Annotated in this window: 208 protein-coding genes and 3 tRNA genes (1 of these 211 cut by a window edge); 98 read left to right on the top strand and 113 right to left on the bottom strand. The window is 70.2% G+C overall.

Going from position 1 to position 230686, the window contains the following annotated elements; genetic code table 11:
• The 14 genes from DO944_RS06995 to tilS form a co-directional block, all read right to left on the bottom strand.
• Nucleotides 1–118, bottom strand: partial view of a DUF4192 family protein gene (locus DO944_RS06995; protein ID WP_112615985.1) — the beginning only. The gene continues 1049 nt to the left of window position 1, outside the view; only the first 118 of its 1167 coding nucleotides appear in the window; the start codon lies at nucleotides 116–118; the stop codon falls past the left edge of the window.
• A gap of 96 nt (nucleotides 119–214) precedes the next feature.
• The gene (lysS, locus tag DO944_RS06990) at nucleotides 215–1732 is read right to left on the bottom strand and encodes a lysine--tRNA ligase (RefSeq protein WP_112615983.1); all 1518 of its coding nucleotides are present in this window, start codon (nucleotides 1730–1732) and stop codon (nucleotides 215–217) included.
• A gap of 180 nt (nucleotides 1733–1912) precedes the next feature.
• On the bottom strand, nucleotides 1913–2551 hold the full coding sequence (locus DO944_RS06985; protein WP_112615981.1) for an SUMF1/EgtB/PvdO family nonheme iron enzyme: 639 nt from the start codon (nucleotides 2549–2551) through the stop codon (nucleotides 1913–1915).
• The gene (locus DO944_RS06980; protein ID WP_112615979.1) at nucleotides 2548–3252 is read right to left on the bottom strand and encodes a DUF2520 domain-containing protein; all 705 of its coding nucleotides are present in this window, start codon (nucleotides 3250–3252) and stop codon (nucleotides 2548–2550) included. The genes DO944_RS06985 and DO944_RS06980 overlap by 4 nt, the downstream gene beginning before the upstream one ends.
• The gene (locus DO944_RS06975; protein WP_258524601.1) at nucleotides 3249–5036 is read right to left on the bottom strand and encodes a PH domain-containing protein; all 1788 of its coding nucleotides are present in this window, start codon (nucleotides 5034–5036) and stop codon (nucleotides 3249–3251) included. The genes DO944_RS06980 and DO944_RS06975 overlap by 4 nt, the downstream gene beginning before the upstream one ends.
• Nucleotides 5033–5641: a PH domain-containing protein gene (locus DO944_RS06970; protein WP_112615977.1), complete on the bottom strand. Its 609-nt coding sequence runs from the start codon at nucleotides 5639–5641 to the stop codon at nucleotides 5033–5035. Before DO944_RS06970 ends, DO944_RS06975 begins: the two co-directional genes overlap by 4 nt.
• Nucleotides 5589–6077, bottom strand: coding sequence for a DUF3180 domain-containing protein (locus DO944_RS06965; RefSeq protein ID WP_112615975.1), 489 nt, complete (start codon nucleotides 6075–6077; stop codon nucleotides 5589–5591). The genes DO944_RS06970 and DO944_RS06965 overlap by 53 nt, the downstream gene beginning before the upstream one ends.
• Nucleotides 6074–6622 (bottom strand): 2-amino-4-hydroxy-6-hydroxymethyldihydropteridine diphosphokinase, encoded by a 549-nt coding sequence (gene folK, locus DO944_RS06960; protein WP_112615973.1) that lies wholly within the window; start codon nucleotides 6620–6622, stop codon nucleotides 6074–6076. Before folK ends, DO944_RS06965 begins: the two co-directional genes overlap by 4 nt.
• On the bottom strand, nucleotides 6619–6987 hold the full coding sequence (gene folB, locus DO944_RS06955) for a dihydroneopterin aldolase (RefSeq protein ID WP_112616942.1): 369 nt from the start codon (nucleotides 6985–6987) through the stop codon (nucleotides 6619–6621). Before folB ends, folK begins: the two co-directional genes overlap by 4 nt.
• Nucleotides 6984–7811, bottom strand: a complete 828-nt coding sequence (gene folP / locus DO944_RS06950) for a dihydropteroate synthase (RefSeq protein WP_112615971.1) — start codon at nucleotides 7809–7811, stop codon at nucleotides 6984–6986. The genes folB and folP overlap by 4 nt, the downstream gene beginning before the upstream one ends.
• Complete coding sequence (gene folE, locus DO944_RS06945) at nucleotides 7808–8398, bottom strand: GTP cyclohydrolase I (protein ID WP_112615969.1); 591 nt, start codon at nucleotides 8396–8398, stop codon at nucleotides 7808–7810. Before folE ends, folP begins: the two co-directional genes overlap by 4 nt.
• Nucleotides 8399–8407: 9 nt before the next feature.
• Entirely contained in the window at nucleotides 8408–10423 is a 2016-nt protein-coding gene (gene ftsH / locus DO944_RS06940; RefSeq protein ID WP_112615967.1) for an ATP-dependent zinc metalloprotease FtsH, read from the bottom strand.
• 84 nt (nucleotides 10424–10507) lie between these two features.
• Entirely contained in the window at nucleotides 10508–11059 is a 552-nt protein-coding gene (gene hpt / locus DO944_RS06935; RefSeq protein ID WP_023952935.1) for a hypoxanthine phosphoribosyltransferase, read from the bottom strand.
• Between the two features lie 9 nt (nucleotides 11060–11068).
• Nucleotides 11069–12070 (bottom strand): tRNA lysidine(34) synthetase TilS, encoded by a 1002-nt coding sequence (gene tilS / locus DO944_RS06930; protein ID WP_112615965.1) that lies wholly within the window; start codon nucleotides 12068–12070, stop codon nucleotides 11069–11071.
• 160 nt (nucleotides 12071–12230) lie between these two features.
• On the opposite strand from tilS, the gene DO944_RS06925 reads away from it, so the two are divergent.
• Entirely contained in the window at nucleotides 12231–12764 is a 534-nt protein-coding gene (locus tag DO944_RS06925; RefSeq protein WP_064956402.1) for an inorganic diphosphatase, read from the top strand.
• 80 nt (nucleotides 12765–12844) lie between these two features.
• On the opposite strand, the gene DO944_RS06920 is transcribed toward DO944_RS06925, so the two are convergent.
• Entirely contained in the window at nucleotides 12845–14296 is a 1452-nt protein-coding gene (locus tag DO944_RS06920; protein WP_258524600.1) for a M23 family metallopeptidase, read from the bottom strand.
• A 228-nt stretch (nucleotides 14297–14524) separates the two neighbouring features.
• Here DO944_RS06920 and DO944_RS06915 point away from each other — a divergent pair.
• The 6 genes from DO944_RS06915 (at nucleotide 14525) to DO944_RS06890 (ending at nucleotide 17123) form a co-directional block, all read left to right on the top strand.
• Nucleotides 14525–14597 (top strand) — tRNA-Glu (locus tag DO944_RS06915).
• Nucleotides 14598–14618: 21 nt separating this feature from the next.
• Nucleotides 14619–14692, top strand: a tRNA-Asp gene (locus DO944_RS06910).
• A gap of 70 nt (nucleotides 14693–14762) precedes the next feature.
• A tRNA-Phe gene (locus tag DO944_RS06905) sits at nucleotides 14763–14835 on the top strand.
• Between the two features lie 154 nt (nucleotides 14836–14989).
• Complete coding sequence (locus DO944_RS06900) at nucleotides 14990–15706, top strand: DUF6998 domain-containing protein (protein ID WP_181574175.1); 717 nt, start codon at nucleotides 14990–14992, stop codon at nucleotides 15704–15706.
• Between the two features lie 135 nt (nucleotides 15707–15841).
• The gene (locus tag DO944_RS15545; RefSeq protein WP_146752017.1) at nucleotides 15842–16552 is read left to right on the top strand and encodes a hypothetical protein; all 711 of its coding nucleotides are present in this window, start codon (nucleotides 15842–15844) and stop codon (nucleotides 16550–16552) included.
• 319 nt (nucleotides 16553–16871) lie between these two features.
• Nucleotides 16872–17123: a hypothetical protein gene (locus tag DO944_RS06890; RefSeq protein WP_146752016.1), complete on the top strand. Its 252-nt coding sequence runs from the start codon at nucleotides 16872–16874 to the stop codon at nucleotides 17121–17123.
• A gap of 73 nt (nucleotides 17124–17196) precedes the next feature.
• Here the strand turns inward: DO944_RS06890 and DO944_RS06885 are convergent, their stop codons facing one another.
• The 4 genes from DO944_RS06885 to DO944_RS06870 are packed head-to-tail and all read right to left on the bottom strand — an operon-like array spanning nucleotide 17197 to nucleotide 19234.
• Entirely contained in the window at nucleotides 17197–17892 is a 696-nt protein-coding gene (locus DO944_RS06885) for an SOS response-associated peptidase (RefSeq protein WP_112615957.1), read from the bottom strand.
• Nucleotides 17893–17948: 56 nt separating this feature from the next.
• On the bottom strand, nucleotides 17949–18152 hold the full coding sequence (locus DO944_RS06880) for a hypothetical protein (RefSeq protein WP_112615955.1): 204 nt from the start codon (nucleotides 18150–18152) through the stop codon (nucleotides 17949–17951).
• Between the two features lie 43 nt (nucleotides 18153–18195).
• Nucleotides 18196–18333 (bottom strand): hypothetical protein, encoded by a 138-nt coding sequence (locus DO944_RS06875; RefSeq protein WP_199484999.1) that lies wholly within the window; start codon nucleotides 18331–18333, stop codon nucleotides 18196–18198.
• Between the two features lie 16 nt (nucleotides 18334–18349).
• Nucleotides 18350–19234, bottom strand: coding sequence for a DUF72 domain-containing protein (locus DO944_RS06870; RefSeq protein ID WP_112616941.1), 885 nt, complete (start codon nucleotides 19232–19234; stop codon nucleotides 18350–18352).
• 141 nt (nucleotides 19235–19375) lie between these two features.
• On the opposite strand from DO944_RS06870, the gene DO944_RS06865 reads away from it, so the two are divergent.
• From DO944_RS06865 to DO944_RS06850, 4 genes are all read left to right on the top strand, one after another.
• Nucleotides 19376–20539 carry a polysaccharide deacetylase family protein gene (locus DO944_RS06865; protein ID WP_112615953.1) on the top strand — a complete coding sequence of 388 codons (1164 nt, stop codon included), beginning with the start codon at nucleotides 19376–19378 and terminating at the stop codon, nucleotides 20537–20539.
• Between the two features lie 95 nt (nucleotides 20540–20634).
• The gene (locus tag DO944_RS06860; RefSeq protein ID WP_112615951.1) at nucleotides 20635–21762 is read left to right on the top strand and encodes a glycosyltransferase family 2 protein; all 1128 of its coding nucleotides are present in this window, start codon (nucleotides 20635–20637) and stop codon (nucleotides 21760–21762) included.
• A 19-nt stretch (nucleotides 21763–21781) separates the two neighbouring features.
• Entirely contained in the window at nucleotides 21782–22042 is a 261-nt protein-coding gene (locus DO944_RS06855; RefSeq protein ID WP_023952954.1) for a glutaredoxin domain-containing protein, read from the top strand.
• A 331-nt stretch (nucleotides 22043–22373) separates the two neighbouring features.
• Nucleotides 22374–23978, top strand: a complete 1605-nt coding sequence (locus DO944_RS06850; RefSeq protein WP_112616940.1) for a DEAD/DEAH box helicase — start codon at nucleotides 22374–22376, stop codon at nucleotides 23976–23978.
• A 149-nt stretch (nucleotides 23979–24127) separates the two neighbouring features.
• Here DO944_RS06850 and DO944_RS06845 read toward each other — a convergent pair whose 3' ends face one another.
• From DO944_RS06845 to DO944_RS06825, 5 genes are all read right to left on the bottom strand, one after another.
• Nucleotides 24128–25249, bottom strand: a complete 1122-nt coding sequence (locus tag DO944_RS06845) for a hypothetical protein (RefSeq protein WP_258524599.1) — start codon at nucleotides 25247–25249, stop codon at nucleotides 24128–24130.
• Nucleotides 25250–25346: 97 nt separating this feature from the next.
• Complete coding sequence (locus tag DO944_RS06840) at nucleotides 25347–26429, bottom strand: extracellular solute-binding protein (protein ID WP_112615949.1); 1083 nt, start codon at nucleotides 26427–26429, stop codon at nucleotides 25347–25349.
• 91 nt (nucleotides 26430–26520) lie between these two features.
• Nucleotides 26521–27513 carry an ABC transporter ATP-binding protein gene (locus DO944_RS06835; RefSeq protein WP_112615947.1) on the bottom strand — a complete coding sequence of 331 codons (993 nt, stop codon included), beginning with the start codon at nucleotides 27511–27513 and terminating at the stop codon, nucleotides 26521–26523.
• On the bottom strand, nucleotides 27510–28307 hold the full coding sequence (locus DO944_RS06830) for an ABC transporter permease (protein ID WP_023952964.1): 798 nt from the start codon (nucleotides 28305–28307) through the stop codon (nucleotides 27510–27512). Before DO944_RS06830 ends, DO944_RS06835 begins: the two co-directional genes overlap by 4 nt.
• The gene (locus DO944_RS06825; protein ID WP_112615945.1) at nucleotides 28304–29125 is read right to left on the bottom strand and encodes an ABC transporter permease; all 822 of its coding nucleotides are present in this window, start codon (nucleotides 29123–29125) and stop codon (nucleotides 28304–28306) included. Before DO944_RS06825 ends, DO944_RS06830 begins: the two co-directional genes overlap by 4 nt.
• Before the next feature lie 205 nt (nucleotides 29126–29330).
• Here DO944_RS06825 and DO944_RS06820 point away from each other — a divergent pair, with 205 nt between their 5' ends.
• Nucleotides 29331–30317: a LacI family DNA-binding transcriptional regulator gene (locus DO944_RS06820; RefSeq protein ID WP_112615943.1), complete on the top strand. Its 987-nt coding sequence runs from the start codon at nucleotides 29331–29333 to the stop codon at nucleotides 30315–30317.
• 70 nt (nucleotides 30318–30387) lie between these two features.
• Here DO944_RS06820 and pip read toward each other — a convergent pair whose 3' ends face one another.
• Nucleotides 30388–31365: a prolyl aminopeptidase gene (pip, locus tag DO944_RS06815; RefSeq protein WP_181574197.1), complete on the bottom strand. Its 978-nt coding sequence runs from the start codon at nucleotides 31363–31365 to the stop codon at nucleotides 30388–30390.
• 40 nt (nucleotides 31366–31405) lie between these two features.
• A complete protein-coding gene (locus DO944_RS06810; protein WP_112615941.1) occupies nucleotides 31406–32758 on the bottom strand; it encodes an MFS transporter in 1353 nt (450 codons plus the stop codon).
• A gap of 63 nt (nucleotides 32759–32821) precedes the next feature.
• On the opposite strand from DO944_RS06810, the gene DO944_RS06805 reads away from it, so the two are divergent.
• From DO944_RS06805 to DO944_RS06790, 4 genes are all read left to right on the top strand, one after another.
• The gene (locus DO944_RS06805) at nucleotides 32822–33412 is read left to right on the top strand and encodes a CGNR zinc finger domain-containing protein (RefSeq protein ID WP_112615939.1); all 591 of its coding nucleotides are present in this window, start codon (nucleotides 32822–32824) and stop codon (nucleotides 33410–33412) included.
• Nucleotides 33413–33476: 64 nt separating this feature from the next.
• Nucleotides 33477–34481: a malate dehydrogenase gene (locus DO944_RS06800; protein WP_112615937.1), complete on the top strand. Its 1005-nt coding sequence runs from the start codon at nucleotides 33477–33479 to the stop codon at nucleotides 34479–34481.
• Between the two features lie 15 nt (nucleotides 34482–34496).
• Nucleotides 34497–36197: a sodium:proton antiporter gene (locus DO944_RS06795; RefSeq protein ID WP_112615935.1), complete on the top strand. Its 1701-nt coding sequence runs from the start codon at nucleotides 34497–34499 to the stop codon at nucleotides 36195–36197.
• Nucleotides 36198–36244: 47 nt separating this feature from the next.
• Nucleotides 36245–36700, top strand: coding sequence for a recombinase family protein (locus DO944_RS06790; RefSeq protein ID WP_023952973.1), 456 nt, complete (start codon nucleotides 36245–36247; stop codon nucleotides 36698–36700).
• Between the two features lie 6 nt (nucleotides 36701–36706).
• Here the strand turns inward: DO944_RS06790 and DO944_RS06785 are convergent, their stop codons facing one another.
• On the bottom strand, nucleotides 36707–37726 hold the full coding sequence (locus DO944_RS06785; protein WP_112615933.1) for a LacI family DNA-binding transcriptional regulator: 1020 nt from the start codon (nucleotides 37724–37726) through the stop codon (nucleotides 36707–36709).
• Nucleotides 37727–37805: 79 nt separating this feature from the next.
• Between DO944_RS06785 and DO944_RS06780 the strand changes: the two genes are divergently transcribed.
• Together DO944_RS06780 and DO944_RS06775 are read left to right on the top strand one after the other, a co-directional pair.
• Nucleotides 37806–38267: a type II toxin-antitoxin system Phd/YefM family antitoxin gene (locus DO944_RS06780; protein ID WP_112615931.1), complete on the top strand. Its 462-nt coding sequence runs from the start codon at nucleotides 37806–37808 to the stop codon at nucleotides 38265–38267.
• A 2-nt stretch (nucleotides 38268–38269) separates the two neighbouring features.
• Nucleotides 38270–38620 (top strand): hypothetical protein, encoded by a 351-nt coding sequence (locus DO944_RS06775; RefSeq protein ID WP_112615929.1) that lies wholly within the window; start codon nucleotides 38270–38272, stop codon nucleotides 38618–38620.
• 17 nt (nucleotides 38621–38637) lie between these two features.
• Here DO944_RS06775 and DO944_RS06770 read toward each other — a convergent pair whose 3' ends face one another.
• The 9 genes from DO944_RS06770 to DO944_RS06730 are packed head-to-tail and all read right to left on the bottom strand — an operon-like array spanning nucleotide 38638 to nucleotide 47791.
• Entirely contained in the window at nucleotides 38638–39477 is an 840-nt protein-coding gene (locus DO944_RS06770) for a hypothetical protein (protein WP_112615927.1), read from the bottom strand.
• Nucleotides 39474–40079 carry a bifunctional 4-hydroxy-2-oxoglutarate aldolase/2-dehydro-3-deoxy-phosphogluconate aldolase gene (locus tag DO944_RS06765; protein WP_112615925.1) on the bottom strand — a complete coding sequence of 202 codons (606 nt, stop codon included), beginning with the start codon at nucleotides 40077–40079 and terminating at the stop codon, nucleotides 39474–39476. Before DO944_RS06765 ends, DO944_RS06770 begins: the two co-directional genes overlap by 4 nt.
• A complete protein-coding gene (locus DO944_RS06760; RefSeq protein WP_112615923.1) occupies nucleotides 40076–41023 on the bottom strand; it encodes a sugar kinase in 948 nt (315 codons plus the stop codon). The genes DO944_RS06765 and DO944_RS06760 overlap by 4 nt, the downstream gene beginning before the upstream one ends.
• On the bottom strand, nucleotides 41020–42312 hold the full coding sequence (locus DO944_RS06755) for a DUF4038 domain-containing protein (RefSeq protein WP_112615921.1): 1293 nt from the start codon (nucleotides 42310–42312) through the stop codon (nucleotides 41020–41022). Before DO944_RS06755 ends, DO944_RS06760 begins: the two co-directional genes overlap by 4 nt.
• A 50-nt stretch (nucleotides 42313–42362) precedes the next feature.
• Entirely contained in the window at nucleotides 42363–43622 is a 1260-nt protein-coding gene (locus DO944_RS06750) for an enolase C-terminal domain-like protein (RefSeq protein WP_181574174.1), read from the bottom strand.
• Nucleotides 43619–44500, bottom strand: coding sequence for an NAD(P)-dependent oxidoreductase (locus tag DO944_RS06745; RefSeq protein ID WP_112615919.1), 882 nt, complete (start codon nucleotides 44498–44500; stop codon nucleotides 43619–43621). Before DO944_RS06745 ends, DO944_RS06750 begins: the two co-directional genes overlap by 4 nt.
• Nucleotides 44497–45435, bottom strand: a complete 939-nt coding sequence (locus DO944_RS06740; protein WP_112615917.1) for a carbohydrate ABC transporter permease — start codon at nucleotides 45433–45435, stop codon at nucleotides 44497–44499. The genes DO944_RS06745 and DO944_RS06740 overlap by 4 nt, the downstream gene beginning before the upstream one ends.
• Nucleotides 45432–46379, bottom strand: a complete 948-nt coding sequence (locus DO944_RS06735) for a carbohydrate ABC transporter permease (RefSeq protein WP_112615915.1) — start codon at nucleotides 46377–46379, stop codon at nucleotides 45432–45434. The genes DO944_RS06740 and DO944_RS06735 overlap by 4 nt, the downstream gene beginning before the upstream one ends.
• A gap of 50 nt (nucleotides 46380–46429) precedes the next feature.
• Nucleotides 46430–47791, bottom strand: a complete 1362-nt coding sequence (locus tag DO944_RS06730; RefSeq protein ID WP_112616936.1) for an extracellular solute-binding protein — start codon at nucleotides 47789–47791, stop codon at nucleotides 46430–46432.
• A 232-nt stretch (nucleotides 47792–48023) separates the two neighbouring features.
• On the opposite strand from DO944_RS06730, the gene DO944_RS06725 reads away from it, so the two are divergent.
• The 3 genes from DO944_RS06725 (at nucleotide 48024) to DO944_RS06715 (ending at nucleotide 55262) form a co-directional block, all read left to right on the top strand.
• The gene (locus DO944_RS06725) at nucleotides 48024–50978 is read left to right on the top strand and encodes a sugar-binding protein (RefSeq protein WP_181574173.1); all 2955 of its coding nucleotides are present in this window, start codon (nucleotides 48024–48026) and stop codon (nucleotides 50976–50978) included.
• Nucleotides 50975–53773, top strand: a complete 2799-nt coding sequence (locus tag DO944_RS06720) for an alpha-L-rhamnosidase (protein ID WP_181574172.1) — start codon at nucleotides 50975–50977, stop codon at nucleotides 53771–53773. Before DO944_RS06725 ends, DO944_RS06720 begins: the two co-directional genes overlap by 4 nt.
• 115 nt (nucleotides 53774–53888) lie before the next feature.
• Nucleotides 53889–55262 carry a serine/threonine-protein kinase gene (locus DO944_RS06715; protein WP_112615909.1) on the top strand — a complete coding sequence of 458 codons (1374 nt, stop codon included), beginning with the start codon at nucleotides 53889–53891 and terminating at the stop codon, nucleotides 55260–55262.
• Between the two features lie 9 nt (nucleotides 55263–55271).
• Here the strand turns inward: DO944_RS06715 and DO944_RS06710 are convergent, their stop codons facing one another.
• The 15 genes from DO944_RS06710 to DO944_RS06640 all read right to left on the bottom strand — a co-directional run bounded on the left by DO944_RS06710 (nucleotide 55272) and on the right by DO944_RS06640 (nucleotide 82045).
• Nucleotides 55272–56942 (bottom strand): serine/threonine-protein kinase, encoded by a 1671-nt coding sequence (locus DO944_RS06710; protein ID WP_112615907.1) that lies wholly within the window; start codon nucleotides 56940–56942, stop codon nucleotides 55272–55274.
• Nucleotides 56939–58168, bottom strand: coding sequence for an FHA domain-containing protein (locus DO944_RS06705; protein WP_112615905.1), 1230 nt, complete (start codon nucleotides 58166–58168; stop codon nucleotides 56939–56941). Before DO944_RS06705 ends, DO944_RS06710 begins: the two co-directional genes overlap by 4 nt.
• On the bottom strand, nucleotides 58168–58983 hold the full coding sequence (locus DO944_RS06700; RefSeq protein ID WP_112615903.1) for a PP2C family serine/threonine-protein phosphatase: 816 nt from the start codon (nucleotides 58981–58983) through the stop codon (nucleotides 58168–58170). The genes DO944_RS06705 and DO944_RS06700 overlap by 1 nt, the downstream gene beginning before the upstream one ends.
• Before the next feature lie 5 nt (nucleotides 58984–58988).
• On the bottom strand, nucleotides 58989–59372 hold the full coding sequence (locus DO944_RS06695) for an FHA domain-containing protein (protein WP_112615901.1): 384 nt from the start codon (nucleotides 59370–59372) through the stop codon (nucleotides 58989–58991).
• Nucleotides 59369–61660, bottom strand: a complete 2292-nt coding sequence (locus DO944_RS06690) for a transglutaminase-like domain-containing protein (RefSeq protein WP_112615899.1) — start codon at nucleotides 61658–61660, stop codon at nucleotides 59369–59371. Before DO944_RS06690 ends, DO944_RS06695 begins: the two co-directional genes overlap by 4 nt.
• Nucleotides 61660–63093 (bottom strand): DUF58 domain-containing protein, encoded by a 1434-nt coding sequence (locus DO944_RS06685; protein ID WP_112615897.1) that lies wholly within the window; start codon nucleotides 63091–63093, stop codon nucleotides 61660–61662. The genes DO944_RS06690 and DO944_RS06685 overlap by 1 nt, the downstream gene beginning before the upstream one ends.
• Nucleotides 63093–64064, bottom strand: coding sequence for a MoxR family ATPase (locus DO944_RS06680; RefSeq protein WP_112615895.1), 972 nt, complete (start codon nucleotides 64062–64064; stop codon nucleotides 63093–63095). Before DO944_RS06680 ends, DO944_RS06685 begins: the two co-directional genes overlap by 1 nt.
• A gap of 51 nt (nucleotides 64065–64115) precedes the next feature.
• Nucleotides 64116–70187, bottom strand: a complete 6072-nt coding sequence (locus DO944_RS06675; protein WP_112615893.1) for an Ig-like domain-containing protein — start codon at nucleotides 70185–70187, stop codon at nucleotides 64116–64118.
• A gap of 151 nt (nucleotides 70188–70338) precedes the next feature.
• On the bottom strand, nucleotides 70339–72714 hold the full coding sequence (locus DO944_RS06670) for an excinuclease ABC subunit UvrA (RefSeq protein ID WP_112615891.1): 2376 nt from the start codon (nucleotides 72712–72714) through the stop codon (nucleotides 70339–70341).
• A complete protein-coding gene (locus tag DO944_RS06665) occupies nucleotides 72695–73342 on the bottom strand; it encodes a DNA-3-methyladenine glycosylase I (RefSeq protein ID WP_112615889.1) in 648 nt (215 codons plus the stop codon). Before DO944_RS06665 ends, DO944_RS06670 begins: the two co-directional genes overlap by 20 nt.
• A 58-nt stretch (nucleotides 73343–73400) precedes the next feature.
• Nucleotides 73401–75521, bottom strand: coding sequence for an acyl-CoA dehydrogenase (locus DO944_RS06660; protein WP_112615887.1), 2121 nt, complete (start codon nucleotides 75519–75521; stop codon nucleotides 73401–73403).
• 157 nt (nucleotides 75522–75678) lie between these two features.
• The gene (gene recQ / locus DO944_RS06655; RefSeq protein ID WP_112616935.1) at nucleotides 75679–77745 is read right to left on the bottom strand and encodes a DNA helicase RecQ; all 2067 of its coding nucleotides are present in this window, start codon (nucleotides 77743–77745) and stop codon (nucleotides 75679–75681) included.
• Between the two features lie 71 nt (nucleotides 77746–77816).
• Nucleotides 77817–78353 carry a DUF1697 domain-containing protein gene (locus tag DO944_RS06650; protein ID WP_112615885.1) on the bottom strand — a complete coding sequence of 179 codons (537 nt, stop codon included), beginning with the start codon at nucleotides 78351–78353 and terminating at the stop codon, nucleotides 77817–77819.
• A 60-nt stretch (nucleotides 78354–78413) separates the two neighbouring features.
• Nucleotides 78414–80942: an RNA helicase gene (locus tag DO944_RS06645; RefSeq protein WP_112615883.1), complete on the bottom strand. Its 2529-nt coding sequence runs from the start codon at nucleotides 80940–80942 to the stop codon at nucleotides 78414–78416.
• A 14-nt stretch (nucleotides 80943–80956) separates the two neighbouring features.
• Entirely contained in the window at nucleotides 80957–82045 is a 1089-nt protein-coding gene (locus tag DO944_RS06640; RefSeq protein WP_181574171.1) for a LacI family DNA-binding transcriptional regulator, read from the bottom strand.
• 134 nt (nucleotides 82046–82179) lie between these two features.
• On the opposite strand from DO944_RS06640, the gene DO944_RS06635 reads away from it, so the two are divergent.
• The 5 genes from DO944_RS06635 to gtfA are packed head-to-tail and all read left to right on the top strand — an operon-like array spanning nucleotide 82180 to nucleotide 87795.
• The gene (locus DO944_RS06635; protein WP_112615881.1) at nucleotides 82180–83535 is read left to right on the top strand and encodes an ABC transporter substrate-binding protein; all 1356 of its coding nucleotides are present in this window, start codon (nucleotides 82180–82182) and stop codon (nucleotides 83533–83535) included.
• A gap of 9 nt (nucleotides 83536–83544) precedes the next feature.
• The gene (locus DO944_RS06630; protein WP_112615879.1) at nucleotides 83545–84507 is read left to right on the top strand and encodes a carbohydrate ABC transporter permease; all 963 of its coding nucleotides are present in this window, start codon (nucleotides 83545–83547) and stop codon (nucleotides 84505–84507) included.
• The gene (locus DO944_RS06625; RefSeq protein WP_112615877.1) at nucleotides 84504–85328 is read left to right on the top strand and encodes a carbohydrate ABC transporter permease; all 825 of its coding nucleotides are present in this window, start codon (nucleotides 84504–84506) and stop codon (nucleotides 85326–85328) included. The genes DO944_RS06630 and DO944_RS06625 overlap by 4 nt, the downstream gene beginning before the upstream one ends.
• Complete coding sequence (locus tag DO944_RS06620) at nucleotides 85325–86290, top strand: alpha/beta hydrolase fold domain-containing protein (protein ID WP_112615875.1); 966 nt, start codon at nucleotides 85325–85327, stop codon at nucleotides 86288–86290. The genes DO944_RS06625 and DO944_RS06620 overlap by 4 nt, the downstream gene beginning before the upstream one ends.
• A gap of 26 nt (nucleotides 86291–86316) precedes the next feature.
• Nucleotides 86317–87795 carry a sucrose phosphorylase gene (gtfA, locus tag DO944_RS06615; protein WP_112615873.1) on the top strand — a complete coding sequence of 493 codons (1479 nt, stop codon included), beginning with the start codon at nucleotides 86317–86319 and terminating at the stop codon, nucleotides 87793–87795.
• 40 nt (nucleotides 87796–87835) lie between these two features.
• Here gtfA and DO944_RS06610 read toward each other — a convergent pair whose 3' ends face one another.
• The 3 genes from DO944_RS06610 to DO944_RS06600 all read right to left on the bottom strand — a co-directional run bounded on the left by DO944_RS06610 (nucleotide 87836) and on the right by DO944_RS06600 (nucleotide 91600).
• Complete coding sequence (locus tag DO944_RS06610) at nucleotides 87836–89029, bottom strand: glycoside hydrolase family 3 protein (RefSeq protein ID WP_181574170.1); 1194 nt, start codon at nucleotides 89027–89029, stop codon at nucleotides 87836–87838.
• 18 nt (nucleotides 89030–89047) lie between these two features.
• Complete coding sequence (locus DO944_RS06605; protein WP_258524598.1) at nucleotides 89048–89254, bottom strand: YbdD/YjiX family protein; 207 nt, start codon at nucleotides 89252–89254, stop codon at nucleotides 89048–89050.
• 90 nt (nucleotides 89255–89344) lie between these two features.
• Complete coding sequence (locus tag DO944_RS06600; RefSeq protein WP_112615869.1) at nucleotides 89345–91600, bottom strand: carbon starvation CstA family protein; 2256 nt, start codon at nucleotides 91598–91600, stop codon at nucleotides 89345–89347.
• A 128-nt stretch (nucleotides 91601–91728) separates the two neighbouring features.
• Here DO944_RS06600 and DO944_RS06595 point away from each other — a divergent pair, with 128 nt between their 5' ends.
• The 3 genes from DO944_RS06595 to DO944_RS06585 all read left to right on the top strand — a co-directional run bounded on the left by DO944_RS06595 (nucleotide 91729) and on the right by DO944_RS06585 (nucleotide 93863).
• A complete protein-coding gene (locus DO944_RS06595) occupies nucleotides 91729–92070 on the top strand; it encodes a GNAT family N-acetyltransferase (protein ID WP_112615867.1) in 342 nt (113 codons plus the stop codon).
• Complete coding sequence (locus DO944_RS06590; protein ID WP_258524597.1) at nucleotides 92067–93038, top strand: pirin family protein; 972 nt, start codon at nucleotides 92067–92069, stop codon at nucleotides 93036–93038. The genes DO944_RS06595 and DO944_RS06590 overlap by 4 nt, the downstream gene beginning before the upstream one ends.
• Before the next feature lie 105 nt (nucleotides 93039–93143).
• The gene (locus tag DO944_RS06585) at nucleotides 93144–93863 is read left to right on the top strand and encodes an O-methyltransferase (RefSeq protein ID WP_112615865.1); all 720 of its coding nucleotides are present in this window, start codon (nucleotides 93144–93146) and stop codon (nucleotides 93861–93863) included.
• A 30-nt stretch (nucleotides 93864–93893) separates the two neighbouring features.
• On the opposite strand, the gene DO944_RS06580 is transcribed toward DO944_RS06585, so the two are convergent.
• The gene (locus DO944_RS06580) at nucleotides 93894–94895 is read right to left on the bottom strand and encodes an NAD-dependent epimerase/dehydratase family protein (RefSeq protein ID WP_112615863.1); all 1002 of its coding nucleotides are present in this window, start codon (nucleotides 94893–94895) and stop codon (nucleotides 93894–93896) included.
• A 105-nt stretch (nucleotides 94896–95000) separates the two neighbouring features.
• On the opposite strand from DO944_RS06580, the gene DO944_RS06575 reads away from it, so the two are divergent.
• Nucleotides 95001–95369 carry a nuclear transport factor 2 family protein gene (locus DO944_RS06575; protein WP_112615861.1) on the top strand — a complete coding sequence of 123 codons (369 nt, stop codon included), beginning with the start codon at nucleotides 95001–95003 and terminating at the stop codon, nucleotides 95367–95369.
• 108 nt (nucleotides 95370–95477) lie between these two features.
• Nucleotides 95478–95909, top strand: a complete 432-nt coding sequence (locus DO944_RS15540; protein WP_146752014.1) for a hypothetical protein — start codon at nucleotides 95478–95480, stop codon at nucleotides 95907–95909.
• 144 nt (nucleotides 95910–96053) lie between these two features.
• Here DO944_RS15540 and DO944_RS06565 read toward each other — a convergent pair whose 3' ends face one another.
• Nucleotides 96054–96581 carry a GNAT family N-acetyltransferase gene (locus DO944_RS06565; RefSeq protein WP_112615857.1) on the bottom strand — a complete coding sequence of 176 codons (528 nt, stop codon included), beginning with the start codon at nucleotides 96579–96581 and terminating at the stop codon, nucleotides 96054–96056.
• A gap of 32 nt (nucleotides 96582–96613) precedes the next feature.
• Nucleotides 96614–96943 carry a helix-turn-helix domain-containing protein gene (locus tag DO944_RS06560; protein WP_112615855.1) on the bottom strand — a complete coding sequence of 110 codons (330 nt, stop codon included), beginning with the start codon at nucleotides 96941–96943 and terminating at the stop codon, nucleotides 96614–96616.
• A gap of 72 nt (nucleotides 96944–97015) precedes the next feature.
• On the opposite strand from DO944_RS06560, the gene DO944_RS06555 reads away from it, so the two are divergent.
• The gene (locus tag DO944_RS06555; RefSeq protein ID WP_112615853.1) at nucleotides 97016–97663 is read left to right on the top strand and encodes an FMN-dependent NADH-azoreductase; all 648 of its coding nucleotides are present in this window, start codon (nucleotides 97016–97018) and stop codon (nucleotides 97661–97663) included.
• Between the two features lie 73 nt (nucleotides 97664–97736).
• Here DO944_RS06555 and DO944_RS06550 read toward each other — a convergent pair whose 3' ends face one another.
• Nucleotides 97737–101348, bottom strand: coding sequence for a S8 family serine peptidase (locus tag DO944_RS06550; protein WP_112615851.1), 3612 nt, complete (start codon nucleotides 101346–101348; stop codon nucleotides 97737–97739).
• Nucleotides 101349–101539: 191 nt separating this feature from the next.
• Here DO944_RS06550 and DO944_RS06545 point away from each other — a divergent pair, with 191 nt between their 5' ends.
• The 5 genes from DO944_RS06545 (at nucleotide 101540) to DO944_RS06525 (ending at nucleotide 106296) form a co-directional block, all read left to right on the top strand.
• Nucleotides 101540–102082, top strand: coding sequence for an ECF transporter S component (locus DO944_RS06545; RefSeq protein ID WP_112615849.1), 543 nt, complete (start codon nucleotides 101540–101542; stop codon nucleotides 102080–102082).
• Nucleotides 102083–102157: 75 nt separating this feature from the next.
• Complete coding sequence (locus tag DO944_RS06540) at nucleotides 102158–103963, top strand: ABC transporter ATP-binding protein (RefSeq protein ID WP_112615847.1); 1806 nt, start codon at nucleotides 102158–102160, stop codon at nucleotides 103961–103963.
• Nucleotides 103960–104778 carry an energy-coupling factor transporter transmembrane component T gene (locus DO944_RS06535; RefSeq protein WP_112615845.1) on the top strand — a complete coding sequence of 273 codons (819 nt, stop codon included), beginning with the start codon at nucleotides 103960–103962 and terminating at the stop codon, nucleotides 104776–104778. Before DO944_RS06540 ends, DO944_RS06535 begins: the two co-directional genes overlap by 4 nt.
• Before the next feature lie 40 nt (nucleotides 104779–104818).
• Nucleotides 104819–105730 carry a siderophore-interacting protein gene (locus DO944_RS06530; RefSeq protein ID WP_258524596.1) on the top strand — a complete coding sequence of 304 codons (912 nt, stop codon included), beginning with the start codon at nucleotides 104819–104821 and terminating at the stop codon, nucleotides 105728–105730.
• A complete protein-coding gene (locus DO944_RS06525; protein WP_112615841.1) occupies nucleotides 105727–106296 on the top strand; it encodes an ECF transporter S component in 570 nt (189 codons plus the stop codon). Before DO944_RS06530 ends, DO944_RS06525 begins: the two co-directional genes overlap by 4 nt.
• A gap of 119 nt (nucleotides 106297–106415) precedes the next feature.
• Here DO944_RS06525 and DO944_RS06520 read toward each other — a convergent pair whose 3' ends face one another.
• Both DO944_RS06520 and DO944_RS06515 read right to left on the bottom strand, forming a co-directional pair.
• Nucleotides 106416–107609: a M15 family metallopeptidase gene (locus tag DO944_RS06520; protein WP_258524595.1), complete on the bottom strand. Its 1194-nt coding sequence runs from the start codon at nucleotides 107607–107609 to the stop codon at nucleotides 106416–106418.
• 50 nt (nucleotides 107610–107659) lie between these two features.
• Nucleotides 107660–108244: an NUDIX hydrolase gene (locus tag DO944_RS06515; protein ID WP_112615839.1), complete on the bottom strand. Its 585-nt coding sequence runs from the start codon at nucleotides 108242–108244 to the stop codon at nucleotides 107660–107662.
• Between the two features lie 256 nt (nucleotides 108245–108500).
• On the opposite strand from DO944_RS06515, the gene DO944_RS06510 reads away from it, so the two are divergent.
• Nucleotides 108501–109565, top strand: coding sequence for an Rv2578c family radical SAM protein (locus tag DO944_RS06510; RefSeq protein ID WP_112615837.1), 1065 nt, complete (start codon nucleotides 108501–108503; stop codon nucleotides 109563–109565).
• A 267-nt stretch (nucleotides 109566–109832) separates the two neighbouring features.
• On the opposite strand, the gene DO944_RS06505 is transcribed toward DO944_RS06510, so the two are convergent.
• From DO944_RS06505 to DO944_RS06480, 6 genes are all read right to left on the bottom strand, one after another.
• A complete protein-coding gene (locus DO944_RS06505; RefSeq protein WP_112615835.1) occupies nucleotides 109833–111983 on the bottom strand; it encodes a DEAD/DEAH box helicase in 2151 nt (716 codons plus the stop codon).
• A gap of 405 nt (nucleotides 111984–112388) precedes the next feature.
• Entirely contained in the window at nucleotides 112389–115799 is a 3411-nt protein-coding gene (locus tag DO944_RS06500) for an efflux RND transporter permease subunit (RefSeq protein WP_112615833.1), read from the bottom strand.
• 121 nt (nucleotides 115800–115920) lie between these two features.
• Nucleotides 115921–116307: a CrcB family protein gene (locus tag DO944_RS06495; protein ID WP_309300100.1), complete on the bottom strand. Its 387-nt coding sequence runs from the start codon at nucleotides 116305–116307 to the stop codon at nucleotides 115921–115923.
• Nucleotides 116304–116708 (bottom strand): CrcB family protein, encoded by a 405-nt coding sequence (locus DO944_RS06490; RefSeq protein WP_240309785.1) that lies wholly within the window; start codon nucleotides 116706–116708, stop codon nucleotides 116304–116306. The genes DO944_RS06495 and DO944_RS06490 overlap by 4 nt, the downstream gene beginning before the upstream one ends.
• A 78-nt stretch (nucleotides 116709–116786) precedes the next feature.
• The gene (locus tag DO944_RS06485; protein WP_112615829.1) at nucleotides 116787–117713 is read right to left on the bottom strand and encodes a SpaA isopeptide-forming pilin-related protein; all 927 of its coding nucleotides are present in this window, start codon (nucleotides 117711–117713) and stop codon (nucleotides 116787–116789) included.
• Nucleotides 117710–120283, bottom strand: coding sequence for an isopeptide-forming domain-containing fimbrial protein (locus DO944_RS06480; RefSeq protein ID WP_112615827.1), 2574 nt, complete (start codon nucleotides 120281–120283; stop codon nucleotides 117710–117712). Before DO944_RS06480 ends, DO944_RS06485 begins: the two co-directional genes overlap by 4 nt.
• Nucleotides 120284–120779: 496 nt before the next feature.
• Here DO944_RS06480 and DO944_RS06475 point away from each other — a divergent pair, with 496 nt between their 5' ends.
• From DO944_RS06475 to DO944_RS06440, 8 genes are all read left to right on the top strand, one after another.
• On the top strand, nucleotides 120780–122501 hold the full coding sequence (locus DO944_RS06475) for a dihydroxyacetone kinase family protein (protein ID WP_112615825.1): 1722 nt from the start codon (nucleotides 120780–120782) through the stop codon (nucleotides 122499–122501).
• A gap of 1 nt (nucleotide 122502) precedes the next feature.
• Nucleotides 122503–122958: a ribose-5-phosphate isomerase gene (locus DO944_RS06470; RefSeq protein WP_023953069.1), complete on the top strand. Its 456-nt coding sequence runs from the start codon at nucleotides 122503–122505 to the stop codon at nucleotides 122956–122958.
• Entirely contained in the window at nucleotides 122930–123709 is a 780-nt protein-coding gene (locus DO944_RS06465; RefSeq protein ID WP_258524594.1) for a triose-phosphate isomerase family protein, read from the top strand. Before DO944_RS06470 ends, DO944_RS06465 begins: the two co-directional genes overlap by 29 nt.
• Nucleotides 123710–123740: 31 nt before the next feature.
• Nucleotides 123741–124463 (top strand): GntR family transcriptional regulator, encoded by a 723-nt coding sequence (locus DO944_RS06460; protein ID WP_112615821.1) that lies wholly within the window; start codon nucleotides 123741–123743, stop codon nucleotides 124461–124463.
• A gap of 92 nt (nucleotides 124464–124555) precedes the next feature.
• The gene (locus DO944_RS06455; RefSeq protein ID WP_112615819.1) at nucleotides 124556–125503 is read left to right on the top strand and encodes a sugar phosphate isomerase/epimerase; all 948 of its coding nucleotides are present in this window, start codon (nucleotides 124556–124558) and stop codon (nucleotides 125501–125503) included.
• Between the two features lie 23 nt (nucleotides 125504–125526).
• Nucleotides 125527–126498, top strand: coding sequence for a 3-hydroxyacyl-CoA dehydrogenase family protein (locus DO944_RS06450; protein ID WP_112615817.1), 972 nt, complete (start codon nucleotides 125527–125529; stop codon nucleotides 126496–126498).
• A gap of 11 nt (nucleotides 126499–126509) precedes the next feature.
• Nucleotides 126510–127280 (top strand): SDR family NAD(P)-dependent oxidoreductase, encoded by a 771-nt coding sequence (locus DO944_RS06445; RefSeq protein WP_112615815.1) that lies wholly within the window; start codon nucleotides 126510–126512, stop codon nucleotides 127278–127280.
• Between the two features lie 161 nt (nucleotides 127281–127441).
• The gene (locus tag DO944_RS06440; protein WP_258524593.1) at nucleotides 127442–128836 is read left to right on the top strand and encodes an MFS transporter; all 1395 of its coding nucleotides are present in this window, start codon (nucleotides 127442–127444) and stop codon (nucleotides 128834–128836) included.
• Between the two features lie 104 nt (nucleotides 128837–128940).
• On the opposite strand, the gene DO944_RS06435 is transcribed toward DO944_RS06440, so the two are convergent.
• Both DO944_RS06435 and DO944_RS06430 read right to left on the bottom strand, forming a co-directional pair.
• Nucleotides 128941–129903: a DNA topoisomerase IB gene (locus DO944_RS06435; RefSeq protein WP_112615813.1), complete on the bottom strand. Its 963-nt coding sequence runs from the start codon at nucleotides 129901–129903 to the stop codon at nucleotides 128941–128943.
• 1 nt (nucleotide 129904) lies between these two features.
• Entirely contained in the window at nucleotides 129905–130174 is a 270-nt protein-coding gene (locus DO944_RS06430; protein WP_023953083.1) for a Rho termination factor N-terminal domain-containing protein, read from the bottom strand.
• 319 nt (nucleotides 130175–130493) lie between these two features.
• Between DO944_RS06430 and DO944_RS15655 the strand changes: the two genes are divergently transcribed.
• The 3 genes from DO944_RS15655 (at nucleotide 130494) to DO944_RS06420 (ending at nucleotide 132396) form a co-directional block, all read left to right on the top strand.
• The gene (locus DO944_RS15655) at nucleotides 130494–130658 is read left to right on the top strand and encodes a hypothetical protein (protein ID WP_023953086.1); all 165 of its coding nucleotides are present in this window, start codon (nucleotides 130494–130496) and stop codon (nucleotides 130656–130658) included.
• Between the two features lie 173 nt (nucleotides 130659–130831).
• The gene (locus DO944_RS06425) at nucleotides 130832–131785 is read left to right on the top strand and encodes a DUF4097 family beta strand repeat-containing protein (protein ID WP_112615811.1); all 954 of its coding nucleotides are present in this window, start codon (nucleotides 130832–130834) and stop codon (nucleotides 131783–131785) included.
• A 2-nt stretch (nucleotides 131786–131787) separates the two neighbouring features.
• On the top strand, nucleotides 131788–132396 hold the full coding sequence (locus DO944_RS06420; RefSeq protein WP_112615809.1) for a PadR family transcriptional regulator: 609 nt from the start codon (nucleotides 131788–131790) through the stop codon (nucleotides 132394–132396).
• A gap of 51 nt (nucleotides 132397–132447) precedes the next feature.
• Here the strand turns inward: DO944_RS06420 and DO944_RS06415 are convergent, their stop codons facing one another.
• Nucleotides 132448–132978, bottom strand: coding sequence for a universal stress protein (locus DO944_RS06415; protein WP_112615807.1), 531 nt, complete (start codon nucleotides 132976–132978; stop codon nucleotides 132448–132450).
• Between the two features lie 148 nt (nucleotides 132979–133126).
• Here DO944_RS06415 and DO944_RS06410 point away from each other — a divergent pair, with 148 nt between their 5' ends.
• Nucleotides 133127–133303: a DUF3073 family protein gene (locus DO944_RS06410; RefSeq protein ID WP_023953093.1), complete on the top strand. Its 177-nt coding sequence runs from the start codon at nucleotides 133127–133129 to the stop codon at nucleotides 133301–133303.
• A 9-nt stretch (nucleotides 133304–133312) separates the two neighbouring features.
• On the opposite strand, the gene DO944_RS06405 is transcribed toward DO944_RS06410, so the two are convergent.
• The 5 genes from DO944_RS06405 to DO944_RS06385 all read right to left on the bottom strand — a co-directional run bounded on the left by DO944_RS06405 (nucleotide 133313) and on the right by DO944_RS06385 (nucleotide 139194).
• Entirely contained in the window at nucleotides 133313–134536 is a 1224-nt protein-coding gene (locus DO944_RS06405) for a CynX/NimT family MFS transporter (protein ID WP_112615805.1), read from the bottom strand.
• Nucleotides 134533–135993, bottom strand: a complete 1461-nt coding sequence (gene purF / locus DO944_RS06400) for an amidophosphoribosyltransferase (protein WP_112615803.1) — start codon at nucleotides 135991–135993, stop codon at nucleotides 134533–134535. The genes DO944_RS06405 and purF overlap by 4 nt, the downstream gene beginning before the upstream one ends.
• A 6-nt stretch (nucleotides 135994–135999) precedes the next feature.
• Nucleotides 136000–137118, bottom strand: a complete 1119-nt coding sequence (purM, locus tag DO944_RS06395; RefSeq protein ID WP_114588936.1) for a phosphoribosylformylglycinamidine cyclo-ligase — start codon at nucleotides 137116–137118, stop codon at nucleotides 136000–136002.
• Nucleotides 137119–137212: 94 nt separating this feature from the next.
• Nucleotides 137213–137998: a glucosamine-6-phosphate deaminase gene (gene nagB, locus DO944_RS06390; protein WP_112615799.1), complete on the bottom strand. Its 786-nt coding sequence runs from the start codon at nucleotides 137996–137998 to the stop codon at nucleotides 137213–137215.
• A 50-nt stretch (nucleotides 137999–138048) separates the two neighbouring features.
• Entirely contained in the window at nucleotides 138049–139194 is a 1146-nt protein-coding gene (locus tag DO944_RS06385) for an ROK family transcriptional regulator (RefSeq protein ID WP_112615797.1), read from the bottom strand.
• A 98-nt stretch (nucleotides 139195–139292) separates the two neighbouring features.
• Between DO944_RS06385 and nagE the strand changes: the two genes are divergently transcribed.
• Nucleotides 139293–141212, top strand: a complete 1920-nt coding sequence (gene nagE / locus DO944_RS06380) for an N-acetylglucosamine-specific PTS transporter subunit IIBC (RefSeq protein WP_112615795.1) — start codon at nucleotides 139293–139295, stop codon at nucleotides 141210–141212.
• A gap of 73 nt (nucleotides 141213–141285) precedes the next feature.
• Nucleotides 141286–141897, top strand: a complete 612-nt coding sequence (locus tag DO944_RS06375; RefSeq protein WP_112615793.1) for a zinc-binding alcohol dehydrogenase — start codon at nucleotides 141286–141288, stop codon at nucleotides 141895–141897.
• A 21-nt stretch (nucleotides 141898–141918) separates the two neighbouring features.
• On the opposite strand, the gene DO944_RS06370 is transcribed toward DO944_RS06375, so the two are convergent.
• The 7 genes from DO944_RS06370 to DO944_RS06345 all read right to left on the bottom strand — a co-directional run bounded on the left by DO944_RS06370 (nucleotide 141919) and on the right by DO944_RS06345 (nucleotide 149570).
• Nucleotides 141919–142242: a potassium transporter Trk gene (locus DO944_RS06370; protein ID WP_112615791.1), complete on the bottom strand. Its 324-nt coding sequence runs from the start codon at nucleotides 142240–142242 to the stop codon at nucleotides 141919–141921.
• A 63-nt stretch (nucleotides 142243–142305) separates the two neighbouring features.
• Nucleotides 142306–145191 carry an HtaA domain-containing protein gene (locus DO944_RS06365; RefSeq protein ID WP_112615789.1) on the bottom strand — a complete coding sequence of 962 codons (2886 nt, stop codon included), beginning with the start codon at nucleotides 145189–145191 and terminating at the stop codon, nucleotides 142306–142308.
• Nucleotides 145192–145292: 101 nt separating this feature from the next.
• Complete coding sequence (locus tag DO944_RS06360) at nucleotides 145293–146084, bottom strand: heme ABC transporter ATP-binding protein (RefSeq protein ID WP_396652020.1); 792 nt, start codon at nucleotides 146082–146084, stop codon at nucleotides 145293–145295.
• Nucleotides 146075–147079, bottom strand: coding sequence for an iron ABC transporter permease (locus DO944_RS15890; RefSeq protein ID WP_309300099.1), 1005 nt, complete (start codon nucleotides 147077–147079; stop codon nucleotides 146075–146077). The genes DO944_RS06360 and DO944_RS15890 overlap by 10 nt, the downstream gene beginning before the upstream one ends.
• Before the next feature lie 41 nt (nucleotides 147080–147120).
• The gene (locus DO944_RS15885; protein ID WP_258524645.1) at nucleotides 147121–148224 is read right to left on the bottom strand and encodes a hemin ABC transporter substrate-binding protein; all 1104 of its coding nucleotides are present in this window, start codon (nucleotides 148222–148224) and stop codon (nucleotides 147121–147123) included.
• Between the two features lie 2 nt (nucleotides 148225–148226).
• A complete protein-coding gene (locus tag DO944_RS15880; RefSeq protein WP_023953113.1) occupies nucleotides 148227–149150 on the bottom strand; it encodes an HtaA domain-containing protein in 924 nt (307 codons plus the stop codon).
• A 51-nt stretch (nucleotides 149151–149201) separates the two neighbouring features.
• Nucleotides 149202–149570 carry a sterol carrier family protein gene (locus tag DO944_RS06345; RefSeq protein ID WP_023953115.1) on the bottom strand — a complete coding sequence of 123 codons (369 nt, stop codon included), beginning with the start codon at nucleotides 149568–149570 and terminating at the stop codon, nucleotides 149202–149204.
• A 35-nt stretch (nucleotides 149571–149605) separates the two neighbouring features.
• Between DO944_RS06345 and purD the strand changes: the two genes are divergently transcribed.
• Nucleotides 149606–150877 carry a phosphoribosylamine--glycine ligase gene (gene purD, locus DO944_RS06340; RefSeq protein ID WP_112615787.1) on the top strand — a complete coding sequence of 424 codons (1272 nt, stop codon included), beginning with the start codon at nucleotides 149606–149608 and terminating at the stop codon, nucleotides 150875–150877.
• A gap of 37 nt (nucleotides 150878–150914) precedes the next feature.
• On the opposite strand, the gene DO944_RS06335 is transcribed toward purD, so the two are convergent.
• Nucleotides 150915–152408 (bottom strand): DHA2 family efflux MFS transporter permease subunit, encoded by a 1494-nt coding sequence (locus DO944_RS06335; RefSeq protein ID WP_112615785.1) that lies wholly within the window; start codon nucleotides 152406–152408, stop codon nucleotides 150915–150917.
• On the bottom strand, nucleotides 152405–153028 hold the full coding sequence (locus DO944_RS06330) for a PadR family transcriptional regulator (RefSeq protein ID WP_064955179.1): 624 nt from the start codon (nucleotides 153026–153028) through the stop codon (nucleotides 152405–152407). The genes DO944_RS06335 and DO944_RS06330 overlap by 4 nt, the downstream gene beginning before the upstream one ends.
• A gap of 87 nt (nucleotides 153029–153115) precedes the next feature.
• Here DO944_RS06330 and DO944_RS06325 point away from each other — a divergent pair, with 87 nt between their 5' ends.
• Both DO944_RS06325 and DO944_RS06320 read left to right on the top strand, forming a co-directional pair.
• Nucleotides 153116–153994: a phosphoribosylaminoimidazolesuccinocarboxamide synthase gene (locus DO944_RS06325; RefSeq protein WP_023953123.1), complete on the top strand. Its 879-nt coding sequence runs from the start codon at nucleotides 153116–153118 to the stop codon at nucleotides 153992–153994.
• A 133-nt stretch (nucleotides 153995–154127) separates the two neighbouring features.
• A complete protein-coding gene (locus DO944_RS06320) occupies nucleotides 154128–155468 on the top strand; it encodes a uracil-xanthine permease family protein (protein ID WP_112615783.1) in 1341 nt (446 codons plus the stop codon).
• A gap of 104 nt (nucleotides 155469–155572) precedes the next feature.
• On the opposite strand, the gene DO944_RS06315 is transcribed toward DO944_RS06320, so the two are convergent.
• The 5 genes from DO944_RS06315 to DO944_RS06295 all read right to left on the bottom strand — a co-directional run bounded on the left by DO944_RS06315 (nucleotide 155573) and on the right by DO944_RS06295 (nucleotide 161410).
• The gene (locus DO944_RS06315; protein WP_112615781.1) at nucleotides 155573–156586 is read right to left on the bottom strand and encodes a LacI family DNA-binding transcriptional regulator; all 1014 of its coding nucleotides are present in this window, start codon (nucleotides 156584–156586) and stop codon (nucleotides 155573–155575) included.
• 7 nt (nucleotides 156587–156593) lie between these two features.
• On the bottom strand, nucleotides 156594–158111 hold the full coding sequence (locus tag DO944_RS06310; protein WP_258524591.1) for a GH1 family beta-glucosidase: 1518 nt from the start codon (nucleotides 158109–158111) through the stop codon (nucleotides 156594–156596).
• The gene (locus tag DO944_RS06305) at nucleotides 158108–159025 is read right to left on the bottom strand and encodes a carbohydrate ABC transporter permease (RefSeq protein ID WP_112615779.1); all 918 of its coding nucleotides are present in this window, start codon (nucleotides 159023–159025) and stop codon (nucleotides 158108–158110) included. The genes DO944_RS06310 and DO944_RS06305 overlap by 4 nt, the downstream gene beginning before the upstream one ends.
• On the bottom strand, nucleotides 159022–160077 hold the full coding sequence (locus DO944_RS06300; protein ID WP_378716623.1) for a carbohydrate ABC transporter permease: 1056 nt from the start codon (nucleotides 160075–160077) through the stop codon (nucleotides 159022–159024). Before DO944_RS06300 ends, DO944_RS06305 begins: the two co-directional genes overlap by 4 nt.
• A 70-nt stretch (nucleotides 160078–160147) precedes the next feature.
• Nucleotides 160148–161410: an ABC transporter substrate-binding protein gene (locus tag DO944_RS06295; RefSeq protein ID WP_112615775.1), complete on the bottom strand. Its 1263-nt coding sequence runs from the start codon at nucleotides 161408–161410 to the stop codon at nucleotides 160148–160150.
• A gap of 233 nt (nucleotides 161411–161643) precedes the next feature.
• Here DO944_RS06295 and purS point away from each other — a divergent pair, with 233 nt between their 5' ends.
• From purS to DO944_RS06280, 3 genes are read left to right on the top strand one after another with little or no spacing between them, the layout of a single operon-like run.
• Nucleotides 161644–161889 carry a phosphoribosylformylglycinamidine synthase subunit PurS gene (gene purS / locus DO944_RS06290; RefSeq protein WP_023953132.1) on the top strand — a complete coding sequence of 82 codons (246 nt, stop codon included), beginning with the start codon at nucleotides 161644–161646 and terminating at the stop codon, nucleotides 161887–161889.
• Nucleotides 161886–162590 carry a phosphoribosylformylglycinamidine synthase subunit PurQ gene (gene purQ / locus DO944_RS06285; protein ID WP_112615773.1) on the top strand — a complete coding sequence of 235 codons (705 nt, stop codon included), beginning with the start codon at nucleotides 161886–161888 and terminating at the stop codon, nucleotides 162588–162590. Before purS ends, purQ begins: the two co-directional genes overlap by 4 nt.
• A gap of 24 nt (nucleotides 162591–162614) precedes the next feature.
• Nucleotides 162615–163544, top strand: a complete 930-nt coding sequence (locus tag DO944_RS06280) for a 2-hydroxyacid dehydrogenase (RefSeq protein ID WP_112615771.1) — start codon at nucleotides 162615–162617, stop codon at nucleotides 163542–163544.
• Nucleotides 163545–163574: 30 nt separating this feature from the next.
• On the opposite strand, the gene DO944_RS06275 is transcribed toward DO944_RS06280, so the two are convergent.
• Nucleotides 163575–164093 (bottom strand): adenine phosphoribosyltransferase, encoded by a 519-nt coding sequence (locus DO944_RS06275; RefSeq protein WP_112615769.1) that lies wholly within the window; start codon nucleotides 164091–164093, stop codon nucleotides 163575–163577.
• Nucleotides 164094–164171: 78 nt separating this feature from the next.
• Here DO944_RS06275 and DO944_RS06270 point away from each other — a divergent pair, with 78 nt between their 5' ends.
• The 8 genes from DO944_RS06270 (at nucleotide 164172) to sufU (ending at nucleotide 173942) form a co-directional block, all read left to right on the top strand.
• Nucleotides 164172–165887: a glycoside hydrolase family 13 protein gene (locus tag DO944_RS06270; RefSeq protein WP_112615767.1), complete on the top strand. Its 1716-nt coding sequence runs from the start codon at nucleotides 164172–164174 to the stop codon at nucleotides 165885–165887.
• 15 nt (nucleotides 165888–165902) lie between these two features.
• Nucleotides 165903–166907 carry a LacI family DNA-binding transcriptional regulator gene (locus tag DO944_RS06265; RefSeq protein ID WP_112615765.1) on the top strand — a complete coding sequence of 335 codons (1005 nt, stop codon included), beginning with the start codon at nucleotides 165903–165905 and terminating at the stop codon, nucleotides 166905–166907.
• A 55-nt stretch (nucleotides 166908–166962) separates the two neighbouring features.
• A complete protein-coding gene (locus DO944_RS06260; RefSeq protein ID WP_112615763.1) occupies nucleotides 166963–168177 on the top strand; it encodes an amidohydrolase in 1215 nt (404 codons plus the stop codon).
• Nucleotides 168174–169142 carry a hypothetical protein gene (locus DO944_RS06255; protein WP_112615761.1) on the top strand — a complete coding sequence of 323 codons (969 nt, stop codon included), beginning with the start codon at nucleotides 168174–168176 and terminating at the stop codon, nucleotides 169140–169142. Before DO944_RS06260 ends, DO944_RS06255 begins: the two co-directional genes overlap by 4 nt.
• A gap of 61 nt (nucleotides 169143–169203) precedes the next feature.
• Nucleotides 169204–169965 (top strand): hypothetical protein, encoded by a 762-nt coding sequence (locus DO944_RS06250; protein ID WP_112615759.1) that lies wholly within the window; start codon nucleotides 169204–169206, stop codon nucleotides 169963–169965.
• Between the two features lie 81 nt (nucleotides 169966–170046).
• Nucleotides 170047–172110, top strand: coding sequence for an APC family permease (locus DO944_RS06245; RefSeq protein ID WP_112615757.1), 2064 nt, complete (start codon nucleotides 170047–170049; stop codon nucleotides 172108–172110).
• A 48-nt stretch (nucleotides 172111–172158) separates the two neighbouring features.
• Nucleotides 172159–173487 carry an aminotransferase class V-fold PLP-dependent enzyme gene (locus DO944_RS06240; protein ID WP_112615755.1) on the top strand — a complete coding sequence of 443 codons (1329 nt, stop codon included), beginning with the start codon at nucleotides 172159–172161 and terminating at the stop codon, nucleotides 173485–173487.
• Nucleotides 173484–173942: a Fe-S cluster assembly sulfur transfer protein SufU gene (sufU, locus tag DO944_RS06235; protein ID WP_023953189.1), complete on the top strand. Its 459-nt coding sequence runs from the start codon at nucleotides 173484–173486 to the stop codon at nucleotides 173940–173942. The genes DO944_RS06240 and sufU overlap by 4 nt, the downstream gene beginning before the upstream one ends.
• 59 nt (nucleotides 173943–174001) lie before the next feature.
• Here sufU and DO944_RS06230 read toward each other — a convergent pair whose 3' ends face one another.
• From DO944_RS06230 to DO944_RS06210, 5 genes are all read right to left on the bottom strand, one after another.
• Nucleotides 174002–175036 carry a DUF1266 domain-containing protein gene (locus tag DO944_RS06230; protein ID WP_258524590.1) on the bottom strand — a complete coding sequence of 345 codons (1035 nt, stop codon included), beginning with the start codon at nucleotides 175034–175036 and terminating at the stop codon, nucleotides 174002–174004.
• A 4-nt stretch (nucleotides 175037–175040) separates the two neighbouring features.
• Nucleotides 175041–176018 (bottom strand): SRPBCC family protein, encoded by a 978-nt coding sequence (locus DO944_RS06225; RefSeq protein ID WP_112615753.1) that lies wholly within the window; start codon nucleotides 176016–176018, stop codon nucleotides 175041–175043.
• Nucleotides 176019–176098: 80 nt separating this feature from the next.
• Complete coding sequence (locus tag DO944_RS06220) at nucleotides 176099–176464, bottom strand: helix-turn-helix transcriptional regulator (protein ID WP_112615751.1); 366 nt, start codon at nucleotides 176462–176464, stop codon at nucleotides 176099–176101.
• A 164-nt stretch (nucleotides 176465–176628) separates the two neighbouring features.
• Entirely contained in the window at nucleotides 176629–176964 is a 336-nt protein-coding gene (locus tag DO944_RS06215) for a TraR/DksA C4-type zinc finger protein (RefSeq protein WP_103841693.1), read from the bottom strand.
• A 9-nt stretch (nucleotides 176965–176973) separates the two neighbouring features.
• Entirely contained in the window at nucleotides 176974–177315 is a 342-nt protein-coding gene (locus DO944_RS06210; protein WP_146752013.1) for a hypothetical protein, read from the bottom strand.
• A gap of 171 nt (nucleotides 177316–177486) precedes the next feature.
• On the opposite strand from DO944_RS06210, the gene DO944_RS06205 reads away from it, so the two are divergent.
• The 9 genes from DO944_RS06205 (at nucleotide 177487) to DO944_RS06165 (ending at nucleotide 187550) form a co-directional block, all read left to right on the top strand.
• The gene (locus DO944_RS06205; protein WP_023953215.1) at nucleotides 177487–177702 is read left to right on the top strand and encodes a hypothetical protein; all 216 of its coding nucleotides are present in this window, start codon (nucleotides 177487–177489) and stop codon (nucleotides 177700–177702) included.
• A gap of 334 nt (nucleotides 177703–178036) precedes the next feature.
• Entirely contained in the window at nucleotides 178037–178123 is an 87-nt protein-coding gene (gene kdpF, locus DO944_RS06200; RefSeq protein ID WP_064955215.1) for a K(+)-transporting ATPase subunit F, read from the top strand.
• A gap of 1 nt (nucleotide 178124) precedes the next feature.
• Complete coding sequence (gene kdpA / locus DO944_RS06195) at nucleotides 178125–179807, top strand: potassium-transporting ATPase subunit KdpA (protein WP_112615747.1); 1683 nt, start codon at nucleotides 178125–178127, stop codon at nucleotides 179805–179807.
• A complete protein-coding gene (gene kdpB / locus DO944_RS06190) occupies nucleotides 179807–181984 on the top strand; it encodes a potassium-transporting ATPase subunit KdpB (protein WP_112615745.1) in 2178 nt (725 codons plus the stop codon). The genes kdpA and kdpB overlap by 1 nt, the downstream gene beginning before the upstream one ends.
• A 20-nt stretch (nucleotides 181985–182004) precedes the next feature.
• A complete protein-coding gene (gene kdpC / locus DO944_RS06185; RefSeq protein ID WP_112615743.1) occupies nucleotides 182005–182613 on the top strand; it encodes a potassium-transporting ATPase subunit KdpC in 609 nt (202 codons plus the stop codon).
• Between the two features lie 35 nt (nucleotides 182614–182648).
• Nucleotides 182649–185168 (top strand): ATP-binding protein, encoded by a 2520-nt coding sequence (locus DO944_RS06180; RefSeq protein WP_112615741.1) that lies wholly within the window; start codon nucleotides 182649–182651, stop codon nucleotides 185166–185168.
• On the top strand, nucleotides 185165–185839 hold the full coding sequence (locus tag DO944_RS06175) for a response regulator (protein WP_112615739.1): 675 nt from the start codon (nucleotides 185165–185167) through the stop codon (nucleotides 185837–185839). Before DO944_RS06180 ends, DO944_RS06175 begins: the two co-directional genes overlap by 4 nt.
• A gap of 23 nt (nucleotides 185840–185862) precedes the next feature.
• On the top strand, nucleotides 185863–186369 hold the full coding sequence (locus DO944_RS06170) for a GNAT family N-acetyltransferase (RefSeq protein WP_112615737.1): 507 nt from the start codon (nucleotides 185863–185865) through the stop codon (nucleotides 186367–186369).
• Nucleotides 186370–186449: 80 nt separating this feature from the next.
• Entirely contained in the window at nucleotides 186450–187550 is a 1101-nt protein-coding gene (locus tag DO944_RS06165) for a GntR family transcriptional regulator (RefSeq protein ID WP_112615735.1), read from the top strand.
• A gap of 41 nt (nucleotides 187551–187591) precedes the next feature.
• Here DO944_RS06165 and DO944_RS06160 read toward each other — a convergent pair whose 3' ends face one another.
• From DO944_RS06160 to DO944_RS06140, 5 genes are all read right to left on the bottom strand, one after another.
• Nucleotides 187592–188719 (bottom strand): glycoside hydrolase family 76 protein, encoded by a 1128-nt coding sequence (locus DO944_RS06160; protein WP_112615733.1) that lies wholly within the window; start codon nucleotides 188717–188719, stop codon nucleotides 187592–187594.
• A gap of 64 nt (nucleotides 188720–188783) precedes the next feature.
• Nucleotides 188784–190034 carry an ABC transporter substrate-binding protein gene (locus DO944_RS06155; RefSeq protein WP_112615731.1) on the bottom strand — a complete coding sequence of 417 codons (1251 nt, stop codon included), beginning with the start codon at nucleotides 190032–190034 and terminating at the stop codon, nucleotides 188784–188786.
• Between the two features lie 49 nt (nucleotides 190035–190083).
• Entirely contained in the window at nucleotides 190084–191049 is a 966-nt protein-coding gene (locus tag DO944_RS06150; RefSeq protein WP_112615729.1) for a carbohydrate ABC transporter permease, read from the bottom strand.
• A complete protein-coding gene (locus DO944_RS06145) occupies nucleotides 191046–191993 on the bottom strand; it encodes a carbohydrate ABC transporter permease (protein WP_112615727.1) in 948 nt (315 codons plus the stop codon). Before DO944_RS06145 ends, DO944_RS06150 begins: the two co-directional genes overlap by 4 nt.
• Entirely contained in the window at nucleotides 191990–193315 is a 1326-nt protein-coding gene (locus DO944_RS06140; protein WP_112615725.1) for a glycoside hydrolase family 125 protein, read from the bottom strand. Before DO944_RS06140 ends, DO944_RS06145 begins: the two co-directional genes overlap by 4 nt.
• A 195-nt stretch (nucleotides 193316–193510) precedes the next feature.
• Between DO944_RS06140 and DO944_RS06135 the strand changes: the two genes are divergently transcribed.
• The 7 genes from DO944_RS06135 to DO944_RS06100 all read left to right on the top strand — a co-directional run bounded on the left by DO944_RS06135 (nucleotide 193511) and on the right by DO944_RS06100 (nucleotide 200564).
• Entirely contained in the window at nucleotides 193511–195028 is a 1518-nt protein-coding gene (locus DO944_RS06135; protein WP_112615723.1) for a glycoside hydrolase family 76 protein, read from the top strand.
• Between the two features lie 107 nt (nucleotides 195029–195135).
• Complete coding sequence (locus DO944_RS06130) at nucleotides 195136–195576, top strand: VOC family protein (protein ID WP_112615721.1); 441 nt, start codon at nucleotides 195136–195138, stop codon at nucleotides 195574–195576.
• Between the two features lie 207 nt (nucleotides 195577–195783).
• Nucleotides 195784–196686 carry a carbohydrate ABC transporter permease gene (locus DO944_RS06125; RefSeq protein WP_396652019.1) on the top strand — a complete coding sequence of 301 codons (903 nt, stop codon included), beginning with the start codon at nucleotides 195784–195786 and terminating at the stop codon, nucleotides 196684–196686.
• Nucleotides 196686–197549, top strand: coding sequence for a carbohydrate ABC transporter permease (locus tag DO944_RS06120; protein WP_112615717.1), 864 nt, complete (start codon nucleotides 196686–196688; stop codon nucleotides 197547–197549). The genes DO944_RS06125 and DO944_RS06120 overlap by 1 nt, the downstream gene beginning before the upstream one ends.
• 38 nt (nucleotides 197550–197587) lie before the next feature.
• Complete coding sequence (locus DO944_RS06115) at nucleotides 197588–198949, top strand: ABC transporter substrate-binding protein (RefSeq protein ID WP_112615715.1); 1362 nt, start codon at nucleotides 197588–197590, stop codon at nucleotides 198947–198949.
• Between the two features lie 619 nt (nucleotides 198950–199568).
• The gene (locus DO944_RS06105) at nucleotides 199569–199961 is read left to right on the top strand and encodes an ester cyclase (protein WP_112615711.1); all 393 of its coding nucleotides are present in this window, start codon (nucleotides 199569–199571) and stop codon (nucleotides 199959–199961) included.
• A gap of 15 nt (nucleotides 199962–199976) precedes the next feature.
• On the top strand, nucleotides 199977–200564 hold the full coding sequence (locus DO944_RS06100) for a DUF1349 domain-containing protein (protein ID WP_112615709.1): 588 nt from the start codon (nucleotides 199977–199979) through the stop codon (nucleotides 200562–200564).
• Here DO944_RS06100 and DO944_RS06095 read toward each other — a convergent pair.
• The gene (locus tag DO944_RS06095) at nucleotides 200500–201150 is read right to left on the bottom strand and encodes a hypothetical protein (protein ID WP_112615707.1); all 651 of its coding nucleotides are present in this window, start codon (nucleotides 201148–201150) and stop codon (nucleotides 200500–200502) included. The genes DO944_RS06100 and DO944_RS06095 overlap by 65 nt on opposite strands.
• 48 nt (nucleotides 201151–201198) lie before the next feature.
• Here DO944_RS06095 and DO944_RS06090 point away from each other — a divergent pair, with 48 nt between their 5' ends.
• The 4 genes from DO944_RS06090 (at nucleotide 201199) to DO944_RS06080 (ending at nucleotide 206533) form a co-directional block, all read left to right on the top strand.
• Nucleotides 201199–202956 (top strand): alkaline phosphatase family protein, encoded by a 1758-nt coding sequence (locus tag DO944_RS06090; protein WP_112615705.1) that lies wholly within the window; start codon nucleotides 201199–201201, stop codon nucleotides 202954–202956.
• A 124-nt stretch (nucleotides 202957–203080) separates the two neighbouring features.
• Nucleotides 203081–205402, top strand: a complete 2322-nt coding sequence (gene purL, locus DO944_RS06085) for a phosphoribosylformylglycinamidine synthase subunit PurL (protein ID WP_258524588.1) — start codon at nucleotides 203081–203083, stop codon at nucleotides 205400–205402.
• A gap of 7 nt (nucleotides 205403–205409) precedes the next feature.
• Complete coding sequence (locus DO944_RS15645; protein WP_181574204.1) at nucleotides 205410–205568, top strand: hypothetical protein; 159 nt, start codon at nucleotides 205410–205412, stop codon at nucleotides 205566–205568.
• Between the two features lie 131 nt (nucleotides 205569–205699).
• Nucleotides 205700–206533 (top strand): hypothetical protein, encoded by an 834-nt coding sequence (locus DO944_RS06080; protein WP_112615701.1) that lies wholly within the window; start codon nucleotides 205700–205702, stop codon nucleotides 206531–206533.
• 50 nt (nucleotides 206534–206583) lie between these two features.
• Here the strand turns inward: DO944_RS06080 and DO944_RS06075 are convergent, their stop codons facing one another.
• The 3 genes from DO944_RS06075 to DO944_RS06065 form a co-directional block, all read right to left on the bottom strand.
• Nucleotides 206584–207495 carry a glycine betaine ABC transporter substrate-binding protein gene (locus DO944_RS06075; RefSeq protein ID WP_112615699.1) on the bottom strand — a complete coding sequence of 304 codons (912 nt, stop codon included), beginning with the start codon at nucleotides 207493–207495 and terminating at the stop codon, nucleotides 206584–206586.
• 73 nt (nucleotides 207496–207568) lie between these two features.
• Nucleotides 207569–208492: a proline/glycine betaine ABC transporter permease gene (locus DO944_RS06070; RefSeq protein ID WP_112615697.1), complete on the bottom strand. Its 924-nt coding sequence runs from the start codon at nucleotides 208490–208492 to the stop codon at nucleotides 207569–207571.
• The gene (locus DO944_RS06065) at nucleotides 208492–209817 is read right to left on the bottom strand and encodes a glycine betaine/L-proline ABC transporter ATP-binding protein (protein WP_112615695.1); all 1326 of its coding nucleotides are present in this window, start codon (nucleotides 209815–209817) and stop codon (nucleotides 208492–208494) included. Before DO944_RS06065 ends, DO944_RS06070 begins: the two co-directional genes overlap by 1 nt.
• A 347-nt stretch (nucleotides 209818–210164) precedes the next feature.
• Here DO944_RS06065 and DO944_RS06060 point away from each other — a divergent pair, with 347 nt between their 5' ends.
• Complete coding sequence (locus DO944_RS06060; RefSeq protein WP_112615693.1) at nucleotides 210165–210809, top strand: GNAT family N-acetyltransferase; 645 nt, start codon at nucleotides 210165–210167, stop codon at nucleotides 210807–210809.
• Nucleotides 210796–211317, top strand: a complete 522-nt coding sequence (locus DO944_RS06055) for a TetR/AcrR family transcriptional regulator (RefSeq protein ID WP_181574167.1) — start codon at nucleotides 210796–210798, stop codon at nucleotides 211315–211317. Before DO944_RS06060 ends, DO944_RS06055 begins: the two co-directional genes overlap by 14 nt.
• Before the next feature lie 3 nt (nucleotides 211318–211320).
• Here the strand turns inward: DO944_RS06055 and DO944_RS06050 are convergent, their stop codons facing one another.
• A complete protein-coding gene (locus DO944_RS06050) occupies nucleotides 211321–211617 on the bottom strand; it encodes a chorismate mutase (protein ID WP_112615689.1) in 297 nt (98 codons plus the stop codon).
• Nucleotides 211618–211705: 88 nt separating this feature from the next.
• On the opposite strand from DO944_RS06050, the gene DO944_RS06045 reads away from it, so the two are divergent.
• On the top strand, nucleotides 211706–212854 hold the full coding sequence (locus DO944_RS06045; RefSeq protein ID WP_112615687.1) for an AI-2E family transporter: 1149 nt from the start codon (nucleotides 211706–211708) through the stop codon (nucleotides 212852–212854).
• 22 nt (nucleotides 212855–212876) lie between these two features.
• On the opposite strand, the gene DO944_RS06040 is transcribed toward DO944_RS06045, so the two are convergent.
• Nucleotides 212877–214052, bottom strand: a complete 1176-nt coding sequence (locus tag DO944_RS06040; protein ID WP_112615685.1) for a beta-propeller fold lactonase family protein — start codon at nucleotides 214050–214052, stop codon at nucleotides 212877–212879.
• A gap of 1 nt (nucleotide 214053) precedes the next feature.
• The gene (locus DO944_RS06035; protein ID WP_112615683.1) at nucleotides 214054–215340 is read right to left on the bottom strand and encodes an adenylosuccinate synthase; all 1287 of its coding nucleotides are present in this window, start codon (nucleotides 215338–215340) and stop codon (nucleotides 214054–214056) included.
• A gap of 142 nt (nucleotides 215341–215482) precedes the next feature.
• Between DO944_RS06035 and DO944_RS15875 the strand changes: the two genes are divergently transcribed.
• The 8 genes from DO944_RS15875 to DO944_RS05995 all read left to right on the top strand — a co-directional run bounded on the left by DO944_RS15875 (nucleotide 215483) and on the right by DO944_RS05995 (nucleotide 223255).
• Nucleotides 215483–215983: a transporter substrate-binding domain-containing protein gene (locus DO944_RS15875; RefSeq protein WP_258524587.1), complete on the top strand. Its 501-nt coding sequence runs from the start codon at nucleotides 215483–215485 to the stop codon at nucleotides 215981–215983.
• A complete protein-coding gene (locus DO944_RS06025; protein WP_258524586.1) occupies nucleotides 215980–216960 on the top strand; it encodes a cation transporter in 981 nt (326 codons plus the stop codon). Before DO944_RS15875 ends, DO944_RS06025 begins: the two co-directional genes overlap by 4 nt.
• 178 nt (nucleotides 216961–217138) lie before the next feature.
• Nucleotides 217139–217333, top strand: coding sequence for a hypothetical protein (locus tag DO944_RS06020; RefSeq protein ID WP_112615677.1), 195 nt, complete (start codon nucleotides 217139–217141; stop codon nucleotides 217331–217333).
• On the top strand, nucleotides 217330–218190 hold the full coding sequence (locus tag DO944_RS06015) for a hypothetical protein (RefSeq protein WP_112615675.1): 861 nt from the start codon (nucleotides 217330–217332) through the stop codon (nucleotides 218188–218190). Before DO944_RS06020 ends, DO944_RS06015 begins: the two co-directional genes overlap by 4 nt.
• Nucleotides 218187–218750 carry a dihydrofolate reductase family protein gene (locus tag DO944_RS06010; RefSeq protein ID WP_112615673.1) on the top strand — a complete coding sequence of 188 codons (564 nt, stop codon included), beginning with the start codon at nucleotides 218187–218189 and terminating at the stop codon, nucleotides 218748–218750. The genes DO944_RS06015 and DO944_RS06010 overlap by 4 nt, the downstream gene beginning before the upstream one ends.
• A gap of 92 nt (nucleotides 218751–218842) precedes the next feature.
• Complete coding sequence (locus DO944_RS06005) at nucleotides 218843–220033, top strand: LLM class flavin-dependent oxidoreductase (protein WP_112616924.1); 1191 nt, start codon at nucleotides 218843–218845, stop codon at nucleotides 220031–220033.
• Nucleotides 220030–221352 carry an NtaA/DmoA family FMN-dependent monooxygenase gene (locus DO944_RS06000; protein ID WP_112615671.1) on the top strand — a complete coding sequence of 441 codons (1323 nt, stop codon included), beginning with the start codon at nucleotides 220030–220032 and terminating at the stop codon, nucleotides 221350–221352. The genes DO944_RS06005 and DO944_RS06000 overlap by 4 nt, the downstream gene beginning before the upstream one ends.
• A 13-nt stretch (nucleotides 221353–221365) precedes the next feature.
• Nucleotides 221366–223255: an FAD/NAD(P)-binding domain-containing protein gene (locus DO944_RS05995; protein ID WP_220118283.1), complete on the top strand. Its 1890-nt coding sequence runs from the start codon at nucleotides 221366–221368 to the stop codon at nucleotides 223253–223255.
• A 9-nt stretch (nucleotides 223256–223264) separates the two neighbouring features.
• Here the strand turns inward: DO944_RS05995 and DO944_RS05990 are convergent, their stop codons facing one another.
• From DO944_RS05990 to DO944_RS05965, 5 genes are all read right to left on the bottom strand, one after another.
• Nucleotides 223265–224872: a molybdopterin-dependent oxidoreductase gene (locus DO944_RS05990; RefSeq protein WP_112615669.1), complete on the bottom strand. Its 1608-nt coding sequence runs from the start codon at nucleotides 224870–224872 to the stop codon at nucleotides 223265–223267.
• 125 nt (nucleotides 224873–224997) lie between these two features.
• Nucleotides 224998–226050, bottom strand: coding sequence for a GNAT family N-acetyltransferase (locus DO944_RS15750; RefSeq protein ID WP_220118280.1), 1053 nt, complete (start codon nucleotides 226048–226050; stop codon nucleotides 224998–225000).
• 47 nt (nucleotides 226051–226097) lie between these two features.
• Nucleotides 226098–227090, bottom strand: coding sequence for an ABC transporter substrate-binding protein (locus tag DO944_RS05975; RefSeq protein WP_112615667.1), 993 nt, complete (start codon nucleotides 227088–227090; stop codon nucleotides 226098–226100).
• Between the two features lie 53 nt (nucleotides 227091–227143).
• Nucleotides 227144–227911, bottom strand: coding sequence for an amino acid ABC transporter ATP-binding protein (locus tag DO944_RS05970; protein WP_112615665.1), 768 nt, complete (start codon nucleotides 227909–227911; stop codon nucleotides 227144–227146).
• Nucleotides 227908–228921: an amino acid ABC transporter permease gene (locus DO944_RS05965; protein ID WP_112615663.1), complete on the bottom strand. Its 1014-nt coding sequence runs from the start codon at nucleotides 228919–228921 to the stop codon at nucleotides 227908–227910. The genes DO944_RS05970 and DO944_RS05965 overlap by 4 nt, the downstream gene beginning before the upstream one ends.
• A gap of 156 nt (nucleotides 228922–229077) precedes the next feature.
• Between DO944_RS05965 and DO944_RS05960 the strand changes: the two genes are divergently transcribed.
• Entirely contained in the window at nucleotides 229078–229710 is a 633-nt protein-coding gene (locus DO944_RS05960; protein ID WP_112615661.1) for a LysE family translocator, read from the top strand.
• Nucleotides 229711–229727: 17 nt separating this feature from the next.
• Here the strand turns inward: DO944_RS05960 and DO944_RS05955 are convergent, their stop codons facing one another.
• Together DO944_RS05955 and DO944_RS15870 are read right to left on the bottom strand one after the other, a co-directional pair.
• Nucleotides 229728–229964 carry a hypothetical protein gene (locus DO944_RS05955; protein WP_146752012.1) on the bottom strand — a complete coding sequence of 79 codons (237 nt, stop codon included), beginning with the start codon at nucleotides 229962–229964 and terminating at the stop codon, nucleotides 229728–229730.
• A gap of 373 nt (nucleotides 229965–230337) precedes the next feature.
• Nucleotides 230338–230686, bottom strand: a 349-nt coding sequence (locus tag DO944_RS15870) for an HNH endonuclease signature motif containing protein (RefSeq protein ID WP_258524585.1), incomplete at its 5' end; no start/stop codon positions are given.

Genomic DNA, 230686 nt, shown 5'->3' with positions numbered 1-230686 from the left:
GGCTCCGTGACCCCGCGAAGGGCACCACGACGAGGCTGCGGCTCGGAGCGAATCCGAGCAGACGAGGAACGAGAGAGAGGAAGTGCGCGGCATCCGCGGCGCGAACAGTCGTGGTCATGCAGACCAGGCTGGCGCCGGACGAACCCGTGCGAACCGCGCGCGGGACGGGATGTGGAAACCCGGACGGCCCCCTGGCCCTCGCAGGAACCGCCGGTTACTTGACGAGCGGGAAGAGGATCGTCTCGCGGATGCCGAGGCCCGTGATCGCCATCAGCAGGCGGTCGATGCCCATGCCCATGCCACCGGTGGGCGGCATGCCGTGCTCGAGGGCGCGCAGGAACTCCTCGTCGACGCGCATCGCCTCGTCGTCGCCGCGCGCGCCGAGCTTGGCCTGCTCGACGAAACGCTCGCGCTGGATGACGGGGTCGACGAGCTCGGAGTAGCCGGTCGCCAGCTCGAAGCCGCGGACGTAGAGGTCCCACTTCTCCACGACGCCCGCGATCGTGCGGTGCTCGCGGACGAGCGGCGACGTGTCGACCGGGAAGTCCATGACGAAGGTGGGGCGCTCGAGCCCGCCCTTGACGAAGTGCTCCCAGAGCTCTTCGACGAGCTTGCCGTGCGTCGCGACCTTCTCGGGTACGACGACGCCCACCTCCGCGGCGAGGGCCTGGAGCTCCTCGAGCGAGGTGGCGGGCGTGATGTCGCGTCCCGCGGCGGCCGAGAGCGAGTCGTACATCGAGATGCGGTCCCAGTCGCCGCCGAGATCGAACTCGGTGCCGTCGGCCCACGTAACGGTCGTCGATCCCGCGACGGCGATCGCCGCGTTCTGGATGAGCTCCTGCGTCAGATCGGCGATGCCGTTGTAGTCGCTGTACGCCTGGTAGGCCTCGAGCATCGCGAACTCGGGGCTGTGGGTCGAGTCGGCACCCTCGTTGCGGAAGTTCCGGTTGATCTCGAACACGCGGTCGATCCCGCCCACGACGGCGCGCTTGAGGAACAGCTCGGGCGCGATGCGCAGGAACAGCTCGGTGTCGAAGGCGTTCGAGTGCGTGATGAACGGGCGCGCGGCGGCACCACCGTGCTGCACCTGCAGCATCGGGGTCTCGACCTCGAGGAAGCCGTGCTCGTCGAACGTGCGACGGAGCGAAGCGTTGACCTTCGCTCGGGCCACGACCGTCTCGCGCGCGGTGTCACGCACGATGAGGTCGAGGAAGCGCGAGCGCACGCGACTCTCCTCGCTCAGCTCGGAATGCAGGTTCGGCAGCGGCAGCAGCGCCTTCGACGCGATCTGCCAGGCGGACACCATGATCGACAGCTCGCCGCGGCGGCTGGAGATGACCTGGCCCGTGACCGAGACGTGGTCGCCCAGGTCGACGAGCTCCTTCCACGCCTGCAGCGACTCCTCGCCCACCTCGGCGAGCGAGACCATGGCCTGGATGCGGCTGCCGTCGCCCGACTGCAGCGACGCGAAGCAGAGCTTGCCGGTGTTGCGGCTGAACACGACGCGCCCCGCGACCGAGGCGGTCACGCCGGTCTCGGCACCGGCCTCGAGGTCGGGGTAGCGCTCGCGCAGCGCCGGGATGGTGTCGGAGACGGCCACGGCGACGGGATAGGCGCCGCCCGCGGCATCCTCTCGCTCGCTCAGCAGCCGCTCGCGCTTGGCGAGGCGCACGGCCTTCTGTTCGATGACGTCGTCGGCGTCGTCGACGGGGGGCACGGGCGCGTCGCTCATGGCAGAAGAACTCCTCGGGATTCGACGTGCCAGTCTACCGAGCGTGCCGCGGGCGCTTGACGATACAGCCGTCGGACCGCTGGTGCTGGTGTCGCCTCGGCGGCGTCGCGGCACTACTCCAGCACCGGCGTTCCGACGAGTGTGCACCCACCGGCCACCCGACGACCCCGAGCCGGGCCGCTAAGCGACGGCGCCGCGGGCGACGCGCAGGCCGATGTCGTCGTGAGCGCTGTCGGGGCGCGCCCCGCGGCGCGTTCCCGCCCGCACGGACGTCGCGGCATCGGCGAACCCGCCGCCCCGGAACACCCGGTCGCGCGACCCGGCGTCGGGGGCGAAGAGGTCCCAGCACCACTCCGAGACGTTGCCGAGCATGTCGAAGAGGCCGAAGAGGTTCGGATGCCGCCCGCCCACGTTCTGCGGCGACGAGAGGTTGTCGGCCGCGGTCCAGGCGATCTCGGCGAGCGGGCCGTAGTGCGCGGCACGCGAGCCCGCACGGCAGGCGTACTCCCACTCGCGCTCGGTCGGCAGCCGATACCCGTCGGAGTCGTCGTACCAACGCACCTCGTCGCCGTCGACCGCGTAGGCGGGGTCGAGCCCCTCCCATTCCGACAGTGCGTTGCAGAACCGCACGGCTCTCAGCCACGACAGCTGCACCGCCGGACGCCGCGGGTGCGCGGCGGTCACCCCGAGCACCTCGCCGAGCTGCTCCTCGGTGACGGGATACACGCCGATCTCGAAGGACTCGACCCGCGGGCCCCGGCCCGCGCCCGCGACGGGCAGCTCTCCGGCCGGGATGCGGGCCAGCTCGACGTCGCTCACAGCAGTTCGTCGTCGGGGGTCGCGCCGCGGCCCGCTTCGGTCAGCGCCCGCTCGACGGTCGAGTGCACGAGGGTCGAGAGGAAGCGACCCGGGGCCGGCACTCCGGCGTCCTCGAGCAACGCGGCCGACTGCTGCACGATCGAGGCGGCGAACTGCGTCGCGGTCGCGATCGCCTCGCCGTAGGCCGGCCGGTCGGCGTCGGCGACGACGACCGGCTCGCAGCCCAGCTCGACGGCGAGCGCCTGCCCGATCGGCAGGACGGCGGCCGGCGCGGTCACCGCGGCGTAGGCGCCCGCGAGCTGGCGGAGGTCGAGGGTCGACCCGGTGAACGCGATCGCCGGGTGCACGGCGAGCGGGATGGCTCCTCGCGCGGCGGCCGGCGCCAGCACATCGAGCCCGTGCCCGGGGTCGGTGTGCAGCACGAGCTGCCCGACCTGCCAGGCGCCGAGCTCGGCGAGACCGCTGACCAGCGGGCCGAGCTCGTCGTGCGGCACCGCGATCACGACCAGTTCGCTGCGACGCACGACCTCGTCGGCGTCGAGCACCGGCACCCCCGGGATGACCGCGTCGACCCGTTCCCGATCGGATCCCGCGGTGACGCCGGTCAGCGCGTGGCCGGCGCCCGCGAGCGCCGCGCCGATGACGGGTCCGACCCGGCCGGCGCCGATGATGCCGACGCCCAGGCGTGAGCTCGCGGTCACCGTTCGCTCTCCGGCGAGGTCTCCCCCGCGGGAGGCACATACGGCGGGGGCGGCACGGCGCCCCGCGGGAGCTCGGTCGCGCTCGGCGGGGGCGGCACCGGGCTCGGGCCCGCGTTCGGGCTCGGCACGGGAACGGGCGCCGCCGGCACGGGAGGCACCGGCTCAGCGGCATCCGCCACCTCGGCCCAGCGGTGCGAGCGGTCGGATGCCGCGGCCGAGACGGCTACGTGGGCCACCCGCTCGAACGCTGCGATCACGTCGTCGCGGTCGATGCCCGCGACCGCGGTGAGCACCGGGCCCGACACGGTATGAGCGCGCAGCGTCGCGACGCGCAGCGCGCGCGACACCGGCCCCTGGTGCAGCGCGACGGACTGCAGCCGGGCGAGCGGCAGCACCGCGAGCATGCGCCAGATCAGCCCGCGCCGCAGCATCAGCAGATCGCCCTCGATCGCGAGGCCGTTCCGCCGCCACGACAGCGGGCGCACGATGCGTGCCCGCCGCGGTGTCGTGACGTATCCCCCGGCGGACGAGCCGCCGAGCACACCGTTCCGGACGATCGCCGCGCGCTCCTCCTCGCTGACCGACGGCAGGATGAGGCCGAGCACCCGCTCGACGTCGGCGAGCGTGCCGACGGGAAGGACCGTGGTGAACTGATCGGTCGTCGTGTCCGAAGCGCTCCGGCCGGTCATGCGGTTGATCCGAACCGTCCACCACCCGAATCCGCGCCAGAGGATGGACTGCGTGATCTCCACGGCATGGATGCGTCCGGGAGGCAGGATCTCCGACACGGTCGTGAGCAGGCCGAACGTCACGCGCACGCCGTCGCGCGTCGGCGCGATCGAGTAGCGCAACGACTTCACGATCGTGCGCACCCAGTACGCGCCGAAACCGAGCAGCGCGGGGAAATAGGCGAAAAGCACCCAGAAAACGCCCTGCGACAGGGCGATCGCGAGCGCGGTAGCGCCCGCCAAAATCACGACGGTGCCCCAGCTGGCGAGCTGCGACCCGATGAGTCGCCCGGGCGGGATGCGCACGACGGACTCGGGCTCGGCAGCATCCGCGTCGTCGCCTTCGATGAGACCGGTGATGCCGCGGGCGACGGTGTCAGCCACCGCGATGCGCGCGCCGCCGGCCGCTGCCGCGGCAGCCCGCTGCTCGGCGAGCCGCTGCCCGGAGGCCAGCCGCAGGATGTCGGCGCGAATCGTCTCGGCGTTGCCGGTGGAGAGGTACTCGAGCTTGACGTTCGCGTCGGTGCCCGCGCCGACGATCTCGAGCTTCGCCGCGCCCAGAAGCCGCGCGACCGCGGGTCGGGTGAGGTTGACGCCCTGCACGCGGTCGAGCGGCGCGCGGCGCTGCGTGCGCGAGAGGATCCCGCTGCGCACCTCGACATCGTCGTCGGTGATGCGGAAGGTGTGGAAGCGCCACGACAGGTAGAACGCCCCGATGATGAGCGCGAGCACGCCGACGGTGACGAGCAGGGCGATCAGGAGGAGGTTGTTCGCCAGCACCCACCCGATCGGGTCGCCGGCGGCCTCGTACTCCTCCCACTCGTCGATGGGGGCGTCGGGAGCGAACGCCGGCACGAAGATGCTGATGAGCCGGTCGCGCATGTTCGCGACCACGATGCCGAGCACCACGAGCAGCGCCAGACCGCCGCGCAGCAGCGGTGTCAGCGGATGCAGCCGGTGCCACTCACCGTCGCTCAGGGGTGAGCGGACGAGCTCGGCCGGCGGAGCGGAGACGGTCGCGTCGGCCGGGGGCGGGGTCGGTACGGGGTCGGTCACAGCCCGGTCCGCCGCGATTCAGCCACCGACATCAGGTGGTCGCGCAGCGCCTCGGCAGCCTGCTGCGTGAGGCCCGGGATCACGACGCCCGTCGCTGCCGCGGCCGTGACGAACTTCAACTGCGCGATGCCGAACCCGCGGTCCATCGGCCCGTGCGTGATGTCGACGAGCTGCATGCGGCCGTACGGCACGGCGACCATGCGCTGCCACAGGATGCCGCGGCGGAAGACCAGGTCGTCCTCACGGAGCTGGTAGCCGATCGAACGCACCTGGCGGGGCAGGATGGCCATGCCCGCAAGGGTGAGCACGATCAGGATGATGCCGGGGATCAGCGCCCACGGCTGATCGAACACCAAGAGCAGCACGAGCATCGCGACGACCGCGGCGGCCAGCCAGAAAGCGTTGCTGATCAGCTGCACGATGAGGTATTTACGCGAGATCTGGTGCCATACGCCCTGCTCGAGGGCGAGACGGCCGGCTCCGCGGGGCTCGCGGATGCGGTCGTAGGTGCCGGCGTCGAGGGTGGCGTCGATCGCGCCGGACTCCGCAGCGTCAGTGGTGGGAGGGAGTGGCGTCGGGCTCGGGTGGTCCGGGCTGGTCGTCATCGTCGTCCTTCCGAATGGTGCAGAGCTGTTCTGCGATCACACCGGCCGCCACGAGCACGACGGCTCCGACGATCGCGGCGACGACCGCTCCCGTCGAGCCTACTGACGGCGGGACCGGCCGTGTGAGAAGGAAGAGCAGGAGGCCGACGCCGATACCGCCCACGAGCGCTCCGACGATGCTCGACGCCTTCGCGAGCATCGCGACGCGCACCGCCCGGAACGGGTCGACCCGCGGAGCCTGGCCGCGTGTCGCCCGGCGGATCGGCAGGGCGAGAGCGATGACCGAGACCGCCAGCAGCACGAACAGCACGGGGAGCATGACCGACGGGGTGAAGGTCGCGCGTCCCGCACCCGTGAGCACCTGATCGATGACGAACCCCGCGGCGATGCCGAGCACCGCCGACACGATGAGGGTCGCGGGAGACGTGCGTCTCACGGCGTGCTCCCGGGCAGGGCGGCCAGCAGCGCGTCGACGCGCCCGTGGCCGGGGAGCACGGCGTCGGGGTCGACCGCGAGCCACGGCCGGAGCACGAAGTCGCGCTCGTGCGCACGCGGATGCGGCAGGACGAGCGTCGGGGTCTCGCACACGACGTCGCCGTGCGCGACGAGGTCGAGATCGAGCGTGCGATCCTGCCACCGGGCCTGGTCGGCCGAGCGCGGGGCGCGGCCGTGACGCTCCTCGATCGCATGCAGGTAGCCGAGCAGCACGCTGGGCGCCAGCCGCGTGTCGACGAGGGCGACCGTGTTGAGGTAGGCCGGGGCCGCGGCATCCGGTCCGTCGAGGGTCAGCGCGACCGTCTCGATCGGGTCGGCCGACCGCGCGACCCGGGTGAGCGGCAGCCGATCGAGCTCGGCGATCGCTCGCGCGACCGTGTCGGCCCGGTCGCCGAGGTTCGCGCCGATCGCGACGACGGCTCGACGCGCGGGCGCACTGTCGGCCGGGCGGGGCTCGGGCGATTCTTGGGCGAGGCGGCGGCTCATCGGTTCTCCCGTCGTCGGGTGAGGGTCACGCTGACATCGCCGAAGGGCACCACGATGGGCGCCTGCGGCTTGTGCACGGTCACGGCGACGGCATCCACGCGATCAAATGCGAGGGCCGCGCGGGCGATACGGTCGGCGACGGTCTCGATGAGGTCCGCGGGCTCGCCCGCCAGGATCGCGGCGACCTGCTCGGCCAGCTCTCCGTAGTGGACGGTGTCGGCGACGTCGTCGCTCGCGGCGGCGTCGGCCAGCGACAGGTCGAGCTCGATGTCGGCGACGAACTCCTGGCCCTCGCGTCGTTCGTGCTCGTAGACGCCGTGATACCCGACGGCCCGGATGCCGCGCACCGTGATCCGATCGCTCATGAGGCCTCCCGCCATCGCGCACGCACGGCCAGCGCGTCGCGGGTCGTCGCGACATCGTGCACGCGCACTCCCCACGCTCCCGCGTCTGCCGCCAGCACGCTCGTGACGGCGGTCGCGAGATCGCGCCGGGCGAGGTCGAGCCGGCCGGCGTCGGCGATGTCTGTGTCGCGGGCGTCTCCGATGGCCTCGCGCAGGAAGCCCTTGCGGCTCGTGCCGACGAGCACGCGCTTGCCGAGCCCGACGATGCGTTCGAGGTGGTGCAGCACGGTCCAATTCTGGTCGCCGCGCTTGCCGAAGCCGATGCCCGGGTCGAGGACGATACGCGAAGGAGCGATGCCGGACGCCGTCGCCGCGCTCACGCGATCCTGGAGTTCGGCGACCACTTCTGCGACGACGTCCTCGTAGCGGGCGGTGGCGTACATGTCCGTCGAGTGCCCGCGCCAGTGCCCGATGACGACCTCCGCGTCGGATGCCGCGACCGCCGCGAACATGTCGGGATCGGCCAGGCCGCCGGAGACATCGTTGACGATGCGGGCTCCCGCGGCGACGGCGGCCGCGGCGGTGCCTGCGTTCATGGTGTCGACGCTCACGACGATGCCGCGCGCCGCGAGCGCCTCGACCACGGGGACGACCCGCTCGCGCTCGACGTCGGGGGCGACGCGCTCGGCGCCCGGACGGGTCGACTCGCCGCCGACATCGACGATGTGCGCACCGGCGCGACGCAGGGCCTCGGCGTGACCGACGGCGGCGCCGAGGTCGAGGTACCGCCCACCGTCGCTGAAGGAGTCGGGCGTGACGTTGAGGATGCCCATGATGGCCGTCATGCCGCACCGCCCGAGATCAGGGCGATGAGCTCGGCCCGCTCGGCCGGCCCGGTGTAGACGCCGCGGGCAGCGACCGTCACGGTCGAGGCATCCGTCTGCCGTCCGCCGCGCATCGTGACGCACTCGTGGGCGGCATCCAGCACGACCAGCACGCCGCGCGCGTCGAGCGCACCGGCGATCGTGTCGGCGATCTGCTCACCGAGGCGCTCCTGCACCTGCGGTCGGGCCGCCAGCGTGTCGACCACGCGCGGCAGCGCGCCGAGCCCGACGACCTGCTCGCCCGGCAGGTAGGCGATGTGAGCGTGGCCCGCGAAGGGCAGCAGGTGGTGCTCGCAGAACGAGCGGAACCGGATGCCGCGCACCATGACAGCGCCCGACGGCAGCGTGTCGGGCGCCGGGCCCCGCGCGACCGAGATCGTGTGCGCGAGGGGTTCGGCGGCGTCGGCGCCGACTCCCGAGAAGAACTCCGCGTACGCGTCGGCGACCCGCTGCGGGGTCTGCTTCAGCCCGGGACGGTCGGGGTCCTCCCCGATCGCCTCGAGCAGGTCGCGCACGAGGGCGGCGACGCGTTCGCGATCGACGGCCACGCCCCGAGCCTACGCGGTCGCGGGTCGCGCCTGCCCCGAGGGGCGACGGTGCGGAGCACGCTCGGCGGCTGTCTCGGCCCCCGCATCGGCGACGGTGGATGCCGCCAGGCCGGCCTCTTCGCGACGCTTGGGGACGTCGATCGGGGGCAGGCTCGACACCGGGCGGTCCTGGCTCGAGAGCCACTGCGGGCGCGGCGGCAGCTTCTTGATGTCCTTGAAGATCTCGGCGAGCTGCAGGTGGTCGAGGGTCTCCTCCTCGAGCAACGCGAGCGCCAGCTTGTCGAGGATGTCGCGGTTGGCGTTGATGACCTCGTACGCCTCGTTGTGCGCCTGCTCGATCAGCAGTCGCACCTCGGCGTCGACGCGCTCGGCGATGCGCTCGGAGAAGTCACGGCCGTGACCCATGTCGCGACCCATGAACACCTCTCCCGACGACGACCCGAGCTTCACGGGGCCGACCTCGGTCGTCATCCCGTACTCGGTGACCATCTTGCGGGCGATACCGGTGGCCTTCTCGATGTCGTTGGAGGCACCGGTCGTCGGGTCGTGGAACACGACCTCTTCGGCGACGCGTCCGCCCATCGCGTAGGTGAGCTGGTCCTGGAGCTCGTTGCGGGTGACGGAGTACTTGTCCTCGAGCGGCAGCACCATCGTGTAGCCGAGCGCCTTGCCGCGCGGGAGGATCGTGACCTTCGTGACCGGGTCGGAGTGGTTCATCGCCGCGGCGGCGAGGGCGTGGCCGCCCTCGTGGTACGCCGTGATGAGCTTCTCCTTGTCCTTCATGACGCGCGTGCGGCGCTGGGGGCCGGCGATGACGCGGTCGATCGCCTCGTCGAGTGCGCGCATGTCGATCAGCTGCGCGTTCGAGCGCGCGGTCAGCAGCGCGGCCTCGTTCAGCACGTTCGCGAGGTCGGCGCCGGTGAAGCCCGGGGTCTTGCGAGCGATGACGGCCAGGTCGACCGAGGGCGAGAGCGGCTTGCCGCGTCCGTGCACCTCGAGGATCTTCTGGCGGCCCTTGAGGTCGGGCGCGTCGACACCGATCTGGCGGTCGAAGCGGCCCGGACGCAGCAGCGCCGGGTCGAGGATGTCGGGCCGGTTGGTCGCGGCGATGACGAGCACCGAGACCTTCGGGTCGAAACCGTCCATCTCGACGAGCATCTGGTTCAGCGTCTGCTCGCGCTCGTCGTGACCGCCGCCCATGCCAGCGCCGCGGTGGCGGCCGACGGCGTCGATCTCGTCGATGAAGATGATGGCGGGCGAGTTTTCCTTCGCCTCCTTGAAGAGGTCGCGCACACGGCTCGCGCCGACACCGACGAACATCTCGACGAAGTCCGAGCCCGAGATCGAGTAGAACGGCACACCGGCCTCGCCCGCGACGGCGCGCGCAAGGAGCGTCTTACCGGTGCCGGGAGGGCCGTACAGCAGCACGCCCTTCGGGATGCGGGCGCCGACGGCCTGGAACTTCGTCGGATCCTTCAGGAAGTCCTTGATCTCCTGCATCTCCTCGATGGCCTCGTCGGAGCCGGCCACGTCGCCGAAGGTGACCGTCGGGGTCTCCTTCGTGACGAGCTTGGCCTTCGACTTGCCGAACTGCATGACGCGGCTGCCGCCGCCCTGCGCGCTCGACATGAGGAACCAGAAGAGGAGGCCCAGCAGCACCAGCGGCAGCATGAGCGAGAGGAAGCCGTCGAACCACGTGGCCCGCGGCACGACGTCGTTGTACCCGTCGGCGGGGTTCGCCGCATCGACGGCCGACACGACCTCGTCGGCACGCGCGGAGGTGTAGTAGAACTGCACCTGCTTCGAGCCCTCGAAGTCGTCGGAGAGCGTCAGATCGACGCGCTGATCGCCGTCCGTGGTCTGCACCTTCGTGACGGTGTCGCCCTTGAGCAGCTCGAATCCCTGCTGGGTCGTGATCTGCTTCGCGCCGGTGAGGCTGGAGATCAGCATGAAGCCGATCAGCAGCAGCGCGCCGATGAGCAACACGTACATCAGCGGGTTGCGCGTGACTTTCTTGACGTCCATGGTGCGATCAGGCTACCCCGCGCCGACTATGCGGGCTCTGTGCGTTCGTTTTGGGCGTACCGGGAGCCGCCACGCGAAGCCTCTTCAGCTGTAGACGTGGGGCGCGAGGATCGCGACATCCCGCAGGTTGCGGTACTTCTCCGCATAGTCGAGGCCGTAGCCCACGACGAAGTCGTTCGGGATGTCGAAGCCGACGTACCGGCAGTCGATCTCGACCTTCGCGGCCTCGGGCTTGCGCAGCAGCGCGAGCACTTCGAGCGACTCGGCACCGCGCGACTGGAAGTTCTCGAGCAGCCAGCTGAGGGTCAGGCCCGAGTCGATGATGTCCTCGACGATGAGGACGTGCTTGCCGTGCAGATCGGCGTCGAGGTCCTTCCGGATCTGGACGACACCGCTCGACTTCGTGCTCGCGCCGTAGGACGACACCGCCATCCAGTCCATCGTGATGTCGCGCTTGAGCGCGCGGGCGAAGTCGGCCATGACCATCACGGCACCCTTGAGCACGCCGACGAGGATGAGCTCCTTGCCCTCGTAGTCGGCTTCGACCCGGGCGGCGAGCTCGGCGAGCTTGGCCTGGATCTCCTCCTCCGTGACGAGGACGTCGGTGAGCTGGTCGGCGATCTCGGCAGCACGCATGCGACGAGTTTAGGCGCCGCTCCCGCCCGCCGAGAACTCGACGAGTCGGCCGACGCGGCGGGCGCGGCATCCGGGAAGGTCGATCGGCCCCTGGCCGGAGTAATCGGTGACGAGCCGGGCGACCTCGAGGGTCTGGCTGCGCGTGAGGCTCTCGTGGAACTCGCTCTGCACGACGTGGCGGATGATGCGGTGGCGCAGCGCCGGCGGGTTGGCGGCGAGCGCGGCGACCGAGATCGCGATGCCCGCCTCGGCCGGCTCGACGATGTCTTCGATCGTCTCGGCGATCATGTCGTCGAAGGCCTGCGCGTCCTCGCGCAGCTGCTCGGCGGTGCGCGCGAGCGCCTCGGCCACGCCGGGGCCGAGCTCGGCCTCGAGAAGCGGAAGGACGCGGTCGCGGACCCTCACCCGGCTGAAGCGATCGTCACGGTTGTGCGGGTCGAGCCAGGGCTCGAGCCCAGCCGCCACGCAGGCCGCGACGGTGGTCTCGCGCCGCACCGCCAGCAGTGGACGGAGCCAGCGCACCCCGGAATCGTCGTCGGTGCGGTCAGGCGCCATGCCCGCGAGGCTCGTGGCGCCGGAACCTCGAGCGAGCCCGAGCAGGACCGTCTCGGCCTGGTCGTCGAGAGTGTGGCCCAGCAGGACCGCGGCGGCGTTCGCGTCGCGCGCGGCATCCCGCAGCACCCCGTAGCGCGCCTCGCGGGCCGCAGCCTCGGGGCCGCCCGCGGTGCCGACCTCGACGCGCACCACCAGCGGGTCGAGGCCGAGGCCTGCCGCGGCCCGCGCGGCAGTGAGCGCGACCTCGTCGGAACCGGGCTGCAGCCCGTGGTCGACCGTCACCGAAGCCGCGCGCAGGCCGAGCTTCGGAGCCTCGAAGGCCGTCGCGGCGGCGAGGGCCAGCGAGTCGGGCCCGCCCGAGAGCGCGACGATCACGGTGCTGCCGGCAGGCAGCGCCGACAGCGATGCGCGCACGGCGCGACGGACCTCGGCGATGGCGGGGCTGAGCGACGGCACGCCCCTACGGTAGCCGTGCTCGTGCCGTCGCCAGGCTGGAGCGGCGCAGCGCGGCCCCGTCGCGGGCGCGAAACCCGGGCTGAGCCTTGTATAGGGCGCGGCGGGCGGCGCAAGTAGGCTGGACGGCGGCATCCCACCGTCTTATCGAAGGAGCACACGTATGGGCGCGTACGACGCCGTCATCGAAATCCCCCGCGGCAGCCGCGTGAAGTACGAGGTCGACCACGGCACCGGCCGGGTCTTCCTCGACCGCGTGCTGTTCACGCCGATGGGATACCCCAGCAACTACGGCTTCTTCGAGAACACTCTCGGCGAGGACGGCGACCCGCTCGACGTGCTGGTGCTGCTCGACCGCGACATCTACCCCGGCGTGCTGGCGAAGGTCCGCCCCGTCGCTGTGCTGAAGATGAGCGACGAGGCCGGCGGCGACGACAAGGTCGTGGCCGTGCTCGCGAAGGACCCGCGTTGGGCCCACATCCAGGATGTCGACGACATCGACGACTGGACCAAGAACGAGATCGGCCACTTCTTCGAGCACTACAAGGACCTCGAGCCCAACAAGTGGGTCAAGGTCGACGAGTGGGCGAACGCCGCCGAGGCCGAGCGTCTCGTCGCAGAGGCGTTCGAGCGCTTCGAGGAGCACGAGGGCCAGACGAAGACGCAGGGTGAGGGCGAAGCGCCCAATTCGCTCTGACGCTCAGACGAACGCGAGGAGGGGCGGATGCTGCAGCATCCGCCCCTCCTTCGTTGTTCCGGGCTCGCGAGCGCTGAGGCTCAGACCGAGATGCCCCGATCGCGCAGGAACGGCGCGGGGTCGATGCGCTCGCCGTTGCGGTAGATCTCGAAGTGCAGGTGGCAGCCCTGCGAGATGCCGGTGTTGCCGGCATAGGCGATGACCTGTCCGGCCGAGACGCGCTGTCCATAGCCGACGTTGAAGCCGCCGTTCTGGATGTGCGCGTAGCCCGAGATGATGCCGCCGCCGTGGTCGACCTTGATGTAGTTGCCCCAGCTGTTCGTGTACGCCGCGAAGACGACGGTGCCGGATGCCGCGGCATAGATCGGGGCGCTGCATCCGCCGGCGAAGTCGATGCCGCGGTGCCCGCTGGTGCACACACCGCCAGAGCAGATGGTGCCGCGATTGCCATACCAGGAGCTGATGTAGCCGGGACCGGGGCGTACCCAGCCGGAGGGCTGGACCTGTCCGGCGCCGCCACCGCCGCCGCCACCGCCACTGTTGCCGCCGCCGCCACCGCCACCACCGCCACCACCGCCGCCGCCGCTGTTGCCTGCGGCGGCTGCCGCTGCTGCGGCAGCCTGACGGCGGCGCTCTTCTTCTGCGGCGCGACGGGCGGCCTCTTCTCGCTCGCGGCGGCGACGCTCCTCGTCGCGACGGCGCTGCTCTTCGACTCCGGCCTGGTAACCGGCGACCGTCGTCGCCGTCTCGTCCTTGAGCGCAGCGAGCTGCGCCTGCAGGGTCGCCATGTTCGCGGTCTGCTCTTCGAGGGCCGCCTGAGCCGCCGTCGCAGCTTCCTGCGCGGCGATCATCTTCTGCTCGGCTTCGACCTTGAGGCGGTCGCGCTCGTCGCGCGCGACGCCGGCCTGGTCGCTGAGGCTCTGTGCGGTCTCGCGGGCGGCCACGGCATCCGTGTACACGCCGCGGTTCGCCTGCAGCAGCTTGTCCATCGTGCCGAGACGGGCGAGGAGATCGTCGGCGCTGGCCGCGGAGTCGGAGAAGAAGAGCTTCAAGCTCGTGTCGTCGCCACCGTTGCGGTAGAGCTGGGCGGCCAGCTTGCCGGCGCGGCGCGCGGCCTCGAGGGCGGCGGCAGACTGCGCGTCCGCCTGCTCCTGCAGCGAGGTGGCACGGGCGCTGGCGTCTTCGAATGCAGCCTGGGCCTGCGCGTACTCCTCGCCCAGGCGCGCGGCCTCGGCCTGCTTGTACGCGACATCCGCGGCCAGATCGGAGATCAGCTTCTCGATGCGCGAGATCTCGGCGGCCTTCGCCGCCTCGTTGCCCTTGGCGCGCTGCACGTCATCCCACGACGGGTATCCCTCGATACCGAAGGCCGACGGGATGCCGGGGGCGAGGAACGCCGTCGCCGCGACGAAGCCGACGGCACCGAGGCCGAGGGCGCCGCGGCGCGAGATCAGCTGGGAGAGCTTCTTGCTCTCTGCGGGCGTCGGGGCGCAGCCGCAGTCTTCCGGGGAGTCGAGGCTCTCGTATCGCACGCGGGTGATCCTCCATATCGCGTGAGCAACTTCGTTCACAGTAGCAACACACGTCACAACACCGGAAGCGTCGTCGACGACGTCCGGAGCGTGCGAACCCGGCCATTGTGACCCGGAGACACGCCCGGGCGGCGGACGCCACGCCCCCGATTCGCACATCCGCGTCGGATCGCATATGCTTGTCCCTCGGTAAGCGTGAACGTTTGACTCCCGGGTCTGGGTTCGCTCGGCCCCATCGTTTAGCGGCCTAGGACGCCGCCCTTTCACGGCGGTAGCACGGGTTCGAATCCCGTTGGGGTCACTCCCACAACTTAATAAGCATGGCCCTGTAGCGCAGTTGGTTAGCGTGCCGCCCTGTCACGGCGGAGGTCGCGGGTTCAAGTCCCGTCAGGGTCGCTCTAAAGCGACGGGCCCTTTGGTTTCCAGAGGGCCTTTCGTCTAGGACATGGCATCTCTGACGCCATGCGGCTCTGTAGCTCAGTTGGTAGAGCGCACGACTGAAAATCGTGAGGTCACGGGATCGACGCCCGTCGGAGCCACACGGACCGTCATTACAACGGCCCCAGAAACCCTCGCGTAGCTTCTACATCGCGGGGGTTTTGCTTTGGGCTGAGGCGCGAGGTGATCTTCCGCTCGCACACGACGGCGGCTGGGCCAGTCTCGGACCGGCGACGGCTCCGATACGGTTCGAATGTGCCCGCGCAGACTCTCTCCGTCCGACAGCTCGCTGAGGAGCTGAAGGTCAACCCGAAGACCATCCGCGCATGGATGCGACGCCAGAACTGGCGGCATCCGGTCGAAGTCGGGAGCGCCTGGGTTCTCACCGCTGAGCAGGTTGAACTCGTGCGCCAGCACTTCAGCGGCGGCTACCAGATGTCTTCCATCCGCCCGTCTGCGTCAGCCGGTAGCGACGATCTCGCTGCCGTATCGGTCGGTCAGTTACTCGAGCGCTACGCCGGCATCCTGGCCGAGCTGCGGCTACGTGGACTCGTGCGCACCAACAACGCTCCCATCGGAGACCTCGCGGAGCACTGTGCCGCCATCGTTTACGACGGCCTGCTCGCCCCGAACTCCGAGAAGTCGTACGACCTCGTCGCTGGTGATGGTCGCAAGGTGCAAGTCAAAGTGCGCGTGATCAGATCCGAAACGAGCCCATCGGCGGTCTTCTCGCCAATCAGGTCCTTCGGTTTCGACGTCGGACTCTTCCTCCTGATCGATGGTGATCGAGGTGGCGTGCTGTCAGCACGCGAGCTGACCGCGAACGAGGTCCGGATTGTCGGGAGGCATCGCGCACACTCGAATGGTGTCGTCGTGCGAGTCGGTCAGGTACGGTCAGCCGCCACTCCTGGGATCGAGCTCACCGATGCGTTCCGCGGCGCGTGGGAAGAACTGATCCAGCAAGTCCGATGATCCTCACCCTGAATCCGCATTTTCTTCGACGCGAAGGCTGGGGAGCCCCTGTTGGCCGGCTCCCCGACAACTCGTAGGTAGGCTCCCGAGGATGAGCACTGAGCTAGGCCGGTGCCGGAACCAGGGGCAGGCGACGTGACCACCGAGGACGATGGCCTCAAGTACGAGACCCACACAGTGAAAGCTGTGCGAGGTATGGAGAGCCGCACAGCGGCGAAGTGGGAGAGTCAAGGTTGGGAGGTCGTAGATCAGAGGATCGGCCGGATCAGTTCGGAGTTGACGATCCGACGGCCGAAGCCCAAGACGCCCTGGAAGCTTCTGGCCGGGTTAGGCGGATTTATCGTCGTGCTCTTCGGCATCATCATCGTGATGAATCTCGTTACCGGTGGGGAAAACGCGGATGCCGAACCTTCCAGCACGCCGACGCGGAGCGCGCCCGCCGAGACAAGAGCAGAACCCAGCGAGACTAGCCCTACTGCTCCATCACCGTCGGAAACGGCCCCCGCGGCGAGCGTGAACGTCGTCGACACGACACCCGAAGAGCTGCTTGACCGGCTCAACTCCGTGGCGATGGGAGGAATTCAGATCGGCGACGAGTTCCGATTCACTGGCGAGCTATCCGGAAGTGAGTACTGGTTCGTAGGCGCCACCGGCGACTTCGTGGTCCATGTTGGCGTCCGCGACGGCGCTGATGACCTTCAGGTTCTTCTCGCCAACGAGTCCGCCGCCGCCGGTTGGACTGACGGCACCCACGTCGAGATGGTCGTGGAGAACGTCGAGAAGACGCTCAACGGCGAGACGACGGACGGCTGGCTCCAGCTCGTTTCTGCGACGGTCCTCCCCTGAGGCGGAGCCAGCAAGAGGGCAGGATTCACTTCGACGAGGCCGCGATGAATTGGCACGACGAGCCCCAGGAGCAGACCCCAAGACGAGTGACGCTTTGCCGCTTCCGGATGAGCCGGCGAGGCGCGTGCGCGGTCCGAGACACAGCGAGACGAAAGGGCATCCCTGGGTAAGGATGCGACCGGCTCCCTTTGGTCACACGGGCCGTCTTTACAACGGTCCCGGAAAATCCTCGCCTAGCTTCTTGCATGGCGGGGATTTCACTTTGCCACAGCACCGACGGTCTCCGATGATCGACCGGGCGAGGCCCTATGGTCGAGGCATGATGGCGTCGCTCCAGCCGCAGAGCCCCCGCACGAAGCGCCTTCGCCAGTGGGCGGTGGTGTTGGCCGCATTCAGCGCCGCCGCGTTCATCGCATCGATCATCTTCGCGGGTGTGCTTCCGGATGCTCCGGCACTCGTCTACCCGGCACTGCACTTCGTAGGGCTCGCGACCGCACTCGCCGGATACATCCTGTGGCAGCGGTCGGACCCCGCGTACGACTACCGGCAGGAGCCGACAGCCGACGAGTGACGTCGCCGGACGGCGCGCCAGCGCCCGCGTCACGACGCCCCCGCACGCCACACGGCACGACAACCGCCACCACCTAGGCCACCGGATCGAGCAGCGTCGGGTCGGCGGGATCCACCGTGCGAGAGTTGCTGACCTTCCGGTCGACGACGTGCTCGCGGATCGTCGAGGCGACGTGACCGGACGTGTGCTCGAGCATCGCCAGCGTCTCCGCCTTGCGGTCACCGGTGAGCTTCTCTGGGCTCAGCCAGGCATCCCAGGTATCCGGTGTCAGAAAGGCCGGCATCCGGTCGTGCACCTGTCCGCTCGCATCCCGCGCCTCGCGGGTGATGACGACGAAGCAACGCGTCTTCTCGCCGGTCGGCAGTTCCATCGACCAGGTGAGCCCGGCAGCCGAGAGCAAGCCGTCGCCGTGCAGGAAGTGCGGCGTCTTCGGGGTCTTGTCGCCGGTCCATTCGAAGTAGCCCCGCATCGGAACGATGCACCGAGCCGCGCTGAACGCCGGCGCCCAGAATCCCTGGCCGAGCTTCTCCATCCGCGCGTTGATGATCGGACCGCCCCGCGGGCGATTCGCCGGCTTCTGCCAGTCCCAGCGGACGACCTCCAGCACCCGTCCCGCGCCCCGGTCGCGGACGATTGGAGCATCCTCGGTCGGCGCGATCGAGTACGCACCGGCCCACGACTTCACCCAGTCCTCGGGGTCGCCGCCCTCGGCGACGTACTCCCGGATCAGCTCGTCCGTCTTGGCGTCGTTCGCGAATCGACCGCACATGTCAGCGACCCTACGGCGCTCCGCGGCTGTTGTCTTCTCTCAGCCCAGCGACATGCCTACCTTGTCCGGGCCGTCGCGGCGTCGCGATCGGCTCGCTCGTTCCGGCGTTTGAGCAATGTCACCGCGAGCCCGGCGACCGCGATGGGGGCCGTCATGACGACGACGCGCAGCCACTCGAGTTCCCACGTGTACGCGAGCCCGAGCCCGGCCGCCATAGCGACGAGGCTGCCCACGACGACAGCGAGGTACTTCCAGAACATCGGCCACCCTCTCCGATCACGAACTCGAACTCGAACTCAGCCGTCAGGCCGGCTCGGTGACGCGGACGAGTCCGCAGTTCAGACACGACCACGCCACGAGGAACGCCTCGTCGTCGAGGATCTCGAAGCGCAGCGGATCGCCGCAGGTCGGGCAGACCCACGGTGCCGGCTGCGCGCTCACGCGCCATCCCGATCGGTCACCCGCCGAGCCTAAACGCCGCATCGCACCGTCGGGCGAGAGCGACGGCATCGTGCGGCGCCCTCCCCCGGGCGTCGTTGTCGAAGTACACCCACACGTCACGCGGACGGCCATCGGATGCCGCCGAGCCGTCGGCCCATCCGCGGATGCGGTCCGCCCACTCGTCGAGCTCGGCGTCGGTGTACCCGCTGGCGTATAGGTCGGTCGCACCGTGCAGCCGGACGTACACGTGCCCCGCGGTCGTGACCTCTTCGAACCGGGGAAAGCGCCCGGCGGTGTCGGCGACCACGAGAGCGATGTCGTGCGCACGCAGCAGCGCGAGCGCGGCATCCGAACCGAACCCGGCCGACCGGGGCTCGAGGGCGTTACGGATCGGACGGTCCGCCTCGATCTCGAGCCACGCCCGCCCGTCGAGGCGTTCGTCGTGCCGCTCGGCGAGCGCGAGGGCCTCGCCCGTCGTCCGCGGCAAGAGGGCGAGGAACTCCTCGAGCACATCGGCGTCGAACTCCTCGCGTTCGGGGAGCTGCCAGAGCACAGGTCCGAGCTGCCGTCCGAGCGCGAGCACTCCTGAGGCGAAGAAGTTCGCCAGCGCCGTCTCGACTCCGCGCAGGCGCAGCATGTGCGTGACGTAGCGCGAGCCTTTGACGGCGAAGACGAACGACTCAGGCACCTCGCTCCGCCACCGTTGATAGCTCGACGGGCGCTGCAGCGAATAGAACGACCCGTTCAGCTCGGCCGTCGACATCCGCTCCCCGACGTATTCGAGCTCGCGTCGCTGCGCGAGTCCCGTCGGGTAGAAGTCGCCGCGCCACCCGGCGTACCGCCAACCCGAGATGCCGACGCGCACCCGGCCGGCGTCGGCTCCTGCAGGTGGCGCGTTCATGATGCCGCAGTCTCCGCCCGCGAGCCGAAGCATGAAAAGGGGGTTGCCCTCGCCCGAGCATCCCAGAACACCGGCGCGTACCCGCATAGCCGAGCGCCCTAGGATTCGACGGACGCACCGGGCACCACAGGGGGAGTAACGATGGGCGCAACGCGACGTTCGAACGCGGGACGACGGCGCAAGCGCCGGGCAATCGGCATCGGGGCAGCCCTCACCGGAGTTCTGCTCGTCGCAGCGGTCGGCGGCTGGTTCGCCGTCGATGCGATGCAGCGCGCGAGCACGACGCCCGACCCGGCGGCATCCGAGCCCACCCCCGCCCCCACGACCGACGCCGCGACTCCGACGCCCGAACCGCTGTCGCCGGCGGAGCAGCTCATCGCCGATGCGGACGATCCGAACGCGTGCGCCGTGTCGTTCACGGGCGACGCGATCGACATCGCCCCGGTCCTTGAGACGCAGGGGAAGCCCTACGCCTCCCTGCCGCTCCCCTCGCGGGAGGGCATGGTGTTCGCCGGCTGGTACGACACCGCCGAGGATGCCGCGGCTCTATCGATTCCCGGCCGCCTGAACGGCGCGGATGCCGTCGCCTGCGACGCCCAGCAGCGCACCGTGCACGCCGCATGGATGAGCACCGCCGACAACGACGCCGCGAAGACGCGCGTCCCGATCCTGATGTACCACCAGTTCACGACGAAGCCGGAAGGCGAATCGGGCTGGCTCCGCGGCAACTACGCCTACATCGGCGACTGGGAAGCTCACCTGAAGTACATCTCCGAGCAGCAGTTCTACCTGCCGACGTGGCCGGAGCTGAGCGCCTTCATCGACGGCCGGCTCTTCCTGCCCGACCACTCGGTCATCATCACCGACGACGACGCCGACCCGACGTGGCTCGAGCTCGCCGTGCCGCTCGTCGAGAGATACCGCGTGATGACGACATCCTTCGTGATCACGTCCAACGGCGCCGGGCCCGCACTCACCCCCTACGTGCTCAAGCGCTCGCACACCCACGACATGCACTCCGCGGGAGCCGACGGGAAGGGCCGCATCGTCAACTGGACGCATGACGAGATCGTCGCCGACCTCGAGACCTCGGCGAGCGTGCTCGGCGGCGCGAAAGAAGTGATCGCGTACCCGTTCGGCCACTACAACGACGCGGCCAAGCAGGCGGTCGCCGACGCGGGCTTCGAGATGGCGCGCACCATCGAGCCCGGCTACGTGTCGATCGGAACCGACAAGCTGGCGCTGCCGGTGGTCCGCGTCGACTACGGGATGACCGTGGATGACATCAAGAAGGCCATCGGGTGAATCTCAGGCGATATCCAAAGAGTCAACGGGTTGTACGCATATGAATCCTCAGTACTGTGTGAACTCCCCCGTCCGTTTCCACTTGCGAGCGATTCATGGATCTGACGATCGTCGTCCCGACCTTCAACGAAGGCCCGAACGTCGTGGAGCTGCTGCGACGGATCGGTGACGCGGTCGACGACCGGATGATCGAGGTCGTCTTCGTCGACGACTCCACCGACGACACCCCCGCCATCATCGAGCGGGCGGCGAAGACGGCCGACTTCCCGGTGCGACTGATCCACCGCGACGAGCCGGTGGCGGGACTCGGCGGGGCCGTGGTCGACGGCATCCGGGCCGCGAACTCGTCGTGGTGTCTCGTGATGGACGGCGACCTGCAGCATCCTCCTGAGGACATCCCGCGGCTGCTGGCGCGAGCCGACCGCGGCGACGTGGATGTCGTCGTCGCCTCGCGCTACATCGCCGGCGGCGACTCGAAGGGCCTCGCCGACGCCACGCGAACGACCGTCTCGCGCGCGTCGACACTGCTGACCAAGGCGATGTTCCCCCGCAAGCTCGGTGAGTGCAGCGACCCGATGACCGGGTTCTTCCTGGTCGACCGCGACACGATCGACATCGACGCTCTGCGTCCGCGCGGCTTCAAGATCCTGCTCGAGATCCTCGCTCGCCGGCACATGCGCGTCGCCGAGGTGCCGTTCGCCTTCGCGCCCCGCTACGCCGGCTCGTCGAAGGCGACCTTCACGCAGGGCATCCGGTTCCTGACCCAGCTGCTCATGCTCCGCTTCGGGCGGATGTCGGCGTTCGCGCTCGTCGGCGGCGTCGGCGCCATCGCGAACCTGGTGATCATGTGGGGCCTCATCCGGCTCGGCATGGACTATCTGCCGGCATCCATCATCGCGAGCGAGATCACGATCATCGGCAACTTCCTGTTGCTGGAATACCTCGTCTTCAGCGATATGCGCTCGGAATCGGGCAGCATGACGCAGCGGTTCGTGAAATCGTTCACCTTCAACAACGCCGAGGCGATCATCCGGATCCCGGTGCTGTGGGTGCTCGTCGAGAACGCACACATCCCGAGCGTCATCGCCGCGGGACTGACCCTCATCGCCGCGTTCGTCGTGCGCTTCGTGTTCCACGCGCTCGTCGTCTACGCACCCAAGAAGCAGCGCGTCGCCCCGGTGCTCGAGGCCGCCCCCGAGCGCGCCCGGGCCGCCGAGTACTGAGCAGACGTACCCTGGAAGCATGACCGCTTCCACCGACACGATCACGATGTTCGGCGCCGACTGGTGCCGCGACTGCCGCCGCACGAAGGCTCAGCTCGACGAGCTCGGCGTCGACTACACCTACATCGACCTCGAGGCGGAGCCCGCCGCGGCCGACGTCGCGCGCGAGATCTCGGGCCGCACCCAGATCCCCGTGGTGGTCTACCCCGACGCGACCCACCACGTCGAGCCGAGCAACGACGACGTGGCAGCCAAGCTGCGCGAGCTCTCGCTCATCTGACCTGCGCGCGTTCCGCTCGCTGTGCGCGTGCGCGGATGCAAGACATCCGGTCCGATACCCCGTGACGGATGCCGTCCGGCCGGGGTGTCGGGCCGAATCCCTTGCATCGCGACGCGCGGGCCCCGGCCAGGGACCAGACCGTCATACAGGCGGGCACTGGTAGGCTGGGGGTTCTTGTGGCGCGCTCGCGCCGCACGCGTCGTAGAACGCCTTCCGCCCACCGGGTCACGACCGGCATCCCGCGGACTCTTTCGTACGGCGACCCCGCATGCGCACCCGCATCCGGGCCACCGATCAGGGCGCCGACGTGCGCCCGGAGACACACTCCCTCATGACTGACACCACTTTCCGCACGCTCGGCGTGCCCGCTCCCCTCGTCGAAGCGCTCGCGAAGGACGGCAAGACCACCGCCTTCCCGATCCAGGTCGACACCCTGCCCGACACGCTCGCCGGACGCGACGTGCTCGGCCGCGGCAAGACCGGCTCGGGCAAGACTCTGGCCTTCTCGATCCCGATGGCCGCGCGCCTCGGCGGCGAACTCGCCGGCGGCAGCCGCCGCGCTGCCCGCATCCTGGGCCTCGTCCTCGCGCCGACCCGCGAGCTCGCGACGCAGATCAACGCGACCCTCGAGCCGCTCGCGGCGGCCTACGGCATGAAGACGACCACCATCTTCGGCGGCGTCAACCAGAACCGTCAGGTGCAGGCGCTCAACGCCGGCGTCGACATCGTCGTCGCCTGCCCGGGCCGCCTCGAAGACCTGCTGCAGCAGCGCCACCTGACGCTCGACTCGGTCGAGATCACGGTCATCGACGAGGCCGACCACATGGCCGACCTCGGCTTCCTCCCCGCCGTCACGCGCATCCTCGACAAGACGCCGCGCGACGGGCAGCGGATGCTGTTCAGCGCGACCCTCGACAACGGTGTGGACAAGCTCGTCAAGCGCTTCCTGCAGAACGAGGTCCTCCACTCGGTCGACGAGGCCCACTCCCCCGTCGCGGCGATGACGCACCACGTGTTCCACCTCGCCGGCGCGGAGGAGAAGAAGGATGTCGTCAAGGCACTCGCCTCGGGCATGGGCCGCCGCATCCTGTTCACCCGCACCAAGCACGCCGCGAAGAAGCTCGCCAAGCAGCTGACCTCGCAGGGCATCCCCTCGGTCGACCTGCACGGCAACCTCTCCCAGCCGCAGCGCGACCGCAACCTCGCCGCGTTCTCGTCGGGCGCCGCGAAGGTGCTCGTCGCGACGGATGTCGCCGCGCGCGGTGTCCACGTCGACGACGTCGAGCTGGTCGTGCACGTCGACCCGCCCATGGAGCACAAGGCGTACCTGCACCGTTCGGGTCGCACCGCCCGCGCGGGCGCCGAGGGCGCCGTCGTCACCCTCGTGATGCCGGGCCAGGAGCGCGACGTCAAGGACCTGCTCCGCAAGGCCGCCATCGCGGTCACCCCGATCACGGTCACGGCCGAGTCGCCCGAGGTCGTCGCCCTCGTCGGAAAGGTCGCGCCCTACGTGACTCCGGCGCCGGTCGAGGTCGCGCCCCGCGGCACGAGCCAGGGCGCCAACGCGCAGCGCAAGCGCGCCGCACGCGACGCTCGCGAGGGCGGTTCGTCGAACGGCGGCGGTCGCTCCGGCGGTGGCCGCGGTCGCGGCGGACGCGGCCAGGGTCAGGGCCAGGGCGCTGCCGGTGGTCGCGACGGCCAGGGCGCACGCTCGGGCGGTCAGCGCGACCAGCAGCAGAGCCGCGGCGGGCAGCAGTCCTCGCGCGGCGGTAAGACCAGCGACCGCGCGCCCCGCGAGACGCGCGACGCCGCTCCCGCGGGCAACCCGCGCCGCACCGGCCGTCGCGCCTCGTCGAACGGCGGTGCCGCCGGCGGCAAGCTCATGGTCGGTTCGGTCGTGCGCCAGAACAGCGCCGGCCGCCGCGGCGGTCGCTGACCCGCAGCATCCGGCTCACCCCGGCATCCGGCGCTGCCCCGCCCGCCGAGGACGCACGCTCGCCGCGAGAACGCACCCTCAACCGTGCGTTCTCGCGGCGACGGTGCGTTCTCGGCGCAACCCGGCGCCCGGCCGGGGGGGGCCGGGGCTCAGACGGAGAGCGCGAACTCGGCGTCGAGCGCGTCGATCTCGGCGGTGACCTCGGCGACGCGACGCGCGCGCTGCTCGGCGGGCAGCCAGGATGCCTCGAACGACGAGATCGCCATGCGGCGGACCTGCTCGTGCGTGGCGCCGATCTGGTCCGCGACGATGCCGTACTCGGCGGCGAGCGTCGTGGGGAACATGCCCGGGTCGTCCGAGCACGGGATGACGTTGAGCCCGGCCTCGAGCATCGCGGCGATCGACGCGCGACGCCAGGGCCGCCACGAGCGGCGTGACGTGGTCGAGGCGACGGTGAACGCGACCTGGTCCTCGCGCATCCGCTCGACGACGGCGTCGTCCTCGAGCACGTAGTAGCCGTGGTCGATGCGGTCGCAGCCGAGCAGGTCGAGGCAGGTGATGGTGTTGACCGCAGTCGGCGCGTGCTCGGACGAGTGCGCGGTGCGGCCGAGCCCGGCCTCGCCGGCGAGGCGATAGGCGTCGACGAAACGCTCGGGCGGACCGGCGGTCTCGAGGTTGTCGAGACCGATGCCCGCGACGTACGGATGCGGGTTGTCGACGACGCGGCGGACGACCGCGAGGGCCTCCTCGCCGCTGCGGCTGCGGTCGATGCCCTGGATCATGAGACCCGTCATCCCGAAGTCGCGCTCCGCCAGGCGGATGCCCTCGGCGTACGCCTCGACCGCGCCGAGATAGCCGAGCGACTCGAGGTGCGGCGGCAGCGCGTCGAAGAACAGCTCGAGGTGGCGGGTGCCGCTGCGGCGGTGGGCGTCCTCGAACGCCTCGTAGACGATGCGGGTCAGGTCGTCGGCATCCCGGAGCACCTCGACCACCCAGTTCGACACCTGGAAGAGCGAGTACGACACCTCGGGCTCGTCGGCGCCGCGCTGCTGCGGGACCGGGATGCGCGTGTTGCGGTACAGCGCGGGGTCGGGCGGCAGCGAGTTGATGTCGGCGAAGATGCGCTCGGGGTCGGCGGGCAGCTCGAGCGACTCCCGGCGGGCCAGCTCGGCGAACGTCGACGCGCGCACGGTGCCGATGAGGTGGCAGTGCAGGTCGGCCTTCGGCAGGCGCTGGAGGTAATCGACGGGGAGGGATGCTGCGGAAGTCATGGTGCCGTTCGTACTCGTGGAGCGATGCGGTCGGGAAACCGCGAGAAGAGGCCCGGCCGCCGAGGATGGGGGGTGCTCGGCAGCCGGGCGGTCTGGGTCAGCGCGAGGCGACCTCGCGCGCGAACCGCTCGACCCACTGCGCGCGGTTCGGGACGACCTCGGCCGGGTCGAGCGTGGCGTAGCCCGCCGCGATCGGGTCGGCCGCGATGTCGCCGACGACGGCGGTGATCTCGGCGGGGATCGTCGCGTCGAGGGCGACGGGGAGGTCGCCGACGATCTCGGCCGACGCCGTCTGGGCCTCGACCGAGAGCAGGTAGTCGATGAAGGCGTACGCACCCTCGAGGTTCTTCGCGCCGCTGGGGATCATGGCCCGGTTGGTGGCCATGTAGCGGCCCTCGGCCGGAGCGGTCCAGGCGACGGGCTCACCCGACGCGACGAGCGTCGTGGCGAAGCCGCTGAGGGCGTCGGCCGCAACGATCTCGCCCTGGGTGAGGAGGTTGGTGACCTCGGTCGACGACGAGTAGAACTGCAGGATGTTCGGCGCCCATCCGCCGATCGTCGTGTAGGCCGTGTCGATGTCGTACGGGCCGTCGCCGAAGGTCGAGGCGACGCCCGAGACGGCGAGCTGCCCGGCCGTCACGGCGATGTCGGGGAAGGCGAGACGGCCGCTGTAGGCGGAGTCGGCGTAGAGCGACCAGTCGGCGGCCTGCGCGGCATCCAGCTCGTCGGTGTTGTAGAGCGTGCCGTTGAGCTGGTAGCTGTAGGCCGGCCCGTCGTAGCCCTCCTCGACGGCGAAGTCGGCGATCTTCGCGAGGTTGGGGACGTCGGACTCGTCGAAGTCCTGGAACAGGTCCTGCTCCTGACCGGATGCCGCGAAGGTGTCGGAGATCAGCATGACGTCGATCCCGGCGTCGCCACCCGCGAGCTGCAGCTGCGACAGACGATCGGCGTTCGAGCCGGTCTCGATCTCGACCGTGATGCCCGTCTTCTCGGTGAAGGGGTCGACGATCGCCTCCTGGAACTGCTCGACCCCGAACGGGAACGCGCTGACGACGATGGAGTCGCTCGAGCCACCGTCGCCGGAGTCACCCGAGCCGCCGGAGCAGCCGGTGACGACGAGGGCCGTGGCGGCGACGGCGGCGGATGCCGCGAAGACGCGGCTGGTGCGGGTGCGGATCATGCGGGTTCCTCTCGGGGCTCTGCGGGCGGGCCGCAGGGGCGCGGGTGCTGGTGCTGGTGCTGGTGCGGACGGGGCGGGACGACGGGTGGATTCAGGCGGCGAGGCGGATGAGCCGGGCCGTGGGGGCGGTGACGGTGACCCGGTCGCCCGGGCGCGCGGCGACGGCCTCGTCGCGGACGTCGGCGACGAGACGAACGACCGCGCCGGTGGCGTCGGCGGTCTCGACCGTCACGAGACGGTCGACGCCGCGGTAGGCGACGTCGAGCACGACTCCGTCGAGCGCGAGCCCGGTGCCGTCGGCGGGGAGTCCGACAGCGAGATGCTCGGGGCGCACGGTCGTGAACGAACCGTCAGCGGCGGCGAGGAAGTTCTCGTAGCCGAGGAACTCCGCGACGAAACGGTTGGCCGGAGCGGTGAACACCTCAGACGGAGCGCCCTCCTGCATGATGCGGCCGTCGCGCATGAGGACCATGCGGTCCGACATCTCCAGCGCCTCGTCCTGGTCGTGGGTGACGAGCACGACGGTCAGGCCGGTCTCGGACTGGATGCGGCGGATCTCGGCGCGCATCTGGACGCGCAGGCGCGCGTCGAGGTTCGACAGCGGCTCGTCGAGCAGCAGCAGGGTCGGGCGGATGGCGATGGCACGCGCGAGAGCCACGCGCTGCTGCTGCCCGCCCGAGAGCTTCTTCGGCCGGCTCGCCGCGAGGTGTCCGAGGCCGACGAGATCGAGCGATTCCTCGACGCGGCGGCGGCGCTCAGCTGCCGGGACCTTGCGCAGCTTCAGGCCGTATCCGACGTTCTCGGCCACGCTCATGTGCGGGAACAGGGCGTACGACTGGAACACCATGCCGAGCCCGCGCCGCTCGGGCGGGGTGCGGGTGGCGTCCTCGCCCGCGATCATGATGCGGCCGGAGGTGGGCTGCGTGTAGCCCGCGAGCATCCGCAGCGAGGTGGTCTTGCCGCATCCGCTCGGCCCGAGCAGCGTGGTGAGCTGCCCCGACGGGATGGCGAGGTCGATGTCGTCGACGGCGGTGAAGTCGCCGAAGCGCTGGGTCACCCCGACGAACTCTGCTGCGGTGGTCATCGGTTGATCCCTCCGAAGATGCGGGCGAAGCCGACCGTGCGCTCGGCGATGACGGCGATGACGACGGTGCCCGCGAGGATGATGGTGCTCGTGGCGGCGACCATCGGGTCGTAGCTCTGTTGGACGTAGTCGAGCATGGTGACGGGGAGCGTGCGGAAGTCACGGCTCTGCAGGAGCAGCGACAGCGGCACGTTGTTGAACGAGGTGACGAAGCTCAGCAGCCCGGCGGAGAAGATGCCGGGGCGCAGCAGGGGCAGCGTGACCGAGAAGAAGGCGCGCAGCGGAGAGGCGCCGAGGCCGCGGGCGGCCTCCTCGATGCCGGGATCGGCGAGTGCGAGCGATGCTCCGGTGACCCGCACCGCGTAGGGCAGCATCAGCACGGTGTGACCGATGAGCAGCACCGGGAAGTTGTCGAGGCGCAGGCCGATCATCAGCTGCTGGTAGAGCGCGAGACCGACGACGAGCTCGGGGACGATGAGCGGCGAGAGGAACAGCCCCTCGACGAGCCCCTTGCCGGGGAGCCGGCCGCGGTGGATCGCCAGCGTCACCGGAACCCCGATGAGCAGCGCGAGCACCGTCGCGATGAGGGCGAGCTGAAGGCTCGACAGCAGCGCGCTGATGAACGGGTCGTAGTTCAGCGCTGCCTCGAACCACTGCAGCGAGAAGCCCTCGGGCGGGAAGCGCAGGGTGCGTCCGCCCGTGAACGCCGTGGCGACCACGAAAAGGATCGGCACGATCATGATGATGTAGCCGGCGACGGCGAGGGATGCCGCGACGGGACGACTCGTCTTCACGCGGTGGCCCCCCGTCGTCCGACGACGGCGGACAGGCCCGACACGGCGAACACGAGGACCGTCATGATGATGGCCGTCGCACTGGCCGCCGCCCAGTCGATCGTCACGCTCGAGTACGAGTAGAGCTGCGTCGACAGCATCCGCTGGCTCGATCCGCCGAGCAGGTAGGGGGTCGTGTACGCGGTGACGCTCCCCGCGAAGACGAGGGTCGACGCGACGACCATGCCCGGCGCCGAGAGCGGCACGACGATGCCCCAGAAGGTGCGGGTGCGGCTCGCGCCGAGACCGCGCGCGGCGTCATCCAGTCCGGGGTCGACCTGAGCGACGGCGGAGTAGCAGGAGATGATTGCCAGCGGCAGGAAGAGCTGCGTCAGACCCAGCACGATCGCGAGCTCGGTGTAGAGCAGCTGCGGCGCGCGGTCGACGAGTCCCAGCCCTGTGAGCAGCTGACCGATCGCGCCGTTCGACCCCAGCAGCACGAGCCAGCCGAAGGTGCGCACGACATTGCTCAGCAGCAGCGGGAAGATCGCGAGGGCGAGCAGCACACCCGACCAGCGCGAGGTCGAGCGGGCGAGCAGGTAGGCGATCGGGAACCCCAGCACGATGCAGATCACGGTGACGATGAGGCCCAGCCCGACCGTGCGCCCGATGATCGCGAGATCGAACGGGTCGGTCAGCATCCGGCCGAGGCGTTCGAGGATGTCGACCAGGCTGACACCGGGAGGGGCGAACAGCATCGCGATCGACGGGATGAGGAACCCCGCCAGCAGGAGCGCGAGCCCGGGGAGGGCCAGCAGTCCGGTGCGGCGTGAAACCACGAGCGAACTCCGTTCGTGCGAGGGGTGCGGGTGCAACCGGTTGCGCAACCGGTTGCTCCTACCGTAGAGCCCACGCGGGGAAGCGCGCGACCATTCGTGTTAACACCGTGTAAAACCGGCGTTCATCGGCGGCGCAACCGGTTGCTCCCGCTCAGTAGGATGAGCGGACCGTCGCGCCATGCGGCGGCGGGACGAAGGGGGCGCGGTGACGACACTCGCCGATGTCGCCGCGCATGCGGGTGTGTCGAAGTCGACGGCATCCCGGGCGCTCAGCCGCCCCGACCTCGTCGCCCCCGAGACGGTCGCGCGCGTGCGCGCCGCGGCCGAGACGCTCGGCTTCATCCCGAACCGCGCCGCGAGCCACCTCGCTCGCGGGCGCAGCGGCATCGTCGCCCTCGTCGTGCCGACGCTCGACAACGCCTTCTTCACGCCGATCATCGCGGGGGCTCAGGAGCGCGCCCGCGAGTCCGACCTGCAGCTCACGGTCGCGGTGCACCGGCTCGACGACGTCGACGGGCTCGACGAGCTCGAGCGCCTCGCCCGGCAGGTCGACGGCTGCATCCTCGTTGCACCGCGCGGCCCCGACGACATCGTCCGTGCAGCCGGCGCCTTCGGGCCGACGGTCCTCGTCGACCGTGAGATCGACGGCATGACCTCGATCGTGGCCGACACCGCGAGCGCGTTCGCCGAGCTCGCGACGCGCCTGGCCGACGCGGGGCACCGCGGAATCGTCTACCTCGGAGGTCCGGAGGGATCATGGCAGGACCGGCAGCGCTCGGCCGCGATCGAGGCCGCCGTCGGCGAGCGCGTCGAGCTGACCGCGCTCGGTCCTTTTCCGGCGACGTTCGCGGCGGGTGTCGCGACCGCCGACGCGGTCATCGACTCGGGCGCGACGGCGGCTGTGCCTTACGCGACATCCATCGGGCTCGGTCTCGTCTTCGCCCTCCGCGCTCGCGGCGTCGCCTCGCCCGGCGAGATCGTCGTCAGCGCGGAACGCCTGGTGGCCGAGGCGATCGGAGCCGACGACGTGCCCGCGATCGACGTCGACGGTGACGAGCTGGGCCGCGAAGCGATGGCCGCGCTCCTCCCGATGCTCGTCGCCCCCGGGTCCGGCCCGACCCGCCGTCGCCTCGATGTGTCGGTGCACTGGCCCGCGGCTCGACCCGCCGAGAACGCACTCACCCCGCGATAACGCACCATTCGCGGTGCGTTCTCGCGGCGACGGTGCGTTCTCGGCGCCGGCGCGCGCGGCGCGACGCGCGTCAGCGGGCGAAGCGGTCGGTCGCGGCGACGAGGGCGGCGGCGATGCCGGGCTCACCGGCCGAGTGGCCGGCGTCGTCGACCATGACGAACTCGGCCTCGGGCCAGGCCCGGTGCAGGTCCCATGCGGTCATCGGGGGCGTGCACGCGTCGTAGCGGCCCTGAACGATGACACCCGGGATGCCGCGGAGGCGGCCCGACGCGGCATCCTCGATCAGCTGCCCTTCACGCAGCCATCCGCCGTTGAGGAAGTAGTGGTTCTCGATCCGCGCGAACGCGGTCGCCGACTCCGCCTTCGTCATCCCGGCCACCAGCTCCGGGTCGGGACGGAGGGTCACGGTCGAGGCCTCCCAGCGCGTCCAGGCCTGGGCGGCGGGAACGTGCACCGCCGGATCGGGGTCGGTCAGCAGCCGGTGGTACGCCTCGATCAGTCGGCTCCGCTCGATGACCGGAACCGGGGCGAGGTAGTCCTCCCACAGGTCGGGGAACAGCGCTGCCGCCCCGCCCTCGTAGAACCACTCGAGCTCGTGGCGCCGCAGCGTGAAGATCCCGCGCAGCACCAGCTCCGAGACGACATCCGGGTGCGACTGCGCGTAGGCGAGGGCGAGTGTCGAGCCCCACGAGCCCCCGAAGACCTGCCACCGGTCGATGCCGAGGTTGCGCCGCAGCAGCTCGATGTCGGCGACGAGGTGCCACGTGGTGTTGTAGCGCAGGTCGGCGGCCGGATCACTCGCGTGCGGCGTCGACTTCCCGCAGCCTCGCTGGTCGAACAGGATGATGCGGTAGGCCTCGGGGTCGAAGAAGCGGCGGTGCCAGGGCGAGGTTCCGCCGCCGGGGCCGCCGTGCAGGAACACGACCGGCTTGCCCTCGGGATTGCCCGACTGCTCCCAATAGACGCGCTGACCGTCGCCGGCGAGCAGGAAGCCCGTCTCGTAGGGTTCGATCTCGGGATACAGGATGCCGGCCAGGGCGGCCGACACGCTCACCGTGCGGCTCCGCGGTCGCGTTCGTTCATGCGCTTTACCGTACCTGCGGCGCGTCGCCCACCGCGTCGCCCCACGGAGACGAGCCGGGATGCGCCGCCTCGGGCCCTCCGTCCGAAACGCCGCTCGCGTCGACCAGCTCGCGGGGATCGCGGATCGAGCGCAGCGGCGACAGCACGACCCAGACGACCGTCAGCATGACGCCCGCACCCGCGATGGCCATCCCGGCCCGGGTGCCCACCAGCTCACCGAGCCCGCCGCCGATCGCCGCGCCGATCGCGACCACCCCGTACGAGACCCAGCGCATCGTCGCGTTCACGCGCCCGAGGACCTCGTCCGGCGTCCGCAGCTGACGCAACGTCACGGCGACGACACTCGATAGCGACGTGCCGGCTCCGTTCAGCGCGAAGGCCGCGGCCAGCACCGCCACCAGCACCGTGGCCGACCAGGATGCGGGCACGAGCGGCAGCATCGACAGGGCGATGCTCTCCGCGACTGCGCATGCGATCAAGGCCGGCCCCGCCCCGAAGCGGCGCACCGCTGCCGGGGCACTCGCCGCGGCCGCCACGGCACCGACGGCACCGAGCCCGAAGATCAGCCCGAGCTGCCCCGCATCCAGCCCGAGCTCGCGGACGGCGTGCACCGTGAACAGCACCGTGATCGCCTGGGCGAACAGGTTGTAGATGGCGGCGAATCCGACGAGGGCGATCAGGAAGCGATCTCGCCGCACGAAACGCAAGCCCTCGCGCAACTCCGGCAGCGCACCGCGGCCGCTGGGGACGGGGCGGTGTTCCCGGGTGGAGATGCTCGTCAGGGCGAGTGCCGAGACGAGGTACGTGGCCGCGGGAGCGATGAGGGCCCAGGCGGCGGTCAGCGTCTGGACGAGCAGCCCCGCCATCCCGGGGCCGCCGATCTGAGCTACGGCGGCCGTCGCCTGCAGGCGACCGTTCGCGCGCTCGAGATGAGACCGGCCCGCGACGGTGGGCAGATAGGACTGGTAGCTCACGTCGAACGCCACGGTGAAGGCGCCCAAGAGCAGGACAAGCCCGACGAGAGCGGGCAACGTCAGCACCCCGGCGACGGCGAGGCCGACGATCACGACCGTCAGGAAAGCTCGGGCGAGGTCCGCGACGATCAGGATGCGGCGGCGACGGGACCGATCGACGAGCACGCCGAGCGGCAGCGCGAGGAGCAGGAACGGCATCCATTTCGCCGCGCCGAGCAGCCCCACCTCGCCGGCGCTCGCCCCGAGCACCACGACGGCGAGCAGCGGAAGAGCGAGGTCGCCGACCTGCGCTCCGACAGAGGAGGCCCCCTGCGCGACCCAGAGACGGCGGAAGTCCGCGCCGAGACCGTCCGCGGAGTGCCTAATGGGTGCTCTGGCTTTCATGCGTTACACACTGTCAGCCCTGAACTAATGGCACAAGCGGACGACGAGCGTTAGCATTCATTCGTGGCGCAGTCCGACGCAGCGGCGTTCCCCCGGGTCGCGGGGCACCCCGCTCTCGATCTGGTCGACACGGTGCACTGGCGGCTCGACCCGCAACGCGCGATTGACACCCTCCGCGACTTCGACGACGTCGTGTCGTGGTGCCACCAGATGGATGTCGGCGCCGCGACGGGCGCCGGGAGAAGCGCACTGTCCCGGGCCGAATCGGACGTGGCGGCCCGGGAGCACCGCGCGGTCGTCGCGCTTCGCGAGGCGGTCTACGAAGCGGTGTTCCAGCATTCCTCGGCGGCAGCCGATCTCATCGCCCGCGAGCACGTCGACGCCCTCGCCCGCTCGTCGCTGAGCTTCGACGAGCCCGCCTCAGCGTGGGTGTGGGTGCCGCCCGCTGATCTCTCCGGACCGCGCGCGGCGGTGGCCATGAGCGCCCACGACCTGCTGACATCCGATCTCACCACCGCACGGCAGTGCGCCGACGACGCCTGCGGGTGGGTCTACCTCGACCGCTCACCTCGACGCAATCGGATCTGGTGCACCGCCGCCGGGTGCGGCAACCGCAACCGTGTGGCCCGGCACCAGGCGAAGCAGAAGGCCTGACCGCGAGGTCGATTCTCCGGTCCGGCACCCCGTGCGGCCGCGACGGCAGGAATAGGCTCGGCACATGGACGCCACCACCGTCACCGTCACCGGCGCGGCCGGCCAGATCGGCTACGCCCTGCTGTTCCGCATCGCCTCCGGCGAGATGCTCGGCCCCGACCGGCCCGTGAGTCTCCGCCTCCTCGAGATCCCCGACGGCGTCCGCGCCGCGGAGGGAACGGCGCTCGAGCTGCAGGACTGCGCGTTCCCGCTGCTGCGCTCGGTCGAGGTCACGGATGACGCGCGCACGGGGTTCGCGGGTGCCAACATCGCGATGCTCGTGGGTGCCCGGCCCCGATCGGCCGGCATGGAGCGCGGCGACCTGCTCGCCGCCAACGCGGGCATCTTCGGCCCGCAGGGCGCGGCCATCGCGGCATCCGCGGCATCCGACGTCCGCGTGCTGGTCGTGGGCAATCCCGCCAACACGAACGCGCTGATCGCGGCGTCGGCGGCCGAAGGCGTACCCGCCGAGCGCTTCAGCGCCATGACCCGCCTCGATCACGAGCGCGCCGTCGCTCAGCTCGCCGCGCGGCTCGAGGTGCCCGTGAACGACATCGAGGGCGTGGTCATCTGGGGCAACCACTCCGCGACGCAGTTCCCCGACATCGCCTCCGCGACCGTCGCCGGGCGCCTAGCGATCGACGCGCTCGCCGAACGGCTGGGCGGAACGGATGCCGCACGGGCCTGGCTCGACGACCAGTTCGTGCCTCGCGTCGCGAAGCGCGGCGCCGAGATCATCGCGGTGCGCGGGGCGTCATCTGCCGCATCGGCCGCCAACGCGGCACTGCGGCACGTGCGAGACGACGTGCTCGGCACTGACGGCCGGCGCACCTCGGCCGCCGTCGTCTCGCGCGGCGAGTACGGCGTGCCCGAGGGCCTGGTGTGCTCCTTCCCCGTCACGAGCGACGGCTCGGGTTATCGCGTCGTAACGGGGCTCGAGCTCGACGAACGCGGCCGAACCCGGCTCGACGCATCGGTCGCCGAGCTCATCGACGAGCGCGACGCCGTCCGAGCCCTCGGCATCCTCTGACAGGCACCCGGACGCGTGGAACTGCTGCCCGGACTCATCCTCGGTGTCGTCGCGATCGCCGTCTCGACCTCGCTGTCGAAACGTCTCGGTGTCGCGGGGCCGCTGATCCTCGTCGCGGTCGGACTGGCCGCGTCGTGGCTGCCGATCCTCGACGACTTCGAGGTCGACCCCGAGCTGATCCTCGTCGGCGTGCTGCCTCCCCTGCTCTATGCGGCGGCGGTGCGTCTGCCCGCGGTCGAGTTCCGGCGCGATCTGCCGTCGATCTCGGGGCTCGCCGTCGCGCTCGTCGTCATCAGCGCGCTCGCGATCGGCGGCTTCCTCACCCTTGTTCTGCCCCAGCTCGGGTTTCCGCTGGCGGTGGCGCTCGGGGCGGTGCTGAGCCCGAGCGACGCCGTCGCGACCTCGATCGTCAAGCGGCTCGGCATATCCCCGCGGGTCGTGACGATCCTCGAGGGTGAGAGCCTCATCAACGACGCCACCGCCCTCGTTCTGCTGCGCAGCGCGATCGCGGCGGTCGCCGGCGGGTTCGCATTCGCCGACACGGTCGGAACCTTCGTCTGGGGAATCGTCGCCGCCGTGATCGTGGGGGTCGTCGTCGGCGGACTGAACCTGCGCGTCCGGGCGCGCATGAGCACGGTCGCCGCCACCGCCCTCGGATTCATCGTCCCGTTCGTGGCGTACCTGCCGACCGAGCACCTCGGCGGCTCTGGGCTCGTCGCCGCCGTCGCGGCGGGCATCACCACGGGTCAAGGTGCCGCACGACGCTTCACCGCCGAGCAGCGAGTCTCCGACGAGATCAACTGGCGCACGGTCGAGCTCGTGCTCGAGGGCGGGGTTTTCCTCGTGATGGGGCTGGAGCTGCGCGGCATCCTCGACGACAACTTCCGGCAGCAGAGCGGTCCCGGAAAGGCGATCCTGCTCGCCCTCGGCTCGCTCGCGATCCTGCTCGCCATCCGCGCCGTCTACGTCGCGGGGCTCATCTTCTTCCAGGGGCGTCGTGCACGCCTGCGCCAGCGCGACCGCCTCGAGCAGATCTCGGAGCGCCTCGACAGCCTGCCGCCTGATTTCGCCGGGCGCGGCCGCAATCCCGGGGCCACGCGCCGGCGTCTGGAGAGCATGCGCACCCGGGTGACCCGGGCGTTCCACGACCTCGACTACTACGAGGCGTCGCCGCTGGGCTGGAAGCACGGCACGATCATCGTGTGGGCCGGGATGCGAGGGGTCGTCACCCTCGCCGCGGCGCAGACCCTTCCCCGTGAGACCCCGGAGCGCGAGCTCCTCATCCTCACCGCGTTCCTGGTCGCCGTCGTCAGCTTGCTCCTTCAGGGCCTCACGCTGCCGGCTCTGGTGCGGGCGCTTCGTATCCCGAGCAGCACCGCCGACAGCTCGCTGCTGCGCGAGGAGGAGGAAGCGCTCGACGCCGAGCTGCGCACCGCGGCGATCGACCGGCTGGCCGACCCGACACTCGCCGTCGAAGAAGGCGGCAAGTGGGACGCCCGGACGCTGACGATCGCGCGCCGCCGGCTGGAGCACGCCGCCGACGAGGACGCCGGCGCCCTCGCCCGCGAGCTGCAGCTGCTGCTCATCGGTGCGATGCGCACGCGACTGCTCGAGCTGTCGAGCGAGGGCGCGTTCTCGTCCGAGGTGCTGCGCGAGTCGCAACGTCGGCTCGACTCGCAGCAGGTGAGCCTCGAGATGCGCCAGAACGACCTCTGACGCGAACTCGTGGTGAAAACCGTTCTCGCGTCGGCGACAATGAGAGGGTGAGCACCCCGACCGACGACGACCGGACCACGCGCCCGGCGGCGGACTACGCCGAGACGCGTACGATCGCGCTGCCCGACTCCCCCGTCGACGAGCTGCCCGACAGCTTCGCGGCCCTGCAGCCGAGCCCGGAGTGGTGGGCTGCCCGCCCTGCCGGCGCTCGCCTCGTCGGTCTGGTCGTCTCGCGCGACGACATGCCGAGCATCGTGGCGCAGCGCGACGCCCTGGCCCAGTTCGGCGTTCCGATCGAGGGCTTCCGGCATCCCGCCCCCGAGACCGGAGAAAGCTGGCAGGAGCGCCTGTCGCGACTGTTCGGCCATCTGACGGCGGGCGATGTCGTCGTGGTCTCGGACGTGCACGCGCTCGGCCGCGACGCCGACGAGGAGACCCGGACGATCGCCGAGCTGCGCCGGCGTTCCGTGATCGTGAAGGTGCTCGGCTCGCGCCAGGCCTGAGGCCGGTCAGGCAGTCAGCGACGCCGTCGACTCGCCCGCCACGAGGTCGCCGGCGATCCGGTGCAAGCCCGGCTCGTACGGCTGTCCGTCGATGACGTCGGCCAGGTGAGCGGCCGCCCGGGCGCCCAGGTCGGCGAGGCGGAAGTCGATCGTGGTCAGGCTCTCATCGTCCTGGCCTGTGAGGCCCGAGATGTTGTCCATCCCGGTGATGGCGACATCCTCCGGCACGCGGACACCGGCCTCGGCGAGCGCAGCGATCACCGCGCGGGCGATCGTGTCGTTGCCGCAGCAGACGGCGTCGAACCTCTCGCCCGACGCGATCAGCCGCTCGGCGGCCTCGCGACCCCAGCCCCGTGACCAATCGCCGCGCAGCACGAGCTCGGGCGCGAGGTCGGCGCCGGCGGCCGCGAGGGCCGCGGCGAGGCCGTCCGCGCGCTCGCGCGCCGAGTGGTCGTCGGCAGAGGCCGTGATGTGCGCTATGCGCCGACGACCGGAGGCGATGAGATGCTCGCCGGCGCGCTTCCCGGCGGCGTAGCCGTCGTGGACGAACGATGCGTCGGCGGCGTCGTCGGAGATGCCGTAGACGTAGACCACCGGCGCGGGGAACCCCGCGGTGACGGAGCGGATCTCCGACCCGGAGCCGTCGCCGACGACGAGCAGCCCGTCGATGCTGCGGGCGCGGAGCTTGCGGACCGTGGCCGCCAGCACCGTGCGGTCGAGGTGCGAGTCGGTCACGAGAACCGAGAGGTCACGCGTGCCGAGGGTCGTCGTGGCACCGGTGAGAACGGGCATCGTGAAGGCGCCCGGGGCGTTCATGGTGAGCACGCCCACGGTGGCGCTGCGCCCCTGGACGAGGAACTGGCCCAGCGCGTTGGGCTGGAAGTCGAGCCGCTCGGCGGCCTCGAAGATGCGCTCGCGCGTGGCATCCGACGCCTTGCCCTGTCCGCGCAGCACCTTCGACACGGTCGACACCGAGACGCCGGCCACAGCCGCAACGTCACGGAGGGAAATCGCTTTTCTCGCCATCTCGCTTCGAGTCTATGACGTCGCCCCCGCGCGACGACGGAGACTCGACTTCCGAACACGTTCGGAATAGAATGAGGACATGAGCACAGCAGACCTCCGGTACCGCACTCGAAGGTCGTCGGATCTCAGCAAGCACCCCGCCGAGGTGTTCGCCGAGGCTGAAGACCACCCGGTCACGGTGACACGCCGCGACGGGGAGGACCTCGTACTGATGTCGCAACGGGAGGCCGACGGCCGGGCCCGCCTGCTGAACTTCGCTGCCCAGCTCATCACCGTGACCCTCGATGACGAGGGCTCACTCGGTGAACGCATGACAAAGGCCTTTCCGTGGATGCTCGCGCTATCGCTCTCGGACCGAGAGACCTGCGCTCAGGAACTGGTGGACGCCGCACGCGCTTCTTTCGCCACGAATCAGCCGCACCTCGCTGTGGCTGAACTGACGTCATGGCGCGAGACGGCCGCCGCTATCGCTGCGGGACTGGGCCACGACGATTTGGAGTGGCTCGACCTCGACGACGTTCAGACCGTGGAACGCCCCTGATCATGGCGGCAGGCAAAAGGGGAGAGCTGGTTCCGCGTCCCGCGAAGAAGGTCGAGTACGAGATCCGCTTCGCTACGGTCAATGCGCGCAAGGGATGGCTTGATCTGGTCGCGACGATCCGCAATTCGATGACGGAGACGTGGGACTTCCTCACTCGAACTCCTCTCTCACTCACCCCGACCAACTACCCGCTCAAAGGAGACCTCGCCCAGCTGGAGCGCGGAGGAAAGGTCTTCGACCGCTGGCAGCACAAGCCGACGATCAAAGGCACGGCGCGCGTCTGGTTCTTCGTCGATGACCGCACTGTGTGGCTGGAGCAGGTGCACACCAGCCATCCCAACGAGACCAAGTAGCCGCCCCGATTCTCCCGTCACGTGGCCCCCGGCGCCACATCGCCCGATCGGTCGACACGTAGCGAGACGACGGACTCCCGGCTCTCCCCGGGCTCGAGCTTCAGCGAGCCGAGCGCGTCGAGAGGTGTGCCGTACGGGTCGGCGGCCGGCTCGAGCCCGACGGCATCCATCGCACCCCACCACGGGAAGCCGGTGCTCCCCCGCTGTTCCTGCCACACGTAGAGTCGCGGCATCAGGCCCGCGTCCCAGGTCAGCGCGACCTCGACCCCGGCCTCGGGCGCGGTGATCGTCACGTCGCCCGCGGGCGCGGCGAGGTCGGTGAAGGATGCCGCGGGTGCCGGGTCGAGCGGCACGACGCGGTCGCCCGTGCGCACGGTAGAGGCCGGACCGAACAATTCGCCGGCGAACGCCGGGTGCTCGGCCCATCCATAGCTCACCGGCTCACTGCCCACGTTCCGTACCGCGGTCTCGATCACGAGCATGTTCGCGCGCACCGACATCCACCGGTCGATCGCGAGCGGGACGGTGCGAAGGACGACCGACGCGCGGCAGGCGTTGCGGCTGCCGGTCAGGCGCCACGTGCGCCAGGCCGCTTCGCCGTGAAACGGCTGGGGCGGAGACGCCGTTGCCGGGCTGTCGCCCGCCCGCGGCAGCAGCAGATGCCACCCGCCGCTGTAGGCGCGATGCCACTGCGCGCTCGAGTCGGCCACGACGAAGGCGTCGACGGGGTCGTCGGCCCACGGCGTCGACGCGAGCAGCTCACGCTCGGTGGGCAGGTGGCGCAGCGACGAGATGCGAGCCCCGTCTGCCTCGACGACCGCGACGAGGTCGTCCGACCCGATCCGGAACCGGGTCACGACGTCCGCCGGAGCGACCCGACGAGCCTGCGCACGCGGTCGACGGGCTCGCGGAAGAGCCCGCCGCCGATCCCGACGGCGATCGCGCCCGCGGCGATCCAGTCGGCGGCGTCGTCGACGCCGATGCCGCCGGTCGGCATGATCGCGACGTCGGGCAGCACGTCTCGAACCGCGCGCAGGTGCCCGAGACCGCCGCTCGCGGCGGGGAAGAGCTTCGCCATGCCGCTCGTTCCGGCAGCGGCGCGGAGCTCCGTCGGGGTGAATCCGCCCGCGATGAAGGCCGCTTCCCCGGCCGCCGCGCGCACGGCATCACCGATGATCGTCGGCGACACGAGGAAGCGTGCCGCGGCATCCCGCGCCGCCTCAGCCTGGGCCACCGTCGTGACGGTTCCCGCACCCAGCAGGATGCGATCGAACGCGGTGTCACCGGCGATCTCCGCCAGCACGCGGTCCCACCCCGGGGTGGTCGTCGTGATCTCGAGCACCGGCAGGTCGGCGTCGACGGCGAAGTCGATCTGCCGACGCAGTTCCGCCTCCGACGGCGCCCGCAGCACGGCGACGACGGCGGCGGCGCGGAGCGCGGCGCGCACGTCCGCGGTCATCGCCCCGCCTCCGCGAGCTCGCGCCGGGCCGCTTCGAAGGCGTCGAGCTCGGCACGCCGCGGAAAGCCGTCGTGATCGCCGGGATCGGCCACGACCCGGGCCGCGCACCACGCGGCGATGGGCAACGCGACATCGACGGTGTCGCCGCGCAGCGTGCACGAGATCCACGCGGCGGCGAACGCGTCGCCTGCGCCGACGGGGTGCGTCGGCTCGGCGACGACGGAGGCCGGGGTGAAACGCCGACCGTCGGCGTCTCCGGCCAGCGCGCCGCGACCGCCGAGCTTGACCACGACGACGCGGGGGCCCCGGCGGGCGAGATCGTCGACGGCGGCTTCCGTCGAGGTGGTGCCGGTGAGAATGCGTGCCTCGTCCTCGTTGCAGAAGAACGTGTCGACGACGTCGAGCCAGTCGTCGACGACCGCTCGAAGCGCGTCCTCCGACATCAGCTGGGGCCGGTGGTTGGCATCGAGCGAGATGGGGATGCCGCGCATCGACGCCTCGTGCAGGACGTTCTCGAACAGCCCCTTCGGGCCCGCGCCGAGGGCCGGCGTGATGCACGTCGCGTGCAGCCAGTCGGCTCCGTCGAGCGCAGCCGCCGGAAGATCATCCGAGCGCAGCCGGCTCGCGGCACTCGTGGCGCGATAGTGCTCGGAGCGGATGTCGCCGTCGTCGAGGCGCTGCTTGACGATCAGCCCCGTCTGCTCCCCCGGCGCCGCGACGACGAGACGATCGTCGATGCGCTCGGCCCGCAGTGTCTCGCGCACGAGCCCGGCGAAAGCGTCGTCACCGAGACGCGAGGCCCACGCGACATCGTGCCCGAGCCGCGCGAGCCCGACCGCCGTGTTGAGTTCGGCACCCGCGACGGTCGCGCGGGTCAGGGTTCCCGCCTCGTCGACGGTCGCGGTGGCGAGCGCCTCGCCGAAGGTCACGATCCGGGCGCTCATCGTTCGCCGCCGCTGTGAGCGGGGCGCAGCACGAACAGTGCGTCGCCGGTGAACTCGGGCTGCTCGAGCCGGATGCCGCCGTCCACCGCGGTCCACCGCGCGGCATCGGGTCGCCGCGCCGCCAGGTCGTGGACGGTGACCTCCATGCCGGCAGCCTCGACGTCGCCGAGAACGAGGGTGAGCGCGAAGGGGGTGGGCGCGTAAACGGCGATCGTGCCGTCGGGAGCGCGCCCGGTGACGACCCCGGAGGGCTCCGCGACGAGCAGATCGGGAGCCGCGTCGAGTCCCCACAGCCGTTCCGCGTCGACGACCCGGCGGAGGTAGGCGACATCGTCGGCGCCGGGGAACGCGGCGGCGACGGAGAACGGGAAGGGCGCCCCGTGCACGTCTTCGGCTGAGAATCCCTCGCCGCGACGATGCCACGACCAGACGCCGTGCGCGCCGTACCCCAGGCCTGCGGCAGCACCCGAGACGACGCCGGTCCAGCTGGCGCGACGGACGTCGGCGGCCGAGTGCCGCGCGGCGCCGCGGAAACGCCCGAGTCCCTCGTAGCAGGGCTCGAGGTTGATGATCGGTCGAGCGACATCGAGCGCGCGGTAGTAGTGGGTGAGGTCGGCGGGCAGGGTCTCCCACGCCTCGTTGTGCCCCGACTGCAGCGAATGGAAGTCGACGAGCTCGCTGTCGGCCAGCGGCTGCGGCATCCTCGCGGTCGGAGTGTCGTGCCACGTGACCAGCTGGCCGGGTGCCACCTCGCGCAGCAGCGCCGCCACCGAGCTGTACCGCTCGAGCGCGACGTCGTCGTCGAGGTCGTCGTCGCCCGACACGATCCAGATCGGGTCGAAGCGGCGGAACCTCGCGACCGTTTCGCGCACGTAGGTCTCGGTCTGGTCCGCGCTGAGCACGTGCTCGGGCGTGAGTCGGGAGCCCCACGTACCCGGGACGAAGTTGTTCCACAGGAGCACGAGCATCGGCGTGAAGCCGCGCTCACGAGCCTGCTCGAGGAGCCGCTCCGCCTCGGTCCAGTAATCCGGATCGCCGGCGCCGAAATCGACGGCGCCCTCGCGCAGGGCGTACGGCGAGCGGGTGCCCGTCGATCGGTCGTGCTCGATGGGCAGGACGCTGATCAGCAGGGCGTTGAAGCCCTGACGCCGACGGAGCTCGAGATGGTCGAGCCATTCGTTCTCGGTGGGCCCGCCGAAGGCCGCCCAGACGGTGTCGGCCAGGAGGAACGTCGGTTCGCCGCCGTGCAGCAGCCAGCGCCCCGAGGGCGCGATCGACCAGGTGGTCATGGATCTCTTTCGGGTTCGGGTTCGGGTTCGGAGGTTCGAGAAGCCGACGCTCAGGGCGCGATGAGGGCGCCGTCGGGCGCACGGACCCCCGCAGCCCAGGCGTCGTGCCCGGAGAGACCGGCGGGGAAGCGGGCGGCGGCGGCCTCGTCCATCTCGATCCCCCAGCCGGGGGCGTCGTTGGGCGTCAGCCAGCCGTCGACGATGTCGATCATGCCCGGGAAGACCTCATGGGTCTCGTCGTTGTAGACGTGGCCCTCCTGGATGCCGAAAGCCGGCGAGGTCACATCGAGCGCGACCGCCGCGGCCACGGCGAACGGCGAGGCGTCTCCGGGCGAATGCCAGGCCGTGCGCACACCCTCGATGTCGGCGAGGACCGCGAGCCGGCGCGCGGCGCTGACGCCCCCGACATCCGAGAGGTGGCTGCGGATGTAGTCGACGTGATGCTCGCGGATGAGGCGGGCGGCGTCGGTGAAGGATGTCGCGAGCTCGCCGACCGCGATCGGCACCGGTGACGCGGCCCGCACCTCGGCGAGGCGGTGCCAGTGCTCGGGTGCGAGCACGTCCTCGAGGAAGAAGGGCCGGTACGGCTCGAGCGAACGGGCGAGGGCGATCGCGGTCGCGGGGGTCAGTCGCGAGTGGGCGTCGTGCAGCAGCTCTACGCCGTCGCCGAGCGCCTCGCGCACGTGGGCGAACAGCTCCGGCGTGCGGACGAGATAGTCCTCGACCCGCCAGCCCGCGGGGTTCTTCGCCCACGCGAAGGAGCCCTCGACGGGCGGCGCGCCGTAATGTCCGACGCCCTGCTGGCCGGTCTGGATGCGCACGTGACGCTGGCCGGCGGAGATGAGCTCGCGCGCGTGAGCCGTGGTCTCATCGAGATCGGCGCCCTCGGCGTGCAGATAGGTGTCGGCCGCGGCACGCACCCGCCCGCCGAACAGCTCGTACACCGGCATCCCGGCGCGCTTGCCCGCGATGTCCCACAGCGCCATGTCGATGCCCGAGAGCGCGTTGTTTCCGACCGGGCCCTCGCGCCAGTAGCCGGTGAACCGCACCAGGCGCAGCAGGTCTTCGATGTCGCCGGGGTATCGACCGACGAGCAGCGGGCGCAGGTGATCGAGGAAGGCGACGACGGCCTGCCAGCGCTGCGTGAAGGTCGCGCAGCCGTATCCCCACAGCCCGTCCTGGTCGGTGTCGATGCGCACGACGACCAGCGGGATGCCCTCGGGCGCCGTCACGATCGCCCGCACGTCCGTGATGCGGACGTTCTCGCGCGGCATCCAGGGCTGATCGAAGGTCGTGGGCTCTGTCGTCATCGGTCGCTCCTCACGAGTGCCGGGTAGGGGGTGGCGGTGCCATCGTGGATCGACTCTCGGGGCTCGAAGCCGAGCACCGTCCGCGCCGTCGTCAGGTCGACGAGCGCGTCGTGCCCGGCGAGGTGCGCCGGCGGCTCGACCGCAGGCGCGTAGCGGCGCAGGAGCTCGGCCGTCGGCACGTCGAGGAGGGTGTCGCGGGCACTGAGCGGCACCACTTCGGCGCCGGCGACATCCGCCCAGAGCGCCCGCTCCACCGCGCGCACGGCGTCGGTCATGGTCAGGTACGCCCAGCCCTCGCGGGCCATCCGCACGGGATCCGCGCGGACCTCGTCGGCGACGTCGCGCAGGACGTGCGGCCATTTCACCAACGGGAACCGCAGCGCGACGACGTCCATGCCGTACCGCCGGTGGGCGTACCGGGCCGTCGCCTCGTCGGCGAGCTTCGACAGCGAGTAGGCGTCGGCGATGTCGGGCGGCGTCCCGGCGTCGAGCGGGAACGCCGGCGGGAACGTGTCGTGCGGGTTGTTCGGGTAGCCGATGGCGTTGATGCTGCTGGCGATGACCGCCCGGTGCACACCCGCCTCGGCGGCGCGCGTGAGCACGTTGAACGTCGCCGAGGTGTTGACGCGGAAGATGTCGTACGGGGTGCCGAGGCTCGGATGCGGGATGGCGGCGAAGTGCGCGACCGCGTCGGCGTCGCGCATCGCTTCCTCGACGTCGGCCCGCGAGGTCGCGTCGCCCGTGATCTGCCGGTCCGCGGGGTGTTCTCCGCCGAATGCGAGGGACAGCGCAGTGACCTGGTGGCCGCTCGCGACGAGATGGTCGCTGACCGCACGACCGATCTCGCCGTCGGCGCCGGTGACGAGGATGCGGCTCATCCCTTCACCCCGCCCGCCATGCTCGCGCCGCGCAGGAACTGGCGCTGGAAGATGAGGAACAGCGCCACGGGGATGATCAGCGAGAGGAACAGGGCCGCCATCTGCACGCTGAGCTCGGTCTGGTCGGCAAGGCGAGGCAGCGCCACCGACACCGGCTGCTTGTCGGGGTCGGGCAGCACGAGGAGGGGCCACAGGTAGTCCTTCCACGACGCCACGACCGTCAGCAGGCCGACGACTCCCAGAATGGGTCGCGACAGCGGCAGGACGATGCTCCACAGGATGCGCAGCGGGCCGGCGCCGTCGATGCGGGCCGCCTCGTAGAGGTCGGCGGGGATCGCCTCGAGAAACCGGGCGATGATGAGCACGTTGAACGCCGCTGCGCCCGCGGGCAGCCACACGGCCCACCAGGTGTTGATCAGCGAGACGCCCAGCACCGGCAGCTCGCGCACCGTCAGGTACAGCGGCACGAGCGAGACGATCGACGGGATGAACAGGGTGGCGAGGATGGCTCCGGAGAGCAGCTTGCCCCACCGCGGCCGGAGCACCGTGATGACGAAGGCCGCCGTCGTCGAGACGACGAGGGTCACGACGACCGATCCCGCCGCGAGGATCGCGGTGTTGGTGAGGTAGTGGCCGATGCGGCCCCGCTCCCACGCGATCGCGAGGTTCTCCCACTGCACGGTCCCGCTGGCGAAGAACGAGAACGGGCCGCGGATGAGGTCCTGCGTCGGCGAGACCGCGGCCAGCGCGAGCCAGATGAGCGGGCCGAGTCCGGCGATCAGCAGACCAGCCAGCACCACGACCTGTCCGATGCCGAGCCACACGCGCACCGAGGGACGCTGGCGGTCGCTGTCGGAGATGTTGGTGCGCGTGAGCGGATCGGGTGCGACGTCGCGACGCCGGGCGAGCCGCCGGGTGGGAAGTAGGGCGCTCATGCTCGGCTCCAGCGTCGGGTCAGTCGGAAGTAGAGGAGCGACAGCAGGCCGAGCGATGCGGCGAGCAGCACGCTCAGCGCGGTCGCGGCGCCGTAGTCGACGCGCACGAAGGCGTAGTCGTAGATCGTCATGAGCAGCGTCTTGGTGGCTCCCTGCGGACCACCGCCGGTGAAGAGGAACGGCTCGGTGAAGATCTGCATCGTGCCGATGATCTGCAGCAGCAGCATCGTCGCGATGATGCCGCGCATCTGCGGCAGGGTCACGTGCCAGACGCGACGCCAGATGCCGGCGCCGTCGAGCTCGGCGGCCTCGTAGAGCTCGGAGGGGATGCTCGTGAGTGCCGCGATGTAGATGATGATCGCCGTGCCCGCGCCGGCCCACGTCGTCTCGAGGACGATCGAGGGCATCGCGGTCGCCGTCGAGTTGAGCCAGGGCAGCGGTCCGATGCCGACCCAGCCGAGCACGGTGTTGAAGAGGCCGTCGGCGTCGGGGGCGTAGAAGAACTTCCACAGCAGGATCGCGACGACCGGCGGCACCATGACCGGCAAGTAGGCGAGCGCGCTGAAGTACCAGCTGCGCGAACGCATCTCGGAGATGAAGACGGCGAGGGCCAGCGGCACCGGGAATCCGAACAGCACGGCGAGGACCGTGTAGTAGATCGTGTTCAGGGTCGCCTGCGGCAGCCCGGGGTCGGAGAGGACGTACGCGAAGTTCTCCCACCCGACGAAGCTGCTCTCGCCGCCGATGACGACGCGCTGCACGCTCATGGCGAGCGAGCTGACGATCGGTCCCCACGAGAAGTACAGGAAGACGAGGATCGCGGGCGCCGCGATGGCGAGCGCCGTCAGGCTGGGACGCCAACGGCGGCGCCGCCGCGGCGGGGCGGTCTCGGGGGATGCGGACGCGGATGTCGTCGTCCGGGTCCGCGGTCTCACGTCGGTCATGGGGTCCTCCGGTCGGGGGCGGGCCGAGGTCGTCGGCCCGCCCCGTCGGGTCAGCGGCTCAGGCGGGACTGGACGTCGCTCTGAGCGGTGGAGAGAAGAGCGGGGATGTCGGCGCCCTTGTCGGTGAGCACCGTCTGGACGACGGTGTCGAGCGCGCCGTAGACCTCCTGCGCGTTGTTCACGGGCTCGGGCACGATCGGGATGTCGGCCGAGGCCTCGAGGTAGGGCGTGAAGTTCTCACTCGGAACGTTGATGTAGTCGGCGATCCAGGTGAAGTACTCGGAGTACTGATCGGCGTTGACGACCGGCAGTCCGGGCAGGCCTGTGACCGAGCCGGCCTCGTTCGAGGCGCGCGCGTCATCGACGGCGGTGTCCTCGTCGAGGAAGCGCTGGAGGTAGAAGAACTCCACCCACTTCACGGCGGCGGCCTTCTCGGCGTCGCTCGCGTTCGGGTTGACGATCTGCACCGTGCCACCGCTCAGCGTGCCCTGCGTACCGCTGGACTGCGGCATCCCGCCGATGCCGAACTGTTCGGCGGGCAGCTTCAGGTTCTGGACGACGTTGTAGTACGAGTCGCTCGCACCGAGGATCATGCCGATCTTGCCGGCGGCGAAGTCCTGCCCCTGTGACTGGACGTCGTAGAGGGTGTTCTCCGGGAGCGTGCCGTCATCCCAGCGCATCGTCTGCAGCAGTTCGAGCGCGTCGGTCGACGGGGTGTCGTCGAAGGTCGCCTTCGATCCGTCCTCGTTCTCGACTGTCCCGCCGAACGAGTAGGTCATACCGGTGAACTGCCACCCGCCGGTGTTCGCGGTCGTCAGCACGGAGAAGCCGGCGGCGTCGGTCGCGTCGGTGATCTTCTTCGCCGCCTCGCGGACCTCGTCCCAGGTCTTCGGCGGGTTCTCGGGGTCGAGACCCGCCTGGGCGAAGAGATCGCGGTTGTAGACGAGTCCGAACGAGTACGCGTTCGTCGGGATCGCGAAGACACGGTCTTCGCTGTTCTTCGTGAGGGCGAGGATGGTCGGGTTCAGCGCGTCGAGCAGCCCCTCGCTCTCGAGCGCGTCGGTGATGTCGGCTGCCTGGTTGCGCTTGATGAGCCCTTGCGGCTCGGTGAGCGGGACGCTCATGACATCGGGCAGGCTGCCGCCGGCGGCGAGCGCCTGGAACGTCGAGGCGTCGTAGCCCGTCTCGACGGGCTGCAGGTCGATGTCGGGGTTCGCCTTCTCGAACGCGGCGACGCGCTCGTCGAAGTAGGCGCGGTCCTCCGGCCGGTCGGCGGTCGGGCGATCGCCGATCTCGATCGTGACGGTACCGTCGGCGGGGGCCGATGCGTCGCTGCTGCAGCCCGCGAGGGCGGCGATGGACAGGCCTCCGACCGCGATTGCGGCCGCGACGGAACGGAAACGTTTCGTCATTGAAACTCCTAGGTGTGAGTGGCAAGCAGGAAAAACGATTGCTCTCCGATGTCTAGCACTTCTCGACCCGACACGTCAAAACAAAAGTGTTCGAGCGTGTCGAGGCGCCGGAGATCCGGGATTCGTCTCGGCGCACATGTTGACAGACGACTCGCCTGGCGGCCAGACTGCCCCCTGGACAAACGATTTTCCTTCCGTCCACCATCCGCGAACACTCGATGAGGAGCACCGCGTGCCGAAGCATCCGTCCCCCCGTCCCGTCCCGCGGCTCGTCGCCGCCTCCGCCGCGCTTGCACTCGCTGCCACAGCCAGCGTCGCGCTCGCCGCACCGGCATCCGCAGACGCACCCGCGCTCTCGATCGAACCCGACGCGTGGGGCAACCTGTTCCACGCCGGCGACACGGTGTCGTTCCGGTACGACACGACGGCCCCGACGGTCGCGTGGCGCGTGGTCGACGGCTGGGGCGAGGTCGTCGACGACGGTACGGAACCGGCCGATGGCGCGCTGACGCCCGACGTCACCGAACGCGGCTGGTACCGCCTCGAGGTGACCGCGACCGGTGACGAAGTGGCAGACGCCGCGACGACGTTCGCGATCCTCCCCGACGTGGATGCCGCCGCTTCGGCGACCGGCCGGTTCGGTGCCGCCACGCACTACGGGCAGTCCTGGGATCCGGCGTCGATGCAGGCGCTGACCACGGGCGGCTTCGCCCAGCTGCGCGACGAGGTCTATTGGAGCGAGGTCGAGACGCAGCCGGGCGTCTACGACTGGTCGCGGGCCCGGGCGGAGTTCCTCGACCCCGCCCGCGAACAGGGGATCCGGCCGCTGCTGCTGGCCGGCTACGGAAACCCCCTGTACGACGCGGGCAACGGCCCCGTCAGCCCCGACGCGGTGGCCGCGTACGCCGACTATGCCGCGGCGATGGCCGCGGAGTTCGGCGACATGTCCACCGGCATCGAGGTGTGGAACGAGTGGGATCTCGGGCTCGGTGGCAACACCAACGTCTCGCCCGAGAACTATGTCGCCCTGCTCTCCGCCGCGGCGCCCGCGGTCAAGACGGCCAGTCCCGATCTGCCGGTCATCGGCCCCGCGGTGGCCAACCTCAACACCGACTGGCTCGAGCGGACGTTCCAGCTCGGCGCGCTCGATCACCTCGACGGCATCGTCCTGCACCCCTACAGCTACCCCGTCGGAGCCGACGCGCTCGACGACACGCTGACGCGCATCGACGCCCTGGTGCGGCGCTACAACGGCGGCGAGTCGAAGCCGCTGTGGATCACCGAGCACGGCTGGCCCACCGGCACCAACGCGCGGGCGGTGCCCGAGCGCCAGCAAGCGGCCGACATCGCGAAGTCGGCCGTGATCGCGGCAGCCCATGACGCCGCCCGGTACTACGTGTACGACCTCGTCAACGATGGCGTCGACGACGCCGAGACGGAGGAGAACTTCGGCCTGCTGCACCACCCCGACGACGAGCTGGGGGCCTTCACCCCCAAGCCCTCGTTCGCCGCCTACTCCGTGGCGGCCGATGCCCTGGCGACGGCGACGTTCGCCGAGCGCGACGAACCGCTGCCGGGACTACGCCGGGTGCTATTCGACACCGCCGACGGACCGCTCCACGTCCTGTGGTCGGATGCCCCGCAGACGGTGGCACTCGAGGTAGCCGGGTCCGCCGAGCTGACGACGATGTACGGTGCCGCTGAAACCGTCACCGGCGGTGCCGGCGCCCCGGTGCTGGCGTCGACGGGCACGGAACCGCTGTACGTCCGCGGTGAGGTCACGTCCATCGCGCAGACCGATGCCGGGCTGACGCTCGACCCGGGTGTCGTCGGAGCCCCGGTCACGGGCTCGTGGACCGTGCAGGGCCGGGCGGATGCCGCGTCGTCGTGGCGGCTCGTCCTGCCGGACGGGTCCGAGGCGGTCCAGACGACCGCTCCCGGCGCTGTCGCGACCACGGCGGTCTCGTTCCCGGCTCCCGCGACCGCGGGGACGTACGAGACGAGCGCACGCGTCTACGAGGGCGACCGCTACGTCGGCACGCTGCGCGCCGCCACGTCGGCGAGCGAACCCGTGACGCTCCAGGCGGCGCAGGCTTTCACCGAAGAGGGGGCCTCGGTGCTCCGCATCCGTGTCGCGAACGCTTCGGCCGCACCCCGCGCGCTCGACTCGCTGTCGTACACGCTGGGCGACGACGGCGGAGAGCCGGAAGCGCCGGCGACGATCGAGCCGGAGGCGGATGTCGTCATCGACGTCCCGCTCGATGCGCTCCCGGGGCCCGCGCCCTTCACCGCGACGGCGGTCGTCGACGGGGCGACGCTGACCGCTTCGGGGCGCGTCGCGCCCGTCGAGCAGGCGTCCGTCCTGCCGGCCGCTCATCGCACGATCACCGTCGACGGCACGCTCGACGACCTCGACGGCGTCACGCCGATCGCCTTCTCCGCCAACCCGGAAGCCGACGACGAGGCCGACCAGTCCGCTGTCGCCTGGCTCACGTGGGACGAGGAGTACCTGTACTTCTCGGCCGATGTCACGGACGACGTGCACGACCAGCCCGCGCAGGGCGCGAACATCTGGCAGGGCGATTCCATCCAGTTCACCGTCGCAGGCGGCGCCCCCGGCGCCGCGACCACCTGGCACGAGTTCGGCATGGCGCTCACGAGCGCCGGTCCCCAGCTGTACCGCTGGCTCTCCGTCGACGCGGGGGCGGGGCCGGTGCCGGGCGCTCCGGTGGCCATCTCGCGCGACGACGCCGCCGGGCGGACGGTGTACGAGACGGCGATCCCCTGGACCCTGCTGCGCGGCGTCGACAGGGCGACATCCCTCCTCAGCAGCGCCGCGATCGTCAACGAGGCAGACGGCACCGGGCGCGCCGGCTTCCTCTCCTGGGGCGGCGGCATCGCGGGCGAGAAGGACTCGGGCGAGTTCACCGCCGTGCGGCTGCTCGCGCCGGCGCCCGTCGTCGAACCACCTGTCGAACCGACGCAGCCCGTGACGCCGGGCGACGGGGGTTCGGCGGCACCCGGCACCCCCGCCGGCGGCAACGGCACCGCGGCCGGAGCCACCCACGCCCGCGCGTTGGCGAGTACGGGCGGCTCATCCCCGCTCGCGTGGCTCGCCGCCGCGTCCGCGACCGGAGCCGCCGGCATCGCACTGCTCGTCACGCGCCGCCTGACCCGCCGATCGTGACCGTCGCCAACGAGCCACGCATCGTCGGCCTGCGCGTGGGGCGGCGGCGCGATCTGTCCGTCGCCGCCTCACCGCGGCCGCCCGTGTCGTGGCTCGTCGAGGCGCCTGCCGCGTGGGAGGCGACCCGAGCCGAGCTGCGGCTCGACGGTGGGACGACCGTGGCCACGCGCCCCAACGGCATCCTCGAGGACTGGCCGTTCGCACCGCTGCGAGCAGGCGCCGCGCACCGACTCGAGGCCCGCGTCATCGGCGCCGACGGCACGGCGAGCGCCTGGTCGGAGCCCTGCGAGATCCGCGCGGGGTTCCCCGCCGAGGCGTGGAACGCTCCGTTCCTGCGCCTCGCCAGCCCCCGCCGTACCGCCCAGCCTTTCCTCGCCCGGCGCGACTTCGAGGTCGCCGAGACGGTCGTCGCCGCGGAGCTCCAGGTGACGGCGCACGGCGTCTACCGCGCGCGCCTCAACGGTGTCGAGGTCGACGACGCCGTGCTGAGTCCCGGCTGGACGGCATACCAGCACCGACTCCCCCTGCATCTGACCGATGTCACGGCCCTCGTCCGCGTCGGCGCCACGAACACCCTCGCGGTCGAGGTCGCCGGCGGCTGGTACACCGAGGCGTACGGGTTCGGCGAGACGGCGGAACGCTTCTACGGCGACCAGCCCGCTGCCTCACCCCTTCTCCGCCTGCGGCACCGCGACGGTCACGTCCAGGAGATCCGCCCCGATGACCGATGGCGACTCTCCGGTGATGGCGAACTTGTCTCGAGTGGGCTTTACGCAGGGGACGAGATCGACCTCCGCCGGCGGCCGCACGGGTGGGAAGCCGCCGGCTTCGACGATGCGGCGTGGGAGACGCCGGCTCTGTCCGAACCCGGTCGGCAGCCCGAGGTCATCGACGTCGAGCCGGTGCGGCGCATCCGCCCCCTGCCCGTCGCCGCCACGCCCGAGAGCGATGATCCCGAGTGCGTCCTGCTGGACTTCGGCCAGAACCTCGTCGGGCGCGTGCGGTTCCGCGTCTCGGGCGCGGCCGGTACCCGCATCGTTCTGCGCCATGCGGAGGCGCTCGAGGGCGGACGGCTGAGCACCCGGCCGCTGCGGGCTGCCGCCGCCACCGACACGTTCATCCTCGACGGCGCCGCCGACACCGTCTGCGAGCCGCGCTTCACCTTCCACGGGTTCCGCTACGTCGAGGTCACCGGCTACCCGGGTGAGCTCGACCCGGCGGATTTCACCGCCGTCGTGCTGCACACCGACCTGAGGCGAACAGGCTGGTTCTCGTGCTCCGATGAGCGCCTCACGCGCCTGCACGAGAACATCGTGTGGAGCTTCGCCGGCAACGCCCTCGCACTGCCCACCGACTGCCCGCAGCGCGACGAGCGGCTCGGCTGGACGGGCGATGCCCAGGTGTTCGCCCCGACGGCGGCATCCCTCTTCGACGCGGACGCGTTCTTCGCGTCCTGGCTGGAAGACGTCGCGGCCGAGCAGCGCGCGCGGGGCGGCCGCGTGCCGACGGTGGTGCCGCAGACGCTCGGGCGTCTCGGCGAGACGATGGCCGCCGGCTGGGGCGACGCCGTCACCGTCATCCCCACCGTTCTGCACGAGCGGTTCGGCGATCAGCGGGTGCTCGAGCGGATGACGGACGCGATGCGGGCGTGGGTCGATGCCGTGGCGGATGCGGCAGGACCCGAACGACTGTGGGAGCGCGGGTTCCAGTACGGCGACTGGCTCGACCCGACCTCGGCCCGGCCCGATAAGGCCAAGACCGACCCGGGGCTCATTGCCACGGCGTATTTCGCCCGCTCGACTCGGCTGACCGCAGACGCGCTCGCCCGCTCCGACGACGCATCGGCGGCCGGCCGCTACGCCGCGCTCGCCGCCGAAGTGCGCGATGCGTTCGTCGCGTCGTACGTCACCCCGCGGGGCCGCCTCGCCTCCGATGCCCCGACCGCCTACGCCCTCGCCCTCGAGTTCGACCTGCTCCCGGTGTCGTTGCGTTCCGCCGCGGCCGAGCGGCTCGCCTTCCTCCTCCGCGCCGGCGGCTACCGGATGGCGACGGGGTTCCTCGGGACCCCGCTCGTCCTCGACGCACTGCTGTCGAACGGACAGGATTGGGCGGCCGAACGATTGCTGCTGCAGACCATGTGCCCGTCCTGGCTCTATCCCCTGTCGCAGGGAGCGACGACGATGTGGGAACGCTGGGATGCCGTCCGCCCCGACGGCTCGCTGCATCCCTCCGGCATGACATCCCTCAACCACTATGCTCTCGGGTCCGTCGGCGATGTGCTGCACCGACGCGTCGGCGGGCTGGCGTGCGCGGAACCCGGTTGGGCGCAGGTACGGATCCAGCCGTGGTTCGTCTCTGGTCTCGAGCACGCCGACGTCACGCACGACACCCCCCGGGGACGCGCCTCGGTGTCGTGGGAGCGGGATGCCGACATCCGAGGGCAGATCCGCGTCCGGGCGCAGGTTCCGCACGGGGTGACGGCGATCGTCGACCTCGGCGATCGCGCGCCGTTCCCAGTGGGCGCCGGAACCCATACGTGGGACGCGACCACGCCGGTCCGCACCCTCGCCCCGATCGGTGTCGACTCCGACCTCGCCCTGATCGCCGACACCCCGGACGCCTGCGCCGTCGTATCCCGATCGATCGCTGGACACTCCCCCGAAATGGCAGCGGAGTTCGACGCCTACATCCGGTGGGTCCCGGGCAGCGGTCTGCGCGACGAGCTCGCCGCCGTCTCGGCGCCCGACGCGCTCGTCACCCGCATCGATGGGGCGCTCGCAGCGCTCACGCATTGAGCTGCAGCATCCGCCCCACCCCGCCGCCCGGTGTCAAGACCCTGGCACCCGGCCGGACGATCTCTACCGTGGAGCCTGGCCGAGCCGTCCCGGGGCACGGTCGCCGGAGGACGCCATGGCCACGAACGAACCGCCGCCCACAGAGGCGATGCTCGACGGTCGCTACCTGCTGGGCGAATGCGTCGGCCAGGGCGGCATGGCTCGCGTCCACCGAGCCGAGGATGTGCTGCTCGGTCGCACCGTCGCCATCAAGCTGCTGCGGCCCGAGCTGGAAGGGGCGACGACATCCTCCCGCGCCCGAAGCGAGATGACCGTGCTCGCCTCGCTCAACCACCCCGCACTGGTGACCCTCTACGACGCCCAACTCGCACCGGGTCGCGCCGAGTACCTGGTCATGGAGTTCGTGGACGGCCCGACGCTCGCCGCCCGTATCGCCGGCGGCCCCCTCCCCGCGGGTGACGTCGCTGCTCTGACCGCCGACCTCGCCGAGGCGCTGCACGTCGTCCACGACGCCGGGATCGTGCACCGCGACATCAAGCCCTCGAACGTCCTTCTGTCGCAGTCGCCGATGCTCGGCAGCCGGTCGGGTGCGAAGCTGGCCGACTTCGGGATCTCCGTCCTCGTGGATGCCGCTCGGCTCACTCAGCCCGGAACCGTCATCGGAACGGCTGCCTACCTCTCCCCGGAGCAGCTCACCGGCGCGCCGCCTGCTCCGCCCGCCGACATCTACGCGCTCGGCCTGGTCGTGCTCGAGGCTCTCACCGGGCAGCGGGGCTTCCCCCGCGCGGAAGGATTCGGCGAGGCGCTTGCACGACTCACCATCGCGCCCGAGATCCCCGACACGCTCGACCCCGCCTGGGCCGCGCTGCTCCGGGGTATGACCGCGATGCGTCCGGAAGACCGGCCGAGCGCGGCCGAAGTGTTCTCGGCGGCGAACGACCTTGCGGAACGCCCCGCAGCGCCGGCCCCGCCTTCCGTTCCCGCATCGGTCGCGGCGGCGACGCCCGTTGCCGCCGCGACCGGTACCACGACGCGCATCCTCCCCGCGGCTGCCGCAGGAGCCGCGCGAGCGCCGGTGCGCGAGCGCCGGCGGCCCTCGCGGGCGCGGATAGGACTCATCGGGGGCGTGGCCGCCGCGACTCTCGCGGCCACCGCGCTCGGCGGCATGTGGCTTGCCGGTTCCACCGGCGAGACCGCTCCGAGCACGCCCGCCGACACCGAGCAGTCCGCCGTTCCCGAGCCGACGAACACCGACACGACCGAGCCGGTCACCGTCGTGGACGAGCCGACCGACGAGTCGGAACAACAGCCGGCCGCGCCCGTCGAGAACACGACGGAGCAGGACGGACCGGCCTCCGAGGCCGACCGGAAGGCCGCCGAAGAGGCGGCGAAGAAGGCAGAGCGAGAAGCTGAGAAGGCCGCCGACGAGCAGAAGAAGGCCGAAGAGCGCGAGAACAAGCGCGATCAGGACAAGCCCGGGCGCGGCTGACGACCGACGTCAGGGCGTGCAGCCCCGCACGGCATCCCCCGCCCCGCCGTTCGCGCGCACGAGCTGGACTTCGATGCAGGTCCGGCCCGACGGGTCGGCGGGAACGGTGACGGTCTCGTCCTCCACACGCTGAGGCGCGGCGGCGCCGTCGAGCGTGACGGGGTACCAGAGATACGAATCGCCCTCGGCCGGATTCGGATTCGTCCAGGTGAACGTCACGTCGGCACCGGCCGCCGTGCCCGCGAGGTCGCCGACGCGCGGCACGAAGCCGGCGAGCGGATCCTGAGGGGCGCTGGAGGGAGACTCGCTCGCTTGAGGTTCCGCGGGCGCGGTCGGCTGAAGCATGCTCGCCACCACGACGACGGCGACCACCAGCGCTGCAGCGACGCCGCCGAGGGCGATCCACAGCCAGGAACGCGAACGTCCGGACGAGGTGCTCTCGGCCGGACCCGCGGCCGAATGCCCATCGGGCTCGGCGTGTGCGGCATCCGGGTTCGACGAGCTCGCGGCGGTGCCGTGCGCCGCGGCTGCGCGCTGCACTGTCTGGTCGGCGACCGGCTCGACCGTGCGCGGTCGGCGGACCGTCGAGTCCTGCCCGGCACGCGCCGACGGTCGGAGCATCGTCTCGTCGGGCGCCGACGGCGCGAACGGCGAGCCCGATGCGGACGGCGCGAACGGCGACGACGCCTCCGCGCCGCTCTTGCGACGGGTCGACCCCGCGGGAGGCGCGGTGGTCGGCTCGATGCTCACGATCCCGCGAACGCGAGTCAGCTCGCCGTCGGCATCCTCTTCCTCCTCCGCGTCGGGCGAATCATCGAGGATGTCGATCGGCGTGACCGAATGGGCCAGCTCGATCTGAACGCGCTGCAACGCGCGGGCGAACGACACGGCGCTGTCGAAGCGAGCTGCCGGGCTCTTCGCCATCGCGCGTGCCAGTGCCTGCTGCAGCGACGGCGGAACGTCGGCACGGTCGAGTGGCGCGAGCGGCGCGGTCTCGATGCGCTGGATCAGGTCTGCGGCGCCGTTGCGGCCGCCGGGCTGCTCGAACGGCGAACGACCGGCCAGAAGCGTATAGATGGTGGCGCCGAGCGCATAGACGTCCGACCGCACGCCCGAATCGGGACCGTCGCCGAACGCCTCGGGCGGCGACCACGGAATGGACATCCCGGCGGTCTCGTCGGCCCCCTCCGTCGTCGTCGCGATGCCGAAGTCGGTCAGCGCCGGGCGGTTGTACTCCGTCACCAGGATGTTGGCGGGCTTGATGTCGCGGTGCAGGATGCCGGCGCGATGCGCGGTCTCGACGGCGGCGGCGACTTGAATGCCGACGCGGAGGGCCTCGGCGACCGAGAACGCAGCGGCGCGATACCGCACCTGCAGGTTCGGCCGCGGACAGTTCTCCATGACCAGGTACGGACGCTGGTCATCCGACAGGCCGGCCTGATAGATCGTGACGATCGCCGGATGGGTCGACAGCATCGCCATGACGTTCGCCTCGGCGGTGAACTGCTCGACCGAGCCACCGGCCATCCGCTCGGGAAGCAGCACCTTGACCGCGACCTTGCGCCGGGGCAGGTGCTGCTCGTAGAGGTAGACGTCGGCGAAGCCGCCCGAGCCCAGAAGCTCGAGGTAGGTGAAGCCCGGCAGCTGGGGCGGCGGCGCCGGGGGTCGCTTCGCGCTCACGGGAGATCCTCGAAGGCGATCGTCACACCGTCGCCGATGTCGAGCACGTCGCCCGAGACGACCATCGTCGGCTCGCTCGGATGCAGCCGCACCGGGTCGTTGCCGCCGCGAAGCAGCACCGATCCGTTCGTCGTGTCGAGGTCGACGACGAGGACGTGCTCGCCCTCCGCGCGGATCTCGACATGGTTGCGCGAGATGTCCTGCTCAGGACTCTCGACGGCGACGAGCGTGGGCAGCATGTCGCCCGTCGAGCGCGAAGAGCGCGGACGCCGACCGATGATCACCGTGTTGTCGAGCTCGACGACCTGCCCGTCCGACACGCGGATGCGTCCCCGCGCGAGACGGCGTGCGGGGACGATCTCCGTCGACTCGTAGACCGCGGGCTCGGTCCGCCGCGCACTGCGGATGTCGGCGACCGCGATGGTCTCGCCGTCATGATCACCAGCGGGGGCGAGCGGCGACGACACGACGGTGGCATCGTCGGCGGGGGTGGCTGATTCGGCTGCTTCCGGCTGCTCGACGGAAAGCGTCGGACGCACGACCGTCTCACCCCAGATCATCGCGTGCTCGTCGGCGGCTGCCGTGTCGCTGAGCGGGACGAAGGTCTGCGCCCCAGGCGACTCGTCGAACGGGAGTTCGCTCTCGTCCTCCACCGGGGCGGCCGGGGGCGCCGGCGACGCGGGAGCAGCAGCCGCGGGCGGCTCCGGTGCGGGCACGGCCGGTGTGGTCGGTGCCGCGACGAACGGACTCGCGGGGCGAACGCCCGGTCGCGCGCCCGTCAGATCCACCGTGACCGAATCGGCCGCGACGACACCTTCGACGAACGGAAGCGATGCGGCCTCGTCCGCCGCGTCGGCGAAGAGCGCCGACGCGCGCTGCACGCCGGGGATGTGGCGCTCGACCCACGTCGAGACCCCCTGGCCCGAGACCGACAGCGGGCCCGACTCCGTTTCGACGACAAGCTCGACCGGGCCGCGCACGGCGACGCGGAGCCCGTCGCCCTCGACGATCGCCAGGATGAAGTCGGGAATGGCGGCCAGCGACGTGCCGAACGCGCCCGTCAGGGCCTCGATCACCGCCCCGATGCCGCGCTCCTCCAACCGGCGCCACACGGCCTCGACCGTCGGGATCGAGACGTTCGCGGGCAGGGCGACGGCCGCGGCGGGCGCGAGTGCGACGCGCCACTGCTCCGCGCCCGTTGCCGGAACGTAGCGGACCTCGACCATCAGGCTCTCCCCCCTGCGGCCGCTGCGCGCGGCCGGGTGTCTATGTCCGCGTCATCCGGCTGGGCGGACGGCACGGTGTCGTACGCGTCGTCACCGCCGTCTCCCAGCGCATCGACGACGATGACCGTGACGTTGTCGCGACCTCCGTGCAGCAACGCCTCGTGGACGAGCCGCTGCGCGGCTTCCTGCGGCTCGGTCTCCTCGTCGAGGATACGGGCGATCCGCTCGTCGTCGAGCTCGGTCGACAGGCCATCGGAGCAGACGAGGATGCGGTCGCCGCTCTCCGCCGGCAGCATCCAGAAATCGGCCTGGCCGACGCTGCCGGCGCCGAGCGCCCGCGTGATCTCATTGCGCCGAGCGTGGCGCGCGGCGGTCTCGGCGTCCATCTGGCCCGAGTCGACGAGCTCCTGCACGACGGAGTGGTCGACGCTGATCTGCTCGAGGCGTCCGCGTGCCCACCGGTATGTGCGCGAGTCGCCGATGTTCAATGCCAGCCAGTAACCGGCGTCTCCGACGCGCGTGAGCACGACACCGGTGAGGGTGGTGCCCGCCGCACGCTGGCCGGTGGCGAGCGCGTCGATGTTCACGCGGGCTCGCTCGATGGCGGCGCGGACCTCGCCGTTCGACACCACGGCGGCCCCCACCAGGGACTGGAACTCTGCGACGGCCGCCGCACTCGCACGGGCCCCGGCCTCGTGGCCGCCCATGCCGTCGGCGACGACGAAGACGGGCGCTGCGGCGAGATACGAGTCCTCGTTCGCGCGACCGCGCAGGCCGGCGTGAGTCGCCGCCCCGTGCCCCACCCGTACCGACATGGGGCTCACCGCATGACCTCGACGACGAGCCAGCGGTCACCGAGATCGAGCCGGTCACCGCTGCGGAGCACGGTCTGCGCTCCGGGCACGACCGGAACGCCGTCTCGCCCGCGCGTGACGACGACTCCGTTGGTCGAGGCCCGATCGATGACCGCGAGGCCCCCGGCGTCGAGGGGCACGAGTTCGAAATGCGTCCGAGAGAGGGTCAGCGTCTCGTCGCGGAGCACGATCGCATCAGCGCCGGCGGCACGCGACGGATCGCGGCCGAAGACCGTCCGCCCGTAGACGGCCGTGCGGGTGCCGTCATCCCACAGGAGCAGCGCCCGGGTGCCGGTGCGAATGTCGGGGACGCCCGCGAGCGGTTCCGTGTCGAAGATCATCGCGCTCATGCGTTCCCTCCCCGGGCGCGCCGGGCACGGCCGCGCAGCAAGGAGCGCAGGCTGAGCCGGGCTCGCAGGCGGCGCCACACCGACACCCGGCCGCTCATGCCGACGACGATCGCGTCGACCTCGCGCCAGAAGGCGTCGACATCCTCGGCCGTCGGCTCACCCGGGCCGAAGACGCGGGCATCCGCCGACGTCGCGAGGGCGGTCACGTCGGGCTGCTCCATCGTCGCGGCGACCACCTGTGCGCTCTCGGTTCGCGTCGCACCCGAGGCGACGGGCGCGTTGAGGTCGACAGCGCGGTCGATCAGTTCGTCCCAGCCGCCCGAGATGCGGTCGGCGGGCTTGTCGGCGTTGCGCCGCTTCGTGCGTCGAGCGGTCTTGACCGCCCCCATGATGACGAAGGGAGCGAAGATGATCGCGAGGACGCCGATGCCGATGCCGACGGGCGCGAGGATGGCGCCGATCCAGTCGAAACCGGGATCCTCCTCGTCTTCCTGATCGCGGTCGTTGGCGATCGCGGGCGGCAGCTCGGCCGGCTCCTGAGCCGGCGGCGGCGGCTGCAGCACCTGCGGCTTCGGGTTGGCCCGCGGCGTCGTGGTCTGCTCGTTCGGCTCGTTGTCCTCGTCGGGCGTCGGGTCGAACGGGATCCACCCGTACCCCTCGAACGCGACCTCCACCCACGCGTGAACGTTGTCGCCGGTCGCGGTGAACTCGCCGGCGGTGTCGCCCTCTTCCGGGTGCCACCCCATGACGACTCGCGCCGGGATGCCGAGCTGCGCCGACAGCAGTGCCATCGCGACGGCGTACTGCTCGTCGTCACCGATGATCTCGTCGCCGCCGAAGAAGCTCGTGATGCGGGCCGCGCCGTGACCGGACGGCGAATACGGGTCGTCCTCGAGACCGTGGCTGAAGTATCCGTCGGTCGAGAGCCAGTCCACCAGCGCCTGCACCTGCTTGATGGGAGTCTCCGCGTCGCCGACGGCATCCGTCGCGATCTGCGACAGCCCGTCGGGGATGCCCTCCTGCTTCGGCATCTTCACCGGCGCGAAGGCGACATCGGCGAGCGCTTCGTTCGTGGGCCGGACGGGGAACACCGTGTCGACGGTGTAGGTCGTTCCCGGCGCGAGACCCGCGGTGACCGCAGCCGTCCCGGTGGCGTCGTTGTAGTGGGCGGTGCGACGCAGCTCGTCGGCGCGTTCGCCCTCGAACGCGATCGACCGCACGGCACCGGCGTCGGGCAGCCACACGCCGCGCAGCTCGTCGATCTCGAACTGCAACCGACCGGGCACACCTTCGGCATCCGGTGACATGTTCGAGCGGAGGGGCGTGAACGAGCTCGACGAGCCGGCTCCCTCGTCCGAGACGTTGAACACGATGCCGTTGTAGGCGTCCATCGTCGCCAGCCGGATGCGGCCGTCCTCCGGCAGGCCCTGCACCGTGAAGAGGGGCGTCTCCGCGTCATCCCGGACGAGTCCGCGGAAGCCCTGCAGCGGGCTCGGGTACTGCTTGACGTCGAAAGGCGGGATGACGATGTCGCGCAGCACGTAACGCGTCGACGGCGGGCTCGCCACAGCGGCCGTCGCGACGCCGGCGCCCACAGCCACCGCGACGACGGCGGTTCCCGAGATCAGGCGGCGCAGCCGCGTGTGCCGGAGGGTCGCGGCATCCGAGGTCGCGGCCGGCTCGATGCGTACGGCGGCGTTGTCGGGATCCCATGCCTGTCGCAGCGCGAGCCACACCGATGCCACGACGGCGAAGACGACGCCCTGCAGCACGGGCACGGCGGGCTCGGTCATCCCGAGCAGGATCTGCGTGACGAGGAAGGCGGTCACCGGGATCAGGGCCCACGCCGCCTGGCGCAGACGAAGGGCGAGCGAGGCGGTGAGCACCGCCGCGACGAGCGTCAGCAGGAACGGAACGATCAGGTGTCCGTCGTACGGCGCCACCGGAGCCACCGTGGTGAGCAGGCGCTTCCACGACTGCACGGAGCCGAGGGCGAGCTGCGTCCAGGTGTCGAGCGTCGGGATGACGCCGAACAGCGCCGTCTGCGGCAGCGCGAGGGCACCGCCGAAGATGAAGTAGGCGGCGACGGTCAGGCCCGCGGTGGGCAGCACGCCCCAGCGACGGTGAGCGCACAGCCAGGCGATGCCGACGCCGATGACCAGTGCGCCGAATCCCGCGAGGAGGTAGGCCGGGCCGTCGAACGTCGGCCCGAAGCCGACGATCGCCACGGCGAGGAGCAGCACGACGGCGATGAGGTCGAGCACGAGCCGGCGGCGCGCGGGCGACATCACGACAGCACCTTCCGCATCGCGGGGGCGAGCTGATCGAGCGCGCTGATCGAGATGACGTCGGCATCACCGACGCGGCGCAGCACCGGGACCTCGGCCGATCGATCGGCGACGACGGCGAGCACCCGGACGCCCTGAGGCAGTCGCGAGCACGCGAGCTTGAGCTCGGCCGGGTCGGCGCCCGAGCCGCAGAACAGCACCACGATGGCGATGCCGTGGGAGTTCATCGCGATCGTTCCGGCCAGGGCCACGACGCCGCCGTCACGCTGACGCGAGTGCTCGAGAGCCGACAGGTTGTCCAACAGCCGACGCGGCCCCTGCGTGCGGAGCGGGCCGCGCTGCGTGCGCGCCTCGAGCATGCGGGAGTCGCGCAGCGCGCGCAGGCCGATCGAGCCGGCTGCGGAGATCGCGAGCTCGAACTCGTCGGAGTCGGCGTAGTCGCCGGCGTACGTGGAGAGCCCGAGCACGAAGTGCGACCGACGGGTCTCCTCGTACTGGCGCATCATGAGGTTGCCGACGCGCGCGGTGGACTTCCAGTGCACGTGACGAAGGTCGTCGCCGGGCTGATACTCGCGCAGGGCGTGGAACGACACGTCGTCGGGGGCCAGCTGCGTCGAGGGGAGCCCTTCGAGGTCGCGCAGGCGCCCGAGCGAGAGCCCCTCCAGGGGAACGGTGCGCGGGTGCACGTAGAGGTCGACGGCTTGGCGGCGGTCGCTGCTGCGCTCGAAGAGTCCGAGCGGGTCGCCGCGGAGCACGCTGACCGGTCCGACCGCCAGCACTCCGCGGGCGGTCGTGGGGATCGCGAACAGCTCTTCGTGGGCGGCCCCGGGTGCGAGCCGGGGCACGTCGAACTCGCCGCGCCCCGAGCCGACCGGCAGGACGACCCGCGAGGGCAGGATCGGCCGCGAAGTGCCGTTGACGAGGGTGAGCCCGCCGATCGCGCGCTCCCCCACGACGACGTGGGTTCGTGTCAGGTCGAGGTCGACGTCGTAGGCGGTGCCGCCGAAGAGGAACGGCACGCTGATGACGACGATGGCGGTGAGGATGACGGCTGCGATGACCATCTCCTGCCACCCGAAGCTGAGCGCGACAAACCACAGCAGCACGGTCGCGAACAGCAGCACCCACCCGAGCGGGCGGATGGTGCGGGTGACGAGGCGGATGCCACGGCGCGCGACCGCCCACCACGACTCGAGCCGCTCGCGCCAGACGACCAGCCGCGACGGCGCCTCCGCGTTGACGGGAGCGGCGTCGGCCGACAGCGTCGTCGTCCCCACCCGGAGGGTCGCGTCCGCGTCTCGCGTGGTGTCGCCGACGGTCCGGGTGTCGGCCGTGGTTCCGGCCGCGCGCTCGGCAGCCGCCTCACCGCCGGCAGCACCGCGGCCCCGGCGCGTGCGACGCGTCGGGGTCGGGGCGGCAGGGGGTGTGGCCATCAAGCGTCCGCCCGCGCGAGCGGCGCCTCGACGTCGGCGAGGGCGTTGTTCATGACCGTCTCGGCGGTCGTGCCGGTGAACTCGGCTTCGGGATCGAGCACGAGGCGGTGGGCCCACACCGGCAGCGCGAGCAGCTTGATGTCGTCGGGCACGACGTAGTGTCGACCCTGCGCGGCGGCGTAGACCTTGGCGATGCGGATCATCGCGATGGCGCCGCGCACCGAGACGCCGAGGCGCGTCGCCGACGCTTCACGCGTGGCCTCGACGATCTGCGCGGCGTAGCGTGCGACCACCGGATCGATGTGGACGGTCGCGGCCAGGTCGGCCATCTCGCCGACGGCGCGTGTCGTGATAACGGGCTTGAGGCTCGCCGACGGGTTGCGGTCGACGGCGCCGACGAGGATGCGCTCCGAGACCGCGAGAGTCGGGTAGCCGATCGACGTCTTGATCATGAAGCGGTCGAGCTGAGCCTCGGGCAGCTTGTAGGTACCGGCCTGCTCGATCGGGTTCTGGGTCGCGATGACGAGGAACGGACGACCCACCTCGTGAGCGACGCCGTCGACGGTGACCCGCGACTCCTCCATCACCTCGAGCAGGGCCGACTGCGTCTTCGGCGAGGCGCGGTTGATCTCGTCGGCGAGCACGATCGAGGCGAAGACCGGACCGCGGTGGAACTCGAAGCGCTTGTTCGCCTGGTCGTAGATCGTCACACCGGTCACGTCGGAGGGCAGCAGGTCGGGCGTGAACTGGACGCGCGTCGAGGTGCCCTGCACGCTCGCCGCGATCGCCTTCGCGAGGCTCGTCTTGCCTGTGCCCGGCGCATCCTCCAGCAGCACGTGCCCCTCGGCGATCATCGCCGACAGCACGAGCGCCACGACCTCGCGCTTGCCGAGGAGAGCGGCGTCGACGTTGTCGACCAGGCGCGCGAAGGTGTCGCGGAACCACGCTGCCTGCTCGGGTGTCATGCTCATTCGTTCGTTCTCGTTCCTCGTGATGAGTGGCTGCCAGGGCGTATGCGGGGACTACCAGCGCGTCGTGCCGGTTCGTCCCCAGCCGATGATCTCGGCGGAGATGTCGCGTCCGTCGGCCCCGATCCAGCAGTCCAGCTGGATCGAGCCGTTGGCCGGGACGTTGTAGGACGACGGGTAGGTGTTGAACTTCCGGTTGCCGTCGTAGCAGTCGATGCGGTAGTTGCCCGCGGGGAAGTCCTGCGTGTTCACCTTCAGGTGGAAACAGCCGTTGACGCAGCCGCCGACCGGGGACCCCTTCTCGACCGTGGCGCGAGGCTGCGGCGGCGGGGGCGGGTTCGGCGTCGTCACGCTCGCGGATGCCTCGCGTGCCTCGCTGCCGGCGGCGCTCACGCGCACCCGGATGGACTGCGTGCTGCTGTAGCCGACGTCGCCGCGCTGGCTCGATCCGCTCGCGTCGACGCGCTGCCAGCCGCCGCCGTTGATGCTGATCTCCGTGGTGATGTCGCGCCCGTTGCGTGCCGGCGACGACCACGACAGCGTGACCCGGTTGCCGTCGCGGGTGGCGTTCGCCGACGGGTTGCCGATCTGGCCGTAGGGTGCGACCTGGTTGGATGCGGCCGAGGGCTCACCCTCGTACCGCGATCCGTCGGCCGCGGCCACGGCACGAACGCGCACGGTGTAGGTGCCGTTGTTGTTGACCTGACCGTTGCCGATGGTGCCCGATCCGCCGTTGCCGCCGCCGATCCAGTCGTTGCGCCAGCCGCCGTTGTTGACGGAGTACTGGTAGCTGACCTCACCCGGGTTCGCGCCGTTGAGCGGCCCGGCCGTCCACGAGACGGTGACGCGGTTGTCGCCTTCGCTCGCGCTGATTCCGGTCGGGGCGCCGGGAGGCGTGAAGGCGCGTCGCGGTGCGGATGCCGCGCTCCATTCGCCCCAGCCCGCCTTGTTCTGGGCGCGGACGACGAACGTGTAGTCGGTCGTCGAGGTGTCGACGGTGACGGCCTGGCTCGTCTGGCCGGCGGGCACGCTGATGGTGTCGACGGTCGCGCCGCCGCGGCGGACTTGCAGCTGGTACCCCGCGATCGCGTCGCCGTTGTTCGCCGGCTGGTTCCAGCTCACCTGCATCTGCGAGCGGTTGCCCACCGGGTTCAGGCGCTGGGTCGACGGCGCTCCGGGGGCGTCCGGCTTGCCGGCGGGCACCATCGCCTGCGACCAGACGCTCCAGCTCGACGGCTCGGGCGCGCGGTTGTGGGCACGGACCCGCACCTGGTACTGCACGCCGTTCTGCAGGCCGTCCCAGGTGATGCGGGTACCGGTCACGCCGGTCTTCTCGGCGACACCCGACGGCGGCGCGGGCGAGATCTGCAGGCTGTAGCTCTCGACGGGCGAGCCCTCCGTGCGAGGGACCGTCCACGACACGTCCAGACTGCGATCGCCGAAGGCGAGGCTCGGCGGGTTCGGGGTGTCGGGCCGCTGGTCGGGACGCGCGGTCTCGGACGGCAGCGACGGGTCGGACTCGCCGACGCGGTTGGTCGCGGTGACGACGAAGTTGTACTCGACGTTGTTCGTCAGTCCGTCGAGCGTGCACGTCGTCGAACGGCATTCGCGGGTGTACGAGCCGGCGGTCGAGCGGACGGTGTAGCCCGTGATCGAGGCGCCGTTGTCGACGGGCGGCGACCACGACATCACGACCGTGCGGCTCTCGACGCTCGTCACTGTCGGCTTGCCGGGGGCATCCGGACGACCCTGCACCGTGATGCGGATCTGGCCCTCGACCTCGCGGTCGGGGTCGCCGGTCGCATCCTGGATCCGGTAGCGCACGACGAGGGTTCCCACGAAGTCGGCGCGGCTGGTGACCTCGACGCGGTCGCCGGCGACGGTCGCCGAGGCTCCCGAGGTCTCGGTGAACGCTCCGACGACCTTCAGCGGCGTCTCGGGGAACGGGTTCACGTCGTTGTCGAGCACGGCGACCGAGATGGTCTCACCCTGGTCGGCCTGCTCGATGACGTCGGCGTTCGCGGTGGCGAGGGGTCGCGTCGAGGCGGTCACGGTGACCGTGATCGTCGCCGTGACCGGGTCGGATTCGCCGTCGGTGACGCTCACCTGCACGGGCAGCGACGTCCCCTTGGCGACGTCCGTGCTCGCCTCGACCGACAGCACCGAGCCGTCGACGCGCGCCGTCAGCCCGTCGGGCGCACCGTCGACGATCGCGAATCGCAGCTTCTCGGCGTCGCCGGGATCGGGGTCGGTCGCCAGCGCGGCGAGATCGAGGGTCCGCGCATCCTCGCCCTGCGCGACCTCCATCTGCGCGCCGATCATGCTCGGCGGCCGGTTGTCGGGCGGGGTGACGGTGATGGGGATCATCAGGGTCGCCTTGCGGCCCTCGGGATCGTCGGGCCCCGAGCCGTCGGTGACCTCGAACGTCAGAGCGTCCTGACCGAAGTAGTCGGCGGCGGAGGTGTACTGGAGAGTCCGCTCGTCCTTGACGAGGGATGCACCGTTGGAGTGGGCCGCCGTGACCTTCTCGGCCTCGGTGATGACGACGTCGCGCCCGCCCGAGGCGCGCACGTACTCCGACAGCGGCAGGTCGACGGTCTCGCCGCTCTGGACGACGAGCGCCTCGGTCGAGATGAGGCTCGGCGGCAGCTCGGCGAGCGAGGGCACGTGGATGAACGCGGCTGCGGTGAGCTCGTCCTCGTCGGTGATGAAGTAGGTGATGAGCTGGCGCTCGTCGGTCAGCGGCACCGACACCGTGCCGTTGGGGCGCACGGTGGCGTTCTCGCCGCCGGCGCCGAGCGTCACGCGCAACGCGCTGCGCGTGCCGTCGGGGTCGTCGTCGTTGTCGAGCACCGCGACCTCGGCCACGCCGTTCTCGTCGACGTCCTCGGCGCGCACCCGATCGTCGCGGGCGATGGGACGCTGCAGCGGCACGTCGGGGTCGACGGTGATCTGCACGGGCGCCGTCGCCGTGAGGCCGCGGGCGTCCTCGATCGTGTACTGGATGCTCGTGTTCATCGGCACATCGGGCGCGGTGATCACGATCTGCTCGCCCGACACCTCGGCGGCGAGTCCCTCGACGTCCGGCACCTCGAGGGCGGCGGCGGCGAATCCGAACTGGTCGCCGTCGGGGTCGGAGTCGTTCTCGAGGACCGAGACCGCCACCTGGCGTCCGGGCCGCATGATGACGGCATCCTTCACGGCGTACGGCGCCTGGTTGGTCGTCTCGGGCGGAGCGACGCCGACCTGGATGCGGGCTGTCCCCTCCTTGCCGAGGCGGTCGCGCACGCGGTAGGTGAACGAGTCCGAGCCGACGCTCGTGTCGAAGGCCTCGTAGACGAAGGTGTTGGAGCCCGTCTCGACGATGCGCCCCTTGCTCGGCGAACTCGCGATGCCGATCAACTCGACCGAGTCGCCGTCCTCATCGATGCCGTCGAGGGGCACCGGGATCGTGACCTTCGAGCCGCTGAGGGTTCGCGCGGTGAGGTCGCGCGGACGGGGCGCGGCGTTCGCGTCATCCTGACGCGGCAGGATCTGGATCGTCACATAGGCGCCGGCGCGCTGACCCGAGCTGTCGACCGCCTCATACGTGGCGTTGACGGTCTTGGGCTCGTCGCCGGCGCGGAACCGGAGCTTGTCCTCCGAGACGAACACCTGGCCATCGGCCTCGTCGACGAGCGGCGGCACGAGCTCGGGAGACACGTGCAGGGTGTCGCCGTTGGGGTGGGTGTCGTTCGCGAGCACGTCGATCGTGACGACGTCGCCGACGCGAACGACCGCCGTGTCGTTGTTCGCGACCGGTGGCCGCAGCCGGTCGGGTGCGGGAATCGGGATGACGACGATCTCACCCGTGGCGGACTGATCGCCGTTGGAGATCGTGTACGACACCCGGGTCTGCTCGCTGAGCGAGCCCTGATCGGTGATGCGGACGGTCTCGTGGCCGAGCACGGCTGCCGTGACGCCGCCCTCGGGGTCGGCCGTCACCGACTGGACGACGAGGATGCCGCCGGCCGGGTCGGTGTCGTTCCCGAGGACGTTGACCAGCACGTCGCCGCCGGTCGGCAGCAGCGCGACGTCTCGCACGGCGACGGGCGGGAGGTTGGTGTCCGCCGCCGGCAGCACGTCGACGCGCACGAGTCCAGGGACGCTGTTGGGGCCCGCCGAGACGAGGTAGTCGACGTAGTAGGTGTTGACGACGTCGGAGGTGAAGGTGAAGGTCTGCTCGGCGAAGTCGGGCTGGATCGTCGCGCCTTCGACCTCGTCGACGCGCGTCAGGCGCAGCGGCTCGCGCCCCGCGCTCGTGTCGTTGGTGAGCGGCGACACCGTGACCGACTGGCCGACCCGGGTCACGACGTGGTCGGCGTTGGTGACGGGGACCGTCGTCCCGGGAGGACGGACGTCGATTCGAAGCACGCCGGCGCCGTCATCCGTGCCGTCCGAGACGATGATCGGCACGTCCTTGCGGCCCTGCACCGCGCCGATCGCACGATAGGTGATCTGTCCGTCGGACGTGAAGTCGGCCTCGTCGCCGCCGTCGGGCTGGACCGACTTCAGGAAGATGTCGTCGCCGTCCGGGTCGATCCATTCGCTCAGGACGTTGTACGACGTGGTGCCGCCGGCTTCGACGGTCACCGGCGTGACGCGCTGCTGGACGGGCGGGGAGTTCTCGTTGTCGCCGCGCACCGAGAGCCGCACCGTCGCGGATGCCTCGCCGCCGCGGCCGTCGTCGGCGGTGTAGGTGAACGACGTCGAGCCTGACGCATCCTCGGGCACGGCGATCTGAAGGGCGCCACCGTTCTGGATCTGCGAGATCTCACCGAACGCGGGATCGCTCGTGGCCTCGGCGACGAGCACGTCGCCGTCGGCATCGGTGTCGTTGAAGAGGACGGGCAGCACGGTCGTGCGACCGGGGCGCACACCGAACGAGTCGTCGACGGCGATCGGCGGCGTGTTCTCCTCGGTCCGCTCGGGCAGGGCGGTCTCGACCGTCTCCTCGGTCGTCTCCTGCTCCTCGTCGCCGGTACCTTCCGGCGGGGTGATGTCGGTCCAGTTGTCGACGCGCTGCATGTTCTCGCTCGCGAGCCAGGCCGCACCGCCGAACACGTCGTTGAGCACGACGACATCCCGATTCACGCGGAACTCCAGTTTCGCGGCGGGATCGATGCCCTCGATCTCCTGCACCAGATCGTCGGCGTCGTTCGCACAGTCGCGGACGAAGACTCCCGATCCCGACCACGCGCCGTAGGCACAGCCGCCGACGTAGACGGGGTCGGCGGGGGTGCCCTCGGCACCGGCCTCGATCGTCGTCGTCTGTCCCCCGGGCTGCACGCGCAACAGGGCGCTGCGCGTGCTCACGGTGAGGGTCTCGGCGGAGTTGGACGGACGCTGCAGCAGCGCATCGGCGGGAAGATCGGTCTGCGAGCCGTCGCCGCCATAGAGCACATTGGTCTCGCGGTCGAGCACGAACGGCGTCTGCCCGAGTGAGGTGATGGCCAGCTCGTGATCCTCGGCGATGCCCTCGAGGCTCCGCTCGGCGGTCTGCGCGACGGTGCCGTCGCCGATCGGCGCGTAGGCGTACAGCGACGCGCCGGCCGCGGACGCGGCATAGATCGTGCCGTCTGTGCCGACCGTCGCCGTCGCGTTCTCCCCGAGCTCGGCGATCGGCTCGTTGCCTTCGAAGCTGAAGCCGTTCACACCGGCGAACTGGACGGTGCGCAGGTCTCCCGCGGCGTCGAGCACCGAGACGGTGTCGGATCCGAGGGCGATCTGCGCGCCCGGCTGCACCTCAGCGGTTCCCGACAGCACGACCTTCGCGGGATCGACGGCCGACATCGCCGATCCGTCCGCGTCGACCACGACGACGCGGGGACCGGATTGGAGCACGTCGTACTCGGCGGACGTCGTGCGGAGACTGCCGTCGAGCACGCGGGACTCGTTGTTGTAGTGCCCCACGAGCAGGCTGGACTGCTTCGTCACCCAAACGCCGCCGTCGTGGAGATCGACCTCGGTCGTGGGCTCACCCTCGTAGGCGACCGCAAGGGTTCCGATGGTGAGTGCCGCGACGGTGACGATACCGGCGGAGATGAACGTTCGCGGGCGTGCCCGCAGCCACGAGGTCGACGTCATTGGGCTCGGCTCCCCCCGGGGCGACGGTGATCGGCCCGGCTTCCGGGCTCGCACTGGTTGAACTGCGGAACCACCCTATGTCAGGAGAAGTGCCGGATTTGTCGGTTGACATGGGGAGTTCTCCCCATGTCGACCATCGCGATGGTGTGCATCATCTCTCCGATCCGGCGCGGGTGCCGACGTAGCGGCCGAGATGCTCCGCTGTGAGGGTGCCGCCAGCCGCGACGAGGTCGGCCGGTGTCCCCTCGAACACGACCCGCCCGCCGTCGCGCCCGGCACCCGGTCCGATGTCGATGATGTGATCGGCGTGCGCCATGACGGCCTGATGATGCTCGATGACGATGACCGAGTTGCCGGCGTCGACGAGCCGGTCGAGCAGCGCGAGCAGATTGTCGACATCCGCGAGATGCAGACCCGTCGTCGGCTCGTCGAGGATGTACACCGAGCCGGACGTGGCCATCGAGATCGCGAGCTTCAACCGCTGCCGTTCTCCGCCCGAGAGGGTGCTCAGCGCCTGCCCCAACGTGATATACCCGAGGCCGACGTCGATCAGGCGCGAGAGGATCCCGCCCGCCACCCGCGGCGGAAGCGCCTCGGCGGCCTCTGCCGCGCTCAGGGCGAGCACCTCGGCGATGGTGCGACCGTCGAGGGTGTACCGGAGCACCTCGGGGCTGAATCCCGACCCCTCGCATACGTCGCACTCCGTCTCGACGGATGCGGTGATGCCGAGCTTCGTGACGATGACGCCCAGCCCCTTGCAGGCCGGGCACGCGCCCTGCGAGTTGGCGCTGAAGAGAGCGGGCTTGACCCCGTTCGCCTTGGCGAACGCCGCGCGGATCGGATCGAGCAGGCCCGTGTACGTCGCGGGACTGCTGCGCCGGTTGCCCCGGATCGGCGACTGATCGACGACGACCACCCCGTCCCGCCCCGCGAGGCTGCCGTGGATGAGCGACGATTTGCCCGAGCCGGCCACACCGGTGACGACGGTGAGAGTCCCGAGCGGGATGTCGACGTCCACCGACTTGAGATTGTTGGCGGTCGCACCCCGGATCTCGAGGATGCCGGACGCCGTGCGCACCGCCGGTTTCAGCTGTGCCCGGTGGTCGAGGTGCCGACCGGTCAGCGTGCCGGATACCCGCAGCTCGGCGACCGATCCCGTGAACTGGATCCTCCCGCCGTTCCGTCCTGCGCCGGGCCCGAGATCGATGACGTGATCGGCGACCTCGATGACCTCGGGTTTGTGCTCGACCACGAGCACCGTATTGCCCTTGTCGCGGAGCCCGCGGAGCAGATCGTTCATCCGCTGGATGTCGTGCGGGTGAAGACCGGCTGTCGGCTCGTCGAAGACGTACGTGACGTCGGTCAGGCTCGACCCGAGATGCCGGATCATCTTCGTTCGCTGGGCCTCGCCGCCCGAGAGTGTTCCCGAGGAGCGGTCGAGCGAGAGATAGCCGAGGCCGATGTCGATGAACGACTGAACGGTGGCACGCAGTCCCGCGAGCAACGGCTCGACGGAGGGGTCGTCGATCGAGCGGAGCCAATCGGCGAGGTCGGTGATCTGCATCGACGCGGCATCGGCGATGTTCACTCCGGCGATTCTCGCCGAACGCGCCCCGTCGTTGAGCCTCGTCCCACCACATGCCGGGCAGGGCATGAACTTCACCGCCCGCTCGACGAACGCCCGGACGTGAGGCTGCAGCGACTCGCGGTCCTTCTGCAGCATCGACTTCGTGACACGCGGGACGAGTCCCTCATAGGTCATGTTGATGCTCTGGATCTTGACCTTGGTGGGCTCTTTGTAGAGGAAGTCATCGAGCTCGGCATCCGAGTAGTCGGCGATCGGCTTGTCGGGATCGAGCAGTCCCGACTCGCTGTACCCGCGCACCATCCAGCCGTCGGCGCTGTAGCCCGGCACCCGGATGGCGCCCTCATTGAGAGACTTCGACCGGTCGACCAGCTCATCGATGTCGATGTCGCTGACCTCGCCGAGCCCTTCGCAGTCGGGGCACATGCCGCCCGTCACCTGGAACGACCGGCGTTCCGCACGGCCTTCCTCACCTCCGACGGCGATCATGATCTCGCCGGCACCCGACACCGACGGCACGTTGAACGAGAACGCCTGCGGCGACCCGACGAACGGCTCGCCGATGCGACTGAACAGTACGCGCAGCATGGCATGCACATCGGTCGCCGTGCCGACCGTCGAGCGGGCGTTCGCGCCCATCCGCTCCTGGTCGACGATGATCGCCGGACTGATGTTCTCGAGCGCGTCGACATCGGGGCGCCCGATCTGCGCCATGAACTGCTGGACGAAGGTCGGATAGGTCTCGTTGATGAGACGCCGGGACTCGGCGGCGATCGTGCCGAAGACGAGCGAGGATTTGCCGGAACCGCTCACGCCCGTGAAGACGGTCAGCCGTCGTTTCGGGATGTCGACGTCGACACCGTTCAGATTGTTCTCACGCGCACCGCGGACGCGGATGACCTCGTGCGAATCGGCGGCGTTCTCAGCGGATGCGGCGGCCATCGGACATCCTCTCGGTACGAACCTCCCCATTGTGGGGCTTCGTGTCGTCGAGGGCGAGAGCTCGGTGGCATCCGACGACGTGGTCGTCGACCATGCCGGACGACTGCATGAGCGCGTACATCGTCGTCGGCCCGACGAACCGGAACCCGCGGCGCCGCAGGGCCTTGCTCATCGCCTCGGATTCCGCCGTCACCGGGGGCACGTCGGCGAGCGTTGCGGGGCGTGGCCGGTCAGCCTCGGGCGCGAACGACCACATGAGCTCGTCGAACTCGCCGTCGGAGAAGCCGAGCAGCAGCCTCGCGTTCGAGATGGTGGCCTCGATCTTCGCCCGATTGCGGATGATGCCGGCATCCGCCATGAGGGCCGCGATCTCGTCGGCGCCGAATGCGGCCACGCGCACCGGCTCGAACCCCGCGAAGACCTCGCGGAAGCGCGGGCGTTTGCGCAGGATCGTGATCCAGCTGAGCCCCGCCTGGAACCCCTCGAGGCTCAGCTTCTCGAACAGCGCGCGGTCGCCGTGGAGCGGGCGCCCCCATTCTTCGTCGTGGTAGCGCCGGTACTCGACGTCATCGCCCACCCAGCCGCATCGATCCAGGCCGTCGGGTCCGGTGATGAGGTCGAGCGCCATTCCGCCAGGCTAGCGAGCGCCGCCGACATGCCGCGGTTCGCCACCGCCGCAGCCGGTCTCAGGAGCCACGCTTGCCCGACTTCGCGAGCGTCTTCTCCGAGACGGGCGCGGTACCCGACGCGGCGAGGTCGGCGAAGTACTCGCGTGCCTCGCGCTGCCGCTCCGCCTCCGCGCCCGACGCGATGGGCGCGCGGACGTGCTCGGGCGCGAAGCCGAAGGCGTCGACGAGGTCCTGGGCATGCGGGCGCAGACGCGCGCACAGCCGGTCGATGTAGCTCGTGACGGCCGCCGCGCGCTGGGTCGAGAGGCGACCGTTGATGAGGTACCACGCGAGGTGCCGCTCGATGAGGGTCAGACCGAACAGGTCGCGCAGCCACACGAGCACCTGGCGGGTGCCCTCGTCTTCGATGCGCTCGACACCCTGTGCGAACGCTTCCCACTGGAGGAGCTCACCGTGAGCGCGGGCGGCCTCGATCAGCTCCGACTGGTGCTGGTTGAAGACGGCAGCGGCATCCTGCTGCGACATCTTCGATGCGGGCCGCAGCGCGGCGGCGATGTCGGCGATCATCTGCTCGACCCGGCCCGTCAGCAGCTCGTGCTGCTGCTCTGCCCGCAGCCCGAGCTGCACCGATCGTGCCGTCTGCCCGAAGTCGGCGACCGACTGACCGAGCCGACGCAGCCCGGCACCGTGGAACACGCGCTCGGCGGTGGAGACGGCGGCGAACTTCGCGAGGGCCTTCGCGTCGGCTCCCTTGAACTGCTTCGCATAGTCGCTGAGCAGACGCTTGCCCACCAGCTGCAGGAGCACGTTGTTGTCGCCCTCGAAGGTGGCGAAGACATCGAGGTCGTGGTGCAGGTCGACCATGCGGTTCTCGGCGAGGAAGCCCTGGCCTCCGCACGCCTCACGGCACTCCTGGATCGTGTCGAGCGCATGCCACGTCGACAGCGGCTTGAGGGCGGCGGCGAGCGTCTCGAGGTTCTCGCGCCCCTCCGGGGTGTCGGTGCGCCCCGAGAACACGCCGTCGAAGGACTGCAGCAGCTCGTCGTGCGAGAAGAACTGCGCGTAGGTCTGCGCGATGCGCGGCAGCAGGCGGCGCTGATGCCGGCCGTAGTCGAGCAGGGTGACCTCGTCGGTGCCGGCACCGGAGTCGAACTGACGACGCTGGTTGGCGTACGTCACGGCGATGTACTCCGCGAGCGCCGAGGCGGTCGTGGCGGAGCCGTCAAGCGATACACGCCCCTGCACGAGAGCGCCGAGCATCGTGAAGAACCGGCGGCCGGGGCTCGCGATGTCGGAGCTGTAGGTGCCGTCCGCAGCGACGTCGCCGTACCGGTTGAGCAGGTTCGTGCGCGGGATGCGGACGTGATCGAAGTGGAGACGGCCGTTGTCGATGCCGTTGAGCCCGCCCTTGACGCCGTCGTCCTCGCCGCCGACACCGGGCAGGAAGTTGCCCTCGTCGTCGCGGAGCGGCACGAAGAAGCAGTGGACGCCGTAGTTCACGCCGCCCGTGATCAGCTGAGCGAAGAGGGTGGCAGCCTTGCCGTGCACCGCCGCGTTGCCCAGGTAGTCCTTCCACGCGCCGCGGAACGGCGTGTGGATGACGAACTCCTCGGTCTCGGGGTCGTACGTGGCGGTCGTGCCGATGGCCGCGACATCCGATCCGTGCCCGGTCTCGGTCATCGCGAACGCGCCCGGCAGGCGCATCTCCATCGCGTCGCGCAGCCAGGCGTCGTGGTGGGGCTTCGTGCCGAGCTGGTGGATGGCCGAGCCGAAGAGGCCCCACTGCACGCCGGATTTGATCTGCAGGCTGGGGTCGGCCAGCACGAGCTCCTGGAAGCCGGCGAGGTTCGCGCCGTTGTCGCCGTCGCCGCCGTACTCCTTGGGGTAGCCGCGTCCGGAGGCGCCGCGTTCGACGAGCAGGTGGAGCTGCTTGAGCACGCGTTCGCGGTGCTCAGCCATCGGCTCGCCCGGGATCTGCCAGAACACGGGATCTTTGATCATCTCGCGTGCCTCGCGCCGCGTCGCCGCCCAGGTTCCGAGCAGCATGTCGGTGACCGCGTCGATGTCGATGCGCGCCTCGTGCGCCTCCTCCGCGGTATGGGGCGCGGTCGGGGCGCCCCCGGCGGGGGTGCGGTCTGCGGTTGCGGGCTTGTGGGGACGAACAGCGGCGTCGGTCATCGCGTGCCTTTCGACGTCGGAAGGATCGGAGTCAGTATTCACGGTAGGACTTCCACAACGGGTCGCCAAGCGAGTTGGTCGGTCAACACAACCGGATGCCGGTACGTCGGCGACCCGCATTGTGCGACGGCGACATCCGGTGCGGACATCCGGTGCGTCAGTGGGATGCCACGACGGCGAGCACCGCGTCGCCGTAGGCCTCGCGCTTCTTGGCCCCGATGCCGGTGATGCCCTCGAGGTCGGCGGCGCTCCGCGGACGACGATCGGCCAGCGCTCGCAGCGTCGCGTCGCCGAAGACGATGTACGCCGGAACGCCCTGCTCGCGCGCCTGCTCGGCACGCCACGCCCGCAGCGCCTCGAAGAGGTCGCGGTCGCCCTCCGCCACCTGCTCGGCGGCTGCCGCCTTGCGCACGCGAGAGCCGCCGCTGTTCTGTCCCCGTCCGAGCACGTCGCGTCGCAGCGGAACGCCGGCTTCGCCCTTGAGCACCGGCGCGCCGGCGTCGCCGACCGCGAGCACGCCGTACTCGCCGCGGGCGACGAGGATGCCGCGGGCGAGCAGCTGGCGGATGACACTGCGCCAGTCCTGGTCTGACAGATCGGAGCCGAGCCCGTACGTCGCGAGTTCGTCATGACGCTGCTGCCGGATGCGCTCGGTCGATGCACCGCGCAGGATGTCGACGAGGTGGCCGGCGCCGAACGACTGGTTGCGCTCACGCTGCAGCCGCACGATCGTCGAGAGCAGCTTCTGGGCGGGGATCAGGCCGTCCCACGTGTCGGGCGGCGTGAGGCAGGTGTCGCAGTTGCCGCAGGGCTCGGAGTCCTGGCCGAAGTAGCCGAGCAGGTTCTGCCGACGACACGCGACCGTCTCGCAGAGGGCGAGCATCGCGTCGAGGTGCTGGCCCATGCGCATCTTGAACGTGCGATCGCCGGGGCTCTGGTCGATGAGGCGTCGCTGCTGCACCACGTCGCCGAGCCCGTACGCCATCCAAGCGATCGACGCCTCGCCGTCGCGTCCGGCGCGTCCGGTCTCCTGGTAGTACCCCTCGACGGACTTCGGCAGGTCGATGTGGGCCACGAACCGGACGTCGGGCTTGTCGATGCCCATGCCGAACGCGATCGTGGCGACCATGACGACACCGTCTTCGCGGAGGAACCGCGACTGATGCTTGGCGCGCATCTCGGCGGGAAGACCCGCGTGGTATGGCAGGGCGTCGAGACCCTGCGCGGCGAGGTAGTCGGCGGTCTGCTCGACCGACTTGCGGCTGAGCGCGTAGACGATGCCGGCCGAGCCCTCGGGCATCGACCGGATGAAAGTGACGAGCTGTCGCCGCGGATCGACCTTCGGCTCGATGCGGTACTGGATGTTGGGCCGGTCAAAGCTCGCCACGAAGTGGCGCGCCTGCGGCAGCCGAAGCCGCTCGGTGAGCTCCTGGTGCGTCGCGCGGGTCGCAGTGGCGGTGAGCGCCATCCGCGGCACCCCGGGGAATCGCTCGTCGAGGTCGCCGAGGGCGAGGTAATCGGGACGGAAATCGTGGCCCCACTGCGAGACGCAGTGCGCCTCGTCGATCGCGATGACGCTCAGGGCGCCCCGCTGGAGCAGCTGCGTCGTCTGCGGCACGCTCAGACGCTCGGGGGCGACGTAGAGCAGGTCGAGCTGACCCGCGAGGTACGCCTGCTCGACACCGGCGCGCTCACCCGGAGACTGTGTTGAGTTGAGGTAGGCCGCCCGCACGCCGTTGGCGATCAGCGCATCGACCTGGTCGTGCATGAGCGCGATGAGCGGGCTGACGACGAGTCCCGTTCCCGGGCGCACGAGCGCGGGCACCTGGTAGGTGATCGACTTGCCGCCGCCGGTGGGCATGAGCACGACGGCATCCCCGCCGCCGATGACGTGCGAGACGATGTCGCCCTGGTCGCCGCGGAAGTCGTCGTAGCCGAAGACCTCCTTGAGCACGGCGCGCGGGTCGGCGCCGGTGAAATCGCGACGCTCGAGCGAGAGGACGGCGGCGGGGGCCGCGTTCGGCACGGCACGCGGCGGCGCGGCACGCGGAGGCGCGGCGCCGGCGGATGCGCGGTCGCGGGTGGCGCGAGCCACGGCAGCGCCGTATCCGTCGAACTCGGGCGGCGGCGGCGCGTCGAAATCCTCGGGCGGTGCGAACTCGTCGGGGTTCCAGTCGAGGTCGGCGTAGGGATCGGCATCCCAGGACTGCTGCTCTCGACTCACTCGATTCACGATAGCCGCGGCATCCGACAGCCCGCTCCGTGCGTTCACAGGCGGGGTCGCCTCCCGCCTCGTCAACACCACCGTTCGGCGAGCGTCATGACGACGTTGAGGTTGCGGTTGGTCGCGATGCCGAGGAGCTTCGCCGCGCCTAGGGGATCGACCGTCCCGTCCTGATACCCGGGTTGCAGGAGCGCGTGGACCGCGCGGCCGCGGACCAGCATGCGGCCCGCGGCGGTCGCGAGCGCTTCGACCCGGGCGGCCGTGTCGGCGTCGAGCTCGTCCTTGAGCAGGTAGACGTAATGGCGGGCCAGGCCGGGGTTCGCCTCGCTCAGGGCGAGTGCCTCGGCGGCGAGCGCGGCGAACTCGTCGGCGCGGAACGTGATCGCCGGAACCTCGAACCCTCGATCGGCCGCGTACGCCCGCTCAAGGGGCAGCTCGAGCTTCGCGCGGGAGCGCATGCGGGTGTCGAAGCGGATGTTGCCGGAGTTGATGTGCGTCGCGACGTTCTCGAAGCCGGCGGCCTCGGTGACCCGGCGGATGTCGTCCTTCGGGAAGACGCGCGTCGCGCCGAGGTTGATCGCCCGCAGGAACCCGAGATGTGTGGCCACCGGCTCATCATGCCGCAGGCCCGCGACATCCGGCATGGCCCGGCCATTCACGTCCCGGAGTCAGAGGCGGACGACCTCGGTCACGCGCACAACCGCCGTGCCTGCCTCGACAGACTGCTCCAGGTCGACCTCGGCCCGGATGCGCCAGTCGTGGTCTCCGGCGGGGTCGTCGATGACCTGCTCGACGCGCCAGAGTCCGTCGCGGGCCGCGGACTCGTCGATCACGCAGAGCGACGGCGAGCGCGCGGCACCCCCGGTGAGGACCTCGTCGTGGTCGTCGTAGTAGCGGTCGAGGACCTCCGGCCAGTGGACCTCGGGGTCGAGGGCTTCGAGCGCTTCGTCGTCCTGCAGCGCGGCGAGCTGTACGCGGCGGAACATCTCGTTGCGCACCAGCACCGTGAATGCGCGCCGGTTCGCCAGCACCGACGGCGGCGCGGGCGGAACGACGGGAGCGTCGGGGTCGTCGGTGGGGTGCGCGAGCGACTCCCATTCGTCGACGAGGCTCGAGTCGACCTGGCGCACGAGCTCGCCGAGCCACTCGATGAGGTCCATGAGGTCGTCGGTGCGGGCCTCGGCGGGCACGGTCTGGCGGATCGCCCGGTACGCGTCGCTGAGGTAGCGCAGCACGAGGCCCTCGCTGCGACCCAGTTGGTAGAACGACACGAACTCGCCGAACGACATCGCCCGCTCGAACATGTCGCGCACGACCGACTTCGGCGACAGCTCGAAGTCGCGCACCCACGGCTGGCTCGACGCGAAGGTCTCGAACGCCTGGGCGAGCAGTTCGGCGAGGGGCTTGGGCCAGGTGATCTCCTCGAGCAGCGCCATCCGCTCGTCGTACTCGATGCCGTCGCGCTTCATCGCGCCGACGGCCTCGCCGCGCGCCTTGTACTCCTGCTGCGACAGGATCGCGCGCGGGTCGTCGAGCGTCGCCTCGATCACGCTCACGACGTCGAGCGCATAGTGCCCGGTGCCGGTCTCGGCATCATCGGGCGACAGCAGCTCGATCGCTGCGAGCGCGAACGGCGACAGCGGCTGGTTGAGCGCGAAGTTCGGCTGCAGATCGACGGTGAGCCTGATCGTCGACTCGGCCGGAGAAGCAGAAGACGCGGGGCGCACGACCTCGACGATGCCGGCGGCGACCAGGGTGCGGAAGATCGCGAGGGCCCGGCGGGCGAGGGCATACTGACGGGCGCGAGGCTCGTGGTTGTCGAAGACGAGCGAGCGGACGTTGCCGAACACGTCACCTCCGCGGCCGATGACGTTGAGCAGCATCGCGGCCGACAGCTGCAGCTGCGGTGTGAGGGGCTCGGGCTGCGCCTCGACGAGCCGCTCGAACGACCCCTCGCCCCAGTTGACGACGCCGGTCGGCGCTTTCTTGCGCACGATCTTCTTGCGCTTGGCGGGGTCGTCTCCGGCCTTCGCGAGCGCGACGGCGTTCTCGATCTCCCACTCCGGCGCCATGACCACGACGTTGCCGTGCGGGTCGAACCCCGCTCGGCCCGCACGACCCGCGACCTGGTGGAACTCGCGGGCGGTGAGCTGCCGCATCCGGGTCCCGTCGTACTTCGACAGCGCGGTGATGACGACCGTGCGGATCGGGACGTTGATGCCCACCCCGAGCGTGTCGGTGCCGCAGATGACCTTGAGCAGCCCGCGCTGTGCGAGCGTCTCGACGAGGCGCCGGTAGCGCGGCAGCATTCCGGCGTGGTGCACGCCGATGCCCGCCCGCACGAGGCGCGAGAGGGTCTTGCCGAAGCCGGTCGTGAAGCGGAATCCGCCGATCGCCTGGGCGATGGCATCCCGCTGCTCGCGCGTCGTGATTTTCACGCTCGACAGCGCCTGCGCACGCTCGAGCGCGGCGGCCTGCGAGAAATGCACGATGTACACCGGGGTCTCGCGCTCCTCGAGCAGCCGCTCGAGCACGTCGTGCACGGGGCGCCGCTCGTACGAGAAGTGCAGCGGCACCGGCCGCTCGACGCCGGTGACCAGAGCGGTCCGCCGGCCCGTACGACGTGAGAGGTCGTCGGCGAGGTCGGTCACGTCGCCGAGCGTGGCCGACATCAGCAGGAACTGCGCGCGCGGCAGCGTGAGCAGCGGCACCTGCCACGCCCAGCCGCGATCGGGGTCGCCGTAGAAGTGGAACTCGTCCATGACGACCTGGTCGACGTCGGCGTCGGCTCCCTCGCGCAGCGCGAGGTTGGCGAGGATCTCGGCCGTGCAGCAGATGATCGGCGCCTCGGGGTTGACCGACGAGTCGCCCGTCACCATGCCGACTCGCTCGGCCCCGAAGATCTCGACGAGCGCGAAGAACTTCTCGCTCACGAGCGCCTTGATCGGAGCCGTGTAGTACGTGCGCCCGCCGCGGGAGACGGATGCCGCGTGCGCGGCGACCGCGACGAGCGACTTGCCCGTGCCGGTGGGGGTGGCCAGCACCACGTTCGCCCCCGACACGAGCTCCATGACCGCCTCGTCCTGCGCCGGGTAGAGCGTGAGCCCGCGCCCCTCCGCCCAGGTGGTGAAGGCGTCGTAGATCGCGTCGTCGGAGGGTTCCGGGCCGATGAGGTCGAGCAGCGGCGCGGAGGTCATCCCTCGAGTCTGCCCTACGCCCGTGGAACGGCGGCCGCCGCGTCGACCTCTCGCACGGATGCCCGGACACGCAGCGGCATGGGCAGCAGCGACGGTGCGACGGCCCCGTCGCCCGCACCGGTGCCGTCCTTCGACGCCTCGACGCGGTCGATGAGCAGCTCGACGGCCCTCTTGCCCATCGCCCGGTGGGGCAGCGCGAAGGTGGTGAGCCCCGGCCGCAGCCATTGCGCGAACGAGACGTCGTCGAACGAGACGACCGACACATCGTCCGGCACCGCGAGACCCCGCTCGCCGAGCGCCTGGTAGGCGCCCATCGCCAGGCGGTCGTTGAAACAGATGAGGGCCTGCGGCACGACTCCTCCGTCGAGCAGCTGGGAGGTCAGCCGGAAGCCCTCGGGCGGCAGCCACTGGATGACCGGGCTCCCGGATGCCGGCTCGACCCCGGCATCCGTCAGCGCGTCGAGGATGCCGTGCAGTCGCTGCTGCGCACCGAGCGAGAACGGCGGCACGTCGTCCTCGGTGGGGCCGGCGCCGATGAGGTGGATGTCGCGGTGCCCGCGCTCGAGCAGGTGCCCGACCGCCTCGCGACCGGCCGCGTACTCGTCGGGAAGCACCCGCGGAACCTCCGTCGCGCCGTCGACCTCGAGGTTGAGCAGGACGGCCGGGCTGCGCGTCGCCTCCGGCGGCAGCGCCCGGCGGTGCGTGATCATCGACGCCAGGACGAGGCCGTCGACCTGCCGATCGAACATGGCGTTGAGCAGCTGCCGTTCGAGCTGGACGTCGCCACCGGTCTCGCCGACGAAGACGAGGAAACCGCGGGCACGGGCCGCGTCGATGGCGCCCTTGATCATCTCGCCGGCCAGTCGCGACGAGGCGACGGAGTCGGAGATGAAGGCGAGCGTGCGGGTGCTGCCCGTGCGGAGCCCGACCGAGACGGCGTTGGGTCGGTAGCCGAGCCGCTCGGCTGCTGCGCGCACCCGCTCCTGCAGGGCCTGCGACAGACGCAGCTCACTGCCGCGCCCGGCGAGGACGAGGGATGCCGTCGATGCCGCTACCCCTGCCTCCGCGGCGACCTGCGCCAGCGTCACGCGCTTGCGGTTCATCTCTCCCCCTCTCGCTCCGGTGCAGCTTCAGTATGCCGCGATTGCGAAGAACCGCCACTGGCTAGTACGTTTTAGCCCAGGTGCTATTTCGTGTTAGCAGCACCTGCCCCTCCACCACCCACAGAAGGTAGACGATGATGTCGACACGAATGCGACGACGTGTTCTCACCACCGCGGCGACCGGCTTCGCCGTCGCGGTCACCCTTTCGGCCTGCGCTCCGCCGAGCGCCGCACCCGCCGGCGAAGGCGCGGCATCCGGCGGTCCGATCCAGACGACCTGCGGAACGGATGACGTCACCCTCGACGCCTACGTCGAGACGGGCTTCCCGGTCTTCAGCGACCTCGCCACCGAGTTCGAGAAGCAGTTCCCGAACGTCACCGTCAACCTGCGCGAAGACCAGTTCGCCGTCATCACCCAGAACGCTCCCCGCGTGCTGGTCGACTCGCCGCCGGACATCATGCGCCTCCCCACGATCGTCGACCTGGTCGACAGCGACCTGCTCTACGACCTCGATCCCTACGCCGAGGCCTACGGCTGGGACCAGTGGCCCTCGTCGCAGCTCGAACAGCTGCGCGTCGACGAGAACGGACAGCGCGGCGACGGCCCGCTGTACGGCATGGGCATCAACTACTCGGTGACAGGTGTCTTCTACAACAAGACCCTCGCTGCGCAGGCCGGCATGACCGAGCCGCCCGCGACGCTCGCCGAGCTCGACGGTTACCTGCAGGCGGCGAAGGATGCCGGGCTCACGCCCGTCGCGCAGTTCAACGGCGGCGCGACCGGAGGCCTCGCCTTCCCGCTGCAGGCGCTCATGGCCTCGTACGGTGAGCCCAGCAAGATCAACGACTGGATCTTCCTCAAGGACGACGCCACGATCGACACCCCCGAGAACCTCGAGGCGGCCGAACACCTGAAGGGCTGGATCGATGCCGGCTACTTCGCTCCCGACATCAACTCGATGGACTACTCGCAGATGATGAGCCGCTTCATCGGCGGCGAGAGCGTCTTCATCTTCAACGGCGACTGGGAGTCGGGCAACCTCGACGCGCAGATGCCCGACAACGTCGGCTTCTTCCTGATGCCCCCGGTCGAGGCCGGCGGTCAGGTCGGCGCGATGTCGGCGCCGACGACGTACGGTGTCTCGGCCTACGCCGACGAGCCCGACTGCGCGGCGTTCTTCTTCGACTGGGTCGCGACCAACGAGACGGCACGCACCATCGCCGTCGAGTCCGGCGGTTCGCACCCCATGGGCCCGGCCGACGCCTTCATGCCCGAGATCGCCGAGGGCAGCGTCACCGCCGAGACCCTCGCCGCCGGCGCCGACCTCTCGGCGAACAACGGCTCGATGGACTTCATCGCCAACGCGACCGGGTCGATCTACGCCAAGACGCTGACGCCGAACCTCCAGGAGCTGTTCGCCGGAAAGCAGACCGCCGACGGCCTGCTGACCAAGGTGCAGTCCGACTACCTCAGCCAGAAGAAGGAGTAGGCCGTCCCGATGACCGTCACCGGACAGCTCGGCGATCGCCGGGCAAACCGGGACTCGTCGGCCTCTCGGCCGCGCAGACGCCGCGTCACCACGCGGCGTCTGCGCGAGAGGTCGATCGGTCTCGCCCTGATCGCCCCCGCGCTCATCGCCTACGCGATGTTCGTGCTCATCCCGCTCAGCTCGACCGTCCAGTACTCGTTCTACGACTGGGACGGCATCACCACCGCGACGTGGGCGGGCTTCGACAACTACATCCGGATCTTCACCGACTCGGCGCTGCTCGTCCCGATCCTCAATGCGCTGAAGCTCATCCTGTACTTCTCGATCGTGCCGGTGATCCTCGGTCTGGTCTCGGCCGCCCTCATCCGCAAGCTCGGCGGCAGCCGTCTCGCCGGCGTCTCCCGCACCGTGCTGTTCCTACCGCAGGTGATCCCCCTCGTCGCCGCCGGCATCATGTGGACGTGGCTGCTCGCCGCCGACGGCCTGGTGAACCAGGCCCTGCGCCTGGTGGGACTCGGTGGCGTCACGCGCGCGTGGCTCGGCGACTTCGACACCGCCCTCCCCGCCGTGGGCGTCATCGGGGCGTGGGTCTCGCTCGGCCTCTGCATGCTGCTCATGCTCTCGGGCATGACCAAGATCGACCCGGCGCTCTACGAGGCCGTCCGCATCGACGGCGCGGGTCCGATCCGCGAGTTCTTCACCGTCACGCTGCCGGCGGTGCGTCAGGAGCTCGGCGTCGCGATCCTCATCACGGTGATCAACGCCCTCCGCAGCTTCGACATCATCTACATCTCCACGCAGGGCGGTCCCGGCGGCTCGACCACGGTGCCCGGTCTCGAGATCTACTACCTCGCGTTCTTCCAGCGCGAGGTCGGGCAGGCGTCGGCCCTCGCCGTCGTGCTGACGGTGCTCGTGCTGGTGATCGTCCTGCCCCTGAACCGCATCACGCGCGGAAGCGAGAAAGACGCATGAGAACCTCCGCCGTCGAGGCCTGGACGGGCCGCATCGTCCTGATCGTGGTGATGGCGTTCACGATCATCCCGTTCATCACGCTCTTCGTCACCGCGCTCCACGAGCCCGGCACGTATCCGAAGGGCCTGTCGTGGCCGGAGACCCCGCACTGGGAAAACTTCGCCCTCGCCTTCCAGTCGGCCGACATGCTCAAGATGCTCGGATCGAGCGCCCTCATCGAGCTGGGCGTCGTGCCGATCTCGCTCGTCATCGCGACGCTGGCGGGCTTCGCGCTGGGCCACCTGCGCGTGCCCTTCGCCCGTGCGATCTTCGTGCTGTTCGTGCTCGGCCTGACGCTGCCCTTCGAGGGCATCATCGTGCCGATCTACTACCAGATGAAGGGCTACGGCCTCCTCAACACCCAGCTGGCGATCGTGCTGCCGCTGATCGGCCTGTTCATGCCGTTCGCCGTGATGTGGATGCGGGCGCACTTCGTGAACATGCCTCACGAGCTGACCGAGGCGGCACGCATCGACGGTGCGACGACATGGCAGCTGTTCTGGCGCATCCACGTGCCGCTGTCGGGCCCGGCGATCTCGTCGCTCGCGATCCTGCTGTTCCTGTGGACCTGGAACCAGTTCCTGCTCGCGATCGTCCTCGTCGACGACCCGACCAAGCGGACCATGGCCGGAGCGCTCGGCGCGTTTCAGGGCCAGTGGGGCACCGACATCCCGCTGCTGTGCGCCGGGTCGATCCTGATCCTGCTGCCGACGCTCCTGGTGTTCCTGATCTTCCAGCGTCAGTTCGTGGCGGCTCTGCTGCAGGGGGCGGTGAAGGGATGACGGATGTCGCCCGGCCTCCCTTCGACGACGCCGTCGCCCGTGCTCTCGCCGAGTTCGACGACCTCGTGGTCGTGTCGATGAGCAGCGACGAGATCCCGCGCGTGCGCGCGTCCGGGGTCGCGGCTCCGCTCGCCGAGCTCACCGCGCACGGCGCCTTCGAGCGCGACGAGCTGCTCGTCCCCGGATGGCGCGAGGACGACCCGCCGGTCGGCGTCGTCGTCTACACGCCCGCCGTCGTGCACCGGCCCGTCCCCGTCATCCTGCACCTGCACGGAGGCGGGCTGATCGCCGGCACCGCCGACTCGGACATGCCCGCTACGGCCGAGCTGGCTGAGCGCACCGGGTGCGCGGTCGTCTCGGTGGAGTACCGGCTCGCCCCCGAGCACCCGTACCCTGCAGCCCTCGAGGATGCCGCTGCCGCTCTCCGCTGGCTGGCCGGGCCCGACGCCCCCGCCGCCCTGGACGGCGACCGCATCATCGTCGCGGGAGTCAGCGCCGGGGGCGGCCTCGCCGCGGCCACGGCCCTGTTCGCGCGCGACCAGGGCGGTCCGCGCATCGCGGGGCTCGTGCTGCTGTGCCCCATGCTCGACCATCGCTCCGACTCGGAGTCGGCGCTGCAGATGGCGGGTCACGGCTCGTGGGACCGCGACGCGAACGCGACCGCCTGGGCCGCCTACCTCGCCGATGTCGAGGGCGACGTCCCGCCGTACGCGTCACCCGCCGTGGCCGACACGCTCGCGGGGCTGCCGCCGACCTTCATCGACGTGGGCTCGGCGGAGACGTTCCGCGACGAGTGCGTCGCCTTCGCCCGCCGGATGTGGACCGATGGCGGCGACGCCGAGCTGCACGTCTGGCCCGGCGGAGCGCACGCCTTCGACTTCCTCGCGCCGTGGACCGTCCTCGCGCGCGACGCGCGACGCGCCCGTGAAGAGTGGCTGCGCCGCCTGCTCCACCGCATCTGACCCCCTCGGAAGAACTCTCAGGACCCATGAACCCCGATTCCCCCCAGCTCATCACCTACGTCGACCGCCTCGGCGGCACCGTCACCGGCATCCGCGATCTGCTCGCCACCCGGCTCTCCGGCGCCTTCGGCGGCGTGCACCTGCTGCCCTACTTCACCCCGTTCGACGGCGCGGACGCCGGCTTCGACCCGGTCGACCACGCCTCGATCGATCCGCGACTGGGCACGTGGGACGACGTCCGCGCGCTGAGCGAGACCCACACGGTCATGAGCGACCTCATCGTCAACCACGTCTCCGCCGACTCGGCGGCCTTCGCCGACGTCCGCCGACGCGGCGACGCCTCGCCGTTCGCGCCGATGTTCCTCACGCTGGGCTCCGTCTTCCCGGGCGGCGTCACCGAGGCCGACCTCACCCGCATCTACCGGCCGCGCCCGGGCCTCCCGTTCACCGCCATGGTGCTCGGCGACCGGCTGCGGCTGGTGTGGACCACGTTCACCTCCGAGCAGATCGACATCGACCTCCGCACCGACGCGGCCTGGGAGTACCTGACCGAGGTCATCGACGCGCTCGTCGCGGGCGGCACCTCGATGCTCCGGCTCGACGCCGTCGGCTACACGGGCAAGGAGGCCGGCACCAGCTGCTTCATGACGGCCGCGACCGAGCGCTATACGCAGCGCATCCTCCAGCTCGCCCACGACCGGGGCGCCCAGGTGCTGCTCGAGATCCACGGGCACCACACGCAGCAGATCGCGATCGCGCAGACGGTCGACTACGTCTACGACTTCGCACTGCCGCCCCTCGTGCTGCACGCGCTCCACGCGCGCGACGCGCGCCCGCTCGAGCGCTGGCTCGAGATCCGCCCCGCGAACTCCATCACGGTCCTCGACACCCACGACGGCATCGGCATCATCGACGTCGGCGTGAGCGACCTCGCCCCCGGCGAACCGGGCCTGCTCGAGCCCGAGCAGATCGACGCACTCGTCGAGGCGATCCACGACGCCAGCGGCGGCACGAGCCGGCAGGCCACCGGGGCCGCGGCATCCAACCTCGACCTCTACCAGGTCAACTGCACCTTCTACGACGCTCTCGGCCGCGACGACCGGCGCTACGCGCTCGCGCGGCTGCTGCAGATCATGACCCCGGGCATCCCGCAGGTGTACTACGTCGGGCTGCTCGCCGGCGAGAACGACATGGAGCTGCTGAAGGCCACCGGCGTCGGTCGGGACGTGAACCGGCACCACTACACACCCGACGAGATCGACGCCGCACTGGCGCGACCGGTCGTCGGGCTTCAGCTCGACGCGCTCCGCCTGCGCGCCACCCACCCGGCTTTCACCGGAGCGTTCTCGCACGACCTGCGGGGCACTCACGGTGAGCTGCGGTGGGATGCCGCCGACGCGTCGGTCACGCTCGGCTTCGACCTCGGCGACGCATCGTTCCAGCTGACGGCGACCGACGGCTCGGCGACGAGCACCTGGTCGCACGCGCGTCTCGTCGAAGAGTGAGCCGAGGCGGGTGGGGCGGGCGACCGCCTCACCCGCAGCATCAGTCGGCCGTGCCGGCATCCTTCGCCTCGAGCACCCGGCCGCACGACTCGTCGACTCGCGCGGCGAACGCCGGATCGGACTGCGCCCGGGCGAGCACCGCGTCGTACATCGCGGGGAGCACCGTCGGATCGGCCGACGCCAGCACGATGTCGACCCCGGCCGACAGCGCCTCGACGGCCCGATCGCCGGGGGCGACGATCTCCGCTGCCGCCGCGGCCGAGAGGTCATCGGTGATCACGACGCCGTCGAAACCGACGCGATCGCGCAGCAGGTCGAGCACCGCCGCAGAGAACGCGGCCGGGTGATCCGGATCGATGTGCTGATACCGCGCCGTGCCGACCATGACGAGCGACGGACCGGATGCCGTGAGCTCGCGGTACACGTCGACATCCGGCGAGTCCGCCGAGACCACGCTGTCGAGCACTTCGGCGGTGTAGTCGGTGTTGGCATCCACCCGGCCGAGCCCGGGGAAGTGCTTGAACGTCGGCAGCACGCCCGATGCGCGCATTCCGTCTGCGAATGCGCCGGCGCCCGCGGCGACGACCTGTTCGTCGTAGCCGTACTGCCGCCCGAGCGCGCCGATCGGCGGGTTGTTCAAGCGCGTCTCGGCGCTCGTGACGATGTCGGCCACGGGGGCGAGATTGACGTCGATGCCCGCGGCGGCCAGCTGCCCGCCCCAGGCGGTGGCGGCCGTGCGGAGCGCGTCGGGGCCGAGGTCGGCCTGCCGGATGGCGTAGGGGATCTCGTCGAACCCGGGTCCGCTCAGCACCTGCACCTCGCCGCCCTCCTGGTCGGTCGCGACCCAGAGCTTCGGTGATCCGTCGATGGCGAGGTCGCGGAACTGCGCGACGAGAGCCGCCGTGGCCTCGACGCCCGAGCTCGAGCGGCCGTGGAGGAAGAGGCCGCCCACGCCGCGGTCGCGGATCGCGGCTGCGGCATCCGGCGAGACCGTGTCGACCGGCGTGCCCACCATGAGCACCTGACCGACGCACCCTTCGAGCCCGAGGGCCGCGGCGGGGTCGGGTGAGGCTGTGGGAGTCGGGGGAGCCGTCGCGGTCGGGCTCGGGGCGGACGTCGTCGGGTCGGCCGGTGCGGGCTCGGGGGCGCAGCCGACGGCGAGCGCCAGCACCCCGACCAGGGCGGCGGCGAACGCGGAACGGGCGGCGCGCGAGGAGGAGGGAGTGCGGGTCACCCCTCCATGGTCACCCGGTCAGCAGCAGCGCGCACCCGGGTTGCGGTCCTGGTCGTCCATGCGCTGGCGCCAGAACTGCCGCTCGGTGAGGGGCGGGGTGTCCGGGTGCGTCCGGCGCTGGTGGGCGAGGTACGTCGCGTACGCGTTGTCGCCCATGAGCGAGGTGACGTACCAGTGCACCGCACGCGCGGCGCGGAGGACGGCCCGACCGGCGCGCGCGCACAACTCCTTCGATCCGGGGCGCGGCGGCGCGGAAACAGCGGTTCGCGGCCCGCGAGGCCCCGATTCTGAGGAGTTGTGCGCGAGCGCCATCGGTCAGTGCCCCCGGCGGGCGGTCTCAGCCCGCTCCTCGGCGAGGAGCGGCTCCCACTCCTTCTCGAGCTCGCGCTCGGGGGCGGTGGGGATGAATCCGGCGGGCGCGAAGCGGCGAGACGGGACGGCGGGGTCTTCGGTGTCATCTCCCCCGCCGCGCACGATGGCTCGCACCGCGACGATCACGGCCGAGACGATCACGATGATCGCGAGGACCACGAACACGATCGACAGGGTGCCCTGCACCCCTGTGTTGCGGATGACCGCTTCGACGGTGGCGACCGGGCCGAGGCTTTCGTCTCCCGAGGCGAGGGCGTCGCGGTAGCGGAAGTGATTCGCCCAATAGCCGATCGCCGGCACCGGCGAGAAGATCTTGTACGCCGAGGCCGTGATCGTCACGACCGCGGTGAAGGCCAGCGGCACGGCGATGATCCAGATCCACTTCACGTACGAGCGCCCGCGCTTCGCGACGATCGCGAGCACGACGGCGAGCGCGATCGCCGCGAGCAGCTGGTTGGCGATGCCGAACAGCGGGAAGAAGGTGTTGATGCCGCCGAGCGGGTCGGTGACGCCAAGGATCAGGATGGCGCCCCAGCCGGCGACCATGATGGCCGTGGTGATCCAGACACCCGGACGCCACGAGACGTCGCGGAACTTCGGGATCCAGGCGCCGATCGAGTCCTGCAGCATGAAGCGGGCGACGCGGGTTCCGGCATCCACCGCCGTCAGGATGAACAGCGCCTCGAACATGATCGCGAAGTGGTACCAGAACGACATCATCGCCTGGCCGCCGAGGGCCTGCTGCATGATGTGCGCGAGCCCGAGCGCGAGGGTCGGCGCGCCGCCGGTGCGCGAGACGATCGACTCCTCGCCGACGTCGGCGGCGGTCGAGATCAGCAGGTCGGGCGTGATCTGGACCCCGGTGAGACCGAGCGAGTTGACGAAGGCGACCGCGCCTTCGACGGTGCCGCCGGTCGCGGCCGAAGGAGCGTTCATGGCGAAGTAGATGCCCTGGTCGATCGAGATCGCGGCGACGAGCGCCATGATCGCGACGAAGGACTCCATCAGCATGCCGCCGTAGCCGATGAAGCGCGTCTGGCGCTCCTTCTCGACGAGCTTCGGCGTCGTCCCCGAGGCGATGAGCGCGTGGAATCCCGAGAGCGCGCCACAGGCGATCGTGACGAACAGGAACGGGAAGAGCGGGCCGGCGAACACCGGACCGAGCCCGTTCTCACCGAAGATGGTGACCGCCGGCACCGAGATCTCGGGGCGGACGAGCACGATTGCCCCGGCGAGCATGACGATGACGCCGATCTTCATGAACGTCGAGAGGTAGTCGCGCGGAGCGAGCAACAGCCACACCGGCAGCACCGCGGCGATGAAGCCGTAGATGATGATGCCCCACGCGATGACCGTGCGGTCGAGGTGGAAGATCTCCTGCCCCCAGGCGGTGTCGGCGACCCATCCGCCCGCGATGATCGCGCCCATCAGCAGCACGAACCCGATGATCGACACCTCGGTGACCTTGCCGGGCCGGAGGTAGCGCAGGTAGACGCCCATGAAGAGCGCGATCGGGATCGTCATCGACACCGAGAAGACGCCCCACGGGCTCTCGCCGAGCGCGTTCACCACGACGAGCGCGAGGATCGCGACGATGATCAGCATGATGAGCAGGGATGCCACGATCGCGGCGGTTCCGCCGATGCGCCCGAGCTCCTGCCGGGCCATCTGGCCGATCGTCCGGCCGCCCCGGCGCATCGAGAAGAAGAGCACGGTGTAGTCCTGCACGGCGCCCGCGACGACGACACCGACGATGATCCAGATCGTCCCGGGCAGGAACCCCATCTGAGCTGCGAGCACAGGACCGACGAGCGGACCGGCGCCGGCGATCGCGGCGAAGTGGTGGCCGTAGAGCACACGTCGGTCGGTGGGGACGTAGTCCTTGCCGTCCTGCTTGACCTCCGCGGGTGTGGCCCGACGGTCGTCGGGTCGCAGCAGGTAGCGCTCGATCACCTTGGAGTAGAACCGGTACCCGATGAGGTAGGTGCAGACGGCCGCGAAGACGAACCAGATCGCGTTCACCGTCTCGCCGCGCACGACGGCGAGCATGACCCAGGCGAGTCCACCGAGCAACGCGATCGCGATCCAGATCACGACCTTGAGCGGTGTCCAACGGGCGGCGGCGCGATGCTGGTCGTCGGAGACCGCGACCGGCGGCAGTTTCGGATCGGTGACGATGTCGGACGAGGATCGAGGCATCGGTTCTCCTGGGGGAAGGCGCTTCATTGCGTTTTCTCAGCTTAGGCGGACGCACTGCGGCAATCCCGGTATTCGGTCGTAATGGTCTCGGACGGCCTTACCGTGGAGGTGATCGAGAGGAGATCACCATGACCGACGAGACCCCCACCGTGATCCGCAACGACGAGCAGGACCGCTACGACCTCCACGTCGGCGACGTGGCCGCCGGTTTCGCCGCCTTCCGGCGCGACGACGAGGGGCGCCTGGTGTTCGATCACACCGAGGTCGACAAGGCCTTCGGCGGGCGCGGCCTCGGCAAGGCGCTGGCCGCCGATGCGCTCGCCGACGTCGCGCGCCGTGGCGAGACCGTCGTTCCCGAGTGCCCGTTCATCGTGAAGTTCCTTCGTGAGAACGAGGTTCCCGGCCTGAAGATCGAGTGGCGCGACGAGGATGCCGCCGACGCCGCTGCCCCGGCGGAACCGTCGGCGTGACCCGCTTCGACGCCGAGACGGCGCCCGTCGACGAAGACCCGGGGACGGGTTCTCCCGGTCCGCGACGGGCATTGCTCGAGGCGCGCGAGGTGCCGCTCGGCGGCGTGCGGGCGATGTCGGTGTACCGCTTTCTGCCACAGCGCGATCTGCCGCTCGTCGGCGCCTGGTGCTTTCTCGACCGCTTCGGCCCGCAGCGCACGCGGATGCGCGTCGAGCCGCATCCGCACATCGGACTGCAGACCGTCACCTGGCCGCTCGCCGGCGAGGTGCACCACCGTGACACGCTCGGCAGCGATGTCGTCATCGAGCGCGGCGCACTGAACATCATGACCAGCGGTGCCGGCATCGCCCACTCCGAGTATTCAGTCGGCGATGAGCCGATCCCGCTCGATGCCCTGCAGCTGTGGGTCGCACTCCCCGAGGAGCGCCGCCACGGCGCCCCCGACTTCGAGCGTCACGTCAACCTGCCCGAGCTCGACCTCGGTGGCGGGGCGACGGCGACCGTCGTCGTCGGCGAACTCGCCGGCGCCGTCTCGCCGGCGACGATGCACACCCCGATCGTCGGCGCCGAGCTGCGGCTACCCGCCGGGGCGGTCATCGACCTGCCCCTCGAGACCGCGTGGGAGTACGCCGTCGTGCCGGTCTTCGGGTCGGTGCGGGTCGACGGGGCGGAGGATGCCGTCGCGCCCGGCGCTCTGCTGTACCTCGGTGACGGTCGCCGCGGCATCCGTCTGAGGGCCGGCGACGAGGAGGCGACGGTGTTCCTCCTGGGCGGCGAGCCGTTCGGCGACGAGATCGTCATGTGGTGGAACTTCGTCGGCCGCAGCCACGACGAGATCGAGGTCGCGCGCGAGGAGTGGGAAGCGTCATCCGATCGGTTCGGCCACGTCGTCGGTCACGGCGACGAGCGCATCCCCGCCCCGCCACTCCCGCACGTGCGGCTGACGCCCCGCCGCCGGCGCCTCTGACGGCTCGGCGGGTGGACATGTCGACGGAGAGACGCACTGTGCCTGCTCAGTAAGGCCCCGGCTGCCCTCGGAGGACCTCTCCGCCTCGATGCGAGGATGAGGGATATGACCCACCTGCCGAGTACCGATGTCGATTCCACAGCGCCCGCTAACCGCTATGCGTCCGCCCCGGCCTGGCGGGCCGTAGACGATTACTTCACCGACGCGCTCGTACGCGAGGACGACGCACTGGCATCCGCGCGCGAATCCGGCGAACGCACGACGATACCGAACGCCGAGGTCGCCGCCAACCAGGGCGCGCTCCTCGGGCTCATCACCCAGCTCTCCGGCGCTCGACGAGTCCTCGAATTCGGCACCCTCGCTGGCTACTCGACGATCTGGTTCGCCCGTGCTGTCGGCCCGGAAGGGAAGGTCGTCACCTTCGAGCTCGAGCCAGCCAACGCAGCGGTTGCACGAGAGAACTTCGAACGAGCGGGCCTCGCCGACCGGATCGAGCTCGTCGAGGGCTCGGCCGCGGATTCCGCCGGACGACTCATCAGTGAGCGCACCGAACCATTCGACCTGGTGTTCATCGATGCGGACAAGCCCAGCAACCCTCTGTACTTGCAGGCAGCTCTCGAACTCACGGGTCCCGGCGCGGTCATCATCATCGACAACGTCGTGCGCGACGGTGCCGTCGCTGACGCGGGCTCGGACGATCCCCGCGTGATCGGTGTGCGAGACGTCGTCGACGCCATCGCCGCACGAGACGATCTGACAGCCACGGCGCTGCAAACCGTCGGCGTGAAAGGCTGGGACGGGCTGATCATCGCCCGTCGCACCTGATCCCTCTCCCGCAACTGCGGACCTGGGCGACTAGCGGACGGCGGCGAGCTGGCGGTCGGGTTCGTCGTCCTCATCATCATCGTCAAGGACCTCCTGCTCCTCGTCCGTCGTCAGCCCGGAGCGCCGGGGCCGGTCGAGGCCGCGCGAGATCTCGTTTGTGAGCACACGGGTCAGGGTGTCAGCGAGCGGTCGCGACCGACCTCCGGTGGCAACGAAGGCGCTTCCAGCTCGCTGAGCGAAGCCCACGGCCTCGATCGGCAGCCACAACGGGAGAGACCGGGGGCCGGCCCAATAGTGCACGTCGAGAGCGAGGAGCTCTTCGTCGTCAACCGTGATGAGTTCGCCGTCGAATCCGGCGACCGACCGCGCGGCACGAAAGAAGTCATGCAACGTGTGCGCCTCACCGACGGCGTTGACGACGCCGGTGATCCCGGCGGCACCCGCGCTGACGATCCAGTCCGCGAGGTCTTCGACGTCGATGAACTGGACGAATCGCTGGCTCATCGTTGGAGCGAGCACGTTGCCGCCGCGGTGCAGCCGAGCCGGCCAGTAGCCGAGGCGGTCGCTCGGATCACCCGGACCCGCGATCAAACCGGGCCGGGCGATGAGCAGACGATCACCGAGCGCTGCCGCGGAGGCCCGTTCGGCCGCCACTTTCGCGTCGGGATACTCGGCGAGGTTCTGCGGTTCGACCAGCTGCGCCGTTTCGTCGGCGCCCGGCGTGCTGTTGTCCGCGTACACCGACACGGTCGAGACGAGAGTCCAGTGCGCCGCTCGGGCGGCGAGCGCCTTCAGTGCGGACTCGACGAGCTGCGGCTCGGAGGCGAGCTCGACAACGTCATCCCATTCACCCCCGAGACCCTCGTAAACCCCGGCGAGCGATCGGTCGGCACGCACGAGCCGCACACCATCGGGCGCCGATCCCGACTCGCCGCGCGCGAGGCAGACCACCTCGGCTCCGCTGTCGCGCGCCCGTCGCGCGATCTCGCGCCCCAGCCATCCGGTTCCGCCCAGCACGAGAGTCCGTCTCATGCCCGCCAGTCAACAGGCACCGGCCGGCGCGAAGGGGTCACCTTCGCTGTGGGCGCAAACTGCGCCCCGGTGCCCGCGGGCGAAGCGCGGTTGTTGAATGGTCGGATGAGCGCTCTCTCCGACTACATCGCAGCCTGGAAGACCAACGACACCGAGCGGATCGTCGAGACCGTCACGGAGGATGTCGTGATCACCGAGAGCTTCGGGCCGGTGTATAACGGCCGGGAGCGCGTGCGGGAGTGGTGCGAGAAGTGGAACGAGGAGGGGTCGCGCGTTCTCGACTGGACGATCACGAACGAAGCCCAGACCGGAGATCTGCTCGTGGCGGAGTGGCGGTTCGAGTACCACCAGGACGGTGAGGACCGGACGCTCCTGGGGGCGACGATCGCGACCCAGCGCGACGGCAAGATCGCGCAGCTTCGCGAGTACGCCGTCACCGCCGATCTCTACACCTGGGAAGGCGAGTGGAGATAGTCGCCAGCCTCACAGCCGGGCGCGCGGCACGACGTCATCCGCGAGGCTGATGCGTGGTCATCCAACCGAGCGACGACGCAGACGTCGGGGGTTCGTAGCGTCGATGTCATGACGAAGCCCCGCCTTCCCCGCGACCTCCCACCCGGCGCCGCCGCACTCGGCATGGCCGCCATCCTGCTGACGCTGTCCGGTTGCGCCGCCGTCGACAACGTCGCCTACGGGCGCGCCGAGAGCACTTACGCGACAGCGAAGGAGTTCGCGCAGGCACGCGGCGAGGCTCCTGCGTGGCTGCCCGCCGACGCACGCGAACTCACGCGCGTCGTCTCGACCCGAGCTGAAGCCGAGTCGATCGTGTTCTCGAGCGAGACCGGCCTTGCGGCGGACTGCGCCGAGGTCGAGCGCCTCTCGGCCCCCACCATGGAGATCACGTCCGGGCCCGATGTCTACGCGATCGACCGCGTCGCGGTCTGCGGCGAGTGGGCGGTGGCGGGGAGTAACGGCACCTACTACGCCTGGACTCCGGCCAAGGAGGCCGAGTAGCCCTGATCGACGGGACGGATGCCGGATGCATCACGACCCGCTCAGACGACACCACCCGCTGGATCGAGCACTTCTACCTGCCCGCTTCACCCTGGACAGCGAGGACGACGTCGACGTATGGCTGACCTGCGACCCTCGGCCTGATCAGAGTGCCGGCCCGGCGGGCACGGCGTACTTGAACCCGACGTGCGAGTCGACGAAGCCGAGCCTGCGGTAGAAGCGGTGCGCGTCGACGCGCGCGGCATCCGATGTCAGCTGCACGAGGGCGGCGCCGAGCTCGACCGCCGCGGCATCCATCACCCACCGCATGAGCGCCGTGCCGATGCCGGATGAGCGTTCGGCGCTCGCGACGCGCACGGCCTCGACGAGGAGACGGGTGCTCCCCCGCCGCGCCATCCCGGGGATCAGGGTCAGTTGCATGGTCGCCGTGACTCGACCGGCCTCGTCGACGGCGACCAGCAGCTCGTTCGCGGGGTTGGCGACGATCCGCTCCAGAGCATCTGCGTACGCACCGCGGTCCTCGTCGCGGGCGGCGTCACCACGCCCCGCGCTGATCGGGTCATCCGACAGCAACCGCACGATCGCATCGAGATCATCGGGCGTCGCGCGACGGATGACGACATCTGCCGAGCGGGAGCGGACGGATGCCGGGAGGTTCAGGCCTTCGATCACGGTTCTATTCTCCGGCCGTCTCCGGCACGCGCTCAGCGCCGCGTGAGGTTGCCGTCGGCCCACTCGCCGAGCTGGCTGAGGATCGGCACCAAACGCGACCCGGCATCCGTCAGTGCGTAGGTGACCACGACCGGCGGTCCCGCCTCGACCCGCCGAACGACCAGCCCGACGTCGGAGAGCTCGGTGAGCCGGTCGGACAGAACCGCATCGCTGATGCCGGCGACGGCCCGACGCAGACCGACGAACGAGAGCTCGCCCTGTCCGAGCACATCGACGATCATGCCGTTCCATCGCTTGCCGAGCACCGAGAACGCGTGCGACACCGCGGCGTCGCACTGTCGCGCGTCGTGGGGCTCGGTCATGCCTCCATCGTACGTGTGCTAGCGTTCCCGGAGCCGCTTTGTTTTTCATAGTTCCTCTGATCGGAGAAGCGCATGACCCTCTTCCGTCTGGATGCCAGCATCCTGCCCGCCACCTCGGCCAGCCGTGAGCTGGGCGACCTCGTCGAGGCCGAGTGGCTCGCCGCCCACCCTTCGAGTGATGTCGTGCGCCGCGACATCGCCGCCGACCCGATCCCGGCGACCGCGTGGCGGGATGCCGTGACCGCCGGGTTCACGCCCGCCGAGCAGCAGACCGCTGGTCAGCGCGACGCAGTCGCCCTGCGCGAGCAGCTGGCCGACGAGCTGATCGGCGCCGACGCCCTGCTCTTCACCGTGCCGCTCTACAACTACGGCGTATCGCAGCACGTGAAGACGTGGTTCGACCTGGCGTACACCGACCCGCGGATCGACCCCCAGGGAACGGCGTTGCGCGGCAAGCCCGCAACGCTCGTCACGGTGCTGGGCGGCAACTACGAGCCCGGCAGCCCCAAAGAGGGCTGGGACCACTCCACCGGGTGGCTTCGGCGCGTCTTCGAGGACGTCTGGGGGCTCGACCTCACGGTCGTCCACCGCCCCTTCACGCTCGTCGGCGTGAACCCCGCACTCGATGCCTTCACCGAGGCTGCAGCCGAGCTGCGCGCGACCGCCGAGCGGGATGCCGTCACGGCCGGCCGCACGCTCGCGGCATCCCGCACCGCCTGAAACATGACGACGGGGCGCCCGGACCGAAGTCCGCGCGCCCCGCGCGTCCGCGCCGCAGCGCGTCAGCCGGTCATCACCACAGCACGAGGAAGCCGCTGAGTCCCAGCGATCCCTCGACCGTGTCACTGCCGTTGTAGGTGGCGACGACCACCTTCAGCCCGCGCGACTGCCGGGGCAGTTCGACACGCGCCGTACCGTCGACGACATCCGCGCTGTACCGGGTCGAGTTCACCCAGATGTCGACGGTGCCCGTCGCGGGGGCGCCGCCGGTCGGCGTCACCTTCACCGAGACCACGTAGGGCTGCGAGGCCGTTCCGACGTAACGGTTGAGCGAAACGCTCGTCGCCGAGGCGAACTTGACGAACACCTCATTCGAGACCGCGGTTCCGACCTGGGGGTTGCCCTCCGCCGTCGCGGTGACCCGCACCGATAGGGCGGTGCCCACATCGGCGCGCGTCACTTTGTACGACGCCGAGGTAGCACCCTCGATGGGCTCACCACCGCGAAGCCACTGGTACGCGACGCTGACCTCGGCGGGATCCCACTCACCGGCGGTCGCCTTCAGCGTGCCGCCGACCTTCGCCGAACCCGACACCTCGGGAGCGACGACCGCGACCGGCGCACCCTGGCCCGACTCGACCTCGACGATCGTCCGGATCGACGACTCGCCGTAGCGAACGACGCCGAGGTACGACGTCTCGGGCTCGAGGCCCGCCCACGACAGGGTGTAGGTCGCCTTCTCGCCCTGCACCGTCGGCAGCGGGTCAGGGGACGCGGTGAACTCGCCGCCCGATGCCCCTGCTGCGACGACCGCGGTGGTGAGGTCGTAGGTGAACGGCTCGCTGAACGAGTACCGGTTGACCTTGACCAGGTAGGTGCCCGCGGTGGGCGCGGTGAGCGAGACGGCCTCGTTGGCGGATGCCGTCGCCGACGACCACTGCTCGTAGTAGCGCAGGTCGTCGGGGCTGACCACGCGGTACACGGTCATGTCGAGGTCGGTCGTCTCGATCGCCTCGGTCTCGACGGCGAAGCGTGCGTACTCCGTGCCCTCCGGGACGTCGACGATCTCGTACGTGTTGAAGCCGGCCTCACCCTCGTCGTAGAACGAGTCCTGGTCACCGGAGTGTCCGGGCACCTCGGGGAAGTCCGGGTTCACGCGCAGCTCCTGCGGCACGAGGCCCGAAAGACCGAGGTCGATCTCACCCGTCAGCGACGGCGCCACCGTGACGTCGACCGAGCCGGTGGTACCGGTGCCCGACACGGACGCCGGGGCATCGACCGGCACCGGGAACACCGCGATCGGCGAGCGCACGTCGTTCGCCCCGCCCGTCCAGGTGAGGAAGCCGGTGGCCCACTCGCCCATCGGAGCGTCGACGCGCGACAGGGTGATCTCGACCGTCGCCGACTCACCCGCCCCGAGCGTCACGGACGACGGCGAGACCTGCACGTCGACACCGGGAACGGATGCCTGCGCCTCGTACGTCCCGGCCTCGGTCGCCGTGATCGTACGGGTCACCGTCTGCGGCGCGCCGAGCGCACCGACGCCGATGGACGGCAGGTTGAGGTCGCTCGGGTCGATGGGGTCGACGCCGAAGTCGCGCAGCCCCAGACCCTGCAGGTACGCGGCCCAGTCGGCCGGACCGTTCAGGTAGAGGAGGCCCGGCTCGAAGTACTTCGTCGGGTCGGTCTGACCGGCACCCTGCGTGAACGGGTCGGTGACGGCGTCGCCGGCGGCATCCACGGTGTTGTACGCGGTCGTCATCATCGCCGACTTCACCTCGGCGGGCGTCGCCTGCGGGTGCTCGCCGAGGTACAGCGCGGCGAGCCCGGCGACGTGGGGCGACGACATCGAGGTGCCCGAGAGGATGCCGAAGGTCGGGTCCTCGTCGATGCCGTTCTCGGTGGCCGCGAGGATCGCGACACCGGGAGCGGTGATGTCGGGCTTGATGACGTCGCTGCCATCGGCGAGCATCGGTCCGCGGCTCGAGAAGCCCGCGACCTGCGGGACCGGGGTCTCGGTGCCCGTGACGTTCTCGCCGATGAGGGTGACGACGCGGTCGGTGCCGCCCTGGACGTACTCGAGCACCGCCGGGCGCGCGGTGTCGGAGACGTGCACCGTGGGAACCGAGTGGAAGTCGTTGTCGAGCGAGGCGGGCGTGACGTTGGTCAGGATCATGCCGATGCCGCCGGCCTCGTCGACCGCCTGCGACTTCTCGACACGAGCGTTCGATCCGCGGTCGCAGACGACGATCTTGCCGGTGACCTTGGCCGGATCGAGCGAGCCGAGCAGGCAGAGCTCGGGCGTCGTGGCGCCGGCCAGGCCGGCGTCGCCGGCGTAGACCGACGGGCCCGAGATCGTGTCGCCGAATCCGACCGACACCGACGCGCCGGGGAACTGCGCGGCGGACGTGTCGCCCTCCTCGCCGAGCCGGACGGTGCCTTCCCAAGTCGGGATCGTGGATGCCGCGACCGTGGCGTACCACGGCGACGCGTGGTCGGCCGTAACCGGGTCGGGGCCGGAGTTGCCGGCGCTCGTCGCGACGAAGACACCGGCCGCAGCCGCGTTGAAGAACGAGATGTCTTCCGGCGCGAGCACGGTCGTGGCCGAGCCGCCGCCGATCGAGTAGTTGATGACGTCGACGCCGTCGGCGACGGCCTGGTCGATCGCGGCCAGCAGGTCGCTCAGCGCGCAGATGTCGTCGGTCGTGACGAGCGGGTCGGGCCCGACGTAGCAGGCCTTGTACGACGCGACCTTGGCAGCCGGTGCGACGCCGGAGATCGAGCCGAAGTCGACTCCCTCGACGGACGCCTCGACGCCGTTGTTGCCCGCCGCCGTGCTCGCGGTGTGCGAGCCGTGGCCGTCGCCGTCGCGGGGCGACAGGTGGTCGTCGGCGAACGAGAACCCGTTCGCCGCGGCGCCGTCGCTGAAGTAGTGGGCTGCGATGAGCTTGGTGTTCAGGAGCGACGGGTCCCAGGCATCCTTCGTGCCGGCGCCCTGATCGACGACCGTGCTGCGGAACTCGCCGCCGTCGGCCTTCGTGAACACGACCTCGTCGCCGTCGCGGTAGGGCTGGTCGCCCGCCGAGGCGCCGAGCGCGTCGCCGGCGAACGCGGGGTTCTCGGGCGCGATGCCGGTGTCGACGACGCCGACGACGACGCCTTCGCCCGCCGCATCGATGCCGCCGACCTTCTCCCAGACACCGCCGGCGCCCTCGAGCCCGAGGAACTCGGTCGAGGGCACGGCGTCGACGTGACGGATCTCGTCGGGGAAGACGCCGAGCACGCCCTTCTTGGCGGCGAGCTTGCCTGCCTGGTCGGCGCTCAGCTGGGCCGCGAACCCGTTGAGGGTGGTCTGGTAGGTCGCGTCGGGAGTTGCGCCGACCTCGCTCGCGACCTCTTCTTGACGCTGCTCGAGGAAGCCGGAGTAGTCGGTGACGGCGCGGGACTGAGCGTCGAGACGCTCGCCCTCGTCGGGCTTGGTCGGCGCGAGGCCGGCCTCGCCGCCCTCGTAGGTCGCGACGGGAGCCTCGTCGAGGAGGACGATGTAGCGCCCGCTCTCGCTCTCGATCGGAACCGGGATGTTCACCCCCTCTCCCGTTGCAGCAAAGGATGCCGTTGCGGCAGAGCTCGTGAACAGTGCAGCCAGGGATACAGCCGCGACTGTTCGCAGGGTGGTGCGAACCATGTGCGCTCCAGTGGGGGGATGGATGAGCAGTCCGCGCGGCGTCGTCGGCGCGCGGTGAAGTCAACCTAGCTCACAGTTCCGACACAAGGAACCCTCGGCTTTCATTCAGGTCACGGGAGCATCGCCCCCACCGCCGCATTTCTCACGGCCCGGGAGGGAGCCGCCGTGCGCGCGTCCCATAGGCTGGGCGGGTGGCCCCGGCATCCCGCCTTTCGACGCGCGTTCTGCTCGTCTGCGCTGCCATCGGGGTCGCAACGGGCCTGCTGGGCGGCATCGAGGGCTGGCTCGCCGTCCCCGTCATCACGGGGCTGCCGATCGTCTACGGCTTCCTCCTCGGCATCCATGTGCTGCCCGGAATCGTCGCGCAGGAGACTCTGCGCCTCCGCTGGGTCGCGCTCATCACGCACCTGATCGCGGCGCTCGCGTCTTCGGCCGTCGCGCCGCCGTACACGTTCCAGTTCCTGGGGACCGCCGTGCTTTTCGGGGGCCTGCAGGAGGGCGTCGCCGCTCTCGTCCGCTATCGCTCGTGGGCGCCCTGGCGGTTCTTCGTCTCGGGTCTCGTGATCGGCGTCGTCGTCGCCCTCGCGGTGTTCTTCGCCGCTCACCTCAGCGCCCTCCCGCTGTGGGCTCAGGCCACCTACCTGACCCTGGCCGTACTCGGGCCCGTCGCCTGGACGGCCATCGGCCTGTGGATCGGCGTCGGCCTGCGCCGCGCCGGCGTCGCCCGTCGCTGAGCACCCTCGCCGGCCTTTCCGGGCCAAGTTAGGGTCGGCTAAGCTAAGCGCATCCGATCCGATCCGAGGACGCCCGTGACATCCGCCGCATCCGGTGCCGCCACGGCGGGAACGCCGGTCGCCGCGACCGCATCCGCGCCGTTGCTCGCCGTGCGCGATCTCGCGGTGACCTACGAGGGATCGGAAGCCGCAGCTACCCGCGGCGCCTCGTTCTCCGTCACTCCCGGTGAGGTCGTGCTGCTCCTCGGGCCGAGCGGTTCGGGCAAGTCGACGGTCGCACTGACGCTCAACGGGCTGATCCCGCAGTCGATCCCGGCGACGACCGAGGGCACGGTGCTCGTGTCGGGCGAGGATGCCGCGACCACCCCGATCCCCCGGCTCACCACGCGCGTCGGCATGGTCTTCCAAGACCCCGACGCGCAGCTGGTCACCGGCACCCTGCTCGACGAGGTGGCCTTCGGCCCCGAGAACCTGCGGCTGCCCGTCGACGATGTCCTCGCGCGGAGCGAGCGGGCGCTGCGCCGGATGGGGCTCTGGGAGCGGCGGCACGAGAACCCCGACCGCCTCTCGGGCGGCGGACGCCAGCGCCTCGCGATCGCGTGCGCGCTCGCGATGGAGTCGCCCCTGCTCGTGCTCGACGAGCCCACCGCGAACCTCGACCCCGAGGGCATCGAAGACGTCTACGCCGCCCTGGGCGAGATCGCTGCCGCGGGCGACCGGGCGATCCTGCTCGTCGAGCACAATCTCGACGCGGCGATCGGCTTCACCGACCGTGTCGTCGTGCTCGACCATGGCGGTCGCACCATCGCCGACGGTCCGATCGACGCGGTGCTGCGCGAACGGGCGGCCGAGCTGCACGCGATCGGCGTATGGCTGCCGGTGTCGACCATCGCGGCGCTGCGCCTGCGCGAAGCGGGCTATCCGCTCGACCCGCTCCCCCTGTCGCCGGACGAGCTGCGCGCGGGGCTCGAGGCCGCGGCATCCGGTGCCGAGAATCGGAGAATCGCGGCATCGTCGGGGGAGACCTCCGATTCGGTCCGAGTTTCGCGCGATTCTCCGGCGCAGGCGCAGGCGCAGGCGCCGGCGGTCTCGGTGCGCGAGCTGACGCTGCGTCGAGGTCGGACGACAGTGCTCCACGACGTGGACCTCGAGGTCGCGACCGGCGAGTTCGTCGCGATCGTCGGCGCGAACGGCGCGGGCAAGACGAGCCTCATCCAGGCGATCGCCGGCGTCGTCCGCGGTGCGCGCGGGCGCATCGACGTGGGCGGGCTCGACCCGAGTCGGGCGGACCCTCGTGCGGTCGCCGAGCGCGTCGGGTTCGTCTTCCAGAACCCCGAGCACCAGTTCGTCGCACCCACGGTCTTCGACGAGCTCGCCCATGGCCTGCGCCGCCAGCGGACGCCCGAGGACGAGGTGCGTGAGCGCGTCGACGGGATGCTGCGCCGCTTCGGCCTCGAGGCGCACGCCGACCGGCATCCGTTCGTGCTCTCCGGCGGTCAGAAGCGCCGACTGTCGGTCGGCACGGCCCTCATCGCCGGCGCACCCGTGCTCGCCCTCGACGAGCCGACGTTCGGCCAGGACCGCGCCCGCGCCGACGAGCTGCTGCACGTGCTGCGCGACCTCAACCGCGACGGCACGACGATCCTCGTCGTCACCCACGACATGCAGCTGGTGAGCGAGTACGCCCAGCGCTGCGTCGTCGTCGGAGATGGCCGCATCGTCGCCGACGGAGCGACCGCCGACATCCTCGGCGACGACGAGCTGCTGCGCTCCGCCGCCCTGCGGATGCCGCCGCTGCGCCGCGCCCTGCACGGGCTCGACGGGTACCCCGAGCTGTCGGGCATCGCCCGCCTCCGCGATCTGCCGGGGAGCGATCGATGAGCGCGACGGCGAGCATCGCGCTCGATCCCTACGCGGCCGCGCCGCCCTCCCGTCGGCTGCTGTTCCGGCTCAACCCGCTGGCGAAGCTCGCGGCCCCCGTCCCCGCGATGGTCGCTCTCATCTTCACGCGCGATCTCGTCACGCCGCTCGCTCTGCTCGCACTCGCGTACGGCGTGCTCATCGTCGGAGCGCGTTGGACGCTGCGTACCGTTCTCCTGCTCGCGGTCGCCGTGCCCATCGGCATCCTGATGGTGGGAGCCGGGATGTCGCTGTGGGTCGATGCGGCGCGGGTGGCCGACACCCCGGTGCTGCTTCAGCTCGGCGCCTGGAGTCTGCACGCGGGGGCGCTGGAGACCGGGATGGCGACCGGGTTGCGGCTCGGAGCGATCGCCGCGCTGGCCTTCATGGCAGGGCTCACCACAACCGGACCGGACCTCGTGCGGGCGACCGTGCAGCAGCTGCGCGTCCCCTACCGCGTCGGCTACACGGCGCTCGCGGCGTTCCGGTTCGTGCCGCGCTTCGGCTACGAGCTCGACCTCATCCGACAGGCCCACCGCGTACGCGGCGCCCATGGCGGGCGAGGCCCGTTCGCGGCGGTCGCCCGATGGGGCGGTTACGTCGTTCCGCTGCTGGCCGGCGCCATCCGCCATGCCGAGCGGGTCGCGCTCGCGATGGACGCGCGCGCCTTCGGGGCCCATCGCGACCGCACCGAGCGGCACCTGGTGCCGTTCCGGCGGCGCGATGTCGCCTTCGTCGCGCTCTTCTGGCTCGCCTCCGCCGCGATCCTCATCCCCCTCTTCCCCTGGACCCCCTGATGCCGACCGCACCCCGTCGAGCCTGGAAAGGATGCTGCGCATGACCCGCAACATCGTGAAGCCCATGACGCCCGGTCTGGTGCGTCTGGAGGTGCTGCGCGCAGAGCGCCTCGCCCCGCACTGGATGCGGGTCACCTTGGGACGCGGCGACATCGACCGGTTCGTACCGCTGGGCTACGACCAGTGGTTCCGCCTTTTCCTGCCGCTCGGCGGCGATGAGGCCCTCGACCGCATCCCGGCCAAGGCCAACAAGCTGTTCGGCTTCCTGAAGTACCTCCGCATCCCCGAGGGCGAACGGCCGGTCATGCGCAACTACTCGGTGCGGGCGTATCGGTCGTCGGGGCCGTCGGGCGGTGCCGAGATCGACGTCGACTTCGTCCTGCACGGCTCGGGGCCAACCGCCGGACCCGCCTCCCGCTGGGCGTCGCAGGCCCACGAGGGAGAGAGCGTCGTCATCATCGACGAGGGGCTGCGATTCAACCCCGAGCGAGGCATCGATCATGTGCTCCTCGTCGCCGACGAGACGGGGGCACCGGCCGTCGCCTCCATCTGCACTTCGTTGCCGGCAACGGCATCCGGAACCGCGTTCATCGAGGCCCCGTCGAGCGACGACGTGCTCGAGATCGATGCACCTCCGGGGGTCGAGGTCCGGTGGCTCGTCCGGGCGCCCGACGCGAAGCCGGGGTCAGCCGCCCTCGCAGCGCTGAGCGGATTGGCACCGGGCGCATTGCCCGCGCAGCCCCTCCACGCGTTCGTCGTCGGCGAGCAGTCGCTGCCGACCACCGCCCGGCGTATGCTCGTCGCCGACCACGGCATCCCGAAGGAACAGATCAGCTTCGTCGGGTACTGGCGCGAGGGCGCGAGCTCGCCGACCCCGAAGCCCCAGGCGGCATCCGAGCACGCGCCGGATGATGAACGCCGAGCCACGACGGAGCGGGGGACGCGAGCATGACCGCGGCACCGCGATCGCGCGCCGCGCGTGTCTCGACGGCATACCTGTTGACGTGCGCCGCGATCGGCGTCGCGGCGACCGCGTTGCTCGCGCCTGCGTGGGTCGCGTCGACGACCCTGTTCCTCACGGTGCCGTTCGCAACGGTGGCGATCGCCGGGCTGTGGGTTCTGCCCGCCGTCATCGCCCTCAGGCTGCTGCAACGCCCGGGAGCGGGGCTGCTCGTGGGGCTGATCTCAGGACTCGTGCTTGCGCCGTTCTTCACGATCGGATCGGTCGCGACGATGCTCTACTGGTCGTTCTTCCCCGAACTGCCGTTCCTCGCGACGCTCTACCGGCGCTGGAACACATGGCTGCACTATGCAGGCGCCGCGATCATCGGCGCGACGTATCCCGTGTTCGCAGCGCAGTCGTTCGATCTGTGGAGCATGACCGCGCCCGTGCTGATCGGGTTCGTCGCCCTTTGCATCGCCAGCTGCGTCGGAGCGACGTGGCTCGGCATCCTGATCGGCGACCGCCTGCGCGCCGCCGGCGTCGCGACCCTCGCCCGGCGCCGCACGCCCGCCTGACCCCTCTCCCCCTTCCCTCCCCCGTCGATTCGCCGAAAAATGCGGATGCGCCCGGTGCGCGATCCGCAGAACCTGGCGAGTCGACGGGCCGGGCGCAGGGCGCCGGGCGCCGGGCGGGGTCAGTCGGCGTAGGTCGGGGCGGGCGGCATCCCGAAGAAGTCTTCGAGAGTGCGGTAGCCGCCCTCGGCGTAGAGCGCGGCGAGGTCAGGGCCGATGTACCGCAGGTGCCAGGGCTCGTACTCGTACCCGGTCGTCTCGGTGAAGCCGTCGGGGTAGCGGATGATGAACCCGAAGCGATGCGCGTTGGCGGCGACCCAGTCCGACTGCGCCGTGCCGCCGAACTGTTCGATCGCCCCGCACCCACCGTCGCATGCGACCACATCGACGGCGAGACCGGTCTGATGCTCGCTGTGCCCGGGGCGGGCGCTCGTGAGGTCGGCGTTGCCCTGGCCGAGCTGCCCGACGTAGTTGCGGTACGTCGACACTTGGAAGTCGTACGACCGGAACCCGCTGTTCACTCCGATTGTGCCCGCGCCCTCAGCCTGCGCGGCGGCCGCGAGCTGCGAGAGGGCGGACGCGACGTCAGCGCGCATGTGTCCGCCACTCGTCCGCTCGACGCCCTCGGCGCGCGCTTGCGGCTCGGGCCAGTAGTCGATCGGATCGAGCGCGTTCAGCTTGTTCACGACGACCCACGTGCGGCCGGCCGTGTGCAGATCGATGCACGGGGCCGCACCGCCCGCGATCGCGGCCCGGAAAGGCTCGGCTCCCCCGGCCGCGGCGATGACGTCGGCGTCAGAGCCCGACGCGAGCGCCTGCTGGAATCCGGGATCACCGCAGATGTCGCCCGCGGCCGCGGCATCCGTCGTCGCGTCGTCGGCCGGCTGGGCGGCGGCAGCATCGCCGGACTGCGCGGGCGCAGGAATGGACGATGCGTTGGGCGCGCCCGCCGCGGCGTCACCGACGAGCGCGGCGACGGGGTCGACGGGAGCCTCATCCGGTCCGCTGAGTGCCGACGTGAAGCCGGCGGTACCGGCGACGACGAGGCCGACGAGTGCGAGTGCAGCCGTGGCCGCAACGGCGCGGCGGCGGACGTAGACGGATGCCGGCAGACGCACGGATGCCGTCAGGGCGGCGGCATCCGGTGATCGGCCCTCCGCCGACGAAGCCGAAGCGACCTCCTCACCCCCACCGCTTGCCGCGGAACCGGAAGCGCCGGCCCGCTCACGCAGCTCGCGCCGCGAGGGGAGGGGGCGCGCCTCCGCCGATCGCTCGCGTCGCGAGCGACGCGTCTCGGGCTCGGTCGGGTGCACCACGACCCCATTCTGCCCTGCGGGTCCGGTTGAGTTTCCGTTCGCAGCGCGGTTCACCCGCGACCCGGGCTGGTCCCCTCGCCGAACACGGCATCGGGTCCGGCGGGCGATGCTCCCGGGCTCACGCTGCCCGCGCGCCCTTCCGCAGCCGCCGGAGCGAGCAGCTCTCGCGCGATCACCTTCACGGAGGGGAACGCGTCGAGCTCGTCGATCTCGATGCTCGAGAACCAGCCCGCGTCATGGACCTCTCCGGCCGCGGGCGTCGGGGCGCCGCGCTCCGAAGTGTGCAGCACGAAGGCCATGTCCATATGGATGTGCGCGGGTTCGCCGGGACGCTCGGGGATGAGCTGATAGCTCATGCTGATCGGGAGGTCGAGCTGAGCTTCGGTGCGACCGTCCGCGGCGAGGTCGACGCCCGCGTGCGGGCGCAGCACGGCTGCCACGCCGGTCTCCTCGAACACCTCTCTCACGACCGCCGCCTGGGGCGTCTCGTCCTCGTCGACATGACCGCCCGGCGGAAGCCACTTCGCGAGCTTCTTGTGATGGATGAGGAGGATTCGGTCCTCTGCGCGATTGAGAACGTAGCCGCTGACGGTGAACTGTTTGGCGTACGACGCGGTTCGATCGATGATCGTCATCGTGCGGCACCCTTCGCACCGGCACCGACAGCGCGGCGGATTTCATCCATTCGGACGAGCCGGCGACGCACCCTCGTCATCGCGGATCTCACCCTCTCCCCAGCTGACGTCAATGTCACAGCGCACTCCCCCATCCGCTCGCAGCGTCCTCGATCCCCGGTGAAACGATCTGCCTGTCACCTCACCGGCACCGGAGCATACGAGGGTTCGCGCTTACATGTTTGACAAGACTTCGAATTCCTGTTCGAATCTTCTCATGCGATGGCAGGGGCAGCAGATGGGCGTGGCGGATGCCGCTGCGCTGCCCGGCCTCGAGACACTCAACGGCCTCGTGCGCTCGGTGACGACGCCCGAGTTCGCAGGAGTTACCTTCCACGAGGTCATGTCGCGCTCGGCTCTCAACCGGGTCCCGGGCCCATCGGCGATGCCCTTCGACTGGACGGTCAATCCCTACCGGGGATGCACGCACGCCTGCGTCTACTGCTTCGCCCGCGGCACGCACGAGTACCTCGACATGGACGCGGGAGCCGACTTCGACTCGCAGATCGTCGTCAAGCTGAACGTCGCCGACGTACTGCGCCGCGAGCTCTCGAAACCGACCTGGGCGCGCGAGCAGGTCGCTCTCGGTACGAACACCGACCCCTACCAGCGTGCGGAGGGCCGCTATCGGCTGATGCCCGGCATCATCACGGCGCTGGTCGACAGCGGCACGCCGTTCTCGGTGCTGACGAAAGGCACCCTGCTGCGCCGCGACCTGCCGCTGCTTGCCGAGGCGGCACGTTCGGTGCCCGTCGACCTCGCGATGTCGATCGCGGTACTCGACGAGCCGCTGCGGCAGCTGCTCGAACCCGGCGCGCCGACATTCGCCGCTCGCCTCGACACGGTGCGAGCGGCAAGCGCCGCGGGGTTCCGGGTGACGGTGTTCCTGATGCCGATCGTGCCGCACCTCACCGATTCGACCGAGGTGCTCGACGATGCCCTGAGCCGGATCGCGGATGCCGGCGCCGCCCGCGTCGTCTACGGCGCGATGCACCTGCGACCGGGCGTCAAACCCTGGTTCCAGCAGTGGCTCGCGCGTGAACGCCCCGACCTCGTGCCGGTGTACCGCGGCCTGTACCCCGGGGCCTCGGTGCAGGCACCGCAGGGCTACCGGCGCATGCTCGCGACGCGCGTTCGACCTCTGCTCGCGCGGCATCGCCTTCGGGGAGGGCTCGAAGAGGAAGAGGTCCAGCCCGCCACGCGACGATTCCGCCCCGGACCGGTGGTCACGACTTCGCGCGGCCGCGCCGCTGCAGCGGCATCCGTTCCCACCCTCTTCTGACACACGCAGCACGGTGGCCCGAGTTTCGCGGCCCGGGGCGCTGCGGACGACCGGAGCCGGGAGTGCGAGCCGGGACACTCGCCCGCGCTGCCGGGGTGTGGTCCCGAGATCAGGCTCAACCCGCGGCCGGCTCCCATCGCTCAGCCTCTCACGGCCCTCAGCCTGCGCACGGCACGCGAAGCGCGAGCGCCCTGCCAACGGAAGCGCCCCGCCGAACGCCACGACCGTCGGGTCGCAGCGCTCGACGGGGCGTCGGCGGGCGTCGGCTCAGGCGTCGACGTTCGCGAGCTGTCGGCCCGAGACCTCCTCGAGGATGTCGTCGCCGGGGCGGACATCGTCGAAGGGGGCGTCGATCTCGGCACGCTCGAGCATCTCGGTCATGCGACGGCGACGCTGACGCGTGATGAGAGTGACGACCGCGCCCGAGCGACCGGCGCGGCCAGTGCGCCCGGCGCGGTGCAGGTAGGTCTTGTACTCGTCGGGAGCGTCGGCCTGGATGACCAGGTCGATGTCGTCGACGTGGATGCCACGGGCTGCGACATCCGTCGCGACCAGCACCCGCACCTTGCCGTCGGTCAGACGCTGCAGGTTACGCGTGCGCTTGCCCTGGTTGAGGTCGCCGTGGAGCGCGACCGCCGCGATCCCGGCATCCTCGAACTGCTCGGCGAGCATCTCGGTGTAGGCGCGGGTGCGGGCGAAGACGAGCGTCTTGCCGTCGCGGTCGACGAGGGAGTTGAGGATCTCGGCCTTGTCACGGTGGTCGAGGACGAGCACACGGTGATCGATCGTCGAGGTGTCCTGGCTCTCGCCCGCGACCTCGTAGACGGCCGGCTCGACGAGGAACTCGTCGACCAGAGCGGCGACCTCGCGGTCGAGCGTCGCCGAGAACAACAGCTTCTGCGCGCCGTCCTGCACGAGGCGGAGAATGCGCTGCATGGGCTCGAGGAACCCGAGCTCGCTCATGTGGTCGGCCTCGTCGAGCACGACGATCCCCACCTCGGAGAGGTCGAGCTTTCCCTGGTTTTGCAGGTCTTCGATGCGGCCGGGGGTGCCGATGATGATGTCGACGCCCTTCTTGAGCGCACCGACCTGACGCGCCTGCGGCACTCCGCCGTAGATCTGCGTCGTGAAGAGCCCGACGCTGCGCGCGATCGCCTGGACGGTGCGGTCGATCTGCAGCGCGAGCTCGCGCGTCGGAGCGAGGATCAGCGCCTTGGGTGAACGCCCGAACTCGCGACGCTTGCCGGCCTGGCTGCGCAGGATCGATTCGACGAGCGGAGCGCCGAACGCGATGGTCTTGCCCGAGCCGGTGCGGCCGCGGGCGAGGACGTCCTTGCCCTCGAGGATCGGCGGAATGGTGGCCGCCTGGATCGGGAACGGGGATGCCGCACCCAGGGCGTCGAGCTGACGGACGATGTTGTCACCGAGGCCGAGGTCGGCGAACGACGACTGGGCGACGGATGCGGCATCCACGGCCTCCGCCTGCAGGCGCTCGTGGACGGTGTCGACGTGGTCCTGGTGGGCCTTCGACTTCGTCTCGGCGTTCCAGTCCGAACGGTTCGGACGGTCGCCGAAGTCACGGCGCGGGCGGTCATCGAACGAACGCGCCGAGCGGTCATCGCGACGCGGACGGTCCGAGAAGTCGCGACGCGGACGGTCATCGCGGTTCGGGCGATCGCCGAAATCACGACGAGGGCGGTCATCGAACGAACGCGCCGGACGGTCATCACGACGCGGACGGTCGTCACGGTTCGGGCGGTCGCCGAAGTCACGACGGGGACGGTCATCGAACGAACGCGCGGGGCGATCATCACGACGCGGACGGTCATCGAACGAACGCGCGGGGCGATCGTCGCGGCGGGGACGGTCACCGAAGTCACGACGGGGACGGTCGTCACGATTCGGGCGGTCGCCGAAGTCACGACGGGGACGGTCATCGAACGAGCGCGTCGGGCGGTCGCTGAAGTCACGGCGGGGACGGTCGTCACGGAACGAGGGACGCGCGTCGCCGAACGTCCGGCGGTCGTCGCGAGGCTGCGCTTCGTAAGGGCGCCGGCCACCGGCATCCGATCGGCGGTCGTTCCCGTAGCCGCGCTGCTCGCGAGGCGCACGGTCGTCACGACCACCCCGGTCGTCACGGAACGAGCGCTCGCCACGTCCACCGCGGTCGTCGCGGGCCTGCGAGCGGATGCCGCGCGCTTCGTCACGACCCGCACGGTCCTGCGAGGACCAGCGGTTCTTGCGACCGGTGTCTTCGCTCTCGGCACGGTAGCCGCGGTGACCGGGGCTCTTGCTGCCGGGGGTTCCGGCCGAGGACTGGCCGGGGCGACGCTTCGCGTCCTGGTACGACGTCTTCTTGCCGTAGCGGGGCTCGAAGTTCTGCGCGCGGCCGCCGGCCGGCTTCTTGTTCTTGGGCATGGGTGTGTCCTTCTGGGTTCTCTGCACGAGAACAGCGCCCGCGCGCACGCGGGCAAACCCGGACATCCGTCGGCCGGGGGCCATTCACATGATGGTCATGCGCGCCGATCGGCGCTCACCATCGGCCCCATGGACTCACAAAACCTGTCGCGATCACGCGCTGCCCAGAGCCGACCCGCCCACGATATGGCATCCGCCTGAGAAATCGCCCGCCGCGGCGCGGGGCCCGGGTGCAAGGGCCGGGCTCGAGGGCCGGGGCGGGGGCAACGCGTGCTGCGATGCAAGGGTTCGGGCGCAACACCCCGGCGCCTCGCTCCCGGCCACGGCGCGCCGCGGGCAATCCCTTGCATCGCGGCAAGCCGGCAGCCCGGCGCGAGCCCGCCGCCAGTCCGGCGCGTGCCGCGATCAGGCCAGGCGGCGGCGACGGGGTCCGCGGGAAGGCCCGGGAATGCGCTGAGCCTGTCGACGGGACGACCCGGCCTCCGGTTCACCGGAATCCACCGGCCCTCCAGCACCAGGATGGGCGTCGCCGACCTCGTGGTCATCAGGCGCGACCGGGATGACCAGGTGCGTGGGGGCATCGGGTGAACCGTCCACCGGCACGACGAGGTGGGTCGGCTCGGCTGTGGCCGCCTCCGCGAGGCGCCGCTCGCGCCGAGTCATCGGCGCCGCAGACACCCCGTCTCCCGCGGAACCGGCTGTCGAACCAGCATCCGCGCCGGCACCGACGTCACCGCGCCGCCGCGCCGCGCGGCGCTCGCGCGCTCCCTCGACGAGGTTGTAGAGCGTCGGCAGCACGAGCAGGGTCAGCAGCGTCGACGAGATGAGCCCGCCGATGACGACGATCGCCAGCGGCTGCGAGATGAACCCGCCGTGGCCGGTGATCCCGAGCCCCATGGGCGTCAGCGCGAAGATGGTCGCGAGCGCGGTCATCAGGATCGGTCGCAGACGGCGCGATCCTCCCGCGATCGTCGCGTCGTGGGCAGACAGCCCCTTCTCGCGGTACTGGTTCACGAGGTCGATGAGCACGATCGCGTTCGTCACGACGATGCCGATGAGCATCAGCACACCGATGAGCGAGGCGACGCCGAGCGGCACGCCCGTCGCGATCTGCAGCAGGATCGCTCCCGTCGCCGCGAACGGCACCGAGATGAGCAGCAGCAGCGGCTGCCGCAGCGACTTGAAGGTCGCGACCATCACGATGTAGACGATGAGGATGGCGGCGAGCGCGGCGAGCCCGAGCTGCGCGAAGGCGTCCTGCTGCTGCGTCAGCACGCCGCCGATCTCGGCATCCGCGCCCTGCGGCAGCTCGACCTCGTCGAGCGCATCCCGGACGATCCCGGATGCCGCGTTGAGGTCGTCGCCCGCGGGCGTCACGGTGACCGTCGCGGTGCGCTGACCGCGCTGCGTCGTGATGGAGGTCGGCCCCTCGCTCTGCTCGACGGTCGCGACGTCCTGCAGCGGGATGGGACCGCCGGCCGTCGGGATCGTCAGCTGCCGCAGCTGGTCGATCGACGCGGGCGCCTGCGACGCCGCGAGGTAGACGGTGAGCGAGGTGTCGTCGATCTCGACGGTTCCGATCGACTGCGGCTGCATCGTGCCCGAGACGATGCCGCCCACCGCGACCTCCGACAGGCCGCGGGATGCTGCGGCGTCGCGATCGACGGTCACGGCGATGTACGGCAGCGAGGCCGAGAGGTTCGACGTCACGTGGCTCACGCCGTCGGCATCCTGCAGCGAGGCGACGACCGCGTCGGTCGCCTCGCGGAGCGCGGTCTGGTCGGGCGCGGTGACATCGATCTCGATGTCGCTCGAGCCGAATCCGCCGCCACCGGCGGCGATCTGGATGTCGCCGACGCCCTCGAGGTCGGCGACGGCGCGCTGCACGCGATCGCGCACGTCGAGCTGATCGGCCGAGCTGTCGGTCGTGATCGAGTAGGTCACCCCGCCGCCCCCGCCCGAGAAGGCGTCGCGCAGCTGCGATCCGGACGAGCCGATCGAAACCTGCACGGCGTCGATTCCCTCGAGGCCGGTGACCGCGTCCTCGACGCGCTGGGCGGCGGCATCCTCCGCCTCGAGGGATGCCGCAGGCCCGAGCGTCTGCGTCATGGTGAAGGTGTTCTGACCGGAGTCGCCGAGGAAGTTCGTCTTCATCAGCGGCACGGCCGCGAGGGTGCCGCCGAGCACGAGCACCGCCAGCACCAGCGTGACGGCGGAGTGGCGGAGGGTCCAGCGCAGGACCGGCAGGTAGGCCTTCTGCAGTCGCGACGGCGGCGCCTCGGGGTCTTCGGGGTCGATGCGCCGGCTGTCGGGCGTCACGACGGGCTTACCCGGCCGCAGGAACCAGTACGCGAGCACTGGGACGATCGTGAGCGAGACGAACAGCGAGGCCGACATCGCGATGGTGACCGTCAGGGCGAAGGGACGGAACAGCTCGCCGGTCAGGTCTCCGACGAAGGCGATCGGCAGGAACACGGCAACGGTCGTGATCGTCGACGCCGTGATGGCGGCGGCCACCTCGCGAACGGCCAGGGTGATGGCCGCGAGCTTGTCGGCTCCCTCGACGTAGTGCCGCTTGATGTTCTCGATGACGACGATTGAGTCGTCGACGACTCGGCCGATCGCGATCGTGAGGGCACCGAGGGTGAGGATGTTGAGCGAGTAGCCGAACGCCTGGATGCCGACGAAGGTGATGAGCACGCTCGTGGGGATCGAGATCGCGGTGACGATCGTCGAGCGGACCGAGAGCAGGAAGACGAGGATCACGAGCACCGCGAAGACGAGGCCGAGCAGGCCCTCCTGCGCGAGGGCCTCGATCGACTGCTCGATGAACGGCGCCTGGTCGAAGACGACCGTGAACTGAGCCTCGCCGCCGAGGTCGTCTTCGAGCGCGGGCAGCGCGTCGAGCACGCCGCGCGAGACGTCGACGGTGTTGGCGGCGGGCAGCTTCGTGACCGCGATGGTCAGGGCCGGCTCGCCGTCGACACGCGAGATGGAGGTGACCGGTGACGGTTCCTGCGCGACGGTGGCGACGTCGCCGATCGTGGTCGTGCCGCCGGTGAGCTGAGCGGCATCCGTCGGCACGAGCGGCAACGCCGACAACTCGTCGACCGAGGCGATCTTCGCGCCGGTCTGCACGGTCAGCGACTGGTCGCCCTCGGTGATCTCGCCGCCGGGGAACAGGACGCCGTTCTGATCGAGCGCGTCGCGAATGGCCTGCTGCGTGTACCCGGCCTCGGCGAGCGCGGTCTGGTCGGGGGTGATCGTGATGCGCTCGACGCGGCCTCCGACGACCTGGGCGGCGTTGACGCCGTCGACGTCTTCGAGGTCGGGGATGACCGTGCTCTCGAGCCGGGCCTGCACCGATTCGGCGTCGTCGTAGCCGGTCACGGCCAGCTGGATCACAGGAAGGTCGTCGAGCGAGAAGCTCAGCACATTCGGCGTGACGCCGTCGGGGAGCTGGCTGTCGATGCGGTTGATCGCCTGCAGGATCTTCTGCTCTGCAGTGGCCAGATCGGTGCCGTAGGTGAACGACGCCTGGATGATCGAGGCGTTCGTCGAGCTCGTCGCCGTCGTCGACTCGAGCCCGGGCACACCCTGGATCGCGGTCTCGATCGGGGTCGAGACGTCGGTGTTGACGACTTCGGGCGAGGCACCGGGGTAGGTCGTGACCACCGAGAGCTGAGGCAGCTCGATCGAGGGAATGAGCTCCTGCTTGAGGTTCGTGAGCGCGAGGCCGCCGAACACCGCGGCGACGATCGTGATGAGCGCGATGAGAGCGCGGTTCTTCAGGCTCAGGACGGCGAGTTTCGACACGGGTTCCCTCGGACGCACCGGACCGGCGCAGGTAGGTGTGGTGCAGGCGAACGCGATGCGCTCGTCGATACATGGATGTATCGACTTCAGTATCCCACGGGGTCGCCGCGGAGGCGTGGGCTCAGCCTGGGAGCAATCCCCCGAGGACGATGCCGATCGCCGCGGCGATGACGGCCATGGCGAAGGTGCCGACGAGGTTGACGATCGCCCAGTCGCGCCGGCCGCGCCGCATCAGCTGGATCGTGTCGACCGACACCGTACTGAACGTCGTGTATCCGCCCAGCAAGCCGATGCCGAGGACGGCCAGCCAGTCGGGCGCGACGAGCGCGCCGAGTCCGGTCAGGAGCCCCAGCAGCCCGGAACCGGTGACGTTGATCACCAGGATGCCGACGGGGAAGGCATCGCGGCGCCCCCGCGTCAGGAGGACATCGAGGACGTACCGGATGCCGGCGCCCGCCCCACCCGCGACCACCAGGGCAACGAGCATCCCGGCACTCACCCCGTTCATGCGGCATCCCCGTCGCGGCGGATGCCGAGGGCGAGCCCGAGCGCCGCGGCGATGGCGCCGCCGGCGAGGCTGATGGCGATGAGCGCGAGCCCGACGATCGGCGCGGCGGTGGCGACCTGGATCGATTGCACGGCGAAGGCGCTGTACGTCGTGAACCCGCCGAGCACGCCGGTGCCGACGAACGCGCGGAGCCGGGGCCGGCTGACCGCCCAGCGACCGACGACGATGCCGAGCAGGAAGGACCCGAGCAGATTGCATCCGAGCGTGAGCGCGGGCACCGCGAGGGGGTGGGTCCATCCGGTGAACGGAAGAGTGAGCGCGGCTCGCACGGCGACGCCGGCCGCACCGCCGATCACGACGAGGACCAGCGTGAGCGGCGAGATGCGCGCCCGCTCGACCACGTCGCCACCGTAGACCCCGGGATGGGTCGGTGGGTGCCGCCACTCCGGGCACCCGCCGACCATCACCCCGGAGGAGACTCACCCCGCTACGCGAGAGCGACGCCGTTGGACCCACAGGAGGAGCGCAACCCCAAGACCAGCTGCGCCAGCCGCGACGAAGATCTCAAACGTGCCGGTGCCTCCGGTGAGCGGCAACTGCGGGACCTCCGACTGCACGTTCTCGATGGGGAGCTCGAACGCCGTGTCACCGCGCACGGTGATCTGACGCGGGGTGTCGTCGATAACATACCCGGCAGGGGCGCGCGTCTCCGTCAGAACGTAGTCCCCGGCAGTGAGACCGGAAACCGTGAACTCTCCTGCTTCCGGATTCACATCAGTGCCACGGCACTCGGCAGCTGCGCTTGCAACGCAATCCGTCACCGCGATCGCGGAGCCGATCGGGCTGCCCTGCGCGTCGACTCGCACCAGCGACCACTCTGACCCAGCGAGATGCTCCGCCGTGTCTCCCGCGTTCACCTTCTCCCACGAGAGCGTCGACGTCTTGACCATGATCCCTGCGGGATCGCAGGATTCATCGACGTCCGTGTCTGCGGGAACCGCGCACGCGTTGTTGATCAGTGGCCCGCCCGCGGCTTCGTCACCCAGCACGATCGAGTACTCGATCGTGACCGCGTTGTCTTCGCCCGGAAGCAGCTCCGGAATCACTGCCCCGGCTGCGAGGCCGTCGGGTAGGGGTTGCAGAGCGGCGAGTTCGACCCGGTCGTCCGTGACCCGCACATTCGTGAGCGTTTGATCACCCGTGTTGGTGACGACCAGGCGGTACCGCACCGTGTCCCCCGCGTAGCGCGTGGGATAGTCGTCCACGTTCTGCGCGTCGCGCCATTGCCCATCAGAGTCTTGCACGTACTTCTTCAAGGCAACCGAATTGACCGCGGCGATCTCGAACCTGCTCGAGGTGCGCATGCTGAGCTTGGTCCTCTCGGCACGAGCCTCTGCGACATTCACATAGACGTCCTCGGCGGCTGCCCCGAGGTGACCACGGGGATGGTGAACTGCTGTTGCGCGGACGGCGCCAACGCGGGACCGATGACGCGCACTGCCGTTGCGTCAGCCATGAAAGTGGTACTCCACCCCACCGTGTTCCCGCTCGGGTTGTTCGCTGCCCCATTCGACGGGTCCGCAGGGTCAGCCTTCAGCGTTGCGGGGGCGGCCCTGGTGTAGTACACCGTCGCGCCAGCGACCGCCTGAACGGGGCCGCTCAGCTGGTAGCCACCGGAGAAATTCGTCCCCCGGCCGTCACCGTTGTAGGGAAGCACATCGATCGTGTCCGTGAACGTTTGCGGCTTGACGTCGGCTGAGGTGATTCGTACGGTCCACGAGTCTCGTGCGACGCCATCCTGGTGGGGGACCTTCGCATTCTCCGCAGTCTTGGTGAGGAGGGTCAGCCCGCCGTCGCGGATCGTGGTTGTAGCGCTGGCTGTTGCCCGGTGTTGACCGATGCTCGAGGAAGCGTTGTTCACGAACTTGGCTCCCGCAACGGCGTTGCCCGGGATCGTCGCCTGGAAGGTAATGACGTAGTCCGTATTCGTGCTGACGGTTGCGAAGTCCCAGGTAAGGGTCTGCCCGGCCGCAGAGGTCGGCGCCACTGAGGCGCTGCCGGGCACGAAGCTCATCCCCGCAGGCAGGGTGTCGACCACCTTGTAGCCGGGCACGGTGATGTTCGTCGCTCCTTCAGCGCGGTAACGCAGTGTGTAGGTGACCGTCGCGCCCGGGATCGTCTCGCTCGGATCCACCTGCTTCACGATGGTGGGCTGGGCCACGATCACCCGCATCACGTCCCGGAACGCCCCGGTGAAGGGGTAGCGCGAGTTCGGTGTCGCGGTGCCGTAGGCGGGCTTGCTCGCCGCGTCCATCTGTCGGTTGTCAGACACCCAAGCACCCGAGCCGTACTTGTACGATCCCCATTGCCAGATGTCTTGCCCGTCGGCGACCCCTGCTTTGATCTTCGAGTCGACATACAGCATGACCAGCTGACGATCGGTCATGTCGAAGCCACTCTGGTTCCCGATAGCGGCTCGGACGGCCTTCACTCGGCTCCGATCAGCTGGGGGGGTCGAGACCCAGTCGCTGCTCCCCCAGCCGGTGTCGCAATTGAATGCATTGGGGTTGTATGAGGCGCTATTCGGATTCACTAGCGGGTCAGCGCCCACGTAGTACCATTCGACGACGTTCGGGTCGGGTGTGATTTTCCCCAAGCCATCGGGCCGCCCCACGGCGGCCTGCTGGAATTCGACGTACTTCGTATCGAGGATGCTGCACACCTGGTTCGTGGTGGCGTTCGTCGTCGGCACGATTGCAACGCCCTGACGCACCGGACCGCCGGCGAACTGCCGGAACGTGTCATCCCAGAAGCTTCCAATGGGGCGCGGACTCATGGTTTGAGGCTGCCACCCGCCGGTCTGAGTGCCGCGCGTATAGGGCACGGGGTGCGAGTTGTTGTTGGGGTCGTCAACGGAGGTCGCGCCGGAACTCGGAGCGGTGTACGTTGGCGCGCTTGCCGTCGCCGTGAGATTACCTGCACTCGTATACGGGAAGAACATTCTGATCTTTCCCGATGCAATGACATCCCAGCCCGAAGGCAGATCGACCGCAGCGCCATCCTTCGCCGGATAAGATGATTGCGCGTAATTCAGCCCACTCAGGATGAGCGTGAAGTTGTTCTTCGAGACACGCGTGATCGTGCATGAAGGAAATGCGGCCCGCTGGTTCGCAGGAGCAGCACTATCGGACCTCGGATATCCCGAGAAAACAAGGTCCAAGGGTTGGCAAGCTGCACCCGCGAAAAGCTGAACGTCCTGATTCAGTGAGTCAGTGATCTGAACACTGTACGAAACCGATGCGGGACCCGCGGGCCCATTGGGGCCGTGACGGAGCGACCATGGTAGATCGAACTCTTGATACGCGCCGTTATCACTGGGGTAGCTCCTGATCGAGCCGTCGAACTTCAGGTCCATCGCGAACGCATTCTTCACGGGCAGGAGAGGCAGTGCCGCGGAGACGCCACCCACACTCCCGGACACGGTGACGCGCTCGCCATCCTTCGCCTGCACCGTCATCCCGGTGATGACGAGTTCGGCGGTGCCCTGGTCTCGCGTCCCGACGTTGCACGTCATCGTCTTGCCGTCTGCAGAGATCGACGAGGCTGGGCTGACCCCCTCGACCTTGCATACGCTGGGAAGAGTGGTGAACACCGCTCCCTGGGCGGCGAAGGTGAGGGTGACATTGTCCACGGGGTCATTCGTGGGTGCGGGGCCGTCGTCATTGACGTTGTAGCGCCACGTCGTGCTGACCACGTCACCGGTCTTGACCGTGGTCGGAGTGTTCGCTCCCCACGCACCCTCGATCTGGTACGCGGTGGCGGCCTGAGCCGGCGCGGGGGCCTGCGCGGCGGCGAGGCCACTCAGAACCACCACTGCCAGAGAAGCCGCGCTGAGCTTCCTCAACCGTGTTCGCAGGCGCGACGGATGCGAACGTGCCGGTTCCTGCGGCACCGCTCTGACACGGGATGTGACCATAGTTCTGTTCCTCGGGGTTGTTCGAAGCTTGGTGCGGCAACGAATCGCGTGTCTTGTCGGGCGTCCAGGTCCTGCCGGTGGCCATTCGCCAGCACGACTCCCGCAGCGATAGCCACCACTGCGCCGCTGGTGAGCGGTAGACCGGCCCCACCTGTCTCGATGCTAATCACGGCCTCTTCTGAGGGCACGACGTTTTCGTTATACATAATGTCTTTTTTGTTTTCGTGATACAGAAGGGGTGCTCGAGCTAATGCAGAAACGTCGGGCAGCTGGAATCTGATGTCGAGCTAAAACTGCTCATATTTTCGGCTCAGGTGAGCTTCCCCAGCGCGTCCACCCGCCCCATCACGGCGTCGGGGACGGTCGAGACGGCGACGCGTCGCATCGAAGGGCACCGGTGCCGGCTTCGGCGGATGCCGCGGCCGCCGGTCGCAACCCAGCGCGTTTCCTATAGGATCGACGAAAGGTTCGCTTCCCCATCGCAGAGGAGAACGCAATGACGCGTCTGTTCAACGACCCCGACGAGTTCGTCGAGGACTCCGTCGCCGGTTTCGTCGCGGCCTCCGGCCGGTGGGTCCGCCCCGTCACGGGAGGTGTCGTCCGCTCGACCCGCGGCGCGGAGCCCACGGTCGCTGTCGTCGTGGGGGGCGGCAGCGGCCACTACCCCGCCTTCGCCGGGCTCGTCGGTCCCGGGTTCGCGCACGGCGCCGTGATGGGCAATCTGTTCGCGTCGCCGTCGGCCCACCAGGTGCGATCTGTGGCGAAGGCCGCGCACGAGGGTCGCGGAGTGCTCCTCAGCTACGGCAACTACGCCGGCGACGTCCTGCACTTCACCCAGGCTCAGGACCGTCTCCGCGAGGCGGGCATCGACTGCCGCACCGTGACGGTGACCGACGACATCTCCAGCGCTCCCCCGCACGAGCGTGAGAAGCGCCGCGGCATCGCCGGCGACCTCGTCGTCTTCAAGACCGCCGGCGCGGCCGCGGAGCAGGGCCACGACCTCGACGACGTCGAGCGACTAGCGCGGCTCGCCAACGACCGCACCCGCTCTCTCGGTGTCGCCTTCGGCGGCTGCACCCTTCCGGGCGCGACCGAGCCGCTCTTCACCGTGCCGCAGGGACGCATGGCCGTAGGCCTCGGCATCCACGGTGAACCCGGCATCGACGAGGTCGACATCCCCACTGCGGCCGAGCTCGCGCAGCTGCTCGTCGAGCGGCTGCTCGCTGAGCGGCCCGACGACGCCGCCCCGACCGGTCGCGTGGTGCCGATCCTGAACGGACTCGGCTCGGTGAAGTACGAGGAGCTCTACGTCGTTTACGGCGCCGTCGACCGGTTGCTGACCGAAGCGGGAGTCGAGGTCGTTTCGCCCGAAGTCGGCGAGTTCTGCACGAGCTTCGACATGGCCGGCGTCTCGCTCACCCTCCTCTGGCTCGACGACGAGCTCGACCGGCTGTGGCACGCGTCGTGCGATACCCCCGCATTCCGTCGAGGCTCGGTCGACGGCCGCGTCGTGGTGACGACCGTCGCCGACGACGACGATGAGATCGAGACGATCGGGCCGGCCGCGGAAGAGTCGCGACGCGCGGCCGCCGTCGTCGCTCACGCGCTCGACGCCGTCGCGGCGATGCTCGATGACCAGGCCGACGAGCTCGGACGCATCGACCGCATCGCGGGTGACGGCGACCACGGCATCGGCATGCAGCGCGGCAGTCGCGCGGCCGCGGCCGCCGCCTCACGTGCCGTCACCGCCGGCGCGGGTGCGCGAACGGCACTGCAGCACGCCGGCGACGCGTGGGCTGACAAGGGCGGCGGCACGTCGGGCGCGATCTGGGGCGAGATGCTCGTCGACCTCGGCGCCGCCCTCGGCGATGACGACGCGGTCGACGCCTCGGCCCTGTCCGCGGGCGTGGGACGCATGAAGGACGCCGTGATGTCGTTCGGCAAGGCCACGGTCGGCGACAAGACGATGATCGACGCGATCGTTCCCTTCGCCGACACGCTCCGCGACCGACTCGCTCAGGGCGATGCCCTGCTCGACGCGTGGGCGACGGCCGCCGACGCCGCACAGGCCGCCGCCGAGGCGACCGCCCAGCTCACCGCCCGACTCGGCCGCGCCCGTACGCACGGCGACCGCAGTCTCGGCACCCCCGATCCCGGCGCGGTCTCGTTCGCGCTGGTCACCCGCACGGTTCTCGATGTCCTGAAGGAGGACGCCTGACATGGCACTGCGACTGATCGTCGGCTCGGATGACGCCGGCTACGAGTACAAAGAACGCATCAAGGCCGACCTGGAGGCGAACCCCCTCGTCGCCGAGGTCATCGACGTCGGTGTCGACGCCGACAGCCACACCAACTATCCGGCAGTCGCGACCGCCGCCGCGGAGCGTGTGCGCGACGGCGAGGCCGATCGCGCGATCCTCATCTGCGGCACGGGGCTCGGCGTCGCGATCGCGGCGAACAAGGTCACCGGCATCCGCGCCGTGACGGCGCACGACTCGTACTCGGTCGAGCGATCGATCCTGTCGAACGACGCCCAGGTGCTCTGCATGGGCCAGCGCGTCGTGGGAATCGAGCTGGCGCGGCGCCTCGCGGCGGAATGGCTCACCTACACCTTCGACACCTCGAGCGCCTCGGCCGAGAAGGTGCGTGAGATCTGCGCATACGAAGAGGGGTGAGGTCTGCCCGATGATCATCGGCGCGAGCCTCAAGACCTATTTCTCGCACGCCCGCACGCTGACCTGGGTCTCGGAGGTCGCGGCGATCCTCGACGAGCACCCCGTACGCGATCGCGTCACCGCTTTCGTCGCGCCGCAGTTCCCCTCGATTCCCGGCGCTCTCGAACGCGCGGGGCGCCTGGCGGTCGGGGCGCAGGACCTCGCCGTTCATGACGCCGGCGCGTACACCGGCGAGGTCTCGGGAGCCGTCTTGGCCGAGCTCGGATGCCGCTACGCCGAGGTCGGGCATGCCGAGCGTCGTCGCCTGTTCGGCGAGACCGAGAGCGTGGTGTCCGCGAAGACTCATGCGGCGGTGCGGAACGGTCTCACCCCGGTCGTCTGCGTCGGCGAGGAGGACGAGGCGGGGATCGACGCTGCGATCGCTACCTGCGCGCAGCTGGTGCGCAGCGCCCTCGCCGATGCCGACGAGGCGGGCGCGAGCGGCGCAGTGGTGATCGCCTACGAGCCGCTCTGGGCGATCGGGGCGCCGGCGCCCGCGACATCCGAACACATCCGGTCGGTCTGCTCGGGACTGAGATCGCGAATAGACGCCGCCGACCGCGAGGTCTCGATCATCTACGGCGGCAGTGCGGGGCCCGGTCTGCTCTCGACCATCTCCGACGCCGTCGACGGCCTGTTCCTCGGCCGGTTCGCGCACGACCCGCGCGCAGTTCGTGACATCCTCGATGAGGTGGAGGCCCTCTCGGGGTGAGGCGCGCTCCGTGCGAACCGGAAGAGGGACGATGACCGCATCACGGGATGGCAACCTGCGGGGACTCGATGCGACGATCGAGCGGCGGGGCCTGCGCGACCACGTCTACGAGCGCATCCTCCAGCTGCTCCTCTCCGGCGAGGCGGTTCCCGGCCGCCGCCTGTCGATCGACACGATCGCGCGTCAGCTGGACGTGTCGCAGACCCCGGTGCGCGAAGCGCTCGTGCAGCTCGAGCGCACGGGTCTCGTCACGCGCGAGGCGCTGCGCGGCTACCGTGTCGCCCCGCCCCTCGGACTCGATCAGCTGCGCGAGCTCTTCGACGCCCGCATCATGCTCGAGACGCATGCCACGCGCCTCGCGACGCCCGCCTCGCCCGAGATGATCGACGAGTTGCGCGCCGCGGAGGAGGAGCACCGCAGCATCGGCAAGCGTGTCATCGAGGCCCTGAACGCCGGCGCGGCCGACCTCGAGGTGACTGCGGCCTACTTCGTCGCGGACGCCGCGTTCCATCGGGTCGTGTTCGACCACTGTGGCAACCGGTATCTCACCGAGATGTCCGAGACCCTCGGAGCCCAGCTGCACCGGATGCGGCAGTCGGTCCGGCACGGTGTGACCGACGTGCGCGAGGCGATCGCCGAGCACGAGGCTCTCGTCGACGCGTTCGCAACGGGCGACCCCGACGCTCCCGAGCGGTCGATGCTCCATCACCTCGAGCAGGTGCGCCAGCGATCGCTCGGGCTCGAGCAGGCCTGAGCTCCTCGCCGCGAACTCCCTCTTGCAGCGTTCTCTATTTCCTATAGGATCTACGGGAGTCCTCGTCGGACACGCTCGCCAATGGAGTCGTCATGAACGCAACGTCGCACCCGTCCGCCCCTACGCCCGGCCCGATCGCGGTCTGCATGCACGGCTTCTCCCCCGTCGCCGCGGATGGGACCCGCCTGCACGACGCCGACGCCGAGACCTGGGACGGCGTGTTCTCGCAGGTCGAGCGGCTCGGCTTCACAGCGATCGAGATCGCGGACAGCCACATCCGCCCGTCTGAGCTGACCGCGTCCCGCCGGGCCGAACTGAAGTCCATCGCGACGAGCCACGGGGTCGAGCTCGTCTCGGTGCACGTGCAGCGACAGAGCGTCATCCAGCCGGGCAAGGGCGAGGAGAACCTCGCGTACGCGCACCGCGCGATCGACGCGGCGGCCGAACTCGGCATGAGCGTGTTCTCGACCGGACTCCATCAGCCCTTCAGCGAGGCCCAGCGCGCCGCTCTGTGGTTCTGGACCGCGCCGGGCCCGGTCGACCCCGATGACGCCGACACCCGCGCACTCGCGGTCCGACGCCTGCGCGAACTCGGCGAGCACGCGGCATCCGTCGGCCTGCCGATGTCGCTGGAGATGTATGAGGACACCTACCTCGGCACCGCCGACAGCGCGGTGCGCCTCATCGAGGAGATCGGGCTCGACAACGTCGGCCTCAACCCCGACATCGGCAACCTCGTGCGCCTGCACCGCCCCATCGAGGACTGGCGCGAGATGCACGAGAAGACCCTCCCCTACGCGAACTACTGGCACATGAAGAACTACGCGCGCGACGAGGCCGCCGACGGCAGCTGGCAGACGTCGACGCCGACGAGCATGGAGCTCGGCCTCATCAACTACCGGGCGATGGTCGCCCGCGCGCTCGAGCTCGGGTTCCGCGGCCCGTTCCTCATGGAGCAGTACGGCGGCGACAGCCTCGGGGTGTGCGCCCGCAACCGCGACTACCTGACCTCCCTGCTTCCGGCGACCGCCGGAGCCTGACCGACACCGACGAGGAGAACGTCATGACCGAGAACGAACGCCCCGTGTACGCGGTGGTGGGCAGCGGCTACATGGGCGGCGGCATCGCGCAGTCGCTCGCCCTATCCGGCGCCGACGTGCGCATCGCCGACGTCGACATCGAAGTCGCCCGCGGCAACCGCGACCGCCTCATCGCCGAGGCCGCGCAGTTCGCCGCCGACGGCCTGTTCCCCGCCGACGCCAGCGCCGTCATCGCCGAGCGCATCACGGCGATGACGATCGAGGATGCCGTCGGCGGCGCCTCCTTCATCGAAGAGGCCGTGCCCGAGAAGATCGAGATCAAGCACGCGACCCTCCGCCGCATCTCGGCGGCGGCCGCGCCCGACGCGATCATCGGCAGCAACACCTCGACGATCCTCATCGGCCGCCTCGCCGAAGCCGTGACCGAGCCCGGCCGCTTCCTCGGCGTGCACTTCTCGAACCCCGCCCCCTTCATCCCCGGCGTCGAGCTGATCCCGCACGCCGGCACCGATGAGGCGGTCCTCCCCGTCGTCGAGGCCATCGTCGCCGCGACGGGCAAGGAGACCGCCCGCGTGAAGGATGCGACCGGGTTCGTGCTCAACCGCCTGCAGTACGCGCTCTTCCACGAGGCGACGCAGCTGGTCGAGGAGGGCGTGGCCACGCCGGAGGACATCGACACCATCGTGCGCACGACCTTCGGCTTCCGCCTGCCCTTCTTCGGGCCGTTCGCGATCGCCGACATGGCCGGACTCGACGTGTACGCCTTCTGCTACGCGTCGCTGCAGACGGAGTTCCCCGAGCGGTTCGCGACACCGCCCATCCTCGACCAGCTCGTCTCGGCCGGGAAGCTCGGCACGAAGTCCGGCGCCGGGTTCCTCGACGTCCCCGCCGAGCGCACGCCCGAGCTCATCGCCTACCGCAACAAGGCGTACGTCGCGATGAAGAAGCTCATCGACGAGCTGGGCCCCGCCCCCATCCACCCCGCACAGGACTGAGAGAACACGCCATGGCATCCGTCTTCCCCGCTGAGCGCACCGTCATCCTGACCGGCGCCGCGAGCCCCCGGGGCATCGGCCGCACGACCGCCTTCCACCTGGCCGAGCGCGGCTGGCATGTCGGCATCGTCGACGTCGACGCCGCGGCCGCCGAGCGCACCGCTGCCGAGGTCGCCGAGGCTCACGGCGTGCGGGCCGTCGGCGTCGGCGCGAACGTGGCCGACCGCGAGCAGGCCGTCACCGCGATCGACACGCTCGAGGCGTCGCTGCCGCAGATCGTCGCCCTCGTGAATTTCGCCGGCGTCTCGTCTCCCATCCCGTACCTCGAGGTCACCCCCGAGGAATGGCACCGTGTCGAGTCGATCAACCTCGACGGCGTGCACTGGGTCACCCAGCGCGTCGCCCGCACGCTCGTCGCGAACGGCGTGGGGCGGCTCGTGGGCATCTCGTCGGTGTCGGCGCAGCGCGGCGGCGGCACCTTCTCGAAGACGCCCTACTCGGCGGCGAAGGCGGGCGTGATCGGTCTGATGCGCTCGGTCGCGCGCGAGCTCGGTCCGCTCGGCATCACGGCGAACGTCATCTCGCCCGGCCCGATCGACACCGACATCATGGGCGGAACGCTGACGGAGGAGCGCAAGGAGGCGATGGCCGCCGACGGCGTCCTGCCGCGCATCGGCACGCCGACCGACATCGCAGCGGCGGTGGCCTATCTGATCAGCGAGGATGCCGGATTCGTGACGGGCCAGACCCTGAACGTCGACGGCGGCCTCTACATGCACTGAGGCTCCCGTGAACCGCAACTGGTCCCGCGGACGCCTCGGGTTCCTGGCCATCGGGGTGATCTGCGTGGTCGTCGGCCTCGTCCTGATCATCCCCTCACTCGGCGGCTGAACCGCCGCCTCGTCACTCCGTCACACCCACACGAACTCGAAGGAGAGTCACTGTGTCCTCATCGGACTACGGTCCCGCCACGCGGGCCAACGTCACGGTCGCGAATGAGCTGCTGAGCAGCCCGCACCTGGCGAGCGGCATCAAGAAGGCCACCTACCGGCTCATGCCGATGCTCATCATCCTGTACTTCGTCGCGTTCCTCGATCGCACGAACGTCGGGTTCGCCGAGTCCGCTCTCGAAGTCGACCGGGGCATCTCCGCGGGGGCCTACGCTCTCGGCGCCGGCATCTTCTTCATCGGCTACGCCCTCTTCGAGATCCCCTCGAACCTGCTGCTCGACAAGTTCGGTGCGCGCTTCTGGCTCGCCCGCATCGCGGTCACCTGGGGAATCGTCGCCTCGCTCTTCGCCTTCGTCAACGGCGAGACGATGTTCATCGTGCTGCGCTTCCTCCTGGGCGTCACGGAGGCGGGCCTCTTCCCCGGCGTCATCATGTTCCTCGCGCAGTGGTTCCCCAACAAGCGCCGCGTGCAGATGTTCGCGCTGTTCTACCTCGCGCAGCCCTTCTCGCAGATGCTCGGCGCCCCGCTGTCGGGCGGCCTGATCAGCATCGGCGACCAGGTCACCCCGTGGGCCGGCTGGCAGGTGATGTTCTTCGTCGAGGGCATGATGGCGGTCGTCGCCGGTATCGCGGCGCTGTTCTTCCTCGTCGACTCGCCGCAGAAGGCGAAGTTCCTCGACGAAGACGAGAAGGCCGCACTGAAGGCGGTGATGGAGCACGAAGACACGGTGAAGGAATCCGATGGACCCCGCGGCATCGGCGCGGCGCTCATCAGCTGGAAGGTCTGGTACTTCACGGTCATCTACTTCTGCCTGCAGATCGCCGTCTACGGCACCACGTTCTACCTGCCGCAGCAGGTGTCGAACCTTATCGGCGAGTCGGTCGGCTGGCAGGTCGGCCTCGTGTCGGCCATCCCGTGGGCCGTCGGCCTGTTCGCCTGCTACTACGTCGGCAAGCACGCCGACACCGTGCGCCGGCGCCGCGTCTGGGGTGCCCTGTTCTTCCTCGTGACGGGTTCGGCCATCCTCGTGTCGGCGTGGGCCGGAGCCAACGGGCAGGGCCTGCTCGGCATCATCGCGATCACCGTCGCGGTCGCCGCGTTCCTCTCGACGGGCCCCATCACCTGGTCGTTCCCGACCTCGTTCCTCACCGGCGCCGCGGCCGCCGCCGGCATCGGCCTCATCAACTCCCTCGGCAACCTGGGCGGCTTCGTCGCCCCGATCATGCGCACGGGGATCAACGAGGCCGTCCCGACCGAGAGCGGAGCCTGGGGCGTGGTGTCGCTGGGTCTGTTCGCGTTCCTCGCCGCCGTCATGATGTGGGCGACCCGGTTCTTCAGCTCGAAGGCCGACGCTCTCCTGACCTCGGGCGAGAGCGAGCGCCGCTGACGCATCGCGCGCTCTCGAACGGCCCGGCGTCGCCTCGTGCGGCCCGGGCCGTTTCGGCGTTGCGGTTGGGCGTAGCGGTTCGGCGTGCCCGCTCGAGCCGCGCGTCAGCCGAGGACGAGCGAACGGATGGCCGTCTCGGGCGAGACCGTCGTGTCGAGCAGCATCCCCGAGCGATAGCGTTCGAACACGCGCGGATCGATGTACGAGCTGCGCGCGACCGCCGGCGTGTTCCCCAGCGCCGTGGCCGCGGCGCGCACCGCTTCGACCTCGGCCTGGTGCACGGCCCGGGCCGTCTCAGCGATGCCGATGCGTGCGAGGGCGTCCGCCGCGACGACGGTGCCACGGAGAGTGCGGAAGTCCTTGGCGGTGAACGGGCCGCCCGTCAGCGCACGCACGTACGCGTTGACGTCGTTCGGGGTGAGTGGAACCCGCCGGCGCTGCCGCTGCCACGCGAGCAGCGGCGACGAGGGGCGCCCCTCGATCAGCAGCATGATGGCCGTGGCGAGGTCCGGGTCGGGGATCTCGAGCGCCTGGCGCTGTCCGCTCTTGCCCGAGAAGGCGAGGCTCACGACGGTGTCGGCCACCGAGGCGTCGCGACGTCTCAGCGTCGTCAGCCCGCGGCTGCCGTGCTGCAGCAGGTACCGCTGCGAACCGATGCGCAGCGCCGACCGGTCGAGCAGCCGGAATGCCGCGGCGAGGACGCGCTCGCGATCGAGGTCGGCGCGTCGCAACGAGGCAGTCGCACGCGAGCGGGCACGTGGCAGGGATTCGGCGAGCTGCAGCGCTCGGGCGTACTTGCCCTTGTCACGACTGCGCGTCCACTCGGGGTGGTAGATGTACTGTCGACGACCCGCATCGTCGGTTCCGACGACCTGGATGTGCCCCTGCGGGTCTGCGCAGATCCAGACGTCCTTCCAGGCGGGCGGGATGACGATGCTTCGGATGCGGGCGAGGTCGCGCCGCCCGACCGCCCCGCCGTCGGCATCCGTGTACCGGAAGCCCTTGCCTGAGCGGATGCGCCGGATGCCGGCATCGACATCGGGCCGGACCCGGACGAGTCGGGCCACCTCAGTGGTTGCGCAGCATCGAGATGATCTGCGCCTTCTTCTTGCCGGAGTACCCGGAGATGCCGAGTTCCTTGGCGCGCTTCTTCAGCTCGTCGACGGTCCAGTCCTCGTAGTCGCCGGACTGTCCGCCCCGGCTGCCGACCTTCTTGCGGCCGTCACGGGCGGCGGCGTTCGAGATGCGGGCAGCCTTCTCTTTCGAGGCGCCGTCCTCGCGCAGCTCCTCGTAGAGCTCGGGGTCTTTGAGACTGTTCGATCCGCGTCCCTGTGGCATAGCGGTCTCCCCTCTTCGTCAGGCTGACGCTACGACCGTCGCGAGGGTCGCCGCAGGTGCTTGACAGGCGTTCGCGAGAGGCCCTAACCCCACCCCACCCCACCCGCCGTCCGACCGTGACCCGACACAAAGGGCGCCTTCCTCGCCGCCGAGACGACCATGTGCGTCGGGTCGGCGCCTGGTGGAATACCACCACGGCGAATCCGTCGTCAAGGCCTCGGCACACACGCTCGGCATTCTCTAACGTTGCGGTCAGCCCTTCACGGGGTCGGAACGTCTCGCAGTGGGACGGACATTGGGAGACAGACAAGGAGCCCCCATGAACATCTTCCTCATCATCATCATCGTCGTTGCGATCGTGCTCGCGATCGTCAGTGGCCTGAACAGCGCACTGAGCTGGCTGCTCTGGGTCGCCCTGATCGTCGGTGTGATCGCGCTCATCGCGTTCCTCTTCCGAGTGATCAGCGGCAACAAGCGCGTCTGACCGCCGCGCTGCGCGAACGCCTCCGCCTTCGGGTGGGGGCGTTCTGCATTTCCCGGAGCAGCCAACGAACGGCCCATCGACTCTAGACGAGTCGCGATATATCGTGTTATCGTCAGCAGACGCGATATATCGCGATCATGCGCGACGACCGTCGCCAGAGGAGAGGGAACGCCATGACACTGCAGAAATGGATCGTCCACCCGGAGGAGACCCGGGTGATCGACATCGACGACATCCGGAAGCTCAAGGTGAGCATGGTCGGGGGCCAGATCGACATCGTCGCCCACGACGAGCCCGGCGTCCGCATCGAGGTGCACGCCGTCACCGGCAAGGATCTGCGCATCGAGGCGACCGGCGACGTCGTGGAGATCGACCACCCGCAGTTGCGCTGGGACAACTTCACGCAGGTGTTCCGCAACTTCGGCTCCTCCGGCCCGAAGGCCGAGATCAGCGTCGCCGTCCCGCGCGGCACGGACCTCACGCTCGGCGTCGTCAGCGCGAGCGCGCTCGTGTCGGGCCTCACGGCCGATGCGCGGGTCAACACCGTCTCGGGCGACATCATCATCGACGGGATCACGGGTGATGTGAACGCGAACGCGGTCTCGGGCGACGTGCAGGCGCGCGAGCTGACCGGTGCGCTCACCGCGAAGTCCGTGTCGGGCGACGTTTCGGCTATCGGCACCCTGCGCGCGGCCGACATCGACACGGTCTCGGGTGCCATGCTCGTCGACTCGTCCGGTCCGATCCAGTCGATCACGCTCCACACCGTGGGTGGCGACGCCACGGTTCGCCTCGACGAGAGCCTGCCCGCGAACTACCAGGTGCGCAGCGTCAGCGGACGCGTGCTCATCGACGGCGTCGTGCGCTCCGGGCAGGGCGCCGGCCCGCTCACGAGCTTCACCGGTTCGACCGGCGAGCTCAGCGGCTCCTTCGTCGACGTCCGCACCAACTCGGTCTCGGGCGACCTCACCGTCCTGCGGCGCTCCGCCCCCGCGGCCACCGACGTCGCCGGCACCAGCGCGCCCGAGGTCGCAAGCGAGGCAGCACCCGAAGCCGCCCCCGTCGAGGCCGCCCCGACCGAGGCCGCCCCGGTCGAGGACACCGCGGACCGTCGCGAGGATCACTGACCATGCCGCCCGTCTTCTCACACGGCGACCTGCGTCTTTACCTGTTGTCGCTGCTCGACGAGTCGCCGCGGCACGGGTACGACCTCATGCAGGCCCTCACCGAGCGCACCGGCGGAACCTACTCGCCCAGCGCCGGCACGATCTACCCCCGCCTCGCCAAACTCGAGGAAGAGGGACTCGTGACCAAGACCGTCGACGGTCGCAAGACGATCTACGAGATCACGGATGCCGGTCGCGACGAGCTCTCGGCCCGCCGCCATGACCTCGACGGCATCCAGGCCGGCTTGGCGGACAGCATCCGCCTCATCGCCGACGAGGTCCGGGGCAGTGTGCGGGCGGCGATGAAGAGCCTCCAGGCCGACCTCGCCGCCGCCGCGAACGTCGACCACGAGACCGCCACGCGTCCGTCGCCGCCCGAGAACCCACGCGCAGAGGCCCGCGCGCAGGCGCAACGAGCGGATGCCGCGATCGCCGAGTTCCGGGCGAACGTGAAGGCCGACCTGCGGTCGCACATCGCGCGCGACGGCGACGTCACGGCATCCGCCGTCGACGACCTCGTCGCCGCGCTCACCCGGACCCGGGAAGAGATGCTGCGGGCCTTGCGGGGCTGACGACGCACAGTGGCGCGCCGCACCGCGCCGGGGACCTCTGCTCCGCGCCGCTCAGGGCTCGGGCCAGAGGTCTTCGTCGTCCGCGGCGGTCTCACCCTGCGGCACGACGAGGATGGGCCGCCGCTGCCGATGCGCCAGCCGCGCCGCGACCGAGCCCGTGAAGAACTCGCGGATCGACTCACCGATGCCCCGGCGACGCGTGCCGACCACGAGCAGCTTGGCATCGAGCCGGTCGGCGAGGTGCTTGATGGCGAGCGCGGGATCGCCGACGAGCTGATGCACGGTCCACTCGACGGTCGACGACGCGAGCGCCTCAGCGGCGGAAGCGCGGATCTGCTCGAGCTGCGCCGCGCTCGAGACCGCCCCGAGGTCGATCGGAGCGGTGTGGACGTAGCCGTCGGGATCCTCGTAGGTCACGAATCGGGTGACATCGACGTGCACCACGATGAGTCCGACGCCGAGCATCGACGCGTACCGGGCCGCCTCGACCACGACGCGGGGCGACTGCCCGGGGATGACTCCCGCGATGACGGGCGTCGACGGAAGACGACTCTCGTCGCCTGCGGAGTGCTGATCGGCCATGGTCGCCCCCTGTCTCAGCGGCGGCACCGGCGATGGCTCGGGGCCCCCGTGTTATTCTTGATGCTACTCTTCCCCGGCCCAGCGCCGGATCGTGAAATGCTCCGGGCACCGCTGAACAGCCCGTGACTCAGAAATGAGGGGGTCTCGCATGGGGCGTGGCCGTCAAAAGGCGAAGCACACCAAGATCGCGCGTGAGCTGAAGTACGACACCTACAATGTCAACTTCTCCTCGCTCGAGAAGGAGCTCGCTCATTCCGACGACGATCAGTACGTCGACAAGTGGGCTGACCAGTACTCCGACGAGTACGAGGACGAGAAGGCCTGACCGGGCTCATCACCATGCGCCGTGGCGCTGCTCCCACTCGTCCTCGATCGTGTGGGGGCGTGTGACGACGATCCCCGCGGGGATCGCAGCGAGCATCAGCACGCCGACCATGATGAGCGGGGCCGTCCATTCCCCCGTCGCCTCGTGCAGCAGCGCGAACGAGATGGGGAAGACCGCAGCAACGGCGTAGCCGACGCTCTGCGCGAATCCGCTGAGCGCGACCGTGCCCTCGTGCGTCCTCGTCTTGCGCTGGATGAACACCAGCGCAGCCGGGAACAGCATCTGCGGTGTGCCCAGCAGCACGACCCACAGCACGACGGCCGACCCGGGCGCGATGAGCAGTCCCGCGACGGCGACGAGCCCGGCCGACGCCGCGACGGCGTAGATCACGCCGAGCCGCCGCCAGCGCGTGATGACGAGCGGCACGATGATCGACCACGGCAACCCCATCGCGCCGAACAGCGCGAGGAGCGAACCGGCGGCGGCATGGGATACGCCCGCGAGGTCGACGAGGATGATCGGCAGCCACGCGAACGACGCGTAGACGCTGGATGCCGACACCGCGAAGGTGACGGCGACGGCCCACGCCATCGGCAGGCGCACGAGGCGACTGAGCACGTTCGGCGACGGGGTCGGGGCGATGACGGCATCCGCCGTGGCCGCCGCGATGCGCGACCGGCGCAGCGTCACGAGCCAGGGGATGACCGCGAGCACGGCGAACACCGACCACAGCCCGAGAGAGAACCGCCATCCCGCGGTGTCGGCGATCGGCACCGCGACGAGCGGCGGCACGAAGGCCGCCACAGCGAGCATCGTCGAGTAGACCGCCGTCATGGTCCCGACGCGGTCGGGGAAGTACGTCTTGATCAGCGGCGGCAGCACGACGTTGCCGATGCTGATCGCGGCGAAGAGCACGGTCGTGGCGATGAGCAGGATGCCGGCATCCGGCGCGAGCGCTCGACCCAGCAGGGAAGCCGCAGCGACGACCATCGCGGCGACCGCGAGTCGCTGCAGGCCGAACCGCCGCTCGAGAATCGGAGTGATGACGCCGAAGACCGCGAAGCACACCGGCGGCGCCGCGCCGATGAGGCCGGCCACCCACGACGGCACGCCGAGGTCCGCGTCGATCTCGGTGAGGATCGGCGACAGCGACGCGACGGCCGAGCGCAGTGAGAAGGCGACGAGGATGACGCCGAGGAACGCGAGGACGCGTCCTCGCCAGAGCGAAGTCACGACTGCTGGGTGCCCTCGACCCAGTTCAGATACTCCTCGCTGACCGTCCCGGTGACGTAGCGCCCGTCGAAGCAGCTCATGTCGAGGTCGACGATGTCGGTGCCCTCGACGATCGCCGCCTTCAGGTCGTCGATCTCCTGGTACACGAGATAGTCGCAGCCGAGCTCCTCGGCGATCTCGGGGATCGTCCGGTCGTGGGCGATGAGCTCGTGACGCGAGGGCATGTTGATGCCGTAGACGTGCGGGTAGCGCACCGGCGGCGCGGCGGACGCGAACGTGACGCTCTTGGCACCGGCATCCCGGGCCATCTGGATGATCTCCTTCGACGTCGTGCCGCGCACGATCGAGTCGTCGATGAGGAGGACGTTCTTGCCCTTGAACTCGCTCGACATCGCGTTGAGCTTCTGGCGCACGCTCTTCTTGCGCACGGCCTGGCCCGGCATGATGAAGGTCCGGCCGACGTAACGGTTCTTGTAGAAGCCCTCGCGGTACTCGATGCCGAGCTTGCGCGCGACCTGCATCGCCGCGGGACGCGATGAGTCGGGGATCGGCATGACGACATCGATCGCACCCTGAGGGGTGTACTTGGCGATCGTGTCGGCGAGACGCTCGCCCATGCGCAGGCGAGCCTCGTAGACCGAGATGCCGTTCATGATCGAGTCGGGACGGGCGAGGTAGACGTACTCGAACGAGCACGGCGCGAGCTGCGTCTGCTGCGCGCACTGACGCGTGTGCAGAGTGCCGTCGGCGTCGATGAAGACCGCCTCGCCGGGCTCGACGTCGCGCACGACCTCGAAGCCGCCGTTCTCGAGCACGAGCGACTCGGATGCGACCGTCCACTCGTCGCGGCCGTTCTCGGCCCGGCGGGTGCCGAGGATGAGCGGACGGATCCCGAACGGGTCGCGGAAGGCCAGCAGGCCGTGGCCGGCGATGAGCGCGATCGCGGCGTACGAGCCCTCGACGCGCTCGTGGACGCGCTCCACAGCCTGGAAGACCTGGTCGGGGTCGAGGTCGAGGCCCGAGATCGTGGTCTGCAGCTCGTTGGCGAGCACGTTCACCAGCAGCTCCGTGTCGGAGCTGGTGTTCAGGTGGCGGCGGTCCTTGCGGAACAGCTCGTCGGTCAGCTCGCGCGTGTTGGTCAGGTTGCCGTTGTGCACCAGCACGATGCCGTACGGCGCGTTGACGTAGAAGGGCTGCGCCTCTTCTTCGCTCGACGCCGTGCCCTTCGTGGCGTAGCGGACGTGGCCGAGCCCGATGTTGCCGAGCAGCGAACGCATGTCACGCGTGCGGACCGCCTCGCGCACCTGGCCGTTGGCCTTGAAGATGTGGAAGACGCCGCTGTTCTCAGCGGTCGCGATTCCGGTCGAGTCCTGGCCGCGGTGCTGCAGCAGCAGGAGGGCGTCGTAGATCTCCTGGTTCGCCGGGGACTGCCCGACGATTCCGACGATTCCGCACATGGGGTGTCAGTTCGCTCCTGCTTCGCGGTAACCGCCGACGAGACGCACTGCTCCGCCGTCGACGCCCTTGGCGCCCTGTTCGTAGTCGCCCGCGGGACGCGGACCCGTCGAGACGACACCGACCTGCCAGGTGTCGATGCCATCCGCGCTGAGCGCCGCGATCGCGGCATCCGCTGCGGCCGGCGACACGACAGCGAAGAAGCCGATGCCGAGGTTCCAGGTGCCTTCGGTGCGCTCGAGCTCAAGGCCGCCGAGGTCGGCGAGGACGCGGAAGACCGGCGACGGCGACCAGGTCGCGCGATCGACGTCGACCCACGTGTCCTTCGGCAGGACGCGCGCGAGGTTCGCGGCGATGCCCCCGCCCGTGACGTGGCTGAGGGAGTGGATGCCGTCGCCGAGCTCGCCGATCAGGCGCAGCAGCGGCGAGGTGTACAGGCGCGTCGGCTCGAGCAGCTGCTCGCCCCAGGTGCGACCGAAGTCGGCGGCCTGGTCGCCGTAGCCGATGCCCGCACCGGTGATGATGTGACGGATCAGCGAGTAGCCGTTGGAGTGCGGGCCGCTCGAGGCGAGCGCGAGCACGACGTCGCCGTCCCGCACCCGGTCGGCGCCCAGCACCTGCTCGGACTCCACGACACCGGTCGCGGCACCCGCGACGTCGTAGTCGTTCACGCCCAGAAGACCCGGGTGCTCGGCCGTCTCGCCGCCGACGAGCGCGGTGCCCGTCGCAGAGCAGCCGTCGGCGATGCCGCGCACGATGTCGGCGATGCGCTCGGGCACGACCTTGCCGCACGCGATGTAGTCGGTCATGAAGAGCGGCTTCGCGCCGACCACGACGATGTCGTCGACGACCATGCCGACCAGGTCCTGCCCGATCGTGTCGTGCTTGTCGATGGCCTGCGCGATCGCGACCTTCGTGCCGACGCCGTCGGTCGAGGTCGCCAGCAGCGGCTTCGTGTAGCCGAGCAGCGCGCTCGCATCGAAGAGGCCGGCGAAGCCGCCGACACCCCCGAGGACTTCGTCGCCGTGGGTTCGCCGGACCGCCGACTTCATCAGTTCGACGGCGAGGTCTCCCGCCGCGGTGTCGACGCCGGCTTGGGTATAGGGATCAGTGGGACTCGAGGCCACGGCATCCAGAGTACCGGCCCGTGGAGCGGCCGAGCGCCGGGCGTGTCTCGGCGGCCCGAATCGTTCGTGAATCGATCGCGACACGGACCGGGGGTCAGATGCCCTGCCAGGCGGGCTTGTTGGCCCACGCGTGGCGGTAGTAGCGCGTCTGGGCGAGGGCGCTTGCGGCGGCCTCATCGATGACGACGGTGACACGCGGATGCAGCTGCACGGCCGAGCCCGGCGCCGAGGTGCTGACCGGGCCCTCGACGGCGGCGGCGACGGCATCCGCCTTGGCTTCGCCGAAGGCGAGCAGCACGAGGTGGCGGGCGCGCAGGATGGTGCCGATGCCCTGGGTGATGCAGTGCATCGGAACGTCGTCGGGCGAGTCGAAGAACCGGGCGTTGTCGGCACGGGTCTCCTCGGTGAGCGTCTTGACGCGCGTCAGCGAGGCGAGCGAGCTGCCCGGCTCGTTGAACCCGATGTGGCCGGTGCGGCCGATGCCGAGGATCTGCAGGTCGACCCCACCGGCGGCGCGGATCGCGGCCTCGTACTGCTCGCCTGCCGTCTCGATGCCGTCGAGGTCGCCGTGGGGCACCTCGATGCGGGCCGGATCGAACCCGACGGGCTCGACGACCTCGCGCTCGATGACGCTGCGGTAGCTCTCCGGGTGGCCGGCGGGCAGTCCGACGTACTCGTCGAGGGCGAAGCCGCGCACGCGCGACACGTCGATGTCCTCGCCGCGCACGCGCTCGGCGAGGTGCCGGTACACCGCGAGCGGCGTCGACCCGGTCGCCAGCCCGAGCACGGCATCGGGGCGCCGCCGGATGAGGTCGACGATCGCGTCGCCGACGAGTCGGCCCGCCTCGTGCTCGCTGGGGACGATGACGACTTCAGCCATGGCTCTTCCTTCTTTCGGTTCGGTCGGGAGGGCGGATGCCTGGGCTCGGCTCAGGCGAGCCCGAGGGTCTCCGACAGCACGAGGGCCGCCGCCCCGCGGAGCCGCAGGTCGCCGTGGGTCTCGGCGAGGCGCACGGTCAGGTCGTCGAAGAGGATCGGCAGCACGCGGGCCGCGATCGCGTCGCGCGCAGCGCCGATGAGCTCACCATCGATCAGCTCGGCCGGCCCGCTCAGCACGACATCCGTCAGCCCGAGTGTCGCGACGAGCGGTGACAGCGCGACGCCGAGGCACCGCCCCGCCTCGCGGCGAACGAGCAGAGCGGCCTCGGCGTCGGGCGCCGCGGCGAGCTGCGCCTCGAGCTTCGGCACCGAGAGCCAGGCTTCGAGGCATCCGGTGCGGCCGCACGCGCAGACGGGGCCCTCGCCCTCCGTCACGACGACGTGCCCGATCTCGCCCGCGGCCCAGTTGCGTCCGTGGACGACCGCGCCGTTCACGATCGCGGCGGCTCCGACGCCGGCGCCGATCCGGACGAGCAACAGATCGTGATCGACCTTGCCGAAGCTCAGCTCGCCCATGCCGGCGGCGTTGAGACCGTTGGTGACCGAGACCGGCAGACCGGTGCGGTCGGACAGGATGCCGCGGAGCGCGACGTCGTGCCAGTCGAGGTGGGACGACTCGCGGACGACGCCCGCGCCGTCGACGACGCCCGGTGTCGAGACGCCGATCCCGAGGATCGGGGCCTCCGCCGTGCGGACCAGCCGATCGATGAGGTCACCGAGCACGGCGAGCGCCTCGGCCCCGGTCGACCCGCCGCGCTCGACGACCTCGCGCGCGATGACGGTTCCCCCGAGGTCGGCGACGGCGCCCTCGATCGTGTCGCCGCTCGAGATCGACACGGCGACCACGTTGCGGGACGACCGCGCCAGCGCGAGGGCTCGAGACGGCGCGCCGGGGCCCGACCGGTGTCCACGGCCGCTCTCGACGACGAGCTGCTCGTCGACGAGCTCACCGACCAGATCGGAGATCGTCACGCGGGAGAGCCCGGTCGCACGCGCGATGTCGGCGCGCGACAACCCTTCCTCGCGGTGGAGCGCCTGCAGGACGAGGCGACGGTTGTTGCTGCGCGCATCCTCGGGACGGATGCGGCGGCCACGCGCCCTCCGCGAAGCGGCGCCTTCCGCTGACGTCGTAGTCATACGTTCCCCGATCGAGTACAGTTCCCGAGAAATAATTCGGAAACGTTCTTAACCAATACTGTCAGAACCCCGTTCCCTCGCGCACATCGGAGTGACCCGTGAAATTCTTCCAACGACTCGGCCGGTCGATCATGCTGCCGGTCGCCGTGCTTCCCGTCGCCGCCATCCTCATGGGCATCGGCAACTGGATCGACGCCGCTGCCGGCGAGAACATCGTCTCGACGTTCCTCCTCGCAGCCGGCGGCGCGATCCTCGACAACATGGCGCTCCTCTTCGCCATCGGCATCTCGATCGGCATGGCCAACAAGTCGGATGGCACTTCCGCTCTGGCGGGCCTCGTCTCATGGCTCACCGTCACGACGCTCCTCGCCCCTGCCACCGTCGCTCAGTTCTTCGGCATCGCTGACGTCGCCGACGTCGATCCCGCGTTCACCAACATCAAGAACGTCTTCGTCGGCATCATCTGCGGCCTCATCGGCGCGTGGGCCTATAACCGCTTCAAGGGCGTGAAGCTGCCCGACGCCCTGTCGTTCTTCTCGGGCAAGCGTTCCGTCGCGATCGTCACGGCAGGCATCTCGCTCGTCGTCGCCGTCGTGCTGCTGTTCGTCTGGCCCTTCGTCTACGGCGGCCTCGTGATGTTCGGCGAGTGGATCGCGACCCTCGGACCGGTGGGCGCTGGCCTCTACGGCTTCTTCAACCGCTTGCTCATCCCCTTCGGCCTCCACCACGCGCTGAACTCCGTGTTCTGGTTCGACGTCGCCGGGATCAACGACCTCAACAACTTCCTCGGCGGCGCGAACGGCGACGGTGTCTACGGGGTCACCGGCCAATACATGACCGGGTTCTTCCCGATCATGATGTTCGGCCTGCCGGGCGCTGCCCTGGCGATGTACGTGACCGCGAAGGACAAGCGCAAGAAGGTGGTGGCGGGCATCCTGCTCTCGTCGGCCGTCGCCGCGTTCTTCGTCGGCATCACCGAGCCCCTCGAGTTCTCCTTCATGTTCCTCGCGCCGTGGCTCTACCTCGTCCACGCCGTCTTCACCGGCATTTCGGTCTTCATCGCCGCGCTGCTTCCGACCCGGATGGGCTTCGGCTTCTCGGCGGGCTTCATCGATCTGGTGCTGGGCTGGTTCAACCCGCTGGCGCAGAACCCCTGGATGATCCCCGTGATGGGCGTCTTCTGGTTCGTCGTCTACTTCCTGGTGTTCCGGTTCCTCATCCTGAAGTTCCGGCTCAAGACGCCGGGCCGCGAAGACGACGACGCGCTCGACGCGGATGCCGCGACCGCAGGCCGCGACGCGGGCTACGGCCCCACCGCGGAGAAGATGATCGCGGGCCTCGGCGGTAAGGACAACATCGTCCAGCTCGACAACTGCGCCACCCGCCTGCGGCTCGAGGTCGCCGACACGTCGCGTGTCGACAGCGACGCGCTCAAGCGTGCCGGAGCCGCGGGCACGATGATCTCCGGCGCGAAGTCGGTGCAGGTGGTCTACGGGCTCAACGTGCAGTTCGTGAAGGACGCGATGGACGACGTGCTCGCCGGCCGCGAGGTCGAGCCGCCCGCGGCATCCTCGGCACCGCAGGGCGCGGGCACGGTGACGACCACCGCCCCCGCGGTGGTGCGGCTGCGTCAGCCGATCGCCGGCACGGTCGTGCCGCTCGCGGAGGTTCCCGACCCCATGTTCGCGCAGGGGACGATGGGCCCCGGCCTCGCGATCGACCCGGCCGGCGACACGGTCGTGGCGCCAGCCGACGGCATCGTGACCACCGTGTTCCCCACGGGCCACGCCGTGGGGATGACCCTCGACGACGGCACCGAGCTGCTGATCCACGTGGGCATCGACACCGTCGACCTCCAGGGGCGCGGGTTCCAGGCGCTCGTCCAGCAGGGCGAGGGCGTCCACGCGGGACACCCGCTGCTCCGCATCGACACGAGCGTCATCCGCGGGGCGGGCTACTCCCCCATCACACCGGTCATCGTGCTGAACAACGAGCACGCGTCGATCGAGTTCGAGTGACGGAGCGGCCGGTGCCGAGCGTCATCGCCTCGGCACCGGCCGCACCCCGCCACCCCCGCTCTAAACTGGCGCCATGAGCGCGGCGAAGACTCCCGAGTGGGTGGTGCGGGAGGATGCCGCGCCCTCGGTCGTCGTCGCGCTGTACCTGCGCCAGGCGCTCGGCATCCGCACTCCGGATGAGCTGCCCCACCTGCGTGGGATAGAGCCGACACCCGTCGAGCGCGACCCCGAGACGCAGTCCGAGCTCGAGCGGCAGTGGCGAGCGTACTGGGAGATGACGGTCGAGCCGCTCGCGCATCCCTCCCCTGTGCCGCTCGACCTGGTCGAGGGTTTCGACACGCTCGTCGCGTTGCCCACCGAGGGATTCGAGCGACTCGAGCGCGAGATGCGTCCGCATGCGGCGGAGGCGGTCTCCTTCGCGCGTGACGTGCACGCCCGATACACATCGCGCTCGTCAGGCGTCGGCGCCGTCGCCTACCGCGCGTACGCCGGGGCGCTCGCCCAGCACGAGCGCCGCATCGGGCGGCGGGCGCACTCGTTCGAGCTGAACGTGCAGGTGCTGCCGCTGAGCCAGCGCGGCGTGTGGTGGATCGGCGCGCTCACGATCGCCGTCACCGACGGTCTGCGCAGCGACGTCGTGGCCTTCGACGCCGCGATCGCACCGATCATCGCCGAGATCGCCTGACCTCGCGCGCGCGAGCCCGGGTCAGGCGTCGTCGACGGTGCGCACGCGCTCGTGCAGGATGCGCACCTCGCGCGTGCGGCGACGTGCGGCGCGGTCGAGCACGAGGGCGATGACGCCCGCGATCGCCATACAGACCGGGATGGCGCCGAGCGCGATGAACCCGAACACCTGACCCGCGGAGTACTGCAGGCCGGTGTTGGTGCTGACTCCCTCGTCCGGGATGCCGAACGTCAGGGCCAGCGCGACGATGATGCCCGCCGCGGCGCCGAGCAGGAGGAACACGCTGTACTTGGGCACGCGACGCACGCGCGCCGACTCGACCCGTTCGGTGATCTCCTCAGCCATGAGTCCATTGTCGCACCGCCCGAGCAATGCCCGGGCGGTGCGACGAGAGGGCTCAGCGAGTCGTCAGAGCGCGCTGCGGCGGCGACGCGTGAACGACACGGCGAGCGCGCCGATCAGCAGCATCCCGGCACCCAGCCAGAGGGTGTCGACGGGAGCCTGCCCGCCGGTCGCGGCGAGGGTCGCGTCGGTCGATGCGTCGCACGGCACCTCGGCGCCGAGCGGGAACGTGATGCTCACGGGATCGAGGGCCTCACCGGCCGAGTAGAAGCCGGCGAAGGCCTCGGCGCCCGCGGCCGTCAGCGTGGCCGATGCACCCGTCCAGCTGATCCGATTCGCCGTCGTCGTGGCGGCGGGCAGCGAGAGCGTCGCGAAGACGACGCCGTTCGCGTTCACGTCGGGCGACCCGTTGTATCCCCTGGACTGCACGTTCACGATCAGCGAGGCGGTGTTCGCGCCGGTGATCTGCACGCGCGGGTTCGACAGGGTCATGTCGAGCAGACCGCTGTGGCCGGTGTAGTGCACCGAGCCGCCGAAGCTGACGCGGCCGCGGTCGTTCTCGGGGCTGTACGCACCCGAGCCGGTGCCCCAGCCGCCGGAGATCTCTCCCTTGGCGATCGGGCCCGTGATGTACGAGCGGTACGACTCCTTCACACCCCACTCGATCGTCGCTCCCGAGACCGACCGGGCGACGCACGACGGCGCGGCCGGCGACTCGACGGCTGCGGCGACAGCGGCAGCCGTGACCCGGAAGGGCGCGGATGCCGCGACGGCACCTCCGACGCTCAGCTCGAGCGTGTGGTCGCCCGTCGCGAAGCCGGCGGGAACCGCCCACGAGAACGACACGCGTCCGCCGGCATCCGCCGTCGCCGTGCCGATCGTGACCGGCTCGGAGTGCGCCACGGCCGTGACGACGTCACCGGGCGCGAAGCCGCCGCCGGTGAACTCGAGCACGCCGCCCTGGGCGACCGTCGCCGATCCCGCGAACGCGACGAACGGGGCCGTCGGCTGCGCGACGGTGACGTCGGCGAAGGTGTCGAGCGTGCGGTCGGTGATCGACAGCGCATGCGCCGCGGAGGTGGCGACGTGGTAGCTCTTCGTCGGGTCGAGCGAGCCGGCGGGGACGGTCAGGTCGACGGTGAACGCGCCGCCCACGATCGAGCCCGGGCGCACCCAGGCCAGCTGCACCCAGCCCTCGGCGGGCAGCGGGCCGGCGCCGGCCCAGAGCGACTTCTCGCCGAAGACGACGTACGCACCGTTCACGGCGCTGTCGCCGACGAAACCGGTGCCCGAGACCGTGAGCGTGTTGGCCACGGCCGGGTCGAGGTCGGCGTTCGGTGTCACCGTGATCCTCGGGTTCTTCGTCGGCTCGGGCTGCGGCGCGACCGCGGCCCACGTCACGGGCACGAAGAGCTCGTTGTCGGGCTGCAGGCCCTGCGACGCCTTGTTGCCGAAGGTGAAGACACCGAGGCGGTAGTCGTCGCCGGGGCGCTTCTCGTTCGCGGACTTCTCATCGACCCGGACGGTCCACGTGAAGTCGACCGTGCCGTCGGCGTTCTCGGTCCACGGGAGGTTGGCGGCGCCGGTCGGATCGCCCGACACGCGGACGTATGAGACCGACGGGCGCGCGGCATCCGCGGCACCGTCGGTGGGCTTCCAGGTCTCGGCGACCCAGCCGAAGCGCAGCGCGAATCCGGCTCCCACCTCGCTCTGGCGGTAGTTGCGTCCCTCAACGGTCAGCGTGGCACCGCTCGGGTCGACATCCGTGTTCGGGGTGACCGTGAGCGTCGGCGCGGGGAGCGGCTCGGTCGGCGTCGTCGCGAACGACACGACCACCTTCGCGTCCTGGGTGCGGTTGGCCATGCCGCTGTGATCGGCGATCGTGTAGATCGCCGTGGTGTCGCCCTTCGGCGCGACCGTCAGCGTGGTCTCGAACGATCCGTCCTCCGTGAACTTCACCATCGTCGCCGTGGTCGGGTTCGACGTGACGAGCTTCGCACCTCTCGTGCATCCCGCTACGATGAAGGCGAAGTCGACCTCTGCGAGCGGGCGGTCGGTGCAGGTCGTGAGGTAGATCGGCTGGGCGGGGTCGTAGCCCGTGCCCCTGACAGTGATCTCCTCGCCCGCGGGGTCGAGCCCCGTCGACTTCGACAGCGTGAGGGTGGGGACCCGCACCGGGGTCTCGGGCTCGGTCGCCTTCGCGGTGACCGCGTAGCTCAGCGCCGGTGCGGTCGAGGCGGAATAGGCCGTGGCGTCGGCCGGGGTGAACGCGGCCGCGATGCTGTGCGTGCCGACGGCGAGCGACGAGGTGATGATGCTCGCGACGCCCCCGTCGACCGGAGCCGAGCCGAGCGATGCGTCACCGGCCGTGAAGGACACCGACCCGGATGCCGCGGGCGAGACCGTCGCCGTCAGGGTGACGTCGGCGCCCTCGACGGCTGTGCCACCGGGTGAGGCCGACAGGGTCGTCGTGGTCGACTCGGCGACGGCCGGGAAGAGCGCGTTCCAGTCGATCGAGACCTCGGCGCGGGCGAGGAGGTTCGCCTCGGTAGGGAACGAACGCGACGGCCACGAGATGACCTCGTAGGCCTTCGAGGGGTCGAGCTCGCTCGCGATCTGCTCGAGGCTTCCGGTGATCTCACCCGCGGCGGACACGTCGAGCGAGGCGTTGGGCGTGGTCGCCTGGTCGACCGTCAGATCGCCCTTCTCGACGAGGGCGACGTAGGCGTGCCGGCTCGGCTGACCCGGGTACTGGGGAGCGACCTCGAAGCCGGTGCCGGTGATGGCGACCGTGATCTTCTCGTTCGCGACGACGGTGGTCGACGTCGTCAGGGTGGGGCCGGCGGCCGTTGCCGGCGCGGCGACGCCGACGACGGCGGCCATGGCGACGAGCGCGCCGGTCAGCACGCTCGCGAGCGGACGCTGCAGCGCCGCCCTCCTGGTTCTCAGCATGGGAACCCTCCGAATCTCGATGCAGGTGAAGCTCGCGCGTCGGGCACGCGACGATAGTTAGCTTAGCCTTACCTAATCGAAGTTTGTGAAGTCCCTGATAGTCATCGCTCGGCGTGACGGCGCGGCAGGATGACCGGACGGCCGGTGTCGGGGTCGTCGAGCACGCGCACCGGGGTGCCGTAGACGGCCTCGACCCGGTCCGCGGTCAACACGTCGCGCGGGTTCCCCCGAGCGACGAGCCGGCCGCCGTCGATCATCGCGACCTCGTCGGCGTATGCCGCGGCGAGCGACAGGTCGTGCAGCACCACGACCACCGCGCGCCCATCCCGCGCGAGCCGCCGCGCGACGCGGAGGACCTCTTCCTGGTGCCGGAGGTCGAGGGCTGCGGTCGGCTCATCGAGCAGCACGACGGGGGTGTCCTGCGCGAGTACTCGAGCCAGCGAGACACGCGCCTTCTCGCCACCCGAGAGCGACGGGTAGGCGCGATGGAGCAGGTGTGCGACATCCGCTCGCTCGACGGCTTCGGCGATACGAGCGTCGTCGAGGCGGGCGCGCTCGGTTCCGATCCAAGGAGTGCGCCCCATCGCGACCACCTGGCCCGCGGTGAACGAGAAGGCGACCTGGTTCGACTGCAGCAGCACCGACCGTCGCCGCGACAGCTCGCGGGCCGACCACTCGCCCGCCGGACGCCCGTCGAGATGCACCGCGCCCGAGGTGGGCGCGCGGTCGCCTGTCAGCAGGGAGAGCAGGCTCGACTTTCCGGCGCCGTTGGGCCCGACGAGAGCGAGCAGCCGGCCGTAGCCGACATCCGTCGTCACGTCGTCGAGGATCGTCGCCTCACCCGATCGCAAGCTCGCGTGCCGCACCTCGACGGCCACGCCCGTCACGACCAGCCCCCGGCGGTGCGGCGGGTGCGGCGGATGAGCCAGAAGAAGAACGGTCCGCCCACGAGCGACGTGAGGATGCCGATCGGCAGGTCTGCAGAGACGACGATGGTCCGCGCGAGGAGATCGGCGTAGACGAGCACGACGCCCCCGCCGAGCGCCGAGAGGGCGATGAGCCCCCGGTGCGCGGGCCCGACCAGCATGCGGATGATGTGGGGCACGACGAGGCCGACGAACGCGATGATGCCGACGAACGCGACGGCGACGCCGGTCAGCAGGGCGACGAGGACGATCGACCCGACCCGCAGCGCCTCGACGCGCACACCGAGGTGGGCGGCGGTGCGATCGCCGAGCGCCAGAAGGTCGTAGCGGCGCGCGAGAGCGAGGGATGCCGCGGTGCCGAGCGCTCCGACGAGGGCGACGACCGCGACCTCCGTCCAGCGCGAGCCGTTCATCGAGCCCAGCTGCCAGAACACGATCTGCTCGCGCGACGCCGTGTCTCCCGCGAACATCAGGAGGGCCAGCGCGGCCCCCGCGAACGCATTGACGGCGATGCCCGTCAGGATGAGCGTGATCGACTCGGTCCGGCCCTGCGCGCGGGCAGCGGCATACACGACCAAGGTCGCGACGAGACCGCCCGCGAAGGCGCAGACCGCGATCGACCACGGACCGAGGAACGAGAAGCCGAGCGTGATCGCTGCGGCAGCGCCGACGGCCGCGCCCGACGAGACGCCGACGACGCCCGGCTCGGCGAGCGGGTTCGCGAAGATCGCCTGCATGACGGCACCGGCGACCGCGAGCAGCGCACCGACCAGAAGCGACATCGCGACGCGCGGGAAACGGATCTGCCACAGCGTCTGCTCGATGAGCGGCTCGGTCGGCGCCCACGAGCCGGGCATGCCGAGGGCACGGAGGACGGAGCCCACGACCTCGGCGGGACCGACCGGCAGCTGACCGAGCCCGGCCGAGAGCACGACGCCCACGACGAGCAGCACCGCGCTCACGATCGCGACGAGAACTCCGCGGCGCCCAGCGGCACGCCCGCTCACGAGGCGGGATCGGGCGCGTAGACAGCGCGTGCCAGCGCGTCGAGCACCCCCGCGCTGCGCGGCCCGAACGACAGGATCTGTCCGTCCGCCATGTCGACGAAGCGGCGATGCTGGCCGGCTGCGGTCAGCGCGATCGCGGGCTTGTCGGAGAGCAGACCGTCGACGCCGCCGACCGATTCGAGCCCGGCGGTCATCACGAGGATGAGGTCGGGGTCGGCGGCGACCATGGCTTCGTCGGTGAGCGGCTGCATGCCGTTCCAGCCGAGCTCGCCGGCGACGTCGACGCCGCCGAGCGCGGCGATGAGCTCGGCGGCGCCCGATTCGGAGCCGAAGAGGTAGTACACCCCCGCCGTGCCGCGCAGGTAGAGGAAGACCATGCGCAGCCGGTCCGCCGCGGCCGCCGGCGCAAACGCGGCGATCTGGGCACGCGTCTGGTCGACCTCGCTCGCGATGCGCTGGGCGAGCTGCTCGCCCGCGTCGGGTACGCCGAGCACCTCGCCCACCGTCCGCGCGAGATCGGCGGCACCGTCGAACGAGGCGGAGCGCTCGACGAAGACCACCGTGATGCCGACATCCCGCAGTTGCTGCACGACGTCGACCGGTCCGATGCTGCCGTCGGTGATGACGAGGGTGGGGGCGAGGCCGATGATCGACTCGGCGTTGACGGTGTGTCCGCTGCCCGTGACGACCGGCAGGTCCGCCGCGCCGGGGAACGTCGTCGAGACGTCGCGGCCGACGAGCTCGCCGCCGAGGCCCAGGCCCCAGACGGTCGCGGCCAGCGAACCGGAGAGGTCCATCGCGATGATGCGCGAGGTGTCCGTCACCGTCACCTCGACGTCGCCGGTGAGATCCTGCGAGCTCACGGTGACGGGCAGGCTCTGGGTGGGATCCGTCACGACCGGCTCGACCGCGGCGTCGGCGAGGACGGCGGTCGTGGGGCCCTCGAGCGAGCGCGGGTCGGTCACCGGCGCCAATTCGCTCAGCGGGGGTCGGTCGATCACGACCTGGCCCGCCGCCTCGCCGTGAGACGGCGCAGCCGGAGCGCAGGCGCTGAGCGACAGGGCAGCAGCGGCGAGCGCCGCGACGAGGAGTCGCCGCATCTTCACGCGGCCGGCCCTTCGTCGGCGTGATCGGCGGGCCCACCGCCGGCACGCGCCTTCCGCTGCTTGCGGCGCGAGGCGACGATCGCTGCGGTCGACCCGCCGATCGTCGCGACGAGCGCGCCGCCGATAGCGGCGAAGAGCGCGACCGGCAGCGCGCCGCTCGATCCGCTCTCGTCATCGCCCGCCTCCGCGGCATCCGCGGCGGGTGATGCATCGACGACGGGCGATGGGTCTGCCGTCGGGGTGGCAGCCGCGCACACACCGCTCGCGGTGAACGACAGGGGGTCGAAGGCGGTGCCGGTCTCGTAGTTGCCGAAGGCGGCGAACCCCTCCTCGGTGATCGCGGTGGCGGCATCCGCGGCGGCGAGAGTGAGGGCTTCTCCCGAGACCGTGTTCTCCAGACCCGCCAGGTCGACGGTCACGAACGGCACCTGGGGTGTCGTGACGACGGTGTCGTCGCCGGCGAGCGCGCTCTCCATCGAGACTCCGGCGAGGTCGACGAGAACACGCCCCGCCGCCGGCGCGATCTCGAGCGTGACGTTCTGCACCGTCGAGTCGAGCAGGCCGCCGTGCCCGGTGAACCGGATGCCGCCGGGGAAGGCGATCGAGCCGGCGCCGGTCGCGGGGTCGTAGCTGCCCGTGCCACCGGTCCAGGTGAACGCGGGCGTCTCGTAACCCACGCCGCCGAACGGCTCCCACGCACCCTTCGCGATGGAGCCGGAGATGTACGAGCGGAACGACTCCTTGAAGCCCCACGTGATGGTCGCGTCGGTGATGTCGCAGACGGGCGGCGAGGTCGCGGCGGTCCGCTGCTCGACGGGCGCGGCGTCGCCGATCGCGAGGGCGGGGCTCGCGACACCGAGGACGATCGACGCAGCGGCGAGCACCCCGAGGGGCGCGCGGGACAGAAGGGAAGAGCGCACAGCAGACTCCAGAGATAAGGTCAGGCTTGCCTAACCTTATCGGAGCCGGTGTCAGGGTCGCAGTGGCAGCAGCGCCCCGAGATCGGCGCGGGTGCCCGACGCGCGCAGCCGGCCCGCGGCGGCGGCATCCGCCCAGGCGAGGTCGCCGAGGGCGAGGGCGATCCAGGTCGCGGCATCCGTCTCGACGACGTTCGGCGGGGTGCCGCGCGTGTGCCGCGGCCCCTCGACGACCTGGACGGCACCGAACGGCGGCACGCGCATCTCGACCGAGTTGCCGGGCGCCTTCTCGACGAGCAGCTGCAACAGGTAGCGCACGGCGGTCGCCAGGTCGGTTCGAGCGGGCTTCTCGCCGGACGCATCGGCGGCGGCGACGGCGGCGAGCGCGGCGCGGCCATCGGCGGTGAGGATGCTGCGGGCCATGGGTTCCACGCTAGCCCGGTCGGTAGGCTGGCCGGGTGAAGATCCTGGTCCTCGGCTCGGGCGCGCGCGAGCACGCCATCATCCTCGCTCTCGCCGCGGAAGGCGCAGGTCACGACCTGCTCGCGGCCCCCGGCAACGCCGGCATCGCCCGCGATGCCGAGATCGTCCCGGGCCTCGACCAGAACGACCCGGTCGCCGTGACGGAGTTCGCCGGCAGCGCCAACGTCGATCTGGTCATCGTCGGGCCGGAGGCCCCGCTCATCGCCGGTGTCGCCGATGCGCTGCGCGAGCGCGGCATCCCCGTCTTCGGCCCCGGCAAGGTCGCCGCGCAGCTCGAAGGATCGAAGGCGTTCGCCAAGCGCGTCATGGACGAGGCCGGCGTGCCCACCGGGCGCGCCGTGCGGGCGCGGAGCCGTGCCGAGGTCGAGACGGCGCTCGACGAGCTCGGCACCCCCCATGTGGTCAAAGCCGACGGCCTCGCCGCCGGCAAGGGCGTCATCGTCACCGACGACCGTGAGGCGGCGCTCGCCCACGCCGACACCTACCTCTCGAGCGGCCCAGTGCTGATCGAGGAGTTCCTCGCCGGCCCCGAGGTGTCGCTCTTCTTCGTCTCGGACGGCGACACCGTCCGAGCCCTGAGCCCGGCGCAGGACTACAAGCGCGCCTACGACGGCGACGCCGGCCCGAACACCGGGGGCATGGGCGCCTACTCGCCGCTCCCCTGGCTCGCCGACCGGTTCGGCAGCGAGGCCGGATTCGTCGCCGAGGTCACGCGCGACGTGGCCGAGCCCGTCATCCGCCACCTCGACGCCGAGGGCACACCGTTCATCGGCCTGCTCTACGCGGGCCTCATCCTCACCGAGTCGGGCATCAAGGTGATCGAGTTCAACGCGCGGTTCGGCGACCCCGAGACGCAGGTGGTGCTCGCGCGGCTGACCTCGCCGCTCTCGGAGCTGCTGATGGCCGCGGCGAGCGGGCGACTGGAGTCCGAGCCCGATCCGACGTTCTCGGACGATGCCGCCGTCACCGTCGTGCTCGCGAGCGAGGGCTACCCCGACAACCCGGTGACCGGCCGGGCGCTGACGGGGCTCGACGCCGCGGCATCCGTCGAAAGCGTGCACCTCGCGCACGCTGCGACCGCCGAGTCGGTCGACGGGCTCGTCGCCACGGGTGGACGCGTGCTCAACGTCGTCGCACGCGGCGCCGACTTCACCGAGGCTCGCGACCGCGCCTACCGCGCCCTCGCGGAGATCAGCCTCGAAGGCTCGCACCACCGCACCGACATCGCCGCCCGCGTCGCGGACTGAATCCACGGCACGGGCGGCCCGACGGAGCGCGACGGGGTCAGCGCTTGGCGAGGTGCGCGGGGCGCTTGAGGAAGATCACGACGATCACGGCGACCCCGATGACGATCGCCGGCAGGATCATGGCCTGCGCCATCGCGGCGGAGAAGCCCTCGGCGATCGCGGGAGGCATCGCGCCGCCGCCACCGCCGAAGTCGCCGCTCGCGGCATCCCCGCCACCCGGCAGATTCGCCGTCAGTCGCGACTGCATGTAGGCCGCGATGGCCGCCGAGCCGATCACCGAGCCGACCGTTCGGGTCGTGTTGTAGATGCCCGAGCCGGCCCCCGCCTGACGCGGCGGCAGATTGCGGGTCGCGGTCGTGGCGAGCGGCCCCCACATGCCGGCGTTGGCGACACCGATGATCGCGGCAGGGATGAGCAGCAGCAGCACCGGGGCCTCGGTGTTCATGAGCAGCGCGTAGCCGACGAGGCCCACGACCATCAGCGTCAGGCCGGGGACGAGCAGCAGACGCGGGTCGACCCGGTCGAGGATGCGGCCCGCCAACGGTGCGAGCGCGCCCGACAGCACCGCCATGGGGACGAGCAGCAGCGCCGACTGCGTCGGCGTCAGGCCCCGGGCGAGTTGCGTGAAGAACGCCATCGGCAGCGCCATGCTCGTCACGGTGAAGCCCACCGCGGCGATCGCGAGGTTCGAGATCGCGAAGTTGCGGTCGCGGAAGAGCTCGAGCGGAACGAGGGGCTCGCTCTTGGTCCGGCCCTGTGTCCAGACGAACACCGCCATCACGACGACACCCGCGGCGATCATCGCCCAGATGCCGGCGGCCCACTCGTAGTGCTCGCCCTCCTGCAGACCGAAGACGATGAGGAAGAGCCCGATCGCGCTGAGCACGACCCCCACGACGTCGAAGCGGTGCGGGTGGGTCTCGAGATGCGGCACCAGGCGCCACGCCAGCACGAACGCCACGACGCCGACGGGGATGTTGACGAAGAAGATCCACTCCCACCCGAAGCCGTCGACGAGCACGCCGCCCGCGAGCGGTCCGACGAGCGTCGCGACACCGGCGGTCGCACCCCACAGCCCCATGGCCGCGCCGCGGCGCTCGGCGGGGAACGTGCGAGTGATGACGGCCATCGTCTGCGGGGTCATGAGAGCGGCGCCGAGACCCTGCACGGCTCGCGCGATCACGAGCACGGCGAGCGAGCCCGAGAGCCCGCAGGCGAGCGAGGCGATCGTGAAGATCGCGAGCCCGATCAGGTAGATGTTCTTCGGTCCGAACCGGTCGCCCAGGCGGCCGGTGACCAGCAGCGGCACGGCGTACGCGAGCAGGTACGACGAGGTGACCCACACGACGTTGTCGAGGTTGCCGGTCGACGGGTCGAGCGCGGCCTTGATCGCGGGGTTCGCGACCGAGACGATCGTCGTGTCGACGAGGATCATGAAGAATCCGATGACCATCGCCCACAGGGCGGGCCACGGGTTGACGGCGGGTGCGGCGCCTTCGGGGGCGCGGACGGTGCTGGTTCTCTCGCTCATGCGCGGGCGGCTTCTCTCTGTGCCAGGTAGCGGTCGGTCGGGGCGAGGTCGGTGACCCCCCACACGGTGTCGGGACGACGGATGTACTCGACCGCTTCGTCGAGCCAGGCGACATCCGCCGACAGCAGAGCCGTCTCGCGGTGCACCTCGATCCAGAACTGGGGATACGAGCCGCGCTCGATCGCGTGATCGCGCGCCTGACGGTGCGCACCGAGGGATGCCGCCAGGGCGTCCCGCCGCTCGCTGAGAAGCGCGACGACTTCGCCACGGTCGAGGTTGTGCGACTCGGCCAGCGCGACGCGGAAACGGTCGGGGCGGTCGATGGCGGGGAGCTCGCGCCGCACCCACGCGATCATCATGTCGGCGCCGGCCTCCGTGAGCGTGTAGGTCGTCCGTTCCGGACGGTTGCCGTCACGGTCGGTGCCGACCTCGGCGATGAGCCCCTGCCGCTCGAGGCGAGCGACCGTGTGATAGATCGTGCCGTGGGTCAGGGCGACGAGCCGATCGGCCTTGCGCTCGCGCAGCAGACGGACCATCTCGTAGGCGTGCATGTCGTCCTCGTGCAGCAGCGCCAGCAGCATCAGCCCCAGCGGGGTGAGTCGGTCGACGGCATCCGGCATGGCACCCCCCTCTCGATTAGTCCATGTGGACTATACGCCCTTTTTCACGGGTCGTCGCGGCGTTCCCCGCTCCGGGATAATGGCCGGGTGAGCGCCCTCGATCTGCCCGGCTGGAAGCACGTCTACTCCGGCAAGGTCCGCGACCTCTATCGCCCCGCCGACGGCCCGGCCGACCGGATGCTGGTGGTCGCCAGCGACCGCGTCAGCGCGTTCGACCAGGTGCTCGAACCCGGAATCCCGGGCAAGGGCGAACTGCTGACGCGCCTCAGCCTGTGGTGGTTCGCGCAGCTCGCGGGCGCCGACGGCGGACGCCCGATCCCCAACCACGTCCTCGGGCTCCAGCCCCCGGCAGAGGTCGCGGGCCGGGCGATGGTCGTGCGCGAGCTCGACATGCAGCCGATCGAGTGCGTCGTGCGCGGCTACCTCACCGGCTCCGGCTGGGCGGAGTATCAAGACAGCGGCACGGTGTGCGGCATCCCGCTTCCCGCCGGCCTGCAGAACGGCGACCGGCTGCCCGAACCGATCTACACCCCCGCCTACAAGGCACCCCTCGGCGAGCACGACGAGAACATCTCGTTCGAGCGTTCCGTCGAGCTCGTCGGTGCCGAGACCGCGGCCGCCCTGCGCGACGCATCGCTCGAGATCTACCGGCGCGCCGCGACCCTCGCCGAGAGCAAGGGACTCATCCTCGCCGACACGAAGTTCGAGTTCGGCCTCGACGCCGACGGGGTGCTGACCCTCGCCGACGAGGTGCTCACGAGCGACTCGTCGCGCTACTGGGATGCCGAGGCCTGGCGCACCGGCACGACGCCCGCCGAGCGCATGGCGAGCTACGACAAGCAGATCGTGCGCGACTGGCTCGCGGGCGCCTGGGACAAGACCGGCACTCCCCCGGCCCTCCCCGACGACATCGTCGAGCGCACCGCGGCGAAGTACCGCGAGCTGCTCGAGACGCTCGCCGGCTGACTCCGGTACCGTCCTTCGCGGCGCGGGTCGCGCGGCTCCGCGGAGCGCCGACCGGGCATCCAGGGATCTCACAGATAGGGTGGGGCCGCTCTCGCGCTCCATCCCGAATCCCTCATCCTTCCCGAGGAGTCCCATGCCCATCTGGTCCCTCCACGGCGACGGCCGCACCGTCGCGCGCGGCGCCGTCGTCAAGCCCGGCGAGCGCCTGAACTGGCCCGGCACCATCGCGATCGGCGCGCAGCACGTCGTCGCCATGTTCGGTGCGACGTTCCTCGTGCCGATCATCACCGGCTTCCCGGTCTCGACGACCCTGCTCTTCTCGGGTCTCGGCACCCTCGTCTTCCTGCTGATCACGCGCAACAAGCTGCCGAGCTACCTGGGCTCGTCGTTCGCCTTCATCGCCCCCATCACGGCGCTCAACGGCGGCAACCGCCTCGAGACCGCCGAGCAGATCACTCAGGCGCTCCTCGGCGTCGTCGTCGCGGGCCTCCTGCTCGCCGCGGTCGGCTTCATCGTGCAGGCCTTCGGCACGGGCTGGATCGAGAAGCTCATGCCGCCCGTGGTCGCCGGTGCGATCGTCGCGCTGATCGGGTTCAACCTCGCACCCGCCGCCTGGAACAACTTCCAGCTGCAGCCCGAGGTCGCCACGGTGACCCTGTGCGCCGTCATCCTGTTCAGCGTGCTGTTCCGCGGGTTCCTCGGTCGCATCTCGATCTTCCTCGGCGTGATCGTCGGCTACGTCGTGGCCGCTGTCACCGGACAGGTCGAGTTCGAGGCCGTCGAGGCCGCCGCCTGGTTCGGTCTGCCCGACTTCCACCTCGTGGCGATCGGGGATGCCGCGGCCTGGTCCATCGTGCCGATGTTCCTCCCCGTCGTGCTCGTGCTGATCGCCGAGAACGTCGGCCACGTGCGCGGCGTCGCGACCATGACCGACGACCCCTCGATCAACAAGCACACCGGCCGCGCGCTCATCGCCGACGGTGTCGCGACCACCCTCGCGGGCGGCTTCGGCGGCTCGGGCACCACGACCTACGGCGAGAACATCGGCGTCATGGCCGCGACTCGCGTCTACTCGACCGCCGCGTACTGGGTGGCCGGCATCGTGGCGATCCTGCTCGCCTTCTCGCCCAAGGTCGGGGCCGTGTTCAACACGATCCCCGCGGGCGTGCTCGGCGGCGTCACGACGGCCCTCTACGGCCTGATCGGCGTCATCGGCATCAAGATCTGGGTCGACAACCGCGTGGACTTCTCGCGTCCCGTCAACCAGTACACCGTCGCGGTGTCGTTCGTCATCGCGATCGCCGGGTTCGCGATGAACTTCGGTTCGCTGCAGTTCGGCGCGATCGTCCTCGGCACCATCGCGGCACTGGTGATCTACCACGCCGGCAACGCGATCGCCCGCTGGCGCAAGACCGGCGCCGACGACGGCGGCCCCATCCCCGCGGTGGGCCCCCTGGGAGGAGACCCCCAGTAGGCCCGCATCCCGAGTGCACGGCATCCCGTCGAAAGGACGACTTTCAGACGCGAGGATGCCGTGCACTCGGCGTTTCGCCGTGCACTCGGACCGCGTGGCCCGCGTCAGGCCGAGCCGCGGACGATGAGCTCGGTGTCGAGGATCGTCACCTCGGGGGGCGACATCCCCGCGAGCCGCGCGAGCAGGACATCGGCCATGCACTCGCCCTGCATGAATGACGGCTGCCGCATGGTCGTCAGCTGCGGCTCGGTGGTCAGCGCGACCGGCGAATCGTCGAAGCCCACGACCGCGACCTCGTCGGGGACCCTGATGCCCTCGGACGCGAGCACCTGCATGGCGCCGCGCGCCATGAGATCGCTCGCCACGAAGAGGCCGTCGAGCGGCTCGCCCGCCGCGAGGATGGCACGCATCGCCACAGCTCCGGACTCGGTCGTGAAGTCGCCCTGCACGACGGGGGCCGGCGTGAGTCCCGACTCCGCGAGCGCCACGCGGTAGCCCTCGGCGCGGTCGACACCGGCGGGCATGGACGGCGGGCCCGTGATCGCGCCGATATGGCGGCATCCGCGGCCGATGAGGTAGGCCGTGGCATCCCGCGCACCGGCGACGTTATCGACGTCGATGTAGTAGTCGCCCATCCGCGAACGCACCGGTCGACCGCCGTAGACGACGGGAATCGCGGCCGCGATGCGCTCGATGAAGGTGTCGCTCGTGTGGTGCGACACAATGATCGCGCCGTCGACGGCCCCGCTGCGCACGTACTGGGCCGTCTTGTCGCCGGGGTCGGCGCTGGCCATGATCAGGTTCAGCACATAGTCGCTGCGGCTGATGCGCGAGTTGATGCCCGACACGACCGCCGCGAAGAACGGATCGCCGAACACCCGGTTGGTGTCTTCGGGCACGACGAGCGCGATCGCCATCGTCGACCGGCTGGCGAGCGAACGCGCCGCGCGGTTGGGAACGTAGTTGAGCTCGGCGATCGCGCGGCGCACCGACTCGAGGGCGGCGGGGCTGACGGCGGTCGAGCCGTTGACGACGCGCGACACCGTCGAGCGCGATACACCGGCGACGGCCGCGACCTCTTCGATGGTCGCGGCCGTCCGGTTCTGGTCGGAGATCACAGGTGGGCTACCTCGGGACGGCGGTCCGGGCGGCGTCCGCCGGAGCGGGAACGTCGATCGCACGATCTGCGATGACCCGACGATACTCCTTCGCGCTGTCCTTCAACGTCCGCTCCTGCGTGTGGTAATCCACGTGCACGATGCCGAAGCGCTTCTCGTAGCCCCAGGCCCATTCGAAGTTGTCGAGCAGCGACCAGTAGAAGTAGCCGCGGACGTCGACGCCGGCCTCCTGGGCGTCGAGGATGGCGCCCAGGTGCACCCGCAGGAACTCGGTGCGCTCGGCGTCCGGCACCGACTTCTCGCCGTCGACCTCGACGAGCTCGTCGTCGTAGGCGGCGCCGTTCTCGGTGACGTAGAGGATCGTGCCGACGGGCTGGGCGTACTCGGTCCACACGCGCTCGAGCAGCTGGGTCAGCCCCGCGGGCTGCACCTCCCAGTGCATCGACGTGCGGGGCAGACCCCGCTCGTGCCAGTAGATGTCGTGACCGGCGGGCCACGGCGAGCCGGTCTTGCGATCGGTGGGTGCGTCTCCCGGGGTCGGCGGGTTGGGGTCGGGACGACCGCCCACGAACTCGCCGTGGTAGTAGTTCACCCCGAGGGCGTCGAGCGGCTGCGCGATGATCGTCTCGTCGCCCGGGCGCACAGCATCGCGCCAGCGCTCGACCGCCGCGGCATCCACCTTCTCGATGTCGGCGACGATGTCGCCGGGGTAGGCGGCCCGGAAGATCGGGTCGAGGAACCAGCGGTTGAACTGGCCGTCGATGCGCCGCGCCGCGTCGACGTCGGCGGCATCGGCCGGATCGGCCGGTTCGGCCACCGTCAGGTTCAGCGTGATGCCCAGCGACAGCGACGAGTCGCGCTCGCGCAGGGCGGCGACCGTCTGCCCGTGACCGAGCAGCAGGTGGTGCGCCGCGAGCATGCCGTCGCCGATGTCGAACCGTCCGGGAGCGTGGATGCCCGCGGTGTAGCTGAGGAACGACGAGCACCACGGCTCGTTGAGCGTCGTCCAGTGGTGCACGCGGTCGCCGAGGGCGTCGTGCATGTCGAGGGCGTACTCGGTGAAACGATCGGCGGTCTCGCGAAGGGTCCAGCCGCCCCGGTCCTCGATGGCCTGCGGCAGATCCCAGTGGTAGAGGGTCAGCCACGGGATGATCCCGGCACCGAGGAGCTCGTCGACGAGCCGCTCGTAGAAGTCGACGCCCTTCGGGTTGAGCGCGCCGCCGTCGGGACGCACGCGCGACCACGAGGTGGAGAACCGGTAGGTGTCGAGACCGAGCTCCTTCATGAGCGCGACGTCGTCGCGGTAGCGGTGGTAGTGATCGCACGCGACGTCGCCGTTATCGGCGTTGATCACGGCACCGGGAACACGGGCGAACGCATCCCAGATCGACGCGGTACGACCGTCTTCGAAGGCCGCGCCCTCGATCTGGTACGCCGCGGTGGCTGCTCCGAAGAGGAAGCCGGTGGGGAAGCTGCGCGAAGCGTTCATGTTCTCCTGCTGAGTGCGGTCGAGGTTCAGGGTCATCCCTTCACCGCCCCGGCCATGATGCCACTGACGAGCTGCTTGCCCGCGAAGATGAACAGCAGCAGCAGCGGGATGGTGGCGAGGATGACGCCCGCGAGCACGACCGAGTAGTCGACGAAGTAGTTCGACTGCAGCAGCGACAGCGCCACGGGAAGCGTCGGGTTCTGCCGGTCGAGCACGATGAACGGCCAGAAGAAGTTGTTCCAGGCTCCCACGAAGGTGAAGAGGAACAGCATCGCCGCGGCCGGACGCGCCGCAGTCATGCCGACGGTCCAGAAGGTGCGGATCATCGAGGCTCCGTCGACGCGCGCCGCCTCGATCAGCTCGTCGGGCACCGCCTGACGCAGGTACTGCGTCATCCAGAACACGCCGAACGCGCTGGTGAGCGCCGGGATGATGATGGCGCCGATCTGCCCCGTCCAGCCGAGCTCGGAGAACAGGATGTAGAGCGGCACGACGCCGAGCTGCTGCGGCACGGCCATCGTCGCCACGACGAAGACCAGCAGCCCGGGTCCGCCGTGGAAGCGCAGCTTCGCGAAGGCCCAGCCGGCGAGCGTCGAGGTGATCACGACGGCGGCGGCGATGAGGAACGAGCTGTAGATGGAGTTCCACAGCGCCGGCCAGAAGTTGACGGCCGGGTTGGAGATGACCGACAGGGCGTTCTCGATGAAGTTGCCGCCGGGGATCCACGGGAAGGGCTTGCGGAGCGTGGACGAGTCGCCCGAGCCGATCACGAACGACCAGTAGAGGGGGAACACGGCCGAGAGGAACACGGCGCCGAGGATGGCGTAGGTCCAGAACCCGGGACGGCTGCCGCGGATGCGCCGAGCGCGGCCACCCCGGCGCTGCTTGCGCGCGTTCGGGATGCCCTCTTCCACCGTGGCGAGGGGGACGGGAGTGCCGATGGTGCTCATGCCTGGTTCTCCTTCAGCGCGCGCTGCGCCTGCTTGGACTGCTTCTTCTGCTCCCGTTTGCTGAGCTCACGGCGAAGTCCTTCGTCGCGGACGAGGGTGCGCGTCACCACGAGGTTCACGAGTCCGATCAGCACGATGATGATGAACAGGATCCACGCCATCGCCGCGGCCCGGCCGAAGTTCCACTGTCCCCAGCCGACGTCGTAGAGGTAGAGGGTGATGGTCAGCCACTGCTGGGCGGATCCACCACGGCCGAACTGGTCGAACACCCGCGGTTCGTCGAAGATCTGCAGGCCGCCGATCGTGGCCGTGATGATGACGAAGATGAGCGTGGGCTTGAGCGAGGGCAGCGTGATCGAGAAGAACTGGCGCACGGGGCCGGCGCCGTCGACGGTGGCAGCCTCGTAGAAGTCGCGGTTCACGGCCTGCATGGCCGCGAGCAGGATGAGGGTGTTGTAGCCCATCCAGCGGTAGTTCACCATCGTCGCGATCGCGACGTGGCTCCAGAACGGCTCGACGTGCCAGGGGATGGCGCCGATGCCGATCGACTGGAGGATGCCGTTGATGAAGCCCGACTGGTCGGCGAACATCGCGTTGAAGATGAGGCCGACGGCGATGGGCGCGACGACGTAGGGAACGAGCACCGCCATGCGCCAGAAGGTCTTTGCGCGGATGTTGCGGTCGAGCACGGCCGCGATGAAGATCGCGAGCACGAGCTGCGGAACGCTCGAGAGCAGGAAGATGCTGAAGGTGTTGCGCAGCGCGGTCCAGAAATGCGGCTGCGAAAGGATCCAGATGTACTGGTCGAATCCGATGAACTCACCCTCGCCGCGGATGAGGTCCCAGTCCATGAACGAGATCACCGCGGTGTACGCGATGGGGAAGAGCCCCACGATCGCGAACATGATGAAGAAGGGTGAGATGTAGAGGTACGGCGAGAAGCGGATGTCCCACTTGCTGAGCTTCTGCGAGAAAGAGATGACTCGCGGAGGACGACCGCCGTCGTCGTTTCGGGGGGCGCGCGTCGCCGGGCGCTGCTGAGTCGTGGTCACGATCGTCCTTCGGGTGCGAGAGGGGGACGCCGGGGCGCACCGATGATCCGATGCGCCCCGACGGGGTGGGTCAGAAGGCTCCGACCTCGGTCACCCAGGTCTTCCAGGAGGTCTCCTTGTCCTCGATGCCGTCGAAGACACGCGTGATCGCGTTGCCCAGGGCGTCGTGGAACTGGAAGTACTTCGGGCCCTTGAAGGTCGTGACGGTGATCGCGTTGGCGCGGTCGATGCCGATCTGTCCCGAAGGAGCGTTGTTGAAGTACTCGTTGACCGACCCGGTCAGGTCGGGGCTCGACTGCGCCTCGGGCTGGCTCGGGAAGGTGCCGGCGTTGTTGAACGCCTTGATCTGCGTCTCGGGCGAGGTCAGCCAGTCGGCGAGCTTCTGCGCGTTGGTGAGGTTCTTGCCGTTCGCGGGGACGACGAGGTACGAACCGCCCCAGTTGCCGCCGCCCTCGGGGAAGGCGTTGGCGATGTCCCAGCCCGCGATGTCGGGGGCTTCGCCCTCGATGATGCCGAGCATCCACGGCGGGCACAGCATCGCGGCGAACTGACCGCTGGCCATCGACGCGTACCAGTCGTCGGACCACTGACCGGCGTAGGCCGAGATCGGGATCGCCTTGTCGACGACGGTGTCGTAGGCCTCGCGGATGTCGGGGTTCTCGGTCGCGATGACCGTGCCGTCCGGCTCCTCGTAGGCGACGTCGAGCTGGTTCACGACGCCCTGCAGGACGGAGTTCGCCGAGTCGATGAAGGGCTGGCCCGTCTTGGCGACGTAGTCGCTGCCGACCTGGAAGAAGGCGTCCCACGTCGGGAAGAGCTTGGCGACCTCTTCACGGTCGGTGGGCAGACCGGCGGCCTCGAACAGGTCGGAGCGGTAGCAGACGGCCTGCGGCCCGACGTCGGTGCCGTATGCGACGAGGTTGCCCTCGGCGTCGGTCGCCGCCTTCTCCTTCCAGTCGAGCCAGCGGCCGGCGAGCTCGTCCGGAACCGGGGCGACGAGGTCGGAGTACTGCATCATCTCGGGGAACCAGTCGACCTCGACGCCTTCGACGTCGGCGAGGCCGGTCTTGCCGAGCTTCTGGAAGAAGTTGGTGCGTGCGTCGTTCGACGTCGCGGCCTTGGTGTGGACGACCTTGATGCCGGTCTCCTCGGTGAACTCGGCGAGCAGCTCATCGGTGTAGCCGAAGTCGTTGAACGTCGCGAGGGTGACGGTGTCGGAGTCACCACCGGATGCGGCCTGGTCACCTCCGCCCGAGCATCCGGCGAGGACGATGGCCGAGGTGGTTGCGACGCCGGCCACGAGGCCGATCCGCCGCAGTGCGCGTGAATTCACGTGTCACTCCTTCGTGATTGCGGTATCTGGTGCGCGGCGGTTCGCACCCGACTATGGGAGCGCTCTCACCGATTGACCACGACCATACGGGAGCGCTCCCAGGAACTCAAGAGAGCGCTCCCGAAGTGGATGGTCACGATCAGGTCACGACACCGGCCGGATGCGGCGGACGAGCGGCGCCTTCCCACCCGTAGACTGGTCGCGCACCCATCCCGCGACCTCCGGAGCGAGCAATGCCCACCATCGTCGTCGACGTCATGCCCAAGGCCGAGCTCCTGGATCCGCAGGGCAAGGCGGTGTCGGGAGCTCTCACTCGTCTCGGCGTGGCCGGCTTCTCCGACGTCCGCATCGGCAAGCGCTTCGAGCTCACCGTCGACCGCGCCGACGACGCGACCCTCGAGACCGCTCGCCGCATCGCCGACGAGATCCTCTCGAACTCGGTCATCGAGGACGTCGTGAACATCGAGGTCGTGGAGTGACCGCGCGCATCGGTGTCGTCACCTTCCCGGGCTCGCTCGACGACCGCGACGCGCAGCGCGCCGTCCGTCTCGCGGGCGCCGAGCCCGTCGCGCTGTGGCACGGCTCGCACGACCTCGGCGGTGTCGACGCGCTCGTGCTGCCCGGCGGGTTCAGCTACGGCGACTACCTCCGCGCCGGCGCGATCGCGGCGCTCGCGCCGATCATGGCCGAGGTGAAGGATGCCGCAGACAAGGGCATGCCGATCCTCGGCATCTGCAACGGCTTCCAGATGCTCGTCGAGGCGCACCTGCTGCCCGGCGGCCTGATCCGCAACGCCCACCAGCAGTTCATCCGCCGCGACCAGCGCCTCGTCGTCGAGAACGCCGACACCGCCTGGACGAGCGGCTTCGAGAACGGCCAGGAGATCGTCATCCCGCTGAAGAACGCCGACGGTGGCTTCACGTGCTCGGCCGAGACGCTGAAGCGGATCGAGGGCGAGGGTCTCGTGGCGTTCCGCTACCGCGGAGTGAACCCCAACGGCTCGCTCGACGACATCGCCGGTCTCACGAATGAGCGCGGCAACGTGGTCGGGCTCATGCCCCACCCCGAGCACGCCGTCGAGCCCGGATTCGGCCCGAACACCACCGACGCGATGCGCTCGGGCACCGACGGGCTCACGTTCTTCACGTCGGCCGTCGCGGCGGTGCTCGCCCGCGTCTGAGCACCGGGTCGGTAGCGTGGGGGCATGAGCGAATCCCCACGCCCCATCGTCGTCAGCGTGCCCACCGACGAGCTGGCAGCCGACATCGGCGCCGTGCCCGAGGGGGTCGACCTCGTGGTGTGGGACCTGCGGTCCCCCGCGCCCCGAGACGCGTTCGACATAGTCGTTCCGCCGTACATGTCGGGCAAGCGACTCCTCTCGGCTCTCGAGAACATCAGCGTCGGGATGCTGCAGAGCCAGTCGATCGGCTATGAGGGCATGGGGCGTTACCTTCCCGAGGGCACGAAGCTGGCGAATGCGTCGAGCGTCCACGAAACGGCGACCGCCGAGATCGCGGTGGGCCTCGCGATCGCGGCGCAGCGCGACCTCGCCGACTACGTGCGCAACCAGGAGTCCGCGCGCTGGGCACCGCAGTTCAGCCGCAGCGTCGCTGATCGCACGGTGCTCGTCCTCGGCTACGGCGGCGTGGGCAAGGCCGTAGCATCCCGGCTGCTGCCGTTCGAGACGACGATCGTCCCGGTGGCGTCCCGAGCCCGCGATGAGGACGGCGTCCACGTGCACGGCATCGACGAGCTCGACGAGCTGCTGCCGCGCACCGACATCCTCATGATCACGCTGCCCGGTGGGGAGACGACGAAGGGCCTCATCGGCGCCCGTGAGCTCGCGCTGCTGCCCGACGGCGCGCTCGTCGTCAACGTCGGACGCGGCACGGTGCTCGACACCGACGCCCTCGTGTCCGAGCTGCAGTCCGAGCGCCTGCGCGCCGCCCTCGACGTCGTCGATCCCGAGCCGCTGCCCGAGGACCACCCGCTCTGGGGTGCTCCGGGCGCGCTCGTCGTGCCGCACGTGGGCGGCGCGGCCGACGCCATGCGTCCGCGGATCGCGAAGCTCGTCCGCACGCAGATCGAGCGCCTCGCCGCCGGCGAGGAGCCGCTCAACATCGTCGAGCCCTGAGCCGTCGAACCCCGATGGGGCCCGCCGGGGTCAGACGCGGAAGATCGTGTGGACCGGGCCGCAGACGTCCTGGCCGCCGAGCTCGACGAGCTCCATGAGAACGGCGGTGCCGACCGTCCGGTGCCCGAGGCCTTCGAGCAGGCGCTGGGCCGCGCGCAGCGTGCCGCCGGTCGCGAGCACGTCGTCGACGAGGAGCACACGCGTACCGCGTGGCAGATCGTCAGCCATCTCGATGGTCGCCTGACCGTACTCGAGGTCGTACGAGACGGATGCCGCCGGGCGCGGCAGCTTGCCCGCCTTGCGGATCGGCACCATGCCGACACCGCTCGCCGCCGCGACAGCGCCGGCGATGAGGAATCCGCGCGCCTCGACGCCGGCGACGACGTCGAACTCACGGGCGAAGGGCGCAACGATCGCGTCGACGACGGTGCGCAGCGCGGTCGCGTCGGCAAGCAGCGGCGAGATGTCGCGGAAGAGGATGCCCGGTTCGGGGAAGTCCGGGATGAGCGCGATGAGCGACTCAGCGTGCTCGAGGGGGTCGGAAGTCACCGAACCACCCTAGGCCCGTTTTGATGCTCCTCCGACGGCGAGGTCGCGACTGCAAGCGCTTGCACTAGAGTGAGCGCCATGACCTCCTCTTCCGTGGACACGGCGGCATCCACCCTCGCCCCGATCGGGATCTCCCGCCCCGGCGCCGAGTGGTGGCGCACCGCCGTCATCTATCAGATCTATCCCCGCTCGTTCGCCGACGCCTCGGGAGACGGCATCGGCGACCTCGCCGGCATCACCTCGTGCCTGGGCGACCTCGCCGACCTCGGCGTCGATGCCGTCTGGCTGAGCCCCTTCTTCCGGTCGCCGCAGAAGGATGCCGGCTACGACGTCTCCGACTACTGCGACGTCGACCCTCTCTTCGGCACCCTCGCCGACTTCGACACGATGCTCGACGAGGCGCACGCCCGCGGCATCCGGGTCATCGTCGACCTCGTCCCGAACCACTCGTCCGATCAGCACGCCTGGTTCCAGGAAGCGCTCGCGGTGGAGCCGGGCAGCGCCGAGCGCGCACGCTACATCTTCCGCGACGGCAAGGGCGAGAACGGCGACGAGGCGCCCAACAACTGGGAGTCGGTCTTCGGCGGCCCCGCCTGGACGCGCACGACGAACCCCGACGGCACGCCGGGCCAGTGGTACCTGCACCTGTTCGACTCGACGCAGCCCGACTTCGACTGGGCCAACCCCGAGGTGGGCGACGAGTTCGAGCGCATCCTGCGGTTCTGGCTCGACCGCGGCGTCGACGGATTCCGCGTCGACGTCGCCCACGGCCTGGTCAAGTCGGACGGCCTGCCCGACTTCGTGCCGGCCGAGGACGCCGGATCGATGGGCGGCGACAGCCTCGACGTGCCCTACTGGGGCCAGGAGGGCGTGCACGACATCTACCGCCGCTGGAACCGCATCCTCGCCGAGTACGAGGGCGACCGGGCCCTGTGCGCCGAGGCGTGGCTGCCCACCGTCGACGAGACCGCCCTGTGGGTGCGCCAGGACGAGATGCACCAGGCGTTCAACTTCCCCTACCTGCAGACCGAGTGGGACGCCGACCACCTCACCGAGGTGATCTCCGAGTCGCTGCGCGCCTTCCCCGCGGTCGGCGCGCCCGCGACCTGGGTGCTGTCGAACCACGACGTCGTCCGCCACGCCTCACGCCTGGCGCTGACCGCGGAGAACCCGCAGGGCCACGGTCTCGGCCCCGACTCCCCCGGTCAGCCGGACGCCGTCGTGGGCCTGGCCCGCGCCCGCGCCGCGACGACCCTGATGCTCGCCCTGCCCGGCTCGGCCTACCTCTACCAGGGCGAGGAGCTCGGGCTGCCCGAGGTCGTGCACCTGCCCGATGACGCCCGTCAGGACCCGACCTGGTTCCGCACCGACGGTGAGCGCTACGGCCGCGACGGATGCCGCGTGCCGATCCCGTGGGAGGCCGACGCCCCCGGATACGGGTTCAGCCCGACCGGGGCCTCGTGGCTGCCGCAGCCCGAGGAGTGGCACGGCCTCGCGCGTTCGGTGCAGGACGGCGACCCCGCCTCGACCCTGACGCTCTACCGCGAGCTGCTCGCCGCACGTCGCCGGCACGACCTCGGCGCCGGATCGCTCGAGTGGGTCGACCTGCAGCTCGGTGACGACGTCGTGGCGTTCCGCAACGGCGACGTGCTCGTCGTCGCCAACACCGGCACGGATGCGGTCGCACTGCCCGCCGGTGAGATCCTGGTCTCGAGCGTCGCCGATCTCGCCGAGAGCGCCGGTGACGTGGCCGAGCTGCCCGTCGACGCGGCGGTCTGGATCCGCGTGAGCTGACGAGAGGAGCGGGAGATGGTCGGCATCGACGACGTGGCGCGACGCGCCGAGGTCTCGACGGCGACCGTCTCCCGCACCCTGAGCGGCCGGGGTCCGGTGTCGCCCACGACGCGCGAACGCGTGCTGCGGGCGGCATCCGATCTCGGCTACGTCGTCTCGTCGGCGGCCTCGAGCCTCGCGTCCGGACGCACCCGCAACATCGGCGTACTCGTGCCGATCCTCGACCGTTGGTTCTTCTCGCGCGTGCTCACGGGCATCGCCGCGACCCTGCAGCGCGACGGCTACGACGTCGCGCTGTACGCCCTCACCGCCGAGGCCGACGAACGCCGCCGGGTGTTCGCGACCTCGCTGCGACGGCAGCGCGTCGACGGCGTCATCGTCGTGTCGATGGCACTCGCAAGCGACGAGATCGCGCAGCTCGGCGACCTGGGCCTGCCGGTCATCGCGATGGGCGGGCAGCTCGCGGGCCTGCGGTCGCTCACCGTCGACGAGATCGAGGTGGCCCGGACGGCGACCGAGCACCTGCTCGACCTCGGGCACCGCGACATCGCCCACATCGGCCTGCATCCGCAGTTCGAGGGCGACTTCCACATCCCCACACAGCGTCGCCGGGGCTTCGAGGCCGCCCTGTCCGAGGCCGGCGTCGCCCCGCAGACAGACCGCTTCGCGGCGGCGGACTTCACGATGGCCGGCGGGCATGATGCCGCGACGCGGTTGCTCCGCGACGCCGAGACCCGCCCCACCGCGATCTTCGCGGCCTCGGACGAGATGGCGATCGGGGCGATGCTGGCGGCGCGCGAGCTCGGGCTGCGCGTTCCGGAGGACGTGTCGATCATCGGGGTCGACGGCCACGACCTCGGCGAGTTCTTCGGCCTCACGACGGTCGACCAGTTCCCGGGCCGACAGGGCGAGCGCGTGGCCTCGGCCATGATCGCGGCGCTTCGCGGGATGGCGTCCGAGCCCCCGGCCGACCTCGACTTCGCGCTCGTCGAGCGGTCGAGCACGGCCCCGCCGGCCTGAAACCGGCGCAGCGACCCCCGGGCAGCGCGCAGGCGCCCTCCCGTAGGCTCGGAGCATGGCCTTGGACCTCGACGCCCTCTACACCGACCTGCACCGGCACCCGGAACTGTCGTTCCAGGAGACGCGGACGGCCGCCGTCATCGCGGCTCGGCTCAGCGAGCTCGGTCTCGAGTACGAGGAGGGCATCGGCCGCACCGGTGTCGTGACCGCGATCCGCAACGGAGACGGTCCCGTCGTGTGGCTCCGCGCCGACATGGACGGCCTCCCGGTACCCGAGCAGACCGGCCTCGAGTACGCCTCGACGGCGCGCGGCGTCGACCCCGCGGGCAACGACGTGCCCGTCATGCACGCCTGCGGCCACGACATGCACGTCACCGCGCTGCTCGGAGCCCTCGAGCAGCTCATCGCCACGCAGCACGAGTGGTCGGGAACCGTGGTCGCCGTCTTCCAGCCCGCTGAGGAGTACGGCGCGGGCTCGCAGGCGATGATCGCCGACGGCGTGCTCGACCGCTTCCCGAAGCCCGACATCGTGCTGGGGCAGCACGTCACGCCCCTCCCCGCCGGCGTCATCGGCGTGCGACCGGGCACCCAGATGGCGGCATCCGACGGCCTCAGCGTCGTGCTGCACGGTCGCGGTGGCCACGGCTCTCGCCCGCACTCCACGATCGATCCCGTCGTGATGGCGGCGGCGACGGTCATGCGCCTGCAGACGATCGTGTCGCGCGAGGTCGACCCGCGCGATGTGGCCGTCGTGACGGTCGGCTCGATCCACGCCGGCCTGAAGAACAACATCATCCCCGCCGAGGCGAAGCTCGAGCTCAGCCTGCGCTACCCCGACGACGCCGCGCGGGAGCGCGTCATGGCGAAGGTGGAGCGCATCGTGCGCGCCGAAGCCGCCGCATCCGGCGCCGAGACCGAGCCCACGATCACGGTCGACCACACCCTGCCCCCGACGATCAACGACCACACCGCGACCGCCCGCCTGACCGCCGCATTCGAGCGCGCCTTCGGTGAGGGCAGCGTCGTCGACCCCGGCATGTTCACCGGCAGCGAGGACGTCTCGTGGTTCGCGCGCGAGGCCGGCGTTCCCCTCGTGTTCTGGTTCTGGGGCGGCGTCGACCCGCAGAAGTTCGCGGATGCCGTCGCGGCCGGCACCGTCGAGCGCGACATCCCCACCAACCACTCCCCGTTCTTCGCGCCGGTCATGCACCCGACGATCGAGCGCGGTGTCGAGAACCTCGTCGTGGCAGCCAAGGAGTTCCTCGCATGAGCGACCCCAACGACCCGTTCGCCGATTTCGAGCCCTACGAGCCGCCGGCCAAGCCCGAGCGCGCGAAGCGCGAAAAGGCGCCGCGTGAACCGCGTGAAGCGCGTCAGCCGCGCGAGCCTCGCGAGAAGAAGCCCCGCGCGTCGCGTGAGCCCGGACCCAAGCGAGAGAAGGCGTCGGGGATGCCGTCCGTCATGGCGGACTGGCCCGACGAGCCCCTCGCGCCGCGTCCTGCCGAGCGGAGCGACGACGGCGGCGGCGGCGATCGTCGCCTGCTCGTCATCCTGTCGAGCATCGCCGGCTTGCTCGTGGTCGCCGTCATCGTGGTGTTCGCGATCTATCTGACGCAGCAGTCGCAGCGGCAGGAGCCCGCGGCCGGCCCGGTGCCGACGGCTCCGGCGACGCAGTCGATCCCGCAGCCGTCCGGCACTCCGCAGCCTTCGGAGAGCCCGAGCGCCCCGGCCGCGGCCGCGGGCGTCGCGGTGACCGCGGACGGGTTCACGATCACCGATGCCGGCGGATCGACGACCTTCACCCACGCGTGGGCGGATGACGCGGCTCCGGCCGTGGCGGCACTCACCGAGCTCTTCGGCGCGGCTCCGACGGAGGACTTCCAGAACGGCGACGCCGAGAACTATGCGTATCGGATCTACGTCTGGGAGGGTTTCCGGCTCTACGACGTGTATCTCAGCGAGAGCAACCGCCCGCGAGCCGAGGTTCCCGCACCGACCTACGTCTCCTACGACTCGGACATCGACGTACCCGTGACAGACGACTTCGGGGTCGAGCTCGACATGTCGGCCGATGAGGTCGCGGCGCTCGGTCCCGACTCCGGCCAGGGCGGTTCGTTCGTGTTCGGCTCGGACCGCAACACCTTCTACCAGGACGGTCAGCGCCGCTTCGGAGCAGCCGTGAGGGTCGAGGGCAGCAAGGTCACGGTCACCTACACCTTCCGCGCCGGGCGCTGAGAGGGTCTCCGTGCCAGGCCGGGGTGCCGCCGGCGGTGACTCCCCTGCCAGGATGGCGGGTATGACCACAGCGACATCGCGGCGGCCCCTCATCGTGCTCTCGATCGTGGCGGGGGTGCTGCTGATCGTGGCGGCGGTGGTCGTGTTCCTGCTCGCGCAGCGCGATGCCGCACCCGCGGCTGCGCCGTCGTCCGCGGCCCCGACTCAGACCAGCGCGGCATCGGGGCCGACCCCGACGCCCACGCCGACACCCACACCGGCGGATGCCGCACCCGTGGCGGCCGAGATCGTCATGGCGGCGACCGGTTTCACGATCGTCGCCGATGACGGATCGACGCTGCTCGAATTCCGCTGGCGCGATGAGGTCGGGCCGGCCGTCGCCGCACTGACCGAGGCGTTCGGAACGGAGCCCGAGCTCGGCGTCCAGACCGGAGACGGCACCCACTTTCCCGACTACACGATCTACGACTGGGCCGGCTTCGCGCTGTACGACATGATCTTCGTCGACGGCAACAAGCCGCGGGACGAGTACGGCATCCCGACGTGGGTGAGCATCGGGGCGAACGAGGTGCAGGAAGTGCCCATCACACCCGAATTCGCGCTTACCATCGGCTCGGCCGCGGATGCGGTGCGCTCGAACGGTCCCGACGACGAATGGGCGATGCCCGGCGACGGCGAGCTGCGCTTTGTCTTCGACATCGACCGAACTGATTTCCTCTCTCCCGACGGTCCGGTGCGAGACCTCTCGTACAGCGTCTTCGCGGACGCGACCGAAGGCCTCGGCGTCACCGACATCCTGTACCGCCCCTACAGCGGGCTCTGAACCGAACGCGGAAACACGGTTCGACAACGCTCCGGTGACGCTCGGCGCGGCGAGATTGCGCAGGATGCCGCGCCAGGCGTAATGTCGCCCGCCGTGACCACTGACAGTCGCGAACCGGGCGAGGAAACCACGCCGATCGCGAAGCGCATCCTCATCGGCGACCCGCTCGATTCCGAGAAGCTCGACGACCAGCTCCTCCCCAAGCGCCGGGCCCTGCCGATCTTCGCCTCCGACGCCCTGTCGTCGGTCGCGTACGCGCCGCAGGAACTGCTGATGATCCTGGCGATCGGCGGCACGGCGATGCTCGCCTTCAGCCCGTGGGTCGCGCTGGCGGTGGTGGCCCTGCTCATCGTCGTCGTGCTGAGCTACCGACAGCTGATCAAGGCCTATCCCTCCGGCGGCGGCGACTACGAGGTCGCGCGCACCAACCTGGGCGAGAAGGCCGGGGTCGTCGTGGCCGCGGCGCTGCTCGTCGACTACATCCTCACGGTGGCCGTGTCGGTGGCATCCGGCGTCGACAACATCATCTCGGCGTTGCCCGGCCTCGCCCCCTGGCGGGTCGAGCTGGCGGTCGGGTTCGTCGTCCTCATCATCATCGTCAACCTCCGCGGGGTGCGCGAGGCCTCGTCGGCATTCGCGGTGCCGACCTACATCTTCATCGGCTCGGTCGGCGTCATGGTGGCGACCGGGCTCATCCGCACGCTGCTCGGCGACGCCCCCGTCGCCTCGAGCGCGCAGTTCGCGATGGAGGCCGAGAGCCTCAGCCAGGTCGCGCTCATCCTGCTGATCCTGCGCGCGTTCTCGAGCGGCTGCTCGGCCCTGACCGGCGTCGAGGCGGTCTCGAACGGTGTGCCGGCCTTCCGCGCCCCGAAGATCGCGAACGCGCAGAAGACCCTCGTCATGATGGGCACGATCGCCATCCTGCTGTTCTCGGGCCTGACGGCGCTCGGCCTCATCGCCGGCGTCCACTACGCCGAAGATCCCTGCGCCCTCGTCGGCTTCGACTGCGTCAACCAGCCGCAGCCGAGCCTCATGGCGCAGATCGCCGCCGCGACGTTCGGCATGGGGTCGATCCCGTTCTTCATCATCCAGGCCGCGACCGCCTGCGTGCTGCTGCTCGCCGCGAACACGGCGTTCAACGGGTTCCCGCTGCTGGGCGCCGTGCTCGCCCGCGACGGGTACGCGCCTAAGTCGCTGAACACCCGCGGTGACCGGCTCGTCTTCTCCAACGGCATGATCATCCTGGGGCTCGCCGCGATCCTCGTGCTCGTCGTGTTCCAAGCCGACCTGACCACCCTCATCCAGCTGTACATCATCGGCGTGTTCGTGTCGTTCTCGCTCGGTCAGGTCGGGATGGTCAAGCACTGGCGGCGTGAGCTGCGGCTGCTGCATCCGACCGCCGCCGACGACCGCGCGGAGGCCCGCCGCGGACTGATCATCAACGGGATCGGGGCGACCTTCACCGTCGCGGTGCTCCTCATCGTCACCGTGACGAAGTTCACCCACGGCGCCTGGCTCGTGTTCATCGCGATCCCGATCCTGGCGTTCCTCATGGTCGGGGTGAGCCGCTACTACCGCGACGTCGAGCACGAGATCGCGATGGATGACGACGTGCACTACGGCTCGACGGGCGACGTCGCCCTCGTCCTCGTGAACCGCCTGCAGAAGCCCGTCGCGAAGGCCGTCGACTACGCCCTCTCGGCCAAGCACGACAAGACCATCGCCGTGCACGTGGCGGTGTCGAAGGAGTCGGCGCAGGATGTGCAGACCGACTGGGAGGTGCACCGGATGCCGGTGCCGCTCGTGATCATCGAGTCGCCCTACCGCCAATATGCGGCTCCCCTCGCGGCGTTCATCCGCAAGTACCGCGAGAAGCACGGCTCATCCGTCGTCACGGTGTACCTGCCGCAGTACATCGTCGGACACTGGTGGGAGACCTTCCTGCACAACCGACGCGCCCGCCGCATCGCTCAGCAGCTGATGATGGTGCACGGCGTGCAGATCACCCTCGTGCCGTGGCTGCTCGATTCGTCCGAGATCGTCTACGGCCGCCGCTCCCGCCCGATGCCCGGCGACGACCGCGCCGGCCGGGCCTCCGCGACCTACGGCCTGGTGGCCCACACCGATTCGCCCGACGAGCGCTGAGCCCGGCGCGCCCGAGCTCGGGCCGGCGCGCGGGCGTAGCCTAGAGGGGTGAGCTCTCCCGTCGTTCCCGCCGCTTCGCCGCGCGTCAGTCCGCTCGACGCGGTGTCGTTGCGCGCCGACTTCCCAATCCTCTCGGAAGAGGTCAACGGGCACCGGCTGGTCTACCTCGACTCCGCCGCGACGAGCCAGAAGCCCACGGCGGTCCTCGACGCCGAACGCGACTTTCTCACGCACGCCAACTCCGCCGTCCACCGCGGTGCCCACACCCTCGCGGCCGAGGCGACCGATCTCTTCGAGGATGCCCGCGCCGCCGTCGCCGGTTTCGTCGGCGCCCAGCCCGAGCAGCTCGTCTGGACGAGCGGCGCGACAGCCGGCCTGAACCTCGTCGCCTACGCGATCGGCAACGCCACGCTGGGCCGCGGCGCGCCCGCATCCGCACCGTACGCGCTGACCCCGGGCGATGAGATCGTCACGACGGCGATCGAGCACCACGCCAACCTCATCCCGTGGCAGGAGCTCGCCGCCCGCACCGGCGCAGTGCTCCGCCACATCCCGGCGCGGGCCGACGGCACGCTCGACCTGGATGCCGCGGCATCCATCATCGGCGAACGCACCCGGATCGTCGCCTTCACCCACGTCTCGAACGTGCTCGGCATCGTCAACCCGGTCGCCGAGATCGTCGCCCTCGCGCAGGCGGTGGGAGCTACGACCGTGCTCGACGCGTGCCAGTCGGCCCCGCACCTGCCGCTCGACCTGCCGGCGCTCGGCGTCGACCTCGCTGTCTTCAGCGGTCACAAGATGCTCGGTCCCTACGCGATCGGCGGACTGTACGGCCGCGCCGAGGTGCTCGACGCGCTGCCGCCGTTCCTCACCGGCGGATCGATGATCACCACTGTGACGCTCGACCACGCCGAGTACTTGCCGGCTCCCCAGAAGTTCGAGGCCGGAACGCAGGCGGTCGGACCCGCGATCGGTCTCGCCGCGGCGGTGCGCTACCTGCAGGACGTCGGACCCGAGAACATCCACGCGCACGAGGTCGCCCTGGCCGAGCGCATGGGCGCGGGCCTCCGCGAGATCCCCGGCGTCCGCCTGCTGGGCGACGCCCCGGGCGCGGAGCGCGTCGGCCTGTGGTCGTTCGACGTCACCGGCGTGCACGCGCACGACGCGGGACAGTTCCTCGACGCCCAGGGCATCGCCGTGCGGGTCGGACACCACTGCGCCGCGCCGCTGCACCGGCAGTTCGGGATGACGGCATCCGTCCGCGCCTCGACGGCGCTGTACAACACCGAGGACGACGTCGACCTGTTCCTCGACGCGGTGCGCGGCATCCGCGGCTTTTTCGGCGTCACCGACGCGGCCGAAGGGGCACACGCATGACCGGGCTCGACTCGCTGTACCAGGAGCTCATCCTCGACCACTCCAAGCACCCGGTCGGCAACCCGCTCCACGACGTCGGCGACGCGGCGCACGCCGACTCGCACCAGAAGAACCCCGTCTGCGGCGACGAGATCACGCTGCGCGTCGCCGTCGACGGCGACCGCATCACCGAGGTCTCGTGGGAGGGCACCGGCTGCTCGATCTCGCAGGCCTCGGCGTCGATGCTCGCCTCGCTGGTCGAGGAAGAGGTCGAGGGCGACGGGATGACGCGGGCCGACGCGGCCGCCCTCATCGAACGCTTCCGCGAGGCGCTGCGCTCGCGCGGCAGCATCCCTCTGGACGAGGAGACGTTCGGCGATGCCGCGGCGCTGTCGGGCGTCTCGAAGTTCTCGGCGCGCGTCAAGTGTGCGATGCTCGCCTGGGTCGCCCTCGAAGACGGCCTCGGGCGGGCCTGAGCCCCGACTCACCGCGGATCGGCCGCAGAGGTCGGTTCAGGCCGAGGGCCGCGCGCCGGTCAGGCCGAGGGCCAGGCGACGGATGCCGCGGGCCAGTCCGATCGCTGCAGTTCCGCGAGCGTCTCGCGCTGGCGCTGCACCGACTCGAGCGAATCCGTGCGGAACGCCGTCGCGATGACGACCTCGCGCCAGTACTCGTCGCGACCCTGGTACGTGGTGAAGGCGCGCGTCGCCAACGGCTCGAGCAGCGCCCACCCCTCGTCGGCGGTCAGGTACCCCGCGACGTAGGCGTAGCGGACGCCGCCGATCGCGCGCTCGATGTCGGCCGCCAGCAGCAGCCGGGGCGCACGTCCCTCGTCTCCGCGAGCGAGGTCGTGGATGTCGAAGACCGGCAGGTCGGTGAGCGCGGCGATGCGCGACATCATGTGCTCCGCCGCATCGCTCTGCGCGACCTCCGCGAACCGCGTCGAGAGCACGCCGCGGGCGAGCGTGTCGGCCACCAGCAGCTCGGCGTCGGAGCGCGACACGATCTTGAACTGCTCGTCGAGCGCAGCGCGGAGCTGCTGCATGCCGGGCAGCGGCATCGCGAACCACGGCGATCCGTCGGCGCCGTCACGGTGCTTGGCGCGCAGGTCCTGCGGCAGCTCGGCGAACGTCGGCGTGAATGCGAGCGACGAGTTCCACCCGCGCATCGCGAAGTCGCTCGCCGCGTCGAGCGCCAGGATCTGCTGCTGCCGCGGCGTGAGCGGACTCCGCGCCGCGAGCGCGAGGTACTGCCGCTGCGCGTTGCGCGGAGCGCGGGCGTCGCGCACAGCGAGGACGATCGAGGCGACGAGCAGGCCCGCGCACATCCCGAGGAAGAGACCGAACAGGTTGTTCCCGAAATCCTCGCTGCCCACCCACACGTACGACAGCACGAAGCCCAGGATGCCGATCGGCACCGCGATCGCCGTCACGGGGAGGGCCCGCTTGCGCATGGCCTTCGGGTCGGCCTTGCGCCGCGCGTCCAGCATCCGCGTGTACCGCCGCCGAGGGCGGACGGGGAACTCCACGTCGCCGGGATGGTTCTGGAGGGCGATCACGGGTTCCGTCACCCCATCATTTTGACAGCACCTCCGCCTCGAGGCGGGCGTAGGAGTCTTCCATGCCGTCGGCCATGCCGGTAGCGAGGACCGTGTCGCGCGTCTCCTTGTCGGGATACTCGATGAGGAGCGTGAGGAGGGTGGCGCCGTCCTCTTCGTAGAGCTGGAGGTCGTTGACCGTGCCGGGCCCGTCGACTCCCGACATCCGCTCGGTCGTCACCTCGCGGCGCGGCGCGTCGAGCTGCAGCAACTCGCCCTCGAAACCGAACGCCGTCTCGGGGGCGCCCTCCTGCTCCCACGCGTACCGGAACGTCCCGCCCACCTCAGTGGCGGGCTCGGCGACCGTCATCGACCAGCCGTCCGGACCCAGCATCCACTTCTTCAGCAGCTCGGTCTCATGGTGCGCGCGCCAGACGAGCTCACGCGGACCGTCGATGAACCGGGTGATGCGCACATGCGTGTCGTCGAGCAGTTCGACGCGCGTGCCCTGCCCCTGCGCGTAGGCGCGGAGGTCCTGCACGACCGCGTCGAGCTGGCCCATCGCGAGGCGCGAGCCCTCGATCGCGCCCATCGCGATGACCTGCTCGAGCCCCTCGGCCGAGGTGAAGTAGGTGACGTTCGTCAGGCGCGAGCCGGTCTCGGTCGTCTCGAACGAGAACAGCATGCGCATCGCCGGGAACTGCTCCATCGGCTCGCCGTTCTCGTCGGCGAACGCGTCGAGCACCTCGAAGCTGCGTCCCTCGTCGATCGCGATGAACTCCCACGTGCCGCGCGACTTCTCGCCCTGCGGGCTCGACATGGCGTACTGCGCTCGTCCGCCCGGGGTGAAGTCGAACCGCGTGAAGGTCGCGGGCCAGCCGGGAGGGCCCCAGAAGCGCTCGAGCTGCGCGGGCTGCGTGAACGCGCGCCAGAGGCGGTCGACGGGCGCGGCGACATCCGCCACGAGCGTCATCGTGAGGTTCTCGGCATCGGTGGTGATGTCGGTGACGGGCATCGGATTCTCCTTCGAACGGATGGTGCGCGCGGGGTGGGTGTGCGGACTTGCGGGTCTGCGGGTCTGCGGGTCTGCGGGGGTCAGTCTTCGGGCTCGGCGAGCAGGGCGTCGAGCCGGTCGACGCGGGCACGCCAGAGGTCTTCGTAGCGGGCGAGCAGGGCCCGCGCGCGGGCGATCATGGCGGGGTCGGCGCGGACGAGGCGCTCGCGCCCCTCGGCCCGCTTGACGATGAGGCCGGCCGTCTCGAGGACGCCGACGTGTTTCTGCACCGCGGCGAACGACATGTCGTAGTCGGCCGCGAGCGCCGACACCGACTGCTCGTGCTCGATCGTGCGGCGGAGGATGTCGCGACGCGTCGCCGTCGCGAGCGCGTGGAAGAGACGGTCGATGTCGTCATCGCTCAGCTCGCTCCGCTCACTCGCCCGGGGATCGTTTCGTGCAACCATTTGGTTGTACGTTAGGGCTCGGGGTGGTGGGTGTCAACACCCGCGGCGGAACGAATTTCGGAGATCGGCGCGAAACTCGTACCGGGATGCCGCATCCGCCCGAATCTCGCGCGATTCTCCGAGGTTCGGCTGGATGCGGGCGGCGTGGACAGCTACGGGCGCGGCTAGCGCGAAGCGCAGGCGACGCACATGGTCGCGTGGGGGCGGACCTCGAGGCGCTCGACCGGGATGTCGCGGCCGCAGCTCGCGCACACACCGTAGGTGCCTGCGGCGACGCGGGCGAGGGAGGCCTCGACCTCGGCGAGCTCTGCCCGCGCGGCTCGACGTAGAGCCTCAACCCGCTGCCACTCCCCCGACAGCGTCGACCCCTCGGGGTCGTGCTCGTCATCGGCGGTGGCGTCGGCGCGGTCGTGACGAAGGCTGTCGTCGTCGGCATCCAGCCGGTCGAGCTGCACGGTGAGCTCACGCTTGCGCTCGTGCAGTCGCGCTTCCGGGTCCATCCCGCGACCCTACGCCCGCAGGAGGTCGTCGTGGCGACGCGGCTCGCGCCACCTGTCTCTCAGGACGACACCGGCCAGGAAGACGGTGACGGCGAGCGCGTGGAGGGCGATGATCGACGGCCCGAAACTCGGCGCAACGAACACCGACTCTCCGGTGGGGGCCGTGTAGCGGCATCCGACGCCGAGGGGAAAGAGTTGCCAGGCGCCCTGGGCCGCGACGGATTCGGGCACCACGGATGAGTCGAACACGAGACGGTTGCCCACAGCGTGCGCGCAGGCGCCGCTCGGCCCGTCATTGATGCCGGGGGGCATCGCTGCCAGCAGGGCTCCAGCCCACAGCACCGCAGCCACGAAGGCGAACAACAGTTTCAGCGCGCGGGTGCCCCGGTCCGGGACGTCATGCGGGAACCCTACCGATGGGCCCCGCGCGGTATGGGTCCCTTCGGCCACACGAGTCGCTACGTCAAGCCGGTGACACCGGCGGATTGATCGGCGCACGCTGGGAGTGGAAGGGAGAACGACATGACCGATCACCACGACAACGAGGCCGAGCACGCCGACGAGGGTGCCCAGCACGCCCCCGACGAGAACCCCTCGACGGAGGAGCTCGAAGAGCCCAGCGTCGCGAAGGAGCCGGGCGAAGAGCCCAAGGCTCCGGAGCAGAAGGACGAGGAGCCGAGCCACCACGCCGTCGGCATCGGGGTCATCGACGACGAGTCCTCGCCCCTCGCGCCCTGACCCCGCCCCTGATCCGGCCGGAAGGCCGGGCTTGCGATACATCTGCAGGACCGGTGGTGCTGGTGTCGTCTTGGCGCACGTTGGAGGCGACACCAGCACCGGCCGTCCGACGGATGTATCGCCACCGGGCGCCGAGCCGGCGCCGAACCGGCACCAAAACCGTGAGGGCGGCGTGAGGAGCGGGCGCGAGGCCGTATGGATTCCGTGAGGACAGCGGGCGCGGCACCCGGCGGGGTGTTGCATCGGATCTCGTGCTCGACCTCATCTATCTCGCCGCGATCCTCGCGCTCTTCGCCGTCGCCGGCCTCATCGCCCGGGGGGTCGAGAAGCTGTGATGGTCTTCTCGCTCCTCGCGGCGGTGCTGGCCGTCGCCGCCATCGTCTACCTCGTCGTCGCCCTCGTGCGGCCCGAACGGTTCTGACGTGGATGCCGCGCAGATCGGGTTCGCGTCGTTGCAGATCGCGACCCTCGTCCTCATCCTCGTCCTGCTGTACCGGCCCGTCGGCGACTACATCGCTCGCGTCTACACGTCGCCGCGCGACCTCGCCGTCGAACGGGGCGTCTACCGCCTGATCGGCGTCGATCCACGCGCCGAGCAGACCTGGCAGGCCTACGCCCGCGGCGTGCTGCTGTTCTCGCTCGTCGGCGTCGTGATCGTCTACGGACTGCAGCGCCTCCAGCCGATCCTGCCGTTCAGCCTCGGTCTGCCCGCACCGAGCGAGCACCTCGCGTTCAACACCGCCATCTCGTTCGTGGCCAACACGAACTGGCAGTCGTACTCCCCCGACACGACGCTCGGCTACACCGTGCAGTTCGCGGGTCTGGCCGTGCAGAACTTCGTCTCGGCCGCGGTCGGCATGGCCGTCGCCATCGCCCTCGTCCGGGGCTTCGCGTATCGCCGCTCGGGGACGATCGGCAACTTCTGGGTCGACCTCGTGCGCGGCCTCGGCCGCATCCTCCTCCCGATGGCGATCGTCGCGGCCGTCGTGCTGCTCGCAGGCGGCGTGATCCAGAACTTCGCGGGCTTCACCGACGTGCAGACGATCGCCGGCGGGGCGCAGTCGATCCCCGGCGGACCGGTCGCCAGCCAGGAGGCCATCAAGCTGCTCGGCACGAACGGCGGCGGGTTCTTCAACGCGAACTCGGCCCATCCGTTCGAGAACCCGACGCCGTGGACGAACCTGTTCGAGATCCTGCTGCTGCTCGTCATCCCGTTCGCCATGCCGCGCGCCTTCGGCCGGATCGTCGGCGACGATCGCCAGGGCTACGCGATCGTCGCGGTCATGGGCGGGATCTTCCTGGCCTCGATCGCCCTCGGCTCGTGGGCCGAGGCGTCGGGCGGCGGCACGGCGACGCAGCTCGCCGGCGCCGCGATGGAGGGCAAGGAGACCCGGTTCGGAATCGCCGCATCGGCGCTGTTCGGCGGCGCTTCGACGCTCACCTCGACCGGCGCGGTCAACGCGATGCACGACAGCTTCACACCGCTCGGCGGCATGATGCCGATGCTCAACATGATGCTCGGCGAGATCGCTCCCGGCGGGGTCGGTTCAGGGCTGTACGGGATGCTGGTGCTCGCGATCCTCGCGGTGTTCGTCGGTGGCCTGCTGATCGGGCGTACGCCCGAGTACCTCGGCAAGAAGATCGGGCCCCGCGAGATCAAGCTCGCGAGCCTGTACATCCTCGTGACGCCGACGCTCGTGCTCGCGGGGACGGCGCTGAGCTTCGCGATCCCGGCCGTGCGCGCCGACGTCGAGGGCACCTCGATCTGGAACCCGGGCGTCCACGGCCTGAGCGAAGTCCTCTACGCGTTCACCTCCGCGGCGAACAACAACGGCTCGGCTTTCGCCGGCCTCACCGCCAACACCCCGTGGCTCAACACGGCGCTCGGCGTCGCGATGCTGCTCGGCCGGTTCATCCCGATCGTGCTCGTCCTCGCCCTCGCCGGATCGCTCGCCGCTCAAGACACCGTGCCGTCGAGCGCCGGCACCCTCCCGACGCACCGCCCGCAGTTCGCGGGCCTGCTCGCCGGCGTCGTCGTCATCATCACCGCGCTCACCTATTTCCCGGTCCTCACCCTGGGCCCCCTCGCCGAAGGACTCTCCTGATGTCTGCCCCTCTGACCGAAACCCGGCCCTCATCCGGCCCGTCGTCCGCGGACCCGGACGCCAGCCCGGCACCGCGCCGGCGCAGCGCGTTCAGCCTCGAGCAGGTCGGTGCCGCCCTCCCCGGCGCGGTCCGCAAGCTCAACCCCGCCGCCCAGTGGCGGAACCCCGTCATGTTCCTCGTCTGGGTCGGCGCGGCCCTGACGACGGCGATCGCGATCGCGGAGCCGTTCCTCGGCGGTCCCGAGACCTCGGGCGGCACGACGGTTCCGGCGGGCTTCACCTGGGGCATCGCGGTCTGGCTGTGGCTCACGGTCCTCTTCGCGAACGTGGCGGAGTCCGTCGCCGAGGGCCGCGGCAAGGCGCAGGCCCAGGCGCTGCGCAAGACCCGCACGACGACGACCGCGCGCCGGGTGGTCTCGTGGGACGAGCGGACGGATGCCGCGGCCCGGGGCTCCGCGACCGAGGAGGTGCCCTCGGCCGACCTGCGGCTCGGGGATGTCGTGCTCGTCGAGGCCGGTGAGCTCATCCCGGGCGACGGCGACATCGTCGACGGCATCGCGACGGTCGACGAGTCGGCCATCACGGGCGAGTCGGCTCCCGTCGTCCGCGAGTCCGGCGGCGACCGCAGCGCCGTCACGGGCGGCACCCGGGTGCTCTCCGACCGCATCGTCGTGAGGATCACGTCGAAGCCCGGCGAGACCTTCGTCGACCGGATGATCGCCCTCGTCGAGGGCGCTGCGCGTCAGCGGACGCCCAACGAGATCGCCCTCAATATCCTGCTCGCGAGCCTGTCGATCGTCTTCGTCGTGGTCGTGCTGGCGATGAACCCGATCGCGTCGTACAGCGCCTCGCCCGTCAGCATCCCGGTGCTCGTCGCGCTGCTCGTCTGCCTGATCCCGACCACGATCGGCGCGCTGCTGTCGGCCATCGGCATCGCGGGCATGGACCGTCTCGTGCAGCGGAACGTCCTGGCCATGTCGGGCCGCGCGGTCGAGGCGGCCGGCGACGTGACGACGCTGCTGCTCGACAAGACCGGCACGATCACCTACGGCAACCGCCGCGCGTCGGAGTTCGTCGCGATGACCGGCGTCGACGGCGCCGAGCTCGCCCGCGCGGCATCCCTGTCGTCGCTGTCGGACCCGACACCCGAGGGCACCTCGGTCGTCGAGCTCGCGGCCTCGCAGCACGTGGTGGGCGAGCTGCCGCGCGACGCCGTGGCGGTCGCCTTCACGGCGCAGACGCGCATGAGCGGGGTCGACCTGCCCGACGGCACGCAGGTGCGCAAGGGCGCGTCGGGGTCGGTGCTCGCCTGGCCCGACGCATCGGCACGACCGGTCTCGGCCGAGGCCCGCGCCGAGCTGCTGCACCACGCCGACGCGATCGCGCAGTCCGGCGGCACGCCGCTCGCCGTCGCGACCCTCGACCCATCCGGTGCCGGGACGCTGCTCGGGGTCATCCACCTGAAGGATGTCGTCAAGGACGGGCTGCGCGAGCGCTTCGACGAGCTGCGCTCGATGGGCATCCGCACCGTCATGATCACCGGCGACAACCCGCTGACCGCTGCCGCGATCGCGAGAGAGGCGGGTGTCGACGACTTCCTCGCGGAGGCGACGCCCGAAGACAAGCTCGCCCTGATCCGCAAGGAGCAGGAGGGCGGTCACCTCGTCGCGATGACCGGCGACGGCACGAACGACGCACCCGCCCTCGCGCAGGCCGACGTCGGCGTGGCGATGAACACGGGCACGTCGGCGGCGAAGGAGGCCGGCAACATGGTCGACCTCGACTCGGACCCGACCAAGCTCATCGACATCGTCCGGATCGGAAAGCAGCTGCTCATCACGCGCGGCGCCCTCACGACGTTCTCGCTCGCGAACGACATCGCCAAGTACTTCGCGATCATCCCGGCGATGTTCATGGGGGTGTTCCCGGGGCTCGCGGCGCTCAACGTCATGCAGCTGTCGTCGCCGGCCTCCGCTGTCACGAGCGCGATCGTGTTCAACGCGATCGTCATCATCGTGCTCATCCCGCTGGCACTGCGCGGCGTGAAGTACCGCGCGGCGAGCGCCTCGTCGATCCTGAGCCGCAACCTCGTCGTGTACGGGCTCGGCGGCGTCATCGCGCCGTTCGTCGGCATCAAGCTGATCGACCTCGCCGTCAGCCTCATCCCGGGCTTCTGAGCCCCGACTGGAGACCTGTCATGTCCACCGCCCGCGCCTCGCTGCGCACCTCCGCCGTCGCCGTCCGCGCGATGATCGTCCTCACCCTCGTCCTCGGCGTCGGATACACCCTGCTGATCTCGCTCGTCGGCCTCGCGCTGCCGGCGCAGGCGAACGGATCGCTGCTGCGCGACGCCGAGGGCCAGCTCGTCGGCTCGTCGCTCATCGGCCAGTCGTTCACGGATGCCGACGGCACAGCGCTGCCGCAGTACTTCCAGTCACGCCCCTCGGCGGCCGGCGACGGCTACGACGCGGCCGCCTCGAGCGGGTCGAATCTCGGTCCCAACAACGCGGACCTCGTCGCCGCAATCGAGCAGCGGCGCACGGCGATCGCCGATCGCGAGGGCGTCGACGTCTCGGATGTCCCCGCTGACGCCGTCACCGCCTCGGCGTCGGGCCTCGACCCGCACATCTCGCCGGCGTACGCCGAGCTGCAGGTCGACCGCGTCGCCGCGGAACGCGGGCTGTCGGATGCCGAGGTGCGCGATCTCGTCGCCTCGCACACGGCCGGCCGCGACCTCGGGTTCCTCGGCGAGCCGCGGGTGAACGTCGTCGAGCTCAATGCCGCCCTGGACGGCCTCGCGCCATGAGCTCTCCCGGGCGCGGAGAGAACTAGGGTGATGCCGTGAAGCGGGGACGGCTGCGGGTGCTGCTGGGTGCGGCGCCGGGCGTGGGCAAGACCTACGAGATGCTCGAGGAAGGACGCCGGCTTCAGGATGCCGGGATCGACGTCGTCGTCGCGATCGTCGAGACCCACGGCCGCGCCGCGACCGCCGCGATGACCGCCGGACTGCCGATCGTTCCGCGCCGCCGCCTCGAGCACCGCGGCGTCACGCTCGACGAGATGGACCTCGAGGGCGTGCTCGCCCGAGCCCCGCGCGTCGCCCTCGTCGACGAGCTCGCCCACACCAACGTCGGCGGGTCGCGCAACGAGAAGCGCTGGCAGGACGTCGAGGAGCTCCGGGATGCCGGCATCGACGTCATCACGACCGTCAACGTCCAGCACATCGAGTCGCTCGGCGACGTCGTCGAGCAGATCACCGGCGTCGCGCAGCGCGAGACGGTGCCGGATGCCGTCGTGCGCTCGGCCGACCCGATCGAGCTGGTCGACCTCGCACCGCCGTCGCTGCGCGACCGCCTCGCTGCCGGTCTCGTCTACCCCGCCGAGCGCATCGACGCCGCCCTGTCGAACTACTTCCGGCTCGGCAACCTGACGGCGCTCCGCGAACTGGCACTGCTCTGGCTCGCGGACGAGGTCGACAGCGCCCTGCAGGACTACCGTGCCGAGCACGGCATCCGGGGCACGTGGCAGGCTCGCGAGCGCGTCGTGGTCGCGCTGACCGGCGGGCCCGAGGGCGAGACTCTCATCCGGCGCGGGGCCCGCATCGTCGACCGTTCGGCCGGCGGCGAGCTGCTGGCCGTCCACGTGTCGGGCCAGGACGGGCTGCGCACCGCCGACCCGGCGGCCCTCGCCGCTCAACGGGCTCTCGTCGAATCGCTCGGCGGCAGCTACCACCAGGTCGTCGGCGACGACATCCCCGCCGCCCTCGTCGAGTTCGCGCGGTCGGTCAACGCGTCGCAGCTCGTCGTCGGCGTCAGCCGTCGCGGCCGGCTCGCTGCGGCCCTCAGCGGTCCGGGCATCGGCGCCACCGTCATCCGCGAGTCGGGCGATATCGACGTGCACGTCGTGACGCACGCCGCCGCCGGCGGCCGCTTCACCCTGCCCCGTGTCGCCGGCGGCGCTCTCAGCGTGCGGCGCCGGATCCTCGGTTTCGTCGTCGCGCTGACCGGCGGTCCGCTGCTCACGTGGCTGCTCGTCGCGCTGCAGAGCCCCGAGTCGATCACGAGCGACGTGCTCGCGTACCAGCTGCTCGTCGTCGTGGTCGCGCTCGTCGGCGGACTGTGGCCGGCCGTCTTCGCCGCGGTGATGTCCGGGGTGACGCTCGACTTTTTCTTCGTGGCTCCGCTGTACACCGTCACGGTCTCCGATCCGCTGCACGCGTGGGCGCTGATCCTGTACGTCGTCATCGCGCTCCTCGTGAGCGTCATCGTCGACCGCGCGGCCCGGGGCACGCGGTCGGCCCGGCGAGCAGCCGCCGAGGCCGAGCTGCTTGCGGCGGTCGCCGGCAGCGTGCTGCGGGGCGATGGCTCTATTCCGGCCCTCGTCGCGCGGGCGCGCGAGGCCTTCGGGATGTCGGGTGCGCGCTTGGTCGCGTCGGACGGGACCGTGATCGCCGCCGACGGCGAGCCCGTGCGCGACGACCGCCACCTGCGCGTCGAGGTCGGACGCGAGGCCGTGCTCGAGCTCCACGGCAGCGAGTCGGAGCAGCTCGACGGCTCGGAACGCCGCCTGCTGGATGTCGTCGTCGCACAGCTCGCCGCCGCGCTCGAGCAGGCCGACCTGCAGCGGGCGGCGAGCTCGGCGTCGGTGCTCGCCGAGACCGACCGGGTACGCAGCGCCCTCCTCTCGGCGGCGAGCCATGACCTGCGGCGCCCTCTGGCCGCTGCCGTCGCGGCACTCGGGGGGCTCCGCGCGGCCGGCCCCGCGCTCGACGACGCCGACCGCGACGAGCTGCTCGCGACCGCCGACGAGAGCCTCGGCACGCTGACCTCGCTCGTGACCGACCTGCTCGATGTGAGCCGCATCGAGGCCGGCGCTCTCGCCGTCGCCCTGCGACCGGTCGACACGGCCGATGCCGTGCTCGCCGCGGTCGACGAGCTCGGTCTCGGGCCCGCTGCGGTGGAGCTGGCGCTGGACGAGGCGATCGGGCCGGTGCTCGCCGATGCGGTGCTGTTGCAGCGGGTGCTGGTCAACGTGCTGGCCAACGCCCACCGCCATTCGCCTGCCGGAACGCCGGTGCGCATCAGCACGAGCTCGCTGGGCGGGCAGGCCCAGGTCCGCGTGATCGACCACGGACCCGGCATCCCGCCCGAGCGTCACGGCGACGTGTTCACGCCCTTCCAGCGACTCGGCGACACCGACAACACGACCGGACTCGGGCTCGGGCTCGCGCTGTCGAAGGGTTTCACCGAGGGAATGCGGGGCCAGCTCGTGCCCGAGCAGACCCCTGGCGGCGGCCTCACCATGGTGATCGAGCTGCCCCTGGCATCGGCGGCGGCGCAAGAGGGCAGGATCGAGGGGTGAAGGTCCTCCTCGCCGACGACGACCCGCAGCTCGTGCGGGCGCTGCGCATCACGCTAGCGGCCCACGGGTACGACGTCGTGGCGGCCGCCGACGGGGCGGCGGCGATCGCCGCGGCCGCGTCCGAGCATCCCGATGTGATCGTGCTCGATCTGGGGATGCCGCGCCTCGACGGCGTCGCCGTCATCGAGGCCGTGAGGGGATGGAGCGCCGTGCCGATCATCGTCGTCTCGGGGCGCACCGGGTCGGCAGACAAGGTGGCGGCGCTCGACGCCGGGGCTGACGACTACGTCACCAAGCCCTTCCAGATCGACGAGCTGCTCGCGAGACTGCGCGCGCTGACCCGGCGGGCCGGCGGTGCCGCATCCGTCGCCGTCGTGCGGTTCGCCGATGTCGAGATCGACCGGGCCGCCAAGACCGTCACGCGTGGCGGCGAGCGCGTGCACCTCACGCCGACCGAGTGGCGGATGCTCGACTTCCTCGCCCGAACCCCCGGGGCACTCGTGACCCGGCAGGACCTGCTGAAGGAGCTGTGGGGCACCGAGCAGGTCAACGACACCGGGTACCTGCGTCTCTACGTCTCGCAGCTGCGGAAGAAGCTCGAGGCCGATCCCGCGCATCCCGAGCACCTGCTCACCGAGTCCGGCATGGGCTACCGGCTCATCGTCGACTGAACGCCGCTCGATACGATCGGGCCGTGCCGCTCGACATCCGCCCGCCCAGCCCCGGCGAGCTGGATCTCCTCGAAGACATCGAGAACGACGCCGACGCGCTGCTGCGCGATCTGCTCGACCCGCCCACCTGGTGGCCGGCGCCGACCGGCGCGTCGCGTGCCGACGAGGCCGGCTTCCTGCTGGTCGCCCACGTCGGTGACGGGGTGGTCGCGGGGTTCGTTCATGTGCTCGAGCTCGAGGGTCATGCCCACCTCGAACAGCTGTCGGTGTCGCCCGAGCACGCTCGCCGCGGGTACGGCCGCAAGCTCGTCGAGGCGGCGATGGCGTACGCGCGCGACCGCGGCCACGATCGGATGTCGCTCCGCACCTTCGCCGACGTGCCCTGGAACGCCCCGTTCTACGAGCGCCTCGGCTTCGTCGTCACCGAACCGCGTTCGGAGTTCGAGCTCATGCTCGTCGAGACCGAGGAGCGCATGGGACTCGACGCCCTCGGCCCGCGCGTCCAGATGACCGCGGATCTGCGGTCGTAGCGAGCCGCGCCACGACCGGCGGATTTCGACCACCAACCCTGTAGATTAAATATAAGAATTCCAGCCGGAGGAGGATCGGGATGCTGTACAAGCGGGTGTACGAGTCGTTGCGTCTGGCGATCACCAACGGCACCTACCCGGTCGGCGAGCGCCTGCCCTCCGAGGCCGAGCTGTCCAAGCAGTTCGACGTGAGCGCCATCACGGTCAAGCGGGCACTCGAGCTGCTGCGCAGCGAGGGGATGATCATGCGTCGTCCGCGCATCGGCACGGTGGTGACGAGCGCGACCGCGACGACCGTCCCGGCCGCGGGGTCGGAGGTCTCGACCCGCCTGCTGGGCTGCGTCCTCACGAGCTTCGACGACACGTTCGGCAACAAGATCATCGAGGGGATCCTCGCCGCGGCGGGCGCCGACACCCACGTCATCTTCAAACGGTCAGGCGGCGACCTGGCCGAGGAGGACGCGTGCATCCGATCCCTCGTCGACGCCGGCGTCGAGGGGCTCGTGCTGCTCCCGAGCTCGTCGGAGTACATCCCGCCCGCCGCCCTCGAGCTCGTCGCGCGCCGGTTCCCGCTCGTGATCCTCGACCGCCTGTTCGACGGCATCCCCGTCTCGGCCGTCTGCTCCGACAACCTCGGCGGGGGGCGCGCGGCAACGGAGCACCTGCTCGAGCTCGGGCACCGCACCGTCGGGTTCGTGGGACCGTCGAGCCACGTGTCGTCGAGCGACGACCGTCGCAACGGGTACATCCACGCCCACGCCATGAACCATCTGCCCCTGGAGAACCGTGCGGAGCTGCAGACGCTCGAGTCGACGGTGCCCGGCAGCACCGACACCGTCGAGGACGACATCGAGCGGCTCATCGCGTTCGTCGGCGAGCATCCCGACATCACCGGCTACGTGGCGGCCGAGTACAACATCGCGCTCATGCTGCGCGAGGCCTGCTCGCGGCTCGGGCTCAGCATCCCGCGCGACGTGTCGGTCGTCTGCTTCGACCATCCCGACGCGTTCTTCGACACGGGCCTGTTCCGCTTCACCCACATCCGGCAGGCGCAGACCGAGCTCGGCGGCCGTGGCATCGCGTCGTTGCAGCAGCAGATCGCCCACCCGCTCACGGTCGACAAGGTCGTGCTGCCCACCGAGCTCGTGCCGGGCGCGTCGACGGCGCCCCCTCGCAGCTGAGGAGGCGCCGTCGGGCGCGGAGCAGAACGAGGCGGCGCGGCCTAGGCGCCGACGACCGTACCGGCTGCCGCGGCGGAACCCGCGCCCACCGTCTCACCCGCGGACTCGGCGCTCTCCCGTCGTGCGCGCTGCTCGATCGCGAAGATCGCGCTGACAGCGGTGGAGTACGGGATCCACTCCCCCGCCGGCTCCGACCAGTCGTTGCCGGGACGCAGCCGACCGTCGACGACGCCGGTTCGCCAGAGCTCGTCGGTGCTCGCCCGCAGGAACGCCTCGAGCAGCGCCCGCTCGTCGGCGAAGCCCGGCTCATCGGCGAGGACCGCGAGCACCTCGCCCAGGTAGCGGTAGTAGACGCCCTTGAACAGGCCCTCGTCGCCGCCGTCGCCCTCGTCGCGGAACACCGAACCGTCGCTCAGCTCGCGGACGGCGGTGACGGCCGTCTGCACGGCACGCTCGAGGAACGCGCGGTCGCCCGTCAGCCGGAACAGCTCGACCGCCGCTCCCGCGTAGAGCCCCTGGTTGTAGGTGAAGCGCCACTGCGTGTCGACGGCGCCGTCACCGTTGCGATTGACACCGTCCTCGACGAACCCGTCGGGTCCGACGAGGTTCGCCGTCAGCCAGTCGAACGCCCGATGGGCGTAGTCGAGGTGGTCACCGGACGCGTCGAGCGCGCTCAGCCGCGCGCCGAGGATCACGAGCGGCCCGTTGGCCGGCGTGTTCTTGTAGGCCAGCTGCTGCTTCCGCCACGCGAGGCTCCACCCGAGCGTCTCGTTCCACCCGTGCTCGACGACGTGGTCCCAGATCGCACGGGCGTCGTCCAGATGGCGCTGGTCGCCCGTCGCGGCGTGGAGCCGTTCGAGCGCTAGGCCGAACCAGAGCATGTCGTCGAAGTAGTCGTTGAACAGCGAGCCACCGTTGCGTTCGACGATGTTGTCGCGGGCGGCGACGGCCGCATCGAGCCAGCGGGCCTCCCCCGTCCGCAGCCAGGCGTCGAGGCGGGCGTCGACGACATGCGCCAGCCACCAGTAGTTGAACACCTCGGTGTCGCCGCGGTCATGCGGGTGGCTGTTCGCGAGGAACTGGATGTCGGGGACGCCGAAGAAGTGGTCGAGGCTCTCCTGGGCGACATCCGCTCGGGACGACCAGACGATCGCTGCGGGACGGGTCATGCGTGCTCTTCTCTCTGGATGGGGATGTCGGCGGCCTCGCGGGCCGAGACGAGGGTCGGTCGCGTCATCGGTTCTTCGCGAGGATCTGATCGCCCTGCTCCTGCGCGTCCTTGAGCGCCTGCTCGGCGGAGATCTCGCCGGACATGAACCGCTCGAGAGCAGGCACCAGCGCCTTGCCCTCGACGTCCGAGAAGCCCTGCACGTTCGGCCGGGCCCCGGCGTAGTTCATGGTCTCGATGAAGGCCGCGTAGTGCTCGTCGTCGGTGAAGTAGGGGTCGTTCGCGGCCTCGATGTTCGCGGGGATCCAGCCGGAGATCTCACCGAAAGCGACACCGTTCTCCGCCTCGGTCGTCCACCACTTCATGAACTCCCAGGCGCCCTCTGCGTTCTTGGCGCCCTCGGGGATGACGAGCCCGAAGCCGCCCATGTACGCGCCGGAGTCGCCGTCGGGACCGACGGGCGGCTGCGCGACGCCGTAGGTCAGGCCGTCGACCTTGTCGAGCGTCGAGAGCGCCCAGGGGCCGTCGAGCTTCATCGCGGTGCGCCCCTCGGCGAAGGCGTCACCCGTATCGCCGAAGCCCTGCGAGTACACGCCGTCGTCGAGCAGGCTCTGCCAGAACTCGAGCACCTCGAGGCCCTCCGGGCTGTTGAAGGCGGTCTTCGTCTCGTCGTCGTTGAGCAGCTGACCCCCCGCTTGCGCGAGGTACATGCTGAACAGACCGGGGTCGCTCAGATCGAAGCCCGACTGCACGAGCTTGCTGCCGTCGCGCTTGGTCAGCGCCTGGGCGGCCGCCTGGAGCTCGTCCCAGTTCGTCGGCGCCGCGACGCCGGCTTCGTCGAGCAGTGCCCGGTTGTAGACGAGCGAACGGTTGTCGACGAGCAGGGGAAGGCCGTAGAGCTTGTCGTCGACCTCCATCTCGCCGAGCGCCGGCTCGTAGAAGACGCCGGTGTCGACGGAGTCCTCGGCGATGAAGTCGTCGATGGGAGCGAGCGCTCCCTTCGGGGCGTAGAGCGAGGTCTGATAGCGGTCCCACAGCACGATGTCGGGCACCTGGCCGCCGGCGAGCGCGGTGAGCAGCTTCTCCTCGACGAGCTCCTGCGGCACATAGCTGACCTCGTAGTCGTCCTGCGACTCGTTGAAGCGGGCGGCCTGGGCCTCGAGCTGGGCGACCTGATCGCCCGACCACGACCCCCACATGACGACGGGCTCGGGTCCGTCGCCGCCGTTGCCGGCATCGGAGCCGCCGCAGCCGGCGAGGGTGACGGTCAGGGTCGCGACGCCCAGCAGGGCGAGCGAGCGCACGGTGTTCTTCATCGGAATCTCCTGTGATCGGATGGTGTGGTTGCGGGTGGGAGAGCGAGGACTACTTGGTGCCGACGTGCGCGACGCCCTCGATGATGTATCGCTGGGCGAAGAGGAACACGAGCAGCACGGGGAGGCTCGCGACCACGGTCCCGGCCATGAGCGGGCCGAATGCCGTCTCGTAGTTGTTGACGAACGACGCGAGCCCGACCTGGACCGTCATCATGTCCTGGCTGTTCAGGACGATGAGCGGCCACAGGAAGTTGTTCCATCCGGCCTGGAAGCTGATGATGCCGAGCACGGCGAGCCCGGCCTTCGCGAGCGGGAAGTAAATGAGCGCGAAGATGCGGAACTCGCCGGCGCCGTCGATGCGCGCCGCCTCGCCGAGCTCGTCGGGCAGAGTCTCGAAGAACTGCTTCATGAAGAAGACCGCGAATGCACCGGCGGCGCCCGGGATGATGACGGCCCAGTAGGTGTTGATCAGGCCGAGGCCGCCCTGCCCCAGGATGTCGTTGCCGCCCGCGAACGGGATCGACCGCAGGATCAGGAACGACGGGATCATCGTGATGATGCCGGGGATCATGAGCGACGACAGGAAGACGGCGAACACCGCCGTGCGGCCGCGGAACCGCAGCTTGGCGAGGGCGTAGCCGCCCAGCGCACCGAAGAAGATGTTGGTCGCCGCGCCGCCGATGCCGAGCACGAGCGAGTTCACGAAGTACCGGCCGAAGGGCACCTCGTCGAACACCCGCACGTAGTTCTCGATCGTGGGGTTGTCGGGGATGAGCGACAGGGCGCCGGAGAGGATTTCGGTGGCCGGCTTGATCGACGTCGAGATCGTCCACACGAGCGGTGCGACCGTGACGATGCTCACGAGGATCACGCCGACGTACCAGGCGATCGTCCCCGCGCGCTGCCGCGGCGTGCGCGGACGGGCGGTGGGGGCTGCCGCCACCGGCGTCCGCGCCACGAGCGCGGTCTGGACGGCACTGCCGCCGTCGACGGAGCCGTTGAGGGTGTTCGTCATCGGACGCCTCCCCGATTCGTGAGTCGTGCGTTCACCAGCGAGAACACGAGGATGATGAGGAAGAGGATGAACGACAGCGCCGAGGCGTAGCCCATCTCGAGGGCGCCGAAGCCCTTGTTGTAGATGTAGTAGACCATCGTCACGGTGGAGTTGCCCGGCCCGCCCTTGGTGAGGACGTAGGCCTGGTCGAAGACCTGGAACGCGCCGATGATGAGCAGCGTTGAGACGAGGAACGTCGTGCGCGTGAGCGATGGCAGGGTGACGTAGCGGAACTGCTGCCAGGCATTCGCCCCGTCGAGGCGGGCGGCTTCGTAGAGCTCGCCGGGAACGCCCTGCAGACCCCCGAGGAAGATGATCATGTTGGCGCCGAAGCCGGCCCAGACGCTCATCATGACGATCGCGATCATCGCCCACTGCGATTCGTACAGCCACGCGGGGCCGTCGATGCCGAACCAGCTCAGCACGACGTTGAGCAGGCCGTTCTGCGGGTTCAGCATCCAGAACCAGATCGTCGCCGTCGCCACAGTCGAAGCCACGACGGGGATGTAGAAGAGCGTGCGGAAGATACGGACGGCCCGTTGCCGACGATTGAGGAGCAGCGCCGTGCCGAGCGCGACGACGAGTCCGGCCGGGACGTAGAGCACCGTGTAGTAGGCGGTGTTGCGAAGCGCGATCCAGAAGAACGGGTCGACGGCGATCTCGGCGTAGTTCTGCAGCCCGAGCCAGTCGAAGTCTCCGACGATGGCGTAGTCCGTCAGGCTCAGCACGAGCGCGATCGCGATCGGCAGCGCCATGAAGACGAGGAACAGCACGCCCGGCACCAGCAGGAACAGCCAGGCACTCCGGGTCATCTGCCGGGCCGAGGGGTTCCCCGGTCGATGCGTCCGCTGCGCACGCGGCGTCTGCTCGGCCGAGCCCGGACGCACCGCGGTCGACGCGCTCATGACGGCCGCGCCTCGGTGACCGCGTCGCGGACGAGCACGCGGAGGCCCGCGAGGTCGAGCACGAACTCGCAGAACATGGCGTTCGCCCACGAGAACCATTCGCGCGTGAACGTCTCGGGGTCGGTCGCGAGGAACGACTCGTGCATGAGCCCGGTGCCGGCGTCGGTGTCGAGGAGCAGACGCAGGATGCGGCGCCGCTCGTCCTCGTCCGAGGTCGTGAGACCTTCGATGCACAGGCCGATGGGCCAGATGTGACCGGCAGGGGTGTGAGGGCTGCCGAGGCCGCGCACGTCGCCGCCGTCCGGCAGAACGCCACGGACGAAGGTCGGGTTCGCGTCGCTGAGGATGAAGCGTCGGGTCGCGAGGTACCGGTCGTCGTCCGTTCCGCACCACCCGATGAGCGGCAGGGAGAGCAGACTCGGCACGTTGGCGTCGTCGAGGAGCAGGACACCGCCGCGACCGTCGACCTCGTAGGCGTACAGCTCGCCGTGATCGGAGTCGACGACGAGACCGTGCTCGGCGACCCCGCGCTCGATATCGTCCCTCAGGTCGCGCGCGGTGCGGGCGAGCTCGGGATCGCCGAGCACGGTCTCGGCGATGTCGGCGATGTGGCCGAGCTCGACGGCCGCGAACATGTTGCCGGGCACGTTGTAGCCGTATGCGCACGCGTCGTCGCTCGGGCGGAAGGCCGACCACGTCATGCCGGTCGGCGCGGTCTCGGGACCACGGCCGTCGCGAACGAGCGTGTCGCTCGGGGGGCAGTCGAAGCGCTGGAACCGGTAGGGCGAGGACGCCTCGTGATCCTGCTCGACGCGCCACAGCGCGATGATCCGACGTGCGGCCTCGGCGAAGTCGGGCCCGAGGTGATCCGTCCGACCGGTCACCGTCCACAGGTCATGGGCGAGCTGGATCGGGTAGCAGAGCGAGTCGACCTCGTACTTGCGCTCCCAGACCCACGGTGAGCCGTCGGTGAGGTCGTCCTGGTGGCCCCTGCCGTCGGGAGCGGCGTTGAAGGCGTTGGCGTAAGCGTCGATGAGGACGAAGGCGACCTGTCTCCGCGAGACGGCGGCGATCATGTCGGAGATCGCCTGATCCTCGGCGGCGAAATGCAGGTAGGGCGCGAGCTGCGCTGTGGAGTCGCGCAGCCACATGGCGGGGATGTCGCCGGTGAGCATGAAGAGCGTCCCGTCGGGCATCGCCGTGAGCGTCGTGCCGAGAGTGTTCTCGAAGCAGCGCTCGAAGATGTCGGCGACCTCGTCGTCGAGACGTTCCCGCACACGACCGGAGACGGAACGGATGAAGGCCGAATGCACGTGAGCCACGTTGCTCCTCGGGTGGTGTCGGACCCGCCCAGCGGTGGACGGTAGGCCCGAGTATAGGACGGATCGAGCAATCCGTCTATTAAAACGTATAAATATGTGCAACGCTGTGTTTCGCGCAGCCCGAGACGCTGAAGCCACTGAAAGGCGGCGTCGATCGGTCGGCAATCAATATGTTTTTTCACTGAGGAGAGAACGATGAAGAGATCCCTGCCCATCCTCGGGGCCACGCTGCTCGCGGCGGCCCTCCTGGTCCCGCAACCGGCGCACGCGCTGACCGCGGCCGAGCCCGAGACGGCCTTCGACGACTTCGTCGACGTCTTCTGGGACGACTCCGCGAACTACTTCTTCACGTACAGCGACCATCAGATCCACCCCGAACACGCGCACGGCCCCCAGGGCGGCCTCTACACGGACTACTGGTGGGAGGCGCAGCTGTGGGAGACGGTCATGGATGTCTACGAGCGCACCGGCAGCACCGACGCCCGCCAGATGATCGATGACATCTACGATGGTTTTCAGACGCAGTATCCCGACTTCCGCGACAACGACTGGAACGACGACATCGGATGGTGGGCCCGCGGCGCCATCCGCGCGTACGAGCTCACCGGCGACGTCGAGTACCGCGACGACGCGATCGAGATGTTCGATTTCATCGCCCAGTACGCCGACACGACCTACGGCGGCGGCATCTGGTGGAAGAACGTCGACATCGGCGACGGCGAGCGCAACGAGAAGAACGTCGCCACGAACGCGACGGCCGTCTACACGGCGATGCGCATCTATGCCGCGACGGGCGACGTCTCGTACCGCGACCGGGCGCGGAGCATCTTCTCCTGGCTCGACGCGAACTTCTACGTCAGCGGCAAGCTGCGCGACCACATCGAGGGCACCGGCCAGTTCGTCGACTGGGACTGGACCTACAACCAGGGCAACTACGCCGGCGCCGCCCTCGAGATGTATCTCGACTCGGGCGATCCCGCTGAGCTTTCGCGCGCGGTTGCGGCGGTCGACTGGGCCGTGGCGAACCTGACCTCATCGGGCACCTTCCTCTTCGAGGGCGTCGACGACACGGGCGGGTTCAAGGCCATCCTCACGCGCAACATCCGCGCGCTCATCGACGAGGCCGGGCAGACGCAGTATGAGCAGCTGCTCACCGACAACGCGACCCAGGCGGCCAACCACCTCAACTCCGCAGGCATCGGGGCATACGACTGGACCGCCCCGGCACCCGAGCTCGGCACGACCGCCATTCAGAGTCTCGCCGCAGCGGCCAGCGTTGCCGTCATGAGCCAGGCGACGCCCGACGGCTACACGGGGCCGGTCGAGGGAACCCGTGTCTACGAGGCCGAGAACACCGAGCGCTCGGGAGTGATCTCCGAGAGCGGGCAGTCGGGATACAGCGGGCGCGGATACATCGGCGGTTGGATCGGCGACGGCACCGGGGCGACCTTCCACGTCAACGTCGCGTCCGCCGGCACTTACGAGCTGCAGTTCCACTACGCCGCCGCGGCTGGTGTCGCCTCACGGGCTCTGACCGTCAACGGTGCGACGACCCCGCTGTCGTTCCCCGCGACGTCCGGCTGGGGTGACTGGCAGACGCGTACGGTGACCGTTTCGCTCGATGAGGGGTACAACCGCGTGGACCTGCGCGTCGACAGCGCGGCGGGCAGCGCGAACTACGTCAACCTCGATCGGATGACAGTCGCGGATTGACCGGCGGCCGGCGACTCGGGGCATCACGCCCCGGGTCGCCGGCGGCTACGGCGGGGCTGGACAACGAGGCGAAACGAGTCACTTACTGCACGCGCGAGACTGGACCCATGGCAGGTTTCCATCACGTCGAGCTCTGGGTCAGCGACATCGAGAGCGCACGCTCCGACTGGGGCTGGCTGCTTCGGCGGGTCGGCTTCGACCTCGAGAGCACGTGGGCGCAGGGCGAGTCGTGGGCGGCGGGCGGGGCCTACCTGACGCTCACCACCTCACCGAACACGGTCGGCGCCGAGCACGACCGTCGGCGGCCGGGCCTGAATCATCTGGCCTTCCACGGCCGCTCCCCCGCCGAGGTCGATGCGATCATGGCCGACGCCCCGGCCGCGGGCTGGATGCCGCTGTACCAGGAGCGCTACCCGCACGCCGGCGGCCCGCAGCACTACGCCGGCTGGCTCGAGAATGCGGCGGGCTTCAAGGTCGAGGTGGTCGCAACGGGGACCAGCTTCGTCGCGGAGATGAACCAGCACGCAGGCATCTCCTCGTCGCTGTGACCACGCCAGTCTGATCGGGACACCCGGCGAGCACTGCCCGAGGGATGCCGCCGTGTCAAGCCACTGGGGAACCGCTTCTCACCTCTTCTAGCTTCGGCCTCACAGGACGGCATCCATCAGGTCCTGCGGGGTCGAGGCCTGGAGGACGACATAAGCAGTACCGCTCGCGCGCGACCGACGACGGTCGGCGCCACACGGCCGGGGCGCATCCGGCAGAAGTACAACAAGCGCGAAGCGCTGGCGGGCTACCTCTTCCTGACGCCGTGGATCATCGGCTTCCTCGTCTTCACCGTCGGGGCGATGATCTACAGTCTGTACATCTCGTTCAGCAGCTACAACCTCGCCACGAACTCGTCGCGACCGATCGGCTTCGACAACTACGCCCGGCTGTTCGAAGACCCCCGCGTGGCCGTATCGCTGGCCAACACGCTGTTCTATGCCGTCATGGCCGTGCCGCTCGAGATCATATTCGCGCTCGTGCTGGCGCTGCTGCTGAACCGGATGGGTCGCGGCGCGGGGATCTTCCGCACGCTCTACTACCTGCCGAAGATGACGCCGGCGGTCGCAACTGCCGCGGTGTTCTTCCTCCTGCTCAACGGCAACTCCGGCGCGATCAACCAGGGGCTCGCGGCCATCGGCATCCAGGGTCCGCAGTGGCTCGTCGACCCGGCGTGGGTGAAACCCAGCATCGTGATCATGGCACTGTGGACCGTCAGCGGCACGATGGTGATCTTCCTCGCCGCGCTGAAGAACGTCCCCGTCGAGTTGTACGAGGTGGCATCCCTCGACGGCGCCGGCCCGGTGCGGAAGTTCTTCTCCATCACGCTGCCGATGATCTCGGGCGCGATGTTCTTCAACGTCATCGTCCTGTCGATCGCAGCATTCCAGGTCTTCGACCAGGCCTACCTGCTGTTCTGGCGGGATCAGAGCAACGCGTCGCCCGAGGCGTCGCTGTTCTATGCCATCTATCTGTTCCAGCAGGCGTTCCGGCAGTTCAATTTCGGGTTCGCGGCGGCCATGGCCTGGCTGCTGTTCGTCATCATCATGGCCGTCACGGTCATCCAGGTGAAGTTCGGCAACCGCTTCGTCTACTACGAGGGCGACCGCTGATGGCGACGAAGTTTCGCGCCCCGAAGACCGTCGCCGGCCGCGTCACGCTCGCGGCGATCTCGACGGGCTTCGCCCTGCTGTTCCTGTACCCGTTCGCGTGGCTGCTCGCGGCGAGCTTCAAGCCCCGCGGCGAGGTGTTCGACAACCGCCTCATCCCGCAGACCTTCGTGCCCGAGAACTACGCCGAGGTGTGGAACCAGCTCCCCCTGCTCAGCTGGATGTTCAACAGCGTCGCGATCGCGCTGCTGGCGGCGACAGCGGTGTCGATCTCGAGCTCGATCGTCGCATTCGGGTTCGCGTACTTCTCGTTCCCCGGGCGCAAGCTCCTGTTCGGACTGGTGCTCGCGACGATGATGCTGCCCGGCGCCGTGACGATGATCCCGGTCTACCTGATCTGGAAAGAGACGGGCCTGCTCGGCACGTGGGTCCCGCTGTGGGGCGCGAACCTCTTCGGGTCGGCGTTCTACATCTTCCTGCAGCGCCAGTTCTTCCTCGGCCTGCCGCGCGAGCTCTTCGAGGCGGCGCGCATCGATGGCGCGAGCTACTGGGGGCTCTTCTGGCGCATCGCGATGCCGCTGTCGGTGCCCTCGTTCGTGATCGTGTTCCTGTTCGAGTTCCAGGCGAGCTGGAACAACCTGCAGTCCGCGCTCATCTACCTCAACGCCGGGTCGGTCGACGAGTTCACCGCACCGCTCGGCATCGCCTACGCGATGACCAAGTACAGCCCGACCGCCGGCGGCCAGGGCGACTACCAGTACGTGATGGTGGCCTCGCTCATCGTCACGCTGCCCATGCTCATCCTCTTCGCCTTCGGGCAGCGCTACTTCATCGAAGGTGTCGCCACCCAGGGCCGAAAGGGATGATCCGCGTGCTCGCGCGGGACCACGACAGGAGGAATCACATGCGCAATCGACTGATCGGAACGACCGCGGTGGCCGCGGCATCCGTCATCGTGCTGGCGGGATGCAGCAACGACGCCGGCACCGCGGAAGACGTCGACTTCTCGGCGACGCCCACCGGAACCCTCGCGGCGTGGGGCTTCGAGAACGCCGACGACGTCGGCACCGCGCGACTCGACTACGCGGCGGAGCAGCTGTCGGATGTCGAGGTGCAGCTGGATGCCACGGCCTTCGACTCGCAGAAGTTCACGACCCGCATCGCGAGCGGCGACGTGCCCGACGTCGTGCAGATGGACCGCCGCTACGTCACGCAGTACGCGGCACAGGGCCTCATCATGCCCCTCGACAGCTGCTTCGAGGCACAGGACGTCGACGCGGACGACCGGTGGTACGAGTCGGTCGTCGACGATGTGCGCTACGAGGATCAGGTGTGGGGAGCGCCGCAGTTCTACCAGCCGCCGGCCATCATCCTGAACAAGCGGGTGATGGATGCCGCGGGCGTGACGGCGGACGAGATCGACACCTCGCAACCTGACGTCCTGCTGGCCGCCATCGAGAAGATGTACCAGGAATCCGGCGGCGTTCCGACGCGGCTGGGCCTCGACCCGGTGTCGACCGGTCAGTCCGCGCTGTGGATCCTCGGTGCGGGCGGCCAGCTCACCGATGACGACGGCGTGCCGACCCTCGACGACCCGAGCAACCTCGCGGGCATGGAGTTGCTGCAGCGGATCAACGACGCGCAGGGCGGGTTCGCGCAGGTGAAGAGCTTCACCGACGCGTTCGACACGTTCGGCGATGCGAACCAGTACGTCACCGATCAGGTCGGTGCGCAGGTCAACGCGCAGTGGTACCCGAACGTCCTCTCGCCCTACCTCGAGCAGATCGACATCGAGGCGGTGCCGTTCCGCGACAGCGACGGTGAGCCGTTCTCGGTGTCCGGCGGCCAGGCCTTCGTCATCCCGGCCGGAGCGAAGAACCCCGGCGCGGCCTGCGCGTGGGTCTCGGCTCTGACGAGCGGCGAAGCGTGGAACGCGGCGGGCGAAGCACGAGCCGCGACGCGCGCTTCCGACGGCGGCGCCAACACCGGCCTGTTCACGGGATCGCCGCAGCCCGACCAGGAGATCCGCGAGAAGTGGGTCACGCCGTCGGGCAACGAGGGCTTCGACCAGGTCGTCGCGACCTACTACGACGTGGTCGATTACGGCACCTCGTTCGGGTCGTCCCCCGCCGGGCAGGACATCCAGAACGAGCTGAACAACGCGGTGACGGCGGCCCTCCTCGGCGACAAGACCGCCGAGGAAGCGCTCGCGGACGCACAGGATGCCGCCATGCGGGCCTACGAGAACGCCACAGCGGCGCGCTGAGAAGTACGCAGACCGCTCCGGACAAATATCGACGTATCGCGTCACGTTCCGCGTCGAACGGCGTCTCACATGCATGAGCACCATGATGATCGCCGACGAACCGAAACGCGGACGCCCCACCCGCGGCGCATCGCCCAGCACGCCCGTGACCGTGCGCCTCACGCGTGAAGAGCGCGACGCCGCCGTTCGGCGCGGCTGGGAAGAGGGGATGGTTCTGTCCGAGACGATCCGCGCGGCTCTCCTCTACTGGATGTCAGCACCACGCGACGAGCGTCGACCTTGACCCTTATCCGGATCGTGCCGAGGCAATCCAGAATGCGCCGGGCTCCGAACACGCTCAGAGCGGGCGCCGCATATGCGGCGCCCCGCGCGCGCGTCCAAGGGGGGACCTCGCATGCACACGTCACCGTCTGACGAACCGAGGCGCGGTCGCCCCAGACGCAGTGCTTCGGCAAGCATCCCGGTCACCGTGCGCCTGACACCCGAGGAACGGGATGCGGTCGTCGCGCGCGGCTGGCAGGAGGGCCTGGTTCTGTCGGAAGCGATCCGCGCGGCCCTTCTCGACTGGGTCTCCTCGCCTCCCACGGACAATCCGTAGCCTCGCACCGATAATGGGCGGATGGAGCCGTGGGAGATGCACGCCTGGTACGCCGATTACCTGGAGGCCTGCAACCGCCACGACCTCGACGCCATTCGCTCGTTCATCGACCCGAACGTCCGGCGAGCGCACCTCCCCGGCGGAGCCGACGCCTGGATGACCGACGTCGTCGAGGTGCTCGATGCCTTTCCCGATTGGCAGGTGCGCCGCATCCAGCTCGTCGTGGAGGACGACCGCATCGCCGCGCATGTGCGCGCCAGCGGCACGCACATCGGGCCGTTCCGCGGTATCCGGCCCACCCGACGTCACGTCAATGTCGCGGAGTTCGGCTTCCTGCGGCTGGCGGGAGGTCGGATCGTCGATTTCGCGGGCACCACCGACCACGCGGCCCTGCTGACCCAGTTGCGCGACTGAACCGGAAGGAACCACATGACCGACATCGACTGGTCCGTAGGATCATGGACCAACGAACCCGCGGAGGCCGTGCTCGACGGTGACGACCTGCTCGTCACGGCACGCGAGGGCAGCGATGCCTGGCGCGTGACCTCGTACGGGTTCGTCCACGACGACGAGCACGCTCTGCTCGCACCGATGCGGCCCGACACCGCGGTCGAAGTCTCGTTCGTGCTCGACTTCGCCGCGCAGTTCGATCAGGCGGGAGTCTTCCTGCGCGTCGACGACGAGACGTGGATCAAGGCCGGCATCGAGCACAGTGACGGCGCCGACAGCCTGGGCGCGGTGGTGACCCGCGGGGTGTCGGACTGGTCGCTCGCGCCCGTCGCCGACTGGGCTGGTCGCATCGTCACCGTGCGCGCGAGCAGGTCGGGCGACGCCGTCACGATCAGGGCCCGCGTCGACGACGAGGACTGGCGTCTCGTGCGGGTGGCGCCTCTCGACCCCGATGCGGACGTCGCGGCCGGACCGTTCTGCTGCGCGCCGACGCGCACCGGGCTCACGGTTCGCTTCGTGTCGTGGCGGAGCGCGCCCGCCGACGCGTCGCTGCATCCCGATCACTGAAGCGCCGTCGCGCCCACCGGTCGATGGCGACCGACGCCCACACGGCGGCGAGCCCTCCGACGATGACGATGCCCTGCATCGCCAACGCGTACCCGCCGCTCGTGACGTTCGCCTCGACCAGTCGCGGACCGACGATCGGCGGCACCAGAGCGACGATTACGACGACCCACGACAGCGGATGCCGCCCCCGTGCGATCACCCAGCCGCCCACCCCGGCGAGCAGCGCGATGAACCCCTGGTTGAGCACGACCTCCCACAGCGGGTCGAGGTGCGCGAGGTGGCCCGCACCGCGCAGCAACCCGAAGGTGGCCCACAGGAACAGCGCGACGCACGCGAGGGTCACGCCGCCCACGCGACGCATCGGCGAGGTGGGCAGCACGGCGAGCGCGGCGACGAGGGTCGCGACCACGAGCACGAACTGGAGCGTGTCGACGTACGGCATGTCGTTCGTGATGGTGCCGGCGTACATCTCGGCCTGCACGATCGCGGAGAAATCGGAAGCGACGGCGAGGTAGGTCGCGAACATCGCCGCGACGACCGCGGCACCGTAGCGGGCTCCTCGATCGAAACGCGGGCCGTCGTCCATGGTGCGAGAGTAGCCTGATCGCCGAGCACTGAGCGAGGGAGGGGACCCATGGCCGACGCCGATCGCGACGAGACGGACGCCTCCTGGGCCAGCCGCCGACCATCGCGGCGCGACTTCCTCCGACGTGCGGGCCTAGGCGCCGCCGGCCTCGCCGTCGGCGGCTCGGCCGGGGCTGCGGTGACGGCGGCGATGACGGCGCATCCTCCCGAGTTCGCGCCCCTCGCGGCGCGCAGCGTCGCCGGGTTCGACCACGTCGTGGTGCTCATGTTCGAGAACCGCAGCTTCGACAACCTGCTCGGCCACCTCTACACGGCCGATGAGAAGAGCGCGGCCGACTTCGACGGCATCCTGCAGGGTGACTACGCCAACACCGCACCCGACGGCACGGTCGTGCCCGCGCACGTCTACACGGGCGCGACCGACCACATCATGCAGCAGCCGCAGCCCGACCCCGGCGAGACCTACCCGCACGTCAACACGCAGCTGTTCGGGACGATCGATCCGCCCGCCAACGCCGACATCGCCCGCAACGGACTGCAGCCGCCGTACAACGCACCCGCGGGCGGGAGCGCACCGCGTAACGACGGCTTCGTGCACGACTACATCGTCAACTACCGCCTCGCGAAGAAGCGCGAGCCGACCGCCGATGAGTACGCGACCGCGATGGGCGGCTTCGCGCCCGAGATGCTGCCGGTGGTATCGACCCTCGCCCGCGAGTTCGCGGTCTACGACCGCTGGTTCGCCGGGGTGCCGTCACAGACGTTCTGCAACCGCAGCTTCTTCCACGCCTCGACCTCGCACGGCTACGTCGTCAACCACACCGGCGACAACTACGACAAGTGGATCGACGCCCCCGCGGCGCCCACGATCTTCAACCGCCTCGAAGACGCCGGCCTGTCATGGCGCGTCTACTACGACGCGACGCAGCTCGTCTCACTCACCGGCATGCTCCACGCGCCGGTGCTCGAGCGGTACTGGAAGACGAACTTCCGCGTCATGGAGCAGTTCTACGAGGATGCCGCGAACGGCGAGCTGCCCGACTACGCCTTCATCGAACCGCGCATGGTCTTCAACCACAACGACATGCATCCGCCGTGGGGCGCGACCCGCGAGGGCGAGCTCGAGCTGCCCGACGGCAGCCGCATCCGCATCGCCAACAGCGCCGACAGCGATGTCCGCGCCGGCGACAAGCTCGCGCAGGAGGTCTACGACGCGATCCGCACGAGTGCGTCGACCTCCGGTTCGAACGCCATGAACACCGCGCTCGTCATCACCTTCGACGAGCACGGCGGCACCTTCGATCACGTCGCCCCGCCGTCGGCAGCGCCGCCCGACGCGAGCGGTCCCGGCGAGATGGGCTTCACGTTCGATCGCCTCGGTCTCCGGGTGCCGGCCATCGTGGTGAGCGCGTACACCGCGGCCGGAACCGTGATCCACGACGAGATGCACCACGGCTCGGTGACCAACACCCTGTGCCGGCTGCACGGGCTGCGGCCGCTCAACGTCCGCGACGAGACCGCCAACCCGATCTTCAACGCGGTCAACCTCACGACGCCGCGCCAGCCCTACACCTGGCCGCAGCCGCAGTCGCTGTACGTGCCGCCCAATCCCGAGAAGGGCACGGCCAAGGCCCCCGACGAGAAGCACCACAAGCGCCCGCTCACCCCGCCGGCGCGCGGGCTGCTCGGGCTCCTGGCCGCCCGATTCGATCCCGGCAGCACGTTGCCCTCCACATACGGCGAGGCCTACGACGCCCTGGTCGAGCACGGCACCGGCCTCTTCGGCGCGTACAACGCGCCCTCCTGAGCGTCGACTCGCCAGAAAGCGCGGGTACCGGACCGCCCGCATCCGCTTTTCCTGGCGACTCGACGGTTCCTCCCGCCAACTAGACTGATCGCGTCCGGCATCCCGAGTCCTGGAGTCCAGCCGCGTGAGCACCCCTGTCGCAGATACCGTCGAGAACGCCACCGCCACTCCGGAGCGTGAGCAGCCCTACGGAGCCCTGGGCCTCAAGCCCGACGAATACGCGAAGATCCGCGAGATCCTCGGCCGCCGTCCCACCTCGGGCGAGCTGGCGATGTACTCGGTCATGTGGAGCGAGCACTGCTCCTACAAGTCGAGCAAGAACTACCTACGCCGCTTCGGCCAGAAGGTCTCCGACGAGATGAAGACCCGCCTCATGGTGGGCATGGGCCAGAACGCGGGCGTCGTCGACGTCGGCGAAGGATGGGCGGTGACCTTCAAGGTCGAGTCGCACAACCACCCGAGCTACATCGAGCCGTTCCAGGGCGCCGCGACCGGCGTCGGCGGAATCGTCCGCGACATCATCTCGATGGGCGCGCGCCCCGTCGCGGTCATGGACCAGCTCCGCTTCGGCGCCATCGACCACCCGGACACCGCCCGCGTGGTGCACGGCGTCGTGAGCGGCATCTCGTTCTACGGCAACTGCCTGGGCCTGCCGAACATCGGCGGCGAGACGGTGTTCGACTCGGTCTACCAGGGCAACCCGCTCGTCAACGCCCTCGCGGTGGGCGTCATGCGCCACGAGGACATCAAGCTGGCGAACGCCACCGGCGCCGGCAACAAGGTCGTGCTGTTCGGCGCGCGCACGGGCGGCGACGGCATCGGCGGCGCCTCGATCCTGGCCTCCGACACCTTCGCCGACGGCGGGCCCACCAAGCGCCCCGCCGTGCAGGTCGGTGACCCGTTCGCCGAGAAGGTGCTGATCGAGTGCTGCCTCGAGCTGTACGCGGGCGAACTCGTCGAGGCAATCCAGGACCTCGGCGCCGCGGGCATCTCGTGCGCCACGAGCGAGCTCGCCGCGAACGGCGGCTCGGGAATGCGCGTCGACCTCGAGAACGTGCTGCTGCGCGACCCCTCGCTCACGCCCGAGGAGATCCTCATGAGCGAGAGCCAGGAGCGCATGATGGCGATCGTCGCCCCCGAGAAGCTCGATGCGTTCCTCGCCGTCGTCGGCAAGTGGGATGTCGAGACGAGCGTGCTCGGCGAGGTGACCGGCGACGGCCGCCTGCAGATCTTCTGGCACGGCGAGCAGATCGTCGACGTCGACCCCTCGACCGTCGCGGTCGACGGCCCGGTCTACGACCGCCCGGTCGCCTACCCGACCTGGATCGATGGCCTGCAGGCCGACTCGGCGGCATCCCTCCCCCGCGCCACCGACGGCGACGCGCTGCGCGATCAGTTCCTCCAGCTCGTGGCGAGCCCGAACCTCGCCGACACGTCGTGGATCACCAACCAGTACGACTACTACGTGCTGGGCAACACCGCCCTGAGCTTCCCCGACGACGCCGGCATGATCCGCGTCGACGAAGAGTCGGGCCTCGGCTTCGCGATCGCGACCGACTGCAACGGCCGCTACTGCCAGCTCGACCCGTACGCCGGCGCCCAGCTCGCCCTCGCCGAGGCGTACCGCAACGTCGCCGTCACCGGCGCGAACCCCACCGCCGTCACCGACTGCCTCAACTTCGGCAGCCCCGAGAACCCCGAGGTGATGTGGCAGTTCGGTCAGGCCGTCGACGGCCTCTCCGACGCCTGCCTCGAGCTCGGCGTGCCCGTCACGGGCGGCAACGTCTCGTTCTACAACCAGACCGGCGACCAGCCGATCTTCCCGACCCCGGTGGTCGGTGTGCTCGGCATCGTCGACGATGTCGCCCGCCGCATCCCGTCGGGCTGGCAGGACGCCGGCGAGAACATCTACCTGCTCGGCACGACCGCCGAGGAGCTCGACGGCTCGGCGTGGGCCGACACCATCCACGGCCACCTCGGCGGACGGCCCCCGAAGGTCGACCTCGCCGCCGAGAAGCGTCTGGCCGGCCTCATCCAGGCCGCCTCGCAGCAGGGACTCATCTCGGCCGCGCACGACCTGTCGACCGGCGGCCTCGGCCAAGCCCTCGCCGAAGCGACGACCCGCTTCGGCGTCGGCGCACGCGTCTGGCTCAGCGAGATCGTCGAGCGCGACGGCGTCGACGTCGCGACCGCGCTGTTCAGCGAGTCGACCGGCCGCGTGATCGTGTCGGTGCCGCGCGAGGAGGACGTCAAGTTCCGCGGGCTCTGCGAGGGACGCAACTACCCCGTCATCCGCATCGGCGTGACGGATGCCGCCGAGGGCGTCGAGTCCGTGCTCGACATCCAGGGTCTGTTCTCGGTGCCCGTCGCCGAGATCCGCGCCACGTCGCGCGCGACGCTGCCCGCCGCCTTCGGCGAGATCGTCGACGAGGTACCGACGTCATGAGCGCGTCATGAGCGGGCGCGACCTGACGCCGCAGGGTGAGGACGACGAGTACGCCGGCTTCGCGCGCGGACGCTCGCGTCGCATGCGCGTGACCGCGTGGGTCGCGATCGTCTCGCTCATCCTCGTCGGCGGTGGCTCCACCGTCTTCGCGCTGCTCTTCGGCTGATACATCCGCAGGACTTGTGGGGCTGGTGTGGCCTCACAGCCGGTTCGACCGCGCACCAGCACCACCGATCCGACAGGTGTATCCCCAGCCGGCACGAAGACTGGACGCGGCGAGGTGCGTAGGCTGAAGGGGTGGATCCGATCCTCATGCTCGCGGCCGAGTGGTGGTGGATCGCGCCGGCGGGAGCCAGCGCGGGCGCCCTCGGCTGGGCCGGCCTGCGCCGGGGACGACCGTCGCAGCGTCGCCTCGAGCTCGATGCCGCGCAGCTCGACCTGCGCCGGGCGCAACAGGCTGTGACGCACGCTCGCGCGCAGCTGAAGGTGGCCCGCGCGGAACTGATGCGCGCCCAGGCCGAGAAGGCGACCCCGCGCGCGACAGCCGGAGCGGTGCCGGAGGCCCGTCGCCGCCTGCAGATCGCCGAGCGTCAGGCACGCGCCGCCGTGGCCGAGCTGAAGGCGCGCCGCGCGGGCGTGCAGGCGGCGCGGGCGATGATGCCGACCTCGCGCAAGGAGATCGACCGGATGCCGCTGGCCCGGCTGATGGCCGAGCACGACGTGCTTCTGGCGCGGTGGATGGACTACGAGACGGATGCCGCGAAGGCGATCGGGTTCCCCATGATGCTCGATGCCCGCTGGCCGCCGATGGACCTCTTCCTCCGCGAGCACCAGCAGGCGTCGTGGCTGCGACCCGCCTCGCGCGATGTCCGCATGTCCCCGGCCGATTACAGCGCCTACCGTGAAGCGGTCCGTCGGGCGACCCACGCCTTCGATGCGGCGGAGCGCGCCGCCCGGCAGGGTACGCCGCGCGCGCTTCCCGAGCCCGACGACCGTTCGCCCGACTGGGCGGAGGTCGCGCAGGACCTTCTCGACAACGCGCAGCGCGCGATCACCCGGTCGACCGAGATGTGGAACCGGATGCGGCGCGACCGCCCGTCCCGCGGCGAGCGCTCGGACCGGCCGGAGTGACGAAACCCCCGGGAGCAGCTCCCGGGGGTTTCGTTCTGCGTCAGAGAGGATCAGCTGGTCTGCAGACCGTCGACCTTGCTGCCGTACTCCTCGAGCCAGGCGGTGATCGCCTCGGCTTCCTTGCCCTCGCCGTACTGGTTGACGACCATGTCCTCGAGCGCTGCGTACTGCTCGTCGTCCAGCTTGATCTTTCCGATCAGCTCGGCCGCCTCGGGGTGCTCGTCGGCGAAGCCGGACGTGGCGAGGAAGTGCAGCGCCTCGGTGTCGCCCATCGCACCGCGCGGGTCTTCGAGGTCCTTGAGGCCGTAGCGCTCGTTGGCCCAGAACGGACGCCACGAGGTCACGACGATGTCGCGCTGCGCCGCGATCGCGGTATCGAGCTCGGTGAGCATCGCCGCGGTCGACGAGGTGACGAGCTCGTACGTGCCGTCGAGGCCGTACTCGGGGATCATCGACTCCTGCGTCTGCTTGGTCAGACCCGCGCCCGGCTCGATGCCGTAGATCTGGCCGCCGAAGCGGTCGGCGTTGGCGGCGAGGTCCTCGATCGAGGTGATGTCGACGTACTCGGGCACCGCGATCGTGAGCTTGGCGTTGTCGTAGTACGCGCCGAGGTCGTCGATCTGGTCGCCGTAGCGCTCCATGTACGAGGCGTGGGTGAGCTCGGGCCAGGCCGACGGGTAGATGTCGACGTCGCCCTGCGCGAGACCGGCGTATAGCGGGCCCGCCTCGGTGAGCTCCTGCATCTCGACGGTGTAGCCGAGCTGCTCGAGCTGGTTCTCGAGCAGGTACGCGGTGCTGAGGCCGTCGGTCCACGAGGGCAGGTAACCCAGCGTGATGGTTCCCTTGCTGTCGCCGTTCTCGCCAGAGCCGCCTTCGGCCTGGTTACCGCTCGCGCAGCCGGCGAGGGCGAGGGATGCCGCGGCGCCGAGCGCCACGATCCCGGTGAGGTGTCGCTTGTTCATCGTGTGCCTTCCGTATGGATTCATTTCGTTCCGTATGGGTGGTGCAGGGAGGATACGTTCGGATGCCGCGGGGTCAGGCGGCGGGGGCGAGCTCGCGCTTCTCCGCGGCGGTGGCGGCGGCCGCGGCTGTCCGGCGACGGCCGATCACGCCGAGGATCGACCCCTTCTGGCCCTTCATGTCGCCGAGGGCGGAGGTCAGGCGATCGAGATAGATCGCGAGGATGACGACGCTGAGGCCCGCCTCGACACCGGTGCCGATGTTGACGGTCGACATCGCCTGGACGATCTCCTTGCCGAGCCCGGGCGCACCGGCGATACCGGCGATGACGGCCATCGAGAGCGCGAGCATGATCACCTGGTTGACACCGGTCATGATCGTCGGCATGGCGAGCGGCAGCTGCACGCCGCGCAGGATCTGCCCCGGCGTGGCGCCGAATGCGTGCCCGGCCTCGACCGTCTCGGAATCGACGCTGCGGATACCGAGCTCGGTCAGGCGCACGCCCGGGGGAAGCGCGAAGATCACGGTCGCGACCAGACCCGGTACGAAGCCGATGCTGAAGAACACGATCGCGGGGATCAGGTACACGAACCCGGGCATCGCCTGCATGAGGTCGAGCACGGGCTTGATCACCGCGCTGAAGCGGTCGCTGCGGGCGGCGAGGATGCCGAGCGGCACAGCGATGACGACGGCGATGACCGTCGCGATGACGACGAGCGCGAGCGTCTGCATCGCGGTGACCCACTGTCCGACGCCGAGGATGATCGCGAACGAGATCGCGGTGCCGATCGCGAACTTCCACGACCGCAGGAACCAGCCGAGCAGTGCTGCGACGACGATGACGACGGCGATCGGGGCGCTCAGCAGCAGGTCGGCGAGCGAGCCGACGAGCCAGCCGACGGCGGTGGAGATCGCGCCGAGCAGCCACGAGACGTTGTCGCGGATCCAGTCGACCGCGACCTCGGCCCACTGGCCGAGCGGAATGCGGAAACCATCCATCAGCGCACCTCCCCGTTCTGGAGAGCGGCGCCGTCGACGGCGGTCGCCTCCGCGAGCACCTCGTCGATCGCGGCCTGCGGCATCGGCTGCAGCGGGATCGTGATCTCCTCCGTCGCGCCGGGGCCGGGGCCGAGGGCGGCGAGCAGGGTGATGCGGGGGATGACGCCGACGAGGCGCCCGTCCGCATCGGTGACGGCGAGCGGCAGCGGCGACTCGACGGCCGGGACGAAGAGGTTCATGAGAACCTCGTCCTGGCTCACGGTCTGCGGCGCGGGCTTGATGACCGACGACAGCGCCGACTCGCCGCGGCGGACGAGCTTGACGGCGTCGCGGTCGGTGACGACACCGAGCAGCTTGCGGTCGCGGCCCACGACGTAGGCGGCCGACATGAAGGCATCCCGCATCTGCTTGAGGGCGACGCGCGGTCCGGCGGACTCGGCGACGACGGGGCGCGGCCGCTCCATGACGTTCGCGGCCGTCAGCACACGGGCACGGTCTACGTCCTGCACGAACTGCTCGACGTAGTCGTTGGCCGGGTCGGTGAGGATGTCTTCGGGCGTGCCGATCTGCACGATGCGGCCGTCACGCATGACCGCGATGCGGTCGCCGAGGAACATGGCCTCGTTGAGGTCGTGCGTGATGAAGATGATCGTCTTCTGAAGCTTCTGCTGCAGTTCGAGCAGCTGCTCCTGCATCTCGCGGCGGATGAGCGGGTCGAGTGCGCTGAACGCCTCGTCCATGAGAAGGATGTCGCTGTCGGCGGCGAGCGCGCGAGCGATGCCGACACGCTGCTGCATGCCGCCGGAGAGGGCGGACGGGAGCTTGTCGCCCCAGCCCTCGAGTCCGACGAGGGAGAGGATCTCCTCGGCCTTCGCGAGGCGCTCGGTCTTCGCGACGCCGCGCAGCTCGAGCGGGTAGGCGACGTTCGCGGCGACGCTGCGATGGGGAAGCAGCGCGAAGTGCTGGAAGACCATCGCGATGCGCTCTCGACGGATGCTGCGCAGACGGGCGGGCGCGACGTCGGTGATCGAGTCGCCCTTCACCGTGATCGTTCCGGCGGTGGCGTCGTGCAGCCCGTTGAGCATGCGGATCAGAGTCGACTTGCCCGAGCCGGAGAGGCCCATGATGACGAAGATCTCACCGGGCTGGACGGTGAAGGAGGCATCGATGACGGCGGCGGTCCCGGCGTCGGCGATCTCGTTGCGCTGGGCTCCGGCCCGGAGCTTCTCGACGACGGACTTCGGGTTGCGCCCGAAGACCTTGTACAGATTCTTGGCTTCCAGAGCGGGGGAAGTCGCTTCCCCCGGAGAAGACGGACTGGTCACAGGTCACCTCGGCAGCCGGTGCAGGCTGCATCGGTTACGCCCGGGTGGCGACCTCCTGGCGCGCGTCTCGCGACGGCGTCTCGGCTGCGGATGTCGGATCCACGAGCACAGGCCGCCGACCATACGTTCGCCGGTCTGGCACCCCCAGGGTTGCCACCAGCGACCGCGGACTGGTCGGGTAGTGGCCCGCGGCGGGCCTCATCCAACGTTTCACGTTCGGGGGTCAGTCGCAAATCGGATTCGGGATTTGACCTCTGATCGGCCATTCCGATATCACGCGCGCGGGCGCTGCGACTTCTGCGCCGACTCACAGCAAACTGTTTCTGCAGTAGACATACAGTTACTCCATGACTCGCACGACGCTCACACAGGTCACTCCGGTCACGCGCGGGGAGATCGACGCGGCCGCAGAACTCCTGACGCTCGCTTTCGCCGACGACGCCCCGACGCGGGCACTGCTGCAGGAGCGGGGTGATGACGTGCGGGCGCGTCATCGACTGTTCCGGGCCGTGCTCCTGGGCGGACCGTTGCAGAACGGGACGGTCGACGGCGTGCGCGATCTCGATACCGGGAGGCTCCTCGGCGTGGCGGTGTGGTCTCGACCGGGCGAGACCGGGATGCGCACGGCAGCACTTCCGGAGTACGTCCGCGCGATCGGCATCGGCGGCCTGTCCCGTGCTCTGCGCGTATCGGACGCGATCGACGCGCACCGCCCCGCCGTGCCGCACTGGTACCTGAAGGCGGTCGGTGTCGCGCCGGATGCGGTCGGCGGGGGCATCGGGGGAACCCTGCTGTCGTCGCGACTCGAGCTCATCGACGCGACCGGCTCGCCCGCTTATCTGGAATCGTCCAATGACCGCACGACGGCGCTGTATCGCCGGCACGGCTTCGTGCCGCTCACGCGCCTGCCCTGGCCCGACGGCGCCGGCCCGACCGCCATGTGGCGCACCGGCGGCACGCCGTCGAGGGGAGCCCGTCATGCGGCCGAGTAATCGCGAGCTGATCCTCGACGCAGCCGTCGCGCTCTTCGCGGATTCCGGTGCCGAGTCGGTCACGTACGACGACCTCGCCGCACGGACGGGTCTCACCAAAAGCGGCATCGTCTACCACTTCGCCACCCGGCAGCTGATCCTCGAGGCGGTGGCGGGTCGCCTCATCGACGGCTGGGCCGGGTCAGCGGCATCCCACCTTGTCGGTGATCCCGACGATCCCCCGCACCGGCTCTCGGCCTTCGTGGCGGGCATGCTCGAAGGAGACGCCACACCGGCCGAACTCCGGCTCGCGGTCGAGACGCTCGGCGGCCGGCGGATGCATGACGAGTGGGAGGGCATCCGCGCATACTGGCTGCAGCCGGAGGATGCGACGCCCGCGCAGCTGACGGCCGTGGCGGCGGCGCTGGGGCTGTGGGTGAGCCGGGCTACGGGATTCCTCGACCTCGACGAGGATCAGCGCGCCGCGGTCGACCGCTCGATCCGGGACCTCGCGGCTACCGGCGACTGAGCCTCAGTCCGCGATGTCCTCGGCCGCGATGCGGTGATGCCGGATGACCTCGGCGACGACGAACCCGAACCACTTCTGGGCGAACTCGGGGTCGAGGTCGGCCTCTTCGGCGAGACGCCGCAGGCGAGCGATCTGCCACTCCTCCCGGCCGGGGTCCGAGGCGGGCATGCCGTGAGTCGCCTTGAGCTCACCGACCTGCTTCGTGCAGCGGAACCGCTCGGCCAGCATGAAGACGAGCGCGGCGTCGATGTTGTCGATGCTCGCCCGCAGTCGGTGGAGTTCGGTCGTGGCGTCGGTCATGGTGGCTCCTTCCCTCGCCGACCCTATCTTCTCGGCATGGGCTCGCGACCCCACCGCGAGCCGTGGACCCCGCGCCTAGAGTGTGACCATGACGAAGCCTCGCTCGAACAGCTCAGCTCCCGCGGCGCCCTCCGCTCCGGTGGCCGGGCCGGCCACGCGTGATCAGCCCATCTGGGGCGCGCTGTCCCGGCCGTTCGCGGCCGGCTTCTTCCTGGCGCTGGGAGCCCTCGCGGCGATCGTCCTGGGGCTGGCGGTCTCCAGCCTGTCGACGGTTCTCATCTACGTCGCGATCGCACTGTTCGTCGCCCTGGCGCTCGACCCCGTGGTGCGGTTCCTCGTGCGGCGCGGCATCCCGCGCGCCTGGGGCATCGTCATCACGTTCGCCGCGCTCGCGCTCATCATCGCCGGCATCCTGTGGGTCGTCCTGCCGCCGGTCGTCCGCCAGGTCGAACAGTTCGCGAAGGACGTGCCGTCGATCGTCAACGACATGTTGCGCAGCGACACCGTGCGCTGGCTGGAGAGCACCTTCGGCGACAGCCTGAGCGACGTGCTCAACGAGGTGCAGAGCTTCGTGACCAACCCGTCGAACATCGCGGCGATCGGCGGGGGCCTGCTGCAGGTCGGCGTGAACGTCGTCACGGCCATCTCGGGTTCGATCATCGTGCTGGTGCTGAGCCTGTACTTCCTCGCATCGCTGCCCCGCATGAAGAACGCGCTCGTTCGCATCTCGCCCGCGCGCTCCCGTGCGACCGTCGCCGACATGACCCGGCAGATCACCGAGTCGATCGGTGGCTATCTCTCGGGCATGGTGGTGCTCGCGCTCATGAACGCGACCTTCGCGTTCATCCTGCTGACGATCCTCGGGGTTCCGTTCGCGGCGCTGATGGCCGTGCTCGCATTCGCGATCACGCTCATCCCGCTCGTCGGAACCGTCATCTTCTGGGTGGGCGCCTCGGTCATCACGCTGCTGACGAACCCGACCGCCCCGCTGCCGGCGATCATCTTCGCCGCGGCCTACCTGCTCTACATGCAGGTCGAGGCATACGTCCTGACGCCGCGTGTCATGAACCGGACGGTGTCGGTGCCGGGGTCGCTCGTGGTCATCGGAGCGCTTGTCGGCGGCACCCTGCTAGGCCTGCTGGGCGCGCTCGTCGCGATCCCGGTCACGGCGTCGATCCTGCTCATCATCAACCAGATCGTCATCCCGCGTCAGGACGCGAAGAAGCTGCCGCACTGAGCCCCGCGGTGGGGGCACGCGATCACGCGACCGGCAGGATGCAGGTCGGGCTCGGGGCCGCTACACGATGGCGCACGCGGCCGGGAACCCCGGTGCGCGGGTCGCGCGTCATCGAGACCACCTCGCTCGAGAGCTGTCCCGCGACGAGCAGGGTGTCGCGCACGACCACGTGGTGGCGCGGCCAATCGACCCCCGCATCGACGAGCGCGAGCTGCTCGAGTCGATCACCGGCACCGCGGACGCGGAGCACCCCGAGGGTGTTGCTGCCGCGGACGCCCGCGTAAACGGTCTCGCCGTCGGGTGTCATGGCGATCTCGGCCGCCGTGTCGTCGTCGAGGGCTCCGAGGAGGCCCGTCGCCGAAAGCATCCGCCATTCACCGGCGCGGTCGGCGCCCAGCACGAACACCTCGCGAGAGAGCTCTGTGAGCACGTACAGGTGGCCGCTCGGGTGCCAGAGGGTGTGACGGGGGCCGCTCCCGAGCGGCAGGGCGACCTGCTGGACGAGCCGGAGCCCCCGCGGGCTGTCACGCCAGAACCGCACGAGGTCGAGACCCATGTCGGTCGTCACGATGAGACCGCCCGGAAGGTGTCGCGCCTGGTGCGAGCGCGAGGGGCGTGCGGCCTCGGCATCCTGATCGGGACCGGGATGCGGCGGCGCCGGCACGTCTGAGCCGGGCACCAGATGCGCGAACTCGGGTCCGGCGGCCTCTCGAAGCGCCCGCGCGGCGGCGGCGAGGTCGAGGTCTTCCGCGGCCGGCTCGGCGGAGGCGTCGGGTCCATACGGGTCGACGGCCGCTGGCGCGATCACCGGAGCCGACGGGATGCCGGCGTCGTCGAGGCTCATGCGGACGACACGTCCGTCGCTCCAGCAGCTCGCGACGAGCGAGGCTCCGTCGGGGGCGACGGCCACGTGGCACACGGCCTCGCCGGCCGCGACCGGACGCCCGAGCGGCGCCCACGCGTCGGGTCCGGTGCGCCGGTAGGCCTGCACCTCGCCGCGGAACTCGAGCGCGGCATAGACGACATCCCGGCGCGGATGGCGGGCCACCCACGACGGCGACGACGCGGCGACGACCTCGGGCCGCAGCGAGAGCTGACCATCGGCGGTGCCGCCGTCGGGATCGCCGGCGTGCAGCAGGCCGATGCCCGCGGCTTCGCCGCCCATGTCTGCGGTGTAGCCGCCGAGCAGCAGCCGCACGTCAGTCAACGAGGTCGTGGCGGACGATGACGGCGTCGCGGGCGGGCCCGACGCCGATCACCGAGATGCGCGTGCCGCTCATCTTCTCGAGCGCCAGGACGTACTCCTGGGCCGCGGTGGGGAGATCGTCGAACGTGCGCGCGGTCGAGATGTCCTCTTTCCACCCGGGGAAGTACTCGAGGACCGGCTCGGCGTGGTGGAAATCGGACTGGTTGACCGGCACCTCGTCGAATCGCTGGCCGTCGACGTCGTAGGCGACGCAGACCGGGATGCGGTCGAGGCCCGTGAGGATGTCGAGCTTCGTGAGCACCAGGTCGGTGATGCCGTTGATGCGCGTCGCGTACCGCGTGATCGGGGCGTCGTACCAGCCCACCCGTCGGGGACGGCCGGTCGTCGTGCCGAACTCGAAGCCCCGAGAACGCAGGAAGTCGCCGTTCTCGTCGAACAGCTCGGTCGGGAACGGGCCCGAGCCGACGCGCGTCGTGTACGCCTTGACGATGCCGACAATGCGGTCGAGGCGATTGGGGCCGACGCCCGATCCGGTCGCGGCGCCACCGGCGGTGGCCGACGACGAGGTGACGAAGGGGTACGTGCCGTGGTCGACGTCGAGCATGGTGGCCTGCCCACCCTCGAATACGACCACGTCGCCGTTGTCGAGCGCCTCGCTCAGCAGCAGGCCGGTGTCGCAGACCATCGGGCGCAGGCGTTCGGCGTACGAGAGCAGATCTTCGACGATCTCGTCGGCGGTGATCGCGCGACGGTTGAAGACCTTGACCAGCAGGTGGTTCTTCTGGTCGAGGGCGCCCTCGACCTTCTGCCGCAGGATGTTCTCGTCGAACAGGTCCTGCACGCGGATGCCGACGCGGTTGATCTTGTCGGCGTAGGCCGGCCCGATGCCGCGGCCGGTGGTGCCGATCTGACGCTTGCCGAGGAAGCGCTCGGTCACCTTGTCGAGCGTGCGGTGATACTGCGTGATGAGGTGCGCGTTGGCGCTCACCTTGAGCCGGGAGATGTCGAGCCCGCGCGCCGACAGCGCCTCGAGCTCGGCGAACAGCACCTCGAGGTCGACGACGACGCCGTTGCCGATGACGGCGTTGACGCCCGGCGAGAGGATGCCGCTCGGCAGCAGGTGCAGGGCATACTTCTCGTCACCGATGACGACGGTGTGCCCGGCGTTGTTGCCGCCGTTGAACTTGACGACCCAGTCGGTGCGGTCGCCCAACAGGTCGGTGGCCTTGCCCTTGCCCTCGTCGCCCCACTGGACGCCGACGATGACGATTCCCGGCATGCGGATCTCCCTTTCTGTCGAGGAGGGATTGCACCCCATCCTATCGACACGGACGCAACCCCCTTACGGAGATCGCGGCGCGCGCGCCAGGGTGATGGCGCAGATCGGATGTATCGATCGAACGCGCAAGGAGGAGGGTCTCATGCACCACCGGCTCGCCGCAGCGGTCGGCGCGGTCCTGTTGCTGCTGACATCGTCGTTCGCGCTCACGGGGTGCGGGCTGTCGATCCCCACCGACCCGTCGGGCACGCTCGCCACGGTCGAGGGCGGCACACTGCGGGCCGGGGTCTCCCCCGACGGTGAATGGGTGCAGGTCGTCGACGGCGACGAACCGCAGGGCAGCGAGCCCGATGCGATCCGAGCGTTCGCCGACTCGCTCGACGCCGACGTGGAATGGACGGTCGGCTCGGAGGAGGCACTGGTGCGCGAACTCGAGAACGGCGGTCTGGACCTCATCGCGGGCGGCATCACCGACCAGACGCCCTGGACCGACAAGGCGGGAGTCACGCGCCCATATGCCGAGGCCACGGCGAAGGACGGCAGCACGCTCAAGGTCGTCATGCTCGTGCCGCTCGGCGAGAACGCGTTCCTCTCGCGCCTCGAGACCTTCCTCTCGGAGCGGGCGAAGGCGGGCGAGCTGTGAACCGGTCGGAGGTGCGATTCGGGCAGACGGAGCTGCCGCAGCGTCAGGTCGAGGTGCTGCGTCGCGCCGTGCGGCTCGAATGGGTCACGATCGGATTCCTCGCGGTGACGGTGACCCTCGTCTTCCTCGTGCTCGGCAATTCCCAGGCGATGAAGGCGGCGTGGATCGAGGATCTGCTGTCGTTCATCCCGCCGCTGGCGTTCCTCATCGCGATCCGGGTCAACCGGCGCCGGCCGACGCTCAAGCATCCGTACGGCTATCACCGCTCGGTCGGGGTCGGCCACCTGGTGGCGGCCGTCGCCCTGACCACGATGGGCACCTACCTGATCGTCGAGTCGGCGATCGGGCTGCTGAGCGGCGAGCACCCGACGATCGGGACGGTCGAGCTGTTCGGCGCGTCGATCTGGCTCGGGTGGCTCATGATCGGCGTCATGGCGATGACGGCCGTGCCGCCCGTCCTCCTCGGGCGCGCGAAGCTCAAGCTGGCGCGCGAGCTGCACAACAAGGTGCTCTACGCGGATGCCGACATGAACAAGGCCGACTGGATGACGGCCGTCGGCTCGATCGTCGGCGTCACCGGCATCGGTCTCGGCCTCTGGTGGCTCGACGCGGCGGCGGCGCTGTTCATCGCGGCGGGCATTCTGCGCGACGGGCTGAAGAACCTGCGGGCCGCGATCGTCGACCTCATGGATGCGCGCGCGACGACCTTCGACGACGCCGAGCCGCATCCTCTCGCGGGCGAGATCGACGCGTACCTCGCCGGCCTGCCGTGGGTGTCGGCCGCGGGCAGTCGGGTGCGCGACGAGGGCCATGTGTTCCACGTCGAGTCGTTCGTCGTCCCGCGGGACGGGCGGATGCCGAGCCTCGATGAGCTGGAAGCGGCGCGCGAAGGCTGCGTCGAGCTCGACTGGAAGGTGCAGGACATCGTGCTCGTGCCGGTCCGCGAATTGCCGATCGTCGTGCCGGTCAGCGAGTGACGAGCTTGCGCAGCGCCCGACAGCGAGAAGATGCCGGAATCGGCGGACCAGTTTCCACCGCTGTCTGAATCCATCGGGTCACTGACAGTATCGAGTTCGGTTTCGTGGTCACCACCATTCGTGCGCGCACGGCGGGACGCTCCCTCCAGGGCGAGCTGACGGGGCCGTCGGGGCCGCGATGCTCCTACTGCTCGCATCGATCGCGATCGCCTTGCTCAGCCCGGTGCTCTCCCGCTCGGACGCGGGCGGGTTCTTCGCCGCGTACTGGATCGCCACCATCCCGGCGACGGTGCTCACCCCGATCGGCCTCGTCTTCAACGGAGCGTTCCAGGCGCTGCGCCGCGACGGCACGAACCTGATCACCGCGCGGTGACCGGGACGCTCGTGAAAGCGGCCGTCGCGGCGGTCGTCGTCGTGCTCGGCGTCTCACCGCTTGCTGCCGTCGCGGCAGTGGGGGCCACGACTTCGATCGCGTCGATCCTCGGAGCGGTCGTGCGCGGATTCCAGCTCGCGCGGGCGGACATGATCTCGTGGCCCATGTTCGCGGCGGCGACGCGCGAAGCTCTCGCGCATCCCGTCGCGGTGGTCCGCTCGCTCGGCGAGCGTGCCGCGGCGTCGGTCGACGGACTGGTCTTCCTGGTGACCTTCACCGCGGCGATCCTGGTGGCCACAGCGCACTCCCCCGCAGACGGTGCTGTCGTCGCGCTCTCGGTGGCCGTGATGCGCTCGGTCATCGTCCCGCTGAAGCAGTTCGGCGTGGTGGGCGCGAGATCCGTCATCGCTGAGCGCGGTCACGAGCGCGCGGACGCCATGCGCCTGTCGACGGTCCAGGCGAACTGCTTCGTTCTGCTCGCGGCGATCGCGGTGGCGCTCACGATCTCGCGCCTCGCTCTGCCGGTCTTCGACCAGCTCGGCTGGCTGGTCGTCGCGATGATGGCCGTACAGCTGCTCATCGAACCGTGGGCAGGCGTCCTCTACTCCTACCGCAAGATCGCGCTGTCGACGGCGGCCGGGCTGCCCGCCCTCGTCATCGCGTACGGGGCGGTGGCCGGCCCCGGGTTGGCGCTGCTCGCGGTCACGCGTTCCGGCTCGGCGGAGGCCATCTGGGCGGTCCTGCTCGCGACACGCGTCGTCTTCGCCATCCTTTTGGTCTGGACTCCTCGCATATCGATGCCCGCAGGTCCAGACTGGCGTCGCGGCGTCATCCGCCGCAGGCGGGATGCGACATGAGACCTCTCCGGTACTCGATCAACGTGACGCTCGACGGCTGCTGCCACCACGAAGCGGGGCTGCCGCCTGACGAGGAGTCGATGGACTTCTGGACGGCGCAGATGGCGGGAGTCGATGCACTGCTCCTCGGCCGGGTGACGTACGAGATGATGGCGGCTGCCTGGCGGCGGCCGGCTTCGGGCGAGTGGCCCGAATGGATGGATGCCGCTGAGATCCGGTTCGCCGAAGCCATCGACGGCGCGCGGAAGTTCGTCGTGTCGTCGACCCTCGCGGACCCCGACTGGAACGCCGAGCTGATCTCGGGCGACCTCGAGACGGCGGTGCGGCGGCTGAAGGCCGAGCCGGGCGCCGGGCTCTGGGTCGGCGGCGTCACCCTGCCGACCGCCCTGGCGAACCTCGGCCTCATCGACGAGTTCGAGTTCCTCGTGCAGCCCGTCATCGCGGGGCGGGCACCGACCCTGCTCGCGGGCCTGCATCAGCAGATCGGACTCGAACCGGTCGAGCGCACCGCCTTCCGTTCGGGAGCCGTGGCCACGCGCTACCGGCCGCGCACCTCGTGACCTGAACCCGCGACGCGAACCCCTGTTACGACAGGTGTCGCCGGATGACGCGCGGCCTTGGCACCGCTCGGGCCGAGGTCGACAGTGGGCTCATGTCTCACCGCATCCATCTCGCCGTCGCCCTCGAGCGGGCCGGCTGGCACCCCGGCGCATGGCGTGATTCCGGCCTCTCGCCACGGTCACTCACGACACCGCGGCACTGGGCGGACCAGGTGCGCCTCCTCGACGGGGCGGGCGTCGCTTTCGCGACCATCGAGGACGCGCTCTCGCTGACCGAGCGCTCCGAGAACGCCGATGACCCCGACCCCCGGCGCCTGCACGGGCGCATCGACGCGGTGCTGCTGGCCTCGGCGCTCGCGCCGGTCACCCATCGGATCGGCCTGATCCCGACGGTCACGACGACGCACACCGAGCCGTTCCACGTCGCCACCGGCATCCAGACGCTCGACGTCGCCAGTCGCGGCCGCGCGGGCGTGTGCCTCGTCGTCGGCGGGTCGACCGCCGAGCGTGCGAACTTCGGACGGCGCGACGCGATCGACCTCGAGACCGGGTTCCGCGAGGCGGGCGAGGTCGCCGACGCGCTCGGGCGCCTCTGGGACTCGTGGCAGGACGACGCCATCATCCGGGATGCCGCGAGCGGACGCTTCGTCGACGCCGACCGCATCCACAACATCGAGTTCGCGGGTGAGTTCTTCTCGATCACCGGCGCGTCTATCGTTCCCCGCTCGCCCCAGGGTCGCCCGATCATCTCGGTGCTCGCGCACCAGACCGTGCCGTTCCGCCTCGCGGCCGAGCACGCCGATGTCGTGTTCATCACGCCCCACGACGCGGCCGCGGCAACCGGCATCCTCGCCGAGCTCGACGGAGCAGCCGCCGAGCTCCGCCGCGCTCGCGAGCGGCTGCGCGTGTTCGCCGACGTGATCGTGCTCGTCGCGGAGACTCCGGCCGCCGCGCGCGATGCGCTCGCGCGGCTCGACGACCTGGCCGGGGCCGAGTTCCACTCCGACGCGCGCATCGTCGCCGGCACGCCGACCGAGGTCGCCGAGCACCTCCGCGCCCTCGCCGAGACCGGCGTCGACGGCGTGCGGTTGCGTCCCGCACGTCAGCCCGACGACGTCGTCGCGATCGCGGAGCGCCTCGCCCCGCTGCTGCGCGCGACCCGCGTGCTGCGCGACGACGACGCGGCCACCCTGCGGGGCCGGCTCGGCCTGCCGCGGCCCGCCAGCCGGTACGCCGCCCCGACGCACGATTCCGCCCCGGCACGAGAGAAGGTCGCCCTGTGAGCCGTTCGCCCCGCCAGATCCACCTGGCCGCCCACTTCCCCGGCGTGAACAGCACGACGGTCTGGACCGATGCCGCCTCGGGAAGCCAGATCGACTTCGCGGCATTCGAGTACTTCGCCCGCACGGCCGAGCGCGGCTTCTTCGACTATGTCTTCCTCGCCGAGGGCCTGCGGCTGCGCGAGCACAAGGGCCGTGTGCACGAGCTCGACGTGCTCGGACGACCCAACACCCTCGCGATCCTCGCCGCGCTCACCGCGGTCACCGATCACGTGGGTCTCGTCGGCACGCTGAGCACGACGTTCAATGAGCCGTACGAGCTCGCCCGCCAGCTCGCGACGCTCGACCACCTGTCCGGCGGCCGCGCCGGCTGGAACGCCGTGACGAGCTCAGACGCCTTCCACGGCGCGAACTTCCGCCGCGGCGGGTTCCTCGACCACGCCGATCGCTATGAGCGCGCGAAGGAGTTCGCCGCGCTGTCGAAGAAGCTCTGGGACTCGTGGGACGAGGGCGAGGCGCTGCCGCGCCGCATCCGTCATTCCGGCCCGCAGTTCGACGTCGACGCCCTCTTCGATGTACCCCGCTCGCCGCAGGGGCGCCCCGTGATCGTGCAGGCCGGCGACTCCGCCGACGGGCGCGACTTCGGGGCCGAGCACGCGGAGGTCATCTTCTCGCTGCACCAGGACTTCGACGCCGCCCGGGTGTTCTACGACGACGTCAAGGGGCGCCTCGCCGCCTGGGGTCGCGACGAGGACTCGCTGAAGATCCTGCCCGCCGCGACGTTCGTCATCGGCGACACGGATGCCGAGGCGCGCGAGCGGTCGCGTGAGATCGCTCTGCAGCAGGTGCGGCCCGAGCAGGCGCTGACCTACCTCGAGCAGGTGTGGGGTCGCGACTTCAGCGACTACGACCCCGACGGTCCGCTGCCCGACGTCGAGCCCGACACCGGCTCGGAGACCGCGCGCGGCTGGGCGAATCGCCACAGAGCCGTTCAAGCGCGCATCGCGTCGCTGCGGGAGCTGTCGGAGGCCGAGGGGCTGAGCGTGCGCGAGCTCGTCATCCGGCTGACGGCGAAGCACACGTTCGTGGGCACGCCCGAGCACATCGCGGGCGAGATCGACCGCTACGTGCAGGAGCGGGCGACCGACGGCTTCACCGTCGTCGGCCACCTGACCCCCCACGGCCTCGACGAGTTCGCCACGCGCGTGGTGCCGCTGCTGCAGGAACGTGGGTCGTACCGCGACTCGTACGACGAGGGCGCGACGCTGCGCGACCTGCTCGGGCTGCCGGCCGCGGTGCCCGCCGCTGCGCCGGTGCGATGACGCGGCGGTTCGCGTGAGCGTCCATCGGCTCGTCTTCGTGGGCGCCGGCCCGCGCGCGATCATGCTCCTCGAGCGGATCGTCGCGCGGTTCGACGCCGCTGCGGGCACGGCGGACGCTCGTACCGTGGGTGCACCGCGGCTGCACGTCGAGCTGATCGACCCGCATCCCCCCGGTGCCGGCCGGATCTGGCGGCGAGCGCAGTCGCCGCTGCTGAAGCTCAATTCGATGGCGCGCGACGTGACGGTCTTCACCGACGACAGCTGCACGATCGACGGTCCGATCCGGCCGGGGCCCTCGCTCATCGAATGGGCCGAACTCTGGCGCAGCGGCGAGCTGACCGCGACCGGCCGGGGCATCGAGATCGACGACGAGGTCGCCGCGGCCGAGGCGCGCGGGCTGCGCGGCGACAGCTTTCCCACGCGGCGGCTGCACAGCTACTACCTGGAGTGGTTCTCCCGCCGCACGATCGCCGAGGCGCCCCCGGGCGTCACGGTGCGATGGCGCCGCGACACGGTGGTGCGGGTGAGCGAGGCGAACCGGGTCACGCTGGCGAACGGACTCGAGCTCGACGCCGACGCGGTCGTCTTCGCGGTCGGTCACAACGGACGCGAACCGGATGCCGCGACCGCGCAGCTCGCGGACGCCACACGGCGCGCGGGGCTGCAGTACGTCCCGCCCGCGTTCACCGCCGATGCCGACCTCTCGCACCTCGGGGCGGGCGAGGACGTGATCGTCCGGGGCATGGGACTCGCTGCCGTCGATCTCGTCGTGCTGCTGACCCAGGGCCGCGGGGGTCGCTTCCTCGAGGAGGGCGACGAGCTGCGGTACGTGCCGTCGGGAAGCGAGCCGCGCCTGCATCTCGGGTCGCGGCGGGGCGTGCCCTACCGCTCAAAGGTGTCGTCGACGCTGCGGGGCGAGGCGCCCCAGCGCGAGGTGCTGACGCCCACGGCCATCGAGGCGCTGCTCGCGCGGCCCGGCGAGGTCGACTTCGAGGCGGACGTGTGGCCGCTCATCGCGGGCGAGCTGCTGCACGGGCACTACCGAGAGCTGTTCACGGGGCACCCCGACCGCGTCGTGGGTGACTGGGCGTCGTTCCGCGTGGTGCTGCATTCCCACGCGTGGGACGACCCCGCGCTGCTCGACGCGATCGCGGCGGCGGTTCCCGACCCCCTCGACCGTTTCGACGTCGCGTCGCTGGATCGGCCGTTCGCCGACGCGACCTTCGCGGGCCGCGACGACGCTCACGGGCGGGTGCGCGAGCACATCGTCACCGACCTGCATCTGCGCACGGCCCCGGAACGCAGCGCCGCGCAGGGCGTCTTCCTCGCCGCGCTGCTGTCGTTCCTCGCCCTTGCCGAGATCCCTGCGGAACGATGGAACGAGCACTCGCGGACGGTGTCGCTGCCGGTGCGGTGGCACACCTTCTTCAGCTACGTCGCCAGCGGCCCGCCCCCGCATCGCCTCCGGGAGCTCTTGGCCCTCGCGGATGCGGGCGTCGTGCGGTTCCTCGGACCGGGAGTCGACGTGCGCGTCGAGCCGGGGCGCGGCTTCATCGCGTCGAGCCGTCGTGCTCCCGGCGAGACGGTCGCCCGCAGCCTCGTCGACGCGTGGCTGCCCGGGCCGGGGGCTGCCGCCAGCGACAATCCGGTGCTCCGCGCGCTCGCGGAACGGCAGGGCTCCGCGCTGCGGGTGCTGACCGACGCCGACGGCCGGGTGCTGGAGCGGGACGGCGTGCCTGCGGCATCCGTCTTCGCGCTCGGCCCTTTCACGTCGCTTCCGGAGGGCGGGGCGTTCACGCGCCCGAACTCGAACGCTCTGTCGATCCGTCAGACCGACCGCACCGCCGGCGCGATCGTCGCCACCGTTCTGGGCGCCACCGTGCCGCTCGTCCGACTCCCCTGACGCCCCGCGTCAGGCCGAGACCGTCACCAGGACGCGCTGCCAGCCGCTCGAGCCGTCGGGAGCGATCGGGGCGCGCTCCTCGATCTGCGTGTCGCCGTCCTTGTTGACGGCGCGCACCTCGACGTAATGGGTTCCCGCCTCGGCCTGCCACTCGAGCATCCACTGCACCCACGTGTCGGCGTTGATCGGGTTGGAGAGCGTCGCAGCCTGCCAGTCGCCGTCGTCGATGCGCACCTCGACACGCTCGATGCCCACGGTCTGAGCCCAGGCCATTCCCGCGATCGCGACGGTTCCCGCCGCCACCGGGGTGCCGGTGCGCGGCGTGTCGATGCGGGAGGAGAACTTGATCGGCGCTTCGGCTGCGTACCCACGCGGGGTCCAGTACGCCTCATCGGCCTCGAACGTCGTGACCTTGAGCTCGGTGACCCACTTCGTCGCCGAGACGTAGCCGTACAGCCCGGGAACGACCATGCGCACAGGGAATCCGTGCTCGAGCGGCAGCGGCTCACCGTTCATCTTCACGGCGAAGATCGCGTCCCGCGCATCGTCGGTCAGAGCTTCCAGCGGAGTGGATGCCGTGTAGCCGTCGACGCTCTTCGAGAGCACCATGTCGGCGCCGGACTGCGGGCCGGCCATGCGCAGGATGTCGCGGATCGGGACGCCCTGCCAGATGGCGTTTCCCACCAGACCGCCGCCGACCTCGTTCGAGACGCAGGTGAGCGTCACGGCGTACTCGTCCAGGCCCATGCCGACGAGGTCGTCGAAGCTCAGCTCGACACGCTGATCGACCATGCCGTCGATGACGAGACGCCACGTGGTGGGGTCGACCGAGGGGACGGTGAGCGCCGTGTCGACGCGGTAGAAGTCCGCGTTCGGGGTGATGAGCGGTGAGATGCCCTCGACCTCGAGCTCGGCGCCGTCGGGGATGGTGACGGTCGACCGCGGCTCGGGAATGCGCAGCTCGCGGCGGAGCGCGTCGACCGAGGCCGTCGTCGCATTGAGCAGGCGGGCTCCGACGCCGACGATCACGGCCGCGAGGCCCACGCCGCCCGTCGCGACGAGGAAAGATCGACGACCGAGGCCGCGCTGCTCGGCGGCCGGCGCGGCCGGGGTGTCGGCCTCCGCGGCATCCGCAGCGCCCGCCCAGCGCCGGAGGCGCGTGATGAGGAAAACGAGGACGAATACCCCGACCAGCGTTCCGATCACCGGCGGAACGAACGCCAGCGGGCTGGCTCCGGTGCGGGTGATGATGGCAGCGGTCGAGATCACCCCGGCGAGGGCGATGACGATGACGCCGAACGGCCGTACGAAGAACTGCAGGATGCCGGCGACCGCGGCGGCGATCACGACGGCGAGCGCGAGACTGCCGAGCAGGACGACCTTGTCGGCCGAGCCGAAGGTCGCGATCGCGAACTCCTTCAGCGGCTGCGGCACGATGTCGATGACGAAGGCACCCACCGCGAGGATGGGGCTGCTCTCGCGCGCGACGAGGAGCGCGATCAGCTCGGCGACGGCGAGGAAGGCGGCCGCGCTGACGATGCCGGCGAGCGCGCTCCAGAGGCCCCAGACCCAGCGCCGGGTCTTCGCCTCGTTCGCGGATGCGGTCGATTTCGCCATCGCTGTCGCCTCTCGATCGGCAGATCACTCGTACCGTGCATAGTTCTTCGTCGCCGAACCCGCAACGGATGGAAATCCGGCGGAAATGGTGCGTGCTCGGCGGCGGGGACGGGGTGGGGCGGGGGCTAGAGGAGCTTGGCGAAGCAGCGGGAGAACGCGTACTCGGTGTACGGCGCGTAGATCGGGATGGGCGTGTAGCCGAGGCGTCCGTAGAGCTCGACGGCGTCATGCTGGCGGTCGCCGGTCTGCAGGATGATGCGTTCCGCGCCTCGATCGAGGGCGATGCGCTCGAGCTCGGCGAGCAGCGCCCGGCTCGCGCCGAGACCGCGGGCACGGGGGTGGACGTACACGCGCTTGATCTCGAGATCCCGGATGCCGTCGTGCTCGAGGTCGCGGAGTGCGCCGTGGCCCACGGCCTCGCCCGCGGCATCCGTCACGAGCACCGTCGCGACGATCGTCGCGGGGTCGATCGCGAAGGCGCGGGCGGACCGGGCGGCGGCCTCGGGATCGGCGTCGTCGAAGCGGTCGGCGTAGCGCGAACCGACCTCGCGGTCCATCTCGGCGCGCAGGGCCGCGGCACGCGGGTCGTCGTAGTCGATGTGCTCGAACAGCCACGTCGTACCCGAGACGCCGGCGGTGGTGCGGGTTGCCGCGCGGGGCTCCGGTGCGAGGTCGTATCCGAACGCGAGCAGGTCGATGAAACGGCCCGGCTCGACCTCGATCCGGCCCTCCCGCTCGGGCAGGCGCGTGAAGCCGAGCTTGGCGTACAGCGCGTGCGCGGCGGTCATCTCGGGCCCGCTGTTCATGACGACGCGATGCGATCCGCGCTGCCGGGCCAGCTCGATGACGTGCCGGGTGAGCGCCTCGCCGACTCCTCGGCCACGAGCTTCGGGGGCGACGGCGAGCTGGCGGAAGTCCGTCTCGCCGGGCTGCGCGACGCCGGCGAGCGGACGGTTGGGACGGGCGACCCAGACGGTTCCGAGGATCTCGCCGTCATCCACCGCCACCCACACATCTCCGATCCGCACGCGGGCGGCGACGTCCCTCAGCGAGTCGAGGTACTGCTCCGAGAGCCGGTCGTAGCTGTGCTGGTAAGCGCGCGCGGTCAGCTCGCCCGCCCGAGCGAATTCCTCGGTGCGGACGAGCCGGATGGTGAGCGCTGTCGCGGTCGATGTCACGAGGCGACGCTACCTTTCACCGCGACCTGTTCACGACGCATACCCGTTCACGACGCGGGGAGTCCGGGCGGGTTGATCTCGCTCTTCTCGATGCGCTCCGACTCGAGGCCCCACGTCTCGAGGACCTCGTCGTACTGGCCGCCCTCGATGATGGCGTTGATCGCGATCGACACCGGCTCGATCAGGCCGTTGCCCTTGGCGGTCGCCGCGGCGATGTTGGCGGTCTGCGGCCAGCCGCCGGGCACGAGTCCGACGAGCTTGGTGTCGCCGGTCTCCCGGGCCGACCAGGCCGAGGTTGCGTTGGGGCCGAAGGTCGCGTCGACGCGGCCGGACTGCAGCGCGAGGACGGCGGCGGCGTTGTCGTCGTAGTACTGCAGCTCTGCGGGAGCCTCGCCGGCAGCTTCGAGCTCCTCGTTCCAGGCGAGCAGCACCTGCTCCTGGTTGGTGCCCGAGCCGACCACGATCTTCAGGCCCGAGATGTCGGCGGCTTCCTCGATCTTCTCGATGTCGCTGTCGGCGCGGACGTAGAAGCCGAGGAGGTCTTCGCGGTAGCTCGCGAAGTCGTAGAGCTCCTTCCGCTCCTCCGTGACGGTGACGTTCGAGGTGATGAGGTCGTACTTGCCCGACTGGATGCCGAGAGGCCAGTCGGCCCACGCGACGACCACCGGGTTGTACTCGAGGCCGAGCGCTTCGGCGATGAGCGAGCCGATGTTCGGCTCGGTGCCCGCGGCCTGGGTCTCGCCCTCGGGGATGTAGCCGAGCGGCGGCAGGTATGCGGAGTGCGCGACCGTCAGCTTACCCTCTTCGACGGGCTCGAACCCGCTCGCCTCAAGAGCGGCGACGGCCTCGGCGACGGGTTCGTCGAGGTGCACCCAGTGGATGTCGTCGGTCGCGACGTTGGCCGTGGTGGGTGCGGGCGCCGCGGCCTCGGCTTCGGCGGGTCGGTTGAGGTTCACGGCAGTGACGATGCCGCCGACGATCGCCGCGACCGCGACGACGCCGAGTCCGGCGGCGATGCCCTGCTTCTTACTGATGGCCATGCTGTGGGTCTCTCTCGAAAAGTGGGGTGCGGGTGGAGGGGTGGGATGGGATGTCAGGCGAGGACCTTGGCGAGGAACTCCTGCACGCGGGGGTGCTTCGGCGCGACGAGCACCTCGGCGGGCGGGCCCTGCTCGATGATCCGGCCGCCGTCGAGGAAGACGACGCGGTCGGCGACCTCGCGGGCGAAGCCGATCTCGTGGGTCACGATGATGAGCGTCGTCCCGAGCTGCGCCAGGTCGCGGATGACGTCGAGCACCTCGCCGACGAGTTCGGGGTCGAGCGCGCTCGTCGGCTCGTCGAACAGGATCACCTTGGGCTTCAGAGCCAGCGCTCGCGCGATCGCGACGCGCTGCTGCTGCCCGCCCGAGAGCTGGCGCGGATAGTGACCGGCCTTGTCGCCGAGCCCGACGCGGTCGAGCAGTCCGAGCGCGAGCTCGCGGGCGTCGTCCTTCGTCAGCCGGCCGAGCGCGATGGGCGCTTCGGTGACGTTCTCGAGGGCGGTGAGGTGGGGAAAGAGGTTGAAGTTCTGGAAGACGATCCCGATCTGGGTGCGGCGTTCGAGCACCGCCTTCTCGCGCAGCTCGTAGAGCTTGCCGTTCCGCTGCTCGTAGCCGATGAACTCGCCGTCGACCGTGACCGATCCGCGGTCGACCGACTCGAGATGATTGATGGTGCGCAGCAGCGTCGACTTGCCCGAGCCGCTCGCGCCGAGGATCGCGACGACCTCGCCCGGCTCGACCGTGAGGTCGATGCCGCCGAGCACCTCGACTCCGGCGTAGCTCTTGTGGACGTTGTGGATCTCGACGAGACCGATGGTCATGACTCTCCCCCGGGTGCGAGGGGGCGGGGTGCCGGCGCGTCGTCGCCGAGGCGAGCCCATTGCGCCGCGATCCAGCGGCGCGCGCGCTGGACGGGCGTGGGCGGCAGAACTCGTACGGATCCCCGCGCGTAGTGACGCTCAATGTAGTACTGCAGGATGCTGAGCACCGTGGTGATGATCGTGTACCAGACCACCGCGACGAGCAGCAGCGGGATGACGCGGCTGTTGCGGTTGTAGATCACCTGCACCGCGTAGAACAGCTCGGGGATCGCGATCACGAACAGCACCGACGTGCCCTTGACGAGGCCGATCACCTCGTTCGTGGCGTTGGGGATGATCGATCGCATGGCCTGCGGCAGCACGATGCGGCTGAGTCGGCGACGCGGCGGGATGCCGAGGGCCGCGGCCGCCTCGAGTTGGCCCTGATCGACCGAGAGCAGGCCGCCGCGGATGATCTCGGCGGAGTAGGCCGCCTGGTGCAGGCTCAGGCCGAGCACGCCCGCCGCGAACGCGCTGATGAGCTGCACCGTCGGGAACTCGACGATCCAGAAGTCGGTCGTGAAGGGGGTGCCCAGCCCGAGCGTCGGATACAGGTAGCCGAGGTTGTACCAGACGACCAGCTGTACGACGAGGGGGACCGAGCGGAAGAACCAGATGAAGCTCCACGCCGCCGCGTTCAGCAGCGGCGACTTGGCGAGCCGCGCGAGCGCCAGCACCGTCCCGAGCAGGAATCCGATCGTCGCCGACACTGCCGTGTAGACGAGGGTGAGGCCGAGTCCCTGCAGCACCGGGTCGGAGAAGAAGTACTGCGCGAAGTAGCCCCACTCGTAGTTCTCGTTCGTCACGAGCGACCACAGGAACTGTGCGACGACGAACACGATGATCGCGGCGATCGCCCAGCGGAACCAGTGCCGCGTGCGGACGACGGGGATGTCGCCGAGGTCGACGCGCTGCGCGGTCGGCGCAGTGTCGCCGACGGTGCGGTCGACGCGCGAGACGGTGTCGGTCATGCGGATCTCCTCGGAACGGCGCGGATGCAGCGGATGCTGCGGATCGCCCGACAGTAGAGCGGCGCGGGCGCCGCTGTCGCGGTGCCGTCACACACGGCGACACGCACGGAGACATGGCGTAATACAGGCGACTCGTCGGGCCGATAGCGTTCGTTCGTGATCCCGTTCGAGAACCTGCTGGCGTTCCTCCTCGCGGCTGTCGTCATCATCGTGATCCCAGGCCCCGGTGTGCTGTTCGTCATCGGCCGATCGATCGCCCTCGGGCGTCGCGCCGGCGTGCTGAGCGTGCTCGGAAACGCGCTCGGGAACGTCCCTGCCCTGCTCGCGGTGGCGTTCGGGGTCGGCGCGATCGTCGCGTCGTCGGTCGTCGCTTTCACGGTCATCAAGATCGTCGGCGCCGCGTATCTCGTGTGGCTCGGGGTGCAGGCGATCCGCCACCGTCACGCGCACGTGCGCACGCCCTCGAACGTGCGTACGTCGCCGATTCGCCTGCTTGCTCAGGGGTTCGTCGTCGGTGTGACGAACCCGAAGACGATCGCGTTCTTCGTGGCTGCTCTCCCGCAGTTCGTCGCCCCCGGCGCTGGTCCGATTTGGATGCAGCTCCTCGCGCTCGGCCTGATCTTCCAGGTGCTCGCCGTGGTGAGCGACAGCCTGTGGGCGCTCGCGGCGGGAACGGCGCGCGCGTGGTTCGCCACCTCACCGCGCCGCATGGCGACGCTCGCGAGCGCGGGAGGCGTGATGATGATCGGGCTCGGCGGAACCCTCGCGTTCGCGGGCGCGAAGAGCTGACGACGTCGGGGGGCTCGCTAGCTGAGGGTGCTTACCGCGAAGAGGCCCGCAGTGAGCGCGAGCACCGCGACGACGGTTGCCGACCGGAACCGGACCGGGATGAACGCGGCGATGAGTGTGACGCACGCGATGGCCGCCATCGCGAACGCAGCGATCACGAGCACAGCGTGGACGAGATGCCCGCCGGGATCGAAGAGTTGGAGGATCAGGGTGGTCGCGCCGCAGAGCACGGATACGAGCACGACCGACACCAAGGGCGCTGTTGCTCGAGACCACCCGACGGCTTATTGCACTCGAATCGCAGTCCCCCCGATCACTCCCCCGCACACGAACCACAGGGCTGAGTAGGCGAGGAACCGAAGAGGACCCGACTGGTTGGGCGCCGTAAGGCTGATGATGCTCGCGGGAATGAGCGCGATGACGCCGACGAAGACCGCGGCAGCGAGCCACAGCCGGTATGAAGGTCGAGCGACCGTCCGTTCTCCCGCATTCGACCCACCAGCATTCCGGTCAGTCACCTCGGAGCACCCCTTCGTCCACTCCACCCTCGCATAGCGCCCGCGCACACGTCAGGGGATATCGCCGCACGTGCTGCTGCGCGGTTCCGATCGGCTGGCGCGGCTGGCGTCAGAAGAGTGCTGCTTCACCCGGCGGTGGTCCGCCGAGTGCGGCATCCGGTGGCGGGTCCGCGGTGTCTATCGTGAAGCAGACGGCCGGTATGGGAACGTCTTCGCGGTAGACCCGGCCGAGGGGTGAGGTCCATTCGAGAACCCCTCCGCCGACCTGCCGGACTTCCCACTTCGTGAATTGCTTCATCGAGTGGTGCCGCTGGCACAGATGGGCGAGATTGAAGATGTGGGTATGCCCACCCAGGGCGTAATCGATGGTGTGGTCGAGCTCGCAGCGGATCGCGGCCCGCCGGCATCCGGGGAACCGGCAGTGCTGATCCCGCGCCATTAAGAGCTTCTTCATCGAC

The sequence above is a fragment of the Microbacterium sp. SMR1 genome (genome assembly GCF_003289625.1).
GTDB lineage: Bacteria > Actinomycetota > Actinomycetes > Actinomycetales > Microbacteriaceae > Microbacterium > Microbacterium plantarum.
The sequence above is the reverse complement of the archived record's forward strand: the minus strand, read 5'-3'. Positions and strand labels throughout refer to the sequence as shown.

Bases quoted from the DNA above. Each gene is read 5' to 3' on its own strand.
- lysS (WP_112615983.1), bottom strand. From the start codon at position 1,732: ATGAGCGACGCGCCCGTGCCCCCCGTCGACGACGCCGACGACGTCATC.
- DO944_RS06970 (WP_112615977.1), bottom strand. From the start codon at position 5,641: ATGACGACCAGCCCGGACCACCCGAGCCCGACGCCACTCCCTCCCACC.
- folK (WP_112615973.1), bottom strand. From the start codon at position 6,622: ATGAGCCGCCGCCTCGCCCAAGAATCGCCCGAGCCCCGCCCGGCCGAC.
- folB (WP_112616942.1), bottom strand. From the start codon at position 6,987: ATGAGCGATCGGATCACGGTGCGCGGCATCCGGGCCGTCGGGTATCAC.
- folP (WP_112615971.1), bottom strand. From the start codon at position 7,811: ATGACGGCCATCATGGGCATCCTCAACGTCACGCCCGACTCCTTCAGC.
- ftsH (WP_112615967.1), bottom strand. From the start codon at position 10,423: ATGGACGTCAAGAAAGTCACGCGCAACCCGCTGATGTACGTGTTGCTC.
- hpt (WP_023952935.1), bottom strand. From the start codon at position 11,059: ATGCGTGCTGCCGAGATCGCCGACCAGCTCACCGACGTCCTCGTCACG.
- DO944_RS06925 (WP_064956402.1), top strand. From the start codon at position 12,231: ATGGGCGCGTACGACGCCGTCATCGAAATCCCCCGCGGCAGCCGCGTG.
- DO944_RS06890 (WP_146752016.1), top strand. From the start codon at position 16,872: ATGATGGCGTCGCTCCAGCCGCAGAGCCCCCGCACGAAGCGCCTTCGC.
- DO944_RS06885 (WP_112615957.1), bottom strand. From the start codon at position 17,892: ATGTGCGGTCGATTCGCGAACGACGCCAAGACGGACGAGCTGATCCGG.
- DO944_RS06880 (WP_112615955.1), bottom strand. From the start codon at position 18,152: ATGTTCTGGAAGTACCTCGCTGTCGTCGTGGGCAGCCTCGTCGCTATG.
- DO944_RS06870 (WP_112616941.1), bottom strand. From the start codon at position 19,234: ATGAACGCGCCACCTGCAGGAGCCGACGCCGGCCGGGTGCGCGTCGGC.
- DO944_RS06865 (WP_112615953.1), top strand. From the start codon at position 19,376: ATGGGCGCAACGCGACGTTCGAACGCGGGACGACGGCGCAAGCGCCGG.
- DO944_RS06860 (WP_112615951.1), top strand. From the start codon at position 20,635: ATGGATCTGACGATCGTCGTCCCGACCTTCAACGAAGGCCCGAACGTC.
- DO944_RS06855 (WP_023952954.1), top strand. From the start codon at position 21,782: ATGACCGCTTCCACCGACACGATCACGATGTTCGGCGCCGACTGGTGC.
- DO944_RS06850 (WP_112616940.1), top strand. From the start codon at position 22,374: ATGACTGACACCACTTTCCGCACGCTCGGCGTGCCCGCTCCCCTCGTC.
- DO944_RS06845 (WP_258524599.1), bottom strand. From the start codon at position 25,249: ATGACTTCCGCAGCATCCCTCCCCGTCGATTACCTCCAGCGCCTGCCG.
- DO944_RS06840 (WP_112615949.1), bottom strand. From the start codon at position 26,429: ATGATCCGCACCCGCACCAGCCGCGTCTTCGCGGCATCCGCCGCCGTC.
- DO944_RS06835 (WP_112615947.1), bottom strand. From the start codon at position 27,513: ATGACCACCGCAGCAGAGTTCGTCGGGGTGACCCAGCGCTTCGGCGAC.
- DO944_RS06810 (WP_112615941.1), bottom strand. From the start codon at position 32,758: ATGAAAGCCAGAGCACCCATTAGGCACTCCGCGGACGGTCTCGGCGCG.
- DO944_RS06800 (WP_112615937.1), top strand. From the start codon at position 33,477: ATGGACGCCACCACCGTCACCGTCACCGGCGCGGCCGGCCAGATCGGC.
- DO944_RS06785 (WP_112615933.1), bottom strand. From the start codon at position 37,726: ATGGCGAGAAAAGCGATTTCCCTCCGTGACGTTGCGGCTGTGGCCGGC.
- DO944_RS06780 (WP_112615931.1), top strand. From the start codon at position 37,806: ATGAGCACAGCAGACCTCCGGTACCGCACTCGAAGGTCGTCGGATCTC.
- DO944_RS06775 (WP_112615929.1), top strand. From the start codon at position 38,270: ATGGCGGCAGGCAAAAGGGGAGAGCTGGTTCCGCGTCCCGCGAAGAAG.
- DO944_RS06765 (WP_112615925.1), bottom strand. From the start codon at position 40,079: ATGACCGCGGACGTGCGCGCCGCGCTCCGCGCCGCCGCCGTCGTCGCC.
- DO944_RS06760 (WP_112615923.1), bottom strand. From the start codon at position 41,023: ATGAGCGCCCGGATCGTGACCTTCGGCGAGGCGCTCGCCACCGCGACC.
- DO944_RS06755 (WP_112615921.1), bottom strand. From the start codon at position 42,312: ATGACCACCTGGTCGATCGCGCCCTCGGGGCGCTGGCTGCTGCACGGC.
- DO944_RS06750 (WP_181574174.1), bottom strand. From the start codon at position 43,622: ATGACGACAGAGCCCACGACCTTCGATCAGCCCTGGATGCCGCGCGAG.
- DO944_RS06745 (WP_112615919.1), bottom strand. From the start codon at position 44,500: ATGAGCCGCATCCTCGTCACCGGCGCCGACGGCGAGATCGGTCGTGCG.
- DO944_RS06740 (WP_112615917.1), bottom strand. From the start codon at position 45,435: ATGAGCGCCCTACTTCCCACCCGGCGGCTCGCCCGGCGTCGCGACGTC.
- DO944_RS06735 (WP_112615915.1), bottom strand. From the start codon at position 46,379: ATGACCGACGTGAGACCGCGGACCCGGACGACGACATCCGCGTCCGCA.
- DO944_RS06730 (WP_112616936.1), bottom strand. From the start codon at position 47,791: ATGACGAAACGTTTCCGTTCCGTCGCGGCCGCAATCGCGGTCGGAGGC.
- DO944_RS06715 (WP_112615909.1), top strand. From the start codon at position 53,889: ATGGCCACGAACGAACCGCCGCCCACAGAGGCGATGCTCGACGGTCGC.
- DO944_RS06705 (WP_112615905.1), bottom strand. From the start codon at position 58,168: ATGGTCGAGGTCCGCTACGTTCCGGCAACGGGCGCGGAGCAGTGGCGC.
- DO944_RS06700 (WP_112615903.1), bottom strand. From the start codon at position 58,983: ATGTCGGTACGGGTGGGGCACGGGGCGGCGACTCACGCCGGCCTGCGC.
- DO944_RS06695 (WP_112615901.1), bottom strand. From the start codon at position 59,372: ATGAGCGCGATGATCTTCGACACGGAACCGCTCGCGGGCGTCCCCGAC.
- DO944_RS06690 (WP_112615899.1), bottom strand. From the start codon at position 61,660: ATGTCGCCCGCGCGCCGCCGGCTCGTGCTCGACCTCATCGCCGTCGTG.
- DO944_RS06685 (WP_112615897.1), bottom strand. From the start codon at position 63,093: ATGGCCACACCCCCTGCCGCCCCGACCCCGACGCGTCGCACGCGCCGG.
- DO944_RS06680 (WP_112615895.1), bottom strand. From the start codon at position 64,064: ATGAGCATGACACCCGAGCAGGCAGCGTGGTTCCGCGACACCTTCGCG.
- DO944_RS06675 (WP_112615893.1), bottom strand. From the start codon at position 70,187: ATGACGTCGACCTCGTGGCTGCGGGCACGCCCGCGAACGTTCATCTCC.
- DO944_RS06670 (WP_112615891.1), bottom strand. From the start codon at position 72,714: ATGGCCGCCGCATCCGCTGAGAACGCCGCCGATTCGCACGAGGTCATC.
- DO944_RS06665 (WP_112615889.1), bottom strand. From the start codon at position 73,342: ATGGCGCTCGACCTCATCACCGGACCCGACGGCCTGGATCGATGCGGC.
- DO944_RS06660 (WP_112615887.1), bottom strand. From the start codon at position 75,521: ATGACCGACGCCGCTGTTCGTCCCCACAAGCCCGCAACCGCAGACCGC.
- DO944_RS06645 (WP_112615883.1), bottom strand. From the start codon at position 80,942: ATGACCTCCGCGCCGCTGCTCGACCTCATCGGCCCGGAACCCTCCGAC.
- DO944_RS06640 (WP_181574171.1), bottom strand. From the start codon at position 82,045: ATGAACCGCAAGCGCGTGACGCTGGCGCAGGTCGCCGCGGAGGCAGGG.
- DO944_RS06635 (WP_112615881.1), top strand. From the start codon at position 82,180: ATGATGTCGACACGAATGCGACGACGTGTTCTCACCACCGCGGCGACC.
- DO944_RS06630 (WP_112615879.1), top strand. From the start codon at position 83,545: ATGACCGTCACCGGACAGCTCGGCGATCGCCGGGCAAACCGGGACTCG.
- DO944_RS06625 (WP_112615877.1), top strand. From the start codon at position 84,504: ATGAGAACCTCCGCCGTCGAGGCCTGGACGGGCCGCATCGTCCTGATC.
- DO944_RS06620 (WP_112615875.1), top strand. From the start codon at position 85,325: ATGACGGATGTCGCCCGGCCTCCCTTCGACGACGCCGTCGCCCGTGCT.
- gtfA (WP_112615873.1), top strand. From the start codon at position 86,317: ATGAACCCCGATTCCCCCCAGCTCATCACCTACGTCGACCGCCTCGGC.
- DO944_RS06600 (WP_112615869.1), bottom strand. From the start codon at position 91,600: ATGCCTCGATCCTCGTCCGACATCGTCACCGATCCGAAACTGCCGCCG.
- DO944_RS06595 (WP_112615867.1), top strand. From the start codon at position 91,729: ATGACCGACGAGACCCCCACCGTGATCCGCAACGACGAGCAGGACCGC.
- DO944_RS06585 (WP_112615865.1), top strand. From the start codon at position 93,144: ATGACCCACCTGCCGAGTACCGATGTCGATTCCACAGCGCCCGCTAAC.
- DO944_RS06580 (WP_112615863.1), bottom strand. From the start codon at position 94,895: ATGAGACGGACTCTCGTGCTGGGCGGAACCGGATGGCTGGGGCGCGAG.
- DO944_RS06575 (WP_112615861.1), top strand. From the start codon at position 95,001: ATGAGCGCTCTCTCCGACTACATCGCAGCCTGGAAGACCAACGACACC.
- DO944_RS15540 (WP_146752014.1), top strand. From the start codon at position 95,478: ATGACGAAGCCCCGCCTTCCCCGCGACCTCCCACCCGGCGCCGCCGCA.
- DO944_RS06560 (WP_112615855.1), bottom strand. From the start codon at position 96,943: ATGACCGAGCCCCACGACGCGCGACAGTGCGACGCCGCGGTGTCGCAC.
- DO944_RS06555 (WP_112615853.1), top strand. From the start codon at position 97,016: ATGACCCTCTTCCGTCTGGATGCCAGCATCCTGCCCGCCACCTCGGCC.
- DO944_RS06550 (WP_112615851.1), bottom strand. From the start codon at position 101,348: ATGGTTCGCACCACCCTGCGAACAGTCGCGGCTGTATCCCTGGCTGCA.
- DO944_RS06535 (WP_112615845.1), top strand. From the start codon at position 103,960: ATGAGCGCGACGGCGAGCATCGCGCTCGATCCCTACGCGGCCGCGCCG.
- DO944_RS06530 (WP_258524596.1), top strand. From the start codon at position 104,819: ATGACCCGCAACATCGTGAAGCCCATGACGCCCGGTCTGGTGCGTCTG.
- DO944_RS06525 (WP_112615841.1), top strand. From the start codon at position 105,727: ATGACCGCGGCACCGCGATCGCGCGCCGCGCGTGTCTCGACGGCATAC.
- DO944_RS06515 (WP_112615839.1), bottom strand. From the start codon at position 108,244: ATGACGATCATCGATCGAACCGCGTCGTACGCCAAACAGTTCACCGTC.
- DO944_RS06510 (WP_112615837.1), top strand. From the start codon at position 108,501: ATGCGATGGCAGGGGCAGCAGATGGGCGTGGCGGATGCCGCTGCGCTG.
- DO944_RS06505 (WP_112615835.1), bottom strand. From the start codon at position 111,983: ATGCCCAAGAACAAGAAGCCGGCCGGCGGCCGCGCGCAGAACTTCGAG.
- DO944_RS06495 (WP_309300100.1), bottom strand. From the start codon at position 116,307: ATGAACGGGGTGAGTGCCGGGATGCTCGTTGCCCTGGTGGTCGCGGGT.
- DO944_RS06480 (WP_112615827.1), bottom strand. From the start codon at position 120,283: ATGGTCACATCCCGTGTCAGAGCGGTGCCGCAGGAACCGGCACGTTCG.
- DO944_RS06475 (WP_112615825.1), top strand. From the start codon at position 120,780: ATGACGCGTCTGTTCAACGACCCCGACGAGTTCGTCGAGGACTCCGTC.
- DO944_RS06470 (WP_023953069.1), top strand. From the start codon at position 122,503: ATGGCACTGCGACTGATCGTCGGCTCGGATGACGCCGGCTACGAGTAC.
- DO944_RS06460 (WP_112615821.1), top strand. From the start codon at position 123,741: ATGACCGCATCACGGGATGGCAACCTGCGGGGACTCGATGCGACGATC.
- DO944_RS06455 (WP_112615819.1), top strand. From the start codon at position 124,556: ATGAACGCAACGTCGCACCCGTCCGCCCCTACGCCCGGCCCGATCGCG.
- DO944_RS06450 (WP_112615817.1), top strand. From the start codon at position 125,527: ATGACCGAGAACGAACGCCCCGTGTACGCGGTGGTGGGCAGCGGCTAC.
- DO944_RS06445 (WP_112615815.1), top strand. From the start codon at position 126,510: ATGGCATCCGTCTTCCCCGCTGAGCGCACCGTCATCCTGACCGGCGCC.
- DO944_RS06430 (WP_023953083.1), bottom strand. From the start codon at position 130,174: ATGCCACAGGGACGCGGATCGAACAGTCTCAAAGACCCCGAGCTCTAC.
- DO944_RS15655 (WP_023953086.1), top strand. From the start codon at position 130,494: ATGAACATCTTCCTCATCATCATCATCGTCGTTGCGATCGTGCTCGCG.
- DO944_RS06425 (WP_112615811.1), top strand. From the start codon at position 130,832: ATGACACTGCAGAAATGGATCGTCCACCCGGAGGAGACCCGGGTGATC.
- DO944_RS06420 (WP_112615809.1), top strand. From the start codon at position 131,788: ATGCCGCCCGTCTTCTCACACGGCGACCTGCGTCTTTACCTGTTGTCG.
- DO944_RS06415 (WP_112615807.1), bottom strand. From the start codon at position 132,978: ATGGCCGATCAGCACTCCGCAGGCGACGAGAGTCGTCTTCCGTCGACG.
- DO944_RS06410 (WP_023953093.1), top strand. From the start codon at position 133,127: ATGGGGCGTGGCCGTCAAAAGGCGAAGCACACCAAGATCGCGCGTGAG.
- purF (WP_112615803.1), bottom strand. From the start codon at position 135,993: ATGTGCGGAATCGTCGGAATCGTCGGGCAGTCCCCGGCGAACCAGGAG.
- nagB (WP_112615799.1), bottom strand. From the start codon at position 137,998: ATGGCTGAAGTCGTCATCGTCCCCAGCGAGCACGAGGCGGGCCGACTC.
- DO944_RS06385 (WP_112615797.1), bottom strand. From the start codon at position 139,194: ATGACTACGACGTCAGCGGAAGGCGCCGCTTCGCGGAGGGCGCGTGGC.
- DO944_RS06375 (WP_112615793.1), top strand. From the start codon at position 141,286: ATGAGCGCGGCGAAGACTCCCGAGTGGGTGGTGCGGGAGGATGCCGCG.
- DO944_RS06370 (WP_112615791.1), bottom strand. From the start codon at position 142,242: ATGGCTGAGGAGATCACCGAACGGGTCGAGTCGGCGCGCGTGCGTCGC.
- DO944_RS06365 (WP_112615789.1), bottom strand. From the start codon at position 145,191: ATGCTGAGAACCAGGAGGGCGGCGCTGCAGCGTCCGCTCGCGAGCGTG.
- DO944_RS15885 (WP_258524645.1), bottom strand. From the start codon at position 148,224: ATGCGGCGACTCCTCGTCGCGGCGCTCGCCGCTGCTGCCCTGTCGCTC.
- DO944_RS06345 (WP_023953115.1), bottom strand. From the start codon at position 149,570: ATGGCCCGCAGCATCCTCACCGCCGATGGCCGCGCCGCGCTCGCCGCC.
- DO944_RS06335 (WP_112615785.1), bottom strand. From the start codon at position 152,408: ATGAGCGAGAGAACCAGCACCGTCCGCGCCCCCGAAGGCGCCGCACCC.
- DO944_RS06330 (WP_064955179.1), bottom strand. From the start codon at position 153,028: ATGCCGGATGCCGTCGACCGACTCACCCCGCTGGGGCTGATGCTGCTG.
- DO944_RS06320 (WP_112615783.1), top strand. From the start codon at position 154,128: ATGCCCATCTGGTCCCTCCACGGCGACGGCCGCACCGTCGCGCGCGGC.
- DO944_RS06310 (WP_258524591.1), bottom strand. From the start codon at position 158,111: ATGACCCTGAACCTCGACCGCACTCAGCAGGAGAACATGAACGCTTCG.
- DO944_RS06305 (WP_112615779.1), bottom strand. From the start codon at position 159,025: ATGAGCACCATCGGCACTCCCGTCCCCCTCGCCACGGTGGAAGAGGGC.
- purS (WP_023953132.1), top strand. From the start codon at position 161,644: ATGCCCACCATCGTCGTCGACGTCATGCCCAAGGCCGAGCTCCTGGAT.
- DO944_RS06280 (WP_112615771.1), top strand. From the start codon at position 162,615: ATGAGCGAATCCCCACGCCCCATCGTCGTCAGCGTGCCCACCGACGAG.
- DO944_RS06270 (WP_112615767.1), top strand. From the start codon at position 164,172: ATGACCTCCTCTTCCGTGGACACGGCGGCATCCACCCTCGCCCCGATC.
- DO944_RS06265 (WP_112615765.1), top strand. From the start codon at position 165,903: ATGGTCGGCATCGACGACGTGGCGCGACGCGCCGAGGTCTCGACGGCG.
- DO944_RS06260 (WP_112615763.1), top strand. From the start codon at position 166,963: ATGGCCTTGGACCTCGACGCCCTCTACACCGACCTGCACCGGCACCCG.
- DO944_RS06255 (WP_112615761.1), top strand. From the start codon at position 168,174: ATGAGCGACCCCAACGACCCGTTCGCCGATTTCGAGCCCTACGAGCCG.
- DO944_RS06250 (WP_112615759.1), top strand. From the start codon at position 169,204: ATGACCACAGCGACATCGCGGCGGCCCCTCATCGTGCTCTCGATCGTG.
- DO944_RS06245 (WP_112615757.1), top strand. From the start codon at position 170,047: ATGTCGCCCGCCGTGACCACTGACAGTCGCGAACCGGGCGAGGAAACC.
- sufU (WP_023953189.1), top strand. From the start codon at position 173,484: ATGACCGGGCTCGACTCGCTGTACCAGGAGCTCATCCTCGACCACTCC.
- DO944_RS06225 (WP_112615753.1), bottom strand. From the start codon at position 176,018: ATGCCCGTCACCGACATCACCACCGATGCCGAGAACCTCACGATGACG.
- DO944_RS06220 (WP_112615751.1), bottom strand. From the start codon at position 176,464: ATGGTTGCACGAAACGATCCCCGGGCGAGTGAGCGGAGCGAGCTGAGC.
- DO944_RS06215 (WP_103841693.1), bottom strand. From the start codon at position 176,964: ATGGACCCGGAAGCGCGACTGCACGAGCGCAAGCGTGAGCTCACCGTG.
- DO944_RS06205 (WP_023953215.1), top strand. From the start codon at position 177,487: ATGACCGATCACCACGACAACGAGGCCGAGCACGCCGACGAGGGTGCC.
- kdpF (WP_064955215.1), top strand. From the start codon at position 178,037: ATGGTCTTCTCGCTCCTCGCGGCGGTGCTGGCCGTCGCCGCCATCGTC.
- kdpB (WP_112615745.1), top strand. From the start codon at position 179,807: ATGTCTGCCCCTCTGACCGAAACCCGGCCCTCATCCGGCCCGTCGTCC.
- kdpC (WP_112615743.1), top strand. From the start codon at position 182,005: ATGTCCACCGCCCGCGCCTCGCTGCGCACCTCCGCCGTCGCCGTCCGC.
- DO944_RS06165 (WP_112615735.1), top strand. From the start codon at position 186,450: ATGCTGTACAAGCGGGTGTACGAGTCGTTGCGTCTGGCGATCACCAAC.
- DO944_RS06160 (WP_112615733.1), bottom strand. From the start codon at position 188,719: ATGACCCGTCCCGCAGCGATCGTCTGGTCGTCCCGAGCGGATGTCGCC.
- DO944_RS06155 (WP_112615731.1), bottom strand. From the start codon at position 190,034: ATGAAGAACACCGTGCGCTCGCTCGCCCTGCTGGGCGTCGCGACCCTG.
- DO944_RS06150 (WP_112615729.1), bottom strand. From the start codon at position 191,049: ATGACGAACACCCTCAACGGCTCCGTCGACGGCGGCAGTGCCGTCCAG.
- DO944_RS06145 (WP_112615727.1), bottom strand. From the start codon at position 191,993: ATGAGCGCGTCGACCGCGGTGCGTCCGGGCTCGGCCGAGCAGACGCCG.
- DO944_RS06135 (WP_112615723.1), top strand. From the start codon at position 193,511: ATGAAGAGATCCCTGCCCATCCTCGGGGCCACGCTGCTCGCGGCGGCC.
- DO944_RS06130 (WP_112615721.1), top strand. From the start codon at position 195,136: ATGGCAGGTTTCCATCACGTCGAGCTCTGGGTCAGCGACATCGAGAGC.
- DO944_RS06120 (WP_112615717.1), top strand. From the start codon at position 196,686: ATGGCGACGAAGTTTCGCGCCCCGAAGACCGTCGCCGGCCGCGTCACG.
- DO944_RS06115 (WP_112615715.1), top strand. From the start codon at position 197,588: ATGCGCAATCGACTGATCGGAACGACCGCGGTGGCCGCGGCATCCGTC.
- DO944_RS06105 (WP_112615711.1), top strand. From the start codon at position 199,569: ATGGAGCCGTGGGAGATGCACGCCTGGTACGCCGATTACCTGGAGGCC.
- DO944_RS06100 (WP_112615709.1), top strand. From the start codon at position 199,977: ATGACCGACATCGACTGGTCCGTAGGATCATGGACCAACGAACCCGCG.
- DO944_RS06095 (WP_112615707.1), bottom strand. From the start codon at position 201,150: ATGGACGACGGCCCGCGTTTCGATCGAGGAGCCCGCTACGGTGCCGCG.
- DO944_RS06090 (WP_112615705.1), top strand. From the start codon at position 201,199: ATGGCCGACGCCGATCGCGACGAGACGGACGCCTCCTGGGCCAGCCGC.
- DO944_RS15645 (WP_181574204.1), top strand. From the start codon at position 205,410: ATGAGCGGGCGCGACCTGACGCCGCAGGGTGAGGACGACGAGTACGCC.
- DO944_RS06075 (WP_112615699.1), bottom strand. From the start codon at position 207,495: ATGAACAAGCGACACCTCACCGGGATCGTGGCGCTCGGCGCCGCGGCA.
- DO944_RS06070 (WP_112615697.1), bottom strand. From the start codon at position 208,492: ATGGATGGTTTCCGCATTCCGCTCGGCCAGTGGGCCGAGGTCGCGGTC.
- DO944_RS06060 (WP_112615693.1), top strand. From the start codon at position 210,165: ATGACTCGCACGACGCTCACACAGGTCACTCCGGTCACGCGCGGGGAG.
- DO944_RS06055 (WP_181574167.1), top strand. From the start codon at position 210,796: ATGCGGCCGAGTAATCGCGAGCTGATCCTCGACGCAGCCGTCGCGCTC.
- DO944_RS06050 (WP_112615689.1), bottom strand. From the start codon at position 211,617: ATGACCGACGCCACGACCGAACTCCACCGACTGCGGGCGAGCATCGAC.
- DO944_RS06045 (WP_112615687.1), top strand. From the start codon at position 211,706: ATGACGAAGCCTCGCTCGAACAGCTCAGCTCCCGCGGCGCCCTCCGCT.
- DO944_RS06035 (WP_112615683.1), bottom strand. From the start codon at position 215,340: ATGCCGGGAATCGTCATCGTCGGCGTCCAGTGGGGCGACGAGGGCAAG.
- DO944_RS15875 (WP_258524587.1), top strand. From the start codon at position 215,483: ATGCACCACCGGCTCGCCGCAGCGGTCGGCGCGGTCCTGTTGCTGCTG.
- DO944_RS06020 (WP_112615677.1), top strand. From the start codon at position 217,139: ATGCTCCTACTGCTCGCATCGATCGCGATCGCCTTGCTCAGCCCGGTG.
- DO944_RS06010 (WP_112615673.1), top strand. From the start codon at position 218,187: ATGAGACCTCTCCGGTACTCGATCAACGTGACGCTCGACGGCTGCTGC.
- DO944_RS06005 (WP_112616924.1), top strand. From the start codon at position 218,843: ATGTCTCACCGCATCCATCTCGCCGTCGCCCTCGAGCGGGCCGGCTGG.
- DO944_RS05990 (WP_112615669.1), bottom strand. From the start codon at position 224,872: ATGGCGAAATCGACCGCATCCGCGAACGAGGCGAAGACCCGGCGCTGG.
- DO944_RS05975 (WP_112615667.1), bottom strand. From the start codon at position 227,090: ATGGCCATCAGTAAGAAGCAGGGCATCGCCGCCGGACTCGGCGTCGTC.
- DO944_RS05970 (WP_112615665.1), bottom strand. From the start codon at position 227,911: ATGACCATCGGTCTCGTCGAGATCCACAACGTCCACAAGAGCTACGCC.
- DO944_RS05965 (WP_112615663.1), bottom strand. From the start codon at position 228,921: ATGACCGACACCGTCTCGCGCGTCGACCGCACCGTCGGCGACACTGCG.